General features: G+C 36.7%; 230 protein-coding genes and 9 pseudogenes (2 of these 239 cut by a window edge). 19 read left to right on the forward strand and 220 right to left on the reverse strand.

Features of this window, described 5'->3' with window-relative positions; genetic code table 11:
• The 12 genes from Ami3637_RS00490 to Ami3637_RS00545 form a co-directional block, all read right to left on the reverse strand.
• Positions 1–1,070, reverse strand: partial view of a DUF5702 domain-containing protein gene (locus tag Ami3637_RS00490; RefSeq protein WP_162360842.1) — the 5' portion only. The gene continues 169 nt to the left of window position 1, outside the view; the window shows 1,070 of its 1,239 coding nt (coding positions 1–1,070); it begins with the start codon at positions 1,068–1,070; the stop codon falls past the left edge of the window.
• Positions 1,067–1,483 (reverse strand): hypothetical protein, encoded by a 417-nt coding sequence (locus Ami3637_RS00495; protein WP_162360843.1) that lies wholly within the window; start codon positions 1,481–1,483, stop codon positions 1,067–1,069. Before Ami3637_RS00495 ends, Ami3637_RS00490 begins: the two co-directional genes overlap by 4 nt.
• Positions 1,484–1,636, reverse strand: a complete 153-nt coding sequence (locus Ami3637_RS00500) for a Flp1 family type IVb pilin (RefSeq protein ID WP_162360844.1) — start codon at positions 1,634–1,636, stop codon at positions 1,484–1,486. It abuts the gene before it with no gap.
• A gap of 34 nt (positions 1,637–1,670) precedes the next feature.
• Positions 1,671–2,777, reverse strand: a complete 1,107-nt coding sequence (locus Ami3637_RS00505; RefSeq protein WP_162360845.1) for a type II secretion system F family protein — start codon at positions 2,775–2,777, stop codon at positions 1,671–1,673.
• A complete protein-coding gene (locus tag Ami3637_RS00510; protein WP_162360846.1) occupies positions 2,774–3,541 on the reverse strand; it encodes a type II secretion system F family protein in 768 nt (255 codons plus the stop codon). Before Ami3637_RS00510 ends, Ami3637_RS00505 begins: the two co-directional genes overlap by 4 nt.
• Complete coding sequence (locus Ami3637_RS00515) at positions 3,541–4,776, reverse strand: CpaF family protein (protein ID WP_243158061.1); 1,236 nt, start codon at positions 4,774–4,776, stop codon at positions 3,541–3,543. Before Ami3637_RS00515 ends, Ami3637_RS00510 begins: the two co-directional genes overlap by 1 nt.
• A 61-nt stretch (positions 4,777–4,837) precedes the next feature.
• Positions 4,838–7,138, reverse strand: coding sequence for a cation:proton antiporter (locus Ami3637_RS00520; protein ID WP_162360847.1), 2,301 nt, complete (start codon positions 7,136–7,138; stop codon positions 4,838–4,840).
• Positions 7,139–8,104, reverse strand: coding sequence for a sensor histidine kinase (locus Ami3637_RS00525; RefSeq protein WP_162360848.1), 966 nt, complete (start codon positions 8,102–8,104; stop codon positions 7,139–7,141).
• On the reverse strand, positions 8,101–8,790 hold the full coding sequence (locus Ami3637_RS00530; RefSeq protein ID WP_162360849.1) for a winged helix-turn-helix domain-containing protein: 690 nt from the start codon (positions 8,788–8,790) through the stop codon (positions 8,101–8,103). The genes Ami3637_RS00525 and Ami3637_RS00530 overlap by 4 nt, the downstream gene beginning before the upstream one ends.
• A 133-nt stretch (positions 8,791–8,923) precedes the next feature.
• Entirely contained in the window at positions 8,924–10,630 is a 1,707-nt protein-coding gene (locus tag Ami3637_RS00535; RefSeq protein WP_162360850.1) for a Na/Pi cotransporter family protein, read from the reverse strand.
• Positions 10,631–10,727: 97 nt separating this feature from the next.
• On the reverse strand, positions 10,728–11,801 hold the full coding sequence (locus Ami3637_RS00540) for a P-loop NTPase family protein (protein ID WP_162360851.1): 1,074 nt from the start codon (positions 11,799–11,801) through the stop codon (positions 10,728–10,730).
• 54 nt (positions 11,802–11,855) lie between these two features.
• Positions 11,856–12,590 carry a ClpP family protease gene (locus Ami3637_RS00545; RefSeq protein WP_162360852.1) on the reverse strand — a complete coding sequence of 245 codons (735 nt, stop codon included), beginning with the start codon at positions 12,588–12,590 and terminating at the stop codon, positions 11,856–11,858.
• Between the two features lie 143 nt (positions 12,591–12,733).
• On the opposite strand from Ami3637_RS00545, the gene Ami3637_RS00550 reads away from it, so the two are divergent.
• On the forward strand, positions 12,734–12,970 hold the full coding sequence (locus Ami3637_RS00550) for a YlmC/YmxH family sporulation protein (protein ID WP_162360853.1): 237 nt from the start codon (positions 12,734–12,736) through the stop codon (positions 12,968–12,970).
• 61 nt (positions 12,971–13,031) lie between these two features.
• On the opposite strand, the gene ppdK is transcribed toward Ami3637_RS00550, so the two are convergent.
• The 17 genes from ppdK to mtaB form a co-directional block, all read right to left on the reverse strand.
• Complete coding sequence (ppdK, locus tag Ami3637_RS00555) at positions 13,032–15,668, reverse strand: pyruvate, phosphate dikinase (RefSeq protein ID WP_162360854.1); 2,637 nt, start codon at positions 15,666–15,668, stop codon at positions 13,032–13,034.
• Positions 15,669–15,694: 26 nt separating this feature from the next.
• Positions 15,695–16,426 (reverse strand): glycine--tRNA ligase, encoded by a 732-nt coding sequence (locus tag Ami3637_RS19210; RefSeq protein ID WP_330586738.1) that lies wholly within the window; start codon positions 16,424–16,426, stop codon positions 15,695–15,697.
• On the reverse strand, positions 16,345–17,097 hold the full coding sequence (glyS, locus tag Ami3637_RS19215) for a glycine--tRNA ligase (RefSeq protein ID WP_330586739.1): 753 nt from the start codon (positions 17,095–17,097) through the stop codon (positions 16,345–16,347). Before glyS ends, Ami3637_RS19210 begins: the two co-directional genes overlap by 82 nt.
• Before the next feature lie 90 nt (positions 17,098–17,187).
• Positions 17,188–17,844 (reverse strand): DUF4342 domain-containing protein, encoded by a 657-nt coding sequence (locus Ami3637_RS00565; protein WP_162360855.1) that lies wholly within the window; start codon positions 17,842–17,844, stop codon positions 17,188–17,190.
• 17 nt (positions 17,845–17,861) lie between these two features.
• Complete coding sequence (recO, locus tag Ami3637_RS00570) at positions 17,862–18,614, reverse strand: DNA repair protein RecO (protein WP_162360856.1); 753 nt, start codon at positions 18,612–18,614, stop codon at positions 17,862–17,864.
• Between the two features lie 2 nt (positions 18,615–18,616).
• Positions 18,617–19,525, reverse strand: a complete 909-nt coding sequence (gene era, locus Ami3637_RS00575; RefSeq protein ID WP_243158194.1) for a GTPase Era — start codon at positions 19,523–19,525, stop codon at positions 18,617–18,619.
• A 13-nt stretch (positions 19,526–19,538) separates the two neighbouring features.
• The gene (gene cdd, locus Ami3637_RS00580) at positions 19,539–19,916 is read right to left on the reverse strand and encodes a cytidine deaminase (protein ID WP_162360858.1); all 378 of its coding nucleotides are present in this window, start codon (positions 19,914–19,916) and stop codon (positions 19,539–19,541) included.
• A gap of 9 nt (positions 19,917–19,925) precedes the next feature.
• Complete coding sequence (gene ybeY / locus Ami3637_RS00585) at positions 19,926–20,378, reverse strand: rRNA maturation RNase YbeY (protein ID WP_162360859.1); 453 nt, start codon at positions 20,376–20,378, stop codon at positions 19,926–19,928.
• Between the two features lie 41 nt (positions 20,379–20,419).
• Positions 20,420–21,397: a PhoH family protein gene (locus tag Ami3637_RS00590; protein WP_162363617.1), complete on the reverse strand. Its 978-nt coding sequence runs from the start codon at positions 21,395–21,397 to the stop codon at positions 20,420–20,422.
• Positions 21,387–22,571: a sporulation protein YqfD gene (locus tag Ami3637_RS00595; RefSeq protein WP_162360860.1), complete on the reverse strand. Its 1,185-nt coding sequence runs from the start codon at positions 22,569–22,571 to the stop codon at positions 21,387–21,389. Before Ami3637_RS00595 ends, Ami3637_RS00590 begins: the two co-directional genes overlap by 11 nt.
• Complete coding sequence (locus Ami3637_RS00600) at positions 22,543–22,806, reverse strand: YabP/YqfC family sporulation protein (protein ID WP_162360861.1); 264 nt, start codon at positions 22,804–22,806, stop codon at positions 22,543–22,545. The genes Ami3637_RS00595 and Ami3637_RS00600 overlap by 29 nt, the downstream gene beginning before the upstream one ends.
• A 93-nt stretch (positions 22,807–22,899) precedes the next feature.
• On the reverse strand, positions 22,900–23,832 hold the full coding sequence (gene cysK / locus Ami3637_RS00605) for a cysteine synthase A (RefSeq protein WP_162360862.1): 933 nt from the start codon (positions 23,830–23,832) through the stop codon (positions 22,900–22,902).
• Positions 23,833–24,017: 185 nt separating this feature from the next.
• Positions 24,018–24,461: an RrF2 family transcriptional regulator gene (locus tag Ami3637_RS00610; protein ID WP_330586741.1), complete on the reverse strand. Its 444-nt coding sequence runs from the start codon at positions 24,459–24,461 to the stop codon at positions 24,018–24,020.
• Between the two features lie 210 nt (positions 24,462–24,671).
• On the reverse strand, positions 24,672–25,118 hold the full coding sequence (locus tag Ami3637_RS00615) for a GatB/YqeY domain-containing protein (protein WP_162360863.1): 447 nt from the start codon (positions 25,116–25,118) through the stop codon (positions 24,672–24,674).
• A gap of 40 nt (positions 25,119–25,158) precedes the next feature.
• Positions 25,159–25,338, reverse strand: a complete 180-nt coding sequence (gene rpsU / locus Ami3637_RS00620) for a 30S ribosomal protein S21 (RefSeq protein ID WP_027399339.1) — start codon at positions 25,336–25,338, stop codon at positions 25,159–25,161.
• 113 nt (positions 25,339–25,451) lie between these two features.
• On the reverse strand, positions 25,452–25,793 hold the full coding sequence (locus Ami3637_RS00625; RefSeq protein ID WP_162360864.1) for a histidine triad nucleotide-binding protein: 342 nt from the start codon (positions 25,791–25,793) through the stop codon (positions 25,452–25,454).
• A gap of 96 nt (positions 25,794–25,889) precedes the next feature.
• Positions 25,890–27,350: a tRNA (N(6)-L-threonylcarbamoyladenosine(37)-C(2))-methylthiotransferase MtaB gene (gene mtaB / locus Ami3637_RS00630; RefSeq protein WP_162360865.1), complete on the reverse strand. Its 1,461-nt coding sequence runs from the start codon at positions 27,348–27,350 to the stop codon at positions 25,890–25,892.
• A 220-nt stretch (positions 27,351–27,570) separates the two neighbouring features.
• Between mtaB and Ami3637_RS00635 the strand changes: the two genes are divergently transcribed.
• Positions 27,571–27,942: a PH domain-containing protein gene (locus Ami3637_RS00635; RefSeq protein ID WP_202931070.1), complete on the forward strand. Its 372-nt coding sequence runs from the start codon at positions 27,571–27,573 to the stop codon at positions 27,940–27,942.
• Positions 27,943–28,208: 266 nt separating this feature from the next.
• Positions 28,209–29,000 carry a polysaccharide deacetylase family protein gene (locus tag Ami3637_RS00640; RefSeq protein WP_162360866.1) on the forward strand — a complete coding sequence of 264 codons (792 nt, stop codon included), beginning with the start codon at positions 28,209–28,211 and terminating at the stop codon, positions 28,998–29,000.
• A 43-nt stretch (positions 29,001–29,043) separates the two neighbouring features.
• Here Ami3637_RS00640 and Ami3637_RS00645 read toward each other — a convergent pair whose 3' ends face one another.
• From Ami3637_RS00645 to prmA, 4 genes are all read right to left on the reverse strand, one after another.
• Positions 29,044–29,610, reverse strand: a complete 567-nt coding sequence (locus Ami3637_RS00645; protein WP_162360867.1) for an N-acetylmuramoyl-L-alanine amidase family protein — start codon at positions 29,608–29,610, stop codon at positions 29,044–29,046.
• A 129-nt stretch (positions 29,611–29,739) separates the two neighbouring features.
• Complete coding sequence (locus tag Ami3637_RS00650) at positions 29,740–30,126, reverse strand: desulfoferrodoxin family protein (RefSeq protein ID WP_162360868.1); 387 nt, start codon at positions 30,124–30,126, stop codon at positions 29,740–29,742.
• A 149-nt stretch (positions 30,127–30,275) separates the two neighbouring features.
• Positions 30,276–31,013 (reverse strand): RsmE family RNA methyltransferase, encoded by a 738-nt coding sequence (locus Ami3637_RS00655; protein ID WP_162360869.1) that lies wholly within the window; start codon positions 31,011–31,013, stop codon positions 30,276–30,278.
• Positions 31,014–31,985: a 50S ribosomal protein L11 methyltransferase gene (gene prmA, locus Ami3637_RS00660; RefSeq protein ID WP_162360870.1), complete on the reverse strand. Its 972-nt coding sequence runs from the start codon at positions 31,983–31,985 to the stop codon at positions 31,014–31,016.
• A 224-nt stretch (positions 31,986–32,209) separates the two neighbouring features.
• On the opposite strand from prmA, the gene Ami3637_RS00665 reads away from it, so the two are divergent.
• Entirely contained in the window at positions 32,210–33,034 is an 825-nt protein-coding gene (locus Ami3637_RS00665) for a MerR family transcriptional regulator (RefSeq protein WP_162360871.1), read from the forward strand.
• 43 nt (positions 33,035–33,077) lie between these two features.
• Here the strand turns inward: Ami3637_RS00665 and Ami3637_RS00670 are convergent, their stop codons facing one another.
• The 58 genes and pseudogenes from Ami3637_RS00670 to eutS form a co-directional block, all read right to left on the reverse strand.
• Positions 33,078–34,502, reverse strand: a complete 1,425-nt coding sequence (locus Ami3637_RS00670) for an MFS transporter (protein ID WP_162360872.1) — start codon at positions 34,500–34,502, stop codon at positions 33,078–33,080.
• A 66-nt stretch (positions 34,503–34,568) separates the two neighbouring features.
• A complete protein-coding gene (locus tag Ami3637_RS00675) occupies positions 34,569–35,165 on the reverse strand; it encodes a class I SAM-dependent methyltransferase (RefSeq protein ID WP_243158062.1) in 597 nt (198 codons plus the stop codon).
• A 48-nt stretch (positions 35,166–35,213) separates the two neighbouring features.
• Positions 35,214–35,681: a low molecular weight protein-tyrosine-phosphatase gene (locus tag Ami3637_RS00680; RefSeq protein WP_162360873.1), complete on the reverse strand. Its 468-nt coding sequence runs from the start codon at positions 35,679–35,681 to the stop codon at positions 35,214–35,216.
• A 20-nt stretch (positions 35,682–35,701) separates the two neighbouring features.
• Positions 35,702–36,639: pseudogene (locus Ami3637_RS00685) on the reverse strand (DUF1848 domain-containing protein).
• Between the two features lie 39 nt (positions 36,640–36,678).
• Positions 36,679–37,092 (reverse strand): putative ABC transporter permease, encoded by a 414-nt coding sequence (locus tag Ami3637_RS00690; RefSeq protein WP_162360874.1) that lies wholly within the window; start codon positions 37,090–37,092, stop codon positions 36,679–36,681.
• A gap of 92 nt (positions 37,093–37,184) precedes the next feature.
• A complete protein-coding gene (locus Ami3637_RS00695; RefSeq protein ID WP_162360875.1) occupies positions 37,185–39,776 on the reverse strand; it encodes a hypothetical protein in 2,592 nt (863 codons plus the stop codon).
• A gap of 133 nt (positions 39,777–39,909) precedes the next feature.
• Positions 39,910–40,440 carry an RNA 2',3'-cyclic phosphodiesterase gene (gene thpR, locus Ami3637_RS00700; protein ID WP_162360876.1) on the reverse strand — a complete coding sequence of 177 codons (531 nt, stop codon included), beginning with the start codon at positions 40,438–40,440 and terminating at the stop codon, positions 39,910–39,912.
• Positions 40,441–40,581: 141 nt separating this feature from the next.
• On the reverse strand, positions 40,582–41,559 hold the full coding sequence (hypE, locus tag Ami3637_RS00705; protein ID WP_162360877.1) for a hydrogenase expression/formation protein HypE: 978 nt from the start codon (positions 41,557–41,559) through the stop codon (positions 40,582–40,584).
• Positions 41,560–41,603: 44 nt separating this feature from the next.
• A pseudogene (gene hypD / locus Ami3637_RS19005) lies at positions 41,604–42,655 on the reverse strand (hydrogenase formation protein HypD).
• Positions 42,630–42,869 carry a HypC/HybG/HupF family hydrogenase formation chaperone gene (locus Ami3637_RS00715; protein WP_162360878.1) on the reverse strand — a complete coding sequence of 80 codons (240 nt, stop codon included), beginning with the start codon at positions 42,867–42,869 and terminating at the stop codon, positions 42,630–42,632. Before Ami3637_RS00715 ends, hypD begins: the two are co-directional and overlap by 26 nt.
• A gap of 34 nt (positions 42,870–42,903) precedes the next feature.
• Positions 42,904–44,910, reverse strand: a complete 2,007-nt coding sequence (hypF, locus tag Ami3637_RS00720; RefSeq protein WP_408609075.1) for a carbamoyltransferase HypF — start codon at positions 44,908–44,910, stop codon at positions 42,904–42,906.
• Positions 44,893–45,323 (reverse strand): annotated as a pseudogene (locus Ami3637_RS19010) (acylphosphatase); the annotation flags it as partial. The gene hypF and the pseudogene Ami3637_RS19010, both read right to left, overlap by 18 nt.
• Positions 45,299–45,949, reverse strand: a complete 651-nt coding sequence (hypB, locus tag Ami3637_RS00730; RefSeq protein WP_162360881.1) for a hydrogenase nickel incorporation protein HypB — start codon at positions 45,947–45,949, stop codon at positions 45,299–45,301. The gene hypB and the pseudogene Ami3637_RS19010, both read right to left, overlap by 25 nt.
• Positions 45,950–45,961: 12 nt before the next feature.
• The gene (locus Ami3637_RS00735) at positions 45,962–46,300 is read right to left on the reverse strand and encodes a hydrogenase maturation nickel metallochaperone HypA/HybF (RefSeq protein WP_162360882.1); all 339 of its coding nucleotides are present in this window, start codon (positions 46,298–46,300) and stop codon (positions 45,962–45,964) included.
• On the reverse strand, positions 46,278–46,643 hold the full coding sequence (locus Ami3637_RS00740; RefSeq protein WP_243158063.1) for a 4Fe-4S dicluster domain-containing protein: 366 nt from the start codon (positions 46,641–46,643) through the stop codon (positions 46,278–46,280). The genes Ami3637_RS00735 and Ami3637_RS00740 overlap by 23 nt, the downstream gene beginning before the upstream one ends.
• A 191-nt stretch (positions 46,644–46,834) precedes the next feature.
• Positions 46,835–47,914, reverse strand: coding sequence for a hydrogenase large subunit (locus tag Ami3637_RS00745; protein WP_162360883.1), 1,080 nt, complete (start codon positions 47,912–47,914; stop codon positions 46,835–46,837).
• Complete coding sequence (locus Ami3637_RS00750; RefSeq protein ID WP_162360884.1) at positions 47,914–48,264, reverse strand: NADH-quinone oxidoreductase subunit C; 351 nt, start codon at positions 48,262–48,264, stop codon at positions 47,914–47,916. Before Ami3637_RS00750 ends, Ami3637_RS00745 begins: the two co-directional genes overlap by 1 nt.
• Positions 48,265–48,603: 339 nt before the next feature.
• A complete protein-coding gene (locus tag Ami3637_RS00755; protein ID WP_162360885.1) occupies positions 48,604–49,032 on the reverse strand; it encodes an NADH-quinone oxidoreductase subunit B family protein in 429 nt (142 codons plus the stop codon).
• A gap of 83 nt (positions 49,033–49,115) precedes the next feature.
• Positions 49,116–49,982 carry a respiratory chain complex I subunit 1 family protein gene (locus Ami3637_RS00760; protein WP_202931071.1) on the reverse strand — a complete coding sequence of 289 codons (867 nt, stop codon included), beginning with the start codon at positions 49,980–49,982 and terminating at the stop codon, positions 49,116–49,118.
• Positions 49,982–51,895 carry an NADH-quinone oxidoreductase subunit 5 family protein gene (locus Ami3637_RS00765; RefSeq protein ID WP_162360887.1) on the reverse strand — a complete coding sequence of 638 codons (1,914 nt, stop codon included), beginning with the start codon at positions 51,893–51,895 and terminating at the stop codon, positions 49,982–49,984. Before Ami3637_RS00765 ends, Ami3637_RS00760 begins: the two co-directional genes overlap by 1 nt.
• Positions 51,896–52,198: 303 nt before the next feature.
• Positions 52,199–52,801, reverse strand: coding sequence for an ABC transporter ATP-binding protein (locus Ami3637_RS00770; RefSeq protein WP_162360888.1), 603 nt, complete (start codon positions 52,799–52,801; stop codon positions 52,199–52,201).
• Positions 52,791–53,726: an ABC transporter ATP-binding protein gene (locus Ami3637_RS00775; protein WP_162360889.1), complete on the reverse strand. Its 936-nt coding sequence runs from the start codon at positions 53,724–53,726 to the stop codon at positions 52,791–52,793. The genes Ami3637_RS00770 and Ami3637_RS00775 overlap by 11 nt, the downstream gene beginning before the upstream one ends.
• A gap of 13 nt (positions 53,727–53,739) precedes the next feature.
• Entirely contained in the window at positions 53,740–54,612 is an 873-nt protein-coding gene (locus Ami3637_RS00780) for an ABC transporter permease (RefSeq protein WP_162360890.1), read from the reverse strand.
• Entirely contained in the window at positions 54,609–55,598 is a 990-nt protein-coding gene (locus tag Ami3637_RS00785; protein ID WP_162360891.1) for an ABC transporter permease, read from the reverse strand. Before Ami3637_RS00785 ends, Ami3637_RS00780 begins: the two co-directional genes overlap by 4 nt.
• A 94-nt stretch (positions 55,599–55,692) precedes the next feature.
• The gene (locus Ami3637_RS00790; RefSeq protein WP_162360892.1) at positions 55,693–57,297 is read right to left on the reverse strand and encodes an ABC transporter substrate-binding protein; all 1,605 of its coding nucleotides are present in this window, start codon (positions 57,295–57,297) and stop codon (positions 55,693–55,695) included.
• A 201-nt stretch (positions 57,298–57,498) separates the two neighbouring features.
• Positions 57,499–57,681 (reverse strand): hypothetical protein, encoded by a 183-nt coding sequence (locus tag Ami3637_RS17170; protein WP_243158064.1) that lies wholly within the window; start codon positions 57,679–57,681, stop codon positions 57,499–57,501.
• A gap of 136 nt (positions 57,682–57,817) precedes the next feature.
• Positions 57,818–58,270: a hypothetical protein gene (locus tag Ami3637_RS00800; protein WP_162360893.1), complete on the reverse strand. Its 453-nt coding sequence runs from the start codon at positions 58,268–58,270 to the stop codon at positions 57,818–57,820.
• A gap of 353 nt (positions 58,271–58,623) precedes the next feature.
• Positions 58,624–59,280, reverse strand: coding sequence for a hypothetical protein (locus tag Ami3637_RS00805; protein WP_162360894.1), 657 nt, complete (start codon positions 59,278–59,280; stop codon positions 58,624–58,626).
• Positions 59,281–59,597: 317 nt separating this feature from the next.
• On the reverse strand, positions 59,598–59,996 hold the full coding sequence (locus Ami3637_RS00810; RefSeq protein ID WP_330586743.1) for a metal-sensing transcriptional repressor: 399 nt from the start codon (positions 59,994–59,996) through the stop codon (positions 59,598–59,600).
• Between the two features lie 227 nt (positions 59,997–60,223).
• Positions 60,224–62,266, reverse strand: a complete 2,043-nt coding sequence (locus tag Ami3637_RS00815; protein ID WP_162360895.1) for a hypothetical protein — start codon at positions 62,264–62,266, stop codon at positions 60,224–60,226.
• A gap of 47 nt (positions 62,267–62,313) precedes the next feature.
• On the reverse strand, positions 62,314–63,288 hold the full coding sequence (locus Ami3637_RS00820; RefSeq protein WP_162360896.1) for an ATP-binding protein: 975 nt from the start codon (positions 63,286–63,288) through the stop codon (positions 62,314–62,316).
• Positions 63,289–63,308: 20 nt separating this feature from the next.
• Positions 63,309–64,949 carry an ATP-binding protein gene (locus Ami3637_RS00825; RefSeq protein ID WP_162360897.1) on the reverse strand — a complete coding sequence of 547 codons (1,641 nt, stop codon included), beginning with the start codon at positions 64,947–64,949 and terminating at the stop codon, positions 63,309–63,311.
• A 16-nt stretch (positions 64,950–64,965) separates the two neighbouring features.
• Positions 64,966–66,063: a DNA cytosine methyltransferase gene (locus Ami3637_RS00830; RefSeq protein ID WP_162360898.1), complete on the reverse strand. Its 1,098-nt coding sequence runs from the start codon at positions 66,061–66,063 to the stop codon at positions 64,966–64,968.
• 232 nt (positions 66,064–66,295) lie between these two features.
• Complete coding sequence (locus Ami3637_RS00835; protein ID WP_202931072.1) at positions 66,296–66,766, reverse strand: metallophosphoesterase family protein; 471 nt, start codon at positions 66,764–66,766, stop codon at positions 66,296–66,298.
• A 131-nt stretch (positions 66,767–66,897) separates the two neighbouring features.
• Positions 66,898–67,344: a cupin domain-containing protein gene (locus tag Ami3637_RS00840; RefSeq protein WP_162360899.1), complete on the reverse strand. Its 447-nt coding sequence runs from the start codon at positions 67,342–67,344 to the stop codon at positions 66,898–66,900.
• Positions 67,345–67,383: 39 nt separating this feature from the next.
• The gene (gene eutC, locus Ami3637_RS00845; RefSeq protein ID WP_162360900.1) at positions 67,384–68,280 is read right to left on the reverse strand and encodes an ethanolamine ammonia-lyase subunit EutC; all 897 of its coding nucleotides are present in this window, start codon (positions 68,278–68,280) and stop codon (positions 67,384–67,386) included.
• Between the two features lie 13 nt (positions 68,281–68,293).
• Positions 68,294–69,661 carry an ethanolamine ammonia-lyase subunit EutB gene (gene eutB, locus Ami3637_RS00850; protein WP_162360901.1) on the reverse strand — a complete coding sequence of 456 codons (1,368 nt, stop codon included), beginning with the start codon at positions 69,659–69,661 and terminating at the stop codon, positions 68,294–68,296.
• A gap of 206 nt (positions 69,662–69,867) precedes the next feature.
• Positions 69,868–71,229, reverse strand: coding sequence for a sensor histidine kinase (locus Ami3637_RS00855; protein WP_162360902.1), 1,362 nt, complete (start codon positions 71,227–71,229; stop codon positions 69,868–69,870).
• A complete protein-coding gene (locus Ami3637_RS00860) occupies positions 71,216–71,818 on the reverse strand; it encodes an ANTAR domain-containing response regulator (protein WP_162360903.1) in 603 nt (200 codons plus the stop codon). Before Ami3637_RS00860 ends, Ami3637_RS00855 begins: the two co-directional genes overlap by 14 nt.
• A 35-nt stretch (positions 71,819–71,853) precedes the next feature.
• Entirely contained in the window at positions 71,854–72,096 is a 243-nt protein-coding gene (locus Ami3637_RS00865; protein ID WP_162360904.1) for an ANTAR domain-containing protein, read from the reverse strand.
• A gap of 104 nt (positions 72,097–72,200) precedes the next feature.
• On the reverse strand, positions 72,201–72,422 hold the full coding sequence (locus tag Ami3637_RS00870; RefSeq protein ID WP_162360905.1) for a response regulator: 222 nt from the start codon (positions 72,420–72,422) through the stop codon (positions 72,201–72,203).
• Positions 72,423–72,631: 209 nt separating this feature from the next.
• A complete protein-coding gene (locus Ami3637_RS00875) occupies positions 72,632–74,059 on the reverse strand; it encodes an APC family permease (protein WP_162360906.1) in 1,428 nt (475 codons plus the stop codon).
• A 118-nt stretch (positions 74,060–74,177) separates the two neighbouring features.
• Complete coding sequence (gene eutM, locus Ami3637_RS00880; protein WP_162360907.1) at positions 74,178–74,462, reverse strand: ethanolamine utilization microcompartment protein EutM; 285 nt, start codon at positions 74,460–74,462, stop codon at positions 74,178–74,180.
• Between the two features lie 70 nt (positions 74,463–74,532).
• The gene (locus tag Ami3637_RS00885; RefSeq protein ID WP_162360908.1) at positions 74,533–75,180 is read right to left on the reverse strand and encodes a phosphate propanoyltransferase; all 648 of its coding nucleotides are present in this window, start codon (positions 75,178–75,180) and stop codon (positions 74,533–74,535) included.
• Between the two features lies 1 nt (position 75,181).
• Positions 75,182–76,684, reverse strand: coding sequence for an acetaldehyde dehydrogenase (acetylating) (locus tag Ami3637_RS00890; protein ID WP_162360909.1), 1,503 nt, complete (start codon positions 76,682–76,684; stop codon positions 75,182–75,184).
• 441 nt (positions 76,685–77,125) lie between these two features.
• Positions 77,126–77,377: pseudogene (locus Ami3637_RS18880) on the reverse strand (BMC domain-containing protein); the annotation flags it as partial.
• Positions 77,378–77,409: 32 nt separating this feature from the next.
• A complete protein-coding gene (locus tag Ami3637_RS00900; protein ID WP_162360911.1) occupies positions 77,410–78,087 on the reverse strand; it encodes a cupin domain-containing protein in 678 nt (225 codons plus the stop codon).
• Positions 78,088–78,110: 23 nt separating this feature from the next.
• Positions 78,111–78,659: a BMC domain-containing protein gene (locus tag Ami3637_RS00905; RefSeq protein WP_162360912.1), complete on the reverse strand. Its 549-nt coding sequence runs from the start codon at positions 78,657–78,659 to the stop codon at positions 78,111–78,113.
• A 1-nt stretch (position 78,660) separates the two neighbouring features.
• A complete protein-coding gene (locus tag Ami3637_RS00910) occupies positions 78,661–80,004 on the reverse strand; it encodes a 4Fe-4S dicluster domain-containing protein (protein ID WP_162360913.1) in 1,344 nt (447 codons plus the stop codon).
• 25 nt (positions 80,005–80,029) lie between these two features.
• Complete coding sequence (locus tag Ami3637_RS00915; RefSeq protein WP_162360914.1) at positions 80,030–80,323, reverse strand: BMC domain-containing protein; 294 nt, start codon at positions 80,321–80,323, stop codon at positions 80,030–80,032.
• Positions 80,324–80,350: 27 nt separating this feature from the next.
• Complete coding sequence (gene eutH / locus Ami3637_RS00920) at positions 80,351–81,565, reverse strand: ethanolamine utilization protein EutH (protein ID WP_162360915.1); 1,215 nt, start codon at positions 81,563–81,565, stop codon at positions 80,351–80,353.
• Positions 81,566–81,602: 37 nt separating this feature from the next.
• A complete protein-coding gene (locus Ami3637_RS00925) occupies positions 81,603–81,878 on the reverse strand; it encodes a EutN/CcmL family microcompartment protein (protein ID WP_162360916.1) in 276 nt (91 codons plus the stop codon).
• Positions 81,879–81,913: 35 nt separating this feature from the next.
• Positions 81,914–82,711 carry an ATP-binding protein gene (locus Ami3637_RS00930; RefSeq protein ID WP_162360917.1) on the reverse strand — a complete coding sequence of 266 codons (798 nt, stop codon included), beginning with the start codon at positions 82,709–82,711 and terminating at the stop codon, positions 81,914–81,916.
• A 30-nt stretch (positions 82,712–82,741) separates the two neighbouring features.
• Positions 82,742–83,392, reverse strand: a complete 651-nt coding sequence (gene eutL / locus Ami3637_RS00935) for an ethanolamine utilization microcompartment protein EutL (RefSeq protein WP_162360918.1) — start codon at positions 83,390–83,392, stop codon at positions 82,742–82,744.
• Between the two features lie 42 nt (positions 83,393–83,434).
• Positions 83,435–83,626, reverse strand: coding sequence for an ethanolamine ammonia-lyase reactivating factor EutA (locus Ami3637_RS18885; protein ID WP_334297059.1), 192 nt, complete (start codon positions 83,624–83,626; stop codon positions 83,435–83,437).
• On the reverse strand, positions 83,626–84,864 hold the full coding sequence (locus Ami3637_RS00940; protein ID WP_330586745.1) for an ethanolamine ammonia-lyase reactivating factor EutA: 1,239 nt from the start codon (positions 84,862–84,864) through the stop codon (positions 83,626–83,628). Before Ami3637_RS00940 ends, Ami3637_RS18885 begins: the two co-directional genes overlap by 1 nt.
• A gap of 11 nt (positions 84,865–84,875) precedes the next feature.
• Entirely contained in the window at positions 84,876–85,319 is a 444-nt protein-coding gene (locus Ami3637_RS00945) for a EutP/PduV family microcompartment system protein (protein ID WP_162360919.1), read from the reverse strand.
• 13 nt (positions 85,320–85,332) lie between these two features.
• Entirely contained in the window at positions 85,333–85,686 is a 354-nt protein-coding gene (gene eutS, locus Ami3637_RS00950; protein ID WP_162360920.1) for an ethanolamine utilization microcompartment protein EutS, read from the reverse strand.
• A 345-nt stretch (positions 85,687–86,031) separates the two neighbouring features.
• On the opposite strand from eutS, the gene Ami3637_RS00955 reads away from it, so the two are divergent.
• The gene (locus Ami3637_RS00955) at positions 86,032–86,919 is read left to right on the forward strand and encodes a 3-hydroxyacyl-CoA dehydrogenase family protein (RefSeq protein WP_162360921.1); all 888 of its coding nucleotides are present in this window, start codon (positions 86,032–86,034) and stop codon (positions 86,917–86,919) included.
• A 110-nt stretch (positions 86,920–87,029) separates the two neighbouring features.
• On the opposite strand, the gene Ami3637_RS18080 is transcribed toward Ami3637_RS00955, so the two are convergent.
• The 18 genes and pseudogenes from Ami3637_RS18080 to glpK form a co-directional block, all read right to left on the reverse strand.
• Complete coding sequence (locus tag Ami3637_RS18080; RefSeq protein ID WP_330586746.1) at positions 87,030–87,692, reverse strand: oleate hydratase; 663 nt, start codon at positions 87,690–87,692, stop codon at positions 87,030–87,032.
• Positions 87,656–88,797: pseudogene (locus Ami3637_RS18090) on the reverse strand (oleate hydratase). The gene Ami3637_RS18080 and the pseudogene Ami3637_RS18090 overlap by 37 nt, the downstream one beginning before the upstream one ends.
• A 167-nt stretch (positions 88,798–88,964) precedes the next feature.
• Positions 88,965–89,792, reverse strand: coding sequence for a 2-amino-4-hydroxy-6-hydroxymethyldihydropteridine diphosphokinase (gene folK, locus Ami3637_RS00965; protein ID WP_162360922.1), 828 nt, complete (start codon positions 89,790–89,792; stop codon positions 88,965–88,967).
• A 1-nt stretch (position 89,793) separates the two neighbouring features.
• Complete coding sequence (gene folP, locus Ami3637_RS00970) at positions 89,794–90,609, reverse strand: dihydropteroate synthase (RefSeq protein ID WP_162360923.1); 816 nt, start codon at positions 90,607–90,609, stop codon at positions 89,794–89,796.
• A 26-nt stretch (positions 90,610–90,635) separates the two neighbouring features.
• A complete protein-coding gene (locus Ami3637_RS00975) occupies positions 90,636–91,136 on the reverse strand; it encodes an HD domain-containing protein (RefSeq protein ID WP_162360924.1) in 501 nt (166 codons plus the stop codon).
• Positions 91,137–91,691: a GTP cyclohydrolase I FolE gene (folE, locus tag Ami3637_RS00980; RefSeq protein ID WP_162360925.1), complete on the reverse strand. Its 555-nt coding sequence runs from the start codon at positions 91,689–91,691 to the stop codon at positions 91,137–91,139.
• A gap of 344 nt (positions 91,692–92,035) precedes the next feature.
• Positions 92,036–93,171 (reverse strand): annotated as a pseudogene (gene dnaJ, locus Ami3637_RS00985) (molecular chaperone DnaJ).
• 197 nt (positions 93,172–93,368) lie between these two features.
• Positions 93,369–95,243 carry a molecular chaperone DnaK gene (gene dnaK / locus Ami3637_RS00990; RefSeq protein ID WP_162360926.1) on the reverse strand — a complete coding sequence of 625 codons (1,875 nt, stop codon included), beginning with the start codon at positions 95,241–95,243 and terminating at the stop codon, positions 93,369–93,371.
• Between the two features lie 14 nt (positions 95,244–95,257).
• Positions 95,258–95,853 (reverse strand): annotated as a pseudogene (gene grpE, locus Ami3637_RS00995) (nucleotide exchange factor GrpE).
• On the reverse strand, positions 95,846–96,892 hold the full coding sequence (gene hrcA / locus Ami3637_RS01000; protein ID WP_162360927.1) for a heat-inducible transcriptional repressor HrcA: 1,047 nt from the start codon (positions 96,890–96,892) through the stop codon (positions 95,846–95,848). The pseudogene grpE and the gene hrcA overlap by 8 nt, the downstream one beginning before the upstream one ends.
• A gap of 222 nt (positions 96,893–97,114) precedes the next feature.
• Complete coding sequence (locus tag Ami3637_RS01005) at positions 97,115–97,822, reverse strand: ABC transporter ATP-binding protein (RefSeq protein WP_162360928.1); 708 nt, start codon at positions 97,820–97,822, stop codon at positions 97,115–97,117.
• On the reverse strand, positions 97,809–98,690 hold the full coding sequence (locus Ami3637_RS01010) for an ABC transporter ATP-binding protein (RefSeq protein WP_162360929.1): 882 nt from the start codon (positions 98,688–98,690) through the stop codon (positions 97,809–97,811). Before Ami3637_RS01010 ends, Ami3637_RS01005 begins: the two co-directional genes overlap by 14 nt.
• Positions 98,687–99,598 (reverse strand): branched-chain amino acid ABC transporter permease, encoded by a 912-nt coding sequence (locus Ami3637_RS01015; RefSeq protein WP_162360930.1) that lies wholly within the window; start codon positions 99,596–99,598, stop codon positions 98,687–98,689. Before Ami3637_RS01015 ends, Ami3637_RS01010 begins: the two co-directional genes overlap by 4 nt.
• A gap of 14 nt (positions 99,599–99,612) precedes the next feature.
• Entirely contained in the window at positions 99,613–100,491 is an 879-nt protein-coding gene (locus Ami3637_RS01020; protein ID WP_162360931.1) for a branched-chain amino acid ABC transporter permease, read from the reverse strand.
• A gap of 169 nt (positions 100,492–100,660) precedes the next feature.
• Positions 100,661–101,851, reverse strand: coding sequence for an ABC transporter substrate-binding protein (locus Ami3637_RS01025; protein WP_162360932.1), 1,191 nt, complete (start codon positions 101,849–101,851; stop codon positions 100,661–100,663).
• A 345-nt stretch (positions 101,852–102,196) separates the two neighbouring features.
• Positions 102,197–103,258, reverse strand: a complete 1,062-nt coding sequence (locus Ami3637_RS01030; protein WP_162360933.1) for an acyltransferase family protein — start codon at positions 103,256–103,258, stop codon at positions 102,197–102,199.
• A gap of 78 nt (positions 103,259–103,336) precedes the next feature.
• Positions 103,337–104,005, reverse strand: a complete 669-nt coding sequence (locus tag Ami3637_RS01035; RefSeq protein ID WP_162360934.1) for a pentapeptide repeat-containing protein — start codon at positions 104,003–104,005, stop codon at positions 103,337–103,339.
• Between the two features lie 15 nt (positions 104,006–104,020).
• Positions 104,021–105,514 (reverse strand): glycerol kinase GlpK, encoded by a 1,494-nt coding sequence (gene glpK / locus Ami3637_RS01040; protein WP_162360935.1) that lies wholly within the window; start codon positions 105,512–105,514, stop codon positions 104,021–104,023.
• Positions 105,515–105,833: 319 nt separating this feature from the next.
• Between glpK and Ami3637_RS01045 the strand changes: the two genes are divergently transcribed.
• A complete protein-coding gene (locus Ami3637_RS01045; RefSeq protein ID WP_162360936.1) occupies positions 105,834–107,231 on the forward strand; it encodes an alanine/glycine:cation symporter family protein in 1,398 nt (465 codons plus the stop codon).
• A gap of 99 nt (positions 107,232–107,330) precedes the next feature.
• Here Ami3637_RS01045 and Ami3637_RS01050 read toward each other — a convergent pair whose 3' ends face one another.
• The 7 genes from Ami3637_RS01050 to hemW all read right to left on the reverse strand — a co-directional run bounded on the left by Ami3637_RS01050 (position 107,331) and on the right by hemW (position 111,886).
• Positions 107,331–107,492, reverse strand: coding sequence for a hypothetical protein (locus tag Ami3637_RS01050; protein ID WP_162360937.1), 162 nt, complete (start codon positions 107,490–107,492; stop codon positions 107,331–107,333).
• 14 nt (positions 107,493–107,506) lie between these two features.
• Complete coding sequence (locus tag Ami3637_RS01055) at positions 107,507–108,373, reverse strand: hypothetical protein (RefSeq protein WP_162360938.1); 867 nt, start codon at positions 108,371–108,373, stop codon at positions 107,507–107,509.
• Positions 108,366–108,593: a helix-turn-helix domain-containing protein gene (locus tag Ami3637_RS01060; protein WP_162360939.1), complete on the reverse strand. Its 228-nt coding sequence runs from the start codon at positions 108,591–108,593 to the stop codon at positions 108,366–108,368. Before Ami3637_RS01060 ends, Ami3637_RS01055 begins: the two co-directional genes overlap by 8 nt.
• A gap of 25 nt (positions 108,594–108,618) precedes the next feature.
• A complete protein-coding gene (locus tag Ami3637_RS01065) occupies positions 108,619–109,620 on the reverse strand; it encodes a hypothetical protein (RefSeq protein WP_162360940.1) in 1,002 nt (333 codons plus the stop codon).
• 164 nt (positions 109,621–109,784) lie between these two features.
• Entirely contained in the window at positions 109,785–110,297 is a 513-nt protein-coding gene (locus Ami3637_RS01070; RefSeq protein WP_162360941.1) for a DUF2812 domain-containing protein, read from the reverse strand.
• A 14-nt stretch (positions 110,298–110,311) separates the two neighbouring features.
• Entirely contained in the window at positions 110,312–110,620 is a 309-nt protein-coding gene (locus Ami3637_RS01075; protein WP_162360942.1) for a PadR family transcriptional regulator, read from the reverse strand.
• A gap of 78 nt (positions 110,621–110,698) precedes the next feature.
• Positions 110,699–111,886, reverse strand: a complete 1,188-nt coding sequence (gene hemW / locus Ami3637_RS01080) for a radical SAM family heme chaperone HemW (RefSeq protein ID WP_162360943.1) — start codon at positions 111,884–111,886, stop codon at positions 110,699–110,701.
• Positions 111,887–112,048: 162 nt separating this feature from the next.
• Here hemW and Ami3637_RS01085 point away from each other — a divergent pair, with 162 nt between their 5' ends.
• The gene (locus tag Ami3637_RS01085) at positions 112,049–112,246 is read left to right on the forward strand and encodes a hypothetical protein (protein ID WP_162360944.1); all 198 of its coding nucleotides are present in this window, start codon (positions 112,049–112,051) and stop codon (positions 112,244–112,246) included.
• Positions 112,247–112,361: 115 nt separating this feature from the next.
• Here the strand turns inward: Ami3637_RS01085 and Ami3637_RS01090 are convergent, their stop codons facing one another.
• The 5 genes from Ami3637_RS01090 to gpr all read right to left on the reverse strand — a co-directional run bounded on the left by Ami3637_RS01090 (position 112,362) and on the right by gpr (position 117,038).
• The gene (locus Ami3637_RS01090; RefSeq protein WP_162360945.1) at positions 112,362–112,505 is read right to left on the reverse strand and encodes a toprim domain-containing protein; all 144 of its coding nucleotides are present in this window, start codon (positions 112,503–112,505) and stop codon (positions 112,362–112,364) included.
• Between the two features lie 476 nt (positions 112,506–112,981).
• Positions 112,982–114,793 carry a translation elongation factor 4 gene (gene lepA, locus Ami3637_RS01100; RefSeq protein ID WP_162360947.1) on the reverse strand — a complete coding sequence of 604 codons (1,812 nt, stop codon included), beginning with the start codon at positions 114,791–114,793 and terminating at the stop codon, positions 112,982–112,984.
• 66 nt (positions 114,794–114,859) lie between these two features.
• Positions 114,860–115,087: a hypothetical protein gene (locus tag Ami3637_RS01105; protein WP_162360948.1), complete on the reverse strand. Its 228-nt coding sequence runs from the start codon at positions 115,085–115,087 to the stop codon at positions 114,860–114,862.
• Between the two features lie 60 nt (positions 115,088–115,147).
• Positions 115,148–116,101: a stage II sporulation protein P gene (gene spoIIP, locus Ami3637_RS01110; protein ID WP_162360949.1), complete on the reverse strand. Its 954-nt coding sequence runs from the start codon at positions 116,099–116,101 to the stop codon at positions 115,148–115,150.
• A 49-nt stretch (positions 116,102–116,150) separates the two neighbouring features.
• On the reverse strand, positions 116,151–117,038 hold the full coding sequence (gene gpr / locus Ami3637_RS01115) for a GPR endopeptidase (protein WP_162360950.1): 888 nt from the start codon (positions 117,036–117,038) through the stop codon (positions 116,151–116,153).
• Between the two features lie 166 nt (positions 117,039–117,204).
• Between gpr and rpsT the strand changes: the two genes are divergently transcribed.
• Positions 117,205–117,468, forward strand: coding sequence for a 30S ribosomal protein S20 (gene rpsT, locus Ami3637_RS01120; RefSeq protein WP_162360951.1), 264 nt, complete (start codon positions 117,205–117,207; stop codon positions 117,466–117,468).
• A 151-nt stretch (positions 117,469–117,619) separates the two neighbouring features.
• On the opposite strand, the gene Ami3637_RS01125 is transcribed toward rpsT, so the two are convergent.
• The 4 genes from Ami3637_RS01125 to arcA all read right to left on the reverse strand — a co-directional run bounded on the left by Ami3637_RS01125 (position 117,620) and on the right by arcA (position 122,212).
• Positions 117,620–118,864 carry a helix-turn-helix domain-containing protein gene (locus Ami3637_RS01125; protein WP_162360952.1) on the reverse strand — a complete coding sequence of 415 codons (1,245 nt, stop codon included), beginning with the start codon at positions 118,862–118,864 and terminating at the stop codon, positions 117,620–117,622.
• Positions 118,865–118,957: 93 nt separating this feature from the next.
• Positions 118,958–119,911: a carbamate kinase gene (arcC, locus tag Ami3637_RS01130; RefSeq protein WP_162360953.1), complete on the reverse strand. Its 954-nt coding sequence runs from the start codon at positions 119,909–119,911 to the stop codon at positions 118,958–118,960.
• 21 nt (positions 119,912–119,932) lie between these two features.
• On the reverse strand, positions 119,933–120,937 hold the full coding sequence (gene argF, locus Ami3637_RS01135; RefSeq protein WP_162360954.1) for an ornithine carbamoyltransferase: 1,005 nt from the start codon (positions 120,935–120,937) through the stop codon (positions 119,933–119,935).
• 51 nt (positions 120,938–120,988) lie between these two features.
• Positions 120,989–122,212: an arginine deiminase gene (arcA, locus tag Ami3637_RS01140; protein WP_162360955.1), complete on the reverse strand. Its 1,224-nt coding sequence runs from the start codon at positions 122,210–122,212 to the stop codon at positions 120,989–120,991.
• A gap of 576 nt (positions 122,213–122,788) precedes the next feature.
• Between arcA and Ami3637_RS01145 the strand changes: the two genes are divergently transcribed.
• Positions 122,789–123,955: a PucR family transcriptional regulator gene (locus tag Ami3637_RS01145; protein WP_162360956.1), complete on the forward strand. Its 1,167-nt coding sequence runs from the start codon at positions 122,789–122,791 to the stop codon at positions 123,953–123,955.
• A gap of 76 nt (positions 123,956–124,031) precedes the next feature.
• On the opposite strand, the gene arcD is transcribed toward Ami3637_RS01145, so the two are convergent.
• The 4 genes from arcD to rarD form a co-directional block, all read right to left on the reverse strand.
• Positions 124,032–125,441, reverse strand: coding sequence for an arginine-ornithine antiporter (gene arcD, locus Ami3637_RS01150; protein ID WP_162360957.1), 1,410 nt, complete (start codon positions 125,439–125,441; stop codon positions 124,032–124,034).
• Positions 125,442–125,657: 216 nt separating this feature from the next.
• Positions 125,658–126,692, reverse strand: coding sequence for a homoserine dehydrogenase (locus Ami3637_RS01155; protein ID WP_162360958.1), 1,035 nt, complete (start codon positions 126,690–126,692; stop codon positions 125,658–125,660).
• Positions 126,693–126,698: 6 nt separating this feature from the next.
• Positions 126,699–127,805 (reverse strand): YkvI family membrane protein, encoded by a 1,107-nt coding sequence (locus Ami3637_RS01160; RefSeq protein ID WP_162360959.1) that lies wholly within the window; start codon positions 127,803–127,805, stop codon positions 126,699–126,701.
• A complete protein-coding gene (gene rarD / locus Ami3637_RS01165) occupies positions 127,789–128,649 on the reverse strand; it encodes an EamA family transporter RarD (protein ID WP_162360960.1) in 861 nt (286 codons plus the stop codon). The genes Ami3637_RS01160 and rarD overlap by 17 nt, the downstream gene beginning before the upstream one ends.
• 211 nt (positions 128,650–128,860) lie before the next feature.
• Here rarD and Ami3637_RS01170 point away from each other — a divergent pair, with 211 nt between their 5' ends.
• Positions 128,861–130,171: a Na+/H+ antiporter NhaC family protein gene (locus tag Ami3637_RS01170; RefSeq protein WP_162360961.1), complete on the forward strand. Its 1,311-nt coding sequence runs from the start codon at positions 128,861–128,863 to the stop codon at positions 130,169–130,171.
• Positions 130,172–130,300: 129 nt separating this feature from the next.
• On the opposite strand, the gene Ami3637_RS01175 is transcribed toward Ami3637_RS01170, so the two are convergent.
• Both Ami3637_RS01175 and Ami3637_RS01180 read right to left on the reverse strand, forming a co-directional pair.
• Complete coding sequence (locus Ami3637_RS01175; RefSeq protein ID WP_162360962.1) at positions 130,301–130,516, reverse strand: hypothetical protein; 216 nt, start codon at positions 130,514–130,516, stop codon at positions 130,301–130,303.
• Positions 130,517–130,589: 73 nt separating this feature from the next.
• On the reverse strand, positions 130,590–131,216 hold the full coding sequence (locus Ami3637_RS01180; protein ID WP_162360963.1) for a hypothetical protein: 627 nt from the start codon (positions 131,214–131,216) through the stop codon (positions 130,590–130,592).
• 258 nt (positions 131,217–131,474) lie between these two features.
• On the opposite strand from Ami3637_RS01180, the gene pepF reads away from it, so the two are divergent.
• The 3 genes from pepF to Ami3637_RS01195 are packed head-to-tail and all read left to right on the forward strand — an operon-like array spanning position 131,475 to position 134,990.
• Positions 131,475–133,274 (forward strand): oligoendopeptidase F, encoded by a 1,800-nt coding sequence (pepF, locus tag Ami3637_RS01185; RefSeq protein WP_162360964.1) that lies wholly within the window; start codon positions 131,475–131,477, stop codon positions 133,272–133,274.
• 2 nt (positions 133,275–133,276) lie between these two features.
• Entirely contained in the window at positions 133,277–134,083 is an 807-nt protein-coding gene (locus Ami3637_RS01190) for an NAD(+)/NADH kinase (RefSeq protein ID WP_162360965.1), read from the forward strand.
• Between the two features lie 7 nt (positions 134,084–134,090).
• A complete protein-coding gene (locus Ami3637_RS01195) occupies positions 134,091–134,990 on the forward strand; it encodes an RluA family pseudouridine synthase (protein WP_162360966.1) in 900 nt (299 codons plus the stop codon).
• Positions 134,991–135,052: 62 nt separating this feature from the next.
• On the opposite strand, the gene Ami3637_RS01200 is transcribed toward Ami3637_RS01195, so the two are convergent.
• The 6 genes from Ami3637_RS01200 to recQ form a co-directional block, all read right to left on the reverse strand.
• The gene (locus Ami3637_RS01200) at positions 135,053–136,735 is read right to left on the reverse strand and encodes a methyl-accepting chemotaxis protein (RefSeq protein WP_162360967.1); all 1,683 of its coding nucleotides are present in this window, start codon (positions 136,733–136,735) and stop codon (positions 135,053–135,055) included.
• A 240-nt stretch (positions 136,736–136,975) separates the two neighbouring features.
• Entirely contained in the window at positions 136,976–138,469 is a 1,494-nt protein-coding gene (locus Ami3637_RS01205) for a cadherin-like beta sandwich domain-containing protein (RefSeq protein WP_162360968.1), read from the reverse strand.
• Positions 138,470–138,664: 195 nt separating this feature from the next.
• Positions 138,665–139,120 carry a GNAT family N-acetyltransferase gene (locus Ami3637_RS01210; protein WP_243158065.1) on the reverse strand — a complete coding sequence of 152 codons (456 nt, stop codon included), beginning with the start codon at positions 139,118–139,120 and terminating at the stop codon, positions 138,665–138,667.
• 11 nt (positions 139,121–139,131) lie between these two features.
• The gene (locus Ami3637_RS01215; RefSeq protein ID WP_162360969.1) at positions 139,132–140,484 is read right to left on the reverse strand and encodes a CCA tRNA nucleotidyltransferase; all 1,353 of its coding nucleotides are present in this window, start codon (positions 140,482–140,484) and stop codon (positions 139,132–139,134) included.
• Complete coding sequence (locus Ami3637_RS01220) at positions 140,485–142,344, reverse strand: ATP-dependent nuclease (protein ID WP_162360970.1); 1,860 nt, start codon at positions 142,342–142,344, stop codon at positions 140,485–140,487.
• A 40-nt stretch (positions 142,345–142,384) separates the two neighbouring features.
• On the reverse strand, positions 142,385–144,208 hold the full coding sequence (recQ, locus tag Ami3637_RS01225) for a DNA helicase RecQ (RefSeq protein ID WP_162360971.1): 1,824 nt from the start codon (positions 144,206–144,208) through the stop codon (positions 142,385–142,387).
• Between the two features lie 203 nt (positions 144,209–144,411).
• Here recQ and Ami3637_RS01230 point away from each other — a divergent pair, with 203 nt between their 5' ends.
• Complete coding sequence (locus tag Ami3637_RS01230; RefSeq protein ID WP_162360972.1) at positions 144,412–145,215, forward strand: AAA family ATPase; 804 nt, start codon at positions 144,412–144,414, stop codon at positions 145,213–145,215.
• Positions 145,216–145,234: 19 nt separating this feature from the next.
• Here Ami3637_RS01230 and Ami3637_RS01235 read toward each other — a convergent pair whose 3' ends face one another.
• The 6 genes from Ami3637_RS01235 to Ami3637_RS01260 form a co-directional block, all read right to left on the reverse strand.
• Positions 145,235–145,993, reverse strand: coding sequence for a hypothetical protein (locus tag Ami3637_RS01235; protein ID WP_162360973.1), 759 nt, complete (start codon positions 145,991–145,993; stop codon positions 145,235–145,237).
• 22 nt (positions 145,994–146,015) lie between these two features.
• On the reverse strand, positions 146,016–146,147 hold the full coding sequence (locus Ami3637_RS01240; RefSeq protein WP_162360974.1) for a copper amine oxidase N-terminal domain-containing protein: 132 nt from the start codon (positions 146,145–146,147) through the stop codon (positions 146,016–146,018).
• Positions 146,144–147,454 (reverse strand): glycosyl hydrolase family 18 protein, encoded by a 1,311-nt coding sequence (locus tag Ami3637_RS17180; protein WP_162360975.1) that lies wholly within the window; start codon positions 147,452–147,454, stop codon positions 146,144–146,146. The genes Ami3637_RS01240 and Ami3637_RS17180 overlap by 4 nt, the downstream gene beginning before the upstream one ends.
• Positions 147,455–147,503: 49 nt before the next feature.
• Positions 147,504–149,060 (reverse strand): outer membrane protein assembly factor BamD, encoded by a 1,557-nt coding sequence (locus Ami3637_RS01250; protein WP_162360976.1) that lies wholly within the window; start codon positions 149,058–149,060, stop codon positions 147,504–147,506.
• 137 nt (positions 149,061–149,197) lie between these two features.
• Positions 149,198–150,163, reverse strand: a complete 966-nt coding sequence (locus tag Ami3637_RS01255; protein ID WP_162360977.1) for a lysine exporter LysO family protein — start codon at positions 150,161–150,163, stop codon at positions 149,198–149,200.
• Positions 150,164–150,194: 31 nt separating this feature from the next.
• Positions 150,195–150,443 carry a hypothetical protein gene (locus tag Ami3637_RS01260; protein WP_162360978.1) on the reverse strand — a complete coding sequence of 83 codons (249 nt, stop codon included), beginning with the start codon at positions 150,441–150,443 and terminating at the stop codon, positions 150,195–150,197.
• A 157-nt stretch (positions 150,444–150,600) separates the two neighbouring features.
• Here Ami3637_RS01260 and Ami3637_RS01265 point away from each other — a divergent pair, with 157 nt between their 5' ends.
• Positions 150,601–151,464 carry a LysR family transcriptional regulator gene (locus Ami3637_RS01265; RefSeq protein WP_162360979.1) on the forward strand — a complete coding sequence of 288 codons (864 nt, stop codon included), beginning with the start codon at positions 150,601–150,603 and terminating at the stop codon, positions 151,462–151,464.
• A 124-nt stretch (positions 151,465–151,588) separates the two neighbouring features.
• Here Ami3637_RS01265 and Ami3637_RS01270 read toward each other — a convergent pair whose 3' ends face one another.
• From Ami3637_RS01270 to Ami3637_RS01325, 12 genes are all read right to left on the reverse strand, one after another.
• Complete coding sequence (locus tag Ami3637_RS01270) at positions 151,589–153,031, reverse strand: FtsW/RodA/SpoVE family cell cycle protein (protein ID WP_162360980.1); 1,443 nt, start codon at positions 153,029–153,031, stop codon at positions 151,589–151,591.
• A complete protein-coding gene (locus Ami3637_RS01275; protein WP_162360981.1) occupies positions 153,018–154,451 on the reverse strand; it encodes a permease prefix domain 1-containing protein in 1,434 nt (477 codons plus the stop codon). The genes Ami3637_RS01270 and Ami3637_RS01275 overlap by 14 nt, the downstream gene beginning before the upstream one ends.
• Complete coding sequence (locus tag Ami3637_RS01280) at positions 154,438–154,782, reverse strand: PadR family transcriptional regulator (RefSeq protein WP_162360982.1); 345 nt, start codon at positions 154,780–154,782, stop codon at positions 154,438–154,440. Before Ami3637_RS01280 ends, Ami3637_RS01275 begins: the two co-directional genes overlap by 14 nt.
• Before the next feature lie 107 nt (positions 154,783–154,889).
• Entirely contained in the window at positions 154,890–155,753 is an 864-nt protein-coding gene (locus Ami3637_RS01285; RefSeq protein ID WP_162360983.1) for a hypothetical protein, read from the reverse strand.
• Between the two features lie 3 nt (positions 155,754–155,756).
• Positions 155,757–157,163: a VanZ family protein gene (locus Ami3637_RS01290; protein ID WP_162360984.1), complete on the reverse strand. Its 1,407-nt coding sequence runs from the start codon at positions 157,161–157,163 to the stop codon at positions 155,757–155,759.
• Between the two features lie 421 nt (positions 157,164–157,584).
• On the reverse strand, positions 157,585–159,252 hold the full coding sequence (locus tag Ami3637_RS01295) for a hypothetical protein (RefSeq protein WP_162360985.1): 1,668 nt from the start codon (positions 159,250–159,252) through the stop codon (positions 157,585–157,587).
• A gap of 34 nt (positions 159,253–159,286) precedes the next feature.
• Entirely contained in the window at positions 159,287–160,411 is a 1,125-nt protein-coding gene (locus Ami3637_RS01300; protein WP_162360986.1) for a DUF2812 domain-containing protein, read from the reverse strand.
• 212 nt (positions 160,412–160,623) lie between these two features.
• A complete protein-coding gene (locus tag Ami3637_RS01305; RefSeq protein WP_162360987.1) occupies positions 160,624–161,334 on the reverse strand; it encodes an NAD(P)H-hydrate epimerase in 711 nt (236 codons plus the stop codon).
• 25 nt (positions 161,335–161,359) lie between these two features.
• Positions 161,360–161,530 (reverse strand): hypothetical protein, encoded by a 171-nt coding sequence (locus Ami3637_RS01310; RefSeq protein WP_162360988.1) that lies wholly within the window; start codon positions 161,528–161,530, stop codon positions 161,360–161,362.
• Positions 161,531–161,735: 205 nt separating this feature from the next.
• Positions 161,736–161,915 carry a hypothetical protein gene (locus Ami3637_RS01315; protein ID WP_162360989.1) on the reverse strand — a complete coding sequence of 60 codons (180 nt, stop codon included), beginning with the start codon at positions 161,913–161,915 and terminating at the stop codon, positions 161,736–161,738.
• A gap of 220 nt (positions 161,916–162,135) precedes the next feature.
• Complete coding sequence (locus Ami3637_RS01320; RefSeq protein WP_162360990.1) at positions 162,136–162,759, reverse strand: flavodoxin family protein; 624 nt, start codon at positions 162,757–162,759, stop codon at positions 162,136–162,138.
• Between the two features lie 49 nt (positions 162,760–162,808).
• Entirely contained in the window at positions 162,809–163,309 is a 501-nt protein-coding gene (locus Ami3637_RS01325; RefSeq protein WP_162360991.1) for a nitroreductase family protein, read from the reverse strand.
• A 127-nt stretch (positions 163,310–163,436) separates the two neighbouring features.
• Between Ami3637_RS01325 and Ami3637_RS01330 the strand changes: the two genes are divergently transcribed.
• Positions 163,437–163,817: a winged helix-turn-helix transcriptional regulator gene (locus Ami3637_RS01330; RefSeq protein WP_162360992.1), complete on the forward strand. Its 381-nt coding sequence runs from the start codon at positions 163,437–163,439 to the stop codon at positions 163,815–163,817.
• A 55-nt stretch (positions 163,818–163,872) separates the two neighbouring features.
• On the opposite strand, the gene Ami3637_RS01335 is transcribed toward Ami3637_RS01330, so the two are convergent.
• The 6 genes from Ami3637_RS01335 to Ami3637_RS01360 form a co-directional block, all read right to left on the reverse strand.
• The gene (locus Ami3637_RS01335; RefSeq protein WP_162360993.1) at positions 163,873–165,537 is read right to left on the reverse strand and encodes an S-layer homology domain-containing protein; all 1,665 of its coding nucleotides are present in this window, start codon (positions 165,535–165,537) and stop codon (positions 163,873–163,875) included.
• 75 nt (positions 165,538–165,612) lie between these two features.
• Positions 165,613–166,296: a CPBP family intramembrane glutamic endopeptidase gene (locus Ami3637_RS01340; protein WP_243158066.1), complete on the reverse strand. Its 684-nt coding sequence runs from the start codon at positions 166,294–166,296 to the stop codon at positions 165,613–165,615.
• Positions 166,281–166,811 (reverse strand): DNA-deoxyinosine glycosylase, encoded by a 531-nt coding sequence (locus Ami3637_RS01345; protein ID WP_162360994.1) that lies wholly within the window; start codon positions 166,809–166,811, stop codon positions 166,281–166,283. The genes Ami3637_RS01340 and Ami3637_RS01345 overlap by 16 nt, the downstream gene beginning before the upstream one ends.
• A complete protein-coding gene (locus Ami3637_RS01350; RefSeq protein ID WP_162360995.1) occupies positions 166,798–167,526 on the reverse strand; it encodes a hypothetical protein in 729 nt (242 codons plus the stop codon). The genes Ami3637_RS01345 and Ami3637_RS01350 overlap by 14 nt, the downstream gene beginning before the upstream one ends.
• Before the next feature lie 20 nt (positions 167,527–167,546).
• Positions 167,547–168,266 (reverse strand): SanA/YdcF family protein, encoded by a 720-nt coding sequence (locus Ami3637_RS01355; RefSeq protein ID WP_162360996.1) that lies wholly within the window; start codon positions 168,264–168,266, stop codon positions 167,547–167,549.
• A gap of 19 nt (positions 168,267–168,285) precedes the next feature.
• The gene (locus Ami3637_RS01360; protein WP_162360997.1) at positions 168,286–168,768 is read right to left on the reverse strand and encodes a GNAT family N-acetyltransferase; all 483 of its coding nucleotides are present in this window, start codon (positions 168,766–168,768) and stop codon (positions 168,286–168,288) included.
• Between the two features lie 137 nt (positions 168,769–168,905).
• Between Ami3637_RS01360 and Ami3637_RS01365 the strand changes: the two genes are divergently transcribed.
• Together Ami3637_RS01365 and Ami3637_RS17040 are read left to right on the forward strand one after the other, a co-directional pair.
• Positions 168,906–169,526, forward strand: a complete 621-nt coding sequence (locus Ami3637_RS01365; protein WP_162360998.1) for an HDIG domain-containing metalloprotein — start codon at positions 168,906–168,908, stop codon at positions 169,524–169,526.
• A gap of 2 nt (positions 169,527–169,528) precedes the next feature.
• The gene (locus Ami3637_RS17040; RefSeq protein ID WP_202931075.1) at positions 169,529–169,681 is read left to right on the forward strand and encodes a hypothetical protein; all 153 of its coding nucleotides are present in this window, start codon (positions 169,529–169,531) and stop codon (positions 169,679–169,681) included.
• A gap of 59 nt (positions 169,682–169,740) precedes the next feature.
• Here the strand turns inward: Ami3637_RS17040 and Ami3637_RS01370 are convergent.
• The 46 genes and pseudogenes from Ami3637_RS01370 to Ami3637_RS01590 form a co-directional block, all read right to left on the reverse strand.
• Positions 169,741–171,497, reverse strand: a pseudogene (locus tag Ami3637_RS01370) (ABC transporter ATP-binding protein).
• Positions 171,498–171,523: 26 nt separating this feature from the next.
• Complete coding sequence (locus Ami3637_RS01375; RefSeq protein WP_162360999.1) at positions 171,524–172,372, reverse strand: YitT family protein; 849 nt, start codon at positions 172,370–172,372, stop codon at positions 171,524–171,526.
• Between the two features lie 50 nt (positions 172,373–172,422).
• Positions 172,423–173,061 (reverse strand): site-specific DNA-methyltransferase, encoded by a 639-nt coding sequence (locus Ami3637_RS17770; RefSeq protein ID WP_162361000.1) that lies wholly within the window; start codon positions 173,059–173,061, stop codon positions 172,423–172,425.
• A 25-nt stretch (positions 173,062–173,086) separates the two neighbouring features.
• The gene (locus Ami3637_RS17775) at positions 173,087–173,770 is read right to left on the reverse strand and encodes a DNA methyltransferase (protein WP_162361001.1); all 684 of its coding nucleotides are present in this window, start codon (positions 173,768–173,770) and stop codon (positions 173,087–173,089) included.
• Positions 173,771–173,773: 3 nt separating this feature from the next.
• A complete protein-coding gene (locus tag Ami3637_RS01390) occupies positions 173,774–175,633 on the reverse strand; it encodes a YgiQ family radical SAM protein (RefSeq protein ID WP_162361002.1) in 1,860 nt (619 codons plus the stop codon).
• Between the two features lie 95 nt (positions 175,634–175,728).
• Entirely contained in the window at positions 175,729–176,688 is a 960-nt protein-coding gene (locus tag Ami3637_RS01395) for an ABC transporter permease (RefSeq protein WP_162361003.1), read from the reverse strand.
• A pseudogene (locus tag Ami3637_RS01400) lies at positions 176,688–177,817 on the reverse strand (ABC transporter permease). The gene Ami3637_RS01395 and the pseudogene Ami3637_RS01400 overlap by 1 nt, the downstream one beginning before the upstream one ends.
• A 1-nt stretch (position 177,818) precedes the next feature.
• Positions 177,819–179,348, reverse strand: coding sequence for an ABC transporter ATP-binding protein (locus Ami3637_RS01405; RefSeq protein WP_162361004.1), 1,530 nt, complete (start codon positions 179,346–179,348; stop codon positions 177,819–177,821).
• Positions 179,349–179,473: 125 nt separating this feature from the next.
• Positions 179,474–180,586 (reverse strand): BMP family lipoprotein, encoded by a 1,113-nt coding sequence (locus Ami3637_RS01410; RefSeq protein ID WP_162361005.1) that lies wholly within the window; start codon positions 180,584–180,586, stop codon positions 179,474–179,476.
• A gap of 117 nt (positions 180,587–180,703) precedes the next feature.
• Positions 180,704–181,606, reverse strand: coding sequence for a CAP domain-containing protein (locus Ami3637_RS01415; protein ID WP_243158067.1), 903 nt, complete (start codon positions 181,604–181,606; stop codon positions 180,704–180,706).
• 136 nt (positions 181,607–181,742) lie between these two features.
• The gene (locus Ami3637_RS01420) at positions 181,743–182,363 is read right to left on the reverse strand and encodes an NUDIX hydrolase (RefSeq protein ID WP_162361006.1); all 621 of its coding nucleotides are present in this window, start codon (positions 182,361–182,363) and stop codon (positions 181,743–181,745) included.
• On the reverse strand, positions 182,356–183,267 hold the full coding sequence (locus Ami3637_RS01425; RefSeq protein WP_162361007.1) for a DMT family transporter: 912 nt from the start codon (positions 183,265–183,267) through the stop codon (positions 182,356–182,358). Before Ami3637_RS01425 ends, Ami3637_RS01420 begins: the two co-directional genes overlap by 8 nt.
• 118 nt (positions 183,268–183,385) lie before the next feature.
• Positions 183,386–183,808, reverse strand: coding sequence for a hypothetical protein (locus Ami3637_RS01430; protein ID WP_162361008.1), 423 nt, complete (start codon positions 183,806–183,808; stop codon positions 183,386–183,388).
• Between the two features lie 122 nt (positions 183,809–183,930).
• Positions 183,931–184,974, reverse strand: a complete 1,044-nt coding sequence (gene rlmN, locus Ami3637_RS01435; RefSeq protein WP_162361009.1) for a 23S rRNA (adenine(2503)-C(2))-methyltransferase RlmN — start codon at positions 184,972–184,974, stop codon at positions 183,931–183,933.
• Positions 184,975–185,072: 98 nt separating this feature from the next.
• The gene (ileS, locus tag Ami3637_RS01440; protein ID WP_162361010.1) at positions 185,073–188,189 is read right to left on the reverse strand and encodes an isoleucine--tRNA ligase; all 3,117 of its coding nucleotides are present in this window, start codon (positions 188,187–188,189) and stop codon (positions 185,073–185,075) included.
• Positions 188,190–188,609: 420 nt separating this feature from the next.
• The gene (locus Ami3637_RS01445) at positions 188,610–190,601 is read right to left on the reverse strand and encodes a methyl-accepting chemotaxis protein (protein WP_162361011.1); all 1,992 of its coding nucleotides are present in this window, start codon (positions 190,599–190,601) and stop codon (positions 188,610–188,612) included.
• A gap of 158 nt (positions 190,602–190,759) precedes the next feature.
• Complete coding sequence (locus Ami3637_RS01450; RefSeq protein WP_162361012.1) at positions 190,760–191,311, reverse strand: regulatory protein RecX; 552 nt, start codon at positions 191,309–191,311, stop codon at positions 190,760–190,762.
• Positions 191,301–192,161 (reverse strand): MBL fold metallo-hydrolase, encoded by an 861-nt coding sequence (locus Ami3637_RS01455; protein ID WP_162361013.1) that lies wholly within the window; start codon positions 192,159–192,161, stop codon positions 191,301–191,303. Before Ami3637_RS01455 ends, Ami3637_RS01450 begins: the two co-directional genes overlap by 11 nt.
• Positions 192,158–192,748: a 4'-phosphopantetheinyl transferase family protein gene (locus tag Ami3637_RS01460; RefSeq protein ID WP_162361014.1), complete on the reverse strand. Its 591-nt coding sequence runs from the start codon at positions 192,746–192,748 to the stop codon at positions 192,158–192,160. Before Ami3637_RS01460 ends, Ami3637_RS01455 begins: the two co-directional genes overlap by 4 nt.
• Positions 192,749–192,835: 87 nt before the next feature.
• Entirely contained in the window at positions 192,836–193,135 is a 300-nt protein-coding gene (locus tag Ami3637_RS01465) for a YerC/YecD family TrpR-related protein (RefSeq protein WP_162361015.1), read from the reverse strand.
• A gap of 149 nt (positions 193,136–193,284) precedes the next feature.
• On the reverse strand, positions 193,285–194,514 hold the full coding sequence (locus Ami3637_RS01470; protein ID WP_162361016.1) for a phosphotransferase: 1,230 nt from the start codon (positions 194,512–194,514) through the stop codon (positions 193,285–193,287).
• Positions 194,515–194,596: 82 nt separating this feature from the next.
• Complete coding sequence (locus Ami3637_RS01475) at positions 194,597–195,145, reverse strand: BMC domain-containing protein (protein ID WP_162361017.1); 549 nt, start codon at positions 195,143–195,145, stop codon at positions 194,597–194,599.
• A 30-nt stretch (positions 195,146–195,175) separates the two neighbouring features.
• On the reverse strand, positions 195,176–196,048 hold the full coding sequence (locus Ami3637_RS01480; RefSeq protein WP_243158068.1) for a hypothetical protein: 873 nt from the start codon (positions 196,046–196,048) through the stop codon (positions 195,176–195,178).
• Positions 196,049–196,082: 34 nt separating this feature from the next.
• On the reverse strand, positions 196,083–196,787 hold the full coding sequence (locus Ami3637_RS18110; RefSeq protein WP_330586762.1) for a 4Fe-4S dicluster domain-containing protein: 705 nt from the start codon (positions 196,785–196,787) through the stop codon (positions 196,083–196,085).
• Positions 196,788–196,819: 32 nt separating this feature from the next.
• On the reverse strand, positions 196,820–197,407 hold the full coding sequence (locus Ami3637_RS18115) for an SLBB domain-containing protein (RefSeq protein ID WP_330586763.1): 588 nt from the start codon (positions 197,405–197,407) through the stop codon (positions 196,820–196,822).
• Positions 197,408–197,422: 15 nt separating this feature from the next.
• Positions 197,423–198,829 carry an aldehyde dehydrogenase family protein gene (locus Ami3637_RS01490; protein ID WP_162361018.1) on the reverse strand — a complete coding sequence of 469 codons (1,407 nt, stop codon included), beginning with the start codon at positions 198,827–198,829 and terminating at the stop codon, positions 197,423–197,425.
• A 2-nt stretch (positions 198,830–198,831) separates the two neighbouring features.
• Positions 198,832–199,845 carry a cob(I)yrinic acid a,c-diamide adenosyltransferase gene (locus Ami3637_RS01495; protein WP_162361019.1) on the reverse strand — a complete coding sequence of 338 codons (1,014 nt, stop codon included), beginning with the start codon at positions 199,843–199,845 and terminating at the stop codon, positions 198,832–198,834.
• A gap of 13 nt (positions 199,846–199,858) precedes the next feature.
• Entirely contained in the window at positions 199,859–200,128 is a 270-nt protein-coding gene (locus Ami3637_RS01500; RefSeq protein WP_162361020.1) for a EutN/CcmL family microcompartment protein, read from the reverse strand.
• Positions 200,129–200,142: 14 nt separating this feature from the next.
• Positions 200,143–200,952 (reverse strand): flavoprotein, encoded by an 810-nt coding sequence (locus Ami3637_RS01505; protein WP_162361021.1) that lies wholly within the window; start codon positions 200,950–200,952, stop codon positions 200,143–200,145.
• An 18-nt stretch (positions 200,953–200,970) separates the two neighbouring features.
• Positions 200,971–201,639, reverse strand: coding sequence for a phosphate propanoyltransferase (gene pduL / locus Ami3637_RS01510; RefSeq protein ID WP_202931076.1), 669 nt, complete (start codon positions 201,637–201,639; stop codon positions 200,971–200,973).
• A gap of 18 nt (positions 201,640–201,657) precedes the next feature.
• Positions 201,658–201,936 (reverse strand): BMC domain-containing protein, encoded by a 279-nt coding sequence (locus tag Ami3637_RS01515; protein ID WP_216859248.1) that lies wholly within the window; start codon positions 201,934–201,936, stop codon positions 201,658–201,660.
• 35 nt (positions 201,937–201,971) lie between these two features.
• The gene (locus Ami3637_RS17780) at positions 201,972–202,547 is read right to left on the reverse strand and encodes a BMC domain-containing protein (RefSeq protein ID WP_279286681.1); all 576 of its coding nucleotides are present in this window, start codon (positions 202,545–202,547) and stop codon (positions 201,972–201,974) included.
• A gap of 13 nt (positions 202,548–202,560) precedes the next feature.
• Positions 202,561–202,920: a glycerol dehydratase reactivase beta/small subunit family protein gene (locus Ami3637_RS01525; RefSeq protein ID WP_162361023.1), complete on the reverse strand. Its 360-nt coding sequence runs from the start codon at positions 202,918–202,920 to the stop codon at positions 202,561–202,563.
• 2 nt (positions 202,921–202,922) lie between these two features.
• A complete protein-coding gene (locus Ami3637_RS01530) occupies positions 202,923–204,740 on the reverse strand; it encodes a diol dehydratase reactivase subunit alpha (RefSeq protein WP_162361024.1) in 1,818 nt (605 codons plus the stop codon).
• Positions 204,741–204,767: 27 nt separating this feature from the next.
• A complete protein-coding gene (locus tag Ami3637_RS01535) occupies positions 204,768–205,280 on the reverse strand; it encodes a diol dehydratase small subunit (protein WP_162361025.1) in 513 nt (170 codons plus the stop codon).
• A 12-nt stretch (positions 205,281–205,292) separates the two neighbouring features.
• Positions 205,293–205,958 (reverse strand): propanediol/glycerol family dehydratase medium subunit, encoded by a 666-nt coding sequence (locus tag Ami3637_RS01540; protein WP_162361026.1) that lies wholly within the window; start codon positions 205,956–205,958, stop codon positions 205,293–205,295.
• A gap of 11 nt (positions 205,959–205,969) precedes the next feature.
• Complete coding sequence (locus Ami3637_RS01545) at positions 205,970–207,637, reverse strand: propanediol/glycerol family dehydratase large subunit (RefSeq protein WP_162361027.1); 1,668 nt, start codon at positions 207,635–207,637, stop codon at positions 205,970–205,972.
• Positions 207,638–207,657: 20 nt separating this feature from the next.
• A complete protein-coding gene (gene pduB / locus Ami3637_RS01550) occupies positions 207,658–208,449 on the reverse strand; it encodes a propanediol utilization microcompartment protein PduB (RefSeq protein ID WP_162361028.1) in 792 nt (263 codons plus the stop codon).
• 388 nt (positions 208,450–208,837) lie between these two features.
• Complete coding sequence (locus Ami3637_RS01555) at positions 208,838–209,881, reverse strand: helix-turn-helix domain-containing protein (RefSeq protein WP_162361029.1); 1,044 nt, start codon at positions 209,879–209,881, stop codon at positions 208,838–208,840.
• A gap of 31 nt (positions 209,882–209,912) precedes the next feature.
• Positions 209,913–211,163, reverse strand: a complete 1,251-nt coding sequence (locus Ami3637_RS01560; protein WP_162361030.1) for a PocR ligand-binding domain-containing protein — start codon at positions 211,161–211,163, stop codon at positions 209,913–209,915.
• A 253-nt stretch (positions 211,164–211,416) separates the two neighbouring features.
• Positions 211,417–212,598 (reverse strand): S41 family peptidase, encoded by a 1,182-nt coding sequence (locus Ami3637_RS01565; RefSeq protein ID WP_162361031.1) that lies wholly within the window; start codon positions 212,596–212,598, stop codon positions 211,417–211,419.
• Positions 212,599–212,644: 46 nt separating this feature from the next.
• Complete coding sequence (gene recJ, locus Ami3637_RS01570; protein ID WP_162361032.1) at positions 212,645–214,285, reverse strand: single-stranded-DNA-specific exonuclease RecJ; 1,641 nt, start codon at positions 214,283–214,285, stop codon at positions 212,645–212,647.
• 27 nt (positions 214,286–214,312) lie between these two features.
• Positions 214,313–215,437, reverse strand: coding sequence for a murein hydrolase activator EnvC family protein (locus Ami3637_RS01575; RefSeq protein ID WP_162361033.1), 1,125 nt, complete (start codon positions 215,435–215,437; stop codon positions 214,313–214,315).
• Between the two features lie 21 nt (positions 215,438–215,458).
• The gene (ftsX, locus tag Ami3637_RS01580) at positions 215,459–216,352 is read right to left on the reverse strand and encodes a permease-like cell division protein FtsX (RefSeq protein WP_162361034.1); all 894 of its coding nucleotides are present in this window, start codon (positions 216,350–216,352) and stop codon (positions 215,459–215,461) included.
• The gene (gene ftsE, locus Ami3637_RS01585; protein ID WP_162361035.1) at positions 216,345–217,085 is read right to left on the reverse strand and encodes a cell division ATP-binding protein FtsE; all 741 of its coding nucleotides are present in this window, start codon (positions 217,083–217,085) and stop codon (positions 216,345–216,347) included. Before ftsE ends, ftsX begins: the two co-directional genes overlap by 8 nt.
• A 137-nt stretch (positions 217,086–217,222) precedes the next feature.
• Positions 217,223–218,005, reverse strand: a complete 783-nt coding sequence (locus tag Ami3637_RS01590) for a hypothetical protein (protein WP_162361036.1) — start codon at positions 218,003–218,005, stop codon at positions 217,223–217,225.
• 184 nt (positions 218,006–218,189) lie between these two features.
• Between Ami3637_RS01590 and Ami3637_RS01595 the strand changes: the two genes are divergently transcribed.
• Positions 218,190–218,588 carry a ferritin family protein gene (locus tag Ami3637_RS01595; protein WP_162361037.1) on the forward strand — a complete coding sequence of 133 codons (399 nt, stop codon included), beginning with the start codon at positions 218,190–218,192 and terminating at the stop codon, positions 218,586–218,588.
• Positions 218,589–218,657: 69 nt separating this feature from the next.
• On the opposite strand, the gene Ami3637_RS01600 is transcribed toward Ami3637_RS01595, so the two are convergent.
• The 13 genes from Ami3637_RS01600 to Ami3637_RS01660 form a co-directional block, all read right to left on the reverse strand.
• The gene (locus tag Ami3637_RS01600; RefSeq protein WP_162361038.1) at positions 218,658–219,131 is read right to left on the reverse strand and encodes a protease complex subunit PrcB family protein; all 474 of its coding nucleotides are present in this window, start codon (positions 219,129–219,131) and stop codon (positions 218,658–218,660) included.
• A 105-nt stretch (positions 219,132–219,236) separates the two neighbouring features.
• The gene (locus tag Ami3637_RS01605; protein WP_162361039.1) at positions 219,237–220,163 is read right to left on the reverse strand and encodes a transketolase family protein; all 927 of its coding nucleotides are present in this window, start codon (positions 220,161–220,163) and stop codon (positions 219,237–219,239) included.
• Positions 220,163–221,017: a transketolase gene (locus Ami3637_RS01610; protein ID WP_162361040.1), complete on the reverse strand. Its 855-nt coding sequence runs from the start codon at positions 221,015–221,017 to the stop codon at positions 220,163–220,165. Before Ami3637_RS01610 ends, Ami3637_RS01605 begins: the two co-directional genes overlap by 1 nt.
• Complete coding sequence (locus Ami3637_RS01615; protein ID WP_162361041.1) at positions 221,004–221,759, reverse strand: WecB/TagA/CpsF family glycosyltransferase; 756 nt, start codon at positions 221,757–221,759, stop codon at positions 221,004–221,006. The genes Ami3637_RS01610 and Ami3637_RS01615 overlap by 14 nt, the downstream gene beginning before the upstream one ends.
• Positions 221,759–222,856 (reverse strand): polysaccharide pyruvyl transferase CsaB, encoded by a 1,098-nt coding sequence (gene csaB, locus Ami3637_RS01620; RefSeq protein ID WP_162361042.1) that lies wholly within the window; start codon positions 222,854–222,856, stop codon positions 221,759–221,761. The genes Ami3637_RS01615 and csaB overlap by 1 nt, the downstream gene beginning before the upstream one ends.
• Positions 222,856–225,060 carry a DUF5693 family protein gene (locus Ami3637_RS01625; protein ID WP_162361043.1) on the reverse strand — a complete coding sequence of 735 codons (2,205 nt, stop codon included), beginning with the start codon at positions 225,058–225,060 and terminating at the stop codon, positions 222,856–222,858. The genes csaB and Ami3637_RS01625 overlap by 1 nt, the downstream gene beginning before the upstream one ends.
• Positions 225,061–225,088: 28 nt before the next feature.
• A complete protein-coding gene (locus Ami3637_RS01630) occupies positions 225,089–225,487 on the reverse strand; it encodes a hypothetical protein (RefSeq protein ID WP_162361044.1) in 399 nt (132 codons plus the stop codon).
• A gap of 71 nt (positions 225,488–225,558) precedes the next feature.
• Entirely contained in the window at positions 225,559–225,918 is a 360-nt protein-coding gene (locus Ami3637_RS01635; protein ID WP_162361045.1) for a type II toxin-antitoxin system PemK/MazF family toxin, read from the reverse strand.
• A 44-nt stretch (positions 225,919–225,962) separates the two neighbouring features.
• Entirely contained in the window at positions 225,963–226,811 is an 849-nt protein-coding gene (locus tag Ami3637_RS01640) for an NAD(P)H-hydrate dehydratase (protein WP_162361046.1), read from the reverse strand.
• 13 nt (positions 226,812–226,824) lie between these two features.
• On the reverse strand, positions 226,825–228,201 hold the full coding sequence (gene mgtE / locus Ami3637_RS01645; RefSeq protein ID WP_162361047.1) for a magnesium transporter: 1,377 nt from the start codon (positions 228,199–228,201) through the stop codon (positions 226,825–226,827).
• 264 nt (positions 228,202–228,465) lie between these two features.
• Complete coding sequence (locus tag Ami3637_RS01650; protein ID WP_162361048.1) at positions 228,466–229,539, reverse strand: flavodoxin family protein; 1,074 nt, start codon at positions 229,537–229,539, stop codon at positions 228,466–228,468.
• A gap of 45 nt (positions 229,540–229,584) precedes the next feature.
• Positions 229,585–230,547, reverse strand: coding sequence for a lactate/malate family dehydrogenase (locus Ami3637_RS01655; protein WP_162361049.1), 963 nt, complete (start codon positions 230,545–230,547; stop codon positions 229,585–229,587).
• Positions 230,548–230,566: 19 nt separating this feature from the next.
• Positions 230,567–230,686 carry the end of a nicotinate-nicotinamide nucleotide adenylyltransferase gene (locus Ami3637_RS01660; protein ID WP_162361050.1) on the reverse strand. Its footprint extends 4,749 nt past the window's final position, so 120 of the gene's 4,869 nt are visible here — the last part of the coding sequence; the start codon falls outside the window, past its right edge; it ends in the stop codon at positions 230,567–230,569.

A 230,686-nucleotide genomic window follows, 5' to 3' on the forward strand; every position in this document is an offset into this window, starting at 1 on the left:
AACAGTCTGAGATAATCCTTATATGTACGCCCATTGTCACTTGCAGGTTTAATATATCCCTCCCCCCTGCCCTCCTTAACAGCAGATTCAAGCCCCAGAGCCCAGTCCTGCCTGTTTTTATTTAGTGCCACTTTTTCTCCTGCCAGTATTAGCTTCACATCATTTAAAGATTCGGCATATGCCCATGATTCAGCAAGAGCTACTGCAGTTATTGCCGCTTCAGGTCCGGGGGTCATGATTTCTGCCAGCTCTAGTATCTGCTTTCTTTTTTCACAATCTGCATATATATGTGCCGAATTTAAAATCACTCGCATGGCTCTAAAATCTTTTATAAAGTTATCCTGATTTTCACTATCGCTCAATTTTCCGTAAAGGATATATTCCAGTTCATTTTTAAAATATGTCTCTGTGGGGCTCTCCCACCCCAATCTGTAGTTAAAGTTATTTAATATATATTCATTAACTATAAGATTTTTTGTATTTTGTGAGGTAAGCTCCTTCCAGGATGGCATACCCTTTGAGAACAGATTTCCTATTTTAAAGTTTTCCCCTGCAATCCCTTTTGATGGCAGACTGTTTATTATTCTCCCATTGATTATTTTTCCTTTTCCATCGTAAACTTTCTGCTCCTTTTTTTGCTGCTTTAGTTTAGGGTGCTTCATATAATCCACAATATCATTTTCAAAATTAACTGTATCCATTAATGTATACATGCTCATATCACAGGTAATACTCTTTAATCCTGGTTTTATCAGAGTAAGATTATTTCTTTGCATCTTAGAATCAAAACTGCCGTTCATATAAAACCTTAATTTATCATTTACATCCCTATTGTAACTTTTAAACGCCATAATTCCATACTTGTCCTTTAATGCTTTATGATATTCTGACAAAACGGATCTTCCTGCCAGCTGTATCACACAATCACAATAAGAGTAATCAGAGACCATTGCAGCTGAATTGACCAGAACTACTACTACCATCATCAGACAGACAAATATCATGGAAAGCATTACTGAAACGCTTCCCTTTTTATTAGCTTTCACACTAAAATGCAATAATCTCTTCACTGAGTAATCATATCCACCTTTCGTATATATTCCTTTTCATTAATTATATAAAGTTCCCCCTGATGCCTCCTTGTAATTATATTGGACATCATGCTATTTCCTTTATAAGAATGTAATTCTATACCATATAGAACACTCATACCCTGCTTTTTTTCTTCGGTAAAACAGATTTTTTTATTAAAAGCGCCCCTTCCATATTTATCCTGTGGCACAAATTTACCAGTTATTTCGACCTTTTCACCAGTCTCTGTCCTCTGTAAGATTTGGTTTCTCAATTCTATATTCAGATTGGCCCTCATGGCCGCTCCTGTATACATACAGATAATTATGTAAATCACTGCCATTACTGCACCAATTATGACAGGATAAAGAATGGATGCTTCCACCATTATAGAGCCTCTTTTTTTCCACATTTAAAAACCACTGTTCATCAAATTAGAAAAAGTGCTATTAATAAAACTGGTAATCTGGGTTTTAAAAATCAGCCCAATACCTATGGCAATGGCTATCAGAATTCCTACTTGCACCATCTCCATCCCCTTTTTATTGTTTTTAATTAATCTCATTTTCTTTCCTCCTTTTTTACTTTTTATCCTTGCCCTACATTTCAATCATTGCAGGTGCCAGAGTAATTACTATTAAAACCACTAACTGTAATGCTAATGGCATAGTAAGCTTTGTTTCAGCTATACGTCCTTTTTCTTCAGCGTATTTTTTTCTTTGAAACCATAAAAAACTGTTTTCATCCTGAAGAATCCGGACCAGTTCTGTTCCCTTTTGTATATTATCTGAAATGACGTTTGTAATCCTCATAAACTCTCTGTTTTTACTTCTCTCAGCAAATTTTTTAAGTTCAGCCACCATTGAAGCGTTTGTGCCCGTAACTTTATGATTTATTATAAAAAGCTGGTTATAAAAATAGGATTTTTTCAGGTAATCATTGGAACTATAATCCTTTACTATCTTTTCAAAGGCTGCATTTAAAACTAATCCCGCATTCATTAAAAGTATAATTTTGTTTAGAAAATCTGGCAGTTCTTCTTCTATGGACTGATTACAATTCCGTTTGAGTTTCTTAATTGCATCATACCTTTTGGCATAAGTACACGCAATCAGAAGCCCCCCTGTAACAGTGATTAATAAAAGGGGATTATGTGTATCCTTAGTCCATCGGACATTTTCCATTCCTTCTATATCAACTGGCAAATATACTAATTTTGAATCATCACTTTTATTTATGTTATAAATGACTGAATTTAGCTTACCAATAGCTTCTTCTTTTACATCTGCTGGACTTTCCTTGTCCATTTCTTTAACACTGTCTGCACCTTCTGGTTTTATATTTAATGTGACTGCTTTTTTTACTTTCTGGTCATTAACCTCTCCTGACACAATTAATTTTGCATTTACATTTCCCTGATCATAAGTAGGTCTTTCAATATATTGATGCCCTGACTTATCTACGGAAAATGCATTCTGACTATTAAATATGCTATTAAAGATAACAAAGAAGAATACTAATATAAACGTTGAAATAATGCAGAGGTATCTCTTTAAGTTCTGAACTTTCATGGTATAAGCTATATCCGGATTATAATTATTTCCATAAACCAGATACAATTCTTTCTCATACTCTTTAGTTTTTCCAGTGATTATATCAGGCACCTTATCCATAAGACCATTCAATAATTTTACTCCACACTTCATAGGCGTACCTCAAGTATCTTGTTCATAATATAATAAGATATGATTATAGTTCCCAGGGCTGCAGTCATAATAATATGGCCTGCAAATGTATGATATAAACTATCTAAATATCCAGGAGAAACAAAGTTCAAAAACACAATTATAACCATTGGCATGGAGGTGATAATTTTTGCTTCAGCTTTTTTCTGAGCCGTAATAGTTTTAATTTCTCTGTCTATGGTCATTTTATCCATTATTATCTCTGCAGCCTTTGCAATCATGTCACCTACATCTGCTCCAGTTGCCCTGCAAGTTGAATAAACATCTGCAAAACTAATAATTTCTTCCACTCCGCTTCGATAAGCAAAGTCCTTTAAAATCATTTCATCCGTTATTCTGCTTTCTTTTATGCATGTTGTCATATATTTAAGTTCTACCATGATTGGCTCTCCTTCGTCATAGATGTAAGATAAATTTTTACTACCTTCAATGAGAGCTTCGGACATTTGTCTGCCAGAGGAAACCGATGATGACAGAGAATAAAGTAAATCACGGAATTGATGTCTTAAAAGATCTTTTTGTTGCTTTATCTTAAACTTAATATAAGTCTTTTTAAATGGAATAGCTAATGCCATCATGCATACTGCAACAATGCAGTTTAAGTAAAAAATATATCCGACTAAAAATAAAACTGTACAGACAGCCCCATAATACTTTCTGGCTTGAACACCCTGCAATATATAATTGTCATAATTGTTTATACCGTAAACTTGAGTGTTTTTCATTATTTTACTCCTCTTAACAACAACTTTTCCCTGTTTATCAACTGGTTATCATTTTTTACTAAGCCCCTTTTTACTTCATACTTAAAGAGACTGTTAATTAAATATTTATTTTGCTCATAACCATATATTTCTGAAATCTCCAGAACTCTTCTAGACCTGTCTGGCAGTCTTCCAAGATGCACCATGATATCGATGCCTTCTGCAATCTGGTTCCGAATGGCCTCAATCGGGAAATTGGCAGCCTGCAGTACCATGGTTTCCAATCGTTTCAACATCCCTGATATGGAATTACCATGACCAGTGGATAAAGAACCATCATGACCTGTATTAAACGCCTGAAGCATATCTAAAACTTCTTTTCCTCTTACCTCACCCACTATAATTCTGTTTGGTCTCATTCGGAGACTAGCTTTAATCAGTTGCTGCATATCCACCAGACCTTTGCCCTGTACATTTGCATTCCTACATTCCAGTCTTACTATATTTTCAATTTCATGCAGCTGTAATTCTGCAGAATCCTCTATAACAACAATTCTTTCTTCCTTTGGAATGTAATTGGATAAAACATTAAGTAAACTGGTTTTTCCACTGCCGGTACCCCCACTGATAAAAATATTTTCTCCTGCCACAACCATTCTGTTTAGAAACGCTGCTGCTTCCTCCGTTATTGTCCCAAAACCTATCATGTCTTTCATGCTGAAAGCTTTTTCAGGAAACTTTCTGATTGTTAAACTGGGACCGTTCAATGCAACATTCTTATACACAGCATTTACTCTTGAACCATCAGGCAGCCTGGCATCGACTATTGGATTTAGTTCATTTATTTCACGATGTACTCTGCCTGCAATTCGCCGTATCAGTTCTTCCAGCTCCTCAGTACTTGTAAACCTCAGGTTTACCTTTTCAATCACGCCGAAACGTTCCACAAATACATGATCTTTTCCATTTACCATAATCTCTGTGACATCTTTATCCTCACTTAAGGGGTGTAGTATGCCCAGATCTTTTCGGACAGAATAGTAAATCCGCCGCACTAATACTGCTTTTACTTTAAAACTATAGTTCTCCATTCTGGCATCTGACAAAATATAATCTTCAATCAGCTTATAAATATTCTGTTCATTATCATCAAGATTGCTCTGCCCGATAAGCTTTCTGATATCTTCCGTAATCTGGATGATTGTATCATTTTTTATATCCATTTCAATACATTTTTTCCTTTTTTTTACTTTCAACTATATAATAAAACAGCTGTAAATATTTTACAACTGTTTTATATCGACATTATTCGACTTACTAGTTTAATATACCTTCTTTTAAAAACATATCCACCGTTGTCTGAGCCCCCAATACCCACAACACATCACCTTCAATAATCTGTGTCTTTTTATTGGGACCTATCATGGAAAGGGCGCCTCTGTCTATACCAATAACAAAACCATAGTACTTTTCCTTTATATTGGACATCTGAATAGTTTTATTACAGAATTCGCACTGATTTGTAACATTTACTGCCATACAAAGCAAATGGTTTTCAATATCTGTAGAAGTAAATATCTGCCTGTAGGTATAATCTCTCAGAGTAAACTTTTCCTCTCTTTTGGAAATAACAGCCGTGTTCTGAAGGGTTAGTTCGTAGGATTCAAGGTTATTTTTTTTACCCATAACCACAATAATATCACCTTCCCTTACACCTGCTGATATATCCGGGATATTTATATGATTTTCTTTCCTGATAATTTTTATAATCTGTACTCCCAGTTTGCGTCTGGCATAAATATTTTTTTCTGGTTCATCTACCAGTATTTTTTTAATCTCATATTCATCAATTAATAAGGTCTCGTCAAGCCACCTGTAGCCTTTGACCATACCTTTTTCTTTCTTCTTTTTTTCCAGAATCCGTTCATTAAAGTTAGCAATAAATCTTGTTTCAACTTTTATAGAATGGCTGATCATAAAATCTGATTTGATACTGAAAAATACAATGATAAAAGCTATGATCCATAAAATCCATACTGGTACGTTAGTCATTGTATTAATAGTCAGCATAACAAAGAAAATAGAAACAAGCACCCGAAAACTTCTAAACACTAATAAAGGCAATCTGTTGGTTTTATTTTTAAGCCAGAGTTTTGTATATACAATATTCCTTTTATAGGACATTAAATTGATTACTGGCGACATAAGCATTACAGTTGCTGCCCCTGCAATCCATTTTGCCTGCTTACCTGCCATTCCATAATTACATAATGCGGGTACGATAACCTGGGTTCCCACAATGTATATACAGATTAAAATGATTGTTGTAATAGCAGTCCTGGGAATATATTTGCCCAGATATTCCTTCCAGTCAAGGTCCTTTTCATTTTCATTTTGTTTTTCAGACGTATACTGCTTAATGGTTTTTAATGTTCGTTTAGGTAATGCTCTGCTTAATAAAGCATAGACAGAATCAGATTTTTTAATAAATAATGGAGTTGTGAATGTAGTGATTACCGATACGGATACGACTATCGGATATAAGAAGTGACTTGTAACACCCAGAGTTGTTCCTAGAGATGCTATAATAAATGAAAATTCGCCAATCTGTACCATGCTCATACCTGCACCTACTGCAGTACGCAAGGACTGGCCGGATAATAATACCCCCATAAAAGAAAATATCATCTGCCCGAAAATTGTAACAAAAGTCAGAATAAAAATAGGTCCTGCATATGTTACAATCAGATCTGGATTTACCAACATTCCCACGGACACAAAGAAGACTGCTCCAAAGAAATCCTTAATGGGTTTCACCAGATCTTCAATTTTTTCAGCTTTAACTGTTCCTGCAAGGATGGAACCTGCTAAAAAAGCCCCCAGTGCAGAAGAAAATCCCATATAATTGGCGATTACCACCATAGCCAGACACAGTCCCAGAGAAACAATGAGTAAAGTTTCATCATTTAAATATTTATTCGCTTTTTTTAAGGCGGAAGGGATCAGATATATACCTAATAAAAGCCAGATAATTAAATACAGCAGCATTTTACCTATTTGACTGCCTAATTCAAAGCCTGATATATCTTTGCTGACCGATATGGTGGAAAGTACAATCATCATAAAGATAGCTACCACGTCCTCAATAATCAGCGTTCCCAGTACTAGTTGTGCATATTTTTTATGCTTCAGCTTCAATTCTTCATAAGCCTTTAATATGATCATAGTAGATGACATGGATATCATGCCGCCTAAAAATATGCTGTCCATTCTGCCCCACCCCAGGAGCATTCCTGTGCCATATCCAATAAACACCATAGCGGTTATTACCGTTGCGGCTGTTACAATAGCGCTGCCACCTATATTGGCAATTTTGTGGAAACTAAATTCAAGGCCTAAAGCAAACATTATAAAAATAACCCCAAGTTCTGCCCAGAGATTTATATTTTCTGCATCCACGATACTGGGGAGTATGGAAAAGTTTGCACTTGTTAAAAAGCCTGCTAAAATATAGCCCAAAACTAAAGGTTGTTTTATTTTTTTAAAAATTATGGTAGTAATGCTTGCCACCACAAGTATTAATGCTAAATCACGTATTAAAAAATCAAGATGTACCATCTATTCCTCCCTTCGGTTAAAAATCACAGTAAAGGTGGTACCTTCACCAAGTTTACTTTTCACATTAACTTCTGCATTAAATAAAAAGGCAATATGTTTTACAATAGAAAGTCCCAACCCAGTTCCACCACCTTTCTTTGTTCTGGACTTATCTACTCTGTAAAACCTTTCAAACAGTCTTCCAAAATGTTCTTCTGAAATACCGATTCCGTTATCACTTATCTGGACATATACTTTATTTTGATCCATATAAGAGGATACCAGAACTTTGCCTTCCTGGTCTTCTTTAGAATATTTTATGGCATTTTCAATTAAATTCATCATCATCTGAATAAAGCGGTCAACATTTCCTTCTATATAACAATGTTCAGCCAGCCGGGTTTCAATAGTAATATTTTTTCCATTGGCAATGGGTTCTATCGTAGAAATTAAATTAATCAGACTTTCCTTCGTATCAATAGTTACTATATCTATGGAAGCCTTTTTGTTTTCAATTTCCGAAAGCACCAGAACGTCTTCAATTAAACGTTCCAATCTGGAAGTTTCAATAGCTATAATGTCAATAAACTTATTTCGTATTTCAGGGTTTTCAGCTGCTCCATCCTGCAGGGTTTCAATGAATCCCGCAATAGAAGTAAGAGGTGTTTTTAACTCATGAGTTACATTTGCTACAAATTCACTTCGAATCTGTTCCGCTTTTTTGTTTTCCTCAGTGGTTTTTACCATTTGTTCCTGTAGACGATGTACAGGCTTCATAATCTGATTATAAATGAGTAAAGAAAAGACTCCGGAGCATACTACGCAGACAATCATAGTGATGCCAAAATACCGGTTATTAAGCATAAAAGAAAAGGCACTTCCATGATTATTGGACTCTATAGATATAAAATAAGACATAACAAACAACAACAGCACAACATTGCAAATAGTAATTCCTACAGAAGCCAGCAAAAATCTCTTTCTCATCTCATTTTGTAACCCTTTCCTCTTATAGTCTGTATATATTTGTCTTCGTTGTCATCCTGGCCCAGCTTTTTCCTTAAATATCTTATATGAACATCTACCGTTCTGGTTTCCCCTGCAAAATCAATGCCCCAAACCTTGTCAAGCAGCTGATCTCTGGAAAAAACGTGACCTCTGTTTTCAGTTAAATAGCATAACAGTTCAAATTCTTTAAGGGTAAGTTCCACCTGTTTCCCTCCCACCAGGACTTCATGCCTGTCTGTATTGATTTCAATATCATCAATACGAATAACATAATCACTTGTTTTATCAGGAGAATTATTTTCTTCATACCTTCTTAAAACAGCTTTTATTCTGGCCATCAGTTCCCGTACACTAAATGGTTTTGTAATATAATCATCAGCGCCAAACTCCAGTCCTAATATTTTATCTACTTCGTCGCTCTTTGCAGTAAGCATTATAATAGGAGTTTTGTTACCATCTTCTCTCAATTCTCTGCAGATTTCGTGCCCGTTTTTTCCAGGCAGCATTAAATCCAAAAGAATCAAATCTGGTTTTTCTTTATGTACCAACGTAATACCCATTATTCCGTCTTCTGCACTTATATAATCATAGCCATTATTCTTTAAGTTATAACCCACCAGTTCTATAATATTGGGTTCATCCTCAATAATTAATATTTTTTTCATTGTTCCCTTTCATTCCTATATGGTTACTCTTTTATATGATTTAAGCTGATACATGGTTAAGCAATAAATATACTGCCCCTTGATATATCAGCTTAATATTAACTTCTCTATTTAATTTTAACACATAAAAATGCTATATAGCATCCTTAAATTCTTTATTTGTGATATTATTTTCCTTAAACTGAATATCAGAAAGCACTGCTTCTGCAATTTTTTTACAGGAATCGCCGATTCTTTCTATATTATGAACTATATCTGTATACATAACGGTAAATTCAGGGGAACAGCTTTTATCGTAAAGTCTTTTAATATGCTGTCTCTTTAATCGTTCTTCTGTTCTGTTCATTTCTTCTTCCTGAACAAGAAGGTCTTTAGCACGGTTCAAATCTCCTTCTTCAAGAGCTTTAATAGTGGTTCTTGTCATTCGTAATGCCTGATCAAAACATTCATAAATCTCTGCACAGGCAATGTCAGAGAACTCATAACCATTTTTTATTTTCTCATCAGCAAATTCTGCAATATTTATGCAATTGTCACCTATATGTTCAATATCAGATGCAATATGAATCAGTCCTGAAACAATATTCCCCTGATGTTCTGTCAATGTGTCTGTAGCAAAAATGGAGGCTAAATATTTAACCGTTTCTTCTTGAAGATTATTGACAATGTCTTCCGTTTTAAACACTTCCTTAATAGCCTCTGAATCATTAGCCAGAAATGCTTTCTTAACATCCTTGATCATCTGCAAAGCAAAATCTGCAATTCTTAAAAGTTCTTTCGTTGCAAGGTGTATGGCAAAAACTGGTTGTTCAATTATATTATAATCCAGGAAATGTGGTTGTGAAGGAAGTTTATCTGTATCTTTACTTGGGATAATCTTCATGACAATTTTAACCAGTAGCCAGATAAAAGGTAAGAAAATCAGTGTATTTATAATGTTAAAAAACATATGAGCATTTGCAATTTGTCTGGATATAACTTCATATTCCAATCCTGCAGGGGAAATATACTGAACCATTCTGCAATAGAAAGAGATAAAAAACATAAAGATAAAAGTACCGGTAACATTAAAGATTATATGGGCTGCAGCCGTACGTTTTGCATTCGCCGGTGCTCCAACAGATGCGACCACTGCTGTAATAGTTGTACCAATATTTGTTCCAAATATAATTGGCAGTGCTGCCTGAAGTCCCACAACACTGGAAACTCCGTCAGGCCCCACCTGGCTGGCAAGATTTTGCAATACCGCAATAGAAGCAGTGCTGCTTTGAACAAGAGCCGTTATTAATGCACCGGTTATAACCCCAATAACAGGTATTTCTTTAACTGACATAAAAAACTGGATTACTTCAGGTAATTCTGCTATTGTTTTCATCACATTGCCCATGATATTAATACTTAAAAACAGCAGACCAAAAGCGAAAATAGTCTGACCAGCATTGGTCCAGTTCTCTTTTTTCATAAAAACATGCAGGATAAAACCAATAAGAATAAATATCCATAAATAATTGCCAACTTTAAAGGCAATAAGCTGTGCCGTTACAGTGGTACCTATATTGGCACCCAGTACAATACTAATAGCCTGAGGTAAATTCATAAGTCCTGCACTAACAAATCCTATGACCATTACAGTTGTCGCACTGCTGCTTTGCAGCACCACTGCGGTTAAAGCCCCTACTATAACTCCAATCAATGGATTTTTGGTTAAAAGTGACAGAACCTTTCTCATTTTTTCTCCAGCAGTCTTCTGTAATCCATCACTCATCAGGTTCATTCCATAAATAAATATTGCTAAACTACCAAGTAATGTAATCCCAACCTGAAACCAGTTAACTTCCATTTTATTCACCTCTCAATTGCACATAAATATACCATTATAGTCCCTATCTATAATAGTATAAACATAAGAGCCAGATAAAAAGAGAATAAATGTTAAACTATTGTAAATTTAATGTTAACTTTTCCGACAACCGTTTTATACCATCTCCAAATTCTTTTTCTATATTAATTGTAATAAGCTGTAAATGTTCATCATTTTCTCTGGTATAAAAACTGTCTATATCATAATCAATATAAATTTTCTCCGGAGATTCCTGAAATTCTGCTTCAGTTTCTCTGGGATAGAAATTAATAACCTCTACGGTTTTATCAAAAATCTGTCTTCCCAGAGAATGTACCAAATAATTATTATAATGAATTTGTTTTATATCTATTTCACTACTGCTAATATTACATATTTTATCACAGGCAGAAATTAGCCAGAGCGTTTCTTCATTTAATGAACTGTCACCATCAATCAGGATAAAATCAAAACTTCCAGCCTGTTGCACCATTTCCATAAACTTATCCATTTCCTGTACATTTAGAAGTTTCAATGGATTTCTTCCTTTGGAACCAGAAAAAGTACATATACCATATGAGTCTGTAATAATGAAACTATCAATAATTCTGCAAAGATTATTATTTGTTTCCATATAATATAAATAAAAATCTAAGGATTTTTCTTCATCAGGTCTAAAATATTTGTCTGTGGATTGGAATTCTTCATAATTTATATACAACACTCTTTTTCCATGAAACCGGACTAATTCTTGTGCCAGTCCTAATGCAACAGAAGTTTTGCCCGTGCCCCCTGTTGCACTACAAAAGAAAACAGTTTGTCCAGAACCTTTTATGGGTTTTATGAATTTACTGCCTGTTTTTTTACAATATAAAAGCATTAATTCCTGTGATAATCTTTCTGCCGTGTCATACCGGTATAGATGCTGGTTCTGATTAGAATTATTAAATGGCTCCTGAACTTCAACCAGAATAATAAATCCAGTCTCTTCTGTTTTTATCATATAATCCACTAAAATAAGTTTATATTCATCTTTTTGAGGATAATGGTAAAAATCTTCATTGGATATAATAGTAAAAAACATTTTACTGTTTTCCACAGCTACACAAGTTGACAATGCTCTGGCATAATCCAGATCATCCGTTATAAACAAAATTGTAATTAATTCCATATTTTACTCCTTTAACCATATTAAATACAGTATAAAGCCTTATGGAAATAATTGTCAATTATTTTTTATTTTTTCTTCTTCATCAATCATCTGATATAATTTATTTAAAGCCTGACTCAGACCACCAATTTCTTCAATTAGTCCGACTTTTACTGCATCATGACTAAATAAAACAGTACCTACATCATTTGACATATTATCAGTACAGTTCATTAATTCTACAATATGATCTCTGTTTGCATGGGAAGTCCTTATAATGAAATCAATGATTCTGTCCTGCATCTTTCTAAAATAATCGAAGGTAGGCTCTGCTCCGATTATCATTCCACTCATCCTGATGGGATGCAGTGTCATAGTGGCACTTTCTGCAATAAATGAATATTTAGCTGCTGTAGCCAGAGGAATACCTATGCTGTGTCCTCCGCCTAATACTAATGAAACTGTAGGCTTTGATAAAGTTGCAATCAGTTCTGCTATGGCTAATCCTGCCTCCACATCTCCTCCCACAGTATTAAGAATTGTTAAGAGCCCTTTTATCTGGTCATTCTCTTCTATGGCTGTCAGCTGAGGTATAATGTGCTCGTACTTTGTGGTCTTATCTGTAGGAGCAGCAAAGGTATGACCTTCTATACTGCCAATGATAGGAAGACATAATATGTCACTCTTAAAATTCTCTACAGTGTTTGTAACACCCAGTTCCTTTATATTTTCTTTTGCTTCTGACAAGTCGGATTCTTTTTTTGGCGTATTATCCCTTGTTTCTTCTTCCTTATTCTGAAAATTGTTCATAAAACACTCCTTAAATAAATAATATTAATAAATAAACACATACGTTATTTATTTGTAAATTTAAAACATCCTGGACTATTGCCTGATATGGCTATAAACCATACTTTTAGTTTTATTTATTATTTACTGAATGGAGGTTCATTATGCGACTAAGTGAAATAGGAGACAAAGAAATCGTAGATTTGCGAAATGGCAGCAGACATGGTCAGCTCTGGGATGCTGAAATGCTGTTTGAAAAAGATACTGGTAAAATTAAATCGATTCTTGTTCCTAATTTTCAATCAAAGATAGGATTCCTTGCAGGACATGACTTTATGCAGCTTCCCTGGAGTTCCATTATAAAAATAGGAGATGATATTATTATTTTTGAAAGTCAGTAAACTTTCACGTCAAAATCAACAATGACCAATCAGAGGATTATCTGATTGGTCATTATAATTTCTATAAATGATTATTATCCATTTCTTTTACTACTGCCTGTGCAGCAGCGAGCCTTGCAACTGGAACACGGTAAGGGGAACAGGAAATATAGTTCAACCCGGTGCTGTGACAAAACTCAACAGTTTCAGGATTACCTGCCTGTTCTCCACAAATGCCCATCTTCATATTAGGTCTTACGGTTCTACCTAATTCAGCTGCCATATTTATCAGCTTCCCTACACCATTTTTATCAATGGTTTCAAAAGGATTATTCTCAAAAATCATTTTTTGTCTGTATTCCTGAATAATTTTTAAAGAGTCTGACCGTGAAAATCCGAAAGTCATCTGGGTTAAATCATTGGTTCCAAAAGAGAAGAATTCAGCTTCCTGTGCTATTTCGTCTGCCGTTAATGCTGCTCTTGGTACTTCTATCATAGTACCCACTGAATAATTTAGCGTTATATTTTCTTTTTTGAAACATCGGTCAATGGTATCCACCACAATCTTCTTTATAAACGTAAATTCCTTTTCCAATGCTATCATTGGAATCATAATCTCCGGTGATATCTCAAGATTTTTTTCTCGTTTCAACTCAATTGCCGCCAGAATAATTGCTTCTGTCTGCATTGCAGCTATATCCGGATAAGTAACCGCCAGTCTGCACCCTCTGTACCCCATCATTGGATTCAATTCATGAAGTTCTTCAATTCTCTTATTTAATTTTTCATAAGGTACATTCATTTGGTCTGATAAACGTTGTATTTCTTCTGTAGTATTTGGCAGAAATTCATGAAATGACAAATCCAGAAGTCTGATAGTAACAGGTCTGTCCTGCATCACCTCGTAAATAGCCTTAAATTCTTTCTTTTGAAAAGGCAGCAGCTGCAGCAATGCCTCTCTTATTTTATCTTCATTGTCTGTTAACAGCATTCTGCGGATGATGTAAATTCTGTTTTCCTTTAAAAACATTTGCTCTGTTCTGCAAAGCCCAATTCCTTCTGCGCCAAAATGTACTGCCGAACGTGCTTCCTGATAATTATCCGCATTAGCTCTTATTTTCAAAGTTCTGATCTCATCGGCCCATTTCATAATAATGCCGAAGTTGCCAGACAGTTCAGGGGTGACTGTTTTTACTTCCCCCTTATAAACCATTCCAGTATTTCCATCAAGAGAGATGCAATCCTCTTCCGTTAAAACAATGTTTCCAATGGTAATGGTTTTCTTAAGTTCATCTACCTTCATTTCAGAGCAGCCCACTATGCAGCATCTGCCCATGCTCCTTGCCACCACTGCAGCGTGAGAAGTCATTCCGCCTCTAGCTGTGAGTATACCTTCTGCTGCAACCATTCCAGCCAGGTCCTCTGGGGAAGTTTCCACTCTTGTTAATATTACTTTTTCTCCATTTGATGATGCTAATTGTGCTGCCTGTGCGCTGAAACAGATTCTCCCTGTAACAGCCCCGGGGGAAGCCGGAAGACCAGAAGTCAGCCTTTGAGTGTTTTTTAAATCCTCTCCCTCAAATCTGGGGTGAAGAAGCTGACTAATCTGTCTTGGTTCAAGCTTGGTAACAGCAGTTTTCTTATCTATTAATCCTTCCTGCTCCATATCTACAGCAATTTTCACTGCTGCTTCTGCAGTTCTCTTGGCATTACGCGACTGAAGCAGGAACAGCTTATTTTTCTCCACAGTAAATTCAATATTCTGCATATCTGAAAAATGTTCTTCCAGAAGTTTGGATATTCTCAAAAATTCTTTATAAACATCCGGAAACAATTCTGCCATTTCAGAAATAGGCTGAGGGGTTCTGATTCCAGAGACCACATCTTCTCCCTGGGCATTAATCAGAAACTCGCCAAAAATCCCAGGTTCTCCATTGATAGGATTTCTGGTAAAAGCAACCCCTGTACCGGAATTGTCTCCCATATTTCCAAATACCATAGATTGAACATTTACAGCTGTGCCCAGACTTGAAGAAATATTATTTAGCTGTCTGTAAAGTACAGCACGTTCATTATTCCATGATCGGAAAACCGCCATTACTGCCTGCATTAATTGTTTTTTAGGATCCTGAGTAAATTCCCGTCCAGTTTCGTTTTTTATAAGTTCTTTATATAGTTTTATAACCTCTCTTAAATCCTCTGTTTTCAAATCTAAATTAAACTGACAGTTTCGTTCCTGTCTTTTTCCGTTTATTATTTCTTCAAATTTAGACTTAGGAATTTCAAGCACGATATTTCCAAACATCTGTATAAATCTTCTATAGCTGTCGTAGGCAAATCTTTCATTTTTAGAAAGCTCAGCCAGTCCAACTACAGTTTCATCGTTTAATCCCAGATTTAAAATAGTATCCATCATCCCAGGCATTGAAAACACAGAACCAGAGCGAACAGAAACTAAAAGAGGGTTGGAAACGTCACCGAAAATTTTGTCAGTAACATTTTCCAGTTCAGAAAGTTTTTCAAAAATCTGCTCAATAATATCTTCGGCAATCTCACATTCTTCATTGTAATATCTATTACATGCTTCCGTGGTAACAGTAAAGCCAAAGGGCACCGGCAGCCCAATCTGAATCATCTCAGCCAGATTTGCCCCTTTACCGCCTAAAAGATTCCTCATATCTTTTGAACCTTCATTAAATGAATATACAAACTTTCCCATTTTACTCCTTCCTCTTTGTCAAAAGCTTAAAATGCCAGCCTTTCTTCAATGTACTGCTTCACTTGCGCTACAGGAATTCTTACCTGTTCCATCGTGTCTCTGTCTCTGATTGTAACGCATCCATCATTCTCTGTATCAAAGTCTACACATATACTAAATGGGGTACCAATTTCATCTTCTCTTCTATATCTCTTTCCTATGGAACCTGCTTCATCATAGTCAACCATAAAATGTTTTGAAAGTTCTTCATAAATTGGCTGTGCTACCGGAGCAAGCTTTTTAGCCAGCGGAAGTATTGCTGCCTTAAATGGAGCAAGTGCCGGGTGGAATCTCAAAACCACTCTGATATCTTCTTTTCCATTTGCATCTGTAAGTACTTCTTCGTCATAAGCCTCACACAGGAATGCTAATGTAACTCTGTCTGCCCCCAGAGAAGGTTCAATGCAGTACGGAATATATTTTTCATTGGTCTCAGGGTCTGTATAGTTCATTTCCTGACCGGAATGCTCACTGTGCTGCTTTAAGTCGAAATCTGTTCTGTCTGCAATACCCCACAGTTCACCCCAGCCAAATGGGAACAGATATTCAATATCAGTAGTTGCGTTACTGTAGTGAGATAATTCTTCCTTTTCATGATCTCTTAATCTGAAGTTTTCCCTGTTCATATTAAGAGATTTTAAAAATGCTTCACAATAATCTTTCCAGTAGTTAAACCACTCCAGATCTGTACCAGGCTTGCAGAAAAATTCAAGCTCCATCTGCTCGAATTCCCTTGTTCTGAAAGTGAAATTACCAGGGTAATCTCGTTTCTAAAGGATTTACCAACCTGTGCAATACCAAATGGAATCTTTTTTCGGGAAGTTCTCTGGACATTTTTAAAGTTTACAAAAATGCCCTGTGCTGTTTCAGGTCTCAGGTATATTTCTGATTTTGAATCTTCGGTAACTCCCTGAAAGGTCTTAAACATCAGATTAAACTGTCTGATACTTGTAAAATCACTTTTTCCACATTCAGGACATGCAATTCCTTTTTCCTGAATATAAGATTCCAGTTTCTCATTTGACCATCCATCAACCTGTATGTCTGTAATATTATTTTCTTTTAAGTAATCTTCAATAAGCTTGTCTGCCCTGAATCTTGCTTTGCAGCTCTTACAATCAATAAGAGGATCCGCAAAACCGCCCACATGTCCGGAAGCCACCCATGTCTTTGGATTCATTAAAATTGCCGCATCCAGACCTACATTATATTTCGATTCCTGTACAAATTTTCTCCACCAGGCTTTCTTAACGTTGTTTTTTAATTCCACGCCTATAGGTCCATAATCCCATGTATTTGCCAGTCCGCCATATATTTCAGAGCCAGAATACACAAAACCTCTGTTTTTAGCCAAAGCTGTAATTTTCTCCATTGTAATTTCCTTACTCATATCTACCTACCATTCCTAGTTTTTATATTATCATCAAAAAACGAGCAAAGCTCGTCTTTTGAATTTTAACTATTAAGTTCAAAACAGAATTTATTTTTCTTCTTCCTCTGGTGTAGATCCACAGCAGCATCCTTCATGTTCTGCTTGATCGTCACCACAGCAGCAATCATCACCACATTCGCATTCGCATTCATCATCATAGCTGCAGCCTTCTTCACTTTCCTTTTTCACTTTGTTTAATGCATCTGAAGTTTTATTTTTAACATTGTTATATACATCAACGCCCTTTACTTTAACTTCATCTGCAATTACAGAACCCTTTTCAACGATATCTTCGAAAGTGTCGTTAGCCATTTCACTGATATCAATAATTGCGCCATCATCTTTAACCAGCTCAATCACGCACTTTGTACCAAAAGCAGCTATCAAGCCGGCTATCATAGCCCATGGAGCAAGAAAAGTTCCAAGTATACCTATATTTACAGGGAGGTTCAGCATCACTTCATCGTCTTTTTTCACAATAATCTTGGAGACATTTCCCTTTCTTATAGTCTCCTTGATTTTTTCAATAACCTGTGAACTGCCTTCTCCTATCTTTGATTTCCCCTTTTCATCTATGGATTCTTCAATAGCAATAATTGCATCAACAACACTACCGCCAGCGGCTTCTAAAGCTTCTTTTGCTTCCTTGTAGCTGACACCCGTCCTGTCCTTAACTAACTCTATCTTCTCTAACGTAATCTCCATAATCTTACCTCCTTAAATTATTCAATTAGAAAGCTTTCGCTTTTTAGGTTTCTTATATCTAAATGATAAGCTATATAACTGCGTATAAGCAATTTAAGTTTTTCCTGTGTTTTATCATGTAAAGCTAAATTTTCCAAGTTCTTAAGTGGATTTGTCAAAATGTAGTTTATTACCTCAATAATACCAAAATTTACGTCATAAATCAATGATTCATTGACATTACTTTGTAGTTTATTTAAGCAATCATTACAAACAGTGCCTCCTTCATTTATCACAAACCAGTTCAGATTTTTACTGGTTCCGCAGCATACGCACTTCCGGGTTTCCGGAGCACAACCCACATGCATAAGAGCTTTTATCTGATACGCCAGGGCCAGTGTGGCATATTTCTTATTTCTTTTTTCTAAAGCAGCCAGATAATCAATAAGCAGGTCAAATAATTGAGGTGCTCTTTCATTTTCCGAAATAATCTTATCCGTAAACTCCAGAATATAAGATGCATACATGTATTTATCCACATCTTCACCAATTTTATAAAAACTCTTTAAGACCTCTGCACTGTTTATATTGTAACTGTCCCTGTTTTTATAAATCTCAAATCTGCTGTAAGTAAAAGGCCGTAAGGCTAGAGTGGACTTACTTTTACCTTTTTCATTAATATTGGTTGCTGCACTTATCTTTCCATATTTTAAAGAAAACAATACCAATATTTTTCTGCCCCCTGGCATTTTGACATTTTTTAAAACGACACCTTCTGTATCAGTATACATATCTATTCCCTGTTATCGTAACCAAAATTAGACAAGGCAAAGTCACTGTCTCTCCAGTTCTCCTTAACCTTTACCCATAACTCCAGAAAGACTTTTGTACCCAAAAGAGCTTCTATTTCCATTCTGGAACTTTTACCTATGCCTTTTAGTTTCTTTCCTTCTTTTCCTATGATAATGCCTTTGTGTGATTTCTTCTCGCAGTAAATGACTGCGCCTATTCTGGCCATATTGTGTTCTTCTTTATAACTTTCAATTTCTATAGCTATACCATGAGGCACTTCTTTTTCTAAATATAACAGTGCTTTTTCTCGGATAATTTCGCTGACAATAAATCTTTCAGGATGATCAGTTACCATATCCGCTGGGAAGTACATTGGACCATCTTCCAACAGGCTCTCGATTTCCTTAAGAATCACATCAACATTTTTTCCTTCGATAGCTGCAGTTCCATAAATGGCATGGAAAATACCCATTGCACTATATTCTTCATATATTCTGAGATACTTATCAGGCTCCAGCTTATCAATTTTATTTATCACCAATATTTTAGGAGTATCAACATCCTTTAATAAATCTAAAATATATTTATCTCCCGTTCCCGCTGACAATTCATCATCTACGATAAAAATAATCACTTCTACTTCTTTAAATGTATTGATAGCCATACCAGTCATATAGCTTCCCAGTTTGTTCTTTGGTTTATGAATACCCGGTGTGTCGATAAAAATCATCTGCACATCGTCTTCGTCTTTGTTCTCTGCCATATGGGTATAAATCCCCCGGATACTGTTTCTTGTAGTCTGGGGCTTATCTGTTGTTATAGAAATTTTTTCTCCTAGTATTGCATTTAACAATGTTGATTTACCAACATTTGGTCTGCCAATTATTCCTATGAATCCTGATTTCAATATATTTCTCCTTTTATTACAATTTAAATCCATGAGGCAGAAGCTCTTTTAAAGTCATCTGCTCCAGGTGTTCTTCATCCTCACCAGTTATAACAATCAGCTCAGGTGCAAATTCATACATGAACTGTCTGCATATTCCACAGGGCCAGGCTTCACCACCATTACCACTTATGGCAATGGCTTCAAATGTTTTTTCGCCTTCAGAAATAGCTTTTGTAAAAGCCGTTCTCTCTGCACAGATAGTAGCACCAAAAGAGGAATTTTCCACATTAACGCCAGTGTACACCTTTCCATCTCCCGTTAATAAAGCTGCACCTACGTGAAAATCAGAAAAGGGTGCGTATGAATTTTCTGCAGCCTCGCGGGATTTCAAAAACAATTCCTTATAATTCATTTGGGTTTCCTACCTTTCTATACCTATTTTGCTCATAATCAGCTCTTCTTTTCCTCTCATTTCGGTCTTATCATCCTCTTCCATATGATCATAACCAAGCAAATGGAACATACTGTGAACAAAAAGGTAAAGCAGTTCTCTCTCCGGAGAATGCCCAAAGTCATCGGCCTGCAGCAATGCCTGTTCCGGGCATATGACCACATCTCCAATACAGACTTCTCCCTCTTCCGGTAAATCATTTAAATCATCGAACTGAGGAAAAGAGAGAACATCTGTAACTCTGTCCACACCCCTGTACTGTTTGTTTAATGCATGTATCTCTTCCTCATCAACAAATGTAACACTGACAACAATCGTTTCAGGATTCATGCCTTCCTCTAAAACACATAATTTTCCTGCCTCAATCATTTTGTCAACAACAGCTTGTCCAGGCATTCTTTCTTCACTAAAAATAATGTTCATATCTGTCACCTCTAATCCTCATACTCAATATTTTTTCTGCTCTAGTCCTGATTTTCTGGTTCTGGATGTTCATTATAGTATAGTTCATAAGCATTAATAATCTTTTTAACAAGCTCATGTCTGACTACATCCACATCCTTTAAGTAGCAGAAATCAATATCTTTAACTGGTTTTAACACATTGATAGCATCCACTAACCCTGATTTTTTACCTCTGGGTAAGTCAATTTGTGTTATATCACCTGTAATAACAGCCTTAGAGCCAAAACCCAGCCTGGTTAAAAACATTTTCATCTGTTCTTTTGTTGTATTCTGAGCCTCATCCAGAATGATAAATGAATTGTCCAGGGTTCTTCCCCTCATATATGCTAAGGGAACTACTTCAATTACTTCTTTTTCCTTTAATCTTAAAGCACCTTCTCTGCCCAGTATATCATAAAGGGCATCGTATAGTGGTCTTAAATACGGATCTACTTTCTCCTGTAAATCTCCTGGAAGGAAACCAAGTCTTTCTCCAGCTTCAACAGCTGGTCTTGCTAATATGATTTTCTGGATTTCTTTATTTTTAAAAGCACTGATAGCCATAGCCACTGCAATGTAGGTTTTTCCCGTTCCAGCAGGTCCAACCCCGAATACAATGTCCTTTTTACGTATGCTGTTTACATATTCTTTCTGGCCTATGGTTTTAGGTTTTAAAGGCTTGCCTTTAAACGTAAAACAAATAATATCCTTATTTATCTTGCTTTCTTTATAAGACATGCCATTTTCACATAAAGCTATCACATAGTTAATCTTCTGGGTATCCAGTTTTTCTCCCATGGAAATAATGGATATCATTTCTGTAATAACTTTTTGTGCTTCAATAACTTTTTCGCCTTTTAATATCAGTTCATTATCTCTTTGAACAATAGTAATTCCAAAATATTCTTCAATAATTTTTAAATTTGAATCCAAGCTTCCAAAAAGCTCTCCTCTGTCTATGGCTTCACTTACTTGAAGCTTTAGCCCCTCACTCTGCATTTTCTCCAAAGATAATCTCCTGTTCCATTCCAATTTCCTGTAACGATTCAATCATTACAGCTACTTCTATTATATTTTTTTTATTAGTAAAATACAAACTTTTATTTAAAATTTGTGTATTTTTAGGTAATTTTTCTTTTATTTTCTGCCTGACAAGCTTATTTACCTCCTTTTTAATTTCATTTTTACTTCTTTTATGTGACTGAAGTTCAATTTCATTTACTTTTGAAACAGAAAAAGAAAAAGGAAATGGTCTCACTCCTTTAAAAGATTTTACTCTTTCAACAGTTGAAACTTCAAAAGGATTAAATATGTCATCCGTGCTAATACTCTTATCACCAATTTTCAAATCAAAAGAGTAAAAGAATTTTCCTGTGGGTTTTTTAATAATATCATACCTGTTCTGGTTGTAAACAAATCTGTAAGGAATCCTTGCCAGAACTTTTCCTTCTGCGTGAACGTATCTCTCTGTTACGCTGCTTTCTGGCTGACCGTATGCTGTAGAATTGACAGGTACCGTTCCAGCAATTATTATATCCCCTTTATTTACATAATCTCCAGTGTCTGCTGCTCTTATGCCTTCAATGGGAGTAACTCTGTAAATATATCCTTCTTTGTCTGCAACTACATTGCATGGTGCAGATTTATCTACTTTTTTGGGATTTATCGTTCCTTCTACTATTTTTACTTCTGCCAGGCTCCCTTTCATATTTACGCCTACAAACGAAACGTTATCAATTTTATCATACAGATAAAGCTTCAGCTTTTCTATGTCGATAGACTTTTTGCACCCTTCATACAAGCCTCCTTCTTTCAAGCATTCCCTTATTTGCCGTTCTGTAAACATTTCATAGCCATAGACTCTTATTTCAGAAATAAACAAGGTTTGAAAATAAATGATAAAGATAAACACAAAAATCCCACAGATTCTTGCCTTATTATTCCAAATAGCCGACAATAGAGGAATATATCCACCCTCTGAAATAATACTAATCCTATATTTGTTTTTTCCTATTTTTTTAAAAGCATCAAAATCATCACTTTTTATTTTAAGTGTCATTTCAATATTATTTTTAATTTTTAAATTTCGTAATGGTATTCCCTTTTTCATGCACTGGGAAATAAAATCCTGCTGTTTGAATCCTTCAACCTTTATCAGCAGGTAATGCTCCATAAAACTCGATTGATTTGATTTCACCCGCTACCAGCACCCTTTCATCCTCAATTTGGGTTATTATTAAATCCTGACCATTTAATGCAGTAAAACGTTTGCCATTGTCAATTACAATACTGTTTTCGGAAACAAATACAATCTTTTTAACGTTATCAATAATTCCAGTACGTCCACTGACAAGAACTCTCGGCATATTTAAACTAAAGTCATAAAGCAGCTCATTCTTTATATCCATACATTAATCTCACCTCATCATAATAATGTATTACAAATTAAAAAAAAAATGACCTGCTGAAGGTCATTTTCTTAAGACATTTTATATCTTTTACTAATCAATAAAGTTAGGGGTAGATAAATATCTCTCTCCTGTATCTGGAAGCAGTACTACAATCTTCTTCCCCTCATTTTCTGGCCTTTTAGCCAGTTCAGTTGCTGCCCACAGAGCAGCTCCAGAGGAAATACCTATAAGCAGTCCTTCTTCTTTAGCAGAAGCTTTGGCGGTATCAAAAGCGTTATCATTTTCCACTTTAATAATTTCGTCATAAATATCTGTATTTAATACCTGCGGTACAAAACCAGCGCCAATCCCCTGGATTTTATGTGGTCCAGGATTTCCTCCCGATAAAACAGGAGATGCTGCCGGTTCAACGGCCACAATTTTTATAGCAGGATTCTGTGATTTCAAATATTCGCCTGTCCCTGTAAGCGTTCCCCCTGTACCAACAGCAGCAACAAAAATATCTACTTTTCCTTCTGTATCCTTCCAGATTTCCACACCTGTAGTTTTTCTATGAGCTTCAGGATTTGCAGGGTTGTCAAACTGACCTGGAATAAAGCTTCCTGGAATTTCCTTTGCTAATTCTTCTGCTTTTGCAATAGCACCCTTCATTCCTTTTGCCCCTTCTGTCAAAACAATTTCTGCACCAAATGCCTTAAGCAGATTTCTTCTTTCTACACTCATGGTATCCGGCATAGTCAGGATAGCTCTGTATCCTCTTGCCGATGCCACAGATGCCAGCCCTATACCTGTGTTTCCACTTGTAGGTTCAATAATGACACTGCCTGGTTTCAGCAGACCCTTTTGTTCGGCATCATTGATCATATTTAAAGCCACTCTGTCTTTTACACTGCCTGCTGGATTAAAATACTCCAGTTTTGCAATAATTTCGGCTTTCAAATCTCTATTATGATTATAATTATTCAGTGCAAGTAGTGGTGTGTTTCCAATTAATTCTGTTAAGCTGTTATATATTTTTGACATCTCATCAACCTCCAATAAATTTTTAATAAGAGTTTTATTTTTAATATATTTATAATAGGATTTATTTCCTACTTTGTCAATAGGATTTTAGTAAAATAATATAAAAAGATAAAATTTTATATCCTGAAAAACTTAATTTTATTCTCTAAAAAAATAAACTGCCTAAAATTTAAGCAGTTTAAAATCTAAATAGTATAATCCCACAAACTTTTTTCACGATGTTGTTCAACAATATCTTCCAGCGTAAAAGAATCTATATATTGGTTTATAACAGCATAAAGACCTTCCCAGAATGAAATCGTAGCACATTCCTCATACATTTCACACTGGTTTTCTTCATCCATCAGGCAGGTTGTAGGGGCAAATTTTCCTTCAGTAATCCTTAAAATGTCGCCAATGGTATAATCTTTGGGAACTTTCGCCAGTTTATATCCTCCCTGAGGCCCTCTGACGCTATTTAAATATCCAGCTTTACAAAGCTGGCTTACAATTTGTTCAAGATATTTGGTTGATATATTTTGTCTCTGCGATATGTCTTTAAGGGATATATATTCACCCGTATCATGCTCCGCTAAATCTATCATCAGCCTTAAAGCATATCTTCCTTTTGTTGATACTCTCATTTTCATACCCACTTTCATAAGATATACTACTATTTTACCATAGGTTTAGTAGGAAATCAATCCAAAAAAATTCTACATTCAAAATAGAAACTGAAAAATTTGTAGCAGCTATAGCTGCTACAAATTGCTGTGTGAGACCTGGGCCCCGCATCACAGATGGGGCAGGGCTTCAAGAAAAAACACCCCAATTATGAAATTGGGGTGTTAAATGTTTTATTATGATAGAAATTCTTCTACTGCTTTTTTCACTGCATCACCATCAGCTAAACCCTTAACTTTTGGCATTACAGCTCCCATCAGTTTTCCCATATTCTGTCTTCCACCTTCAATGCCCATATCAGCAGCTGCATTTTTAACAACTTCTGCAATTTTCTCAGGTGACATTTGTTCAGGTAAATAAGACTTTAAAATTTCTATTTCTTTGTTGTAGGAATCTAAAAGATCTGTTCTTCCAGCTTTCTCAAAATCAGCGAGGGCGTCTTTTCTCATTTTTACTTGTTTTGTTAAAATCGCCAAAACACCTTCATCGTCAAGCTCGGCTCTATTGTCCACTTCATATTGTTTAATAGCAGCACGAACAAAATTTACTGTATTCTTTCTGACCTCATCTCTTGCTTTCATAGCTTCTTTGAAGTCATTTGTTAATCTTTCCTTTAAGGTCAATCAAAACACCTCTAATCTATTTCTACAAAAAAACAGCTAACTAGAACTTCTTAGCCTTTTTTCTTGCAGCTTCAGACTTTTTCTTTCTCTTTACGCTTGGCTTTTCGTAATGTTCTCTTTTTCTCAATTCTGACATTACTCCATCTCTTGCGCAAGAACGCTTAAATCTCTTAAGAGCGCTTTCTAAACTTTCGTTTTCTCTTACAACTACTTGTGCCATGTATCCAATTCACCTCCTGACCTCTCATGAACTAACGAATGCTGGTCCAACGGTTTTATCTACAACATACGTATTATACTATCTTTTGTCCCATAAGGCAAGTAAATTTTTTATCAACCTGGTGGCCATGTCATTTTTCTTTTGCCCAGAAGGTGGAAATGCAAATGCTTTACAGTCTGGAAACCATCTTCACCGCAATTATTCACAAGCCTGTAGCCATTTTCAAGTCCCAGCTCGCAAGCTATATCCTTCACTTTAAACATAATGTGGCCCAATAGTGCCTGATCCTCTTCACTGACATTGTCCAAAGATGGAATATGTTTCTTCGGAATAATCAGTACATGAACAGGGGCCTGAGGTTCTAAATCATGAAAACAAACAATTTTATCATCTTCGTAAACAATTTTTGATGGTATTTCTTTATTTGCAATCATACAAAAGATACATTCTGCCATTTATTTTACTCCCTTTCTAGATTCGTAATTTTAATTATAATCCATTTTCTGTTAGTTTTCAAGGGTTACTATGATTTCCTGTCCTCTAATTTTTTGTCAGAACCGTTTAGCCTGACAGTTTAACTGACACATTACTCCGTCTTTATAAATACCTGTCAGTTTTACCTCTGCAAATGTGTTAATCATGCTTGTATAATCAGAACTGTCACATGCGATATATGCTTTAATATAATTTTCTGTATACCCAGTCAGGCAGTGAATATCTTCTAAATACTCTTCAATAAGAACCGTTCTGTTCCTGTTTAAATTATCTTTAAAAAACTTCTCGGAGACTTGGTTCCCAACAGAAATCAGTTCTTCACTTCTTCGGTTCTTTACCTCAGGAGATACATGTCCCTTCATTAAAGCTGCCTTAGTCCCCTCTCTCTTGGAGTACTTAAATGCATGTACTTTGCAAAACTCCGCTTGTCTGATAATATCCAGACTTTCTTTAAAATCCTCTTCCGTTTCCCCGGGAAAGCCTGCGATAATGTCCGTAGTTATACCATACCCGGAATCAAAATTCCTTAAAGTATTCACGATGTCCAGATACTCTTCTCGATCATACCGTCTGTTCATAGCTTTCAGTATTTTATTGCTGCCACTCTGAACAGATAAATGAAGATGAGGACAAAGCCTCTTATATTTTAAAAGTCTTTCAACGTATTCAACATTAATTACGGTTGGCTCCAGAGAGCTTAACCGCACTCTGAAATCACCTTCTAACCGTTCCAGTTCATCAATTATGATTTCTATTCCCTGAAGCTGTTCCTGAACATGATTCTTCTTATGAAATCCTTCTTCGGTTCCATACAGAGCTGTGTTGATACCTGTCAGAGTAAGTTCTTTAAAACCCCTCTCTACAAGACTCTTTGCCTCCTGCAGGATGTCATTGACAGCCCTGCTTCTCACCTGGCCCCTTGCATAAGGAATCACACAGTAAGAACAGAATCTGTCACAGCCTTCCTGGATTTTAATATAAGCCCTGGTTCTGGATTCCATGGAAGTAATGATACCCGTTTCTTCATATTCATTCAGCTGTTCATACTCATCAACCAGTTTCTCTGTTTCTGATTGTGAAGTCCTTCTATAATTCTCCACTAGTTCCACCAGTTTGCTTTTCTGATTTGTGCCGGTAACAATATCAACGGCTTCTATGGCCGCCACCTCTTCCGGGCTTACCTGGGCGTAGCACCCCGTTACTGCCACAATACTGTCCGGATTCAGCTTTTTCATCCTTCTGATATACTGCCTGGATTTTCGATCTGCCAGACTGGTAACTGTACAGGTGTTAATAATGTAAACATCAGCAAAATCATTCTCATTTACAATCTCATGATTGTTATTGATAAACTTTTCCTTTATTGCTTCACTTTCATATTGGTTTACTTTGCAGCCAAGAGTCTTTATCCCTATAAGCATTTTTCTGCCATGGCTGCGAACAAAATCCCTTGCAAAATCAGACCATGTATCATCTATTTTAATCCCATTAATAACTTGAATATTATCGTTAATCAAATTTATATCCTCCACGTAATGTTTCATTTATCATATATCATATATGCCGTTTTTTCAACAAGGTAATATATAAGACAAAAATTAAACCTCTACATCATATATTACCCTTTATCTCTATTTTTCGTAAAAAAGGGTAGAAAATAATAAAAAAATGGAAATTCTAAGATTTTATGGTAAAATTATAATACAATATATTTTTTTCTATGAAAGGAGAAAAAAAATGGCAATGGAATTATCTCAAAACTTAGCATGGACATTTGTGAGCGAATGCCCTATCCCCAATGATATAAATTCTATGCTTACGGCAGGTGAAACAGCTGTAGCTGCATATAAAACCATCCGGGATTCTGCTATTTTTACAAACAAAAGATTAATTGTGCGTGATGCACAAGGCCTCACAGGCAAAAAGGTGGAAATCTACTCTTTGCCTTACTCATCAATAAACATGTGGTCATCAGAAAATGCTGGCACCTTAGACTTAAATGCAGAAATAGAGTTATGGACCAGAGCAGGGCATATTAAAGTGAATTTAAAAAAAGGTATTGATATAAGAAAATTTGACAACCTTATTGCTAATGCAGTTTTAGGGTAAAAGGTCAACATTATTTTTTTAAATACATATACAGAAGAGCAGATTTTCTGCTCTTCTTTTATTAATTCATATTTTGAAATCTCAGGGAAATCATATTTACCCTCCTTCGTTCATATAGTTTATATATTACTACATGGGAGGTTAACATGCGCTTTCACAAATTTATCTGGCCTGCAATATGGTCTTCCCTGACATTATGCATTATACTGCTGTCAGTTTCTATATTCTGTCATCTATACGTTTCCCCTCCTTCAGCGGGAAACCATATGGCTATTACATCCAGAGATAAGCCTGCAGAACAGGGTACTATCCGTCTTCCTATTATCATGTATCATGGTCTGGTTAAGGAATCAAAGCTTCAGAATACCTATTTCATTTCTCCCCGTTTATTTGAAAATGACTTAAAATATCTGAAAGACAATGGCTATACTGCAATTTCCATGACGGAGTTAATTGATTACGTTTATAATGGAGCACCTTTACCTGAAAAACCCATTCTTCTCACCTTTGATGATGGTTTTTATAACAACTACCTGTATGCATATCCATTACTGAAAAAATATAACCAGAAAGCTGTAATTTCCATTCTTGGTTCACAGACGGACAGGTACAGCCTTATTAAAATAAATAATTCTTACTATTCTTATCTGACCTGGGGGCAGATAAATGAAATGATTATGTCTGGACACATAGAGATACAGAATCATACTTATGACATGCATGATTCTAAGAGTGGACGAACGGGATGCGGTGAAAAATCAGGAGAAGGAATGGAAAAATACAGGGAGAATTTTACTGCAGATGTGGGTCTTCTCCAACAAAGGATAACTGACTATACTGGCACTACACCAAATACTATGGTTTATCCTTTTGGTTACTACACGAAGAATTCTGAAGTCCTTATAAAAGAAATGGGATTTAAAGCTTCTTTAACCTGTTCAGCAAAGATAAATAAGATTTCCCGGGATCCTGAATGTTTGTACAAATTAGGAAGATATCTCAGACCTCCGGATAAAAGCAGCGATAGTTTTTTTAAAAAGATCCTGGAAAATAAATAAACAGAGGGTGGCTCATTAACTGCCGCCCTCTGTTTTTTACACTTTAAAGCATGCCATAATATAATAATATACCGTTATATATGCCCCTGGCAAAACTTTGCGGGTCTGTAGACATCAGATGTGCATCATTGACATTCGTTATGTATCCCATTTCAACAAGGACAGCAGGCATATCCGTGGCTCTCAGCACATATAAAGTAGGACGTATAAATACACCTCTGTTTTCCAGTCCTGTCATGTAATGAAGCCCCTCTAACAGCCTCAGCGCCATGTCATAGGCCGGACTTTCTCTCTTGAAAACATAGGCTTCGCTTCCACTTGCTTCTTTTATTTCACTGGAATTACAATGTAAGCTTATAAAGAAATCTGCTCCCCATGAGTTAGCAGCATACACTCTGGCCTGAAGGCTTGTAGCATTACTGGTACCAAGTACCTCAGTAGGTGAAGTTCTGGATAGTTCTGCATCAAAATTGGGGTTGCTGTTTAACAATGCTGCCAGTCGCACTCCGACCTCAAAGGTAATGTCTTGTTCCCTCACTCCGTTGGCTTCTGCACCAGCGTTGGGATTCTGCGGGTTATGTCCCTGATCAATAAAAATTTTAATTGCCATTTATTCCTCTCTCCATTTCCATTAAACCTAGATATATTTATATCATTATATGTAAGAGAGTTAAAAATTATATTAATAAGGAGCTGTTGCAAAATAAATTTGCTACAGCTCCCATTTTTTACTGATTAGTTATTTTATTTCTGACTTCCATAATCCGTGTAGATTGCAATAAGCAAATACGGCTAATGGAGTTTCTCCCTGTGCCAGAGCAAATTCAGCTTCTGGTTTTTCTCCTGGGGAAAGGTTCTTCCTTTGTGCACCTTTTGAAGTCAAAAGATATAGCCATTCGATATAATGTTCTTCAACCATAGGATGTTCAACAGAACCAACCTTGGCAACAACTGTATTGCCTCCAACGGTTACAACTGGTATATGTTTCTCAAAACTTGCATCTACTGTATTTGCCTCCAGTTCTGTCATTTTTTCTCCACAACAGACCATAGGTGCTCCAGAACTCTTAATCATTTCAACTAAGTTTCCACAGTGCTTACACACAAAAAATTTCTTTTCACTCATACAAATTACCTCCAAACTAAAAACATATATCGATATTTTATTACATTATATATGTTTTACAAACTATAATCTACTAATAATTTCATTTTATGTTAAATATATACCTTTACCCTGTTCTTTTTAAACATATTTTATTTCATTAATAAATTTTATAGTTCTAATTCGTACATAACCATAGCAAGGGCAGCCATTCCCGCTGTTTCAGTACGAAGGGTTGTTTTTCCCAAAGTAACGCATTCTGTATTTATACTTTTCAAAAGATCTGCTTCTTTATCAGAAAATCCGCCTTCAGGTCCAATGATAATTGCTACCGTTTCAGGCTGGTGCTCAAGTCCCCTGAGTACATCCTTTATGGTTGTCTTATCTTCATTTTCATAGGGGAACAGGACTAAATCAAATCCCTCCAGCAAAGAAACCATTTTACTGAAAGTGATGTTTCCATCAACATTTGGAATAATCCCTCTCTTGCATTGTTTTACTGCTTCATCAGAAACTTTCTGCCATCTTTCAATTTTTTTTGAAAAATTTCCGTTGTCAGCAACTATTGTTCTGTCTGTAAAAACTGGTACAATCTCATAGATTCCTAATTCTACGGTTTTCTGTATAATCAATTCCATCTTACCCTGCTTAGGAACCCCTTGAAACAAAGTTACTTTAGTAAAAGGTTCATTGGTAAATTTCTGCTTGTCCAGTATCACTGCCTCCACATACTCCTTATCAATGCGCAAGATTTCCGTTTCATATTCCCATCTGACAGAATCCGATACATCTATTCTGTCACCTTCACGGAGCCGTAACACTTTTATCATGTGCTGGATATCCTGCTTATCTGTTATTCTTATTGTCTTATCACCAATATTCTCAGGAGTAGTAAAAAATCTGCTCATCTATTTTAACCTCGCTGCTATGGCGCACCAGTCACCCTGTTCTAATATTTCTATAATCTCAAATCCATTATTTTTAATAGCTTCCGATACCTGCTGCTGTTTTTCTATAAGAATACCCGAAGAAATAAATACGCCTTTATTCTTTAAATGTCTAGCCACATCACAAGACAGCATCATCACTAGATCGGCCATTAAATTAGCTACTACAACATCAGCCTTATAATCTATACCTTTTGTCAAATCACCATATTGAATCTGGATTGTGTCCGAAAAGCCGTTTAATGCAACATTTTCTTTTGAAACTTCAACAGCTACCGGATCTATATCCACACCAAGAATATTTTTAATGCCAAGCAATGCAGCTGCTATGGATAAAATACCTGACCCACAGCCTACATCCAGGACAGCATCTCCTTCCTTGGTGTATTTTTCCAGTAATTTAATACAAAGCGTTGTTGTTTCATGGGTGCCCGTTCCAAATGCCATGCCTGGATCAATTTCAATAATCAGTTCATCTTCCGACTGTTTTTCATAGGCCTCCCAGGTAGGTTTTACCACTATTCTTTCCGTTATCTTTGCAGGTTTAAAAAATTCTTTCCAGTTGTCTTTCCAGTCTTCATCCTTTACGGTCTTATCTTCAACCTTCATTCTTCCGAAAGAAAAGTCTGTTCCAAACTCTCCCCTGTCCATACGTTCTTTTAGACTTTCCATAGCATTTTTTACATCCTGTACTTTTTCTTTTCCCTGGTCGGAATCTTCCATATATAAAATAATAGCCGGTTCCTCATCTATCTGCTCCATCACACTGGCATCCACATAATCCCAGTCGTAAGAATTCTTCTTATCCATCAGCTCTTCTACATCTGCGGGATCTTCTATAACAGCATCCTCAATACCCATCTCTGACAGTGTATTAAGAATATGCTCTATTCCATATCTGCTGGTATATATTTTGGTTTCAATATAATTCATTTCGTACCTCTTTTAATCTTTTTGAGTATTCTCTCCAAATCTTCAAATTAAAATTTGTTTTATGAAAGATTCTTTTCTCTATTATTTGTCTCATCAGTGCAGATAAGTTATAATGAGTATAATACCCTGTTGATATATTATACTAAAACAGGATAAATTAGGCAATGAAAAGCTTGCTTTATATAGTCTGGTAACAATTCACATTAATAAAAGGAGATGAGGTAATGAATTTAATGAAACAGAATTATTTTACTACAGGAGAATTCGCAAAACTTTGTCATGTAAAAAAGCAGACTTTGTTTCATTATGATGATATCGGCCTCTTTTCTCCAGAAATCATCAAGGAAAATGGTTACCGGTATTATTCCTATCAGCAAATTGAAGTCTTTGAGATTATTTCAATGTTAAAAGAGCTGGACATGCCTTTAAAAGAAATAAAACAATATCTGGATACCAGAACTCCTGAAAGCCTTATACAGCTCCTTCATGAAAAACAGAATGAAGTAGAAAACAAAATTAAAGAGCTGGAGTGGATAAAGAACTATATTATAACAAAAACGGATATTACGGAAGAAGGCCTTCATGCGGCAACAGAAAGAGTAAGTTATGTAGAAATGCCAGAAGAATATCTTATCACTACTGATTATAGCGGAAAACCTGATGACAAATCCATGGCAGCAGCCATCACAAAGCATTATAATTATTGCCATGATTTAGGGCTATATATGATTCATTCCATTGGAAGCACCATTAGAACTTCTGATATGCCCACCAGTGGTATTTATTATTCCTATGCTCACATATATACCAAAGTTTCAGGCAGGATCTATCCGGACCTTCATATAAAACCTGCAGGGACCTTTGCCGTTATATACCATCGCAATGGTTTTAATACAGCCTTCGAAAGTTATAAAACACTTTTGGACGACTTACTTCAAAAAGGCTATACACCGGGAGAATATTTTTATGAAGATACCATATTAGATGAACTGTCCATGTGTGGATATGATAACTATATGATTAAGATTTCTGTTCACTGTAAAAAGTAAAACAGCTTACCATAATTATCATTATGGTAAGCTGTTTTTGTAATTATAATAAAACTTCTTTGAATTCTTCCAGATTTACTTTATGTCCTTCTCTCTGCTTTTCCACAGCTCCTAGTACTTTGTTAAACACTTTCCGCGTTATAGGATACTTGTAAATCATATAAACCGATAAAAACATAAATATTCCAGGTATCAGGGTAAATGCGTTATCTACCCAGAATAGTGCATTCTCCTGCTGAGAAACTGCATTTCCGTCAAAGCCAGCCCATTGAAGCATATTACCTAAAAGTACTAAGCCTACTGCCTCAGATAAAGACTCTGATATGGCCTGCAGGGATACGATTGTTCCCTGCCTTTGTTTTCCGCTTACCAGTTCATCAACCTCACAAACGTCATAAATCATAGCTGGCATCAACTGCCAGTAGCAAATAGCGCCTAACCCGTAAGCTACCAGCATAATAGCAGCTTCCAGAAAATTAGTTGTTCCGATAAATCTGAGCGCCACCATACTTATAGCGCAAATAGTCATCCCCACCATAAACTGACTACGCTTATCAAACTTACTACTTGTGGCCACTAAAATCGGCACAAAGATCATACCTGCAAAAGGTTCTATGGCCATGAGAGCAGTAATACTTAAGGCATCCAGTCCCATGTTATATGTATAAAAGTAAAGTCTGTCTGCCACGAAGATGGTATTTGCTGCCAGATATAATATACTTGCATATATAGCATATCTAAGTGTCTTTAATTTAAGAATTTCAGCAAACCCTTTGACCATATCCAGAAACATCTGACAAAATCTTTTAACAGACATTTTCATATCATCCGGTTTCTGATCCAGGTTACTTGGTTCCTTTATTATAAAGGCTCCAATAAACAGTGACAGGAATACGCAGCCTGCGATCATTGCTGCCGTCCCATGCCATGCCTGGGCCTGTGTTTTTCCCATGTTCATTAAATGGTCCACGAAAATTGTAGGCATGACTGCTCCTATAGCCATACCCAATGTGTTTCCCACATACGCAAAAGATCTCAGCCTTGTTCGTTCGTTATAATCTTCTGTAAGTTCTGCACCCCATGCTAAGAACGGAATAAAAAATGATGAAAACCCAGTCCAAAACAGTAAAGTCATACAAACATAATAAATAATCTTAACCGTCATGGACGCTTCTATAGCTGTGAATAGTAGTGTAGTAACAATAGCTACCGGTATGGATGCACATATGATGAACATCCTCCTTTTCCCAAATCTCGAATGGGTATTATCTGATATAAATCCAATAATTGCTGAACTTATGGCATCCCAAAGAGCACCAAGAGCTGCAATGACTCCTGCAATTCCCGGATCAATTCCAACCACAGTAGTTGTAAAAAACAGGAAAAAAGTGCCATAAAGAAAGTATAAACACTGGTCCGCTATTGCTATAATTCCGTATGCTGTTTTAATCTTGAGTGAAAGTTTCATAATTATCTCCTCCTACTCAATATTCTAAAGTATACAGTTACCGTATAGTCAATAGTTTTTATAGATTTATTTTTTTCTGGTTATCCAGACAATTTCCGGAGGATTATTCGGTTGATTAATCATTGAGGTATATGCAACATGGAATTCCCTTGGAGAAAACTGCCCGAGTAAATCTAGAATCCTTTCCTTTTCTTGCTTTCCTTCCTCATGTCCACTATATAATACAAGAGTAATTATGCCCCCTAACTTAATAAGTTTCGACGCCGTCACTATAGATGAAATGGTAGTATCCGCTTTTGTTGTAATACTTTTATCCCCCGTAGGCAGATATCCCAGATTAAAGATAACTGCCGATGGCCTGCTTCCTTTATCCAGGTATTTTTCCAGATGTTCATGAGAATCCTTGACCAGTTTTACCCGATCCAGCATTCCATGTTCCTGTAAAAGGGCTTTTGTATGTTCTATAGCCGTTTCCTGAATATCAAAGGCGATTACTTTTCCGCTCTCTCCGGCTGCTTCTGCCAGAAGCAAAGTATCATGCCCATTCCCTGCAGTTGCATCAATAACAGTATCCCCTTCTCCTATATATTCCAGAGTAATTTTCATTGCCAGTTCCGTTGTTTTTGTGATAATATTTAGTTTTTTATCCCCATGTGTATCCATGATGATCCTCTCTTTATTTGTTTGTCATAATTATTATTTTAGTAAACTTTAGCGGCTATTATCATTTTTTAAGATATATGTTAATAATCCCTGACAGCCTTCATAAATATCTTCATATGTAATATCAAAATTCCCTGTATACCAGGGATCGGCAATATCTCTTGGATTATCTGAAAAATCCAGAAGTTTTTTTATCTTATTATCTTTATCTATGCCGAAAATTCTTTTTATATTAATCAGGTTTCTTTCTTCCATTCCCAGTATATAATCATAGCAGTCATAATCCATCTTTTGCAGCTGAACAGCCTTTTTCCCTTCTGTAGTTATACCATAACACTTCAATTTGTTTCTGGTACCATGATGAACTGGGTTTCCAATTTCTTCTGTACTGGTAGCAGACGATGCGATTAAGAAATCTTTTTCTAATCCTTTTTTCTTTACCATATCTTTAAACACGAACTCTGCCATAGGAGATCGGCAGATATTGCCGTGACAGACAAACATAACTCGTATCAAATTCAGACCTCCTTTATTTTTTATAATTTGATGGTCAGCTGGGCCTCTTTGAAGGATTCCACCTTTCTCAAGTTTATCTTGTCATTCTCATGAACCCTGCTGCATAAAATGGGTGAATTCACGTTGTAATTTTCTATATTTTGTTTTATGGAAACCCCGCTGTGACTGGCATAACAATACCGGCACCCATTGCTGCAGGTATTGTAGGCTCCAATATCGATACTTTCTATACATCCACATTCCAGACGCTGGTTCTTGTCTTTTAAACCAGTAACCGGATACCCTGCAATTCTTTCAATTAATGCAGGATCTATACACTTCCCGTGGGAAATACCCATATGACTTAAATCTACGGTTTCTCCACAGGTTTCCAGTTGCAATCCGTATTGACAGGCAATACTTTGCAATGCTTTTGAAAGCTCAAGCTGCTCCCTTTCATCTGGAGCCCAGGCTCCTATTTCCTTTAAATTAGTCCTAATACTGGCATAATAATCCATAAAGCTAAAAACACATTTTTCTGTGAAAGGTGCTAATTGTTGTGCAGTTTTCTCAAAGTATTCCATGTGATATTGCATGCTATATGTCTTGGTTAAAAGAATGGGATCATATCGCCAGATCACTTTATCCGGTCCGATTTTTTCTGACAATCTTTTAAAGGTTTCCAGCACCTTGTCCCACTTAGAAGGCACACCTGGCTCTATATCCCTGCCATAAGGGTAAGGGAAAATTGAACATAATAATTATAGTCCTGTAAGCTTTCAAGCTTACTTAGCATGGGTTCTGGGTTTTTGGTCCAGAATACAATGCAATCCACCACTTCAGGGGACAGATCAATTTTACTTATCTGACTATGGTTCATAGGATTTCTCACTAAAACAAACCGCTCTTTCAAGCGGTTTGTAAACCATTCATAATAATAATTGGGGATGTCCGTTCTTCGACTTGCACTGATAATCATCTTTCATTACCTGTTTTTCAATATTTTTAATGGAATCTCCTATAGCCTGTAATGTGGCTTTTCTTCATTAAACCATCGATATCTTAAATAATCATCCAGAACTATTGCAACACCACTTAATAAAATCCATATCAATGTAAATGGCAGGCATATCTGCCCTAATACATTAAAGGGAAGATTACTGTAATCCCATACGTGAAGACCCAGCCACAGATTTATGATGCATCCACTGACAAACTCCACTCCTGTGATGAGGATTCCACCAATGAGCATCTGCCACCTCATAGGCATATCAAAAGTAAATAGTTCATTAATCAGTCCTACCAGGATAAAACAAATTCCTCCAACAAAAAACATTGTAACATGACTGTAATGCCTGAACAATAGTTCAATTAAACAATACCCTGCTCCACCAGCCATAAACAAAAGGAAAAGTTTCTTAAAATTCCTCATATATCCACCTTTATCTTTATTTCTATTTGATAATATATACGCATAGAGACAGAGGCATATACTTTATTCTTTTCCCATTATTTTCTATCACCTTAAGCCAGTCCAATATTAAATAGAACATATGCATCTGCCAGTAATAAATCTCTTTCCACTAATTCTGGAAATATCTGATACATTTTCTGTAAGAATCCATCACAAGTGCTAAAGGTCTCCTCATCTAACTCCAAATATGGGTGGGTTGCCAGAATAACAGAAACCAGTCCGCAATAATAAAATGTGGCAAAGATACTTTTTTCCTCAATATATCTTTCTTTAAGGGCCCTTTCATAAAAAATAATAGAATTTCTGATTTCGGGCTTTAAGCTTAGATACATTTTTTCAATGGATGAAATCTGGGATATCAGTTCTTTAGCAGCTTCCATTGTTTCTTCCGTCTTATTCATATACTTCATGTACCATGCAATGAGCACATCCAGATAAATCCGCCCACAGAATTTTATTCCGTCACTTTGTTTCCCACTAAAATTCATTTCAGGAGAGCTGCTTTTCTTGGAGGCACCCCATTCAACCAGATCATTAAATTCTTTGTGATTTCCCATGACCTTATAAGTTGGAAGGAACCTGTAATCCGTCTTTACTAAATTTCCATTAATCAGTTCTTCATAACATTCAAACCATTCAGCCATGGTATCTGGTTTTTTTCTGAAATGCAGCATTTCCTGCATTGCGTCTATGCCTGCCAGTCTAAGTAATCTCATTCCATTTTTAAAATTCATTTTATCTTTCATTAATAACCGCATAGCTGTCATAGAATTTTCCTCAGCAAGTTTATCAATTTGCCCGCCGGTTATTTCTTTGGATAATGCAAAAACTGCAGTTTGGAGGTCCAGAACATGAAAACATTTACTGAACTGTTTTTCTGATAAATCATATTTACTAAGATTTTGTACGATGAAACCTCTGATTTGTCCATTTAGCATGTGAATGCTGATAAGCTTCAGTATTTCTTCAATTGTATTATTACAATTTTTATGGTTGTCCTGCCATAACAGCTCTTCATCTTCACTACTGCAGTCTTGGCAAAAGTTACATATGAGCAAAGTTAATATACGGCAACCTCTTTTATCCAGATAAGAATCTCTCTTTTTCCCGGTTTCTTTTACTACGGTTTTTATTTTTTCCAGTACTTTTATCGAATCATAATTCATCAGGGTAGTAACCAGTATATCATTCAGGCTGCCAATTCTGTCTTTATAACCTTCTTCTTTATGTTTAAAAATGTGCATCTTCCCAATTTTTAAAGGAACATAAGTATCTTCCGGCAAGTTGCACTTTTCTTCTTGAAAAATCTTATATATTCCAGTTTGTAGTTTATTTCCCAAATAAACGAAATGCTTTTCTCCAGAAACAGATTTTAATTTTCTGCATTTTGTCATATGTATTTTTACTTCAGGCATAAAATCATCCAGCTGCCTTAATGAAAACGATGAAACCGGATAAGAATTTAAAGCATCCCAATACAGGATAGGACGGTTTTCTTCACCAAAACTTTCTTTATACCGGATATTGTCCAGAACTGGTTCCTGAAAATCAGGATTTAAATGGTTATTCTCTTCAATAACACTTTCCTGACAGAAAACTTCCTGAATCCTTTTCCCATCATAATCAAAAATTACCGATCCATATCCTAAGGCACCTGTAATTTTCTTATCCAGTATGGGATTTGTCTTATCCATATCGTCATACCAGTGAATAACATATGCTCTGGCTGCTTTTACTGGTACCACTTGCTGTTTAATATACCTGCCTTTTGTATCGGTCATAACTTTAACTTTGCCTTCATATCGGTTATGATCATTATCCGCTATTATGTATGTCATATAACTTATATAATCATTGGTAACAGAACATGGCGGTAAAAATAAACTGAATTCATTTTTTTCCTTGTCATACATGAGATAGGGTGATGAAAGTTCTGAAGTCCTGGGATGTTTTCTTCCCAGGTATTTTTGTTTTTCTCTCCAGCCATCGTATTTATTTAATAATCTCTCTGAATAATTTTCTGTTTGGGGTGCCTCTGCCTTTATAAGGTCATTTACCTGAGAAAAAAACTCTTGGGCTTTGTCAGGAAATATCTCTATATAGGCTTTTGTGGATGGTCCAGCAGCATAGCTTCGCCAGCTTGTCAATTGATCCATGAGCATCTGCGGCTGAAAATCTTTATGGGTATCTCTGCTGTATTTAATGGTATCAAATATGTCATCCAGCTCACGGTTAGGTATGCCTGCCTGATACAAAAGAGGCATAGATTCTGCCTGGTCAATTTCATAATTGTGTTTTTTCAATCCTACTTTTTCAATTATTAGAGACCAGTTTTTCTTAAGCACCGTTTTTTCACTGTTGCTCAGGGTTATGCCTAATTTTTTACTGTAAAAGTCCCAAAATTCTTCATACTCTTCATAGATTATTACATGAATTGCATGAGTTATATTTACTAAAGGGTACCTTTTCTGTATTTGTAATACATCTGGCCCTCCCCCCATCATTTCACATATTTTCTGGTTTAATATATCATATTCGTCATATGACATATTTAAATCGCTCCAGATTTTACATTCTTTAATTAAATTTGTAATATTTTCTTCAATAGCGCCTAAAGTAAAGTTACTGTATACTACCTTCATCTGCTTCCTCTCTTGCTGTCATTATTTTCTAAGGTTCAATCTTTTAAGCAATAAAATGCACAGGGTGTCTATTTCCATAGATTCCTGTGCAGTTATTCACAAAATTTAATTATACATTAAATTCCATACTTTTTCAAATATTTTTTGTATAAAGTTCTGTATAGGTTAGTTTACCGTTTTTACGCTCACTTAGCATGAGACTAAATTTATTTACAGGCTGAATTATTAATCCCAGATCTTCTATGATTTTTTTTGCTTCCTGATAATGGCAGATCACCTGGCGTCCCAAAGTTAGATGCGGTTTAAACTCCCGGAGTTCCACTGGAAATCCATTATCATTCAGTTCATTATTTAAAAGAGCATGAAGCTTGTTCATAGCATGGGATTGTTCTATACCAATCCAGTATATATCAAAACCAGTCCTTTTAAACCTTCCTAATCCTTGTATATGCATATCAAAGTTTTCCCCTTTGACCCTGTCCATACAAGCCTTTATTTTATCCACATCTTCAGGATTAATTTCTCCTAAAAATGCCAGTGTTACGTGTAGATTTTCTTTCCTGCTAAAATTACCTTTGTTGGAAATTTTCTTTATTTCACAAATGGCATCATAAATTTTATTGCAGATTTCCTCATTAAAGTTAATAGAAATAAATAGCCGCATAGAAACTCCCCCTACTCTTCACATCATTATTTGCCAAAACATGAAAAAGTATGTAATCAAAAACTGCCTTACACAATGTTGGTTCAGACAGTTTTATTTTACTCTGCTTATGAGTGATATATTCAGTTACTATTTAATTTATTAGCAAATTCGTGGTAATCCTTCGCCGTAAAGAATATCTATCATTCGATTGCCACCTAGCGCAGTGGTCATGTTAACACCATTACCTTCTGTAATTTTTCCTATAATCGTTGCATGCGAACCATACTTATTTTTTCTCATGACCTCAACAGCCTTTTGGGATTGTTCTCCCGGTATCACAGCAATCATTTTACCCTCATTGGCCATATAAAGCGGATCCAGTCCTAAGATATTACAGAAACCTTTCACTTCATCACTCACTGGTAAAGCTTCTTCTTCAATCTCTACTCTGCATTTTGAGCTTTCAGACACCTCATTCAAAACGGTTGCCAATCCTCCCCGGGTTACGTCTCTCATACATCTGATTTCTATGTCATTTTCTAAAAGATCTGAGACAATAGAGAAAAGCGGTGCACAATCACTGGCAATATTATTTTCTATTCCCATTCTTTCGGACATAATAGCTGCATGATGCTCCCCCAGATTGCCGGAAAGCAGAATCATATCCCCTGGATGGCAGTTTTGAATACTGATTCCTTCTTTTAATATTTCTCCAACTCCTGAAGTATTGATATAAACGTTACCATTTCCTTCTATTACCTTTGTATCACCGGCTACAATTTTTACGCCAGCTTCCTCCGCTGTCACCCTCATGGTGTGTGCAATCTGATCAATCATCTCACTGTCTGCCCCTGCTTCAATGATAAAACCAGCTGTCAGATATCGCGGTCTGGCTCCCATCATGGAAAGATCGTTTACTGTACCACAAATGGCTAATTTACCAATGTTTCCTCCTTTAAAGAACATGGGAGTAACAACAAAAGAGTCCGTTGTATAAGCAATTCTGTTTTTTACATCAAGTACAGCAGCATCTTCCAGTTTATTTAATACTTCATTGTCAAAATTTTTTAAAAAAATATCATTAATCAGACTGCTTGTCTGTTTTCCGCCGCTTCCATAGGATATATCTATTTTCATTTTCTTCTCCATTTCTTTGGCATGTCCAAACTATCCATTGTTCTTCAAGATCTTCCTCTGTTTTTATACCATATTCCACATACGCCTTCAACGGATACCATACATGGGCCCACAGCGTTCAGAGGAGTACACTGTTCACCAAATAATGGACATTCTGTTGGATTAATTCTTCCTAATATAACATCTGTACATCTACAGCCTTTTGGAGGATTCTCCTTATAGTCATCAAATCCGCTCCCGGCATCATACTGTAAATATTCCGGCTTCAGCCCTAAAGACGATTTTTCTATTACTCCTATACCACGCCAGAAATCATCTTTTACTTGAAAATATTCATTTATAACTGAAAGAGCTGTTTTATTTCCCTCATTAGAAACCGCACTGATATACATGTTCTTCATGGCATATTTTTTTTGTTTTATCTGAATGACAATTTCATAGATTGCTGCCAGAATATGCTCACCTTCAAACCCAGCCACAACAAAAGGTTTATGATATTTTTCAACCAGTTCTTTATAAGCATCACATCCAATAATAACACTGACGTGTCCCGGTGCTATAAAAGCATCTATGTTTTCTTCGTTCTCACAAATAAATGTAAGAGCCGGTGTAATGGTTTTTAAAGACGTTATAATCTTTAAATTGTGAATGTCTTTTTTATAATTTCATCAATCAGTACACCATAAATGGGTACTGTGGTTTCAAATCCCACAGCAGCAAACACATATTGTGTGTTAGTATCCTCCATTGCCACTTTTATGGCGTCTAAAGGAGAATATAACACTTTAACTTTTCCACCAATAGCCGCTGCTTCTGTAAGAGAATGCTCATTTCCTTTCACCTTCATCATATCACCGAAGGTGAGAACGCAGTGGTTCTCCCTTAAAGAAATTTCAACCAGCTTATCTACATATACCGATGGAGTAACACAAACCGGACATCCTGGTCCGGATATCAACTTTATCTTAGGAGAAATCAGGCTTCTTATGCCATTTTTAAAAATACTTGAGGTATGTGTACCACATACCTCCATTATTTTAATCTCATCTCCGTCATATTCTTTTAATTCTTTAGTTATCTGCTGAAGAGTTACCATTTACTTCCTCCTCAAGTTCGTTGAACATCCAAATGATTTCCTCTGCGGAATCTTTGCTTAACACATCAATGGCACAGCCAGCATGAATAAGTACATAATCTCCGATTTTAGCCTTAACCAGCTTGATATTCACATCGCATGTATTATTCATAACATCCACTTTAGCTGTATCTCCATTAATTTCTACTATTTTTCCTGGAACTGCAACACACATAATTTCACCTACGTATACCCTTTATATAATATTATTAATTTTCATCTGATTTCATTATACCCACATATGTCTGGCCTAAACTAATCGAACCGTCGTTAGGGGGCACTGCTATATTGTAATAAACCATAAATCCATTTTCCCGTAAAAGCTTAATCAAACGATTAGTAAGAACGGAATTTTGAAAAACACCGCCACTAAAGGCAACACTGTTCAGATTATGTTCCTCTCTTAAAATCTGGCAGACACCCACAATAACTTCCGCAAGAGCGTAGTGAAAGCCAAGAGCAAGAGACTGGCGTATTGAAGTGACAGGCTCATCTCCTCTGCCTTCCTGACGCCTGCAAAGAGCTTCTAAAACAGGAGCTGGATCAATTTCAATCATATCATCATTTCTAACAATATCAAAGGACATTTTCTCAGGAACAGCTTTACCTTTTTCAGCCAACAGAGCCTCTTTTTCCAAATATGCTGCACATTCTCCTTCATAATGGTTTTCATCAAGAATTCCTAATATACTGGAAACAGCATCAAAAAGTCTGCCCATGCTGGAAGTCAGAACCGTATTTACCTGATTCTTTAATGCGGCTTTAATAATCGCACTTCTATCGTCCTTAATATATTGTTCCAACCCTGAACCTGCTAAAAAACAAGTAGCTGTTTTTTTTGCATCTTTCATGGATTGATCTCCACCTAACATAGGAATATATTTCAGATGGGCTTTTCTCTCAAAATCTGCCCCCTGGCAAATCATAAATTCACTGCCCCATATATTTCCATCTGTTCCATAGCCTGTCCCATCAAAAGCAATACCAATTACTTTCTCCTTTAAATTATGCTCCGCCATAACAGATGCTATATGAGCATGATGATGCTGGACATATATAACTGGTTTATTTAAGGATTCTGCAAATCTGGTAGAAAAATAATTTGGATGCAAGTCACAAACAGCCAGGTCTGGAGTTATTTTCAGAAGCCCAGCTAAATCATCTACAGATTTTTTATATTCTTCCAGGATGCTGCTTTCCTCCAGATCCCCAAAATACTGGGAAACCACTGCACTTCCCCTGTTAAACAAGCAGAAGGCCGCTTTTAAATCCCCCCCTGCAGCAAATATCTTCAGGTTTTTATTGCTTTCTGGCAGGAAAACAGGATAAGGCACATATCCTCTGCTTCTGCGAATCAATTGTGCTTTATCATCTATTATTTTTGCAACAGAGTCATCCACCGACCGGATAATACGTCTTTTATTATATAAGACTCCGTTCAGCAGCGGATTATCCAGTGCCAGCATGATACTGTCTTCCCTGATAATAGGCTGATCAGAAATATTTCCGCTTGTCATAATCAATGGACCGCATTCCTTCAGGAGCATGGTCTGCAAAGGAGTATAGGGCAGAAATGCACCACAATAAATACTCCCCTTATAGGTAGAGTGAGCCATTTTCTCATTCTTTGAATAAAGCAGCACAATAGGTCTGGCTTTTGTTTCCAACAACATTTTTTCCTGGGAAGATACTTCACAGTATTCTCTTATAGAATCCACTGATCCAAACATAACGGCAAAAGGTTTTTCTTCACGGCCCTTTAACTTTCTTAAATTCTGGACCGTTTCTTCCATAAATGGTGAGCAGACAAAATGATAACCACCAATTCCCTTGACCGCAATAATTCCACCACTGTTTATTATATCTACTGCCCGTTTAAACCTTTTCCGGTTCTTATAAATGTGAGCCTGATGCTGGTTATATCTGTCCATTGGTATTTTTTTATATAATTTATTTAATTTTACAGGATGGTTTCTGATTTTTTTATTAGAACACCTAGACGAATCTAACAAATCATTTTCATCCCTGTTATATTCTTTTAAAATTAAGTAAGGACCACAGTCATAACAGGATATAGTCTGTGCATGAAAACGTCTGCTTTCAGGTGAAATATACTCTGCATTGCATTCTTTGCACATAGGGAAGTCTTCCATGGTCGTATTGTCTCTGTCATAGGGAAGAACACCCATAATCGTATATCTGGGTCCACAGGACATACAGCTGATAAAGGGATTCTGGTACCTTCTGTTGTCCTTACTATACAGTTCCTCCAGGCATTTATCACAAGTAGCCAGGTCAGGAGGAATAATTGATACAGCCTCTGTGGCAGTACTTTCTATAATTTTAAAATCACTAAATATTTCAGTGATTTCCTCTGTTATATCTGTTATATCTATGCTGATTATCTCACAGCCTTCACATTCTGCATGTTTTAAGTCAAAAATAAATTGCTCAAAATCATTGTGGGAACATTGAGTAATAATCTCTACCATTCCACCAATATTCTGAACCGTTCCTTTAATGTTATTTTTTTCGCTATACGAAAAGTAAGGGGTCGAAAACCAACCCCTTGTACTATTCCTGATACAATTATCTTTTTAGTCATTATTTTAAATTCTGCTTTATCCATGAAACGACGTCCTGAACCCCTTCACCAGTTTTACTGGAAATCTTAAATACAGGGGCTGTTTTATTTAAAGCTCTTACACCTTTCATAAAATATTCTTCATCAAAGTCTACATACGGCAGAAGATCGCATTTGTTTATAATGATAATATTAGCCTTTTCAAAAGCCAGGGGATATTTATAAGGTTTATCACTGCCCTCTGTCACAGTTGAAATCAGCATTTTAACATGCTCACCAATCTGAAATTCTGCAGGGCATACTAAATTCCCAATATTTTCAATAAACAGTATTCCATCTTTAATATTAAGACTTTCTACTGCTTCACCAATCAAAGGTGAATCTAAATGACAAGCTCCGTTGGTATTGATCTGAATTGTCTTCACACCTAATGCAAGCAATGTTTTTGTATCAATATCTGCCTCGATATCTCCTTCAATAACATAAGGTGTAGTACCATCCAGCCTTTCTATTATCTTAATAAGAGTGGACGTTTTTCCTGCACCGGGTGCCCCCATTACGTTAATGGCAAAAATACCTTTGGCTGTCAACGCTTCATTAATCTGTTTTGCAACTTCGTCATTTTTATCATAGACAGACTGCATTACTTCAATTTCATTGTTTTCTGACATAAGTATCTCCTATCATACCTCTATGGATTTAATATAAAACTCCTGCCCAATCTCTGTAGGCCTGCCTTCACCCTGGCAATATGGACACGCAAATGAAAATGGTTTTCTTTTAAATAATTTCCCACAATCACTGCACTTCAATTTGGGTTCCACCCGTTCAATATTAAGCACTGCATTTTTACATATACTGTCTTCTGCAATAAGGTCAAAATACAGTTCAATGGAACTGGCCACATAACCCGAATAATCACCTACAACCAGGTTGATTTGTTTAATATCATCTGCATTATTTTTCTTTGCAAACTCTTCAGAAATCTCTATAATCCTTTTAGTTATCGGATACTCGTGCATCTACATATTCATCCTTTACTTTTTTTAGATCAGGAGTCGTATATTCATTTTTCATCTGAAGACATTTTTTAGGGCATACGTCTACACAATAGCCACACTGGATGCAGTTCATTCTTTCAATACTCCAGGATTTATCGTTTCTAACTGTTTTAATAGCACCAGTCGGGCAACGCTTTTCGCATATTCCGCAAAAAACACAGCTTTCGATGTCGATTCCAATACTTCCTCTTGTACGTTCAAAATTCTCTCTTGGTTTTACCGGATAAAGATCTGTATACGGTCCGTGAAGTATACTTTTAATAAGTGTCTTTGTCATACTTAATAGAGACATAATTCTTTCCATGCCTTTCCATGCTTAAAATTCAGTCTTAAAATTATTAATTCCAAAAATCAAGTCATTATATTTTTAACTGAAAAATCTCTGGCAGCTACAGCTGCTGAAATTTCTGATTGTATTAAATTTCATTTCTGCATAATATTCTTCCTGAAAAGAATATTATGCAGTCAGTAAAATCAAAACATACAAATTTGCCATTATCTCTCTGTACAACTGATACAAGGATCGATTGTAAGAATTAAAATTGGTACATCTGCAAGATCGCAATTCTTTAACGTTTCAAGAAGCGCCGGAAGATTTGCGAAGGTCGGTGTGCGGACTCTGACACGGTCTAAGAAGCTCGTTCCATTTCCCTTAACATAGTAAATTACTTCTCCACGAGGCTGTTCCAGACGTGTAAAGTATTCTCCATCCGGATTTCCTTTGAATTTAGTTATTACTTCTCCCTCAGGAATCAATTCAACACATTGTCTGATTAAATCGATTGCCTGGAATATTTCATTAATTCTTACATCCATTCTTGCATAGCTATCGCCTTGTGTTGCAACAATCGGTTCAAATTTTAAATGTTTATAAGCTGCATAGCCCTGTGTTCTCATATCTGTATTAATTCCACTGGCTCTTGCCATTGGACCTACAGCACCCAGTTCCTGAGCTTTTTCTTTGGAAAGTACTCCAACACCTACAGTACGGCTTTTTACCGTTGCATCATTTAAGAATACCTGTGTAAGCTCACGGATTTCCTTATCCATTCCAGTTAATACATCAACCATTTTTTTCAATGTTTCAGCATCGATATCCTTTCTGACACCGCCTACATCACAAACGGAGAAAATTACTCGACCACCTGTTGTTTCTTCAAAAAGATCAAGCACTTTTTCTCGTAGTCTCCAGGAATGCATAAATAAACTTTCAAATCCAAAAGCATCAGCAGTCAGACCAAGCCAAAGCAAATGACTGTGGATACGGGATAGTTCAGCCCAGATTGTTCTTAAAAACTGACCTCTCTCTGGTACTTCCAGTCCCATAATGCTTTCTACAGACATGCAGTAACCCATACCGTGCATAAAAGAACAGATTCCGCAAATTCTTTCTGCAATATAAGTATATTGTTTAAAATCTCTTTTTTCTACTAATTTTTCAAGCCCTCTGTGAACATAACCAATTTGAGGTATCGCTTCAATAACTTTTTCATCCTCAAGTACCAAGTCTAAATGAATTGGCTCCGGAAGCACGGGATGGTGGGGTCCAAAAGGAATTACTGTTCTTTCTCCCATTATTCCTCCTCCTTCTTCATATTAAATGGAGTTTTTACAGATAATCTATACAGCTTATCCTTGAAATCCACTGCAATATTTTTTATTTTGGCTCCAAAGAGCTCTGCAATTTCATTTTCATATAAAAAAGCATAATGATAAATACAGGTTATACTCTCAATCTCGGTATCATAGTCCATATTTATTCTTAAATTAATAAAATCATAGTCCTTATCAAATGAATAACTTAATTCTAAACCATCTTTATTTGTGCATGAAATAGCTACTAAACGATAACCTGCACTTTTAAGACTTATAGTTTCAGCTAAAATTTGATCTGAAGAAATTTTTCTAATGTTTTGTTCTCCCATATATAAATCTCCATTCCGCCGCTAATGCCTGCGGCACAAATAGTAATGAAAAACGTGGTGTATATGCCACCCTTCCTTATAGGATTCTTCTATAAGAAGTCACACTATAAAGCTTAGGCGGACCTAATGTTCCTCCTAAACTTTATAAAATCGCGTCCATTTCGTCTTTCAAATACAAATCAGTGATATTCCTATCACAAAAGCGATTGAACCGCACTACACGAAAAAGAGGTTCTCCACCTTAAACAATTCCATTCTGTTAAATCGCCGGTCCGATTAAGCAAATATAGCCTATTAGCCTTTACCTGCTTATTTGATAGACAATCTCAATACAAGACATTATTTTTTCATCGCGTTCTGTTTTTCATCTAATATTGCAAGTGCTTTTACCACACCGTCAATGATTGCCTGTGGTCTGGCTGCGCAGCCTGGTACATAAACATCTACCGGTAATACTTTGTCTACGCCGCCCACTACGTTATAGCAGTCTGTAAACAGGCCTCCAGAAGTTGCACAAATTCCTACAGCTACAACTACTTTTGGATCAGCCATCTGCTCATAAAGCTGTTTAACAACTGGAATACTCTGGTCATTCACACTGCCTGTAATCAATAAAATATCTGCATGTCTTGGGTTTCCTGTATTAATTACACCAAAACGTTCCACATCATAGAGCGGTGTCAGACATGCCAAAACTTCTATATCACATCCATTGCAACTTGTTCCATCATAATGTAATATCCATGGTGATTTTGTATTAAAATTCATATTTCCTACTTTCTGAATAAACATATATTCCGCTTATTTTAAATCAAAAATATAAAATGTTTACCTTCGCATTTTAAATATTATTAAAATTTAAAGAATGATAAAATCATAAGGTTCATTATACTTAAAACTCCAGTAACAATCCATGCAGATTTCAGAGCCAGCTGCCATTTCACACGTACAGTTGAGTTATCTAATATAATTTCAAATAAATATACAACGATACATGCAATTATAGCGAACACATGACTTATCGGATTGCTGGTAACAAAGAATATATAAACAAACACTAATGAAATAATTGTTTCATACCAGTGAGTAATCTCGATAACAGCTAATTCTGTTCCGGAATACTCTGTTGAAATCCCCTGTACCAGTTCCTGGTGAGCATGATGACCTAAGCTTAAATCGAACGGTGATTTTCTTAACTTGAAAGTTAAGATGTATACGAATCCGATAAATACTGCTGGCAGATAAACAATTGCAGGAACATCTCTTGCAATAATTTCCCCTATAAAGAAGGTTTTGCTTACCATATATAAACCTGCTGCAGTAATTAATACCATAGGTTCATATGCCATCATCTGCAATAATTCTCTTTCAGCTCCGATAATACTGTATGGAGACTGAGAAGCATAACCACCGAATACAAAGAATATGGCACCAAGTGTCAGTACAAATATTGCAAGCAGTATGTCTCCGCCAATCAACATGATTACAGCAGTTAAAATAATGAACAACAAAGAAACATATACATAAAATTTGTAAGTCTTGTTTACCTGTATGTTTTCCTTTTGCAGCAGTTTCAATACATCATAAAATGGCTGCAATAAAGGTGGTCCTTTTCTACCCTGCACTCTTGCTGAGATAATTCGGTCAAATCCTGCAAGCAGTCCACCAACTAAAGGTGTCAGAACAACAATTAAAATAATCTGAATTGCTAACATCATTATAAAGCCCACCTCCAAATAAGTAGTAATACACCAACACACAATATTGATATAGTTATCATATTACTCCAGAATGTAAAAATTTTACCGCCAAAGTATCCTTCCAGATACCAGTTGCTAAGATCGCTCTTACGTTTTACACCAGTTGCTGCGATGAAGTTTTCGTTGTCTCCAGCATTTTCACCCGCCATATAAATTGGTGTAACTCTGGATTTTTCTTTTTTACTTAATGGAATGTAGCCTAAAGGTAATAAGATAAGCATAGCCATCATGATAACCATTATAATCTGGTTGCCTGTACCTATAGGAGCCATTGCCGTACCGCCAAACACATCGGATAGATATGGAACAATCGCAAACTTTGATATAAGTGGGAATGCAAGACATGAGAACACAACAATCACTGCCTGAAGGAATATTGGTAATTCTTCATCCAGAGAAAATACCCCATGATGTCCGTTATTCTTTCCACTTCCGTTAGAAACAAGCGTTCCAATCCACTTACCCCAGTAGAATAAGGTAGCGGCACTGCCGTAAGCAAGAATTATTACTATAATGATATTATTTGAATCAATAAATGATTTCATAGCAACCCATTTTGAAATCAGCATTCCAAATGGTGCCAGGAACATACCAGCGATACCAATCATCAGATAAATAGAAAGTTTTCTTGATACATTCATTAAGATGTTCATATTTTCTATATTTCTGTTTCCAATCTGATGTTCGATAGATCCAACTGATAAGAATAAAAGTGATTTTGAAACAGCATGGAATATTACCAATAAAATTGCTGCCCAAATTGATTCCTGAGTACCAATGCTTGCACACATAACAATAAGCCCTAAATTGGCTATTGTTGAATATGCCAGAACTTTCTTCGCATCTCTTTGTGCTATTGCCATTAGTGAACATGCAAGGAATGTAATCGCTCCAACTAACGTAATGATACGTCCTACAGATGTTGCTCCTAATAATGGTGCTAATCTGATAATCAGATATACACCTGCTTTTACCATTGTTGCTGAGTGTAACAATGCAGAAGATGGTGTAGGCGCTACCATTGCTCCAAGAAGCCACGCTGAAAATGGAAGCTGTGCGGATTTTGTAAGTGCTGCAACGCAAAGTAAAAATACTGGAATCAGAACCAGTGCTTCAGGTTTCATTGAAATCAGTGTTGACAGTTCCAAAGTTCTGAAGTTCATACCAATCATTACGATTGCACATGCAAAAGCTACTCCGCCGCCGACATTAATAGTCAAAGCAAGTAAAGAATTGTTTCTTGCTTCTTTTGTCTGCGTATAGCCAATAAGTAAGTAAGAGCAGAATGTTGTAATTTCCCAACAGAAATAAATCCACATTAAATTATTACACAAAACCAATCCGAACATTGCGGATAAGAAAAGGAATAATACTGCCAAAAAGAAAGACTTTCTTTCTTTTACTTCTGTGTGATGGTCATGATATGCTTTCATGTATCCAACAGCATACAGACAAATTAAACTTCCGATGACTCCTACAACCAGAACCATAACTCCGGATAATTTGTCAAATACAATGCCTGTCTCCACTTCGATACCCGCTTTCTGGGTAAATTCAAACCAGAGAATCAGACAAGTCTGGAACAGTGAAAACAAAGAAACCAGATATTTTTTGGTTCTTATACCAGTAGTTATGATATATGCTGCCAAACCCACTTCAACAACAATGATAAATAAGTCAATCATTTCAGTTTCCCCGATTGACAGAATTAATCCGCTGTTAAAATACTGTATAGCTGTATATACCGTTAATACTGCTGTACCAACTGCACCAACTCTTACAATTGCACTCCTGATGTTCTCCTTTCTGACCAAGAATGTCACAATAGATACTACTAATGGAAATAGTATTAATACCGTAATTAAACTCATAAGCCACCTCTTGTCCTATTATAAAGTAATTATTATTCCGGGTCGCAAATTAATGCTCCCAAATATTTAGTAAGTTATGCAACATTATTTTTTACAATAATCACCGCAGTCTACTAAATATTACAATAGCGATTATACCACTTTGGTAAATTATTATCAATATCCTTTATCATAAAGTCCGATAATATTTTAATCAATCAGGTATAATGTATTGTCATTTACTTTATTATAACAGGCAAGTATTTAAGTTTAAATATAAAAAAAAAACTGAAACCAGTTTTTTGCCGGATTCAGTTCATAAAATTACCCTAAGGTGATATCCACTATTCTGCTGCAGACTTTTTCAATTAAAGCCTGATCGTGACTTATGACAATCACTCCAATATGATGAAGCTTTGCATAGTCCAGTACCGTTTTCCAAATCTGTGCCTGGGTAATAGCGTCAAGCATAGTGGTCATTTCATCTGCAACTATAAACTTTGTTTTCTCTGATAATACCCTTGTAACACAGAATCTTTGCAGCTCGCCTCCAGACAGTTCACTGGGCCATCGCTCCAGCCAGCCCTGCTGAATTCCCATAGATTCCATTAATTCTTCCGAAGGCATCTCTACTTCTTCCAATACTTTTCGCATTTTCCATTTAGGATTTACTGCTTTTTCCGGATGCTGAAAGATTAACTGTACCGGATAAAAGCTGCTCCCTTTTATGTCATTTCCATCTATGGTTATCCGTCCACTCTCTGGTTTCAGATAACCCGCAAGAATTTTCCCCAGGGTGGTTTTTCCAAATCCACTGGGAGCAGTAAGGCCTACCACTTCACCGCTGTCAATATGGAAATTCACATTCTTCAGTATGTATCTTTCATTTGTATATCTAAAACTAATATTTTCTGCACTAAGTCGCATGGTTACATCTTACCTTTCCGCCCCGAATTTCCCTGAACTCTGGTATTCCTTTTTCACATTGATCCGTTTTTCTTCTGCATCTGTCAGAAAACAGACAGCCGTTGGGAAGTTTATCCGGATATGGCTGCGTCCCCTGAATTGGTACAAACCGAATATTGGGTCTTGCCTGATTTAATGCTTTCGTATAAGGATGTCTCAGCAATTCACCTTTATCATCAAAGTCCTCTGTATTGGAAACTTCAAGGGTTGTACCAGCATAAAATATAGCAACTTTATCTGCAATTTTAAGTGCTGCCTCAATATCGTGGGTAATCATCAAAATAGCACGCCCATCATCTGCAAGCTCTCTGAAGTCTTTTAAGACTTCATTTAATGAAGTTTCGTCCAGTCCCGGTGTGGGCTCATCCGCAATAATCACTTTAGAATTGGATACCAGGGCCGTTGCAAGAAGAACTTTTCTTGCCATACCCCCTGATAACTGGTAAGGATAATAGTTTACCACTTCTTTCTGAAGTCCGTACTTTTGAAATATATTTTCTATAATTTTTTTCCTGTTTTCTTTATTTTCTATGGATATACCTATCTGTTTTCCTACCTGCTGAAGGGGATCTAAATAATTAACAGATTGGGGAATTAAAACAATTTCTTTCCCCCTGATTTTCACCTTGCTGCTTTGATCTAAATTCCTTCCATTATAATACATGTTTCCTTTGCAGGATGCATTATCTGGGAGTATTCCCAATATAGCATTGGCCAGCAGGCTTTTTCCAGATCCGCTGGAACCTACAATGGCTAATATTTCGCCTTCATATAGTTCAATATCCAGATTATTTATTACCTTCAGATCCTTCCTATGTAATCCCTTGGTATATTGAGAGAAAGAAATTTCTAAATTCTCTACCTTTAATATGGGTTCCTTTATCATATCTTACTCCTAACTATTTGTTTGCTGTCTTGGGATCGATCAGTTTTTCTATATTTCTGCCAATGGAATTGACCATAACAGAAACCGTCACCAGACAGATACCCGGGAAAAACGCCAGCCACCATTTACCGCTGGTCAGATATTTCATTGACTCCGAAAGAATAACACCGATTGCCGGTTCATGGGCTGGAAGTCCAAATCCCAGAAAAGTTATGGATGCCTCGTGCAAGATAGCATGAGGAAATATCAAAACGGTACCTACAACCAGCTGAGGAATAATATGGGGTAAAACATGTTCTCTGGCTATAAAAAGGTTGCCCTTGCCAAATCTTCTGGAGATCTTTGTATATTCGGCTTCCTTAATCTGCATGACCTCTGCCCGGATTACTCTGGTTAAAGAAGTCCAGTGTGTAGCTGTGACTCCGATGACAATTCCCTTCAGTCCTCCCCCACAGGCAACAGAAATCAATATAATCACAAGGGTATGAGGTACAGACAGAACCAGATCAATCAGCCAGGAAATAAATATATCAGCTTTTCCTCCCAAAAGAGGAGCTGCAATACCTAAAACCATGGCAATCAAACTACTTGTAACAGAACACAGCAGTCCGATTTTTATACTCAGACTCAGACCTTTTAAAGTTCTCACCAGCATGTCACGACCTACCCAGTCTGTTCCGAAGATGTGTCCCCCGCATGGAGGCACAAATATATCTGTTAAATCCACATACAGAGAGTTTTCATTAATCAAACTGCCAACAACCAGAATAAGAATAAAAAATACTGAAAGGACACTGATTGATAAGATGGTTTTTTCTCTGATGCCAAAGATTCTTTTATGAAGTTTTATGGTTTCATCTTTTACTACGATTGTGCTGTTTCTCATTGTATATTCAATCCCTCTCTGATTCTTGGATCAATCACTCTGTATAACATGTCTGCCACAAGATTGCCAGTATAAACAAAAACAAGACTAATAATGACAATCCCCATTAATAAAGGAAGGTCTCCTCTCAGACCGGACTGAACAACGGCACGTCCCAGTCCAGGATATGAAAATACCTGTTCCACAAAAATAGTTCCTCCAAACAATTCACTGAAAGACAGGAATTGAAGGGTAATTGCCGGCAGCGAAACATTTTTTACTACATGATTAAAAACAATGCTTCTGGAACTTTCCCCACGAGCCTTAGCAAAAAGGATAAAATCAGTTTTCATAATATCGGATACTTTTTCTCTTGTGTGCAGGCAAATGTTTGCAATTCCCAGTACACTCAACGTCAATGCCGGAAGAATGATGTGGGATATTTTATCCAGTAAACTTACATCCTGAGCCAATACACCTATGGGAACACTCATTGCCACAGGGAACCACCCAAGTTTTACTGCAAAAATCATGATAAATAATATTCCCAGCCAGAAAGTTGGGGTTGAAATCAAAATATGGCAATAAGCACAAATGAGTTTATCCGCAAATTTTCCTTCTTTTATTCCTGCAATAATACCTAAAACAAATCCAATGATTCCTGATAATACCCAGGCAATACTCATCAGCGCCAGGGAAGACACAAACTTCTGGCCAATCACTTCCAGCACTGGCCGTCTGTAAATCATAGACGTTCCCCAGTCTCCCTGGATAATAGATGTAAACCAGCTCATAAACCGTTCAACTGGTGGCTTATTTAATCCCCAGTGCTCTGCAATCAAGGCTCTTTGCTCTGCCCCCACCTTAGTACTGGCACCTACATAAGCCGTAACCGGATCAATAGGCGATAATTCCATCAGGACAAAGGTAATGACACACAAAGCTATCAGCAGTGTTATTAATTTTATAAATTTTTTTGCAAAGAATTTTCCTGTGATTCTTTTCATTTTTACTCCAATTTCTAACATAGTTCAGGGCATTTCTTATAAAAATGCCCTGCTTGCCTATGTCATTGTATATTGCCAAGATTAAATAGTCAAATTATTTGCCCCATGACCATTCTGTAACATTGTCGAAAATTCTTCCTCCATGAGGCTGAACCACTGGTTTTCCAAAACTAAATCCATCTGCGGTCAGGTAAACATGATTAGCATTTGCAAGCCAGCAGTAAGGTGCATCTCCCTTTGCAGAAGTATATTTCTGCAATTCTTTCCAGTAAGGAATTGCTTCTGCTTCATCCCTAGAATTCAGAGCTTTGTCGATACATTCATTTACAGCAGGATTATTGTAGCATCCTGAATTATCCCAGGCAACAGGACCACCTGCACATCCACCATAGAACATATTAAACAATTCTGATGGATCACCTGAGCCAAAACCGTAGAATACTGCTTCTTTATGAATGTCTGGTAAAATGGTATCCCATGTTGTTTTTTTCAAATCGACTTTGATTCCGATTTCACTGGCAACCTTTACGAATTCCAACGCCATTTCCTGACGGTAGATTCCCTCTGTATATAATAACTTGAATTCAGCTTTCTGACCATTTTTTTCCAGTATTCCGTCATGATCTGCATCAGCCCATCCTCCATCTGCCAGTATCTTTTTAGCAGCCTGGACATTGCCGTATTCTGAGGAGTCAAGAACAGTGCTTTCATTCAGCCAAGGCATTTTTTCCAGACCTGTAGTTGATACACTTCCGTAACCATTCAGTACTCCAGATACAATTTTTTCTCTGTCTATAGCAGTATTCAGAGCTTTCCTGATGGAAATATCACTGGTCACATCGTTACCCATTACTGCTCCATCCTGAGCCAGTTTACCTTCGTTTTTAACCATTGGGAAGCATACACCATAGCATTCAATACTTGGTATATCTACTACTTTTGCTCCTTCCACTTTCTGGCTGGCTAAGTTTCCATTGATCTGAGCCACGTCAACTGAACCATTCTTGACTGCCTCAAACGCAGTATCTGTATCTAAAAATACCATTGTCAGTTTTTTAATCTTCGGTTTCTCACCATAATAATTGTCATTAGCCTCTGCTATTACCTGTTCTCCTTTATCCCACTGTACAAACTTATATGGTCCTGAACCAATCGGATGATCTTTAAATTTACCATCATGAGCATGTTTTGGAACAATTCCCAGATAAGCAAGTCTTTCAATAAATGGGGAATAAGGTCTTGTCAGTTTGAATTCTATGGTTGTATCATTAACTGGTTTAATGCTGTCTATCATAGTTAAATCAATATCTGAACCTGAATCCTTTGCTGTCTGATATGTATAAGCCACATCTTCGGCCTTTACTTTTATACCATCTGTAAACATGGCGTCATCACGTATGGTAATGGTCCATGTCAGTTTATCCGGGGATACCTGATAACCGGTTGCCAGATCATTGGTCCATCCAAGCTGCTTATCTCTTTTAAATAAGGTTGAGAAAAATACCTTTGTAATGGAGCCATGGCTTCCTGTAGTTGCGTCAAAACCAGCCTCAGGTTCTGCACCAATGGAAGCAATCAATTCACCCTTAGCTATTCTTTCTTCTCTGGCAGTCTCTTTAGCTTCTTTACCGCATCCTGCAAAACATGTAACTGTTAATGCGAGAATAAGTAACAATGCCATTATTCTTGTTTTTTTCATTTTTTTCTCCTTCTTTAAGTAATCATTTTCTTTTGCATAAAAAAAGCAGGTGGATACGAAGTTGTCTGACATGTTCATACCTACCTGATAATTTTTAAAATTTCTCCCTTACAGGTCTATTTTATAACACACTATTTCCATCAGTACAATTTGTCATTAAATATATTACTAAGTTTGTTTTTATTAAAATGTTCGTTTCAATTATTGCTCTTTGTTTATAAGTCTAGTAAATACTCCTTTTGGGTCTTTTACAAGAAGTATAACAATCCATACAACAAGGCCAAGAAGAACAACATTTACCCCAAGGAGGGTTGCATTTAAAGATATATCGAAAAATTCTCCTCCCTCACTCAGGTAAGCTAATACGTGATCCACCAGCCACATCAGCGTAGCCCCCAAAAGATGAAACTTAACGTACTGAGCTTATATTTGTCATCTGGTGCATTGACATACCATATGATTGTTGAAACAATGGCTGCCACTGCAGTTATAATTAAGTACATAATAAATTACCTCCCCTTTAGATATGGGCTTTGGCTGCCTTTAAAGCCGTTTTTGATTTTTCATCTGCAATCATGACCATGACAGTCCATACAATAGTGATAAATAATGCCATGCCAGTTCCAATAGTAGCTATTTCGTGAAGCATTGGCCCTATATCCGCCGGATTGTTCATTGCTGTAAGAAAAGGAGGCCAGGGGACAATTTCACCATGCCATAAGTGCTCAAATGCTAACAGGATAACCCCGCCCCATAACATTCTGTTCAGCCAGCTTAATTTCTGGCTCCAGCTGAACCCCGTCTGTAAAGCTTTTCTTGTGTCTGCTTCATTATTATTTCCCGAAAGCCATACCTTTTCTGCATTTTCCTGACTTTCTACAGTTTTTTCAACTTTTCTTTCTTTTTTCTCTACGACCTTTTGCACTGCGGAAGTTATAATAACCTCACCTAAAGGTACAAGAAAACAAGCCATAACTTTTCCCTCCCATTCATCAGCGATATTAGAGTAAGTCTTACTTTGACTATTATAATGCACTCCTTAAATTGCACAAGCCACCATGGGGGATATAAATTGCTAAATTTTTCACATTTTTTAAACGTTGATTTTTAGGGGTTTATCCCAAATTTCATTCTTTAACCCCCTTCATATTCTTCTGTTTTGTATGCCCTGGATGGGGATACCTATTAAGTTTTAACTCCAAGTACACCCATCAAAGCTAGTTACTGATAAAACAAAACAAAGTATTGACGCCCCAAGGAGGATTCAATACTCTGTTTATTATGTGATATATGATGACTTGCAATAATATGAAACCATTTAAGAATTTAATATTTTACTCCTAAATTATCAAAAAAGTCTTTATCTATAACTTTATACTCAATCGCTGAATTATCTAATTCTGGTAAATTATTTTCCTTACAATATTGAGAAACATTATGTCTTATTAAGGCTATTGGTGTTTCATATTTAGGTTTAAATATATTCCAATATTCATCTTCACTTAATCCCATAGCATCTACTAAGGATTTTAAAATTTCATGACTCTCAGTTGTAGATTCAGCTACTTCCCTCATTTGATGGGTACTTTCTATGATTTCTTCTTGTGAAGGCAGTATATTATGTTCCTTAGCAAAATTTCTTTCATTTATCTCTTTTTTAATTTCCTCCCACGCATCTTGTGCTGGATTTTTAGATTCACAAGCTTCATATAAGTTCATTCTATACAAAAAATAATCACTAGAAATTTTTTCATCCAAAACAATAGCTACCAAATTATTCTGATTTTCGTTTCCATCTGCCCTATCAAAACCGTATTCTGTAGTGTCTTTGTCCATTAGTTTCATAGCAGACATTCTCACTTCTGACCCTACTCTTTGTGCACTATCAACTCCAGGATAGAATACTTGTGCAGCTAATGCTGTTCCACAAGTTAAAGCCAATACTCCAGCTATAATAAAAAGCATTTTTGTCTTTTTTCTCACTAGTATAACCTCCTTGGATGCAGCATTAACATTCTGCGCTTACAAATAATAAAAGCATCAACCTCTTGCCTTTAGTATGTTCCTTGTAAAATTTATTTCAACCCCTTTTGCATGAAATGCTGTGTATGTTGCGTAAAATGTGATACTTGCAATATCTTTAAGTAGATTACAAAATTAAAATACGTCCAGTACATGACAAAAATGAGCTTACTAATGTTTTGCATTAGTAAGCTCATTTTTTAGGCATTCTTATATTCAAATTCTCACAAGAACCATATGCTTTCCTTACCGGATAAATTATATATCAATATGTAAGACTACTTGATGAAACGGTCAATTGCTTTATTAAGATTATCAATTGCTTCCTTATCCCCTGATTCAACTGCATCTACAATGCAGTTTGTGATATGGTCCGACAAGATAACCTTTCCCGTATTATTAAGCGCTGCTATGACTGCTGACAGTTGTATCAATACCTCACTACAATCTTTGCCGTCCTCTACCATACGCCTTACTGCTTCCAGATGGCCACTTGCACGAGACAAGCGGTTTAATACAGCCTTGGTATTCTGATGGCTATGCTTATGCCCATGCTCTTCGTTGTGGCTGTGAGTATATTCAGTTCCATCCGATGCTTTATGAGTATGTATCTGAGCTTGTACTTTATCTTTCATAATCAACACTTTCTCTTTAAATAAAAATACCATAAAAGCCATGACCATCTTCAAAGCCGATTACGCACCCTCATGGTATAATTTTTCAATATATTTTTAATCCAATTTTTACTATATATAATAGTAGCGTTTTGACATAATCACAATAATTCAGGAATTATTATACATTAAAGCTCCCATATTGTCAATGTAGAGGAAGATACGAGCATAAATAGACTGAAAAAGTAATATCTAAGATATACCCAAAATAAAGCAATATATATGTATATTTATTTGCATAATTGTATTTTTAGAATCAGTTCATCATTATAAGACTGCTTTGTGTATTTAATTGATTTGCTAGCAATATAGCCAGTTCTTTCATCTAACAAAATTGATTCATCTTGTGTTTCTAGCTGTTTTAAATATTCATCATTTTTGTGTGTTTTAGTCATATTAATTAATTCAAGCAAATCAGTTTTCTTTACTTGCCATGGTCTATTTTTTAATCGTTTTCCATCATTATCTTTTCGTGATGAACTCAAAAGTACAATTGCTGTTTTTTCATCTAGACATAACTCAGTTCCATCTTGCATTAATTTATATTTAGATGTTCTACCTACATCCATATTAATTGTATTAAATGCTTGACGGCCCCTATATTCCAAAAACAGCTTATTAATTAATAATGTATGATTTTTAATTCTACATATTCGCCTAACTTCATATATGACCTCATTTCCATCTGGACTAAAGTCAATGATTGAAATTAATCTATTATTATGGCTTGCTCCTAAGTCTTCGAGCAACTCAGTCATGTCAAATCCTAATTCTTCTCTTTTCTGATTAATGCTATTATACTTAGTTTGTAAACCTTTTATTCTTTCTTTTATACTTACATAATACTGTTGCCATTGGATAGGCATCATATTCATAGTCCTTACATCTAATTGACTACAGGTATCAATGCTAGCAACACCTGTGCAATTAAATGCACAAAGATCCAAAATTTCATTATCTATCACTACTCTCTTGGTGCAATCGATTGAAATATTTGAAATGATATTATCTACGGTTTTAAATTTTCCCAATAGTAATTTTTCAAAATTGTAATTTTCCTTGTCCTTTCCCATATCTTTATTTGCAATTAAAGATATAGGTACCAACTCCGCTATTGGATTTTTTCTTTTTCCATCTCTTAGGGATATTTCGCACTCCTGCCCAACCAACATATAATAATTATTTTTTATTAAAAATATATCTCCAGACATAGGTGGTAAGTAAAATTCATTTATACTGTAATCATATTCTTCAAAAGTTTGAAAATCAATTAGAGTCTCCGGTTCACACTTCAAATCTGTTTGCTCACTAACAAGATTTCCGAGCATACTGGATAGCAATATTATCCTTTTCATTTCTTGTGCACTATCACAATGTGCAAAATAGCGTTCGCGTAATTCTATCCATTCATTTAAAACTTCATAATTAGTTGTACCTTCTTCCGCCGCCATAGAAGCTAAATATATGGCAGTATCCATATTATCTGATGCATAGTTAAAAACTTTATCCATTGCAGCCTTTCTCTTTTCAGACAATATACTTAACATTATTTTATATTGACTCATAATCAACTGTTTTTTTATTTGATTATCTAAATCCATCTCATCTTTTCTAACAAATCCAATATACATTTGATTTGTTACATCGCAAATTTTTTCTTCTTTTGAGCTTAGAACTATACATACTCCATTATTCTTTGCCTTAGGATTTTTCACCAATTCACTAATTATCTCTTTACCTCTTGGTTCTATTCCAATAAAATTATCAATTACACAAAGGAAATATTGATTTCCGCTTGAAAAAAGATCAATATCTTCGCTAATAGATTTTAACTCATCTGCATTAAAATCTGTATATACTCTAAGTGGATAAGTTTTAGAACTAACTTTACTACCTTCCAATATTCCCTTATATCCTGCAATCCCTTGTGCTTTTATCCCAAGACCAAACCGTTGTATTTCCTTTTTCGCTTCTTTCAGCATACTGTCTGATATCTTATCAATTTGTTTCTGAATATCATCAAATTTATTTTTTTTGAAATAATATTCTATATCACGAGATGGAACTTGCATCCAGTCGATCTCTTCTTTTATTTTAGTAAACTCGATAATAATGTTTTCCAAACACTGTATCATTTCTTGATTTACTGAAATTGTCTTCAAAAATATTTTTTGTTCTGATTCTTGCATGCCTAAAAAATCATACATTACTGCAGATCTATTCTCTTCAAAAATTATAGTATCCTCGATGATAATTATTCCTGCTATATCCATAATTGAATAAAAACATTAAACGAGATTTCCATTTTTTCAGCCCTTTCCTATCTTATACACTCTGCTGGAACTGATATAGAAAAAATATATCTATTTCCAAATTCATTAGTATTTTCTAATAATTCAATATCTGCTTTAAAGGAATTTAATAATTTTTTGACAATATATAGTCCCATTCCTCTTCCATCATTTTCTTTGCCAGATTGTAATGCATCAAAAAGTACATATTCCATCTTTTTAAGAACGCCGATTCCTGTATCATATACTAAAATATTCGTATCAGACTCTTGTTCAACAATTATTTTATTGTTTTCTACCAAATATGCCTCTTCCTTAATAGCTCTTTTTTGTCTTATATCAATCCAATATACAGAATTCATAAAAAGATTATATAGTACATGTAATAAAACACCTTTCGGCATGTACCATTGTTGGTTAATATTAAGTGTTTCAATTTTAATTTTGTTTTTTTCTAACTCGCTTCCCAATTTTTCACTAATTGTATTAATTACTAATTTTAAACTTTCACAAGAATATTCATTATAACTATTCTTCTTAATAAATGTTTTTTCTAGAAAATTATATAAATCTGCAACATTTTCTACTTTATTTATTAATAAATCACTTTGATCTTTAATTGGTATAAGATTATTATTATACATAGAAACGCAATTCTCATATAAATAACCCTTTAATGCTTCAAAATTACCAGCAATATTATTCATATGCTTATCGTTTACTATCGAATGAAGTTCATGTGTAATAGTTTCAGTTATTAATCCATTAGCCATTAATTTATAATTATTAAAAGCCTCTACTTCTATTTCTTTCAAACCAGCTTCAGCAGTGTCCAGTATCTCTTTTGTTTTACTCAATTCATTTTGCGTCGTTTGCACTTGAGTATCAGCTGTATCTAATGTATTAATTGCAGTATTGTATATTTCTTGGGATATACTCACATAATCACCATCAACTACTGCTTTAGAAAGTAAAATTTCTTTGGTCTTACGTATTTCTTTCAATAATTTCTTATTTTCTTCAACTAATTTATTACTCTCTTTTTTCCTATTTTTACCTCTTTTTTAATGTCATCTTGTAATAAACCTTCATCTTGTAAAATTGATTTTGTAATATCATCAGCTGATCTGTTAAAATCATAGAAATAATAGTTAAATATATATATTATGACTTCCTTAAATATTTTTGAAGCATTGTTCTGCACAATATCTAATCTTGAACTAATTTCTCTAATATTAACCTGAAGCGGATCATTTATAGAAACATATCCTACTGTATTACTCTGATTAATTCGATAAAATTGTTGACCCGATGTCCTATATTGTTGCATTTCGAGCCAATCATCATCTCTATTACCTAATGCTCCTATTCTATAACTATTTCTATATAACTTAATACCACTATATTGATTTAAAAAATTTTGAATATCTGAAACAGAATAGTCATTAATTCTTCCATTTGTATTTTCTTTTAAGTATTTAATAAAATCAACATACATTTTTCCTATTGCATTATCTTGCTTAAAATTATATGCACATCCGGTAATAGGTAGAATTCCCCGCAATTCATTTAGATCATTTTTGACTTGCTGCTTTAGATAAATATCCAACTCTTTTTGATCTTTTACATCAGAATATACTTTTTTTCTTTTTTCTTTTAATTTATTAACAATTTCTTCATATGACACATGTAAATTTAAAGTCGTGTTATATCTTTGTCTATATTTTTTAAATAAGGAAATATAATCATCCTTTGATTTTCGATATTTTGGAAAATACGTTACTGGTTTTATACAGTATCTATGCGTCTTTTCAATAAACATAGGTGTTAATTCCAGCTTCAAATTTATGACAATTTTTTCATCTTCCTTTATTACTTCAAAGTAATTCTTACTTTCAGCAAAATCTAGTAACTCGGTATCAAAGTCCGTGTTAATTTTAATTCCATTATTGTAAAATGAAATTTCCACTTCATTCTTACTATTTTTAAAAGGCGAAACTAAATAACATGTAGCTGCCTGTAATTCGTCATTAAGTGATACATTAGTTTCATTGAATAATTCTATCTGTTCTGGTTCATTTATGATTTCATTTTTTTCAATTCCAATTATCCAAAGTCTGGTATAGGACTCTCCAACTTTGTCAAATTCATAATATGGCAATTCAATATTGTCTATTCTCTCTGACTCAATCAAATTCTTCCAATCTATTATTACAGCTTTACTTCTATCACACGCTTTAGACGCAGTTTCAAGTATTAATTTTTTGCCTAACCGCTGAGTTGCTAGCCGCCCGATTCCTTTTTCTCCTAAAAAAGCTTCATTGTCATCGTGATTATTAAATTTAATATCCGTTCCAATATTTAGGAAACCATTTTCTAACTGATTATCATTCATTCCAATGCCAATATCTTCTACCAACAATATTTTAGCATTTTCAGCATTTGCTTTAATTAGCTCCATAACATTTTGATCTAATTTAATTAAAAGTTGATTATTGTCTATTATTTTATCTACATAATCAAATAATTGAACATGGACTTTTTTACTCTTTGCATCAATTGAGTTCTTTATCAACTCAACTATTGCAACTGATGAAGATGTAATTAAATCACTTCCAAGATGTTCTATTATTCTTGGATTTACACTCATTCTCTTAGTGTTCATTTTTATCACCTTTCTCTCAAAAAAAATCCCTTATTTTTTGAGCCACAATATTGGCCATTAAATACGGCACTCCATTTCCAATCATTTTAAATTTAGCACTTAGACTAACATTGGGTGGTAATTCAAACCATATAGGTAATGACTGAATTGCCATTGCTTCGGCAACACTAATTCGACGAATTCGATATGGATGCAAATGCACTTCATTATTACCGTATGCAGCTGTTGGTGAATACCTCCACCGGTGAAGTCTTTTAAAGGATTTCCTACTTGTATCTCCTTCACAAATCCTCTGCATTTTTTGCAGGCCGCCTCGAACATTAAACACGTCATTCCTATTTGAATGATGGTAAACATTATTTTTTCTAAACCAATATTCAACAGTTAATTCAATTGGTACATTATAATGAAACTCTCTACGACTATATTGGGCAAACCTTTGGGTGTTAGGCCAATTCATTGTCTTAACAAGTTCTGCATCATATGGCAAACTACTCTTCCATGGAAAAGCAAAAGAATTATTTACACAAATAACTCTATGTGATAGTAATGATATATTTCCAACTCCCATCATTATTATTCTATCTCTATCTTGTGGAACTCCAAAACTAAGTGAATTTAATAATTGTTCGGATAACACATAGCCATTATTTTGCAACTGAAGTTTTAGCTCATCAAAATATTCCCTATGTCTTTGTGTCTTTATTAGTCCTTTTACGTTCTCAAACAGAAAAAAGTCAGGCTTAAACCTGCAAATCATATCAACATAACTCTTAGCTAATCTTCCATTTTCTCCATCTCTTCCAAGATTTTTCCCCCCTACAGAAAAATCTGGGCAGGGTGGTCCTCCAATAAAAGCAATTAATTCCCCTTCTTGTCTTAAAGTCATTATATACTGCCGTAAAGTTTGTTCTTCAATTCCACTTAAGAATTGGTTAATATCCCCTACATGGTATCCAAATCGCGGCGGATTTGGATATCTATTTCGTCTTGCATATTGGTAAGAATCCAAAAATTCTTTTTTATACTCATTCACAAAAACTATATCAAATCCAGCCTCCTGAAATCCTAAATCCAACATTCCAACGCCAGAATAGAATGAAAATATTACCATTCTCTACACCTCTTTTTATTTTTTATGCCTGTAAAAAAAGTTATCTTCTGGCATGCATACTTTTTAATTATACTATACATTTACGTCAATATCATCTTTTTTAAACATACTTTTCCTTAAACTTCCACTTAATTTCATTTTATATCTAGCAAACAATAATCTTATTAATAAGAATATAGTTCCATAATCTCTCATCAAATCAACATCTACGACCTATTCTATTCATTCACACTTACTTCATCTCCGGATTCAGTTCAATCTTCTCTATGGTCCATGTTCCACTTTTAATGGTCATCACGGCCATACTGATTGACTGGTCAAACCGCCTTCTCCCACAGCTTCCGGGATTCAGCCACAGGATTCCATCTCTGGTCTCTTCAAGATACTTATGGGAATGTCCAAAAACAATGATATCCGTATTTTCCATTTGTGTAGGTATAAATTTTTTGTCATGTACCATATAGAACCGGATACCTCCTATCTCGAACTTTAAATTTTGCGGTAGATGCTCTGCCCATTCTTTATCATTGTTGCCCCGTACAACAAAAAGTGTTGCAATATCTTCTAGCTCATCAATAACAGCCTGTTTGTTTACATCACCACCATGAAGGATATAATCACACTGTTTTAAAATTTCTTTTACTTCCGTACGCAGTAATCCATGGGTATCGGAAATAATCCCTACTTTTATCTCTTTATCCATATTCTCACTTCCTTTTATACTATTTTACCAGATACTTGGACATAGTACTATTTAAATGCAAAAAACAGATGCCGGCTTGAGATACCGACATCTGTTTTTTGTATTTAAAAATTTGTGAAAGGAGCTTGCATTTAAACGATTTCGTCAACTACATCTGCTGGATAAACAAAATAAGCATATCTAGTTGAACATGGAGTCTTAAAGATAACATGTGAATTACGAGGAATCAGAATAATATCCCCTTCACAACCTGTTACTGTTCTTCCATCTATTTCTATCTGTAGAATACCATCGATAACATAATCGTATTCGTCATAAGTTAATGTCCAGGCTAAAGTCCCATCCCTGTCTAGTTCCATTACGCCACACCCCATACGAGGTGCTTCTTCCAGGCTGGTTGCCTGTTTCAGATACACACCAGGCTGTTCCCATTGTTCTGCCTTGATGGACTTGGTTTTAATAACCATAACACCACTTTTATCTCTGTGCTTTTTGATTCCGTTTTCATCCGGACTTACACAAGCTTCTGAGATAATGGTTTCTACTATTTTCTTTATAATTTCTTCATTAACAGCCATATAAATACCTCTTTCTTTTATTAATCGAAATAAACCTTTTTATAACTGTAAACCTGTTCCGGAAGCCTTCTGCTGAATCATTTTCTTTACTACACCGGCAATATGAGCACCAGCTTCAACTGCGTTTGTACCATTTTTATGAATATTGGAAACAACAGTTCTGTTAGCTTCAGGAATTCCTACATATCCATCATAAGTAATGTAAGCACTCAGGGATGCGTATGTAGCCAGGCCTGGTCTTTCTCCCAGCAGGATAATAGTTACTTTAGGCTTAATCATCGCACTGATAGCATCCATTGCTGGTACACGGGCATACTTTACAAAGAATGGCACTCCTGCGTTAAGGCCTTCAACTTTAAAACCCTGTTCCAATGAAGGAAGCAAATCTTTGATGTTTGCTTCAACTGCAGTACTGGAAAGTCCATCACCTACAATTACCTGAACATCTGGATTCATTTTGCATTTACTCTTAATAGTTGCTTCTGCTTCTTTTGTAAAAAGTCTTCCAAGATCCGGACGAGTCATATATTCATACTTAGATTTGCATACTGTGCTTACAGAAAACAAACCATTCTCGAGAATAAAGTCATCAGGAACATCATTTAGTACCGCATCCATAGCACCAGCATGATCTGCCAGTACTCTTAAATAAGACATGGTTGTATATCTTGGGCCGCATCTTCCCACTCCAAGACGTGCATCTGTTTTAGCTTTGATGCGTAAGTATTCTTCTGGATTTGCTGCATTTGGAATATCAAGATGTTTTGTATAGTCATATGACATTATATCGGGTACTTCTTCATCAGATATTACTGTACTACATGCTGCGCCGGAAAAATTATTGCAGCTTCCACCTGCAGCAGGCTTCTGGTTATTATCACTAGACATCTTTTCTATAATCTGTTGTACCAGATTCTTTAACTGTTCTTCATTCATTATCCGTTTCCTCCTACTTTAAGAAAATAGAGCCGTCACCTGCTAAATCTGTTAATCGGCCATTTTCATCCATTAAACCTTTCTTTATCATCCACTGATGAAATTCAGGTGCAGGTTTTCGGTTTGTCAAGTCACGTAATGCTGCATCGTCATGGAAACTGGTATCCTGGTATGCCAGCATAACGTCATCGCCAAGAGGTACTCCCATATAATAGTTTGCTCCTGCCATAGCAAGCAGCATAGTTGCCATCTGCTGGTCATCCATGGTGATAGATGTATGATTTGTAAAGCAAGGTGCCATACCCATAGGCAGACCTATTAATTTACCCATGAAATGGTCTTCCAGATTAGCTCGGATCATTTCCTTACCGTCATAAATCGTTTCTGGTCCGATAAATCCTGAAACATTATTAACCATGAATGGATTAAAGTATCTTGCGAATCCGTATGTACGCGCTTCCAGTGTCATTTCATCAACACCACAGTCGCATCCTACAGAAACTTCTGAGCCTTGTCCTGTTTCGAAATATAGTAAATTTGGACCTGAACTGATACCATGTTCATAAGCTGCTTTATAGCCTTCATATATTAACTCTTTGTTAACACCAAAGTTGTCATTGGTTAACTGATTTCCCGCAATTGACTGGAAAATCATTGAAAGAGGAGCTCCTTTTTTAATCGCATCAATCTGTGTTGTTATATGTGATAATACAGTAATCTGCGTAGGAATATCATTTTTACGAATAAATTCATATAAAGCATCCGCAATTCTTCTTGTACTGTCCACGTTATCTTCAACCGGATTAATTCCCAGGCAGGCATCTCCACTACCATAGCTGACACCTTCCATAATGCCTAAAAGAATAGTTTCTGGATTGTCTGTGGTACTGTTAGTCTGACAACGGTATGAAAGAGTGCCCGGCTGTCCGATCTCTGTATTGCACCTGGTTGTTCGGTGAATCTTGCTGGCGCCATATACAAGGTCCATTGAGCCCATGATTTTTGCAACAGCAGCTACAACTTCACCTGTAAAAGCTCTTGAAGCTCTCGTTAAATCATCACCTGTTGTATGGTAATCAAGAATCCATTCTCTTAAATCTCCTATTGTCATGGATTTCATCTTGTTATATACCGGCCGGTTCAGACCGTCAATGTTTACTCTGGTAACTTCATCCTGTTCATAAGGAATAGTTGGATTCTCTACTAAGTCTTCAATTGTCAAGTTTGCAAGAACAATTTTAGCTGCAACTCTTTCTGTTTCGTTATTTGCTGCAATTCCCTGAAGACGGTCACCAGACTTTGGTTCATTTGCTTTAGCTAAAACATCGTTAATGTCACGAAATTGAAATGTTTCTCCATTGAGTTTTGTTTTTAATTTCATCTTCTTTATCCTTTCTTTTGAATTCTATATAATGCGTTTTGCCATCATATTCCGAACGCCTATATACCTTAAAGTAATCTGTTCCAAAACAGAACATTAAATATGCAAAAAGCTCAGAAATAGTCATAAACCACTTCTGAGCTCCATCGCCTCAAGCTTTATAAATCTATATTCCGCTACGGAATTACAGACTTTCATATTAAATTTCATTCGATAAAATCAAATTGAACCTTTGTTCCTGAACTTCCAGTATCCACTATGAGTTCGCCGTCTAGCCGTTCTGATACCATAATACTGATTAATTCCAGACCAGAAAAATTCTTTGAATTTTCATTAAGTGCAAACCCAATACCATCATCTTCTACAACAATAGTCGAGTTAACTTCATCTTTCTTGATATCTACCCGAATTTTTCCTTCAGATCTGTTTTTAAAAGCATATTTTAATGCATTATGAATCAGCTCGTTGACAACCAATCCGATAGTTACTGCCCTTTCTCCTGAAACCTGTATCTCATCCCCTTCTATTTTAAAATCAATAGACAGATAAGAACTTGCTTCGGTCTGAATCAGGTCACTACAAATTCTCTTTATCATTTCCCTGATTTCTACTTCATCCTGAAAGGAATCAATGCTTCCTCCCAGAGTAGCCAGTACAGACATTAATCTGCCTGCTGCTTCCTTATAAGCTTGTGCTGCCTCCACGGACTTTGCTTTAGAGGCTTTTTCATCATAGATTCCAGATACTAACTGAAGACTGTTCTTCATTCTGTGCTTTAGCTCTTTATAAGAAATCTTTAATTTATTGTTTTCTTTTTCAAGCAATACAACGTTTGTAATATCTTCTATGATTAGAGCATATCTTACTCCTTCAGAATTCATGGGAATCTTTGTTCCCTGTAAGGTATGTCTGCTTATATTAAAAGTGTTTACTTCCGCTTCTTCAGATTCCGGAACACACCAGAGATTTCCAACATACATACCAAGAACATCGTCTATATATCCTAAACTTTTAAAAAGTACCTTTGCTGCTCTGTTTCTATAACAGATTTTATTTTGATGGTCTACCAGAACAGCTGCATCCCGGATAAATTCCAGTAAGTCTTCCTTTTTGACTGATTCCAGCTTTGTCAGACTGGATGCATCATCCTCACTGTTCTTATTTTCATCTTCAATAATTTTCTCATATATTAAGACTGCGATGACTTTTTCTTTAAAAATAATTGGGAAAGCAGATTGAACTACATTACGGTTATCAGGCACCTGTAGCGCTTTTACTCCTGTCGTCGGCAACTTCAAATGAAAAGTTCTGTCCAACGCAGGTTCATTTTTCCATTTAATCAACATACCTAACAGCTGCTCTTTATATGCAGAAGGAACGACTCTTGGCTTAGCTTCGGCAACAATTACCGTGGTTTTTCCTGTGTATGTTTCACAGTCAATAAAAACATCCGCTTTTTCCTGATCCGCCATCATCTGCATCTTATCAATATACGTTTCTAAATAAGCTATTTCTTCTTCATCCAGATTCGTATATTTATGAAACAGTCTGTAATTAATATCGTTCATTGCTACGCCTCTGACCAACTAATAAGTAATGCGCCACATGCTCCATAGAAATTTGTTTACGTCTGCTCAATTCCCTGATTATTTCATAAGCTTTGTCTTCAGAAACATTTTTATTTTCCATAACTACCAGTTTTGCTTTATCAATGACATCCCTGGTATCTCTTCTTTTTTTCATCTTCTGGATATCTTTATTTAGCAGATAGCAGTCTTTACTTTTGGCTAAACACACCTCAATTGTTGGAATAATCAAACCAAATTCAACAGGTTTAGTCAGATAACCTGATGCTCCAGCCATAATAGCCCGGTCTATATATTCCTTGTCATCAAAAGAAGTTAACATTATAATGCATTTTGCAGTCTTTTCCTGTGAAATAATCTCAGTTACTTTAATCCCATCCATAATTGGCATCTGAATATCAATTATGGCGATATCAGGAGTGTATTCTTTACATTTCTCCACGATTTCCAATCCATTTGGGGCTTCTGCCACAACCTGGTACATAGTCCCTTTAAAAAATTCTTTTAATGAATTTCTGATTTGATTATCATCATCTGCGATAACAACTGTTTTAAGCTGATGGATAGCCATAATGCTCCTCCTACTAACCAACTACAACATAAACATTACAACTTCTTTTCTTTCCCTTCACACAATGCACAAATTATGTTTGCAATTTCTGATATTTCTTTATCGCTGTCCAAACTTAATTTGCTTAAGTATTCCAGTACTTCCTCTTCTGTCATATTGTATTCGTCCATGAGTACATGTGTGGCAAAATTAATGGAACGGTTGTTATAGAATTCTTTTTCCATTTCTTCGTATTGGCTTTGTAGCTTCAACTTTCGTTCATTTCTTGCCAGTGCCATGGACAGGCAGGGGATAATATTTCTTCGGTTTATAGGTCTGGATACAAAACCATCTATTTCATACAGGTCGACTTTTGTAAGGTTTGCAGTCCAGTCACTGTCTATTACAATGATAACCCGGCCAGTTTATGTTCAGTTATATAATGAATTGTCCGTATACCGTCTAAAAGCGGTAAATCCAAGTCAATTAGTAATATATCAGGAACTTCTTTTTCACATTCTAATATTGCCTCTATTGCATTATCACTATCTGCATCTACCACGTATCCTTCTGAAGTAAGCAATTCTTTGATATTAGTCCTGTCTGAACGATCTTTTACAGCCAATAATACTTTATTTTCCAAGTCCTGATGTATTCCTTTCTTTATTATACAAAAAACGCACCCAAATACACAATCCAGGTGCGCTCCATCACGTCATCTCATTCATTATAAACTCACTTCAACGTGTCGTTCATTAGATTTATAATACAATAGGTAAAATATATTGTCAATATATTTCGACTAAAAAGGCTGCAGACATTAATGATATTTTATCAGTTATGATTGTCGTTTACGTGTACGGCACTTACTACCTGCGACTTAACGACGCTGTGCTTTCTTTCATAGGTAGAATAGATGTAAAGTGGTATATACAAAAGTAAAATAACAACTGCTACTATGGTTGAACTCCATCCTGCATCAAGGCTGTTAATATAAATAAGTCCGATTATGTATAGTGGTACATCGATAATCGCAAATATTAATCCAATCCAGCACCAGATACGTGGAAGATTAACACCGTCTGTTTTGTTCAGAGCCTTATTCTTTTCTTTTTTATACTTAACATATGAATACATACCTAATCCATTTGCAATGGAGTATCCAATGGCAGATGCTGCCACAATAGCCGATGGTTTACCCAGAAATAGCAATCCATAATCTAAAATAATAAGAACAATCATAGCATTCTGTGGTGTACCATACTTGTTTTCGTGTCCCAGAATTGCAGGAAGATTTCTCTCTATGGCCATAGAATGCATAGCATGAGAAGCTCCCAAAAAGGCAGTCTGAATAACTGAAACCATAGCAACTATAATTGCTATAATACTTAAAATCACTCCTACCCGTCCAAAACTGTATTTTGCCAGTAAAAGCATAGGAGGTTGTGTAGCATTCATGACACCATCTACCCCAAGCACAGCAATACACGACATCTGGACCAGAATATAGACTACCAGGCACACGATTCCACAGCTGCAGATTGCTTTGAGCACATCTTTCTTTGGATTTCTGTATTCAGGCCCATATACTGCTGCTGTTTCCCATGCACAGGCACTCCACTCTGCCATACCAAATATACCAAATAATAATATTATATGTTTGAAATCAAGAGTGAAATCCGGTGGTATCCAGTTATTAGTAATGTTAGATAGATCTGCACTACCTGAGATAAAAGGTATAACAGCCAAAACAACTAAAGGCAAAAGTGAAATAATATTTAACACATATCCTGCCATTGCACTGTTTTCCAAACCCTTTCTGTCCGTTATAAAAAGACCGAATAAAACAATGGTGCCTACTAACAGGAATAATACTGGTTGTGGTATATCATTTAATTGATTGAAATACCCGGTTAAGAATTCAACAATTGATAATATAAATATAGCCGGTATGGGCCCCCAGCCAAACCAATAGCTCCACGCGCTGAACCCCCCTATAAATCTTGCCAGCTTACTTTCCCCGGATCCCAGGATTTTTTGTGAATAACCCGGCAGACCCGATGCATCTGGAAAATCTACCGCCATTTCTGCATATGCAAGATTTTGAACAAAACCCTGTAAGATGGAAATTCCCCATACAACGATGGAAAAAGCCCACATATAATCAGTAAAATACACTATTGACGGCAATATTAACATTGGAACGCCCAGTGATATTGACAGGCCTGCAACCCAGCTTAGTTTTTTCGAATTATTTGCCACAAATCTTACCTTCCTTTATCATCATTTGTTGTTTTTTATTTTACTGTAAAGTAGAACAAGTCTCTCCCATTTGAAGAGACTTGTTTTAAAGAGATTCTAGAAATTGTAATTGTTCTTCCTATTTTTCCTTTACAGTTGGAAGAATAGTTTCAACTTCAGCATGTGGTCTTGGGATTACATGTACTGAAATTAATTCGCCAACTCTCTGAGCTGCTGCTGCACCTGCATCTGTAGCAGCCTTTACTGCTCCTACATCTCCTCTTACCATTACAGTTACAAGTCCGCCACCTACGAATTCTTTTCCGATTAATGTTACGTTTGCTGCCTTTACCATAGCATCTGCAGCTTCAATTGAACCAACTAAACCCTTTGTTTCGATCATACCTAATGCATCATATTTCATTTTAAAATCCTCCTAAAATTAATATTAATTTTAATTATCTTGTACTTTTCAATAACTTATTCAACACTTTTTATTTTACAATAGTGATTTTTGCAGATGAGCCTAAGCCCATTGCATTCGCTTCTTCTGTGTCCAGATGGCACTCAAGGGCAGAAGCATCATTTGCTCTTACGGCAACATTGCTGTACATACCACCTTTTGGCCCTTCTACTTTAATGCAGACAGTCTGTCCATCCTGCACCCCAAAATGCTGTGCATCTTTTGGTGTCATATGAATATGTCTCTGAGCTACAATCAGGCCTTCTTTCGTCTGTACGGATCCTCTCGGACCGATAACAGTAACTCCCGGTGTTCCTGAAAGATCACCTGAAAGTCTTGCCTGAGATGGAGCTCCAAGCTTGAAACAGTCTCCTGTCAATACTTCAACCTGGGTCTTACTTCGTACAGGTCCAAGTACCCTTACCTTCTCAATTGCACCCTTGGGACCACAGATTGTTACGGTCTCCTTGCATGCATACTGACCTGGCTGTGACAAATCTTTCATCTTTGTCAGCTGGTATCCTTCTCCGAATAAAGCATTTAAATCTGCCTGTGAAAGGTGGATGTGTCTGTTTGAAACACCTACTGGAATTTCATTTGAATCCTGCAGATTCTTTGCAGTTCCATTGCCCTCCAGCGCCTCCAGTAAGAGTTTTAATACAGCTTCACACTTATCCATACTAGTTAGCCCCTTTCATAACACTTACCAGCTGGTTAACCAGACTCATTAAGTCTTCCTGGTTTAAGCTTTGTTCTTTTGATGCTCCTGAACAACTGTTACAACCTGACAGTTCAGGATGGTTAAATGTAGGATCATCAGCTGCTAGAGTGGAGCAGTCTTTTAATCCATATGCCACTCTCTTGATGTTTACAAGGTGCATTGGTGTTACATTTTCTGAAGTTGCACTTCCGCCCCATGTACCACATCCTAATGTAAATGCAGGCATCAGTCCGGTGCTGGCACCAGTACCGCCCATGCTTCCTCCTGTGTTTACAAGAATACGGGATGCTGGCTTTGCAGCAAACTTCATTACTATGTCTCTGTCTTCTGTATGAAGACTCATGGTATGTCCAATACCGTTCTGAAGCAGTGCAATACTCAGTTCGCAGGCTTCATGCCAGTCTTTAACTGTATAGAAAGCAAGTACGGAAGTCAGCTTTTCATAGGAAAGGGGATATCCTTCACCTACTCCTCCCTGTTCACCAATCAGCACTCTTGTGCCTGCCGGAATTGAAATGCCTGCTCCTTCTGCGATTACATCTGCAGATCTTCCAACAAACTTGGCATTCATGCTGTGACCATTTTTAAATAACAGCTTGCAGACCTTTGCAGTTTCTTCTGCTGTCATAAAATAGCCACCCTGCTTCTTGAATTCAGCCATTACGGCATCTCTGTTGCACTCTTCGCAGATGATGGACTGTTCGGATGCACAGATTGTTCCGTTATCAAATGTTTTGCTGGCCATAATGTTCTTTACAGCCTGCTGTACATTTGCTGTTCTTTCAATGTATGCAGGTGAATTTCCGGCTCCTACTCCAAGAGCTGGCTTTCCGGCACTGTATGCTGCCTTTACCATTCCAGGACCGCCTGTTGCTATGATGATTGCCACTTCCTTGGCATGCATCAGTTCATCTGTTGCTGCCATGGAAGGCATGGAAATGCATCCGATACAGTTTTCAGGAGCGCCGGCTTCCAAAGCTGCCTGATACATTAGTTCTGCAGCCTTTATTGTGCACTTTGCTGCGGAAGGATGCGGTGAAAATACAATGGCATTTCTTGCCTTTAAAGCAATCATGGCCTTATAGATTACGGTTGATGTGGGGTTTGTTGATGGAACAATACCCATAACCAGACCTACCGGATCTGCCACCTCAATAATCTTATTTACTACATCTTCCTGAATCACACCAACAGTTTTCATGTCTTTGATTGCGTTGTACAGAATAGTTGCTGCCATATGGTTCTTGTAAGTTTTATCTGCAACCTTACCAAACCCTGTTTCTTCTACAGCCATCTGGGCCAGGCATACTGCATTTTCCTCTGCAACCCGAACCATATTTCGCAGAATTTTATCAATCTGCTCTTCTGTATAAGTAACAAATTTGTCTGTTGCCACTTTACCAAGACGTGCAAGATTTCTCACTTCCTGTACTGAACGTAAATCATAATCAAAATTTTCCATCTTGTGATTCCTCCTTTCTTTTCTTCCTCAGTATATATTGTTTAGTCATCTGTAAGTTTAGTTCTTCCCGTAGTATTTCTTAAATTCTTCCATCAGGATATTCTTATCTGCCTTGGAGATTACTCTTCCTGCAATTCCGAATTCCTTAAACTCACGGGCCAGATTTCTCAGTTTTGTTACTTTCATTTTGTCTAAAACTTCCAGCATCTTTTCCATGCCGCTTTCTTTTACCATTTTATCCAGGTCTTCTTTGTGTATCTCAGTAAGATCAGTATCTTCATTTTCTGTCTGAGAAGCAGGAGTTACTGCAGCTTCAGCTTTTGGCTGTACTTCTTCCCTGTTTTCCATAACAGTTTCTACTTTTTCCTCCGGCCCGGATACTTCTTCAGCAGCTACTATTTTATCTTTTTTTTTTGAAGTTGGATAAATCACTGCTCTTCCAACTTCTTCATGTGGTCTTGGGATTACGTGTACTGATATCAGTTCACCGATTCTCATAGCTGCAGCTGCTCCCGCATCGGTTGCTGCTTTTACTGCTCCTACGTCTCCTTCTATGATGATTGTAACAAGACCGCCCTTTACAAAGACTCTGTCCACCAGCTGTACGTTTGCTGCCTTCAGCATGGCATCCGCACTTTCTATGGCTGCTACAAGTCCTTTTGTTTCTATAAATCCAAGTGCCTGCATCTGCATTTACATATCCTCCTTACTTCCGGTTCTGCCTTTTAGTACGTCGCATAAAATGCTTTCATCTTATTCGGTGAACCAAAGGCTACTTTCGCACCATTCGGGAAGAATACAGAATCTCCCGGCTGTGCTGTATATACCTTGCCGTTTACGGTTACTGTCAGTGTTCCTTCGATGATATGGTACAGCTCTTCACATGCACACTCCCAGTCGAACTGACAGTTTTCAATGGTTATGAACCCTGCATTCATGGAGCAGCCGTCCTCTTTATTGATAATCTCCTGATAAAATACTTTATCGGAAGGATTTCCTGTATCCAGTGCTTCATACTGTACGGTGTTTCCACGGACAATTTTCAGTCCGCAGGCATCATGCTCTGCTGTGTAAGGCTTCCCGCTGCATGCTGCTGTATCCAGCACTCCCTGCAGCAGACCTTTATCTGCTAAATCTTTGAGTACTGTGTAAATCATATTGATGTCAATCTCACCTTCACAGGCTTTTGCTGTTTCTGCAGCTGGTGCCGGAGCCGGTGCTTCACAGGCAGCTGGTGCTGCGCAGCATACTGGAGCCGGTGCCTCTGTAGAAAATTCAACTCCACAGGATCTTGCCGCATCCTTTGCTGACGGAGTTACCAGTGTGTCTTTATCAATATAGAGCACTTTCTGTCCCTGTTTTGCCAGGATTTCAACATCTTTTGCACAAATCAATTTTTTCATTTGTTTCACACTCTTTCATATATTTACAACAAAGATGGTATCAGTCTGTCTGATGGGGAAGGAATTACTTCCGCATTAACCAGCAGACCTTTCTCTTCTGTAATATTCTTTCCTGCTTCGACCCCTGTTTCCACAGCTGCTACATCTCCTGTGAAGGTAAAGAAGGCTTTTCCTCCCAGACCGTTTCCAAGACGCAGTTCCAGTGGTTCCAGTTCTGCAGACTTTAAGATTGCATCCGCAGCAATCACCATGGTTGACATGGAAAAGGATTCCATGATTCCAAGGGCCTGAACTCTCTCAGGCATGGTGGCACCTGTAATAGCTGGAAATACCTCCGGGTGAACGTTTGGTATCACAATGGAATCCACCCAGTATTCTCCTGCTACTCTTTCACCCATCTGTACAGAATTTTCTACTGCTGACACATCCCCATGAACGATTGCTATATATTTGCCAGGACAGGTTGTGCTGGCTGTAACAATCTCTACATCTGAAATCTTTACCATCTGGTCTGCTGCGTAAATACCACGTGCAATACTTGTAAACTCTACCATTCCTATTGCGTTCGCCATATTAATCCCTCCTTATTGCAATATAGTCATTTCCGCATTCTGTTACTGTTCCGGAAATACTTGCATGAATTGTAGCTCCCAGACTTTCTTCCGGAATTTTTCCGATCTTCTGGCCTGCCTGTACATGTTCTCCTGTAGAAACTACAGGGACGGCAGGGGCACCTACATGCTGTCTTGTGGCTATATGCACTATTTCCGGATTCATGGAAATATCTGTCATCGGCGCCGGTTTGTCAAAATCATGCAGTCCGATTCTTGCTATCAGCCTCTTGCTTGGTACCAGACGGTTTTCCCTTACACTTCGTGCTTCAAATACTTCTTTATCCGGCTTATATCTTAAGCCCTGTTCTGCTAACTTTTCTCTGAAGAAATTATTAGCGAATTTTGGATATAACCCTATTGGACAAGCGAACAATTCGCATAAGTTACACTGGCAGCATAACTGACCTACCTTCTGGGCTTCCAAATCATTTGGTGCATTTGAATTTGCCGCATACATTAAGGCCCTCATCATCTTATGCGGCTGTGTAGCATGTCCCAAAAGATATCTTGGACACATGTCCGTACACATTCTGCACTGTTCACAGGTTGCCCTGTTGATTCTCTTTGCCTGTTCTTTTGATGCGCTTTTTCTTCTGATCAGCGGATGGGTCTTCTTCAGGATTACAAAGCCTTTATTCTTCTTTGTTATATATCCCCCGATTTCCGTCATCACAGGCCCCATCATAGGACCTCCGTCTATTACCGCATAATCATCAAAATTCTCTATGCCACTTAGCTTTAAGACATCCAGTATCGGGGTTCCCACCGGTACCTTTACCGTCATACGGTTTGGTACATCTCCTGCTATGGTGACATATTTTTCTGTTACTGCTTTTCCTGTGGATGCATAGTAGATATTTAATGCTGTTTCTGAGTTTACTACCACACATCCTACCTGGATTGGTATACCGGCTTCCGGTACCACCCTTCCTGTTAATTCATATACTAATACCTGTTCATCCCCTGCTGGGTAGATGTCCGGAAGAACTCCTACTTCTACATATTCTTCCAGCCTTAATGCCTTAATCCTATCCTCAAGGATAGTAATTACTTCTTTATGCTTTCCTTTAATTCCTATTATGGCTTTTTTCGCACTGACCTGTCTGCCTGCTGCTTCAAAGCCTTTTATTATCTCATCGGGAAACATTGCCATCAACTGCTGGTCCACTCTTAAAAGTGGTTCACACTCAGCTCCGTTAAGAAGTATATATTCCGCTTTTGATGCTAACTTTGCATGAGTAGGAAATCCTGCCCCACCTGCACCAATTATGCCGGCTTCTTTTACCATATCAAGAAGACTCATTTTATAAACCTCCTATAAGTATTATCTAATTATTTTCCCAATTTCTTTTTATATTTTCCAGTGCCTCTTCTACTGCCGCTGTTTCTCCAAATATTGCCAGCAAAATCATATTCTGTGGGCAACTGCCCTTAATTTCTTCTACTGTAACCCCAACAGCTTTTTCAGCTATATCAGAGGCAACAATCATTTCAATCATTTTACCCTGTACAAGTCCCACCGCATCCAAGCAAGGAGGAAGCGTATTGGCTCCAGTACCTTTTCGTCGTAAAAGAATATTGATTGTTCCCTCCGATGGGGATTTTATAATACGAATATCCATTTTATATCATCCCGCAAAAGCAGTTTATTAAGCTGCTGCTTCTTCTGCAGCCTGCTGTGCCTCAATTTGCCTTGCCTTAGGTACAGAAATCTTTGTTGCGATATAAACTGACAGACAACCTGCGATTAATTTACCAGCTAAAACAGGTAAAATCAGAGTAGGCTGGAAGTTAGCTGTGAATGATAAGTGGTCACCTATTAAGAATGCACTGCATACTGCAAATGCCAGACATTTAACTTTATCTTCTGCTTTCATATCACCAATCAGTTTGTATAATGCAATAGCGTTAGCTGCACCGGCAAGTATACCTGCAACAGCATTCTTGGAAAGTCCAAACACTTTACCAACAGCTTCCAGTGGTCTGCCTAAGTATTTTGTAAGAAGATATACCATAGGGAAAGCACCACACAGCATTATACCAATATATCCTGCAATTTCCAGAGCTCTGTTACAGTCTGCCTGGTCCGCAATAATTGGCTGGAATCCCCATGCGCCAAATATTTTTGAAAAGATTCCTGTAAAGTATTCAATGATGCATAATGTAAGAACCAATGTAAGTGCACAGTCCATCACTTTTCCGAAAACAGCAAAACCTTTAATCATTTTATCTGGTATAATCATAAGACCAATAGCAATAGCTACACAAATAATGATAAGTGGAACTAAGTTTCTGAATATCAGTAGAAATGTTAATGACAGCTGATATGTTGAGTCGCCACTTGTTGCAACTGCATCTCTGACACATGGATTTGTAAGAGCGATAATTGCACTTGAAATTAAAACGCCTACTGGAATCATTAGAAAACCCGACATCATTCCAAGAGCTAAATAAGGTCTGTCTTTTTTCTTTAACATCTTTAAAGCAACTGGAATGTTATATACGATTGTTGCACCTGCCATATAGCCTGTTATTTCTGCCATAATCCAGGATTCTCTTGTCTGAGCCAGTGCGTCAGCCAGCTGATATCCACCCATATCTACAGCGATAAAAGTTGTGGCTGCCATTGCAGGGTCCGCACCAACGGCCTGGAATGCAGGGCCAAATACTGTTTTAATTAAAGCTGTTAAGTATGGTGCAGATGCCATTACACCTGCTACGGGAATAAAAATAGGACCTATTGCATAAATACCTTCAAGGAACTGATTACCCAGTTCACTTCCTTCTTTAAATATGTAAGCTAAACATCCACTCAGGGCGCAAGCCATAATAATATAAACAACTATGTTCCCAAATAATACCATTATTTACCTTCTCCTTTTCTTTAGAGTACAAATAATACTACAAACTTATTATATCTTGTCCATCAACTATACCTACAATGGTTGCATCTACAGGTATATTGGAACCGCCCACCGGCATACGTGCTGAACTTCCTCCAACATATATCACTTTTTCGTTAACACCTGCACCAATGTTATCAGCAGCAATAATTGGTGGGCCAATAGGTGAATTATCAATTATGTTTAGTGGTTGTACAATCATCAGTTTCAATCCTTCAAGTTTTTCATCTTTTCTCGTTGCCCAGATATTACCTATTACTATTCCTGCCTTCAAACCGCCTTAACCTCCTTTCGTCCTGTTTCATTTTATTATCTGTTGTAGTCATCAGCTAAATAACGGCAGATCATTATATGTAATACACTGGACAGGCGGTTAAACGCCTCAATAATATCCATTCTCTCATATTTCTTGCCATTATGAAAAGCTTCCGCAGCAGAAACCTCGACCTCTCTAATTGCCGCCCTTAATTGATTCAGCATCGCATAAACTTTACCCATTGAATAATTCGGTAAAATCATTTGCTTAATCTTATAATATTTCATAGGATTGTGAGAATGCTCTCTGATCTCTGCATGAGTAAGTCCAATAATCTGTTCATTGACCAGAGGTTTATTGAATACATCACATCCCATGATTTCATATAGAAGTTTTAAGATTTCATCCAAATCCCTGATAATTTTTTCCTGTCCGCTCATTTCTGCTAAAATGGTCTGATCTAATACAACTAACGCCTGAAGGCTGTCCACTTTTCCTCTTAGACAAATCCTCGGGTGATCTTTTGTTACTAAGAAATTATCATATAACTGCGTCATATGTTCAGGTTTCTCGTAGTAGTAAGCTCCTGTTTCATAATCAATGTATTTGGGTTTTTTAATCTTTTCTTCTGTATTATCTGTCATTCTTTCCTGGATACCTGTTGAAGTTCCTGAGTTTTCTTCAGTTTCCTTCTTTTTTTGTTCCATGCTGCCCTTAACAACATTTATTTTTCGTTCCTTTAGAAACCCTATTGCCGCCGGAGTAAGCATTATATCCTGATCCAGGTAATAAGTCTCTATGGTAGATGTACGTAATTCGTTTCTTAAATCGGACTCTGTTATGACTTTCAAATCATTACCTCCTTTATATGTACACCTCCGTTAACCAATGGGATTTTCAGCTACATATACTACTGCGCTGGCAAATGCATCACATGCAGCTTTACATGCAGACTGACTTCCTGTCAGAAGTGCTCCTCCAAAGTTTGTTTCTGAAGGTGGTGCATATAATACGCAAAGACTTACGTCTGCTGCTTTTAATGCTGCATCAACTGCATACATAGCTTCAATAGGAGGTGCGATCAGATATGCCAGAGCCTCTCCTTCAACTATGCCAGCTCCTTCTGAAAGATATGAACCAGTTCTTGAAATGCATTGTGCATAATAAATAATTGAGTTTTCGTCATTTGCAGAAATAAAATGTAATTCATTGTCAATCATTTCTACACAGGCATCCAGACCACTCTTTACTTCTGCCGGGTTTGGCCCTGCCAGAATCCCGATTATTTCACCTGCCAGTTTAGTATTGGCATTGTCAGCACCACCATAAAAGCTTCTGGCATAAACAACTTTTACATCAGCTTTTTTTGTTGCTTCGTCCAGTGCAGTGTACGTTACATCATCACAGTTTGTTGTAATCAACGCCAATGATTTCTGCTCCGGATCCAGTTTAAACTGCTCAGCCATACTAGGACTTACATTTGGAATAATTTTGGTTGCTAAAACGGAAGTTTTAATTATATCACCTTTCATTATTTTCCTCCTTAACAATTTTTATTTTTTCTTCATAAATACTTATGAGTTAAAAATTAACGTTTTAGTTATAACAGGAACCACATTGCCTTGTGCAACAGGCTCTCCTATATCAATATAATCTCCATTATTTGTGTGGATACTGTCCAGACAAATTACATCTTTACTCTTGTTGAGCAGTAAATTAATTGAATTTCCCAGTACTTTGGCTATATCCTTTTCGATAATAATGATTAAAGGATGGGGCCATCTATGATTTCTTTAGCTCCGGTTACAATAGCATTGGCCAGATTCTGAATATCTGCAAAAGACTCAAAGCTTCTTCCCTCTAAACCAATTGCTACAATATCCAGTTTCTGTTCTGTATAATAAACAGGCAATTTTTCTTTGATGGCATTTACAATGCTTTCGCCTGACATTTCTTCCGTGTCGCTGATTTTCAGCACTGGTATATTTTTAATTGGTAATTTTTCTTTGATGTAAGAAATGGTGCTTCCACTTACATCTGTAGTATGTGTACCGGCACCAACCACGGTAGCTCTTATGGTTTCTTCCGGTTTATATCGCTTTACAGAGTTTAATGCCGCATTATTCTTTATAGCTTCACCCAGGAGTACCCCGATATCACCATATTTAAAGAAGTCTGATTGATTTTCACTGTATACACAATCAGCTACACCCCCTGAATAAGTAACTGCACTAATCAATGGGTTTTCTTTCAATAGTTTCCCATCATTGGTATACATGGTTCCATGAATTCCACTCTGCTCTGTTAGATAAAGGGCCTGTGCCAACTGATCTGCCATAAGGGAACAGATTTTTCTAAGGACTGTTACATCTGCCCTGTCCCCTTCATTAATATGTATGCCATTACGTTCAGCCAGTTCTTTAATCTTCCTATATATATATATAATTTTTCCGTTATCAATTTTAATAAGACGACCACCAATATCCAGACATATGGTTCCTTTTAAAATACCCTTGTTAAATACTGCAATATTGCTGGTACCGCCGCCTATATCTACATTTGCAATAGCCAGTGCATATTCTTTGGATATTTTGTCTGTGCCTGCCCCTTTGGCAGAAAGGACAGATTCAAGGTCTGGACCTGCAGTAGCTACCACAAAATCTCCAGCCATTTCACTGAGAGCAGAAAGTACTTCATTTGCATTATCTTTTCTTGCCGTTTCTCCTGTAATTATAACTGCTCCCGTTTGTAAGTCTTCTGGCTTAAAGCCAGCCTTTCTGTATTCGTCTGCTACAATTTGCTTTACTTTGGAAGCATCGATCTCATGTTGAGATTTTAAAGGGGTAAAGTATATGTCGCTCCTGTATATAACTTCCTTATCTACAATACTGATTCTTGGTACCGAATAACTATTGGCCAGATTTTCAATGGTCAGGCGGCTAAATATTAATTGAGTCGTCGAAGTTCCTATATCTATGCCTGTACTCAAAATTTTTTCCTGCATGTTCTTCTCTCCTATATATCTTCCTCAAAGTACTTCATCAGTTCTTTAAATCCTGTTCCTTTCATACTGCTTGTTATAAATATTTCGCCTGCTCCTGCCAGTTTCAGATATTTTTCTGCGTATTCAAGCTGTTTGGGTGTCGCAATATCTGATTTGGTAATGATACCCACACAAGGCTTACAGTACATACTGGAAAAATTGGGGGGAAACATGGTCCCATCTTCTGTGGCATCCTGAACCAGCATAATAATATCTGCATCCGCTGCTGATACGGAAAGGGCTCCCCGCATATATCTTCGCTCCAGGTATTCTCCCGGTGTATCAATCAGATGATCATTTATCAAATGTACCGTCTGTGTCTTATAATATTTTATCTCTTCGTTATTAATGTATTGACATAGTGTTGTTTTGCCCGCCATTGAACGCCCGATTAAAATAACTCTTTTCTTGTCCAATTTATATTTCCTCTTAAGACCTTGTTATTTCAGTAGAAGAGAACCCCATAGAATCGCATAAAACAGATATAACCTGCCTTATGGAGGACTCAACTGCCGAAACATCCCCAGTTATAACTACTGATCCATTAAACCGGTCTACAAATCCTATTTTGACATCTGCCGCTTTACATGCTACATCTACAGCTATAATAGCGGCTTCGCTTGGGGTAATTGTAAAAATCCCAACAGCTTCTGATGTGGCATCAATCAATCCCACCTTTTGATATAAATCCTCCACCGGATGTGGAATCACATGAGCCAATGTCACCTGTTTTCCTGGGACAAACTCCTGAATAATTCGCTCTTTGTCATCAAATGATCCCATAATTCTTACCACTCTTTCATTGCAAAATAATGCGTACAAACAAAAAGTGCCCTGGATATTACTATCCAAGGCACTACACCATGCACTTACATAAAAATGCTACTCTGTCGTATGCATTTCCAATCTATTTAATTTATATGCCTATACTAGCATAATCAATATAAAATGTCAACTGCATTTTCTACTGTTTTATCTCCATATTATTCCTTCTTAAAGGGAATGATTAAAAATTTGTTTTTATATAAATGCAATATACTTTTTTATATGGGTATGATATAATCAGAGGGACTGGGATTTGCAAAATTTATTGTTGAAAAGTAGTTACTGTTTGAAAGAGAGGTTATTATGTGTGTTAAAAATTTATTTATAATAGGTGCGGGCTTTATGGGCATGGGTATTGCTCAGACTGCCATCACCAGAGGTGTCAATGTTACTGTCAATGACATTTCAGAAGCAAGCCTGGCCAAAGGACGTAAGACAGTGGAAACAATGCTTCAAAAAAGCGTCAAAAAAGGTAAGATGACTGAAAATGCTATGAAGGAAGCATTATCACATCTGTCTTTTACTACAGCTATTTCCGATTGCAGTAATGCTGATTTTATTATTGAGGCTGCTCCGGAAAATGAAAAACTTAAGATTTCTATCATGGAACAAGTGGATAAATATTCAAAAGCCGATGCTGTTGTGTCAAGTAACACATCCTCTATTTCAATTACAACATTGGCAAGCCATCTAAAGAACCCTTCACGCTTTGTTGGTATGCACTTTTTCAGCCCTGTTCCATTGATTAATCTACTAGAAGTAGTTAAAGGCCTTCAGACTAATCAGAAAACTATGGAGACAACAACTGCCTTCGGTGAACAGCTTGGAAAGGTTTGTATCGTTTCCAAAGATGAACCGGGCTTTATTGTAAACCGTATGCTGATTCCTATGTTAAATGAAGCATTTATACTGATTGAACGTGGAATTGGAACAATTGAGGAAATTGATCTGGGTATGCGCCTGGGATTAAATCACCCAATGGGTCCTCTTGAACTTGTTGACATGATTGGTATTGACGTTGAACTTGCAGTTATGGAAGTTCTTTACAGCGAAATCGGAGATCCTAAATATCGTCCGGCAGTTCTGCTTCGTAGAATGGTTGCGGCTGGTAACTTAGGCCGAAAAACTGGAAAAGGCTTCTATATTTATAATGAAGACGGTACTCGTACACCAAACACTGAATTAATCTAAGGATTAAATAATAAAACAGCCATAATTAACTGAAATCAATTTTCAATTAAATTTTTGCAAAAAAAGTAAAGGCATATAGTTTTCACACTCCTATATGCCTTTATTTTTATTTATATTGCATTATACTTTTTCAGCAATTCTTCAATAACCGTTCCTGATATTTTTTTAAGCACTTTCTTCTTTGCCAGATTTGCCATAAATGGCAGTTTCATATCTGTCATCTTCTTTCCGTCCATCATTTTTGATGTAGAATCCAGAAGCACACGAATATCATAGCAGGAATTAAATACCTCTGGTACCCCACGGTCTACATTCAGCAGGGTATAAACGGCTTCCATGGCTGTTCTCACAGAATATTCTGTAGTGAATACCGTGTCTCTTGCCGTATCAGAAAATTGTCCCACAAAAGCAAAATTCACACAGCCTTCCGGAACAACTTTCGGCCGGTCCCCTTTTGCCCTTGGCATAAAGAATGCTGTTACATATGGCATCATACAAGGAATGCTGCGAGCAGACTTGGTTGCCATTTCATGGATTTCAGACTCTGGTACACCCATATGGAAAAGCCATTCTTCAGTAATCTCAATACCCGTACAATCCCGCATTGGTTTTTTGATATAATTACCAGGCACATTTGTAAACAAACCATAAACCCATACAACAAGCTGATCCTTTGGCTGCTCTTTAAAATGTGGCTGACGATTTAAAGTATAGCTCATGAGCCAGTTTGAATCTTTTACTGTAATAATTCCCCTGTGACAACTCGTCCACAAAAAGGATCTCTCTTGCATATTTTCTGGATATATGGAGGTATTTTATCATCAAGGGTAGTAATGGTAGCTGATTCCCAATTGGTAGCTTCTGTATTAGTACAGAATTTATCCGGTTTTCCAAATGCCGCATCCTGTTTTGCTATGTTACGCCAGAGATCCCAGCATCCTCCATTGGTTATGACAAAATCTGGCGCATGATGGTCATCACCAAAAGCTGCATTCTCTATACAGCTTCCATTTGTCACAAAGACCAGATCATTTTCTGAAAGCTCAATCTCAGCATCCATCCCATTACTGGTGCATATAATTTTTTTGCTTCTTTTCTGCCGGGGTTAATATCAAAAACCACATTTGTTACTTTTGTATTATACTGAAAGTCAACGTTGTGGGCTTCCAGATACTTTATCATGGGCAGGATTAAAGATTCATACTGATTATATTTTGTAAATTTAAGTGCAGAGAAATCAGGCAGTCCGCCTATATGATGTATAAACCTCTGAATATAAAGTTTCATCTCTAAAGCACTGTGCCAGTCTTCAAAAGCAAACATGGTTCTCCAGTACAGCCAGAAATTTGATTCAAAGAACTCCTGGGAGAACATGTCCACTACTTTCTTATCATATAAGTCTTCATCCCGGGTGAAAAACAGTTTAAGAATTTCCATGGCAGACTTGTCGCTAAGCCCGAACTTACCGTCTGTATGAGCATCCTGTCCCCGGTTTACCGTTGCCCTCATCAATGAGTAATTAGGATCTTTTTTATTGAGCCAATAAAACTCATCCAGCACAGATGCTCCCTCTGTTTCTAAAGAAGGAATGGATCGGAATAAATCCCATAAGCATTCGAAATGGTTCTCCATTTCACGGCCTCCCCTGATAATAAATCCCTTATCATTATCCTTGATACCATCGCAGGCTCCTCCTGGAAGACCCAACTCCTCCAAAATATGAATTTTATCCCCTTTCATCTGTCCATCACGAATCAGGAAGCATGCTGCAGCTAAAGATGCTAACCCTGAACCAACAAGATAAGCTGACTTTAATTCTACACCTGCTGGTTTTTCCGGCCTTGCAAATGCCTCATAATTCCCATTACTATAATACATGTAACTACCTCCACCTTTTTAAATAGCGTATAATATAGATTCGTTTATCACATAATATAATATCATATATTACATTATTATTCCAATTTTTTTACAATATTATTCCAAAATATTTTATACCATATAAAAAGCAGGCCCGTCAATATTTAAATCAGACCTGCCTGCAATCATTCTGTTGTTTTTTGTTTTAATTTATTTAACATCTCTTCCACTGTTAAATGATAAACTGGATGCCTGAAATAAGGATTAATCTGGTTTAAGGGTTCCAGTACAAACCCTCTGTTTTGCATATCCATATGAGGTATCACCAGTTCCGGATCAGATAAAATTAAATGATCATAAAAAATAATATCTAAATCCAGGGTTCTTGGACCCCATCGAACAATTCTTTCTCTCTTTGCATTCTTTTCTATTTCATTTAATATATTGAGTAATTCTTTTGGCATGTATAGAGTCTTCAATTCCAGACAGCCATTTAAAAAGGTGTCCTGTTCAACTCCACCGTAAGGTTCTGTCTGAATAAATTCAGATACTTTGGTAATATGGCAGCCTGATGTATTTTCCAGGGCCTCTATACCTTGTCTTATATACTTTTCCTTGTCTCCCATATTAGAACCAAAAGCAATATATGCAGTATGCCAGCTGCGCTCTATCTGTACGGACACTGTCTGTAAAGGCAGGCCAACTGGTGCCCATGGCTTTTCAATTTCCACTTCTATTTTTTGTAATCCATTAAATTCACTAAGCAAGGCTTCTGCTAATTTTTCGGCAGCTGCCTCAATGAGCTTAAAGATATTTTCCTGCATGAACTTTGTTATAAATTGGCATACCAACGCATAATTTATTGATTTTTCAAGGTCATCATTAATGCCTGCCGGTCTTGTATCTGTATATAAAACTGCACTGATAAGAAATTTCTGTCCTAAAACATTTTCCTCTGGAAGAACACCATGTTTTGCAAAAACTTCCAGCTTTTTAATATTAATTCTATCCATATTAATTTCCCTGTCTTCCAAGAATTGCTTCAGTCATTCTTATAGTTCTGACATTTTCCTTTATATCATGAACTCTGACAAAAGCACACCCTTTCATTACAGCCATAACCGTTGTTACCAGAGTACCCTCAAGGCGCTCATCTGCCGGTAAGTCCAAAGCCGTTCCAATAACTGATTTTCTGGAAGTACCCAGGAGCACGGGATATCCCAGTTCACGAAACTGCTCCAGGCAGTGAATGACCTCCAGATTCTGTTCATAGGATTTCACAAAGCCCACTCCTGGATCCAGAATAATTTTTTCATCCTTTATTCCTGCTTTTTTAGCTATGGTAATGACTTCTTTTAAATCATTTTTTACATCTTCCATAAAGTCATGATAATGGGTATTATCACGATTGTGCATGAGACAGCAGGCTGCACTGGCATCTGCAATCACCTTTGCTATTTCATCATCATACTTTAATCCCCAGATATCATTTACAAGATCCGCTCCAGCTAAAAGGTTTTCTTTTGCTACGCTGCTTTTGTAAGTATCGATAGAAATGGGAATATCAAACCTCTTTTTTATAGCTTCAACTACCGGTACAGTACGTCTGATTTCTTCTTCTGCTTCCACTTTTGTATGCCCCGGACGGGTGGATTCACCGCCCACATCAATGATGTGAGCTCCCTCAGAAATCATCTGCTCTGCATGTTTTAAAGCAGCATCCACATTGTTCCATCTTCCCCCATCCGAAAAAGAATCCGGTGTTACATTTAAAATTCCCATTACATATGTCTTGTTTTGTATGTCAAACTCTTTGTTTCCTATAATCATTCTGTCACCTTTTCCTCTTTACAACCTTATTGGATAATGAACTTGTTTTTTTTATCAGGACTCCAGTTACACATCTCATAAGCCTTGCAGAAAAAACAATTTCGTGACTGTTTATCCGCCATATTTATAATAATATTTAATTGTTCCGAGGTTTCACCCGAACAAATATTTTGAAGATTTCTGTTTCTATGGTCGGCTATAGCTCTTACAATCATCACTGCCTTTTCTTCTGGGTAATCTAATTCGCAAAGTAAGGAAACCGCTATTTCACTACTGGCCTGTTCATGAGGAATCCCAGTCTTATACTCCCTGGCACGGCCAATATCATGCAGTAATGCGGTTAAGTAAATCATTTCTTTCTCCAGTCCCAGCTTTTCCTCTAAATTATATATATATGCCATTCTTGCTACATCCAGAAAATGTGCCATTCCATGACAGCAAAATACTCTCTGAGTCTCTGCCGTTTCAATCTCCTTTAAATATTCAATATATACAGGGTTCCCTATAAGTTTATCCACAAATTCCATTTATTTCACCATCTGGAAGAACCTATTCTGTAAGGTTTCATCCTGAGAAAATTCTCCCCGTGTGACGACTGTAACCGTTTTGCTTCCAGGCTTTTTAATCCCCCTCATGGTCATACACATGTGCTCAGCATCGATCATTACGATAACCCCTTTGGGTAAAAGGTTATCCATCAATGCATCTGCAATCTGAGCTGTCATCTGTTCCTGAAGTTGTAGCCGCCTTGCAAATACCTCTACTGTTCTTGCCAGTTTACTCAGACCAACAACCTCTCCATTGGGAATATATCCAATATGCACTTTACCATAAAATGGCAGCATATGATGTTCACACATGGAATAAAACACAATATCTTTTTCAATGACCATTTCATTATTTTTAACATGAAATCGTTTGCTTAGATGGGCTGAGGCATCTTCATACATTCCACTAAACAGTTCCTCATACATCCTTGAAACTCTCTCTGGTGTCTCCAGGAGCCCTTCTCTGTAAACGTCCTCACCAATTCCCTCTAAAAGCAGTTTTACACCTGCCGTAATTTTCTTTTTATCAATCACTTTAACCCAACTTCTTTCCTAAATACAATAGTAAATTTTTTTACAGAATTAATGGACTTAATTATACAAAATTCAACGATATATGTCAATTATAAGGGTTTCTGTTTGTTAGCTCTTAACCAGTCATATTATTAACTCAAAAAGATGGTGCACAAATGAACAGACCCCCATAAGTTAGCCCTAAATAATTTCTAACTTATGGGGGTCCATTCAAAATGCTTTATGAGCCATATATACAAAATGGAGCTTTTTCAATACAATTTTTTAATAATTTTTCGGAGTAATTATATGCTAACAAACACTATTGAATCAGCTCCATCTATTGTAAATTAGTTGTATTTTATTCATTTAAAAAGTTCTTTCATTTTATCTGAAAAACTTTTCTTATTTCCATGGTTGTCATTATCCAGAATCTCCCCAAGCTCTTTTATCTTCTTTTTCTGTTCTGCATTTAGCTTAGTTGGAACTTCCAGAATAACTTTTACATAAAGGTCTCCTGTTCTTGAGGATCTAAGGCTTTTAATGCCTTTACCCCTTAACCTGAATACTGTGCCAGGCTGGGTTCCTGCCGGAATAGAATAAGATACCTTTTCAGTTAAAGTAGGAACTATGATATCATCCCCTAAGGCTGCCTGTGCATAGGAAACTGGCATTTCCAGCCATAAATCCTGACCGTCTCTCTTAAACAGGGCATGGGATTTAACTCTTATGACAACATATAAATCTCCATTTGGTCCGCCATTTGTCCCAGGTTCCCCCTGACCCTTATGGATATAACAGATTCGTTATCAACACCTGCCGGAATATCTACTGAAATAGTAACAGTCTTTCTGACTTTTCCGCTGCCGCTGCAATCAGGACAAGGTTTTTCAACAACCTGACCACTGCCACCGCAATTCTGGCAAGGCGAAACACTCTGGAACTGTCCAAAAGGAGTTCTCTGAGTTGTTCTCACTTCACCCGTACCATTACATGTTGGACAAGTCTTTTTTGAAGTGCCCTCTGCTGCACCTGTTCCATGACATTTTTCACATTGAACGTACTTGGAAAGCTTTATCTGTTTTTTTGCACCAAAAGCAGCTTCCTCGAAAGAAATAACAACTTCCTGTTGCAAATCACGACCCTTCATAGGTCCATTACGTCTCCTTGAGCTTCCGCCGCCAAAGCCGCCTCCAAACATACCTCCAAACATGTCAAATATATCTTCAAAGCCGCCAAAACCTGCGCCGCCACCGCCAAAACCTGCATTTGGATCTACGCCGGCATGACCGAATCTATCATATTTACTCTTCTTGTCAGGGTCGGAAAGAACGCTGTATGCTTCGTTTATCTCTTTAAATTTTTCTTCAGCTTCCTTATTCCCAGGGTTTTTGTCAGGATGATACTTCATGGCCATCTTACGAAAAGCACTTTTTATCTCACTTTCATCTGCACCCTTCTGGATTCCAAGGACTTCATAATAATCTCTCTTATCTGCCATTTTTTCTCTCCACTCTGCATTAATTAATATCAACTGATAAGCACTCCCTGCCTGAAGGAGTGCTTATTTTACATTTAATTGAAAATTTCCTGCAGCTGTAACTGCTGAAATTTTTGTATGAGGTCTGCTGTCACATCATAGACGTGTGCAGAACTTCAAACCGTATCAATATTACCCCATGCAGGTTCATATGTCAACTATTTGTCATCATCTACTACTTCATAGTCAGCATCTACAACGTTATCACGTTTTGGAGAATCTGATTCTGGAGCAGCTCCGCCCATGCCGCCTGCCATGTTAGGATCAAAACCTGCTGCACCGCCCTGCTGAGCTGCCTGTGCCTGCTGATACATCTTAGCGGAAATAGTGTGGAACTGTTCTGTCAGTTTATCTGTCTTATCCTTCATTTCTTCTAAATTATTTCCTTCCAGAGCCTTTGAAAGTTCGTCTTTAGCAGCCAGGATACTAGCTTTTTCATCTTCAGATAAGTTTGCTTCTAAATCCTTCAGATTCTTTTCTGTTTCATATACTAAAGTTTCTGCTCTGTTTCTGATTTCAATTTCTTCTTTTTTCTTCTTATCTTCTTCTGCGAACTGTTCAGCTTCCTTAACCTTAGCCTGAATTTCTTCATCTGAAAGTTTGCTTGAAGAAGTGATTGTGATTCTCTGTTCCTTACCTGTTCCCATATCCTTAGCACTAACATTTACAATACCATTGGCATCGATATCAAATGTTACTTCAATCTGAGGAATTCCGCGAGGTGCAGGTGGAATACCTGAAAGCTGGAAACGTCCAAGAGTTGTGTTTCCTGCGGCCATTTCTCTTTCACCCTGCATAACATGAATATCTACAGCTGTCTGGTTATCAGCAGCAGTGGAGAAAACCTGGCTCTTCTTTGTTGGAATAGTAGTATTTCTTTCAATCAGCTTTGTAGCAACTCCTCCTAATGTTTCAATAGAAAGTGAAAGTGGAGTTACATCAAGCAACAATACATCGTTTACTTCACCTGTTAATACACCAGCCTGAATAGCTGCACCAACAGCCACGCATTCATCTGGGTTGATACCCTTAAATGGTTCTTTACCAGTTACTCTCTTAACAGCATCCTGAACTGCAGGAATTCTTGTTGAACCACCAACCAGGATTACCTTGGCAATATCAGCATTTGTTACGCCAGCATCCTTCATAGCTTTCTGCATTGGTTCAATTGTTCTGTTTACAAGATCTGAAGTTAACTGATCAAACTTGGCTCTTGTAATGTCCATATCCATATGCAGCGGGCCGTCAGCACTTACAGTAATAAATGGAAGGTTGATGTTAGCTGTCTGTGAACTTGACAGTTCCTTCTTAGCTTTTTCTGCTGCTTCCTTTAATCTCTGGTGAGCCATCTTGTCTGTTCTTAAATCAATGCCATGTTCCTTTGCAAAGGTATCTGCCATGTAATCGATAAGTACCTTATCAAAGTTATCTCCACCCAGCTTAGTATCACCATTTGTAGCAAGTACTTCAAATACGCCATCACCCAGTTCAAGAATAGATACATCAAATGTACCGCCACCCAGGTCATATACTAAAATCTTGTGGTGACCATTATCTTTATCAAGGCCATAAGAAAGAGATGCTGCTGTAGGTTCATTGATAATTCTCTTTACATCAAGACCTGCAATCTTACCTGCATCTTTTGTAGCCTGTTTCTGAGCATCTGTAAAGTAAGCTGGTACTGTAATAACAGCTTCTGTTACCTTACCTCCAAGATAACTTTCTGCATCTGCCTTTAACTTACTTAAAATCATAGCTGAAATATCCTGTGGAGTGTATTGTTTTCCATCAATTTCAACTTTATAATCAGAACCCATGTGAGTTTTAATGGATGAAATAGTTCTGTCTGGGTTAGTGATTGCCTGTCTTTTTGCAGTTTCACCAACTAATCTTTCACCATTTTTTGTAAAACCAACTACTGATGGAGTAGTTCTGTTTCCTTCTGCATTAGCAATTACTACAGGTTCGCCACCTTCAAGAACAGCTACGCAGGAATTTGTAGTACCTAAGTCTATACCTATTACTTTTCCCATAATATATTACCTCCCTAATTTGCGACCTTAACCATACTAGGTCTTATTACTTTACCATTTAGCTTATATCCTTTTTGTAGGACTTCAGTTACACAGCCACTTTCATATTGGCTGCTTTCCTCTGTCATTACTGCGTTGTGGAAATTTGGATCAAATTCAATTCCCAATGCTTCTATTTCTTCTAATCCGCTTTTTTCCAGTACCCCTTGAAAATTTTAAATATATTGTTCATACCCTGAACAAAACCTTCGTCACCCTCGCCGTGTGCAAGAGCTCTCTCAAAGTTATCTATAACATCAAGCAATTCTGAAACGATTTTCTCGTTTGCATATGCATAAATGTCGCATTTCTCTTTTTCGGTTCTTCTTTTATAGTTCTGAAAATCTGCCATAAGTCTGAGATACTTTTTGTTTAGTTCCTCGTCTCCTGCTGCAGCCTCTTCTGTTTGTTTACCATCTGCCTCATCTGTCAGTGTTTCTTCAGTTTCCCCTTCAACACATTTTTCTTCAGCATTCTCATTTTCTGTTATAGCTTCCGTATCATCAGTTACCTGAGTGTCCACATCTTCAATGGCATCCTTATTTTCAGTAGCTGTCTGATCTTTATTCATCGTCCTCGTTACCTCCTGTCAGTTTAAAAGTGTTATTCAAATTTTCTGTTACATACTCGATAACGGAAGTTACCTCGTCGTATTTCATCCTTGTTGGTCCAATTACACCTATCTTTCCAACAAGCTTACCATCTATATGATAAGTTGCTGTAATCAGGCTGCAATCCTGCATCATATCATCAGCATTTTCATTTCCTATGGTTATGATTACACCATTTTCCCTGTTTATAAGTTTCCTGGTGAAATCCTCTTTTTTATCCAGCAACTCTAAAAACATTTTCGCCTTATCTATATCATTGTACTCTGGTATAGAAAATATATTGGTAAGCCCATCCATGTACAAATTTACATTTAACATCTTTTCAAGAGTTCTCATGAAATTTGGCATAATATTTTCTGCCAGAGTTTCCATGGCCTCTAAATCTGTTTCAAAACACTTTATGATATCAACAGTTAATGCTTCACTTATGGTTTTACCTCTAAAGTTATAAGTCATGGATTTTGATAATAACTCAAGATTTTCCTTTGTATATGGGGCTTTAAGCTTAAGTGCCGTATTAGAAACTTTACCACTTTCTGCTACAATCATAAGTACTACAGTACTGCTGTCAACAGGAAGAATATTGATAAATCTAAGCATATCTTCATCTGTTTTCGGTGTCATGGCAAAAGATGTCAGATTTGTTATCTCAGATAACAAACTGGCAGCATGCTCTATCGTTTTTTCAAATTCAGATATATCACTATGAAGTTTGTCTGATATGACCTGTTTTTCCTCAATAGTAAGCTCCTTCTTTCTCATAAGTTCATTTACATACAGTCTGTATGCTTTATCAGAAGGAACCCTGCCTGCGGAAGTATGAGGATGTGTTAAAAATCCCATATCTTCCAAATCCGACATTTCATTGCGAATAGTAGCTGGGCTAACGCCTAACTCATACTTTTTGGAAAGAGTTCTGGATCCAACCGGTTCACCTGTTCTGATGAAATCACCGATAATAGCTTGTAATATTCTCAATTTCCTTTCGTTTAAATCCATCTTTCTCACCCTTCCTTGTTAGCACTCGCTTAGCATGAGTGCTAATCACATTTTTAATTTAACACTCTTAGATATTAATGTCAACACTTCTTGTAAAAAAATATATAATTTTTCATTTTAACCACTGAAATTAACCTGTATTATATAAAAACCGGCAATGCCAAATAAAATATTTGGACAATGCCGGCTTCTAACAGTAAATATTCTTTTTATTTACTAATTTTATTTATTTTTTTTGCCTAAGTAAGCCTCCTGTATGGTTGAATCCGCCAAAAGATCCTTTGCACTTCCTGAAGCGGTAATCACTCCCTGCTCCAATACATAGGCCTTGTCTGCAACAGAAAGAGCTTTAAAGGCATTTTGTTCTACAAGCAGCAGTGTTTTACCCATTCGTTTAATCTCTACTATAATCTCAAATATAGTATTAATTAAAAGAGGCGCTAATCCTAAGGACGGTTCATCCAGCATAATCAGATTGGGATTAGACATAAGTCCTCTTCCCATAGCAAGCATCTGCTGCTCACCTCCAGATAAAGTACCTGAAATCTGTTTTTCTCTTTCTTTTAATCTCGGAAAAAGATTATACACTTTTTCAAAATCCTCATTAATGCCTTTGGTATCATTTCTAAGATACGCACCCATTTTTAAGTTTTCATGTACCGTAAGATTTGCAAATATGATACGTCCTTCTGGTACTTGACAAACCCCTGCATTCACAACTTTGTGGGCTTGTTTCGGAAGAGGATGGTCTTCATAGATAATATCACCCTGATATTTAACCATACCGCTTATGGCATTTAATAATGAGGATTTACCCGCACCATTGGAGCCAATGATGGTAACAATTTCTCCATTTGGTACATCAATGGACACTCCTCTGAGAGCATGAATACCACCATAATGTACATTAAGATTGTCAACCTTCAACATTGATGTCTTCCTCCTTCCCCAGATACGCTTCAATTACCCGCTTGTCGTCCTGTATCTCATCAGGAGTACCTTCCGCCAATGCTTTACCAAAATTTAAAACAAAAATCTTATCACATAGTCCCATTATTAAATCCATATGATGTTCTATAATAAGAACAGTCAGTTTAAAGTCATCTCTTATCTGCCTTATTAATTCCATCAGCTGAATGGTTTCTTCCGGATTCATACCAGCTGCCGGCTCATCTAAAAGTAAAAGTTTTGGATCTAAGGCTAATGCTCTTGCTATTTCCAGCTTTCTCTGCATACCATAAGGCAGATTTGCTGCTACCATGTCTCTTACTTCCCACAACCCCATAAGTTTAAGCAGCTCTGAAGTTTTTTGGTTCAGCATTTCTTCCTGTTTACAGAAGGATCCTGCCCAGGGCAATGTCATCTTTGTAAAAGGTAGTTTTCTGGGAACAATGGATTGAAGAAGTCCGTAACTTCCTGAACGATGACATGCAGTCAATACATTTTCAAAAACACTGAGTTTCTTAAAAAGCCTGATATTTTGAAAAGTCCTTGTAATGCCTTTCTCAGCTATCTGATAGGGCTTCAAGGGTTTCCAGTTAAAACGCCTTTTTACACTATTTACAAAACCTTTTCCATAGGGATCTGCCCCTGCAATCTGGTCCTCATAAAATAAAATTTCTCCCTCACTCAGAGTATACACTGCAGTAATCAGGTTAAAAATCGTAGTTTTTCCGGCTCCATTGGGGCCTATCAACCCAAAGATTTCACCTTCTTTTATGGTAAAACTAACATCGCCTACTGCTGTCAGGCCTCCAAACCGCTTTGTTACATTTTTCATAGTCAAAACGTCTGTCATCCCTGTGCACCTCCTTTTTCTGCTGCATTAACCGTATCTTTTGCCTTTTTGCTGCCACCTCTCCTGAAGAAACGAATAATGCCTTTGATGCTGAATTCCATACCGCCAAGCATACCCTGTGGTCTTGTAATCATGATGATAATAACCGCAGCTCCATATACTACCAGTCTCCATTGAGCAAATTCTCTGAGAAGTTCCGGCAGGAATGTCAGTACAAATGCACCTACTACACTTCCTGTAATACTTCCCAGGCCTCCGAAGATTACCATGATGGTCATCTCGGTGGATTTGGTTAACTGGAACATAAGAGGTTGTATAAATCCCAGATAATGTGCCCACAAAGCTCCTCCTATTCCTGCATAAAGGGCAGAAATTGCCAGGGCAGTCATCTTATAACTGAATACGTTAATTCCTATTGCCTGTGAGGCCAGTTCCTCTTCTCTTACAGCAATCATATTTCTTCCATGTCTTGACTTAATTAAAAATGCCATAGCTGATATAGCTATAATGTTTATAACGATTACATTCGTCAAATTAGTATCTAAAGGTATTCCTGGCAGACCTCTTGCCCCGCCTACGTATTGCAAATTATCAAATATTAAACGGACTGCTTCACCAAATCCAAGGGTTGCGATACAGAAGTAATCCCCCTTTAAATTCAGGGTGAAATATCCGATAAAAAGCGAAGCTAACATTGCAGCAATACCACCAATCAGTACGGCCACATAAAATGGAATACCATAATTCATGGTACAAATAGCGGAAACATACGCACCTATAGCCATAAAGCCCGCATGCCCGAATGAAAATAGCCCTGTGAAGCCTGTAAGCAGTGACAAGCCTAAAACTACCATCAAATTGATACCGACCAGAATCAGGATACCTTCGATGTAAAACCAACTAAACATAGAAAGTACCTCCTTTATGCCTTATCTTCAGTAATCTTACCCATAATACCACTAGGTCGGATTACCAATACTACAATAAGTAATGTAAATGCAATTAAATCCCTGTATTGCGAAGCTATGTACGCAGAACTCAATGTTTCAATTAATCCCAGGAGCAGACTTCCCACTACAGCACCGGGCAGACTTCCCAATCCTCCGAATACTGCAGCAATAAATGATTTGTTGGTGATGACACCTATTTGCGGATACACGGTATATTTCATACCGAACAGCATACCTGCCACACCTGCCAGCATGCCTCCCAGTAAGAAAATAACAAAGATTATCCTGTTTACATTTACGCCCATTAAATTGCTTCCTCTTGAGCTGTAGGAGCAGGCTCTGATGGCCAGACCCACCTTTGTTTTTTCTATAATAAAGACCAGAATCGCCAGACTGATTGCCGCAATTACAAACATCAGAACGTCAATTCTGCTGACTGAAATATTGCCAAAGGTAAACGGTACTGGATTAAAAATTTGTGGGTATGTTTTAAAAGTTGGTCCTATAGTAGCTATAACTAAATTTTCCAGGAATATTGAGGCGCCCATAGCCGAAATTATAAAATATAATGACGGTGCATTTCTTTTTCTAAGTGGACTGTATGCAACCTTCTCTAAAACTACAGCTATCAGACCTGCTCCGAAAGCAGCTATAACTAAAGCCCCTAAAAATGAGTTAGGTAATAAGTGCAATGCATATAAACCAATATATGCTCCTAACATAATAACCCCGCCATGAGCAAAATTTGAAAAGTTTAAAATACTATATACCAATGAATACCCTACTGCCATTAGTGCATAAATGCTTCCAATAGATAAACCATTGATTAATTGTTGTAAAAATACACTCAACTGCAAACCCTCCTAACAGTTTTATTAAAATAAGGCAGTCTTTGGTAAACTGCCTTATTTTTTTGAAGCCCTGCCCGCATCTATTTATGTAGCCTGCAGGTCTTATACAGAAATTCCATCAGCTTTAGCTGCCTGAAATTTTCCTATTAGATACTACCTTGCAAAAATATTAGTTTGCACCATACTTCTGCATAAATTTATACTCATACTCACCTGTCTGAGGATTCAGCACAATTTTCTGAATAGCAGCTTCTTTTCCTTCAGGGTTATGAGTTTTTTCACCAAGCTTTATAGTTCCTGTAACACCCTTAACCTGAACCTTTGTAAGCGCATCCGTTATTGCCTGGGAATCTGCACTTCCTGCTTTTTCAATGGCTGCCAGTAATACTTTATAAGCGTCATGTACCATGTAGCAGTTTATTTCAGGAGTGGTACCATATTTTGCTTTGTAAGCTTCTGTAAGAGGTTTTACTTCAGGATCGTTATAGTCAAAATGGTTTACAAGATAGCTTCCTTCTAATGACTTTCCAGCCATTTCAAATAATGTGTCTGATGGCCAGCCGTCTCCGCCCATCAATGTTGCTGTTATACCAAGGTCTCTTGCCTGATTTGCGCTTAAAGCAACTTCTTTGTAGTAATAAGGCATAAGAATAACATCAGGATTTGCTTTCTTAATCTTCGTTAACTGAGGTCTGAAATCTGTATCCCCTGCTTTGAAAGCTTCTTTAGCAACGATAGTACCGCCCTTTTTCTCAAAAGTCTCAATAAAGTACTGCATAAAGCCCTGAGAATAATCGCTTGCTACGTCATACAAGATAGCAGCCTTCTTATATTTTAAAATATCTGCTGCATATCCTGCGGCCACAGAACCCTGATATGGATCTGTAAAGCATACACGGAAATTATACTTATTTACAGAACCGTCATCCTTAACTGTGATTTTAGGATTTGTAGCAACTGTTGCAATATCAGAAACTTTTGCTGATTCCAGTACACCAGTGATTGCCAGTGCCTGTGCAGAAGCATTTGGTCCTAAGATAGCACAAACTTTGTCCTGTGATACCAGCCTCTTTACTGCATTTACTGCCTCATTAGCATCTCCTTTTGTATCAAGAGCTACTAATTCCAACTGGCGGCCTAATACTCCGCCTGATGCGTTTGTTTCATCGATTAGCATCTGTACAGTCTGACTTTCACACTTTCCCCAAGGGGCCTGATCTCCTGTCAGCGAACCAATCCAACCGATTTTAATAGGATCCTTACTTGCATCACCACTACTTCCTTTGTCACCTCCGCAACCGGTAGTTGCAAGCAGAAGCACCATAATAATGCTTACAAATAGAGCCAATTTTCTCTTCATTGTTTTTTCCTCCTAAACACATAATCTGATAAAATGCAATTGACCGAATAAAAGCTTATTTAATAAACCATTTTCGTTCCTCATTTTGTGAAGATTATATGATTTTGCTTCATATCGCTTCATTACGCCTCAAAAAAAATCAAAAAAGTATTTCAAATGTTTAGAATTAACTGAATTTTTTGTCTTATGTTCAACTTTGTCTTATTTTTGGTGTTTAAAAGTGCAAACTTGTTAAAAAATATATTTATCAAATAAAAGATGTCAGACCGTAAAATTGATTACGGACATAAAAAAACCCGACAATTTCTTGTCGGGTTCAGGTTATTTTTGCAATCCTGCAATTTATTACTTTACCGTTTCCGGAGCCTCATCATATAGCATCTTTTTCTTAAGTTTAACCCATCCCTGATATAATAAATCAAGAACCTTATCATAAATTTTAGCAATAGGAGGACTGGAAAAAACAATGACGCACAGGGATGCTGATCCAAATACCCACAGATAATAGGTAATCCAGTCAGGGCTTGGAAATCCTTTTTGCTCTACCACATATCTTATAAATAAATGGAAAATGTATATCGGCATAGTGGTTATACCAACGTAAGTTAAATAATTCTTCTTATCTGGCATCAAATTTAATAATAAAATAGTCCATAATACGGCAAGTATAAGTACCACAGCTCTCATCAGTATATCCATATACCATGTGATGCCAACATCGGCAGCTGTAGTCTTTAACAAATAAAAATTTACAGGAACTTTAACATAATAAGCAAGTACATAAGATACACCCAGCAGTAATGCCAGTAAAGGAATGCACTGCCACTTTTTTAAACGCTGTATTGTTTTCAATCTTTCACTTGTACAATAATATCCCATTAAAAAAAATGGAAAATAGGATATAGCCCTGCCTAACGCAAAGTAATCTGTATCTACAGGCAGAAGCCCCGTAATTAAATATATTCCTACACTTATAGCAAGTAAGTGTTTTATCTTTACTAAATCTTTTAAATAAAATCGGTAAAAAAATACTGCAAATAAAAACCACAAGGCAAAGGGTGGTTTTAAAAAGTCTAAATTTGCACCACCAAAATAGAAATACCTGAATATGTAGAATACCAGTGTAAATAATAAATAAGGCAGCATAAACGTTTTAAACGCCGTTTCTCTTGCCCTATCCACTTTTTTTGAGAAAAAACCTGATAAAAACATAAATAATTGCATAACAAATACATTAATTGTTATATAAACTATACCGCCCAGAGAGGCATGTGAGAATCCACCGCCAACCATGGTAAAGTGTGAAATCGGTATACACCAGATTGCCAGACCTCTTAGGTTATCAAATATGAAGCTCCTCTGCTTTAAGGCTGCTGCAGGGGCTTTAATTGATATACTTTCTTCCATAAAAAATACCTTCCTTATACTGTTTCTAAAATTATATTTCTAGATTATACCATAAATTTTACTTTTTATGGTAATTTTTTATTTTATTATTACACCCAGTATTTTAGCCAGTTCTGCTGCCTGAAGCATTTCTACAACGGCTCCATTTAGTTCCTTTGCTTCTGTTGATAATATAATCCCTTCAATCTGGCAGGTTCTCAGGTCTATTCCCTTCAGCGGAGTTTTGTAAAAATTTGCTCTCATCAGATTAATATTGTCAAAAGTCAGTTTCTTTACTTTACAATTATCAAAATAAGCTTCTGCCATATCACCCATTTCCAAATGGCAATCATTTAAAAGAGAAGAGGTGAATACAGCATATCGAAACAAACATTCCTTCATCCATATATTTTTAAAGGCACTGTCTGAAAAATCAGTTCCTACACCTTTTACATTCTGAAATTTACAGTTACTAAAAGTACTATTACTAAAATCACAGTTTGAGAAATCGCAATTTTTAAAATAGCAGTTTTTAAAATAAGACTTCTCAAACAAAACTCTGTTAAATACACAGTTGTCAAAAATAAGATCAAACCCTTCAACACGAGAGCAGTCACTATTTTCAGCAATCAAAGCAGTAATATATTTTTGTTCTATTTCACCGCCTTCAGTCTTTAATTCTTCAATTAAAGACTGAAAATCCTGTATGTCATCAATAACCAAGAGACTGCCTATATTTTTTTCTATCTCTAATTCCACCATTTTCATGCTTCTCCCCTTGCTTTAACACTCTGCCCAGACCAAAGCGCACTTTACAGCTTTTTCCCAGCCTTTAATCATTTCCTGTCTTTTTTCAGGCAATAAATCCGGGATAAATGTTTTGTCTATCTGCCAGTTTTCGATTACATCTTCCTTACTTTTCCAGTAGCCTGTGGCAAGTCCCGCCAGGTAAGCTGCCCCTAAAGATGTGGTCTCAATGCATTGAGGCCTCTGTACAATAGTATCTAACAGATCTGCCTGAATCTGCATCAGTAAATTATTAGCACTGGCACCTCCATCAACTTTTAATGATGCCAGTTTTATTCCCGAATCTTCTTCCATGGACTTAAGCATATCGACAGTCTGATACGCCAGAGACTCTAATGTAGCACGGACCAAATGATTTTTATTGGAACCACGGGTCAACCCGAATATACTTCCTCTTGCGTAAGGATTCCAGTAGGGAGCTCCCATTCCAACAAAAGCCGGCACTACATAAACACCATTGGAATCTTCCACCGCCGAAGCCATAAGCTCTGATTCTGGAGAAGAATGAACAATTTCCAATTCATCTCTAAGCCATTGGATTGCAGCTCCTGCTACAAATATGGACCCCTCCAGGGCATAGTTTACTTTTCCATTAAGCCCCCAGGCTATGGTAGTAAGCAGTCCATTTTGAGATTGAACTGGTTTTTCTCCAGTATTCATAAGTAAAAAACAACCTGTTCCATAGGTATTTTTTACTTCACCTTCTTTAAAACAAGTCTGCCCAAATAACGCTGCCTGCTGGTCTCCGGCTGCGCCAGCTATTTTTACAGGACCTCCAAAAATAACCGGGTCCGTTTCCCCGTAAATGTAGCTGGATGGCACTGGAGCCGGCAACATGGTTTCAGGTATATCCAGTTCCCTCAGAATTTCTTTATCCCACTGTAAGGTATGAATATTAAAAAGCATTGTTCTGGAAGCATTAGAATAATCTGTCACATGGATTTTCCCCATGGACAGTTTCCAAATCAGCCAGGTTTCTATGGTTCCAAACAGTAAATCACCCTTTTCAGCTTTTTCTCTGACTCCTTCTACATGATCAAGAATCCATCTTATCTTTGTTCCAGAAAAATACGCATCGATTAATAAACCTGTTTTGGCTTTAAAACTTTCTGATTTACCTTCTTTTTTCAGTTGATCACAAAATTCAGCTGTACGTCTGCACTGCCAGACAATGGCATTGTAAACAGGAAGCCCCGTCTTTTTATTCCATACAACGGTTGTTTCTCTTTGATTAGTTATCCCAATAGCTTCTATATTTTCATAGGTTGCATCAATCTTGTATAATGCTTCCTGGGCTACTCCGATTTGTGTGGACCAAATCTCCATAGGATCATGTTCCACCCACCCTGCCTTAGGATAAATCTGTTTAAATTCTTTCTGAGCCAGGCTTACGATTTCACCCTTTTTATTATATAAAATACATCTGGAACTGGTTGTTCCCTGATCGAGAGCCATTATATACTTCTTCATATCCTTACCTCATACAAAAATTTTTTATTTTTTAACCCACCGGTTTTTATCACATTTAAAATCTAATATATTATAACATAATATTTAATTTTTTTATTCTTTATAAAAAATTATAAAAGTTTATAAAAAAGTGTAAATTTTCCGAACATTGTGTTATAATAATAAAAAATTGTACTAATTATCTATTTTTTTTATGTTCTAACCATATCTTGCTTATAATTTTTATAGTTATAAAATACCTTACCTGCCATAAAAACTATTCCAATTTATTTTAAATTATTTAAAAGGCAGTATTAAGGTAAAAGAAAGGGGAGAAAATATGTTAGCCACTATTGAGCACATTAATACTGTGGTAAATAACTTCGTCTGGGGTGTTCCTGCAATGATTTGTATAATCGGTGTAGGCTTTTATTTAAGCTACAAAACCCGCTTTATACAACTACGTAAATTAAAATACGCAATTAAAACTATTATTGGAAAAGCCCTTCATCAATCTGAAGCTGCCGAAGGTGCCACAACGCCCTTCCAGGCATTATGTACTGCTTTAGCCGCTACACTGGGAACAGGCAGTATAGCCGGGGTAGCTGGAGCTATTGCAATTGGTGGTCCTGGTGCAGTTTTTTGGATGTGGTTCTCAGCACTTCTGGGTATGTGCACTAAATTCTCAGAAGTAACACTGGCGGTCCACTTCCGTGAGAGAAATATGCATGGAGACTGGGTTGGTGGCCCTATGTATTACATAAAAAACGGCTTATCTAAAAACTGGCAGTGGCTGGCAGTAGCTTTTTGTTCTTTTGCTGTTCTTGCAGTATTTGGAACTGGTAACGCTACTCAGGTAAATACCATTACTGTAGCCTTAGATTCTGTTCTCATAAATTTCAACATTGTGTCCGATGGCAATTTGGCAACCATTAATTTATTTATCGGGATTGCTATCACTATTCTAGTTGCCCTGGTTCTTTTAGGCGGAATTAAACGTATCGGGCGGGTCACTGAAAAACTTGTTCCTTTTATGGCATTGCTTTATATCGTCCTTGCATTGGGCGTTGTCTTAGTGAATATTAAAGAACTACCTGCCGTATTTGCAATGATAGTTAAAAGTGCATTCTCCCCTTCTGCTGCTACTGGTGGTGTTGTGGGAAGTATGTTTATGAGTTTAAAAAAAGGAGTCTCCAGAGGGATTTTTTCTAATGAAGCAGGCTTAGGAACCGGGCCAATAGCTCATGCATCTGCTGATACCAATCATCCAGTTAAGCAGGGGCTATTTGGTATATTTGAAGTTTTTATAGCCACCATCATTATCTGTACTCTGACTGCATTTGTTATTTTATGTAGCGGTGTTCCATTTACTTATGGCGTAGCTGCCGGGGCAGATTTAACCATTAAAGGTTTCACTTCAACTTATGGTGGCTGGGTTTCTATCCTTACTGCAGTTGCTTTATGCTGTTTTGCTTTTTCTACAGTTCTCGGTTGGGGGCTCTACGGTTCCAGATGTATTGAATTTTTATTTGGTACCACAATCATAAAACCATTTATGATTGTCTACTCCTTAGTAGCAATCATCGGTGCAACCGCTGATTTAGGCATTATATGGGGTATTGCAGATACCTTTAACGGACTGATGGCAATTCCAAATTTAATAGCTTTGTTCTTGCTTAGCGGCACAGTAGTAAAGCTTGTAAAAGAATACTTTAGTCCTACATATGATAAGGATTGATCTATAAAATTTTTTAATTTGAAAAGTATACAGTATTTAATATACCGTATTCTTTCATCCAAAGACTCAGGCATATATAAATACCTGAGTCTTTTTTCATTATCTCTTAAAGCTTAAATTAATTAATTCTATTTTATCCTTTTGGTTAGTCTTATGGAAAGTATGAGAAACAAACTCTTCATGTCCGTCTGGATTTGTCACTCCGATTTTTCCACAGTCATAAGCAGTTCTTTTTATGTATGGTTTTCCATTTTTGTCCATAAAGTGTTCTTCTATTATAACATAGTCTGTTTTTCATCCAACTTCAGTTCCTGATTTTTCTTCGTTAAATCTACATCTGTTACTTTTACAAGTTTATTGTTTTTGTCCATTTGTCTCACAACTGCACTTTCAAGATAATCAGTTTGTTCTACTGAAACCGAAAATTTGCTTGTAGTCTTGGCAACTTTGCTCCCTATGCCAGTGCCAGTGATATTCGTTCCGTAGCTTTCTGAAACAGCCATAGTCTCTTTTCCTCCGGTACTGTTTGCATCCATTATTATAATGCTGGGGGCTGGAATCACGGCATACACACTGCCATCAGCTCTTTTATATACACTATTTATTTTGATTTGACCCTCTTTCTTTGAATTTACACCAATTGTACCCTCCAAGGAATAGACTTTTTCACCAGCTTCCTCCTCATTTTCAAAGATATTTAACGCTGAGCCTATATGGGTATCATATATTTCATCGGAAAAATTGCCCTCAATATCAGAATAAGTTTCTCCTTTTTCAACAAAATGTTTCTCTGTATAACCCATGTAATATCCGTCTATGTCATCAAAGGTATAACAGCCATTCTTTTGTTTCTTTCCTTCAACATGGAAGCCATTATCATATGCTTTCAATTCTTCATTGGTAAGCTTTTTCGTACTTCCGTCGGCTCTTACAAGCTTTTTCTCCTGATAGTATAAAGTATCCCCTTCCTGCATTTCATAATTCTTTAAATCCTCTTTGAAAGCGACAAAAACCCCAATTAATTCATCACCATTTTTTAAATGTTGCAATTCTGGGTTTGCCAGACTGCATCCAGTTAAAAAAAACGACATTACAGCCATTATAAGAATAATTAATCCGTAAGCCTTATATCTTCTACTCATCCTCTTCTTCCCCCAGTTCTCCATCAAATTTCAATATATCTCCCACATCACACTTCAGGTAATAACAGATTTTATTTATGGTATGAAAACGTACCCCTTTTGCCTTGCCGCTCCTTAAAACAGAAAGATTGGCTTCTGTTATGGAGACTAATTTGCAAAGTTCTTTGGAGGTCATATTTCTTTTTTTCAGTATTTCATCTAAATGAACTTCAATAGCCATTTTTTCCTCCAACTCCATTTATTATTTATATAATCATCTGATTGTCATCATAAATCAATGTACTTTCTTTTAGATATTCTGCTATTAATAGCCCTGCAAAGGCCAGTATTAAAGGTAAAAACGGTATATCCACCAAAATGTCTGCATGCAATATGTCACCCCAGAATATAAGCTGAATTACATTCTGGATAATGTTACACGTAACAGAAACAATAACCGTTTTTCTGCTTCTTTCAGCCAAAAGACCTGCTATTTTTACGGCCTCCTGTCCATACTTATTTTCTTTTAGGCAATGAATCAGCATCACTCCAGATTGCATGATTCCTACAAAGCACAGAGCCGGGAGCAGTTTTAAAATGGCTTTAATGAAAATAATTGTTATACCCAGATCAGAAGGAAGATTTCCAGATTTCTGCATTAGATTCAGTGGCACAGTAAAACAAAACATGACCACGTATACCATAGTACAGATAATTATAATTCGTTCAGATTGTTTCCAAATGTTTTTATTCTCTATACCTCCTGCAACCTTCAATACCGCGAATCCTATAATCAGAGAATACGCAACAGCTGCCAGGATACTCTTGAGTACGGGCAACACATCTATCAAATCAGGCCCCTGTATTTGGGTCATCAGTTTGGACAGGGTACCAGGGTTGATAAAGCAGTAAACCATGAATAACAAATACACAGATAAAGCTATAAGAATTACATCTGTCAGCTGTATCGGACTGTCTTCACCTTTTTGCTCCTGATGAAAACTTATATTCCATCTTTTCAGGAATTTCTTTCGTAAAGCAAAAGCAGCGGGACTCAGGCAGATGACCGTATATAAAATCCAGGCGGCTATATTCCCTGCTTCTGAACTGAATGAAAGCCACCGGAGTAAATATGCTACTGCCTCAACAGGCATATAGGCTGCATAGTAAATCACTGAAATTTTTTCCAGGAAGTACATCACTATAGCTAAAATTGCAGAAATAAAAGCCAAAAAGCACACGATAATATTAAATCTTTTAATCTCCATTCCCAAACCCTCTCTATATTATAATTATTGTTTTTCGATAATTTTATCTTTATATTATGGGAGAAATTATTGTTTGTCAATAATTTTTTTGTGGTTTAATGTACAATTTTAAATTTTAGTCCGGTATATAAAAAATGCCAGGTGCTACAACCACCTGGCATTTCCTAAATTTCATTTTTCAATTGTTTGATTTTCCAGTTACATTTCCACACAATCCGTAGAAAAGTCAAAGTAATTAACCCAAGTAATGCCACAAAAGTCCAGATAAAAGAAGCTCCGTTCTGAACGGCACAAGTCAGTTCAATAAGAAAACAAATGGCTTCTATAATCAAAGCTACTGTAAAAAAATTTCTAATGCGTGTGTACTGTGCTATTTTAGACTCTCCATCCGTATACATCTGAAAGGCTCCTTCAGATGCCTTTTTTCTGATGAAAATCCACCTGTACCATTGAGAAACCACTTCTACCCCGCTGTCTTCCATAAAACAGGAAAAATCACTTTTATCCCCATGCCAATTATCTAATAAATCAATCTGATAATTATACTCTCCTGGCTTACAAGGTTCAAAGCTGTAAATCCCCAGAAAAAAATTGTTAAATGCAAAGCCCCTTTTAGCCATTTCGTTCAGCCAATTTTCTTCTTCATCTTTATCCAAATACAATTTAAACTTTTTCATATTGGTCTCCCTTATTATTCCATTTGTTTCGAATTGCTAACCAGTTCTTCCAGCCGCTTTACTTCTTCCTTAAATACCTGCCTGCCTGTATCTGAGATAAGATACTCTTTTTTCTTCCTTGATTCTTTATCTTCGCTGTAAAGAGTAATCCAGCCTTTTGACACCATGGAATTAATAGCTCCATATAAAGTGCCCGGGCCCAGGCTTAACCTTCCTTTTGTCATCTCTAAGACATCCTGTATGATACCATATCCGTAGTTGGGCTTTCTAACCGCCAGCAGTATATAAAAAAGGGCCTCTGTTAAGGGCGAATTTTTATCCAATGTATCGTCCTCCAATCTATCGCCTTACGATATATAACAATATATCAGCATACGATATATTTGTCAATAACATATTCATTAAACAAACTCTGCAAGTATAGAATTGGAAATATCCACACCCTTTAGGGTAAACCTCATTCTGTTATTTTCCAAAACCAGCATTCCTTTTTTTACATATTCCTCTATTACTTTTTCCTGTTCGGGATATACTTCAAAGATTTTTTTATGGAACTTATGCTCAAATTCTATCAGACTTATACCTTCTGCTCTCCTCATTCCTGTTATAATGAATTCCACCATGTCGTCCCTCACTGTATTAATATGCTTCCATTCCACCCATTCTTTTTTCTCTTCTGTATCATCAGCCATAAAATCTACAGGGTTTGAGACTAAGACTTCGATATATTTGTTTAAATCACGGGTATTACTAAACCGTTCCCCGTTCATATAAGAATGTGTACCAATACCTATACCAAGATAGTTTTCCATAGACCAATATTTAAGGTTATGCCTGCATTCAAACCCTCGTTTTGCACAATTGGAAATTTCATAGTGATGATACCCGGCTTCTTTTAAAAATGTTGCTGCAAAATGATACATCTCCCTGTCAGTCTTATCCGATACCATTTCCAGTTCACCTTTTTCAAACATTTCAAAGTAACGTGTCCCCTCTTCCAGCTGAAGACTGTAAAAGGAAATATGCTCTGGTTTTAAATCAACAGCTTCCTGTAGGGTCTTTTCCCAGATATCTCTGGTATGAGCCGGAATAGCAAACATTAAGTCCATATTTATATTATCAAATCCAGCTTTTCTCGCTAAATGGTATGTCTCTTTTGCATCATCAGACTGATGCACCCTTCCCAGCCGTTTCAGAGCCAGGTCATCCAATGTCTGAACGCCAAGACTGATACGGTTGATTCCTGCATCCTTATAAATTTCAAACTTCTGCCCATGGACAGTTTTTGGGTTACATTCAATGGTTATTTCTGCGTTCTTGTCCACTTTATATTTTTGTTTTATTAACAAAAGCACCTCTTTTATTAATACCGGATCAATCAGTGAAGGTGTGCCGCCCCCAAAGAATATGGAATCAACTATAAACTTACCGCCATATAGGCTACTATAATAATCCAGTTCTTTTTTCAACCCATCTGTATATTGTCTGTGAATACCATCCCCCGTGTTTTCAAAAGACAGAAAATCACAATACAAACATTTTTTTATACAAAAAGGTATATGTATATATATTCCAAGCTTTTTCATCATACCTCCAAAAAATTTGACTTAATAAAATATCATTAGCTTTATTATAACAAAAGAATAAGGAAAACCACTAGCTATAATTTCCTGGTTATTATTCACCTAATGTTCCGGAGCAAAGAATACCTTCAGATGATTTGGTTAGGATAAGAACAAGGAGGTGATAACATGAATGACAATATTGATTTAGGTAATCTCACATCAAAGCAAATCGGGAACCTGATGACAAAACCCATGATTGACAGAGGTAAAGAGCTGGCCAGCACCATGACTTCTGATCAGGAAGTTGATTATGGAGATTTACCATCCAGAGCACTATCTGCTCTTGGTAAACAGGTTGTTAACAACCAGACCACCCAAATATAAAATAATGAACAAAAGAGCAAATCCTTAGAAAAGCTCTAAAGTTTTGCTCTTTTTAAAATTACTTCTTATTTATTATCATCATACTTAAGAACAGCTGTAAAGGCTCCTGAGTACCTTATAAATGACCTTTTTTCTTCAGTTTTCTTGCATCATTCACTGCTTTCTGCTTGTCTCTTTTTAATTTGCGGCAATTATCACACACATTATTGCTTTCTCCTGAGGTCAATACTTTGCCACACTGTTTACATTTTTTAATCATACTATTTACCTTTCAGGTTATTTATCATTATCGTACTTAAGCACATTAACAATATCCTTTTCAACTGCTTTATTTATTTTATTATTTTTCCTATACTATTTCAACAAAATTTAATATAATTTCTATAGAATTTTATTGAAACTAATAAGGTGAATTATGAATAATTTAGTTGCTATCTACTGTCGTTTAAGCAAAGAAGATATTGATAAAAGAATCATTTAGAGAAAGCATTAATAATCAAGGTGCAATGCTCTTAGACTATGCCTATAAGCATCATTTCCAAACCTGTAAAATTTATACAGATGGAGACTACTCTGGTGCAGATATAAGTAAGATACGCCCTCAATATAGCCAATTACTGCATGATGCAATACAAATATATTAAATTTAAATTATTTACACTACCTAGGGTAGAGATTTTTCATTTCTCTACCCTATTTTTTTACGATTCTTGTTTAAGGTATATATTCGCTATTTTATTTATTATCATCGTACTTCAGAACAGCAGTGAAAGCTTCCTGAGGAACTTCAACAGTACCAAACTGTCTCATTCTCTTTTTACCTTCTTTCTGCTTTTCAAGAAGTTTTTTCTTACGGGAGATATCGCCCCCGTAGCACTTGGCAATTACGTCTTTTCGATAAGCCCTAACCGTTTCTCTGGCGATTACCTTCTGCCCGATTGCTGCCTGTATAGGAACCTCAAACTGATGCATTGGTATGATTTCTTTCAGCTTTTCGCAAACAAACTTCCCTCTTGCATAAGCCTTTGATTCATGAACAATCATTGAAAAGGCGTCCACTAAATCTTTATTTAAAAGAACATCCATTTTTACTACCTGAGAACGTTCATATCTAATAAACTCATAGTCCAGAGAACCATATCCCCTGGTCTTTGATTTCAATGCATCAAAGAAATCATAAATAACTTCGTTTAATGGCATTTCATAGTGAAGCTGAACCCTTGTTTCTGTAATATATTCCATATGAATCATTTTGCCTCGTCGATCCTGGCAAAGTTCCATGATGGCTCCCACATACTCCTTCGGAATCATAACATCTGCTTTAACAATGGGCTCTTCAATATGCTCAATTTCCGTTGGTTTAGGCAGGTTGGAAGGATTCTGAATCATCAGGATATCCCCATTATTCATGACTACCTTATATATTACACTAGGTGAAGTTGTGATTACTGCAAGGTCAAACTCCCTTTCCAGCCTTTCCACTATGATTTCCATGTGAAGAAGCCCTAGAAAGCCGCATCGGAATCCAAAGCCTAATGCCTGGGAGGTCTCTGCTTCAAAATTAAACGCAGCATCGTTTACCTGAAGTTTTTCCAGTGCATCTTTAACATTTTCATACTTTTCCCCTTCTGCAGGATAAATACCGCAGTAAACCATGGACTGGACTTTCTTATATCCTGGAAGGGCTTCTGCAGTAGGATTCCCATCAAGAGTTATGGTATCACCTACTCTGGCATCAGCCACCTGCTTAATGCTGGCACAGATATATCCAACTTCACCAGCTCTTAATTCTTTACATGGCACAGGACCCGGAGAGCATACGCCAACTTCAGTGACTTCGTACTTTTTCTTGGTATTCATCATACGAATGGTATCACCTTTTTTAACTCGTCCATCAAAGACTCTTGTATAAATAACAACACCTTTATAGTTGTCATAATAGGAATCAAAAATCAATGCCTTCAGTTTTCCTTCTATGCTGCCGGAAGGGGCTGGAACCTGGGCTACTATGGCTTCAAGCAGGTCTTCAATACCAATGCCTTCTTTGGCAGAAACCAAAGGAGCATTTTCCGCATCTATACCAATGATATCCTCAATCTCCAGTTTTACTTCATCGGGTCTGGCACTGGCTAAATCAATCTTATTCAAGGTGGGAATAATCTCCAGATTTTCATCAAGAGCCAGATAAACATTTGCCAGAGTCTGTGCTTCTACTCCCTGAGTAGCATCTACTATAAGCACTGCTCCTTCACAGGCAGCAAGACTTCTGGAAACTTCATAGGTAAAGTCCACATGTCCTGGGGTATCAATCAAATTGAAGATATATTCTTCTCCGTTTTTTGCTTTATACACAAGTCTGGTGGTTTGAAGCTTAATGGTTATTCCTCTTTCACGCTCTAAGTCCATATTGTCCAAAAATTGTTCTTTCATGTCTCTATGCGCTACCAACCCTGTTTTTTCAATAATTCTGTCAGCTAATGTTGATTTACCGTGATCTATATGTGCAATAATGCTAAAATTTCTTATATGTTTCTGGTATGAGTCCATACTTCCTCCTCAATCATAATAAGTATCTCTATATCCCTACTATTATAATTGATATTACCGTGAATTTCAATTGTTAATCCATTTTAACAGATGTTCATTATTCACCTTCATAGTAAACTCATAGCCCAGTGCAAAACTGTCACCGGGCTCATATACGTTCACCTGATTTAAAGTCATATCCACAGCAGGCGCATAACCTGCCATATGACCACTTCTTACATCTACAGTAATAACTCCAACAATCCCACCAATAAAAAGAAGGAATATCAAAAATCCTCTGAAAAATGTTCTCATCTTTTGTAACCCCTGACTCATAGGGCTTATTTCTGCGTAACAAAATCAGCTTTTGATTCATCAGTTGCTGTGATCTTTAATCACTGCAGCAAGCACATCAGCAAAACATTTTGCTGAAGCCTTAGATTCCCTGATGTTATTTTCATTGTTTCCAATTTCAAGCAACAGATCATAATCTGAAACATACTGATTAAATTTATATGCCTTTTCAATGATTCTACCACCGTATCCTGGGTACATTTCTTCCGCCTTTTTGTTTACGGTATTGGCAAATATTTTTAGTTTATCAGCATTTGGATTGCCATTTCCAACTACCAGATTGTACTTTGCTACTGTTTCTCCGTTAACAATGGCTGTTTTCCCTGCTCCACCTGAATATCCCGCAGCATCCCTATGTAAATCTATTACCACCGCCACATTTTGATACTTCCCAAGCAGGTTTTTTATAGTCTCCAAAGACCTGCTGTAAGACTGGTTATAAGAAGGATTGTCGTGAATAGTTTTGTCATGAACCACCTGAATTCCCTGTTTCTGAAGTTCTGCCGTCAGAACATTACCAACTTCTCTCACGGTTCCTTCTTCCTGAAGTACATGGAAGTTGCCGTCCGAGGCCGGCTGATAGGATTCAGTTGCATGCGTGTGATAAATAATGACAACTGGCTTACTGTTATCAATATTTATGGTTTGTGGCGATGGATTTGCAGGGTCCTGTGTATCAACTACTGCTGGAGTTTCAGTAGCTGGTACTTCCTGTGCAGCCGCATCATCTGCGGCTCCAGTTTCCTGCCCTGGTATGTTTTCTGCTTCAGACTCTTCCTGTTCTCCATCAGGAGTTTGCTGTCTTTCTGTCCCCCTGCTGCCTACCATTAATGCCCCTGATAAGCACATCTTACCCACGTCTGCCTCTGTTAACTGAAAATCTCTGTCGTTGCCTTTTTCCATGCCCCGAACAGTCACCACAGTGGTTATCACAAATACTGCCATCCCTAATGTGAGCAATCGTTTTCCCTTCATTTTTATCCCCCATTCAGGCGTATTTCTTTAGCTCTAATTAAGCTCGCCCTTATGAATATATGCCGGGATGAAGCGTAATATTAATTCCATTTGCAATAATGTCCGAAAAATCCTTTATGACCTGATCAATATCTGTTGATGTCACAATCATGTCCTGTCCATTTTGTTCTATATAATTTTCCACCTCTACTGGATTCTTTATATAGCCCTCCAGTGCATCCATTATCAATGTACTGGAATCTATAACGGTAGGTACCCCTACTGATATAACACGATGTCCCAGAGTTTGCTGGTTTAACATGGTTCGATGGTTTCCCATGCCTGCTCCCGGGGAAATGCCAGTATCATTTATCTGTATGGTTGTACTTATACGAGCAATGTTTCTGGCAGCCAGAGAATCCACAACTAAAATAATCTCCGGATTTACAATTTCTGCAGCTCTCTTTATGAGATCAGCTGTTTCCATCCCGGTAGACCCCATTACTCCTGGTATGAATCCACTTACACAGGCCTGTTCTTCGTCACCGTCGGTTTCATAAATAATAAACCAGTGCCTGGTTACTCTTACCTTAGAGACCGTATAAGGGCCCAGAGAATCTGGTGTCACCTTGTCATTTCCAAGTCCGATTACCAGAACCTTTAAATAATAATGAAATTTTATCAGATTTTTAAGTTCTTCCGCTAAGGCCTTGGAAGCACGTACTTTTAACTCTTCTTCACCATCTATAAGTCCATCTATTTCTAAAGTAATATAGTTTCCCATGGGTTTTTGCAATACAGCTTCACCTTTCGGATCTGTTATTTTAATTCTTGTTGATTTTATATCATCATCATACTGGATCTTTTCCATTTCAACTCCATCAATGTCACCAGTCTTGCCTCTTTCCTCATCATACATTTCCACATTTTCTATTGCTAAATCTGTTCTATACTTCAAATTTGTCACCACTTTCTCTAAATCTCAAAGTTTTTCTATTCATATTGATTTTTCCCTTGCAATTTAGATTTTATTCATATATACTGTGTGTTGCGAAATATTTGCATTTTCTTATGTATATTGCATAAGAGTGTAACAAATTAAGTATAAAGTGGGGTGAATTAAAATGGCAAATATTAAATCCGCAAAGAAAAGAATCCTGGTAATCAACAAGAAATCAGCAAGAAACAGACGTATCAAATCACATCTAAAGGCAATCTTGAAGAACTTCGAAGCTGCAATCGCTGCTGGCGATATGGCTACAGCAAAAGAAAAGTTGGCTTTAGCAGAAAAGAAGCTTATGCAGGCTGCTGCAAAGAATACTATTCATAAAAATGCTGCGTCCAGAAAGGTTTCCAGATTAACTAAGAGATTCAATAAGGCTCAGTAAGTCTCACCCGTCCCCACCATGGGTAAGTTAAACCCATAGATTGAGAATTTAAACAATCGAAAACCGCTGGATGTGTCTCCCAGCGGTTTTACTTTTTTTGAAATGATTAAAATATAATTATAATTCCTTTTTCCAGTAATTCATTTTCTAGTTAGTCCTGAATACTCACATTATTTCTAAATTCGCTTGGAGTCATATGCCTTAACTGAACAAAATTCCTTCTGAAAGTTTTTACAGTATTATAACCCACTCCGATAGCAATATCTGTTATTTCCATTTCTGTTTCAATGAGAAATTCACAGGCTTTATTTATTCTTGTTAAGTTTAAAAAATCATAAAAGTTTTTTTCAACCTGCAAAAGAAGGGATTTATTTAATTCCGTCAGGGATATATGGAACTTATCAGCAACAGCTTGTGCTGTTAAATCTTCAGAAAAATTTCTCAATATATATTCAACAATTTTATAATCCTGCTTTGTTTCTTTTATTTTACCTACATGCAGGGCTTTTCCATATGTTTTCCTGTAATTCCCAATCTTATCATCCATTCGGGCAGAAAATACTTTAGATATGTGTGCAGCATCTACATACCCTATAATAGAAGCCAGTTCCTCCAGTGTAAAATCTGTGTATAGTAAATAATTTATAGTTTTGGTTACTCTCATTTCATTAATTAGTTCATTGAAAGATAACCCTGTTTTCTCCAAAATATATTTACTGATAGAAGACTTACTCATATAAAACTGTTTTGACAGTTTATCCAGAGTCATTTTATCACTCAGATGCATGTATATGTATCTTAAAATTAACGCTCTGGGGTCTCCGGGCTCTGCCAGTACTTTTGGCACCATTCTGTTAGCATCGGTTTCTCTGCAGAATATTGTGATCAGCTGCGCTATTAACGTACAAACATATATTTCGTGATAGCTGCCATGCTCCACTTCTTCCATTACTGATTCAATTCCTTCTTCTTCTTTAATTTTAGAAAATATTGTCTCGATTTCTCTCTTTGCATTATCATTTAAAGTAATTACCGGGGTAACTTCAAGTTTCTTTAATATTGGCATTTCATCTGTATTTTCAACAACTATTGAATGCAGCATGGTTGCCACTACCTCATAATTGTACTTTATTATTTCATACTGCAAAGGTTCTTCTACTTCAATTACTTCCGTGCAATCCCAAGGAAGAATTGATAGTAAACAGTTTTTGCTGACTTCATATAGTTCTGTGTCCACCATAAATTTAGCTTTCCCTTTTCTGACATAAAGAAAGCGGGGACTTTGATGATATAAAGCGTGGGTTTTTTCATCAATTAACTCATAGTCAAATGAACATATCCTTTTTATATCAAGATTCGAACAATATTGTGATTGAAATTCGGCAATTTGCTGCATCGTTATCTTCCTTTCTAAAGAGCATAAAAAATACCCCGCCCTGAGGATTGGTCAGAACGGGATACTTTATTATAAATATATTTTTAATAAATTTTATGCAAAAGTAAGAACTGTTCCGGTCTTTCCTTCCAGTGCTTCTAAAGACTTGTCAAGAGACGTAATAATCGCTTTTTTAGATGGATTTGCTCTAACAAACTTCATAGCTGCCTGAACCTTAGGAAGCATACTTCCAGGTGCAAACTGTCCTTCATCAACATATTTTGAAGCTTCTTCCAGGGTCATATGACCTAAATCCTCCTGATTTGGCTTATTATAGTTAATTGCAACCTTTTCCACTTCAGTAAGAATCATTAAGCAGTCTGCTTCAACCTGCTCTGCCAGTAGCTCTGCTGCAAAGTCTTTATCAATTACAGCTGCTACTCCTTCCAGAACTCCTGTACTCTTTTCAACAACAGGAACTCCACCGCCGCCACATGTTATAACTATAGTAGAATCCCATAGCTTCCTAACAGCATCAATTTCTACTATTTTTTTAGGAATAGGAGAAGCTACTACTCTTCTGTACCCTCTTCCAGCATCTTCTTTCATTACATAGCCTTTTTCCTGCTCCAGCTGTTTTGCTTCTTCCTGGCTGTAGAACTGTCCTATAGGCTTTGTTGGGTTCTGGAACCCAGGATCTGCTTCATCCACAATCATCTGTGTTGCCAGAGTTACAACTGGTATATTTTTATTTCTTAAATTCAGAGCATATTTTAAGCACTGCTGAATGTGATACCCAATGTAACCCTGTGACATAGCACCGCATACATCAAATGGCATTACAGGTGTAACTTCTTTTGCAGTTTCATAGGCTTGCAGAATTCTGCCTACCTGTGGCCCATTTCCATGAACAACAGCAATCTCATATCCTCTGCAGCTAATTTCAGCAATATGCTCGCTTGTTTTCTTTACTACCTCTAGCTGAGCTTCAGCAGTTGCAGGGCCCTTTCCGGACTGCAGTGCATTACCGCCTAAGGCTATAACTATTCTTCCTAAACTCTTCTCCATCACTTTTCTCCTTAGTGCATATTAGTTCTGTCTGCCAATAGTTGCAACCATTACTGCCTTAATTGTGTGCATACGGTTTTCAGCTTCATCAAATACTTTTGAATATTTGCTTCTGAATACTTCGTCTGTTACTTCTCTGATATCATAGCCTTCTTCCTTCTGAGTCTTTGCCATCTTTGTTTCAAAGTCATGGAATGAAGGTAAGCAGTGCAAGAAGATTACGTCTTCATTTCCTGTTGCATCTACCATTTCTTTTGTTACTTTATATGGAGTCAGCATCTTAACTTTTTCTGGAATCTGTGCTTCTTCTCCCATGGATGCCCAAACATCAGTGTAAAGTACATCTGCTCCTTTTAAGCATTCTGGTGTGCTGCAAAGCTCAATCTTTGCACCTGTTGCTGCAGCTACTTCATTTACTTTTGCTAAAATATCTTTATCAATTTCATCTAAAAGAACCTGTGGTCCATAAGCTACATAGTGCATACCCATCTTTGCACATCCGTACATCCATGCATAGCTCATATTGTTTCTTACGTCGCCGCAGAAAACTACTTTAACCTTATTTAAAGGCTTTGCAATATGTTCTTCGATAGTTAAAAGGTCTGCTAAAATCTGAGTAGGATGATCTATGTCAGTCAATCCATTCCATACCGGAATACCTGCATACTTAGCTAAATCTTCAACTAACTTCTGATCATATCCTCTGTATTCAATACCATCATAAAATCTGCCAAATACTTTTGCAGAGTCTTCAACGGACTCTTTCTTACCGAACTGTGAGCTGTTTGAATCTAGGAATGTAACGTGACCACCTTCATCTAAACAAGCAACTTCAAATGCACATCTTGTTCTTGTAGAAGTTTTTTCAAAAAGAAGTACTACATTCTTTCCTTTTAAAGCGTCCCCCTGAATTCCTGCACGTTTTTTAGACTTTAAGTCGTGTGCAAGATCTAGCATATATCTGATTTCTTCTGGGGTAAAATCCATTAGTGTTAAAAAACTTCTTCCTTTAAGATTAACTGCCATATCCTTTTTCTCCTTTTTCTTTTTGTAATATATTTTTTTAAAATAGGTTTACTATTCTCTGACAAGTGGCATACTCATGCAACGAGGGCCGCCTCTTCCTCTTGATAATTCAGCACTTGGAACTTCCAGTACTGTAACATCATAGTCTCTAAGCAATTTATTAGTCACAGTATTTCTCTGGTATGTGACAATTTTACCTGGAGCAATACATAATGTGTTGGAACCATCATTCCACTGCTCTCTTTGAGCAGCAATAAGGTCTTCGCCTCCACACTTTATCAGTGTAATTTTTTCAATTCCCAGATATTTTTCAAGAATTGCCTCTAATTTATCTTCAACTTTCTTTACAGCAAGTTCATCATTGCTGTTTCCTCGTTTGATTTCATATACAACCAGAGGACCTAAAATGCCTGGATGTACTGTAAATTTATCAACATCAATCTGTGTAAAAACAGTATCAAGGTGCATAAATGCTCTGGAAACAGGAATATCAAAAGCAAGAACTGTATCTATTGTAGCATTTGTGTTGGCAAAAATGTTTTTTGCTAGTACTTCAACTGCAGCGGGTTCTGTTCTCTGTGAAACACCAACCGCTAAAACTTTATCATTCAGGTTTAAGATGTCTCCGCCTTCTACGTGGAATTGTTCATAACGGTTGTAGAACATATCTACCTTATCTTTATAATCAGGATGATACTTGAAAATATATTCTCCATAAATTGTTTCTCTGTTTCTTGTCTGAGAATACATTTTGTTAACACTTACACCATTTCCTATGCAGGCAAACGGGTCTCTTGTAAAATAAAGATTTGGCATTGGGTCAACAATCAGTTTATCTGGAGTGCTCATCAGGTCAACTAATGAATCGCTTGGCTTCCAGTTCAGCTCTCTTAGCACAATTCCTTCCATTGATTTCAGGACCATTTCTTTTTTGTTGTCATTATGCTGAAGCATAAACTGATAAATTTTTTCCGTTTGCTTTTTAGAGCTGACACCAGCTTCTTTAATCCACTGATACAAGAACTGATCTCTGATTTCATCGTTTAGATTCAGTACATCCGCCATTAAATCTTCTAAATACACTACTTCAACGCCATTGTCCCTCAATGTCTGTGCAAAAGCGTCATGTTCAGCCTGTGCAACTTCAAGGAAAGGAATATCATCAAATAATAACCTATCCAAAGTATCTGGTGTTAAGTTTTCCAACTCTTTACCAGGGCGATGTAGCAATACCTTCTTTAATGGTCTGATTTCACTTTTTACATTAATTACCATTAAGCAGCCTCCTAAATTAATAATTTTAGATCACTTTTTAATAGAAGTTAAGCATTAATAAGTTTAGCATTATTAAAAAGTTACGAAGTATAATACCATCATGCGCATGCATTTTCTATCACAAACACATCATACATAAAATTAGCCAGATATGTGTGAATATAAAACTCAAATATTTTGTATTTTATCTTCCTATTTTACTTAGTACTAATTTATAATTATATTTACTTCTATAATTTCTAATTTTGATAAAACCGCCACTTATACTTATATTAATTTTATTTGATGATTAAATAATCAACCGCAATGTATCGAAATATACATAATGTTTTTAATATTTTGTCCCTTTGATATTTTTTTCTTAATTTTCTTAATCTTATACTCAAATTATACAAACAATGTAAACCCATTGCAATCACTTACTTATATACTTATGTCCAAAAAAAAATATCCATATTTTCACTTTTTACAACTTAGCCTGTAAAGTTAATGGTAACTTATGTTATAATAAATCTATTGAATTTTGTTATAACATCCCAGACTATGATAAATTTTAACAAACATGAGGTGATTGAGTTGATACAAGTCAAGGAATTATTAAAAATGCCTTTATTTCAAAGCTTTAAATTAATAGCTGGTGAAAATGGATTAGACCAGCAATTTAACAATGTTGTAATCCTTGAATACGAAAGTGTTAATAATTCTTACCATGTATTTAATCCTGGAGATTTTATCTTAACCTCTTTATTTTTTGCCGTAAATGATCCTGATTCCATTGTCACTGCTTTACGTAATGTCATCAACCGGCGTATTGCCGGCATTGCCATAAAAACAGTTTTCTTTGATGATATTCCCCTGGAAATAAAAAAATATGCATATGAAAAAAAAGTTCCCATTTTTACTTTTAATGGAGTATACATGGAAGACTTAATTTTATGTGTTAATAACTTTCTAAAATTAAAGCAGCATTTTCTAATCAATGAAAATAATATCAAAAAACTAGTTAGTGCTGCCAGTTCACCAGAAATAATTCAAAATATTATTAAACAGATTAATCCATTATTTTTCCCAAATGTCACTGTTGCATTTATTACTCCTAAAGATGAAAAGTCTAATATCCAATTTACATCACACTTTTATGAACTCTTTTATAAAAACTACAATGAAACCATGTCGACCCACTATTCCTACATAAAATATCAGTCAGGCATGCTTATTATACAAACTTCTCCTTCCTCTGCTCCTATTGAAGTATCGGTCTTTCATAGACTTTTAGACTCAATTCGGTTAAATCCGGAGCTGTTTTATATAGGTATCAGCGAGCAAAGGAACTGCTACAGCGATTTCCATATTGCTATTAAAACGGCAATATGGGCAAATCAGGTTGGCCAGATGAATCACTCAGATGTGACATATTATAGAGACATAGGTGTATATAAATGGCTGGCACCTTTATTTAATGAATCTGCTATTGAAAACGATTATAAGGAATTAATTAATAAAATAAGTGAATATGATAAAAATTTTAAATCAAATCTATGGGACACATTAATTGTCTTTATAAAAAACAATGGGGAGTATTCTAAAACTGCTAAAGATCTTTTTCAGCATCCCAATACCATCCGGTATCGGATAAAGAAAATCCGGGAAGTAACAGGTCTTGAAACCGAAGACTATTATGCGCAGCTGTATATCTGCGTTAAACTCTATCTTCTTTCCGGTGAATCATCATATAATATTTAAAGTACATAAAAAAACTAAGGAAATGCAGTGTTTAGCATTTCCTTAGTTTTTTCTTTGCTGTTATATAAGAACCTTATTACATGGCAATCTGCCCTGTAATAAGTAAGTATATAGAAAATATGGCTCCTAAAACGATGAGTCCTGCAACAATAAGTTCTTTTTTATTGAAAATCTTCTCACAGCCATTTTCCCTTCTGGCCTTAGCATAAAAATACATTCCAAGAATATATACTGTGAAACACAATAAGAAATATTCCAGGCCAGATGCATATATTGCCCAGGCAAAGAAAATACAGCCTAAAATCCCAATAATCATTTGTACATTTTCATGTCTCTGAAAGGAGAATTTCACCTGATACATGGTTACCAGAATCCATGTTACAAAAATTGCTGCAGTACAGAGTGAGTAAGCAAAGTTATATGCCTTTTCTGTAAAAAGCAGAGTAAACACAAACAGCTGTGTCAATACAGTCATGAAGATTAAAGAAAAAGTTGGTGAATTGGCACTGTTCACTTCTCCAAACTTTTTAGGCAGAAGCTTCTGTTTTGCCATAAGAAGAGTTGTTTCTGCAGGAAGCATGGTCCATGACAGCCAGCATCCAAATATTGAAATGATTAATCCAATATTAATCATTGCTGCCCCCCAAGGCCCGACAATTTCCTTTAAAATATATCCCATAGATGGCTGTCCAAAGTGAACAATTGTTTCTCTGTCCATTAATCCATATGGAAGCAGTGATACTAATATATAAATTATCAATAATCCTATTAAGCCCAGAACTGTAGATTTTGCTGCCACAGATTTTGTCTTGGCACGGTCTGCCATCATTGCAGCACCTTCGATACCTACAAATACCCACATTAACACCATCATACTGTTTTGAATCTGACTGAAGACCCCTTTAATCTCAAAATTACCTGATACGGTCCCCCAGAAATTAGCTGTAAATACATCGGCTTTAAAAGATATAATAGCAATTACTGCGAAGATAAATAAAGGCACTAGTTTACATACTGTTACAACAACATTAATAATTGCTGCACTCTCAATTCCTTTATTAACAAGGAAACACATAAACCATAAAATCACACTGGCAATTAAAATAGATAATAGGTTCTGTCCTCCTTTGAGTGCAGGAACAAAATAACCAACAGCACTCATCATCATTGTAGCAAAAGCTACATTGCCCAGCCATGCAGAAAGCCAGTAGCCCCATCCACTGATAAATCCTCCAAAAGGTCCAAATCCTGCCTCTGCATAACTAAATACACCACTTAGCTCAGGTCTCTTTGCAATGAGGTTCGTAAATGAAAGACATAACATAAGAACTCCAATACCTACAATTAACCATGCAATTATTGCAGCTCCGGGGCTGGAACTCTCTGCCATATCTGATGAAATACCGAAAATTCCACTTCCTATAGAGGAACTAATAACCATAGCAACCAGTGCTACTACCCCCAGTTTTTTTGAATTATCTGACATAATATAATACCATCCTTCCTTAGTCCGATTTCATCTCATTTGTTTGATTATTACTCTGACTATTATAGTGAATCTGTATTTTATCTGACTTCCTAATTAAAACAATTTTTTTGTATTTTATTGTTGCATTTTTTCCCAAAAATATTTTAAAAATCACATAAAAAAAGGCCCTGATAATAAATGAGGCCTTTTTTTGACGATAAATTTTTAATTGATTTATACAAGATTTCTTACTATTCTAAGTACATCGCTAAATACTCCATAACCCGTCTGAAGCAAATCTGGATCATGCTCTATAATAGTAAGCTTTCCCATAAGATCTGTAGTAATCTGCACCACGGAAGAAGTCCCCTCAATAACAGACATGAGATCTCCCTGCTCTACTAAAGTTGGTTTTACAGAAGCAGCCACTTTTCCCTCTTTCATAGTACCCTTACAAAGAAGTTTTATAATCTTTCCCTGCTGATCAGCCTCTTTTATGTCCTCTATTGTAATCTTTTCTATTCCAGTTCTGTCCACATCCTTTGGTGTTATATCTGCTTCCATAAGTACATTTAGAAGTGCCGTGATTTTGGCGGCGGCATCCCAACCCTCTATATCCATGGAAGGATCTGCTTCTACAAATCCTATTTTTTTGCCTTCTGCAATCACGTCATCATAGTTTTTGCCTTTTGCCAGTTCTTCCAATACGTAATTTGTAGTTGTATTTAATATTCCACTAACTTCTGTCACTTTACAGAATTTGAGAGTTTCATCCTTTAAATTGAATATAGGAGTTCCATCCATAACCGTAGTCTCATAGTAAAACTGCACATTCATTTTTTCTGCAAGGTTTTTCAGTTCTTTATAGTGCCAGGCGATAGGCCCCTTATTAGCAGTTACTGCATGTTTCCCTCTTTCCATAGCCTTTCTCAGATGATCCGTTGCCGGCTGACCTGTAAAAATGTTCAGTGGTGTCATCTCAACAATCACATCATATTCTCCGCTTTCTACAAGTTCCATTGATGTCATCTGGCTATAATCATTTCCGTTTCTGTCAAAGGATCCCTGCTTTTCAAGATCTGACCATGCTTTTTTTAAATCAATACCTTCCGGATTATATAAACTTCCTCTGGAACCGGTAGTTATTCCTGTCACCAGAATATCACTCTCCATGTTTTCTCTGATTTCCTGCTTTTTATCCTCCAGAATCTTTGCAAAAGTTCTTCCTGCATTTCCAAATCCTAAAAGTGCCAGTTTTAATGTTCTCATAATCTTTTACATTTCCTCCTCTGTTTGTTCTTCCAGATGTTCTTCTGAATCTGATTTAACTTTTTCCATTTTGGTTACTTTAAAGAAGTTTATTATAACCATTGCAATAATGGCAAATCCCATAAACCCTTCTATAGGGAACATAATTGAAATAACATTTGTAAATCCTATAAGTCCGCACAGGAATCCCAGCCATGCAATCACAATAATTTTCAATCTCCGATGCTTCTGAGATTTCATTTTCGTAGTAAAACCATAATAATTACTGGTTGCGGATGCGTAAATTGCAAACAGCAGTACACAGGTATATACCAAATTTACACTTTTTGAGATTTTAGCCGAATATCCCAGCATAGGCATATCCATCGCCTGGGAAAATCCCATATCCGTAAACATAGCTGTCCCCAGTACAAAAGCCAGCAACCCAAGAAATACTGCTCCCACAGCTGTACCAATAAAAGCATGTTTATCACTTTTGGCATTTATAGAAGCGGTTGCTACAATGGGAACCAATGCTAAAACATTATAGGATATGTACTGCATAGCTGATAAAAACCAGTTTGGAGTTAAAGGGCTGATTGAAATTTCAGCCTGTTTCTCAGACTTTGGCAAATCCATAAAAATAACCATTAAGCATACTGAAACTACAACTATTACAAGTACCGGCATAATAAATCTGAAAACCCTTGATACTCTTTCAAAGCCTCCTATCACAGTGAGGATTACAAGGCATATGATCACTACTCCCCCGAGAATCCTGCTTTGACCAAACTGCTGGTAAAATAACGCTCCCCCTGCAGAAGACATGGTAATCAAAACGGTAAACAACATCAATGCCATGAAATATCCAACAAATTCTACTAACTTGGGGTTATTTCCAGGTACAATAACCCTTCCCATATCATTAGTATCCAGCGTTCTTGCTATCTTACTGGTCATAACCCCAATAATCATAAACATAATGCCGATAACGAATATTCCTATATATCCTTTGTCTTTAAACACACAGAAAAACTGCCAGATTTCCCTGCCTGATGCAAAGCCTGCCCCCATGATTGTGCCTACATACATGATTGCAACCTCTAAGATGCCCAGCTTATGATTTTCTTTCATTTTTTGACTCCTTTATTTCGCCGTAAGTAAAATATGCAAGACCAATCCAAATTATTATAAATGCCAGGAACTGTACATGATCAAAAGGTTCTTTGAATAAAAAGATCCCTATGACTAATGCAATTGATGGAGATATATATTCTGTTATGCCCAGCGACACCATGGAAATCCTGTTTGCAGCCATTGCAAAAAGAGCAAGTGGAGTTGCTGTCAAAACCCCTACTAATACTAATAATCCAATCTGGTATGGTTCCGCCACACTTAAAGCTCCTTTGCCACTTATTTCATAATATAAAATCATGGCTATGGCAAAAGGGGTCAGAAATACTGTTTCATAAAACAGAGTTATTAGTGCTTCCATTTGAACTTTCTTCTTTATTGCCGCATAGGTAGCAAAAGTCAAAGCTAAACTTAAGGCAATAACCGGAATTTGTCTGAAATGTATCAGGATAACCAAAACACCTGCCATGGCCAATGCCAAAGCCGCCATTTTATATTTATTGAGTTTTTCTTTAAACAGTACCACTCCAAATATGCAGACCATTAAAGGTTCGATATAATATCCGATACAAGTCTGTATGACATAATTGGCATTTACTGCCCATATGTATATGCTCCAGTTAGCAGTAATTAGTATCCCTGCCAGAATAAACGTGGGCAGCATTGTTTTCTGCTTCATGGGTGCAAAAAGTTTCTCTTTTCCATATAGTTTATATGCTGCAATAAAAGTAGTTATCCCTACTAGAAATATTCTGTAATAAATGATTACCATCGAATCAATGGGTCGCAAGGCCTGCCAGTAAATAGGAAGAACCCCCAGAGTACGGAACAGCCCAGGGCGCAACCCATACCAATTTTATATTTCTTCTTTTCTATATCTTGTTCCATAAATAGTACATTTCCTTTTCTCTTCATGCATACAATATCCACATTGGGTATATTCTATCATTAATAACCACATTTTACAATTCTACATTTTATGATATAATATGCAGAAAAATTATTCACTTATTCTGGGCATAACACATGATTTAAGCTGGAAAGGAGTTCTTCATATGCCTTTGTTATTTGCATTTATACTATTTGTTGCATCCATGGTTTTTTGCCTGGGGGCAGGTTATTCTATATTATTTGCCATGATAGTGGGACTTGTTGCATTTACCATTGCAGGGCATTTAAATAGCTTTTCCTACAAAGAATTGACGGGAATGGCCATTCTCGGAGTAAGGGAGTCCTTCATTGTTCTTAAAATAATGATACTGATTGGATTCTTAACCGCTGTCTGGCGGTCTTCAGGGACCATTACTTTTTTTGTATACTATGGTACAAGTATTATCACACCGGCATTATTTATATTGATTTCCTTTTTACTCTGCTGCTTCTTATCGTACATATTAGGGACTTCTTTTGGTGTTGCTGGGACTCTGGGTGTCATTCTCATGGTTCTTGCCCGCAGCGGAAATGTAAATGAATCTATGGTTGCAGGGGCAGTCATCTCAGGGATTTATTTCGGAGACAGAAACTCTCCGGTCTCTTCTAGCGCTATTCTTGTAGCTTCCATTACACAGACAAATATATATGAAAACGTAAAATTAATGTTCAGAACGTCGGGTATTCCTCTTATTCTGGTAACTGCCATATATGCTGTTTTGTCCATTTTGAATCCATTAAAAACTATAGATACAAATGTGCTTCATGCACTTCATACGGATTTTAATTTAAGTCTCTGGACTGTTATACCAGCTGTATTCATGCTGATATTACCTTTATTTAGAATGAATATTGTATGGGTATTCATAACGAGTATTTTAAGTGGTTTCTTGATTACTATAACCGTTCAGGGTATCACTGTTACAGATACCTTAAAATACTGCATACTGGGTTACCAGAGTGAAAACTTTAACCTTGGATTTATACTGAACGGTGGTGGTGTCATTTCCATGCTTACAGTCTGTGGGGTTGTACTGCTTTCATCTGCCTATTCCGGCATATTTAAAGGGACAGATATGCTTGCTGTAATACAGGAGAAACTGGATGTTTTAATCGTAAAAATTGGCAGATTCGGCAGCATGTTAATTACTTCTACCCTGGTCACCTGTGTTTTCTGTAATCAGACCATAGCTTCTATGATGAGTCGTGACTTACTTGCAAAGCCTTATGAAAATTCCGGTGGAACAAATTTGGAACTGGCTGTGGACATTGAAAATTCTTCAATTGTTCTTTGCGGTTTAATTCCCTGGGCAATCTCCTGTTCTGTTCCTCTTCAAATGTTAGGAGCGGGTTACAGTGCACTTTTATTTGCCTGCTTATTGTATATCATTCCACTTTGTTACATATTCACGAAAAAGTTTCATTTTAATAGATGAACCTTAGTTTTTAGTATCTCTTTATAAAAAGGAGCACAGTGTTTATACCGTAACAAAAAAAACAGGGTACATCCAACCCTGTTTTCTGTTGATTCATAAATAATTCTACAGATAATTTAATATAACGTTTTAGAATAATCCGCCAAATAAGCCGCCGCCCCTGCAACCATTATTATTGTTATTGCAGAAAAGTAAGTAAAGAACAATTAAAATAAGAATGATATGGCCTGAACCACCACCACAATCATTATTACAGCAACATTCGTCAAAGCATTTATCTTCACATCTTTCCTTACAGTTGCAGTCTCTGAAACAATCCTTTTCGCAGAAATTACCGTCGCCCATAACGCACCTCCATATGTATGATAATATTATTAACCATAATATGCAGCTACTTTAATATGTGTGAATATGTGCGCTAAAAGTCGTATTCATCCTCTGTAAGACCGCTCATGTATTCTGAATCAGGATTTTCCTCCAAATCTTCTTCCAGATAGCCATCCTCTTCTTCCTCTTCAGAAATTACATCGCTGAACGAAACCGTATATTCATCCAGCTGATAATCCAGCCCCTCATCAAAGCCGTAGGAATATTCTTCCTCATTTAACTTTTCCATTCTTGAGAGTACCAATGCTTCAAAAAAAGTTACTTCTTTGGTGGTTCCATCTTTTTTTCTGGTGCATTCAATATTACTGTCAATAACGTACCAGTTTCTGAACCGCTCCAGCTCTTCTACAAACCTGACCATTTCCCTTGCTTCATTTTCTTCATCTTTTTGTTTTAATATTCCTCTTAAGGACATACTTAAACTTTTCAAAAATGTAAAGGCCTCTGTTCCATCATCAGGTAAACTATCAGAAATCTCATCAAAATAGTTTTCAATTAGTTCAGCCAGCACTTTTTTGTCTACTTGTGATATCAATTCAAAAAGAGCATCATATGAAATGTGCCCATCGCACTCCATTAAATCCGCAAAGTGCTCAAAATACTGAAATTCATCCGGACTTTCAATATCCAGTAATTCTAATAATTCATCATAATTCATGCTCATTATCCCTCACTTTAATATTTAAATAAATACATTTAAACCAATAATTGTGGTATAATATTTTTTGTATCACTAATATATCCAATAATAAAATGGATTATGTAATACATATTATATTAAACAATTATAAATGATATGTAAATAGAAACTATATTATATCATACAAGCAGTATCAATGTATGATAAATGTTGGTTGATGCATTCTGCTAATCGAACCAGCATTATTTTATGTTATATCACATATGGAGGTTCAAAATGAGCGATAAAAATACCAAAACCCGAGATCAGATTGACAACAAATATAAATGGAATATTGAAAGCATGTATCCAAATGAAGCAGACTGGAACAAAGATTATAATGCAGTCATGCAGATGTCCGATGAATATAGCAAATATTCCGGTAAGCTTGGGGAAAGTGCTGGTGTGCTGCTTGAAGCATTTCAGGAGAAAGATAAAATCTGGCAGGTAGCTGAAAAAGTATATGTGTATGCACGGATGAGACGTGATGAAGATAACAGAGTTACAAAATATCAGGCTTTCGCAGATAAATGCAATGCATTACTGGCTAAAGCTTCTGCTTCCATGTCCTTTTTCACACCAGAACTTTTAGAGATACCAGAAGACAAACTTTTGGGATTTATAAAAGAGGAACCTGGATTAAAGATTTATGAGTATCTGATTCTGGATATTTTAAGAGAAAAGGCCCATATCTTGTCAAAGGCTGAAGAAAATATCCTGGCTCAGATGAGTGAGGTTACTTCTGCTACCAACGATATTTTTACTATGTTAAACAATGCAGATATTAAATTTGGCACCATAACAGATGAAGATGGGGATGAGGTAGAAGTCACCCACGGTAAATATATTAATTTTCTGGAATCCTACAACAGAGAAGTCCGAAAAGATGCTTATGATCATATGTATGAAGCCTATAAAAAACAGATTAATACTATTGCAACCACTTATAATTATAATACAAAAACAGATGTTGTCAGTGCAAGAATCCGTAAATATGATTCCTCTCTGGCAGCAGCCCTGACCAGTGACAATATTGAAAAAGAAGTTTATCATAATCTCATCAATGTGGTAAATAAAAATCTTTATACTTTACACCGATATATGCAGCTTCGTAAAAAGATATTAGGTGTTGACGAACTTAAAATGTACGATGTATATGTACCTCTTATCGAAATACCTGACAAAACCATTTCATATGAAGAGGCCCTTGATATTATGCGCCAGGGACTTGCACCTTTAGGTGAAGATTATCTTAGCCGCATGAATAAAGGTATTTCTGAAGGCTGGATTGATGTCTATGAAAATGAAGGAAAAACCAGTGGTGCTTACAGTTTTGGCAGTTATGACAGTATGCCTTTTATACTGCTTAATTACACTGAAAAGCTTAAAGATGTATTCACTATTGTTCATGAAATGGGGCACTCCATGCATTCTGATTATACCAGAGAAGCACAGCCCTTTATTTACGGGGGGCACTCCATCTTTACGGCAGAGGTTGCCTCAACAGTAAATGAATCTCTGTTAATGCAGCATTTACTGAAAAAAGAAACAGATATCAATATGAGAAAATATCTTCTGAACTTATATATAGAAGAGTTCAGAACCACCCTGTTCCGTCAGACTATGTTTGCTGAATTCGAGCTTCTTACCCATGAAGCTGTTGAACGTGGTGAAGTCCTTACCCCTGAATGGCTGTGTAATGAATACGAAAAACTAAATAAAAAGTATTTTGGTGAAGCTATAGGGGATGATGAATATATCCGCTATGAGTGGGCTCGTATTCCTCATTTCTACAACTCATTTTATGTATATAAATATGCAACTGGATATTCTGCTGCAACTGCCATTTCAAATAAAATCTTAAATGATGGTAAAACTGCAGTGCACAATTATATTGAATTTTTAAAAACCGGTGAGTCCAACTATCCAATAGAACTTTTAAAAATTGCAGGTGTGGACATGAGCAGTCCAGAGCCAATTGAACTGGCCATGAAAGCTTTTGAAAAACTGGTGGATGAATTTGAAAGATTGGTATAAAAATGAAAAACCGAATTATTACAATACACACAAATGACACCCCTGTATCATTAAAAACCAAAAGGCTTTTGGCTAAAAAGCTAGAAGGAAGTGGTTTTATAGTTTCTGAGTCCCTTGAGGGGGACTCAGAACTTATTGTATGTATTGGTGGTGATGGTACATTTCTGGAAGGAATACATAAGTTTGATTTTCCCAAGATTCCTTTTATTGGCATTAATACGGGACATTTAGGGTTCTTTCAGGAGATTAATCCGAACCAGCTGGCAGATTTTATTTTTCACTACAAAACCGGTAAATATCGTCTTCAGGCACTTTCAACTGTGAAAGCAACAGTAATAAATGATAATGATGAATGTTTTGAGCATATTGGACTAAATGAAATAGTTATCCGTGGAGAATTATCCCATCCTGTTCATTTAAATATTTCTATCGGTGGCAGTTTTATTGAACGTTTTAGTGGAGACGGCATCCTTGTAGCTACACCCGCAGGCAGTACCGCATATAATTATTCTTTAGGAGGTTCTATTGTAGACCCCAGACTGAAACTAATGCAGGTAACTCCTATTGCTCCTATGGATACCACAGCCTATCGTTCCTTTACCTCAAGTATACTGCTTCCTTGCGATTTGTCTCTTGGAGTAATACCCGAGTATGTAACAAAACATGGTATTAAAATTACTACAGACCATCTGGAATATAACTATAATGATATCAGACACATTAATGTAGAATTCTCTGACAAAGTAGTGAATCTTTTACGTTTTGAGAATTATGATTTCTGGACTAAAGTAAAAAGTAAATTTTTGTAGAGGTAATATGAGTAGCACAAACAAATTTCAATACATTGTTAAAAATGAAGATGCTGGAACTCCTTATAAAGAGTTAGTGCGGAATAACTTCACTTTTTCCAGCCGTCTAATGACAAAGTTAAAGCAGAAAAACCTGGTTTTTATAAACGGCAAGCCTATCAAAATGTATCTGCCTGCCAATGTGGGAGATATTATCACCGTTGAACTTCCAGAGGAAAAAAGTGATTTTATCCCGGAGCCCATTGATATATACCCTGTTTTTGAAGATAGTGATTTACTCATTATCAATAAACAACCGGGATATGTGGTGCATCCTACTAAGGGGCATCCTCTTCATACAATGGCCAATGGAATCATGAAATATATGATTGACACAAATCAGAATTTTAAAATCCGTTTTATCAACCGGTTAGATATGAACACTTCAGGACTGCTGGTAATTGCTAAAAATTCTCACAGTCAGGATGAGTTTACTAAACAAATGAAGGAAAATAGAGTATCTAAACGCTATGTAGCCATCGTTAAAGGTATCATAGAGCAAGATAGCGGTACGATTAATGCACCTTTGGGCCGCCCTGATCCAGAGAGAGTAGAACGGGGAGTCATGGAAGGTGGATATCCTTCCGTTACACATTTTAAAGTTTTGGAAAGATATTCAAAAGGATACACTCTCGTAGAGCTTCTCCTGGAAACAGGCAGAACTCATCAAATCAGAGTTCATATGTCACATATAGGCTACCCGGTTCTTGGAGACCATTTATACGGCGGGGAAAATCCATGGCTTATTGAAAGGCAGGCTCTTCATGCAAGATTTTTATCCTTCTGGCATCCTGTAACAGGATTATTTATGGAAGTTGAAGCTCCACTTCCAGAGGATATGCAAAAGACCATTGAAAAACTCCGATAACATTTAAGCCACTTTAAGAAGTGGCTTTTTTTATTGAATAAGCTTCCTAAAATTATAACCATTCAGCATATTTCTTTTAACCTAAACTGTGCGATCTGCTCTTTTAAAATTTCAGCTCTTTCAAAGAGTTCTCTGCTGGCGTTGGCAGATTGCTCTGCAGTTACAGAATTGGTCTGCACCACGGAAGTAATTTGCTTTATGGCTGAGGACAGCTGTTTTACCGAATCTGACTGCTGTATACTTGCCATAGAGATGCCATCTATCATTTCCTCTGTCTTTTTAGATTTTTTCACTACTGTTTCCATTGATTCAGCAGTTTTTTCTGCTATATAGGTCCCTTTCTTTACTGCATTTATAGAACTATTAATCAAAATAGTAGTGCTTTTTGCTGCTTCTGCAGACTGCCTGGCAAGCCTGCGGACTTCCTCCGCCACTACAGAAAACCCTTTACCTGCCGTACCAGCCCGTGCAGCCTCTACTGCAGCATTCAATGAAAGCACATTAGTCTGAAATGCAATATCATCAATGGTCTTAATGATTTTTATCACCTCTTTAGATTTATCATATATTTCTGCTATAGAATCCAGCATATCTTTCATGTTTTTATCTGATTCAATCAACCCTGCACCAACTTCTTCTGTAAGTAAGTTAGCAGCCTGTGCATTTTGTGAAGTTAATTCAATTTGGATTTCCATTTGTTCAATTGCTGCTGAAAGCTCCTCTGTGGCTGCCGCCTGCTCTATTGCTCCCTTGGAAAAAGACTGGGAGTCACTAAAGAAATGGTTGGAGCTGGTTGTTACCTGCTCTGATGCCAGATTAATCCCAGTAAGAGTGCCATTAATATTGTAACTCAGATTCTTTAAAGATAAGAAAATCTCTTCGTAATCTCCAATGCACTTTTTTTCAAAATCAACATCCATGCTAAAATTTCCCTGTGCCATCTCACTTAAGAGACATTTTAAATGTGAAATTATATATTTTAAAACTTCTGACATATGGTCAAAAGCTTTTATCACCTGTCCTAGCTCGTCCTTTGAATCTTTTGATAAGCTGTAGTCTAAAATTCCCTGTGATATATTATCTGATGCCTGCATTATTTGTTTTATTGGCTTGACGATTCTGCTTGTTAAAAGCATAACGGACCATATGGATAAAATCATACATAGTACCGTTACAGATATCATGATAGTAATGGCATACTTTTTAACAGAAATTATTTTATTGAAAGCATTTGCTGCTGATTTATCTGACATATTTCCGATCTCTTCTAAAACAGCATTCAGCTGCTCTGAGGCCTGAACATATTCAGAATTAAATAAGACAAAAGCTTCATTTTTATTTCCTTTAAGAGAATGTGCCATCACCAGCATTTCCTGCTCTAGAACTTTATTGATACAGATATTGAGTTTTTTCATCAGTTTCTGGTCTTCAAAATTATTCTTTAGTTCATTGGTATCTTTCATAACCAGCTCTACCGATTTCTCCACCATTTCTGCCTGTTTTTTCTGCTCTTTTTCATTAGTATTATATATGCACATTAATATTTCTTTATTTAGTCTCTCAACGCTTTCTCTAATTTCCATTTGTTTCATACTGTTTTTATGTTCTGTATAATAAAAGGTATGAATGCCCTTTTCAATTGAATTAACTGAAATGACTGATATAAATAAAATAATAAAAAAGAATGCCATAACAACTGCAAATGATATCATCAGTTTGTGTTTGATTTTTAAATTCTTATACATATAAAACCTCAATTTTAAAACTTCTAAAAAAACAACTGCTTTAACATATAATCCATCAGTTAATCCAGTTTAAAGTAACCACCCTTTATTTATTACAGTATGATATGGAAGGGTTAAATTTATTGTGGGTTAAATGTAAAAATCAGGTTAAATGTAAAAAAAAACCTCCACACAAAAGTATGAAGGTTTTAAGTTCTATTGTTTTATTCTCTTTATTTATTCTTAAATTTGAAAGTCGTATTAATTGATACTATAATTACTGCTTGTTGTTATTTGTATTGTGTCTGTAGCAGAATTATAGGACAAACCGAAATTCAAAAGCAATGCTAAATCTCTAAGCATAACAAAGTTGTTTCCATCTATGTTATATGCGGTCATCGTTGTAGCCTGATTATCCAGTGTAACCGGCTGTATGGATATCATAATATCTTTCGACGGCTTTAATGGCTTGTTTTCCTGCCCATTTGCCGTATAATATCCACCTGACAGAAGTGATATGGCATTTGTAGCTTCATTATATCCTATAGAGAACTGTTTATTTGTTCCGGAAAGGATACTGGCTATATCTCGTAATTTTACAAAATTACTTCCACTGATGTTATAAGCATTCAGTTGTTTTGCCGTTCCATTTAAATTTAAGTTCTGAACACTAACCAGAGATTCCAGTTTTTTAGCATGTTTATAAATGCTCACACTATAGTTTTTAATGTCATAAGAATCACTTGTAAGATATACAGTAATGGCAAAATTATTTGGCCCTTCATTTAGAGTATAATTCTGGCTCCATGTAGAATTATTCAGTTCTGTGTTGTTCAGAAATATTTTAGCATTAGTCCCAGCTGTCATGAAAAAACTGGCGGTCTGAATGTGATTTCCAACATTTGCTGTATAGTTTTTCTTTCCTGCATTAAAAACAGGGCTTAAGGAAATGGTGTTCCCGCTACTGTCTTTTACACTTAATGATGAAATAACTGCTTCAGCTTTCTGAGTATCTGTATCTTTACTGTCATAATTAACAGTAAGAGTATATTTCTGGGAATCCTCACAGTTCTCAGCGATTACTGTTATCTTAAACTCATTTTTACCCTTTGATACTTTAAAATCCAGATAATCATCATCCATGATTATTCCATTGATGATTACATGAGCTTTTGAATCTCTGGCTTCTGCATAAATTCTGACTGAATCATAATCATTTTGCTTGATTGAAACTTTATAATCTTTTTCTTTCTTGTCAAAGTCTTTGTCCAATGATACTTTACTGTAAGAATCCTTGTCACTTTTTTCTCTCATGGATAAAGAATCCAGATAAGCTTCGTCGTTGTCATTTTTATCGCCACAAAAGAAAGTAACGGTATAAGTATCCAGTTTATTGTCGTCCCTGTCCCGGACAACAATTTTTACCACATCTTTATTTGAGATATTCTTTTTATAATAGTAATAATCATCATCGTCATTTACTTCTTTGCCATCACAGTACACTTTATATTTGCTGTTATCCGGTTTTACATATAGATAGGCAGAATCTGTATCCTCAGGCAAAAATACATAATAATCTGCAACCTTCGGATCAAATTCCGGAAATAAATCATATACTTTGCTCGAGCTTGTACTCTTGCTTTTACTTACGGACAGCTTGTTCAACGATTTATCAGCTGAACTGGATGCAAAGGCTATGTTGCTACTGGTTATTAAAAGCGATATAACAAGTAAAATAGCAAAAAATTTTTTCATAATATCCTCCCTATAATTTAATGCTATAACAGAGTTTTATAATCTGTTACCCCTCTTCTTCTATTATGCACTATTTGCATAGTTTTTCCAATGGTTTATTAAAAATTTCTTTGACATAATTCCATTTTTAGATACTTTTTTCGAAACAGATCAGGTTTTCCCATATAACATTTTCAAAGTGAAATGGCAGCGTTCCTACATATGTATACCCAGCTTACCATACAATCTGGCTGCAGGTGTATTTTTCTCATAAGTATCCAGTCTTATGACTTTGCATCCTATTTCATTGCCATGCTTTTCTGCAAAAGCTACAAATTCATTGCCCCTTCCCTGTCCTGCATTGAGAGGCCTTATACACAAGGTATGAATAACTAAAACTTCATTTTCATTTACATGATCTATGTTCCATGAGATGTTTTTATATTCTTTGGGTTGTATGTGATTAAGAACTACACATCCGTATAAAGTTTTATCCTCCTCTTCTCCCACAAATAAAGTTCCTGCCTCTAAAGCATTTTGTGCAGTTTTTATAGTGGGATAAAGACCTTTCTGCCAATTGGTATATGAAATTGTTTTTTCTTCCTTTTCCAGAATTTCATTATAAATTTGTTCTATTATAACTACATCTTCTGGTACAGCTTTTCTTATCATTGTCGTCCCCCTTACATATTTTTTGCAGTATAAATCAATATGTCTTTAGTATTTTTAAGCTGGTTGTCCATTACCTGTTCTAAAAGTCCTTCAAGAACTTCTCCGATTTTTTTCCCATCGTGAATACCAGCTTCCATTAAATCTTCTCCATTTACTGCCAGCTGCTTTAAACTAAAGCACTGTTTTTCACTTAAAACCCGCTTCATATTACTCTCTATGGCCTTCAGTTTTTTCAGCTTGTGTTCTCTTAGATAATCGGACTGACCCATAACATCAGCATATTTCACCTGTAACAATCTTTTAAACTGAACTTCACCTATTTTGTTCAGCCATTTTTTTATAAACCTGTCATTGTCATTTATATCTGCATCATGATACTTTATCAACTGACACACATCACTGATGACCTGGTTACTAAATTTAAGATTCCTTAAAATTCTGTCCGCTTCTTTAGCTCCAAATTCTCCATGACTGTAAAAATGTCCAATCCCGTCACTGTCGCAGGTGTAGCACTCTGGTTTCCCCACATCATGTAAAAGGACGGCTAGTCTTATAGTCAGATCATTCTCTGAATTTTTTAATGCAGCAACGGTGTGATTCCATACATCATACTGATGATGAGGGTTATTTTGCTGACAATCAATCATCGGCAGGATTTCAGGCAAAATAGTCCCTAATACGTCACTGTATGCTTTCAAAATTTGTGATACTCCTTTGCCACAAAGAAGCTTCCCTAATTCAGTATTAATTCTTTCTTTTGCAATTTTATTCAAAAGCTCCCGGTTTTTGTGTATGCTTTCAGCCGTTTCCTGTTCCAGATTAAATTCAAGGACTGATGCAAATCTAAGGGCTCTGATGATTCTAAGTGCATCCTCTTTAAACCTTTCCTCTGCACTGCCCACACATTGGATAACACGGTTTTCCAAGTCTTTACATCCTTGAAAGTAATCAGCCAGCCCTTTATTAGAATTGTACGCCATAGCGTTAATGGTAAAGTCTCTTCTGGCTAAGTCTTCCTTCAGGGAGCTTACAAATGTCACATTTTCCGGTCTTCTGTTATCTAAATATTCTCCATCAACTCTATAAGTGGTAATCTCATAGGATTGCCCATTGAGTCTGACAGTGATGGTTCCATGTTTTAACCCTGTCTCAATGATATGATACCCTTCAAAGCATTCAATAACCTGCTCCGGTCTTGCAGATGTACATAAATCCCAATCACTAGGTTTACTCCCCAGCAGACTATCACGGACACATCCGCCTACGGCATATGCTTCAAACCCTTTTTCTTCTAACCTGTTTATTATTTTTTCTACATCAACTGGTACATTAATAACCACATTTCCTCCTAAATCCGACTCCATTCATATTTTTCTGTTGCTGAAATAAATAAAACTGTCAATAGCATCTAAAATGTCTTTAAAATTTTCTCTTGGTGCCACATCAATATATTTTTTCAAGATTTCATTTTCTTTATCATCTTTATATCTGCCATAGAAAATATCAAAGAGGTTATGACCTCTCCCATAAATCCGTATGAGATCCATATTATCTTTAATATCCTGCTTGCTGTTTATAACAACCCCTGTTTTTTCATATAAATTTTTAAAACTGGTCATTCGATACAGATATTCCTGATATTTTTCAAATAAAATATCATAAAATTCTTCTTCACTGGCTACCACGCCAATCTGAGCCATCACAGCAGGATCAAGAAAATAATTTTCAAAGGAGTAATAGTTCAACACTAGTACATTTCTTGGGAGAACCTTTGGCAGATTTCCTATATCCTCTGCTTCTCTTAATTTATAATAATTGCAAAGTTGTTCCTGAAGTTCTTTCTTATCTTTTCCGTCCCCATCACGTATCATTACAAACTGATCTTTTAAATATAACTGGTTGATGTATTTAAGGTTTGCATACGTCTTGATGTTGGTGCAGCTGTTGGTGGTAATAATGGAAATTCTATGAAGTCTTCCTGCATCGTCATAAATTTCTGAGTAATACTTATTTAATAGCAGTGGAAGCCGATTTCTATCCTGCTTACCTTCTACTATGAACACAAAACTTACGTTCATCAGATCATTTGCACTATATCCCAGATCATCTAAAATCCTGCTTATATCGTTTTGTTCTTTTAAAACAGTGTATCCATCTTTATCCAGTTTAACCTGTTTTATCTGACGTGTATTAAAATTAAAAACCATATTGGGTGAATGAGTTGAAAAAATAACCTGGTTTTTCAAAGACAGCCGGTATAAAATTTCGCTGGCTATCTTTTGTAATTGTGGGTGAAGAAACATCTCCGGATCCTCTATCAATATAATGCACGGCATTTTTTCCTCAATTTCCAGATAAGCTTCAAGCAGCGAAAAAATATAAATACTTTTCATGCCATCACTCATATTCTTGGTCCACTCAATCTCGTCATTTTGTTTCTGGTACATCATGACATTCATCTTAAATAATGCACCTACATCAAAATTAAACTGATATATTAATGAATAAGGCAGTCCGCTGTTCTTATTAAAATAATAATTCAGCCTCTCAATAAAATTGTCCATATCAAGATTAACCAGTTTATATTCCAAAAGTTTTTCTGTTTCAAATATGCTCAACTGGTTGGGCTGTTTTTTTTCAATGACCCCAATACATTGAAAGCACTCATTACAATTTTTTGTACCATCAAAAATACACTTATTTGCCCTTAGTTCACTAAGGGCTGTTTCATGACTCCGGGTCATTAAAATATCTGCCTGTATTTCTTCCAGATTTCTAGTATGATCTATATAGTAAAGTTTAGGCAATATCTGTATGATATACTTATTATCTTTCTTAAAACCATCATAATACCTGAAGCTTCCCTGTTTATTAGCAATAAAAGTAAAAGATACCATTCCATCTTTGAAAGAAGGAAGCTTATTGGTAAAATCCGCAATCCAGAGTTCCCATCTTTTGTATTTACTCACCTTCCCCTGTTTATGAAGTAAACGTAAATCTTCCTCATCAATAGAAAGCTTAACATCAATTTCAATATTGTTTTCCTGCTCATTAAAATTACGTATGCAGATTTTATACATCTGACACACGGCCAGGATAGCATCAATAATGACAGTTTTACCAGTACTGTTTTTCCCAATGAGAATGCTGGCATTTTCCAGTTTTTCAATATTCAGTTCTCTGACTGATTTAAAATTCCGAATAGCAATAGCCTCAAATTTCATAATTTAAGCCCCTTCAATCTTTTATCAATTTAATTTTGTATTATTTATGTTTGTATTTAGCTATAAGTTCCAAAAATTTCTGCCCATAACGCACAAACTTGACTTCTCCTACTCCTGAAACTTCCAACATCTGTTCTTTTGTTTCGGGTAAAGTTCTTGCCATATATTTTAATGTTTTATCCGCAAATATTATATAGGGTGGCAGCCCAATTTCCTTAGAAATTTCAAGCCTTAGTTCTCTGAGAAGTTCAAATAATTCAAAATCATATTCTGCCTCTCCTGACTTTAATTTTTTCCTGATTTCTGTCTTGGCTATATTGGTATGATCAGATTCTTTTGCAATTTTCATTATAACAGGCTTTATAAAATCCTGTTCACTATTCAATTTAACAACAGGATATTCACCGTCTGATAAATATAATACTTTTTCAAGCACCAGGTAGTTCATAACTTGCCTTATACGTGCAATAGAAATCTTCCCCAGTAAACCATAATAACTATTTTCATTCAGCCTGTACCTTCTTATCATGTCAACATTACTTCCATGCAAAGTCTGAGCCATAGTATTCATTCCATACGCTCTTTCACATTCTTGTATACACCCAGCTATAGCCTCTGCAATTTCCGTTACATCCTCTTCTTGAAATTCAGTATGACAATTGGAACAATTACCACAATAATTGCCACTGCCCTCGCCAAAGTAATTTAATATATATTCACGAAGACATTCATTTGTAGCACAATAAAACGTCATTTTCTTCAGCCTCTGCCGGTCTTGCTGCTTTACCATCTCTATAGTTTCCTGATCAAGTTCACTATTATCTCGGTTATTCTCAATAAAAAACTGATTGGTTATAACATCTTGCCCTCCATAAAGCAAAATACACTCTGCAGGCTCACCGTCTCTTCCTGCACGTCCAGCTTCCTGATAATAACTTTCAATATTTTTAGGCATATTGTAGTGAATAACATATCTGACATTTGATTTATCTATTCCCATACCAAAAGCGTTGGTAGCTACCATAATAGGTTTTCGATCAAAAATAAAATCCTCTTGATTCTGCTTCCGCTCTTCATCAGATAATCCAGCATGATATCTTGTTACTGGCAATCCAACAGATTGCAGCTTATAGCACACCTCTTCAACATTTTTTCTGGTGGCACAGTAAATAACCCCACTCTTTTCACAATTATCTTCTACATATTTTTCAACAAATCCAAATTTATTTTTTGGCTTTTTTACTGCGAAATATAAATTGCTCCTATCGAATCCAGTAACTAAAAGTGTAAAATCTTTTACCTTTAAAATACGTATTATATCTTCTCTGACCGTCTTGGTAGCCGTGGCTGTAAATGCACTTATCACAGGTTTCTCTGGCAATTTCTCAATAAAATTAAGAATTTTTAAATAACTAGGTCTAAAGTCCTGTCCCCATTGGGATATACAATGTGCTTCATCAATACATAGCATAGACACTTTAATCTGTAACGCAAAATCTAAAAATTCTTCTGATTCAAGCCTTTCAGGGGCAACATACACGATTTTGTAAGTTCCTTCTTTAGCTAACTGTAAGGCCTTTCTAAATTGCCCCTGAGTTAGTGAGCTATTCAAATATGCCGCCCTTATTCCCGCTTGATTCAACGCCCCTACCTGATCTTTCATAAGGGAAATAAGCGGAGATATGACCAAGGTAATACCCTCTAACATTACTCCTGGAACTTGATAGCATATAGATTTTCCTGCCCCTGTGGGCATCACCCCAATGGTGTCCCTGCCCTGTAAAATGCTATCAATCAATTCTTCCTGTCCCTCTCTAAAACTACTATATCCAAAATATTTTTTTAATGCCTCATGCTTTGTCATAATCATCCTAAAACCTTATTCCCATTTTAAAAGACTCAATTTAAAAAATTATTAATTTCTATTTTGCATATTATACCATAAGTTTAACCCCTATGCCCTGTTTTACCTAGGGAAATTTTCATTGCTATTTTTCTTTAAATATATTATACTCTTATTAGAACATTTGTTCTATTTTGATAAAAATACGATAAATAGGTGACAAAATGATTTTTATAAATGGATTTGATATCTCTAACAATAAGATACCTAATACAAATGCTTACCCATATAATGTATTTGAACATAAGGACTGCGGACACCTGAATTTTGATTCCATTACCATTTTATATGGAAATAATGCTTCGGGTAAATCCACGCTGCTAAATACCATAGCAAATAAATTAAAGCTTCCAGGTGCTGAGAGTATAAGAGGTGATTTATTATACTTTAATCAGTTTATAGATGAATGTGATTTTACTTTTGGGGATAATGAGCTTGGACAGAGTTTTCAAGTACTTCCATCCCACAGCAGATATATAAAAAGTGAAGACATCATGTATGAGGTTAAGAAAATACAGCAGGATGCTATTCTGAAACAGGGTCATCTGTATCAAAAGGCTTTAGATGGTATGACTCTAAATGAACGTGAACAATACGGAAACTCATGGGATTGTGAAAAACGTCTGGATGAGATTCGTTTTGCTTTGGAAAAATACTCAAATGGAGAAGCTACCTTACAGGTTTTAGAAGATAGTATTTATTCTGATTCCCTTTATTTATTAGATGAGCCTGAAATGTCTCTTTCTCCGCAGAACCAGGTACTTCTGGCAGAAAAAATAAATGAGTGGGCAAGATACCTGTCATGCCAGTTTATCATTGCCACTCATTCACCATTCCTTCTTTGCACCTTAGACGCAAAGATTTATAACTTAGATACAAAAGATTTTCAGGTCTGCCATTGGAGCAGCCTTGAAAATGTTAAATTCTTTTATAACTTTTTTAAACAGAATGAATCTGAATTTATTTAGTTAATACATTTAAATAAATTTATTTTTCTGCATAGGTCAGGCTTTGCAGACTGTATCCATAAATGGAATCCGGATTTTTTACAACCTCAACTTCAGCGGTGCCGTAAACTGGATTTCCTTCTTTCTCAGGATCACTCAATTCAATGACTATGGATGCAGACATTTTTGAATCAGAAGCGCTGGCTGCCTTGCTTAAAGTGATATTTTTCACATTAAAATAAGTTAACGGAACATCTAAGCGAGGAACTTTATAATCACTTGTATTACTATCAAAGGTTGTTGCAAAATCTTTTGGTAAATCAGGAACCGGCAACTTAAAGTCAGCAAAACATGAAATAAAATACTTTGCCACCATGTCAAGGTTCATTGTAACATTGTCCTGTGTTTTATTTGTATCATCTCCACCATAAGCTGCAATTAAACCTTGTATTATGTACCACTGGAACTCACTGTTCTCATTCCCAGATAACGTCACCGTCCCCATATCTTTTGTCACAGATCTGGCTGCTGACATAAGCATAGGCTCCATCTTTTTAACTGCTTTTGCAGCATTGCCATCAAAATAGCTGTTTACACTTCCGTCCAATTTCATATCTTTTGAAATGGCTAAATCATAAACAGACAGCTTCTCACCTTTTTCTGGTTGTTCTGTTTGCGTACCTGCCTGTTCCTGGGATTTTGACGCATCTGCCTTGTTAGTTTCTGCCTTATTACCACAAGCAGTTATTGAGCATACTAACGTAAATACTAGTGCAAATAATAAAATCTTTTTCTTCATTTAATACCCCTTCTTTCGTTTATTATTTTGATTTTATATAAACAGTGCTGCTTGCATCACTCCAGGATAAATCATACCCAAATGCTTCCAGAACTGCCCTTGCCGGCAAATAAGTTCTTCCATCCTTCATAACCGCTTCCGTATCCAAGTTCACACGGTTCCCCCAACAGTTATAAAACTATCTCCAATAGTTACCCTTACAACAACATTTCTTCCTGCCGGATACTCATTATTGGCAGGAAAGCTCTTAGTAGCGGTCACTGTCCTGGAAGCGTTATCCCAGGTAATTCCAGCTCCTATGCTTTCAAGCAGTTTTCTCATAGGAACCATCGTTCTATGGTTATTATCTAAAAATGGTACTCCTGTGCCTGCCTTCTTATTAAACTCTAAAACTTGATTATTTAAAACAACTGTAACATAATTCTGCATTTCTGCTCTTGTTAACTCTTTTGCATTTTCTACCGTCTTATAAACCTCCGAAACTGCACTATATTTTCCAAGTTCAGTATCGCGCCAGTCAACATCCTCGTTTACATCAAAAAACATTACTCCTCCAGCCTTTTTCATGGCGATGGATGTTTTTTCCCTCAAGGTATTCAAGCCATTATAATATGAAACATTGGGAGTTGTAGCTGCATAGTCTTTATACGCATTTGTTACATCCTGTTCTACCAGGTTCCGATACTGAAGCCAGCTGGGCCTTGCGTAAAGAGGCATTCCAAGCACAATCCGATCTGGGGATACGCCCCTGTTAAGCCAATAGTTAATGGATGTGGTACCAAACCATAAGGGACTGTGATCCTGATTATTCATATCATATCCCATTACATTTATAAATTCAAAAGAATTCAGGCACTTATCGGTCATAAGCTTTGATACTTCAGGGCCTGCAGTTGTAGACCATGCACCATTTACCGCAGCAGTAAGATTTTTCCCTTTGCTCTGCAATGCTTTTGATAAATCCACTACTAATTTTTCATAATCGGCAATTGTAGCAGCATTGGGGTGTTCCCAGTCAATTTCCACTCCATCCAGATTGTTGGATATTGTAAAATCAACAACACTACTTACAAGTTTGCTTCTTAGATTATTATCTGCAGCCACTTTTTCGAAAGTCCCTGCCAGAGGAACGCCTCCATCTGACCATCCTCCCAGGGCAATATATACTTTACATTTATCTGAATGGGCTTTATTCACTACTGCTGCCAACTGTTCAGGCTTATTTAGGGGCTTTACTGTTCCATCTGCACTGGGGATGAGAAAAGCATACATTATATGGGTCATTTTATCGGTCTGCAGTTTTTCCACAGGTTCATTAAATAAATCACCTGAATAATACCCTATGATTTTAAAGCTGTCAGATACATTTTTTTCACCAGCAAATCCTGTCGTTGGTATTCCTAAAACAAGAACTGCCATTAAAACGAATAAAACCATTTTATCTTTTATTGTCGCACACATTTTTCTTTTCCTCTCTAATATTTAATTATTAATTTAGAATGTTTCCATTTTAAACAGACTGATATATAACAAAAACTGGTTCACCTGTTTTATCAAAATAGAATTGACTTTCATCTCCATAGTCTTTGTAGTCTTCCGGCCAGAAAAATTTAAAGTATTTTATAATGTTTTCTTTGGAATATCCCATTTTAAATAATGCGGCTTCTTCTGACAGCCTTGCTCCGCAAGTAGTATCATAATAATACGATTTAACCTCACTAGAAGACCCGGAACCTGCAGCAGATGAATATTTTGTAAAAATATTTAAAACCGCAACGCCGTTTAAATTGCTAACACTATAATTAATTTCAACCCAAGGATATGAATAATTGTTTACATCTGGTTCATATTTTCCTTTCTGGGAATATTCTATTATTTTTTGAAAATCAAGTTGAATAAGGGCATTTAAGTTATCACTTCCATTCACTGAGGATTTGACTTTTGGAAGTTCCACATCATATTTCATCACAGAAGGTTCATCTATATGATCATTGATCAGAGGCTCCACTTCCAGGGGATACTGAATTTCCTTCTTTTCGAATGGTTTATAATCAAAACCTGTGCCCATTTCAATTGCTGTCACTTTACCTTCCTTCATGTAAAAGGCTATGTAATTCTGGGTTGTATCTTTTCCTGTAAATCCAAAGCAGGTCCAGTTATCATTATCTTTTAATAGTTTTTGTTCCTCCGCAAAACTGTTGAACCACTCTCCACCAAAATTTTTGCTGGAAAAGACCAGATTATCTATACCATAAGCCTTAAAAAGTTCCTCCGCCGTATTTCCTACGCCAATTCCCCTATTGGTTTTTACCTGAGGGTCTGTTGTAGCCATTCTTAATACTGGTTCATAATGCTTTTCAAAATAGGTATAGGTTTCTGCACAGATTTCTTTGGATTTCCAGATTTTTCTACAGCTTGTAGCTCCCCGCATTAAATCCCCCGGGTCTCTTTTAGTTATTTTGGCATCAGTCAATGGCAGCTTTCCTTTATCATTTTGCCCAATACTTATCTTTGTACCATTAATAAGGAAGGTATATTCCTCTTCAACTTTTACCGGACTTATCTGCCCGTAACGATATTTAGTAAATCCACGGAAATCTAATTTTCCTTTTTTATCTCTCGGAAGTTCTTTTTCCCGGAGCCATAAAAATTCATAGAGTTCTTTACCCTCATGAAAAGCAGAAATAAAAATATCTCCAATACCAGAATTCTTTACAATCCAGCCCTCATTGTCACTGGTGATTTTAATCTGATCCCTCTTTTCTATTTTTTTTGTTTGTTCAGGATGTCTGGGTTTCAATCTGATCTGAACACTATAATAATCAAAAGTACCACCTTTACCATAAGGTACCTGTGCTGCCAGTTTGATATTACTGATTTCATATTTTTCTATATCAAGTCCCATTTCTTTATATGAGGACAGCAGTTTATCTTTTACCAGCTTTTCCGCTTGCTGTTTTATCACTTTTGGGCTTTCCGTACTTTCCGTTTCCTTCTTTTCTCCACAAGCTCCCAGCAGGGCAATTATTGTTATCAGTAAAAACAACCCCAGCAATCTCTTTGTCATTTAGAACCCCCCTGAATTTTGAAATATGTTTTCGTTCTACATTATTTTCTTATTCTATAATGATAGATCAGGTTTAGCAATAGATTTTCCAAAATGTAACACAAACGTAGAAAAAGCAGGCTTACGCCTGCTTAGGATTATAGTATACTATTCATTATGTTTGATAGCAATGGTAATTCGAAAGGAACGAAGAACGTTAATATCACACCAGTAATTAGTGCTACCAGCCCCAGCTCCGGCCCTACAAATTTAGTTACAGGCACCAGCATGGTATCCATATTTCCAGCTGCACCACCTGCAATAGGACTTCCTTTGCTGAGTTTTATTAAAACCGGCAGGAATATTACAGTGAAGAATTCCCGCATTACATTTACCATAAAGCCATAGGTTCCTGTTTCTATGCCGTATACCTGTGTCATATATGCCCCAGTTATGCTATAATAACTCATTCCCCCTGCTGAAAGCATAGATACATGTAAAGGCAGACCAAGGATAATCCCAGCTAAGGCTCCTCCAGTTAAACTTCCTATAAAGATAGCCAACGATATGTAAATAATTTTAAAACCCAGTATTTTAACGTACCTGAACACTTTTCTATTCGTTCCAAGGCTTATGCCTACTCCCGTATATAAAAGAATTAATGAGCCATACAGACTGTAGTTCAGATATACAGAAAAGCTCTCCTGTAAAAGTGTATAACCTATCACTACACCAGCTATAATGCTTACTGGCATAATCCAGACTAATGGTGAAGTCTTCTTTTCTTCTTCCTGGCTAATATCCACTTCCTTGCTCACATCCATTTTTTCCAGATACAGTTTTTCCTGCAGTGCCGAAAGAGGCAGCAGGGTTTTTTCTACTAAAATAACCAATAAAACACTAAATATAATTGCACTTAGGGATATGACCACACAATTTAATCCGATCACGGGTAAATTCAGCATAACTGAATCATTAATACCTATGTTCATTCCTATTGTCAGCATTAACACAATTAAAGCAATATTAATAACCCAGTCTACAACTTGTAAAATCTTTCCCGGCAGTTGTCTGATACTTACCAGTAAACCAACACCTAAACAAATAAACGGCATAAAAGTCATAAAAATTCTCCTTTAAAATTTACTACTACGATTAAATATAACTCTGGATTTCCCGAATGAGACTTTTCATGGACTGGATTCTGATGCCATGTCCACACCCACACAAATCTGTCTGGAAGTCATCAATAGCCTTATTCAAAAGAATCAGCTTGTTTTTCAAGGCAATCTCCTCTTCATCTCCTTCTATCTCTCCATAAAAGACCTGCATAAATGAGTGATTTTCCATAGCCTTTTGAAAAAGGTCATCACATTTACATTTTATATCCATGATATCATCCACGTTCTTTTCCTCCCCTGAATTTTCTTTTTCTATGAGCCTCATATGTCTTTGCAATATATTGCATATTCTTTAATATTAGTATATTATCAATATATAAATAAGTAAAACGAATCTTTTTAATGTATGTAATAAGCATTTCTAATATGAGGTAAACAAAATGGGTTATACAAAATATAAAGCTTTTCTCAAAGTGGTTGAGTTAAACAGCTTTACAAAAGCCGGAAAATGTCTGGGATATACTCAGTCTGCCATTAGTCAGATGTTAAACAGTTTAGAGGAAGAACTTCATACGACCCTCTTATTTCGAAATAAATCCGGAATAAAAATAACAAATGAGGGAATTGAACTTTTACCTTTTATTAAAGAAGTATGTAATAGCTATGATACTTTAAATGAAAGGGCTATATCTATTAACAATATTGATAAAGGCATTATAAAGATTGGCCTGGTACATTCAGTTGCCCATACCTGGCTTTCAGATATAATGGTGGAATTCAGGGAAAAGTATCCTAATGTTACTTATGAGTTCACTTTGGGAAACAGCAAAGAAATTCAGGATATGGTAAAAAACCAGTCCATAGATTTTGGATTTATGTATTCCCCTGTTATTTCTGAGTTGATTGGTGTCAAACTGACAGATGAAGAACTCTGCCTAATCGCCTCCCCCAATAACATTTTAAATAGAAAGATTACTTTTGAAGAATTGCCAGAATTAAATTTTGTCTGTTCAAAAGAAAATGAGGAATTCACCCTTTTAGAGGAATTGGCACTTAAGAAAGGCATCCGGTTAAATAAAGTATTAGAATCACCTGATTTTTTGTCATCCGTTGCCATGGCGGAAAAAGATTTAGGTCTGACCGTTATAAATAAAACCCTGGCAAAAAAATTGAAATACAATGTAAAAGTTATTGAATTAGCATTCGATACAAAAAAAGAAATCATTGTAGTGCTAAATGACTTAAACAGAATTTCCAGGACAGGTAAATGTTTTCTGGATTCATTAGTAGAAAAATACTGCTAATGAGTAAGAAAAACTATAACGATAAATATATTCTAGGTGCATAAGAATACCGCCAGTTGATAAATAACTGGCGGTAGAAAAATTTTTAAGTATTCTGGTTCCAAAACTAATAAAAGGACAAGGTCTACAGCTTTCTGATGGAAACCTGCCATTTCCCTAATTTCAGGCTATATTGTTCCATGTCCGAACCTTTTGATTTTCCGGCTGATTTAATTTTAACCATCCTGTCCCGGACAATTGAATTGTTTCTATACACAGAAAGTATCAGACCCATCAGGCCCATATTGATAATGAAGCTTATATTTCCCGGAGAAATAAATGGTAATGGATGTGAATGCCAACCGCATATACCCAAGTTCGCAAACAAAAAAATTACACACTGAGATACTATAGTCATAATCACTCCTAAAGCCACAATATATCCTAACTGGCTACTCTGCGTATTTACTATCTTATATAATCTGATTAAAAGAAACACCACCAAAGCAATCACCATTACTGCAGCAACCCATCCAAACTTGTGAATCATATAGGTCAAACAATAGTCATTGTGCCAAGAGGGCAGAACTTCCTCTATAACCCTTCCATTTGCAGCGTTCAAACTTTCTTGAGTTATAAAAGGCGGCAAATCACCCTGCCCCAATAACTTTGAATTTGAAAGAAAACCTCTTATCATTTTCAGCATATAGCCTTGAGCATATTCAGCTCCATCTGTGATAAACATATATTTAAATCGTCTGAAGCAAAAAATCAAAGGTGCTGCTATTAAAAGTCCCACAGGTACCCAGACTAAAGTTAAGCCATATTTCTTTTGTATCTGAAACCAATCTTTTTTAATGCCCGCCGTAAGTATAACCGCACCACTTATGGAAAACATCCATACTGCCACGAGCGATGGTCCCCACTCAAATACGATACAGCTAATCACTCCTACTGCACCACTGTAAACCAATCCTAAATATCCAGTTCCACGCTGGCTGTACACAAATCCTGCATAAAGTGGTATCAACAGCATGGCAAAATAAAAGACATGTATATAAACATAATTCAATCGAGGTGCAAAATTGAACATTAATACGCATACCATGAGCACAGTGCTGTATGATATCTTGGGATATTTTCCTATTATACTGTAATCCGCGAAATACATCCCAATCATAGCAGCTATACCAAATGGTATGCCTTTTAAATAGTGATAAAAATATCCCCTTGCCTCCCAGCCTCCTTCCGTAACATTTAAGGAAATAAAATACTGTAATGCTACACTTATTAATATACACACCCCGACTATTGCCAATATCCCCCAGTCAGGCTTTGGTCTGTGAGTCCAATCGAGCTGCTGTCCTACTACGACCGCATCGCCCATTTCTGATATGGCATTTTTCTCTGCCTCTTCTTCTTTTTGACCTTTTTTAATATATACTTCTTTCTGGTCTTCTATGTGATTTATCAATTCCTCCGAAATACTATTGTGCGCCTTTTTCCAGCGAATCTGTTCACAAACTTTAATTATAAATTCATCAGTCTTACTGTTGGTGGTATCATTTGTCCCTTTATATTTCTGCATAGTTGTCACCACCAGTACTTTTTTTCTTTTTTAATATTGACCAAAAACATAAACTTTTGGATTTTGTCGCTTGTTTATCACTTACTATAGATTTGTTTCGATATGCCGATAAAAACAGTCCCATTAAGTACATATTGGCAATAAAACTCTTTTCTTCATATGTAATGAATGGCAATGGTCCAGCTACAGCTGCCATGATGCCAAGATTACTTAATATATAAAAAGCCGATTGGATAAAAAGTTCTATAGTAACAGAAAGACACACAATAAATCCTAATTCACTTGTTTGTCTTAAGGTAATAACAAGCATTCTTATAAGTAGCAATACTAGAATCGCAATTAAAATAGCCGCACAAACATAGCCAAATTTATAGGCAATATAAACTAATGAGTAATCAGACCCCCAGCAGGGTAATATTTTTTCAATGGTCGCCGGACTTAATGAATTAGGAAAGGCTGGCATTCCTTCCCCCCATAGTCTTAGATTTTGTATATACTGCTTAAGCACCATTAAAACGTAAAAATCTCCGCTTTCTTGTTGGTGAATCAAGCTACCAAGTGGAAAAATGATACCTCTTCCCCTCAGGCTAATATGTGCCTGTATCGCTAAAAGAGTATACATTAATACGGATAAGGCTGGAACATATACTAATAAGAATGCTTTCCACTTCTTGACTAAAAACCAGCCTTTACTGATGGCCGTTGACAGGATAATAAGCCCGGATATGGCAAATAGAAAACATGCCATATATCCTCCCCCATAAGCAAAAACTCCAAGAGTTAAAACAGCTATAAGTCCTGATTTTATAATTCCGTCATACCGGCTATTCCTGTAATTGTACACAATAGCCGCATACATGGGGCACAAAATCATAGCCGTGCAAAGGATATGTCCATAGGTTCCAAACCTGGCTGTAGAATTAATTATAATACCCGCAGAAGCAGCTAAAATACTAAAATAGAAAAATATTGGACTTCTTATGATTAAAGAAAAGTCTGCAAAATATACAAATAAAAAAGCCGCCAGCCCAAATGGAACAGACACTAAATAATCTTTAAAGGCAGAATCATAGTTTTCACCATTCATCCCCGAATAATAGCTAACAATAAATTGCACAACAGCCCCTAGTATAAGACAAATACAAAGGATTACCATCGTTCCCCATTCAGGCTTTGGTCTGTGAGTCCGATCAAGCTGCTGTCCTACTTTAACCGCATCGCCCATCTCTAATACAGCATTTCTTTCTGCCTCTTGTTCCTTCTGCCCTTTTTTGATGAAAGCCTCTTTCTGATCTTCTATGTGATTCAGCAGTTCCTCAGAGATTACTTTGTGTGCTCTGCCCCAGCGAATCTGCTCGCATACCTTTTTCACATATTCACCGGCTTTGCCAAAGGTTTGTTCTTCATTACACTGTGGCATAAGAAACACCTCCCAGCACGTCTTTTACTGCTTTGGCATAAACAGTCCATTCCTCTTTCTTTTCTGAAAAAAGTTTTTTACCCTTTTCTGTAATCTTATAATACTTTCTTGTACGCCCCTCTTCCGATAATCCTTCATAAGCAGTAATCATCCCCTGCTGCTCCAATGAATGTAAAATCGGATACAAGGTCCCGGCCTTTAATGTAAATACATTTTTAGACTTATTTTCCAGTTCTTCTATCATCTGATACCCATACATATCCTGATTTTCCAAAAGTTTAAGAATTAGCATGGTAGTGCTTCCGCTGGTCAGGCTTTTATCTACTTTCATTTATTAAAGTCCCCCTTTGAATATATCTCGACCATCTATATATCGGTCATCTACATATTATTATATATAGATGACCGATATATGTCAATCCTAATATTATTTAATTACTACAACTGTAAAAGCATTTTAAATTTGGTATTTTTGTCATCGCATGCCCATACTAGGAAATTTTTCGTCTGCTGTAAATTTATAAACATATGGCTTATTGAATCAGCATTTTTATGCAATTGAAGGTCAATGGCTATTTTTGTCTGTTTCTTATGATACTCAGCTATACCTTCTGCCCATTCTTTTTCCATCTTCACTACATCATAACTTTTTCCACTTTGCTGACATTCTATCACATCACGCCAAAATGGATAAAATACTACAAGTTCTAAAAACTCTTTCAGATTTTTTGCCACTTGCCCATAATATCCTTCTGTTGAAATATAGCCAACAGGGATTTCATCACCTACACCGGAATAATCTCCCATGCTTCCAATACACCCACCCTTTTCGTCCAGAGCACATATCACGAAGCATTGGTTGCAGTCAAACCACCAATCCTCAACAGATGGTAAAAAACAAAAATCTATTTTGCTGATTTCTTTAATAATATTCATATAGATTTTTTCTTTATCAGCTTCTGGTTTATTATACGAAGAATTAAAAATTACCGTCATATCTTCTGCCACGTTATGGTGACTTTTATCAAGTTCAATGCGAATTCCCACAACTCCAGTAAGATTCTTTTTCATTAGATTTATTTTACTTGTAATGTCTTTCTCAAATTTCAGTATTTCATCTGAACTTTCATAATCCTGCTTGGCAGATAATTCATTATATTCAGATGTCAGTCTTTGACAAAGTACAGACTTAATATGCTTTGTTCTTTTTGTATTGGCAAAAACATTAAGCAATAAATTATAATAAGTTTTTATCTTGTCCTCCATATTTTGCATAAAATCTCCCAATAAAAATTTCCTCATACATTAAATCAAAGCTGGTATGTCTATGAAATCTTCTTTTCCATTAATTCGTACTTTAAAACTATAAACTGGTTGATAGAATCCCTTGCTGTCTGGTCTATATTCTAATTTCACAGCTTGAACTGTAAGAGAAGACAGTTCATCTTCCAGATACAGTTTAAATTTCCCCTGTTTAATTTCATCAAAAGCTTCTGATTCGCTCATCATATCTACATCCTTATATTTTTCCAAAGTTGCCAGGTAATTACTTAAATTTCTTATAACACCATCTTCATAAATAGTACCCCTAAGGTCTCCTAAAAGATATTTGTTCTGATATTTTATCATATCTGCTTTAAAACAAAATTGTCCGTCCTGTTCCTCACTGACAAAGTTTAGTCCTTCTGGCACAACCACATTCATTTTCTTCAATGCGGAAAGTACAGCCTCTTCCTGAGCCATCCCACTGGCCGTTTTAAAGTCTCCAAAGGAATAATCTGTGTAATCGTATAGTCCTCCAGCATAGTCCATCCATAGGGTGTGCTCCTTATCATGATATAACGTGGAATAGATTGCGTTATCATTATACTGAACGATGCCCAGCTTCTTCACAGGTATCCCCATAGTCTTAAAAATCTGTTCTGCGTATTCAGCTCCTGTTTTCTTGTCATACACCTTTGTTTTATATATAACACCTTTTTTACTTTCTTTTGACAGGGTTATATCTGAATGGATTTGTGCGTTTTCGCACCTGATTTCCTGGCTATAAGCTTCAGCAAGGTTTCCCAGCTCATTGGTATGATATTTTATAAAAATCCCTGCATACACGCAGGCAACCAGTAATAACGGCAATAAATAACATATGACTTTCCTTGGCCATGCTCCTTCTTTATGTAATACTGTCAATACAACCATGGTCAGCCCATATCCTATCATGGCACCAGCGAAATTGTTCATTAAGTCATCTGCCTCGAAAACTCCAAGATTAAAGACTAGTTGTACTGTTTCAATAACCAGCGTAAATAATGCACTTGCAGAAGCTGTCCATATCATACTTTTAAACTTTTTATGAATTAAAGGCAACAGCATACCAAAAGGAACAAACATGACAATATTTAAAATTAAAAGTTGCCATCCTCTCAGAGTAAAACTGTTCCACGCTTCACGATATGAGCTGAACAGGTCCAGATTTACAGAGCAATATCCCATTGACTCTCTGCTAAACAAAGTAGCATACAAAACCATTAGAATATAGCACATAAACAGGCCTATTTTTATAGTCTGCTTAAAGTTTATTCTTTTCTGTCCCTTCATTACTTTTTTATATATGACAAAATAAATGATTGAAAATATAACGGCTAAACCAGCCACACCCAGTACTGCAAAAATTAAAAATTGTCTAAACATCCATAAAATCTGTGAAATTAACATTTTGTTTCCCCTAATCTCTCGTAATTAAAATTCAATATCCCCAAAAAAAGTAACGGATAATTTGTAATGAAAAAAACCCACCGGAATCATCACCAGACCTGCCAGCAGACATCCAAAGAAACCATATGGCAGGGCAGCTATTAAAACTATAAAATAAGTAATAATTGCAATACAACATGGTATTGCTATGTTCTTAAAAAAGCTCTTAAGGATTTGAAAATAAATACTTATAAAAAAAACACAACAAGAAGGTGTAAATATAAATATATAATTTTCAATCTGATTATATAAAAAACGATCATTATATGGATCTATATAACTTTTAATCATAAAAAAAATAGTAGCTATTGACCATATTACCAGCCAAACTTTTAAACCAAATGACATAATCTCCCCAATCTTTTACTCCCCTTGATACGCGTTACTTTATTTTACAGCTGCATGCATTTTCTGTAGTGATATTATAGAAGTATAGTGTATTTCCCTCTACAGTCACATTGCTTCCGCAGTCAGAAGTTTTAAAAATAACCTTACCAGATTTGTCAAATACTATAATTCTGTACTTGGCATTGGTTGTCTCTCTAAATGTGCACGCTAAATATTCTTTGTTATCTCCGGTTATCCTAATTGATACCAGTTCAGCATTTGGATTAAGTGAAACATTATTTCCTAACGTATATAACTGCTTATTTTCTTTTGCAAAATAAACCCTTCCACCCAGCACTTTAAAAATAATTTCAGATTCGAATTCAGGTAATCCCTCCGCCTTTCCAAGAAAAACTTCTTTTCCATCTTGAAGTGACATTTTATAAATATTGCCCTTACTCAAATAATAAAGATTGTCTCCTTCAATTTGAGCCGTATCAACAGCCTCTTTAGAATTACTTACTTTAGTGACTTCATTCGTATCAATATTTACCTTGTACACTTGCTTTGTATCTAATTTATAACTTCCATCACTGGCTTTTTGTAATACTTTAGATGCTCTTAAATACAATTGATTTCCTATAAGTGAAACATCCGGTACTCCACCAAAACATCCTGCCAGATCAGGTATGCCCCCAAAGCTTTTAACCAATAAAGTGTCATACCAATAGTCGCAGCCTCCAATTGACACTGACTCTGTTTGACCTTTTTTTTGCATACTTAACCCCCCTGGTCCTGGCATCGGCCCAACCCAAACCATAAAAAGTTTATCTCCAATTGCTGTCGTCTGATGATAATCCGATTGAATTTCCCTTGTAGTTCCATCAGAATTTAATTCAAGTCTATAATCGGCCCCCATAGTAGCTCCGCCTGAATGATAATATAACATAGCCTTACCATTTTCTTCGTAGAAGCAATGCCTATCATAATCTTCTTCAGAATATAAATCTTTTTGCAGCTGATACAATTTCTTTACCTTAGCGGTGTTGGAAAGGGGTGCCTGCATGATTCCACCTGTACTATTGTCATAATATAAATACCCACTTTTTACCATTACACAGGTACTCTTTCTGCCTGCATAAATGCTATATTGATTTTCATTTGCTCTATCCTTTGGAAGGGAAATCTGTTGAAGCTTTTTATTTTTTGATTTTATAACCAGACCATTTTTTCCATCAAAACTATAGTCCCATCCAAACTGTTCCACACTATACTTCCAGGTCATAGGAAAATATGTGATATCACGGAAGGAGAGAAGCGGATACTGTTCCTTACTGTTATCTACTGCTTTTCCATTGACCTTAATGGGAAAAGTACAGATTGTTGCAGCATAGCTCTTGCCGTTCCTAGAAGAAGAAATATATGGATTATATGCTGCCGTCACCCCCGTGGCATCCACCAATAATCCTTCTTTATTACCCTTCCAAATGGATTCAATCCCAAGATACCTGCAATCACTATAGGTCATAGGGAAATAAGTAATGTTATTGTAAACAATTAATGGATACTTGCTGTAGTCATTATTAACTACCTCACCGTTCATAGTAACCTTAAAATTAGGCAATGTGATGTTTACGTTACTGCTCTGCCCACCATATACTGGCATAGCCATGCTCATAACCATGGCTAAAGTTAATATGGCCCCCAATACTTTTCTTTTCATATTACTCCTTCTTTCACTATCACTTTTTTATAGTTCATAGTACCTTACTAATTTCACTGAGAATATCAGCAATTGCTCTATCCCCGTAATATGTAATGGACAAGACCTGTTTTCCTTTACATACGGAAACCTTCTTCTGCCAACTGTCATCACTGATGTAGACGGCATCAAAATCATCATATTCTATGCATTTGATATCTTCACTTTTTATAAAAATGCTGTCCATACATAACTCTCTGGCTAAGGGCTTTGCAAGAGTTCCAATTGTCACTTTATAATAATGGATATTCATAAAATGATATTGAACTCCCTGTGTTGCCATATACTGCTTTGGTGCCAGTAAGGTATGTCTTATGGTAGCATAATTTTCTTCACCCGCAGTTTTTTGTAAGGGTAGGATTTCTTTATTGAAGTTATAATCTTTTTCTATATTCTGCATCATCACAACAGGCATCACTTTTCTAACTTCGTTAATAGGGTAATGTGTATTTTCAGTATAAAAATATTTTAAAATAGAAATGCCCAGTAGGACACAAAACGTAATTGTTAAAATAGAATTTAGATGTGATTTTTTACTTATCTGGTATGATACATAAGATTCCCCCGTTAAATAATACTTTTTATTTTTTATTAAGCTTCTGCACTCTGTTAAATAGTTTATTATCTTAACCATATAAATACTGAGCAGCGAAAGAGAAAATATGCTTGAGATTTCCATAAGTCCCTGTAAAAACACATCCCGTACTAACAAAAGGTTCAATCCAAAAAGAAGCATTGCAGCCAATTTCCCCACATACTTTCTAACCAGCTGCCAGTTAAACCACTTCCTTGCAAATTCAGTCATTTCAGCATCTAACCGAGGTTGTGTATACGCATATTTCCTATTGGTATAAAACAGATAATACTCTTTGTAGCTTTCCACAAAAATAAAGCCTTGGTGCTCTATGTTTCTAATCTGCCTTTCAGCATTTTTTTCGGATATTACAACAAATTTATAGGTTCTGTTCTGTGAATGATCTTCTACAAAGCAAGCATAATCCAAAGCAAAATACTTTATAATCATACCCTTTGACGCCTGGTCATTCAGCCACAGTTCGTTCTCCCTAAACATGGGAAGGCTGCTCTGCCAGTTTAGTGTCTTTTCTTGTTCATCTGCCATATTTCCATCCCCAACAAAACTCCGCACAAAAAAAGATAAGCCAAAATGACTTATCTGCATTTATATTTTATCAGACTTATATTTCAATACTTCTACTGCTACTGCAAAAAAAGCGTACATTTTAATCTCCGTTTCCCCAAACTTTAAAATCCCCTGATACACTCTTATATTATAATATAAATTGGTAATATATTCAAGTTAAATTCTTCTTTTTAATCGATTCCTATAGAAGCAACTACTACTTCACCACAATAAGGGCTTGCTTCCTTTAAACGGTGTACGGGCTTGAGCCTGTGAAATGCAATGGTGTAATCTGCTACTACCGTATCCGCATCTGGTTCTCCTACATCTCCATTTAATCCAGTGGGAATATCCAAAGCAAAGACCATCTTTTTTGTATCGCTCTTAGACCCGTCATTTATCAGCTTGGCACAATCCCTTACCGTTTTCTGAAAGCTGCCGTGAAAACCTGTACCATAAATGGCATCCACTACTATATCTGCAGCTTCAACAATTTCAGGAATATCTTGAAAATATGCCTTCGCGTCTATAACAGGTATTCCTCTTCTAAGAACGATATTTGCATTTTTTATAGCATCTTCCGTCTTTGGCTGACCATCTGCCATAACTACAGTTACGTTCATTCCCCTGACTGCCAGTTCTCTTGCCACTACGTATCCATCTCCCCCATTATTGCCCTTGCCACAAAATATGATTGCATCATTTATACGATTTTCAATTTTCTGTGATTTTTCTACAATGAATCTAACAGCTGCATTTCCGGCATTTTCCATCATTTTATAATAACTTAATCCCGCTTCATTGGCTTGCTGCTCAATCTCTTTCATCTGTGTACAAGTAACAATATCTAAGTATTGGCTTACATAACCTTCTTGGTTTTGATGCTCCTTAGATTTAAGCACTTTAACTCCCCCTGTCTTTTTTTGATTATTGCTCATGGGTTTCTTCCTGCTGCCTGGTCATCTCTTCCAACTCCTGCTGTTTTTTCATGGCTTCATATATACCAGCTTTTACAGCCTTTTTAATGATATAATAAGCAATAAAACCTATAACCACAATATTAACCAGCAGCAAAATAAATGGCATTATTGTTCTCATATTTCTTTTCCCTTCATTAGAAAACATATACGGATTAAAAATCCAGAATTTCTCTTTCTATTTTTTGTATATCTGCCTTGGATTGTTACAATAAATAGTTGTTCGTTGCTCTAATTTATCTTAAATTGTTAAAATATGCTTCTTCCAGTATACCATAGGAGTAACATACTAAGATACCTTAATATTTAAGGTTACTGATGTTTAATTATTTTTTTTTATGCTTGTCTATATAAACATAAACCAGTATACCAATCAATAGAACTGGCATAAAGGGAAGAATTCCCGTAACATCAATTAAATTTAAATTTCTTTCATCTAAATAGCACATAAGACCAATTGTAAAAATAACTAACAAAACTTCTTCTATATAATCTGATTTCTTCATATAGCCACTTCCTTTCAAATATATGTTATTACTACCAAAATTTATTTCAACCCTTTAAGCATGAAATGTTGTATAGGCCACATGAAATGTGCTTTTATAAATGAAATTCCCTCATACCATTTGTTGTTTATTGCACAATAAAAAAGAACATTGTACAAAGCTCTGCCAAACTAATAAAGTCTTTCACTCTGACAATGTTCTTATATTCTCTTAATTTAAACTATCGAATAAAGTTAGTAAATACCTTTTTTTCCCTTTCAGGTTCTTTTACTGTTTCTTTCCCGCTTTCAACCAGCTTCATCAGCCAGGCCATGTTTTTTCCCAGTACGCCCATAATCTGCTTGCCTTCTTCATCCCCGCTAACTTCTCCTGGTGCCGTTCCGTGTACTACATTCCAGTAATTTGAATTAGGCATAAGCATTTCTGAATAATGTATATAATTGTTTAACTGGTTAAAGGTAGCAATGCCCCCAGTACGTCTGACTGCCACTACTGCTGCACCAACCTTGTGTCTTAGCAGTCCTGCATTGCTGGCAACATAAAAAGCACGGTCCAGGAATGATTTCATCGTACCTGCTATTGCAGAATAATGAACTGGGGATCCTAAGATAATCCCATCTGCCTCCTTCATTTTCTGAACCCACATATTTACTTCATCGTCTATAACACACTTTCCATTTTTTGCACATGAATTGCAGGCAAGACATCCCCGTATGCATTTATTTCCTACATGTATGATTTCAACTTCTATACCTTCTCTTTCAAGTTCTTGTGCAACCATCTTTATGGCGTGATAAGTATTTCCTTCCTTTTTAGGACTTCCATTAAATGCAACAACTTTCATTATTTTTACCCTCCATTTTTATAAATTAAAATCTCCGTTTATCTTCTGACTACCATCTGTCAAAATGTATTCTTTCTCTTTTAAATCTGGTTTCAACCTTTTTATCCTCGTCCGGATACCCTATCGGTATTATGGAGAGAGGAATTACCCCTGAGGGCAGATTTAAAAGCTGCTTTAGTCCATTTATCCTGTCTTCTAAAGGATAAACCCCCAGCCAGACAGCACCTAAACCCTTATCCTCAGCCGCAATTAAAATGTTTTCTGTGGCAGCGGAACAATCCTGTATCCAAAAGCCTTTATACTTTTCCTTTGCCTCATCGCCACAAACTACAATTGCTACATCTGCATTTAACAGCATCTGGGAATAAGGGTGTATCTCCGTTATTTTTCTCATAACATCCTTGTCTCTTAACACGATAAACTCCCAAGGCTGCTCATTTAAGGCAGACGGTGCCGCCATACCTGCCTTTAATAGTTCTTCAACAATTTCATCGCTGATTTTAATATCTTTATATTTTCTAATGCTTCTTCTGGTCAATATTGCATTCATATATAAAACCCTCCTTATTGAAATTTTACATAGCTTATGATACCATTATATAAATTAAGTTTTATTATAACAAGTACGCACTATTATGTATTATAGTACCTTAAAAGATACTGTGGAGAGAATAAAAATGAGTTCAAACTGTAATTTACAATTAAAAAATAAAAATTATACCTGCACCTTTGAAATCACCATTGATTTAATCGGGGGCAAATGGAAACCCGTCATTATCTGGCATTTAGGCACAAAAGGTACCCTTCGTTTTAATGAATTAAAAAAGCTTCTGCCACATATTACTCAGAAAATGCTGACGCAACAGCTAAGAGAACTGGAAGCAGATAATTTGGTTTTAAGAAAAGTCTACCCTCAGGTTCCACCCAAAGTGGAATATTCACTAACTGATTTGGGCCATACTTTAATGCCTATTCTTAGTATGATGTGCAGTTGGGGAGATGATTATTATAAACAGTTGAAGGCTGATTTACAGCAGACAATGGCTGAATCTGAATAAAAAAGCCATGCAAAGAATTATTTCTATGCATGGCTGTGTCTTTCTTTATTCTTCTCTACTTTAAGCTGTTCATAACACTATACCCGCTGTAATCAGGTATCAGGCCCAATCTCCAGATTGAAATTCCATTTATGCCCAGCATTCTGGCCAGCGCTGCTTTCTCAAATACGCTTTGCTCATTCTCATACCATAAAAATACTTTTTTGCCTTCAGAGTTTGTGTATTTTATGTATGGGTTACGATAGACTGCAGAAAATCCTTTTTCCGTTCCTGAAGCACTCATCCACTTATATACGGATTCTGTGTTTGCATGGAGTGGAGCAGTTGAAACCAGTTTTCCATCATCTGATATTTCCCATCCCACAGTTGCAAAGCTTATTGCCAGTACGATTTTACTTTTGTCTGCCACACCTGTTGAACTGTCAGTAATAGCTTTCAGGGAATAATACACACTTCCAATAGGTGTTAAAGCAGTGTTTTTATACCAGTCTGTTCCCTTATATCCGTCTAGTGAGGTTGGGTTGTAATCATGAGCCATTAAAATCACTTTATCTGCCAGTTGACCAATGGTTCTGTAATCAAACCCATCAAAATAGGTGCTATTATAAAGCACAGGTTGTACTGTCACATAAAGGGTCTTATTTTTTGCTTTAAGCTGGGTTGAAAGATCCGTTAAAAATGAGTTAAAGCCCTGTTTAACATCAGAACCTTTTAATCCTTCAAAATCGATAGTTACACCACTATAAGGATTTTTTCCGATTGTATCATAATTCCGGTTTAGTTCCGCCATTATTGCATCCACTGCAGCTTTACGTTTATCCCCGCTAAGAAGCATATCTTTGACTCCATCTGAAGTGTCCATATAGACCCCCAGATGTGCCTTTGTTTTATTTCCTTCCACATAAGAAATAACATCTTCATAGCCTGACGGAATTTTAAACTCGTTACTTCCTTCACTTCCTGTGTTCAGCCACACACCTTTAGAATCATTGACCATAGCACTCCATCCAAAAGTCACAGCATCCATTTGGCTCGTTAAATCCTTTTGAGCATAAGATGAAATAGCATAAAAACTATGTAAGAAATCTGTTTTTCCATAATATTTTGCATAAACTCTCGACAGCATTGCTGCTGCTTCCTCACGTTTTGCAGTATTAGCCGGTGCAAAAGAATTTGGAGAGACTCCAGTAATCATTCCTATATCGTATGCTACACCGATATACCCTTTATCGGAGGTTACGTCAGTAAACTGTAAAGCAGATGATTCTGCAACTTTTGCAGCACCAGAAAGTCCCAGAGCTTTTACAAACATTACCGCCATTTCTTCCCTTGTGATTGGGGAGTCAGGTAAGAAACTTCCTGTTTTATCAATAGCGCCGTTGGTTAACGCAGTTTCTATGTATGAATAGTACCATTGATCTTTTGACACATCAGAAAAAGAAGGCTGCACTGGTTTTACTGTCTGCCACTTCATCATATTACATAAAATAGTTGCAAATTCAGCTTTTGTAATGGTTTTGCCATAGCCGAAATTTCCTTCTGACTGTCCTTTCATCAGACCATATCTGCCTGCATCAGCAATAGACTGAACGGCCCAGCTGTCTGCTGGTACATCTTTATATGAAGCATCCGCAAACGCTGGTAATGCAGGTGTGACCATCACAGTCAGCATGATGCTCATTAATAGTACACTTGTGAATTTTCTTAAAATACTTATCATATTCGTATTTTTCCTCCTTTGTTTTCCATATTTTTTATTATGCTCTTAAGCTGTTAAAATTTCAATCCGCATTTTTTAAAGTATGCCAAATAGTATAAATCCCACAGTATTAATAGAAAAATTTGCAAACATATGTACAAACCAGGAATTATATATGTTACCCTGTTTTTCATTCAGCCAGTCAAAAAGTAACCCTGCTGCAATAAGGGCTGCCAGTAAAAGTAAAAACAATCCGAAAGAAAACCAACCAGTCATCATAGCTACATGATAAGCCCCAAAAGCTGTTGAACTCACCAGATAAGCGGGATTTCTGCCCACTAGCTTCTTTAGATTCATAAACACAAAACCTCTGAAAAAAAATTCTTCTAAAAGTGAGTTTACAAGTGAAATATAAATTGCAACGTACACAAAATTTGCTTTATTAACTCCTACATTTTCATTTAAGGCTCCCGTAACTTTTGAAAAGTCAAAAAAACCCCCAATGGTAAAATAGCATAACAGTATAAATGCATAAACTCCTACGCCCATTGATACAGCATAAACCATTTCCTTTGGTCTGAAAACGAATAAGGATTTAAGATTAATATTCTTATTTCTATAACTATAATAACATGGTACTATCATAAAGGCTATGATCTTTAATGCTGACTTTACTGCATATCCAGGCTGCCAGAGTGCATCTACAAATCCCATGAAGAAACAGCTCATCACCATAATAACAATAATGCCACTGTAGCTCTTCCTTAATTTAAAATCCAATGCTTACCCCTGTTATTCCTTGCCAGTTCTTTAATCACTGACCACTCATTTATTAGTTTTTCCAGAGAGTATGCCGCATTGGCAGGACTAGTAGAAGGCAATGGCGTGATTTCCCGTCCTGTCTTAGCCTTTCCAAATTTATTATATACTTTTTCTGCGGTTTTTCCATTGGCGAAGATTTTTTCTACAGGACAATAATCCAGAATAATATTAAAATCTGCTGCCTTTACATCTCTGATGCTACTATCACTGGAACCTTTTATCTCACAGCTTTCAATTACGTCCCACACTGCAATTCTGCATTGATATAGCAATGCTTTTTTCTCTGAAATGCTTTCCGGCACAGGCATCCCATAAACTCCAGCCATAACTCTCCAGAATCTGTTTTGAGGATGTCCGTAATAAAATCCATTTTCCCGGGACTTTACTGAGGGCAGACTTCCCAGAATCAATATTTGTGAATCCTTATTATAAACAGGCTCAAAAGGCTGTGTTATTCTTTCATATTCCGTCATTTTCTGTTAACCCTTTTTCCTGTCTTATGATTTCCTCAAGCATTTCCCATACTTCCATCATTTCTGGATCCTTCCAGTTATCTTCTGCTTCCTTAAGTAATTTACCTGCGACCTCATATTGACCCTTTGCTATATGGTAATAAATACTGTTAGCTGCTATATGCTTTGCCACTTGAGGATTATTTTTATATTGTAACAATTCTTTACTGTTGTCGTCGGTAACCTTGATTACCTCTTCATAATTTCCTAAATGAAAATGAAAGTATACCAAATTCAGATAATAAACAGTTCGGTTTATACCTTTTATATTTTTATACTCTATCTCTTCTAAAACTTCCAGACCTTCTGTGTATTCCTTTTTACCAGCAAGTCCATAACATAATGTCATTTTTATAAACCATCGATTCTGTTTTGACTTATATTTTTTTAACAGATTTTCCATTTCTTTAATTAAAAAATCATAGTTCTTTTGTTCTTTTGCCTGTCTTGTCATTATTTTTAATTTTTTAATAAATTTCATTTGAAAAATTATATTAATAATCACTGCACCAACAATCGCTAGACCACCCATGATAAAATAAAGCTTCCAGAATAGCTGGTCGTCAATATTCATCAGGTTTTGTACAATTACCAGTAAAATTCCTACTGGAACTCCAATTCCAAAAATAATTTTTATTTTCCTCTTCAATTTATATTCCCCTTTTATCTTATACATTTTATAATTCAAGTTACTTCCTAATCCCAGCTTTTAAGGCCATTGCCGCTTATGGGTATAACATCACCTAAGTACTCAGGCTCTGGCTTTATAAGCATTTTAAAGAAATCCTTGTTTCTGGCAAGAACTTCTCGAATATCCCTCATTTTCTGGCCTCTGTAAGTTTTCTGGTCAGAACAAACACCGTATGCCTTATATCCAAACTTTTCAGCCATATAAAGAGCCCTGTACTGATGATATTTCTGGGTCACCACAATTGCTGTATTCACTTTAAAGATGGCCTTTGCCCTATACATAGAATCGTAAGTAGAAAATCCAGCATGATCTAAAAATATATCATCCTCTGGTACATTATGATTCAGCATGTATTTTTTCATGGCATTTACCTCATCATATTGAATTTTCCCATGATCTCCGGATAGAAGCAGTTTTGGTGCAACCCCTGCTTTATATAAGGCCAGCCCCGTTTCCAGCCTGTCCTCCAACATATGGTTTGGTGTTCCATCCCGTTTAAGGCCCGCTCCAAGTATAAGAATGCAGTCCGCATTCAACCCCTGAAATCTGGACTGCTCTTCCTTAACAAAACTTACTTCTTTCCCTTCACTTATCTCTCCAATAATAGCGTTTTTTTCAGTTTCTATCATAAACTGATTTATGACAAAAGGTAATGCTGCTAAAATAGCGAAAATAGCAACTCCAACTAATAGAAATTTCCTACTTCCTTTAATCTTGCTGTTCATTTCTTTTTACCTTGTTTTCTTACAGATATCTTACATAAAAGTTCATGGATTCTGATGTATACCCTAATTTAGTGTAAAAATTATGTGCATCAGGGTTTGTATGCTCAGATTGGAACTGTAGTCTTTTAAATCCATGCTCTCTCCCATACTGCTCAATATACTCCATGACCATGCGCCCCATTCCGTTTCCTCTATGCTCTTCTTTTATGTACAGGTCATCTAAAATCAATGCTCTTCCATGGCTCCATACACTAAAAATAATCATAATGTTGGCAAAGCCGATAATCTGACTTTCTTTTTCTATCAGAAAAAGTGTTATCAGCTCCGGATTATTTATTGCTTCTTCAAAGGTCTGGGAAAATTTATCATCTGAATTTGAAGCTGTATTATTCCAGAATTCCGCATCCTGTATTTCATATGCCATAAATTCACGATTTAAAGAAATCCATTTTTCTTTATCTTCTTCTTTACAAATTCTTATGTTTAACTGATTTGTATTCATTTTCAAATCCCCCTGTAAAATATTTTTTCATATCTTGTTATTTTTATATTATAGAATATATTATATATTATAAAGGATACTTTTAACAGAATATTTCTGCAGTAACTTAGAATAATAAGTATTATAGAGGTGTTATTATGACAGTTGAAAAAGAACTATTTGCTGCAATAGACAAACACATATTGCAGGATACACATCCGTCAGCATATTTAAATGAAGTATCTGATTTGCCGGAATTTAAAAATTACCCATTTAATATGCTTTTAGATTTGAAAACAACAGAGCAGGAACCGGCGCATCACCCTGAAGGCAATGCCTGGAACCATACCATGCTTGTTCTGGAAGAAGCTGCTCTGCGAAAGACTCAAAGTACTAACCCAAAAGTATTTATGTGGTCAGCTTTACTCCATGATATAGGAAAACCAGCAGCCACTATGCTTCGCCACGGTAGATTGACCGCTTATGATCATGATAAAATTGGTGAAAAACTTTCCAAGAAGTTTTTACTGGCTGTTGATGCCCCAGAAACATTTACGGAACAAGTTTCTTCTCTGGTAAGATATCATATGCATATCTTATATGTGGTAAAGGACATGCCTTTTGGAGACATACATGGATTAAGAAATCATACAGATCTAAAAGATATAGCACTTCTTGGACTATGCGACAGACTTGGAAGAACTGGGTCTTATTTAAAAAAAGAAGAAGAGAACATAGACTTATTTTTTAAAAAACTCATGAATAAAGAAAGGAAATAATCATGGCTAAAGCAGGAATGAGAAGGCCGGATCCAAAGGATCCTCACGGAACAGAGAGTAATCATAAATCGCATTTCCCCAAAAATGATGAAGAACCTGTTCCTGAAATTCAGGGCAAAGCAAAAAGTGGAAAAAAGCGAGCTAATCCAGTATAAAAGGAAGGGATTCATTCTTCCCTTCCTCTGTTATTTTTTCTAATTATAATGGTTAAAACTTATCTCTCATACATACTATAAAGCTTTGCATATATTCCATCTTTCTCTACCAATTCTTCATGGCTGCCTTGTTCCTCAATGCCATTGTCAGTAAGAACCATTATCCTGTCGGCATTTCTAATGGTTGTCAGCCTGTGGGCTATGGTAAGAGTGGTTCTTCCCTTTGCCAGTTGTGCAAGAGATTCCTGCACAATCATTTCACTTTCATTATCCAGTGCAGAAGTTGCTTCATCTAAAATCAGTATTGGTGGATTTTTAAAAATACTCTGGCTATACTAATTCTCTGTTTCTGTCCTCCTGACAGCTTCACCCCATGTTCACCAACAAAGGTATCATATCCTTCTGGAAGCTGACTTATAAATTCATGTGCTCCCGCCAGTTTTGCTGCCTCTTCAATTTCTCTCTTTGATGCTCCCGGTCTGCCATATTCAATGTTATCGTAGACACTTCCAGAAAACAGATATACATCCTGCTGCACCATGCCAATCTGAGATCTTAAAGACTTTATGGTCACATTTCGTATATCAAATCCATCAATTAATATTTTTCCGGATGTAACATCATAGAACCTGGGAATCAAGTTACATAAAGTAGTTTTGCCCGCCCCTGATGGACCCACAAAAGCTATATTTTCTCCCGCTTTTATATTTATATTGATGTGTTCTAATATACTGTCGCTGTCAAGATATTTGAAACTAACGTCTTCAAAGACCACTTCTCCCTTAACATCAGGTAATGCTACAGCATCCTCCGCATCATCAATTTCAACAGGTTCATCCATTACCTCAATAAATCTTTCTATACCGGTCATTCCACGCTGAAACTGTTCCGTAAACTCCACGATTCTTCTCACAGAATTTAAAAGCATTACCACATAAAGCAGATATGCCACCAGATCTGACGCATTAATCTGCCTGTTTATCATAAAAATTGATCCAAGCACCACAACGGTTATGTACATGATACCATCAAACATTCTAACGGTACCCTGAAATCCGGCCATATACTTATAAGCTTCTATTTTGACCCCTAGGAACCGACCATTTCCTTCTTCAAATTTTGCCTTTTCGATCTCTTCGTTTGCAAAGGATTTAGAAACTCTGATTCCCAAAAGACTGTCTTCTACCTGAGCATTGATTTCACCAATCTGATTTCGCTGCTTTTTAAATGCCTTCTTCATTTTTCCATTAAACTGCATGGAGCAGAAAATCATAATTGGAATGATAGCAAAAATAATTACGGTCAGCCATACGTTTACGGAACAGAGTATAGCAAAAGATACGGCAATTTTTAAGGCCGCAATAAAATATTCCTCTGGACAGTGATGTGCAAACTCTGTTATGTCGAACAAGTCACTTGTAATTCTCGCCATGAGCTGACCAATCTTCGTATTACTGTAATAGGAATAGGAAAGCTCCTGCATGTGAGCAAACAGGTCTTCACGCATGTCGGTTTCAATCCTGGCACCCATTACGTGGCCTACATTTGCCATATAATAATTCGCTATCACATCTATCAGCCTGAGAAATAAGTATAAAGCACCCAGGCTTAAAATTATATTTACTGTAAGGCTTTCTATATCATTCATTCCTTTATCTGTAATAAACCTTACAATCAGCGGTAGTACCAGATCACAAAGGGTTGTCAGAGTGGCACAAAATAAATCCAGTACCAAAACCCATTTATACTTTCTAAAATAAGGTATAAACCTTTTAATTAAATAAGATGTTTTTTTTGTAATTACATTTTCAGTCATCTTCAGATCCTCTTTTTTAATTTAACTTATTCCTTGTCAATATCATTAAATCCATGGCCATTTCCCCATACTGAATCAACGTGGATTAAAGTAACAAGTGCCCTTGGATCAGCCTTTGCCACATGCTGCCTTATTAAAATTCCCTCTCTTGGAGAACATAAAATTAATAGTTTCTGCTTTTCTTTACCAGAGTATGCCCCAATAATTTTCTCTATGGAAACTCCTCTGTCCATATCTTTCATTATGTAGTCTGCAATCTCACCTGGTTTCTCCGTAATAATTTCAACCTGAACAATTTTAGTAGCCAGACCAAATAAAATCAGATCTATGGTCTTTGATATAATAACCGTTGTAATTAATGCATATAAAGCTATATTTCTGCCAAACACAAAGCCTGAAAGGACGATGACAGAAACATCAATGGTCATTAACAACTTGCTTAAGCTTACATGGGGCAACAGCCTTTTCTGTACGATTTTTGCTACGGTATCTGAACCTCCTGAAGAATATCCTCTGGAAAAAGCTATCCCACTGCAAATCCCTGAGAATACTCCGCAGTATATAGCTGCCAGTATCATATCCTTTTCCTCTAACAGCTGAAAATTCATTTTTTCAAAGAACAGCATAACTGTAGGATACATAATGGACATCAGCAATATTTTCTTTGCCTCTTTAAGACCTAAAGTTATTGCACACACCCCCAGGATAATAAGCGCTCCTATATAGTACATGGTTGAAAAGCCAAAAGGTAAAAAATATTGAAGTATCCTGATAACACCGGTCAGTCCCCCACTGGAAAGCCCATTTGGAAGCATGATTGAAACAGTTGCAAAAGCTCCCACTGAACAAGCAATTAGTACTAAAATAAAATCCATCACAGCATTTTTAATCTTCTGTTTTGTTAATTTTTCATCATAGTCCTCCCTTATTGAATAGCCTGTTTTAATGTTTTATAAATGACATTGCCAAATACATCCACGCAGCAGACACTTATGAGACCTGTACTGGATATATCTTCTACGGTTTCCTCTAACATCTCTTTTTCCCTTACCACAACGCTCTGTGGTTGATGAGCCATCCCATTATAATTAAAGTCCACACTCCAATAGTCAATAAGACTTAAAGAATCCTCACTCATTATGTCACGAATCGCTTCCTCCTCCTTAACCCCAAATGTTTTTAAATATTCTTTTTTTAAACTATAACCTTTCAAAATAACATGAAAACTTTTATCCCTTTTTTCTATGCAAAGATTCACTTCTCCTGGGTTTTCTTCCATGCTATTCTCTTGTAATACAGTGAAATGTGCTTGATTTTGTAATGCTCTCTTCTTTATGCCTGATACTGCATTTTTACCAATATCGCATGTAATCCAGTTCCTGCCCATTTTTTGGGCAACTGCAGCAAGTGTACCTGAACCTCCAAAAAAGTCCGCACATAAATCACCGTCTTTTGTACAGCTTTTTAAAATTCTTTCCAGTAACATCTCTGGCTTCTGTGTAGCATATCCAGTCCGTTCCGAAGAAGTTCGGCCAACCATATCCATCTGCCATACGTCTTTCATATTTACAAGAGTATACCAGCCCGTTTCATCCTGGAATTCCTCTACCCCTTAAATCTGTATGGTTTAAACCTCTGTTATAGGATTTTTCTTTTTGTGCACTGAAAAAATATTTTTTACTTTTCCCATAGAATAACAAAGTATCATGTTTTCTTGCAAAATGCCTGCTGCTAGTACCTCCAGATTTGTAGTTCCAGATGATTTCATTTATAAAGTTGTCCATGCCAAATACTTCATCCATTAACACTTTTACATAGTGTGCCACGTGCCAGTCAAGGTGCATCCATATACAACCATCTTCTGTCAGCAAATCGCGCATCATAAATAGTCTTATGCATATCATTCTCAGATATGACTCCATTCCATCTTTCCAGATATCTGTATAAACAGTCTGTTTTACTTTAAAAGTATCTTTAAGGTTTCTTGCGTTTATTTTTACTTGCATTTTATAATCTGCTTTAGAGAAAAAGGGGGGATCCACATAAATTAGTGCTATTTTTTCATGAAACCTTTTACGAGCTAACAAATGTTTCACAAAATTAAGATTATCTCCTCCGGCCAGAATATTCTCTTCAGCAGAATCACTATCTCCATATATTTCACTAGTAGTAAACTGGCAGCAAAAGTTTTCTTGTTGAATTTCTCTTAAAATGTTTTCATATTCGTTCCTGCAATCATCTACGATTTCTGTAAGCTTATAAATCAAGCTCATAAATTAGCTCCTTCTTTTATTGCTCTTTTTTGAAAATTGTCTACTTTTATTATCTTTACTCTGTTTTTTCTGGTTATTTTGCCTGCCGGGTCCCTTTAGAAGCTTCCCAAATAAGTCTTCCCGTCCTGCCTTAACCAGTGCTGTTCTTACTAGTTCGCGGTTCTCGGGTTTATTGAAATGAATCAAAGCTCTCTGCAGCTTTTTTTCTTCCATACTTTTAGCTACATACACTTTTTCCATTGTGAGTGGATCTAACTCTGTATAATACATGCACGTAGCCAGAGTTCCAGGAGTTGGATAAAAGTCCTGAACCTGATCCGGTATAAAGCCATTATCACTTAAAAATTCAGCCAGTTCAATGGCATCATTTAGAGTGCTTCCTGGATGTGAAGAGATTAAATAAGGTATCAGATACTGTTTTAATCCTAACTGCTCATTTATCTTTTTATATTTTCTGCTAAACTCTTCAAACACCTTTTTCTGTGGTTTATGCATATAAGAGAGAACCTTATCTGAAACATGCTCAGGAGCTACCTTAAGTATACCACTTACATGATACTTGCAAAGCTCCCTTAAAAATTCATCGCTTTTGTCCGCCATGACATAATCAAATCTTACACCAGAACGTACAAATACTTTTTTAACGCCTTCCATATTCCTAAGATCTCTTAGTATATTCAGGTATTCTTTATGATTGATGTTCAATTGACTGCAGGGATGGGGATAAAGGCAATCTTTATGAGCACAAACACCTTTCGTCAGTTGTTTTTCACAGGCGGCCTCACGGAAATTTGCTGTAGGGCCACCCACATCATGTATATAGCCTTTAAATCCGGGTAAACCAGTTAACTTTCTTCCTTCTTTTACAATGGATTCTCTGCTTCTTCCCCTTACCTGTCTTCCCTGATGAAAGGTCAGAGCACAAAAAGCACAACCACCGAAACAGCCCCGGCTGCTAATAATACTGAATTCCACTTCTTTTATGGCAGGGATTCCTCCAGATGTTTCATAGGAAGGATGATATGTGCACTCATAGGGTAATTCATACACATCGTCAAGTTCCTGAGTTTCAAGAGGAGGCTGGGGCGGATTCTGCACCACAAACAAACCATCACTATACTTTTCTACCAGTCTTTTAGCTGTAATATAGTCGTTATTCTTATATTGTACTGCAAAGCTTCTGGCATAAGCTTCCTTTGATTGTGCTATGTCCTCAAAATCAGGCAGCATTAAAGTCTCTTCATCCATATATATTTCTTTAGCTTTAACGCAGGTTCCTGGAATCCAGCCTATATCTTTGGCTTCAATACCAGAATCAAGTGCCTCAGCTATTTCTACAATGGCCCTCTCTCCCATACCGTAAACCAGTATATCAGCCTTTGCATCCAGTAATATAGATCTTCTTACACTATCATCCCAATAATCATAGTGCCCAAGCCGACGCAGACTTGCCTCTATGCCTCCAATTATAATGGGTACGTCTTTAAAAGCCTCCCTTGCCCTGTTGCTGTAAACAATTACCGCACGATTAGGGCGTTTGCCAGTCTCCCCACCTGGAGAATATGCATCAGTTTTTCTTTTATGCTTAAAAACAGAGTAATGATTCACCATTGAGTCAACATTTCCTGCATTTATGAGAAACCCTAACCTTGGCCTGCCAAACCGCATAAAATCTTTTTTACTGTTCCAGTCTGGCTGTGGCAAAATCGCCACTTTATATCCACGGCTCTCCAATATTCTGCTGATAATGGCAGTGCCAAAAGAGGGATGGTCTATATAGCCATCCCCTGTAATCAGAACAAAATCCGGCTGTGACCAGCCTCTTGCCTTACATTCTTCTCTTGTAATAGGTAAAAATCCCATTCAGACCTCTTTCTTACTCGTCTTTTTCCCTATAGGAGAAAAATCCTTCGTAACTTATTTTCATTTTAAAAATTCTTTGTGGAAATTATTATTGCTTATCTGCTGCCCTTATCATAAGGAACTGCTACTGCCCTTGGAGCCTGAGAAGACTTGGAGCTGAATGCAAGAACGATAAGAGTTGCAATAAACGGAATCATTTTATAAATATCACTTGGAATATTAGACACTGCCAGAACAGGAATAACAGAATAAGCGGAAGCAATTGTCTTCATTAAACCAAAGAAAAATGCAGCAAATAAAATTCTCAGCGGTTTCCACTGTCCAAAAATCATAACCGCTAACGCTAAAAATCCATAACCTGCCACTGTTGCGTTAAAATTTGTTGATGTGGGAATAACGAATACCAGTCCGCCTAATCCTGCCAAACCACCTGAAATCATAACGCCGGCATATCTCATTTTATAAACATTTATACCTACAGAATCTGCAGCATGGGGATGTTCCCCACAAGCACGCAGCCTCAGGCCAAATCTGGTTTTATATAAAACAATAACAGATAAAACCAATATACCGAATCCTATATAGGTAGTAATATACGCATTTTTAAAAAGCATACTTCCGATAACAGGAATATCACCCAGAACTGGTACAGAATAAATCCTGAAAGTATTCATAAACGTAATCTGCTGAACGCCGTTATCCTGAATCATTCTGGCAACATAAATAGCAAATGCCGGTGCAAACATGTTTAAAGCAGTACCACCTATAATCTGATCTGCCTTCATATTAATGGCTGAATATGCCAGAAGCAGTGAAAAAAGGGCTCCCACAACTATGGCAATAATAATAGCTAAAATCAGTAAAAGCTGACCACTCATGAAATCCTGCATCCTGTTGATAAAATATATACTTGCAAAAGCTCCCATAATCATCGTTCCGTCAAGAGCAATATTTGTAACGCCTCCCCGTTCCGTAAACATACCTCCAAGAGCAACAATGAGAAGTGGAATTGAAAAGAACATAGTCTGTTGAACCACTAAATATAAAACTTCCATTAGTTTTTTCCTCCCTTCCTGCTCTCAGCTTTACGCTTTATGATGCCTGGTATAATTTTTCTTAGAATCAGTGAAAATGCACTGAAATAAATAATGCAGGCAATAATAATCTGAATAATTTCAGGGGCATAATTCAAGCTCTGCAGATAATTTCCACCTTCTGTAATATAGGAGATAAAAATGCCTGAGAAAATAATACCAATAGGATTTGAAAGTCCAAGCAGTGCCACAGGGATACCATTGAAACCTTCACTTGCCAGAATATCTACAACTTTTATATGTCTTCCACCTGCTCCTGATAAGTATAAAAGGCCTCCTCCAAGTCCGGATAAAGCTCCAGCTATGACCATAGAAAGCACAATATTTCTTTTTCATTAATTCCTGCATATCTGCTGGCATCGGCATTATACCCGCAAGCCTTCAGTTCGTAACCGAAAGTGGTCTTATTTAATAAAACATAAGTGATAATTGCAATAATTATGGCGATATATATGCCACAATTTACAGTAGATAAGTCTTTACCTCCCCCCAAACTGTTATAGAATATATCATCCAATCCCATTTTAGGTAATACACAGGTATTTGCTACATTTGACGACTGGGCTTTCAGACTGTCATAAGCGGTAAGTTTAACTAAATAATTGGCCATATACATGCCGATATAATTCATCATAATGGTAGAAATTACTTCATGGACGTTTAAATAAGCTTTCATCAAGCCCGGAATCAGTGCCCACAATCCCCCAACAACTGCTGCTGCTAGTAAAGCCACCATCCAATGAAGGGGAGCGGGAAGAAATGTCCAGTGGACTCCCACATAAATAGCTGCAAAAGCGCCCATGATAAATTGTCCCGCTGCACCAATATTAAATAATCCGGTCTTAAATGCAAATCCAACAGATAAGCCTGTCAGAATCAAAGGTGTAGCAAAGTAAAGTACTTGTCCCATTCCCTTACCGCCTTCACTAAATCCACCTTTTAGAATAATTACTAATCCTTCTACTGCCTGAGAAGGATTGCTGATTAATAAAATAATAAATCCAAATAACAGTCCAATCAATATGGCAAAAATGGATGACATGGCGTTATTAAATCCATCGCTGACTAAAATTCTTTTCATTCGCTCCATCCTAAGCTGTCACCTCATTTCTCTTTGATCCTGCCATATACAATCCTAATTCTTTAATGGTTATTTCTTTAGGATCTACATCGGCTACTATTTCCCCTTCATAAATGACCAGAATCCTGTCACTTACATTCATTACTTCATCAAGCTCTAAGGAAACTAAAAGTATAGCTTTCCCCTCATCCCGTTTTTCAACAAGCTGTCTATGAATATATTCAATAGCACCAACATCCAAGCCTCTTGTAGGCTGTACGGCAACCAGAAGTTCTGGATCCTGATCCAGTTCTCTTGCAATAATAGCTTTTTGCTGGTTTCCTCCAGACATACTCCTCACTACTGTTTTGGTTCCCTGTCCGCTTCTGATGTCAAACTGTTCAATCAGTTTTTCTGCGTACTCTTTTGCCTTTTTGAAGTTTATAAATCCGGTCTTCTGGAATCCAGGTTTATAATAATTTTTTAAAATTAAATTTTCAGTAAGATTGTAGTCCAGAATAAGACCGTCTTTATGTCTGTCCTCAGGAATATGGCTTAAACCAGCCAGATTTCTTTTACGGATGCTGTTCCTCGTGATATTTTCTCCATTGATAAAGATTTCCCCCGTTTCGATGGGAGACAATCCTGTAAGTCCATAAACAAGTTCCGACTGACCATTTCCATCTATTCCTGCTATACAGACGATTTCCCCTTTTCGAACCTGAAACGAAACATTGTTCACTGCATCTTTGCTGTTATGCTTTGATTTAACGGTCATATTTTTAACTTCAAGTACCACCTGCCCCGGTTCAAAAGTTTTTTTCTGAATAGTGAGATCAACTTTTCTTCCAACCATCATTTCAGACATTTCTTCTTTTGAAGTAGCAGCAACGTCTATGGTTCCAATGTATTTTCCTTTTCTAAGTACTGTGCATCGGTTTGCAACCTGCTTGATTTCATTAAGTTTATGAGTGATAAACAGTATGGATTTACCTTCTGCAGCCAGTCCTTTCATAATTTTCATCAGTTCTTCTATTTCCTGTGGAGTCAATACCGCAGTAGGTTCATCGAAAATAAGAATTTCATTATCTCTGTAAAGCATTTTAAGAATTTCTACCCTTTGCTGCATACCCACTGTGATATCTTCAATCTTTGCCTCTGGATCCACCATCAGCCCATATTTTTCAGACAGAGCGATAATTTTCTCTTTTGCTTCACTAAGTTTCAGCATTCCGTTTTTAGTGGTTTCTACACCTAAAATAATATTCTGAAGTACAGTAAAGTTATGTACCAGCTTAAAATGCTGGTGTACCATACCTATTCCAAGTGCATTTGCATCATTGGGGTCACTGATTTTAACTTCCTGGCCGTTCTTTTTTATGACACCTTTTTCTGGCTGATACATGCCAAACAATACACTCATCAAAGTAGATTTTCCTGCTCCATTTTCTCCAAGAAGAGCATGGATTTCACCCTTTTTCAGCTGTAATGTAATATCATCATTTGCTATAATTCCCGGGAATTCCTTCGTGATGTTTAACATCTCTATTATATATTCCATAATAGTCGACCTCTCTTCAATATAATATACATATTATACCTAAATTTAGCATAAAAAACAACACACCAAAAGGTGTGTTGTTTTAATTTAAAAAATCATTCTATCAACCGTTTTTAAAGTTTTATTTACTTAATAAGCTGTACCTTAACGCAACTTAATCCCAGTTTATCTGCACTTTTAACATCATCCTTCTTCAATTTGATATCTCCTTTTGCTAACTGTCCATAAACTGCGTCATAATCATCTTTAGTAAATGTATTAAACTTGGAAGTATCCATAGGAAGCTGTACACCTTTCTCTGCAGCACCAAGAGTTAAGCATTGTGCTCCTGGGAATTTATCTGCATAGTAGTCTGTAAGAGCAGACTGCACAGCGGAAGCCAGTCCCTTCATAGCAGAAGTAATAACTGTAGTTGATTCACTGCTCTGATCAACGTCAACGCCTATAACTTTTCCTTTTGCGGATTCAGCAGCTGCCATTACAGAGTTACCCACTTTACCACCACAAGCAAAGATAACTTCTGTTCCATCAGAATACCAGGATGAAGCCAGTGTCTGTACTTCTGGAGTTGCATCAAATCCACCTGTGTAGTTATACTTTAACTGGATGCTGCCAGCAGCTAAACCTAATTCTTTAGCAGCAGCTTCTGCACCCTGTGCAAAACCATATCCGTATCGAACTACAGCAGGAACAGCCATTCCGCCCATAAATCCTAACTTAGTATATCCATCGATAACTGCAGCATATCCTGCAAGATAACCGGATTGTTCTTCTGCAAACTTAATTCCAACAGAGTTCTTTGCTGGAGCTGCTGTTGTATTACCATTTGCATCTGTTGTGCCATCATTAGGATAACCATCAATCAGAATAAAGTGAACGTCTGGATACATAGATTGAGCCTTAAAAATAGGTACTTCAAACAAATATCCTGGAGTTACTACTATTTTAGCTCCTCCTTTAACAGCAAGCTGAATGGCAGCTAAATAAGCATCTTCACTTTGTTCAGTCGGCTTGTAATACTTGTGGGAAATATTGTTTTTCTCAGCATATGCTTTAATGCCTTCCCAAGTTCCCTGATTAAATGACTTGTCATCAATTTCACCAACATCAGTAATCATTGCAATCTCATAAGTTTCTTTTTCTTTTGCTTTTTCCTTTACTGGTTCCTTTTTGTCACCACAAGCAACTAAACCTAGTACAAGCGTAAGAGCCAGTACTATTGCCAAAAATTTCTTCATAAGATTTCTCCCTTCTGCAATACGGTTGATTATTTTCCATATTTTATATTATAAATGTTATGAAGCAATTTTTCAACATAGTTATTATTGTCTGCGGTTTTGCGTGTTTAAAAATGATTATTTAATAAACTCCTGTACCCAGTAAGTAGTTCCGTTGCTGTCTGTTACATAACCTACACCAATCTGCGCATAATTACTGTTCAGTATGTTTGCTCTGTGTCCGGAAGAATTCATCCAGGCAGTCATAACGTCCTGAGGAGTTTTCTGACCTTTTGCAATGTTTTCACCAGCTGCAGTATAATTTATACCGAACTGTTTCATCATATCAAACGGTGAACCATAAGTTGGTGATGTATGGGAGAAGTAATTCTTGTCTCTCATATCTTCAGCCTTCTTTTCGGCAACATCAGATAATTTTGCGTTTACTGTCAGCGGTGCAAGACCTGCTTTAGCTCTTTCCTGATTCACGATGTCTACAACCTGCTGTTCATAAGCACCTATACTACCTGAATTGCCAGTGTTGGTATCTGTTTTAGTTCCTGTATTTGCTGTTGTGTTTGTGTCTGTCTTAGTTCCTGTATTTGCTGTTGTGTTCGTATCTGTCTTAGTTCCTGTATTTGCTGTTGTGTTCGTATCTGTCTTAGTTCCTGTATTTGCTGTTGTGTTTGTGTCTGTCTTAGTTCCTGTATTTGCTGTTGTCTTTGTGTCTGTCTTAGTGTTTGCTTTACAATTCCCTGACTTCTGAACCTGATCCTGTTTCTGACTGCAATTATTAGAAACAAGCTGAAGCTTGCCATCTGCAAATTTAACATAGCATTTAAGATTAGAACAATTTAGATTCTTAAAACAATCTTTTGTTCCTGCATTCGTAAAGCAGCTATTAATGTTTTTAACCACAGATTGGTTCAATGGAACTGAAACATTTGCGTTACAGTTTGTTCCTGCAAAAGCTGCAGTCGGTGCTGCTGCCATAAGCAGTAATGATAGTGATAACGTTGTTTTGACAAATTTGGTTTTCATGATTTTGTCCTCCCTTTCCACTTTATCCAAAACTAGGAGACTTCTGGTTTAGTTTGACTCCTTGAAAAAGAGTATAGACCCCCTTTTACGCAAAAATCATTATATAAAAATTACCAATAAAAAAGCAGGTATAATTTTAATCCCTGCTTCCCAGTTTTATTATATTAACTAAATTGTGTGTAATTCTAGCGGTTAAGCCCCATATCACTTTATCTTCATAAGTATAAATCGGCACTTCTGATTTACCTTTTCTCCAATTATATCCATTGTTAAGTTTTAGTAGATTATAAGGAAAATCGGTCCCTATCTGTGGCAGTACATCCATATTATAGATATATGGAGCCTGGTTCTTCATATGCTCTAAGGGCACCAGGAAGAATTCTTTTACTTCATCTCTGTTTATTTTCGCATTCTTTATTGCTTCGTAATTAATTTCACCCAAAAAAGAATACATGGTAAAATTGCTATAAGTATATAATGTATCCAACTCTGCTATTACCCTTATATCTTTTCTGAGCACCCCCAGTTCCTCACGAGTCTCTCTTATGGCACACTGCCGTTTGGTTTCATTTTTCTCAACTGCACCTCCTGGGAAGCAAATTTCCCCGGGCTGTGTTCTTAATGATTCTGCACGTACCTCGTACAGTAAATGTAGTTCTCCATCCTTTTCCACCAGGGGAACCATTACAGAAAAATAGTTATAATATCCCACTGCAGCAGGTTTTCTGTTCTTGAATATTTCTTCTATTTCATTCAAATTCAACTTGCTCTTGCTCAATTTTCTTACCCTCAGTTCTTTTATTATATATATTTAAATATGAAGCAATCAGGATTAATGCAATCCCTAAATATGTATTCCAAAGTAATTTATCTCCAAGAATTATTACTGCTATGACCGGTGCAATTGCTGGTTTAATAAAAAATGCTATAGACCCAGTAGTAGCATCAGAAAGTTTTATGGATGCAAAATAGAAATAATATCCCAGACCTGTTACAAAAACACTGATATACATAACAAGTATAACATTATCTTTCACTCCCTGTAAAATAGGTTTATCCATGAAAATCATTATAATAAGAAGTACTAATGATCCTAAAATAAAGCTGATGCTGGTCTGCGCCATAATTCCCATCTTTTTTATACTATTTTTCCCTACTACTGTATAAAGTCCGAATGTGGCTGCTGCAATCAGCATAAAAAATATTCCTACCGTAGTATTTCCTTTTTGAATGTCCCAGGGTCTTACCATAAAAATCAGGCCCAAAATCCCCCATAATAACACAACCAGTTTTTTCTTATTAAATTTTTCGTCTGACATAAAATGTGCAAAAATCATAGTAAATAGAGGGTTTATGCACATTATGACTGAAGCGGTTGAAGCATTTGAATGCATGACACCTAACTGAAAAAATAACATACTGACTGGTATGCATATTATTCCCAGTATTAATAAATACCCGAAATCTTTTAATTCTAACCTGGTCTGGTTCTTTTTTATTTCATTAACCGCAAAAGGCATTAATAAAATGCCCCCTATAAAGAACCTCAAAAATGTCAGTTGAAATGAATCCAACCCATTACCAGCCAGCTTTAATGCAACTTCCATTGTTCCAAATAGAAAAGCCGTCAGAAAAATATATAATCCTATCTTTTTCATCATAGATCATCCCCTGTTTTACATATTCATATTATATTCTTATTTTATTGTAATAACCTTAAAAAGGGCGGTGAACTGTTCACCGCCTCTTTTACAAGCAATTATATTGCTAATATTCTTATTAATTTAAGACTTCAAATTTGCTGAAATCGATGCTTTTCAAAGCCTCCTTTTCAGCACTCAGGCTTACTATAAACTCAATATCATATCGCTGGGAAATTTTTTTGAGTCTGTCTAGGAATTCGGGAATATTATCTTCATGAATATCTGCATGCTTTAAGATGCTGTCAATAAAAATGGTTTCAATATCATGATCTGAGCCAATGATACCATAGATAAACCCTATGTATTCATCGCTGTTTGTAATATGTTGGTAATCTTCCATACATACCACTCTAATCTTGTGTTTCAAGTCACACATCAGTCTCTGGTTTTTATTAATAAATATAACACTGCCCTTGCTTTCTTCGACCACTTCGTTGGCCATGTCAAGCATTGTTTTGGTTTTACCTGAACCCTTCTTACCGATTAATAACTTAACCATTGTAATCGCCTCCTCTTTGAGCTATGCAATATTTGCATCCCGTAAACTTGCTATAGTAGCTTGTGTAAACCCATTATACACTATTGACCATTGCTTATCAAGATAAATAACCTAAACCTTAGTTAATTTTCCAAATTTTCATAATTCTTTAATCTGAGTTGGCCGCAAGCAGCGTCAATGTCACTTCCCAGTTCTCTCCTGACCGTAGAACTTATGCCTAACTTTTCTAATCGGTCACGAAATTCTGATGCCTGCATTCTGGAAGTACCGTTTAGCCCACTTTCCGTCACATTGTTCAGAGGAATTAAATTTACATGGCAAATCAGCCCTCTCAGCCTCTCAGCCAGTTCCTCCGCATGAACAGGCTGATCATTCACACCAGATACCAGTGCATACTCAAAAGTGATTCTCCTCCCTGTCTTTTTCACGTAATCTTTGCATGCGTTTAAAAGTTCTTTCATATTATATTTCTTATTTACTGGCATAGTCATATTTCTGATTATATCGTTAGGCGCATGAAGGGATATAGCCAGATTTACCTGCGGAAAGTCTTCTGCGAATTGTTCAATTTTAGGTATGATACCGCAAGTGGATACCGTTATGCTTCGCATGCCGATATTCAGTCCTTCTTTATTATTAACCAGGTTTATAAACTTAGAAACATTATCATAATTATCAAAAGGCTCTCCTGTACCCATTATAACAATATTACTGATTTTCTCTCCTGTATCCCTTTCCACAGATACAATCTGATCTATGATTTCTCCAGCAGTTAAATTTCTGCAAAGTCCCCCTATGGTGGACGCACAGAATTTACAGCCCATACGGCAGCCAGCCTGTGAAGATATACAGATTGAATTACCGTGCTTATATTTCATAAAAACGCTTTCCACGCTATTTCCGTCTTCAAGTCCAAACAAATACTTTCTGGTTTCATCGGTCTTGGAATGCTGTACTTGTATGAGTTTAAGACTTCCAATTTCCGCACAGGTATTCAACTTCTCACGTAGTTCCTTAGATAAATCTGTCATCTCATTAAAGCCGGATATTCCTCTGTAAAGCCAATTGTATACCTGCTTTGCCCTAAACTTCTTTTCACCTATATTCTCAAAGAAAACTTCCATTTCTTTGAGAGTCATATCTTTTAAATGAACTTTATCTGACATAAGTCCCTCTCTTTCATTTAAATCAGCAGGTTATCCAAAGAGAGATAATACCTGTTTGATTAAAAAGGGCACAGTTATAAACTGTACCCACTTTAAAATTATACTCTTTCTACTCCTATGCCTGTCTTATGACCATTTAAGTCATATTCGTCCAGTCCATCTTTTTCTGCAATTTCTACAGCAAGAGTTTCTTTCATAATATATGATTTATATGCTTCTACAGCAGTTTTAACATCTGCGTCAGCTGTCACGAAAATCTTAATATTGTCCATCATTTCAAAGTCATTCTGCTTTCTAAGCTGTTGAACCTTAGAAATAAGTTCTCTGGCAAGACCTTCGTCAATAAGTTCCTGGTTTATAGTTGTATCAAGAATAGTGAATACATTATTTTCCATAGCAACAGAAAATCCCTCTTTAGCACTGATTTTAATTTCAACCAGCTCCTTATTTAAGGTAAAATCTTCACCAGCTACATTAATAACAGCTTCTCCATCAGATTCCAGTCTGGCAACAAGCTCTGCCGGGTCTGCCTGGGCAAGAGCACCTCCAAAGGCTTTAATCTTCGCACCTAAAACCGGGCCTGCCACTTTAAAATTAGGCTTCAGGCTATAATCCATAAATTGATCCAGTTTCGTTTCAAATACAACCTTTTTAACGTTTAATTCTTCCATAATCAAAGGAGTAAGGTCACTGATAAGAGTCTCATACTTTCCATCTACCAGCATTTCAGAAAGAGGTTGTCTAACCTTAATTCTTTCTTTTTCTCTGGTGCCTCTTCCAAGACCCACCATGGTTCGGACAAGATCCATTCTTTCCTCAACATTCTTATTTATTAAGGATTCATCAGCCTTAGGGAAGAATGAAATGTGAACGGATTCATTTCCTGTTAGGTTTGTATATATTTCGTCTGAAATAAACGGAGCGAATGGAGCAATCATTTGTGAAATTCCCACAAGAACCTCATAAGTCGTTGCATATACACTCTTCTTATCATCCGTCATCTGGTCACCCCAGAATCTTCTTCTTGCACGTCTGATATACCAGTTTGATAAATCTTCGGTAACAAAGTCCTGAATTTTTCTAACAGTCTTCATATGGTCATACCGGTTCATTTCCTCTGTAACATCCAGTATAAGCTGGTTATACTTTGAAAGAATCCATCTGTCAAGCTCAGGTCTCTTGTCATAAGGTACATCAAGCTCCACAGGACTGATGTTATCCTGGTTGGAATAAAGTACGAAGAAATTATAAACATTCTTCAGCGTTCCAAAGAACTTGCTGACAATTTCAATCAGCCCATCCTCGTCAAACTTAGTCGGAGACCATGCCGGTGATACGTACAGCAAATACCATCTGGTAGCATCGGCACCATACTTGTCAAATAAAGCAAATGGATCTACTGTGTTACCCTTTGATTTGCTCATTTTCTTGCCTTCTTTGTCCAGGATAAGATCATTTACAAGAACATTCTTATATGGAGCCTTACCCTTTATAAATGTGGAAATAGCAAGAAGTGAATAGAACCAGCCCCTGGTCTGATCAATACCTTCACAGATAAAATCTGCAGGGAATAATTCTTCGTCAAACTTTTCTTTGTTTTCAAATGGATAATGCTGCTGTGCAAATGGCATAGAACCTGAATCAAACCAGCAATCCATTACTTCAGGGATTCTGCTCATTGTTTTTCCACAGTGAGGGCACTTTAAATGAATGTCATCCACGTAAGGTCTGTGAAGTTCAACTTCTTCTGTAATATTTTCAATAGATTTTTCAACTAATTCGGCTCTGCTTCCAATGCACTCTAAATGGCCGCAGTCACATCTCCAGATGGGAATCGGAGTACCCCAGTATCTGTTTCTTGAAATAGCCCAGTCGTTTACATTTTCAAGCCAGTTTCCAAATCTTTTCTCTCCTACAAAATCCGGGAACCAGTTTACTGTCTTATTATTTTCTACCAACTGATCTTTCAGTTTAGTCATTTCAATATACCAGCTTGGCTTTGCATAGTAAATCAGAGGAGTCCCGCATCTCCAGCAGTGTGGGTAATTGTGATCCATCTTTTCCTTAGCAAAGATTTTATCTTCAGCTGCAAGCCATTTTATAATGTCTACATCAAGGCCCTCTTCCATTACAAAGCGTCCAGCCCATGGAGTATCTGTATATTTACCCTGTTCGTCTACAGGATTTACCACTGGCAACTCATATCTTCTTCCCGTCTGATAGTCATCTTCACCAAATGCTGGTGCAGTGTGGACAATACCAGTACCGTCTTCTATAGTTACATAATCTGCACAAGTTACAAAGAATGCTTTCTTATCTGGCTTTATAAATGGCATCAGCTGCTCGTATTCAGCAAATTCAAGTTCTTTGCCCTTCATTTCAGCTATAACATCATAGCTTTCTGCACCTAGAACTTTATCTGCAAGATTCTTTGCCAGATAAAATACTTTTCCTGCTTCATTGGCATCCTCGTGCATCTTAACTTTTACATAATCAATATCCGGGCCTACAGTAAGGGCAACGTTTGAAGCCAGAGTCCATGGAGTGGTGGTCCATGCCAGGAAGTATTCATCTGCATCTTTTTTCTTAAATTTTGCCATAATTGTCTGGGTTTTTACTTCTTTATACCCCTGAGCTACTTCATGGGATGCCAGTCCGGTTCCACATCGCGGGCAGTAAGGAAGAATCTTGTGTCCTTCGTAAATAAGTCCAGCCTTAAAAAATTCCTTTAATATCCACCAGCCAGTTTCAATAAAGTTATTGTCCAGAGTAATATAAGGATTGTCCAGGTCAATAAGATAACCCATCCTTTCAGTCATCTGTCTCCACATACCTTCATAGGTAAATACAGACTCTCTGCACTTTTCATTAAATTCTTTGATACCATACTTTTCAATGTCCTGTTTCCCGGACATGTTAAGCTGTTTTTCCACTTCAATTTCTACAGGAAGTCCATGAGTATCCCATCCAGCTTTTCTATTTACAGCAAACCCCTGCATAGTCTTATAACGGCATACGGAATCTTTTAACGTTCTTGCTATAACATGATGAATCCCTGGTCTGCCATTAGCAGTGGGAGGTCCTTCATAAAATATAAACGATGGCATTCCTTCTCTTGTTGTTACGCACTTTTCCAGCAGTTTTTCTTCTTTCCAGGCTTTTGCCTGTTCCATTTGAAACTCTGCGATTGGTTTTTCAGATAAATTTCGAAACATATGTTGCCTTTCCTTTCTAAAAAAATGTGGCTCTGCCACTTTGTTCTTTCTTTACATTAGTGAGAAAATAAAAAGTTATTTTTAAAAACTTCTGCAAAAAACTAAAATCCCTAATTCACAAAAGTGAATTAGGGACGATTATTTATAACCGCGGTACCACCCTACTTGCAAAACAATATTCATATCCTGTCTCGTGATACATTGTTCTACCTCTTATATAGTGATAAAGCTCCGGAGTGATATTCAAAATTTGCTTCACCAACGTGCTCTCAGCATTTACACGTTTCTCTGTAGGGATTACTACACAAAATCTACTGGCTCCATCATGGCTTTGGTTTATTTAGTTAATAAAAGGATATGCAATATGATGCATATCCTTTTCTATTATATATGAGATATATTATTTGTGTCAAGAAAATATTAGTTATTCATACTAAAATCATTATTTTTCTTTAGTTTAAACTTATTTACTTCCTCCTGTAAGGATGAAGCCTGTCCTGACAATTCTTCACTGGCTGCTGCGCTTTCTTCTGCTGTAGCTGAGTTTGATTGAACAACAGAAGAAATCTGTTCAAGTCCCGTGGTAACCTGATCAATAGATGCCGTTTGTTCTTTAAATGCATCCGATATCTGATTAATAGCAGTCACAACCTCTTCAGCTTTTACAACTACAGAATTGATTGCCTCTGCCGTTTCTTCTGCAATAGTACTTCCTTCTGATACTGCTTTTACCGTATCCTCTATAAGCCCAGTGGTATCTTTGGCAGCTTCTGCAGATTTTCCTGCAAGGTTTCTCACTTCATCAGCTACAACTGCGAATCCTTTCCCTGCTGCTCCTGCTCTTGCTGCTTCCACAGCTGCATTCAGTGCAAGAATATTAGTCTGAAAGGCTATATCATCAATAGACTTAACAATTTTACTGATTTCTGCTGATTTTGCAGTAATATCTTCCATGGCGGTCATCATTCTGCTCATCTTGGCGTTGCTGTGCTGCAAATCATTACCCATATTAGTAGTCTTTTCACTTGCATTATTTGCATACTCTGCATTTTCTTTAATATGATCAGAAATTCCAGTAATAGCTGTTGCCAGCTCTTCTATAGAACTGGCCTGTTCAACAGACCCCTGAGCCAACGCCTGAGAACTTGTGGCCACCTGCTCAGCTCCAATGTCCACCTGATCTGCAGATGTTCTGATATTGCTCAACGTCTGACTTAATTCCACCACAATGTTAATTATGGATTGTTGAATTTTTTTAAAGATGCCTACATATTCAATAGAAGGATTTAAGTCAAAATTTCCCTTAGCCATCTCTTCCAAAGCATTAGAAGTTGCACTAATAACAGCTTCTGTTCTTTCCACCATGATTTTCATACTGTCTGCAAGGCTGCCAATTTCGTCCCTGCCCGTATAATTTATCTGAACATCAAAGTTTCCTTCAGACAATTCTTTTGCTGCCTGTTCAACTTCTCTGATAGGTTTTACGATTCTGTTTATCAAAGCTATTATAATGGCTGCCGCTATAATTAGAGATAATAAAGAAATGCCAAGACATATGATAAGGGAAGTATAAGCAGATTTTAAGAATTCAGCTTTTTCCACGTTAACACAAATAGCCCAGCCATCTGTCTCCCCAATAGGAGAGAACATTGCATACTTCTTTACTCCCTGATATGTATATTCTCCAAAACAAGTCTCGCCTTTGATTGCCTTTTCTGCCAATTGGGACAAAAGTTCTAGGCTTTTATCCGCTTTACTCATATCTCTTATGGTTGTTGCAGTATTTACTAATGAGTCATCCTTATGGGCAAGCATGGTTGTATTTTTATCAATAATATATCCATATCCTGTTTTTCCCACATTAATTGTCTTTACAATATCTGATAAAAATTTTCCGTCTAAGGTTACATATACTACCCCAACAATTTTGGTATTATATAATCCCTTATCCCAAAGAGGTGCCGAAATGTAAATCGTCGTACCAGAACCATCTGTCTGCACTTTAGGCTCAGAATAATATGTATTTCCTGCTAAAGCTTCAGAAAAAAATTCCTGATCCCCAACATATTTTCCGTCAAGGTTCGTTCCGGAAGAGTTGGCAATGGATGCACTGGTAAGTCCGTATTTTTCAAGCTTGCTATCCAATATCTGCCGCTTCTGATCATATGTTGTTTCAGCATTGGAGAGTCTTGCTATAGTACCCATTTCACTTACAACGCTTTTAGACATACTCATTCGGTTCTGTATTGCTAGAGCAGATACAGCGCAGGTCTCTTTTAATATGGACTGAACTGTTGATGCTGTTCCTTTAATGCTTAGAACACCAAATACAGCCGACACGGTCCCAAGTGAAATAAGCAATACCGCTAAAATTGTTGCTAGTATTCTTGTTTTGATACTTTTAAAACCCATGTTCATTTCCCCTCTTTCTTTTTATTTTAATTATACTGCAATTTACAGAATTGTCCATATATTTACACGTAATTACTGTATTATTTTCTATAATTTGTAAAATAATGTAGTAATCTGTCGAAAGCCTGCTTAAATGAAGTTAGTGGGTTTTAATTCTATTATTCATTTTTAAATATATCATTAATGATATTAAATATCACATCTGGTGAATAGCCGAGCCCCTGAAGTCTTCTGGCAATTTTTCCTTTAATCCTTTGGATTTCTTTATACTTTTGTTCTTTCTCCTGAAAATCACAGTCCCAGTCTGTTAAGTACTCAATTTTAGTATTTTCTATAATTTTAAGGGCCTGATTCAGTGCTCTCTTTCTTTCTTCTTTTGCTGCCAAATCTTCAGAAGAAGATACTTTGTCATCAATTATTTCCTGTTCAATGCCTTTCTGCCTGAGGTCATTTTTTATTTTCATAATACCTTTTCCCTTTGATATGGCATATTCAATATATTTTTCTGCATATACTTCATCATTTAAATAATTCAAATTAAGTAAATAGCTGATGGCTTGTTGAATTTCTTCTGAAGAAAACTCTTTTTCAGTTAAATATTTCTGTATTTCCATACAGGTTCTGTCTCTGCTGGCCAGATATTTAAGAGCAGAGTCTACAGGATTCTTTTTTACCACTGTTAAATCTTCTTTATTTTTATCAGCTCTCATATGTATCTCCCGCATTGGCTACTATACATCTGTCTCCCATAGCCTGTTTTAAATCACATATGGCATTTATTCCAGTACAGTGTACCGGCATAACCATTTCAATATTTTCCTCAAGAATTTCATTTACAACTTCCCATCGAACAGATTGATCCACACTATATAAATGCATTCCAGCTATTAACCCTAACATCCTTTCCCCCGGAAATATCTGCTTGGCATATCGTATAACAGGGATTACTCCTTTATGACTGCATCCGGAGAAAACATATATACCTCTGCTTACTCCTTCCGTGTTCCTGTCTCTTATTATTAAAAACTGTTCATGATTCATTTCATCTTCCTGTAATTCAATATCCCCATTTTGTGATACTTTTTTTATATAAAACTTTTCTGTGGTTTTTGTTTCTTTAATGTTAGGAATTGTTCCGGAAATTACAATGTCTTCTGAAATCTTAAATATACCCTCCGTTAAAGTGACTCTATTCATAATATCATCCTTTATGTTCCTGTCCCATAAAATTCCACAGGGCTCTTTATCTAAGACACCATGTTCAGACCCATAAGTTTGCTCAAAAGCATCTTTATGAATATAGATATCAGCATTTGAATTAACACTGCAAAAAAAAGGGAGTCCTTCTGTATGATCATAATGCCCATGACTTATAATAGTGTGCTCCACCCTTTTTAAATCTATATTCAGAAATTCTGCATTCTTAGCGAATATATCTGATGCTCCAGTATCAAATAATATAGTTTTACCAGCTGCTTCTATGTATAAAGACAACCCATGCTCTGCCATGCAGCCTGGATTATATGTCTTATTTTCTGATAAAAAAGTAATCTTCATCATCTTTCACCCTCATTTCCTAAAATTTTAATATTAATAAATTCCTTTACCCTGGAACAAGTGACTCCAACTAATTTGCTTTTCGTAATAAAATCACATTTATCTGATGGTAAATCCAGCTCTTGAAAATATGCCTCCCCAATAGTTTTCTTGAGAAAATAGTTGTTTCCTTCTTTGCTCACAACTGAAAAATCAGAAAACCCTTCGTTGGCAAATCCATTTCCTGTATACTTGACATAAGCTTCTTTTCGTGTCCATACCTGAAAAAAACCATCTATACCCTTTTGATGAATATATTCGATTTCATTTTCTGTAAAAAAGCGCTCTGCAATTTTTTCATACTTTAAATTTTTATAAAATTGAATATCAATACCTACATTAAAATCTGCCATCAGGCACACCCAGATTTGTCCTGAATGGCTTATGGAAAATTGCACTGGTATATTTTCGAAATAAGGTTTACCATATTTTTCACGCTTAATTACAATTCCTGTGTACGCATTGCCAGAATAGTCTTTTAAAGCTTTTCTTAGAAGTTCTTCACCAGCTTTTCCTTTATGCTCTTTTCCATCATATATATATACGATCATTTCCTTTTCTCCCGTATAAAATAAGCACCATATATACCTTCTCATATACATGGTGCCTCATTTCTATTTATTAAATTCAAATACGGCTTATTTCTGAGCGTTCAGTCTGGTCAGAATTCTCTGATATCCTTCGGACCCATAAACCAGACATTTATTTATTCTACTGATAGTAGCAGTACTTGCCTTTGTTTCCTCTTCAATCTCACTATATGTTTTCTTTTCGGACAACAACTTAGCGACCTGCAATCTTTGTGCAATAGCATGAATTTCATTTATGGTACAGATGTCTTCGAAGAACCTGTAACAATCTTCCTCATCCTGTAATGTTAGGATAGCTTTAAACAACTCATCAATGTCTTCACGTTTAAATTTTGATTCATATGCCATTATACTGCTCCTTTCAAATGCTTTAACACTTTACAGTACGATTATAGCACTTTAATTTGCGAAACGTCAATGAAAAAAATAAAATAAAGGCTTTATTCATTATAACAGAGAAGCCTTTATTTTAAAAGTTTTAAGAAGGTTATTATTTTTTATACATATAAAAGATATCCTTTTGAAATAAACTCCATGTCCTTAATCACATGGTCAATATCTGTATACTTTTTCCTTTCTTTAAGTAAATACTGGCTGATAATCAAGGACAAACGTTTTGCATGAATGTGCTTTTCCCTATCCTCTATTATGTCAAAATCGGGAAACCCTGTCAGCACAGTAATTCTGGAGATATTTGCAACTGCTGCAAACCCCAGCATCTCCTGCAACAGATTAACATAGATTTCCTTCCTGTATTCACGACTAAAACTATATGCTGCTTTGCCAAATCTATCCCAGAGGGTATCGAATATTTTTACATATGAAATGTATATTTCTTTAATAGATTCCAGCAGGTAATTGGCGAAATCACCAGACTGACCCTCCCTTTTTTCTGGTTTAAAGGGGCATGCTGCATATTGTGAGATAAAATTATTAATCAGATACCCCAGATCATATGAATAGGGTCCAATAAATGCATATTCCATATCGATTACTTTCATTTTGTCATCTTTAATAAAAATATTGGAAGTATGAAAATCTCCGTGAATCAGGCATTCACCTTTATGCATATAAATATCTCTCATAACATAACACTGGGCTATAGTTTCCCTGTCCTCCCAGATATTTCTGGAAATGGCATAAAGGTCTGGATCATTATTTCGATTCACAACTTCTCCTATAGGTTGGAATTCCGGGATAAAAATGCCATTCTCCATAATCTGCCTCATAGCGCAGTTACAAAAAGCCCTTTCAATTTTTCTGAACAGACCTGTTTCCAGATATATTTCTGAAGTAAAGAAATTAGATACTGCCAGAAATTCTCCTATTTTTTCAGCTAGCTTCTTTTGCTTTTTCATTTTATTGAACTGATACCTGAGAATCTTCCATTCAGTAAAAGATTCCATGATAAAAATATGATTTTTTTCATCTAGATAATATAATTCTGGGAGATATTCTGGAACTAAAGCTCTTTTTACCCGGATTGCTTCATACTCCAGTTTATTTCTTTCTGCTGGCAATTCCAGTGGAATGTGTTTGGAATAAGGCCTTGCCTGTTTTATTACAACGGATTTATTTTTATTATTAATATAATAGCTTACACAAAAAACAAAATTAACATATCCATCCCCGCTGCCACTTTCTGAGTCTTTGTTTTCAAAAGCCCTGGAATTAATATTTTCAGCACCACATAGAATATCTGTATTTTGTTTTAGATAATCGATCACGTTATATCTGGTTAGTATAAACATAAATACCCTGATTTCTTAAAATATCAGGGTCTACATCGTCCATATAGACCCTGTTCATTTACATAATACTCTTAATCAAATCTTCGTGTGGGGAAGAAATCATACTATAACTGGTTATTTCTCCCGTTTCTTTCAATTCATTTAAGCATGAGTTAAGTGCAGATTTTACAGATGAAATTTCTCCTGTAAAAATCAAAAATCCTTTTCCCCCCAGTCCTCTTGCTATTCTGATCTCCATTAACCTGACATTGGAGGCCTTTGCTGCAATATCTCCAGCTGTAACTGCTGTCAATGCAGAAATAGTTTCAATAATACCTAATGCGGAGACATGGTTAATTTCGGCTGTCCCCGAAATTGCAGCAGGCAATGATTCATGTACGTTATTTATAATGTGATATCCTACTAAAAAGGTTTCTGCTTTTCCCACTCCTGCTTTCACTGAATTCTTTACAGCGCCTACATTGCCCTCAACAATAATTATGTATTTTCCCGGACATATTGGCGTTGCCAGAAGCAATTCCACACTGGCCGCTTTTAGCATTTCATCTGCAGTTTCCATTCCTACGGGAATACTCTTTAATTCTACTAAGCCAATTGATTGTCCCATGAGCTACCTCTTCTTTCATAAATAAATTAATTAAGCAAATAATATCGTAACTGCAAACATTAATATCATAATAGTTGTCGCAGGAGGATCTATATGAGTATCACAATGACTGTTAAATGTCTTTAAGATAAAGTCACCCACAACAGCCCCCAATATTCCGAAAATGACTCCCATAACCGGATTCCCGGACCACACTGCAGCACAGGCTGCAGGATAAGCTATATGATGTGTAGCCGGGCAGGCAAATCCAGTCTGGGTGAATATCAGAGAAGCAGCTGCTATACCAAAGCAAACAATTGGAAAGGATCTCATAAGTGCCGGGTCTGTTCCCACATTTAACATCTGTGCAGAAACAAAACCAACGGCAGCACCGATACCCAATCCCAGCACTACATTGCAGAAAAACCCTTTTCCACCTGTAAAATATTCTCTTCTGCCTTCCCCTTCATATTTCCCAGTAAGGCCCGTTGATCCAAACATCAGTCTGGTTATAACTGCAAGTATGACAACGGTGGTTCCCGGCCAGTCTGACGGAAGATTAATGGCTGCAAAAAACTGGTATATCAGCATACCTGCTAATCCAAAGATGCCACCTACAAGAAGAGTCATGGGATCTCCCGTTCCGTATAAAGAGGATAATATATCCGTACCACTTCCAAGTTTTTTTGTTTTACATGCATAGCCAGCAGCGGCAACACCACCTGCAAAGGCTACATGTGGCCCTAAATATGCGCCAAAAGCCACAAATCCAACTGTCACATCCGTTGCTCCTGCCAAAGCAGCTGTACCTCCTGCTATAGCAATAAGCCCTGTCAATATAAATGCCGGAAGAGCTCCAATATATGCGCCAATTACTCCTCCACCAAAAGCTGCTATTACCAGTAACCATTGTAAATTTTCCATACGCTGTTCCTTCCTTTTCTTAAATTGAATCCTGTTATACCTGTATACTAATACTGTCAGTACCTACACTCGTAACCGTCCCTGACATACTGGCATGAATATTACTTCCTAGTTTTCCTTCAGAAATTTTTCCTATTAAATCGCCTTTACTTACTAAGTCTCCTACTTTTACCACAGGCTCTGCCGGTACACCAGTATGCTGCTTCAATGGAATGAATACATTGCTAAACTTTTTTTCTAAAGGAACCATTGGTGCCGGCTTATCATAGGAACTAAGCCCTAATCTGGCAATCAGTTTATTGACAGGAAACTTTTTATATTCCCTGAAAGCTGCTGATTTTTCTGGTTTATTATTAAGAGAATTCCTTATCCCTGCTTTTGCCATTTCACCTTTTAAGATTCCGTTTATTTTCCAAGGCTGCAGATTCTGCACACAGGCATATTCACATAACCTGCATCCGCAGCACAGAAACGCATTCACTGGTGTCACTTTACTGTCACAGACTTTCCCATAACTTGCTATACGAATCAGTTTATGAGGTTCAATCCGGTGACCTAACAAACCCCTCGGGCATACTTCTGAACAAAGGCTGCAATGCATACATGCAGTTTTTGCTTCCCGCATCATATGGGATACATCCTTAGTTAAACTGTTAACTAAAGAGTGATTTTCAGGCAGTACAATAAGCCCTTTTACAGTTTTTGTAATTACATCATCCTGGGAAATGAGTTTTCCCATCATGGGGCCTCCATTTATAATTACATAATCCTTTACTGTTGGCCCCCAGCTAAATCAATAGCCTCTTTCACCGTTATTCCCAGAGGAACTTTCACCGTTATTCTGTTTACTACCTCCCCTGTAACCGTTAAATATTTATCCGTTACATTCTGCCCATTGACACACGCCTCGTAAACATTGATTGCCGTTTCTACATTTGTAACAATAACTCCTACATTTAAAGGTATTCCACCTTCTGGTACAATTCTTCCAGTAACTTCATACACCACTACCTGCTCATCCCCTGCCGGATAAAAGTTATCCAGAAAATACAATTTTAACTTAGGATAATTCTTTAGCAGAGCCCTTAATGCGGCTTCTGCATCATGGTATTTTCTTTTTAATGCTATAACCCCTTCCCTGGCCCCTACATGATTAACGATTAACTGCAGGGCTGCAAGAAGTTTTTCAGCCTCCTTGGCCATCAGTTGCTGGTCCACTCTGAGTAAAGGTTCACACTCTGCACCATTGACAATTACATATTCAGCTTTTGCATTGTACTTTACATGGCTGGGAAATCCTGCACCTCCTGCGCCTACAATCCCCGCTTGTTCTGCCAAAGCTGTCAAACTTTTTTCCATACTGCTACCTCACCTTTACCTTACATCTAATCCTCCTACAAGTACGCATCTTCGTTTTCTGGCAAAAGACTTTGCAGATGTAAGGCCCTCTCCTGTAGGACCTGCAATAGTAAAGGTTGTATAGCCTTCGCCACCTACTCCAATACCTGCATAAGAAGGGCCATTTTTAACAAAAATAGTTGTCTGTATCAATTTAGCCATCTTAGTAAGTTTATCTACATTTCTGGAATGCATCATAGCCGTATGCCTGTTGCCATGCTCTGCCTGAATGGCCAGCTCAATGGCTTCATCAACGTCATTTACACGTACCACAGGCAGTATAGGCATCATCAGCTCCGTTTGTACAAAGGGGTGTTCTCTTGGTGTTTCCATAATAATTACTTTTATTTCCGGACCTACCTGAATTCCCACATAGGAAAGTATGTACTGTGCGCTTTTCCCTACGAAGCTTGTTTTCGGGCCACCATTTTCATTTATGACCAACCCTTCCAGCTGCCTTATGAGAGCGGAGTCTTTCACTTCATAAGCTCCAGATTTTTTCATATTAAAAATCAGATAATCTGCAATTGAATCTACTGCTATCACTTCTTTTTCTGCTATACATGGCAGATTGTTGTCAAAGCTACATCCTGCAATAATATCAGAGGCTGCTTTTTCTATATCAGCAGTTTCATCCACCACTACAGGAGGATTTCCTGCTCCTGCTCCAATTGCTTTTTTCCCGCTTGAAAGTACCGTTTTAACAATAGCAGGGCCTCCTGTTGCAACAAGCATTCTTACCTTAGGATTTTCCATCATCTTGTTTGTATTTTCAATGGAAGGTTCTTTTACTGTTACAATAAGATTTCTGGGTGCTCCAGCCTCTTCAAGCCCTTTATTAATCATTTTTATTAATGTCAGTGATACATTTTTTGCTCTTGGATGAGGACTGAATATAACAGAATTTCCTGCCGCAAGCATGCCGATCGAATTGCAGATTATAGTTTCTGTTGGATTGGTAGTTGGAGCTATTGCACCAATTACACCAAAAGGGGAGTATTCTACAATGGTCAGTCCATCATCACCAGTCATTGCCTCTGTGGTTAAGTCTTCAATTCCTGGGCTCTTTGTGGCTGCTAAAGAATTTTTAACCAGTTTATGTTCATACTTTCCCATACCTGTTTCTTCAACTGCCATCTGGGATATCAGCTCCAGATTTTCTTTCTTTAAGACTACATCACGGATTACCTGCACGTATTTTGCTCTTTCTGACATGCTGCAACCCAGATATTTTCTCTGTGCCACAGCCGCAGCCTCTGCTGCATCATCCATATTTTCAAATATTCCGTAACTATAATCTTCATTTAATGATGAGGCATTTTCATTTACACTGTTGATTACCTTTTTTACCAATGCCTCTACCATGTTTACATCTATATTCATTTTTACTGACCTCCTGAAACCTGCTTTAATGCAAATTGTGCAATTGCCCTGTCCTCTTCCGCACTTCCGCCGCTCACACCAATAGCACCTACCACTTTATCCTCTACTTTATATGGAATTCCTCCTCCAAAAGCAATGATCTTTCCCTCGTTAAGATTTTGAAGTCCATAGAATTCTGCACCGGGTACTATTAAATCTGCCAGCTGATCTGTGGGCATCTTTAGCGCATTTGCTGTATAAGCTTTACTTATAGAAACCTTTATACTGATTAAAAGGGAGTCCTCCATTCTGTGAAGCAGTAATAAGTTTCCTCCCTGATCTACCGCAGAAAACACCATGGGCACATTTATCTCTCGGGCCTTATCCTCTGCATACTGAGCCATCTGTTTTATGGTTTCTAAACTAAAGGGCCTGTTCTCACTGGCGGTTTTCCATAGACCAGCTTTCTCCATAGACTTTTTTACGGCTTCTTCTACTGTGGCTTTAACTTCCTTCTGCTTCACATAGGTTTCTTCCAGCCTGGCTAGTGCATATACTGCATCAGACAGCCTGTTTATGTATTGAATTAAAATTTCTCTGATATTTTCATGCCTTCTGGCAGAAATTACAGCTCTTTCGGCTCTTCGTATTATGGTCCTTGCTGCATGCATTGCTGCCGAAGCACTATTTACTCCTGGGATGACAAATTCAGTCTGTTTCCCCGTGGTCTCCGTACATTTATCCACAATGTCCTCTAACGCTGTTACATCCATCTCAGAGATGTTATTTCTTAAAAGGGATATTCCCTTTTCATCACTTGCCAGCTCTGCCCCAAGAACAAACAGTTTTTTCTGGATGCCACATATACATTCTTTTATATAAGGGTGTTCTGTTAGTGAATATGCCAGGCCCAGCATGGAATTTGCCTCATCCAGGGTACCATAGCACTCTACCCTGGGACTGTCCTTAGGTACCCTGGACCCGCCTACTAATCCAGTCTGGCCCTTATCTCCCGTTTTGGTGTATAAGTTTGCCAAAATTCATCACATCCTATATATTTATTTCTACAGAATCTACAATTCCAACAATAGTTGCATCAACTGGAGTCGTAGGATTTCCCAGTGCATATTTGGCTGAACTGCCCTTGGAAATAATAACGGTTTCTCCCGTTCCGGCACCTACTGTATCAACTGCGATTTCAGTTCTACCAACAATCTCCATGGTGTCTGATAATTCTTTAACCAGCAACATCTTGTTTCCTGTCAGATTGTCATCTTTACGGGTTGAAACTACAGTTCCAACTACTTTTGCTAAATACATATTAACCACCTGTTTCATTCCCTAATTAACTGTATCTTTTTTCCCCGGGCAGTCTCTTCTGCCAATGTAGTTACAAGGGCATCCCTGTTAACCTTAATTACTCGGCACCCGGCATTTAATAATATATCTACGTTTCCGATTACTTTTTTGGAAAGTACCATGCATCCAGCATTCTCACCAGCATCTCCCTTATTTTCAATGAAGGTTCCGCCTCCCGGTCCCAGATGCAGTACTTTCCTTTTAGTGCTATCATATAAGTTTTCAAGAGTAGTTAAATATGCTCCGTAAGAAGCTATTTTTTTCATGTAATCTCTTAGTTGAGCTTTTAATGACTCTGTCATTTTATAACCTTTTGCAACACGTTCTTTATTATCTGGGCAGCATCCATCTATACCAATAATCACATTTTTCTCCCGCATCATAGCGCTGGAAATCAGCCTTGAAGCAGGTGTATCTGCTATACAACAGGCTAATTTTGCTGCTGTATTTATGGTCATTGTCGGGACTATAACTGTCTCAAAATCTTTTGCCAGTTGTTCCGGCAGTTTCTGACTGCTTTGATAAATTTCTACAGGTTGCAGGTTTTCCTGAATTTTAGATAAATCTAAAAGATATCCGGCACTCTCCGATAAAAATACTTCAAAAATAAGTCCATCCTCTCTTAGCTTTTTTAAGTTTTTCATTGCTTCATCAAAATTCATCAACGAACCCGTAAAAACAACTAAAGCTTTTTTATGATACATGGCTATCTTTTCTGTTACTTTTTCGGCAATGTATGATATCAGAACCTCGTAAATAGCATTTTCCAAATTATCTCTTGACATAATACCACCATCTAAATGTCATCCTTTATTTTCTAATATCGATTCAACAATCTTCACATTTTCATTATTTTTAACATGGACTGCATTAGCCTCATCCATATCAAGATGCATTTCAAGTGCATCTTTTTCTGAAACTCTGAGCAGGACATTTTTGAATATTGCCATTCTTTCATTTCCTGCCTCCACACTGACCCGGTCCCCGTTTTTCAGACCAAGTGTTCCGGCTATACGTGGAGGCATATGGATGTGCCTTTCCGCCACAATGGTCCCCTGGATTTTCTCTACTCTCCCTTTGGGACCTATTATTTCCATACCAGGTGTGCCTTCCAGGTCTCCTGACTTCCTTATAGGAGCCTTAACACCAAGAACATAAGTATCACTCAAAGATATTTCTATCTGAGTCTGATTTCTTAAAGGTCCTAAAACTCTTACTTTCTCAAATTGACCTTTAGGACCTTTTAATGTTACTACTTCTTCTGATGCATACTGACCTGGCTGTTTTAATTTCTTTACTGGGGTAAGTTCAGAGTATTTACCGAAAAGAACATCCATATCTTTTCTATCCAGGTGAACATGGCGGTTAGATATGCCAATTGGAATTTTTATGCTCTTAGCCGAGAGTTCCTCGATTACCAACTTTGTAACCATTCTGACTAATTCTTCATTGGTTATATTCAAGGTACTCATATTCTTCTCCTATCTTTTTTAAAGACCTTTTGGAAGAAGATTTTCAACATCCGTATGAGGTCTTGGAATAACATGCTGAGATACAATTTCCCCAACCTTGGCAGCGGCACAGGCACCTGCATCCACAGACGCCTTTACAGCTCCTACGTCTCCTCTTACCATCACAGTTACTAATCCAGAACCAATCTTTTCATATCCAATCAGTTTCACATTTGCTGATTTAGTCATAGCATCTGCTGCTTCAATTGCACCAACTAATCCTTTTGTTTCAATCATTCCTAATGCTTCATTCATGATAAAATCCTCCTTTAACATATTTCATTTAAATAATCCTATTTTTTAGTCTTGCTGTTTTTTTTAACATTCTTTTTTTGAACCTCTTGCGGATTTTCGTCTGATTTTTTCTCCTGTACTCTCTGATTATCTGGCTTTGCAGATTCTACATCGATATCTGTTTCGGAAGCTCCTTGTACTGACGGAGTCTCTCCTGTTTCTTCAGCCTTTTCAGGTTCTACAGGTTTTAGAATATCTTCCGCTTTTACTTCTGATTCAAAACATGGATCTTTCTGTGTATCCTGCTTTGTCACACACTCTGCTGTATATCCAACTGTATCCCTGTTTCGTATCAGAGATTCCAGGCTTGCCGACGGTCTGGCTATCACTTTGGTTCCAGCAATCTTTCCTACTTGTAAAGCAGCTGCACAGGCTGCTTCTACTGCAGCTTTTACTGCCCCCACATCTCCTTCTACTTTAATTACAGTCCTTCCTGATCCTTTAGCCAGCTCGTAACCCACTAAAGTAACATTTGCAGATTTTACAGCTGCATCTGCTGCAGTTATACCTGCAGTAAGACCTATGGTTTCGATTAAACCGAGGCTTTTTAGCATTACCAGTTCACCTCCTTGCAAACCTGCCGCCTGCTTATTCCCGTAAATTTTTAAATGGCATCCTTTTCACCAGTCTGGCACCATTTGTTCCCATAGACCGGATCTTTTCCATGTCCTCATGAGTGGATATACAAAAGAGTGGAGACTCTGCTTCTAATTTCTCATAATGTAAAGCGATATAGCCTTCTGTTATGCCTATTCCAACTCCCAGTCTGGAAGTCTGACAGGCTTCGTACGCCATTGCGATATGGTCCCTGCCATTTACCACTTTTACCTCATAAGGTATTCCTTCTTCTTCAATGCCGTGGCATATCTGGTCCAGAATATTTTCACCGCCAAACTTTTCATTTACATGAATCATAATTGCCGGTTTTGATCCTTCACTTATTAACATAATCAACCATCTTTCCCGGCTACCGACAGTACTAAGCCCGTAGCTACTGCATTTCTTGGCCCCTCAGTCCCTCTTATGTTGGCTCTTCCGGATACGACCCTGTACTGTGCCAGTGCATCCGTAACCAGCTGAGGTATTTCAAAGTCTAAGGCTGAGCCTCCAACCAGAACTACAAACTGTATGTCCCTGACATTATTGGTAGGACTCACTTTTGTTAAAGCTCTAATAGCATTTGTCACAAAAACCCTTTCCTTTGCAGCCTTTCTTATTAGCTTTATTTTCTCGATAGAGTAATTCCCTTCCAGAGGTATCATTTCTCCCTCTTTCAGAATTACAACCTTCGCAAACACATTTGCATCCAGAGGTTTCTCAAAGAATTCTACCGTTCCGTCTTCATGCCTGATATGAAACAAGCTTTCTACTTTAGCTAAAGGATATTTTTTTATATCTTCCGCCGTATTAAAATCCTGCAATCCCATTTCAGACTGAATCAGCATAGTAGCCATATTCCCTGCACCTGCTAAATGAATGGAAGTTATTCTTCCGCTAGGCGTTATAATAGAGGCATCCGTTGATCCAGCCCCCATATCCAGTATGGCAAGGGGCTCACTGGTCCCCGGCGTAGTAAGCGCACCTCTTATAGCCATATCCGCTTCAACCCCTCCCACTTTAACAGGTACGTTTATTTTATCTGTTAGTTCTGCAGCAATTTTCTCCATCTGAAGTTTATTTGCCTTCACCATGGCAGCTATTCCTACTGCACTTTCCTGTGAAAACTCATTGGCTAAGCCACCTTGGACTTTCTGCGGAGTAAAGGTATCCACTGCCAGCAAATCCCTTATTTTTATACTTTGTGGGTGCTGTCCCGTCAGATTAGACATAACCTGCCTTACTCTTTCCAGCATACCTCCTGCATTGGTTCCTGGTTCACCTTTTACATCCTCTACTTCAGGAACTGTATTTACTACTTCCATGATTTTTTCTGATCCTTCATCAACATCAACTTTGATGGATTTGTGTGAACTTATGATTTCTATGGTTCCTGCCGGAATTCTTCTTTCCTTTATATCTCCCTCAGGGGTTTTTATTACAACTGCTGAACGATTTCCTATCAGCGCTCTTGCAATGGGTACTACCTGTTTTGTCTCTTCCGAATCCAGATTGAACATCGTTGCAATCCCGTAAGGATTTGATAAAACTTCAACCACGCTGCCTGCGCCGGCAACTTCAACTGCACAGAACATTCCAAGGGGGACTTTATCCACAAGTTCCACCTCGTCTACAATAGGAATTTTCTTGTTTAACCTGTTGTTAATCAGGACTCCATCGTCCTTCTGAACAATAGCTGCAGTAATATTCTTACTGCCAGAGAACTTATTGATTTCTTCTGCAGCCTTTTCAAAATCTACAGAAGATGGAATCACTACTATGTAGTTTCTGCCTCCAGTTACGCGGCCTAACTCTGTAATCAGAACTGTTTCACCTGCTCCCACACCCAATCCTCCGGGTGTTTCCGGGTTATGGCCTATCATAGTAGATTCTGTAATAATCGTTTCTGTTATGGTTTCCATGGCTACATCTCCGATAACCGGAGCAGCTTCATTTACCCTTATTTCATCCAGATCTTCTAATTTTAATCCTGCTTCATCTAAAGCATTTGTGAGTGATTTAAACAATCCACTGATATTAGCTGAGGTTCCTTTTATTCCGGTTGTAGGAACGATACCACTGGCAAGAAAATCTGCTTTACCATTCTGTATTTTTCCAATAGCTGTTTCTGTAGTAGCATTTCCTATGTCTATACCCGCAATAATCTTCATAAAGTCCTCCATTGGGGCTAAGAAAAATTAATCTCTCTTAAGTCTCCCTCTTTTTTCATATACTTCTGCTGCTTCTTTCACAAGCTTTGCATTGACTTTGCAGTCATACTTATTTTCTAATTCTTCTGCAATATCATAAAGCTCCTGTTTCGTTGAACGATATGGTCTCAGTGCATTGTATATTTCCAGAAGCCTGTCATCAGGAACAGCAATCAGTTCTGCTGCTCTTCTGAGATTTCCTGCAAAGGCATCTCTTCCCACCGATTCCGCAACCTGAGCCTGCATTTCCAAGGTCTCAGGAGCAATTCTCATATCTTCTGAGGTCAGCTGACCGTTTAAAATCTGATCAAGGTCCATTTCTGCCAGCTTTTTACCCGTTGGGGAATAAATCTGATCTGCCATTTTTTCACCAAGGGGATAATTTACTGCGGTAATCTTAGAGGACTGACAGATATCAGCTGTCTTTCCAGCCGCCGGAACACCAGCCATTGCTTTCATAACCTCTTCAACTATTTGTTTCATCATTATTTCCTGATCCATAAAAAGCCCCTCCTATTTAAATTCTACTTTTAAAATCTGTGGCTTCTTGTTCATATCCACATGTTCCGTCTCTTTGATATGAAGAAGCGCTGCAATAGCCTGATATTTTGGTCTTGCCATCTGGTCATTTCGAACAGGAACCGGTGAAGGCGATTCACCCTTAGCATACTTTGCCGCATTTTTACCAATTTTACGGAATGTATCCAGATCGATAAGCGGTGCCTGCGAGAAAAGCTCAAGGTTAGCAAGAGGGAATAAATCTTTCTGATGAATAACAGTTGTACCTTTTGACTGAATACCTATACCTATTCCTGAACCACTGATCTTGGCAGAATCATGAGCTACAAAAGAAACATCGGAAGTTCTGTATACTTTTACAACCCGGTACTTAACTCCTTCTTCTTCAATACCTGCAATAATCTCTTTAAGTACTTTATCATGAGGGATACCCGTGATTGTTTTTGTCTGATATGTACCAAATGCAGCTGCTACACCAATGACAACTTCATTTGGTAAAGTTCCCTTCTCTGCATTTCCCATTTCTGTAAGAACAAGCTTACTTTCAGGGTTTGCAGCAGCTGAAACCACTGGCTTAGTTTCCTGTGAGACTGCATCTATATTCATTTCTTTCAATACATCTTCAATAATGCTCTTTAACATTCTTTCATCAAGTGCCATACTTCCACCTCCTATTTCACATCTTCTGGACTGACAGCATTAGGAATATTTTTAATTTGTTCCCATCTGGCATCACTGATCTGATATCCTGTTTGTGGCCCACGATAATCATTAGGATAGTTTACTGCGCTTATAACATGGAACTTATCATCCAGAATGGCAGATGTATGTAAATAGTCACCAGCAACTCTCTGCTTAAGCATCTTAAATATACTGTCAGCAACATCTGGGAATCCAGCTCCGTTCAGTGCCTTGACAAAATCTACACCTGTTATTTTCCTTGCCATCATGTCTTCAATAGCCTTAATATCTGCGGCCTGATCACGATCTGGCATATCCTGGCTTCCATGGGCATAAGTAGCACACTCAACTTCCTCATCCGTTACTTCAGGAAGTCCCAGTTCTCTGAACAGCCCCTGCATAACTCTTGCTGCCTTATTTCTTGCTGCTACAACTTCTTCTTCATTAACTGGCTGAAGACCACCGTCAATTTTCAAATCCCTCTGGATAATGTTCCAGTCGTCATAATCTTCAGCATCCCAGTTTGACCCTGCAAACATATTGTCATAGTTTGGAGTGGAACTGTAACCGGAACAGATAAAATCTGTTCCCGGAACCATCTGCATCAGGGATCGGGCACATCGTCTTAAATCTGAATGGGTAAAGGTCTGGTCATTTGATGACGCACATTCCAGATCAAGAGCCATAGCGATCAGATTCTCAGCTAAAATAGCCCGTATTCCTCCTGGAACACCGCCGGGAACACCCACACAGCTTACGGAACCATTCTGGATTCCCTGAACGCCTGCTCCTTTTGTTATATAAAGGCATCGGGCTTCTAAATAAAGCATGGACTTACCTTCCGCATATCCCATCTGTACTTCTGACCCTGTGCCGGATGTGAAACGCATTTTCAGACCTCTTGATGCATAACTTGATGCCAGAAATGTCTTTGAGTACGGAGTATCATCTCCATCCATAAATACTGGTTCCGTACCATATACTGAAACAGTTTCTGCATATGTAGTAAAACCTCTCATACCCATGATCAGTTCCGTAGCTTCTTCTACTGCGCACTGGGTAAGAATTCCAGGCCTGCCTACCTGTGCTCCAATAAAGATGCCCATGGCATTAAACGGAGCAAGTCTTGCGACTCCTACTGTAGTTTCCTGCTCGTCAAAACCTCTTAATGCAGCTTCTGCAGCATCTGCAGCAATCTGCACAAAAGAGTCTTTTACATTTGTCACGTGACACTGATTGCTCGGAATGAGTCTGGCTCTCATTTTGGTTACAGCCATCATCATCTCCAGAACGGTCATTTTGCCAACCACTTCAACAATCTTTGCAGGTGTCATGGATAAAGTTAAATCTAATATTTCTTTTCGTGGTACATTAATGTCACACAATTTTCTTGCTATTTCCAATGAATCCATAGCCATTACTTTTTCTGCATTTGCAGCTTTTATTGCATAGTCTGCTATGAAGGTATCCAACATATCGAAATCAGCTCTTGCTTTTCCGTCTAATTCTACAATTTTTCCATCCTGAACTTTAATACTTGGTTTAGGATCGAAAGGACTGTTCATTGCAATCAAACCAACTTCTGGCCATTCTGTTACAAAACCATCCTGATTGACCGGCCTTTTGGCTAATACTTCAAATCTTTTTGATCTTTTCATTCTCTTGCTCCTTCCTTATCTTATATGATGTATGGTGTTGTTGTTGAATTTAATGGTCCATCATCTAAAGTCCCAAGTAACTGCATACCTACATCTCTGGCTGCAATAATTGCCTGCTTCACAGCACCGGAATCTCCTGAGAACTGTAAAATAACTTCATTTGAATAGCTGGTGCCCCCATTAGCAGGACTGGCATATCCAACTACATCAACAGTTGCCGCTTTAACTGCTGTATCTGCAAGTACCACACCTATGGCTGCCGGTGCCCCCACCGTAATACCAAATGATTTTCCAATTGGCGCTCCAAATGCTTTATTTAAAGCGTAGCTTGCTCTGGCTGTATACTGGAATTCAAGATGGCCTGCTGCATTACCATATACATCGCCAAAAGTTCTGTCCAGATCTTTCAGACACACTTCAACAGCTCTTCTTACATCAGATACATCTTCAGCTCCAAAGATAATCAGTGAACCGTGTCCTGCGCCGCCCTCCGTATCTCTTGGAAGCTCAATTTTTAAAATATCACTGTTTGTAGCTTTAACAGCCTCGTCTGCAGCAAAGATCTGGGGGCCTGCTCCTGTTCTTCCCCCTACAATACCAATTGAACGGTACTTGGCATCAATGTCCATTTTTTCATGAATCTGATGGTCCACATTAGCAATAACTAAACCTATGGTGTGTCCAATGGCAGTTCCAACAAATTCTGTCAGTCCGCAGCAGCCTGCCGTACAAGCACCTGAAGCTGGCATCTCATTGGTATCAACCTTCTTCATCACTTCTTCAACAATCTTGCTCATCAATTCATCTTTCATCTAAAATACCTCCATATTAGATTTTTATATATTGCAATACTTTTATTGAATATAAAAACTAATTCAACGCTGACTTGCAATTTTTTATCAGCATTCCCTATGTCTTCTGATTTCAGGTGCTCTGCTATTACTGGGTATTATATTAAAAGAAAAATAAAAACACGATGGATTTTCTTGATGATGTCATGTAATATATTGTTTAAAAATTTCTAAACTGTCCATAAGGAATTTTTTGACCTGCAATAATTATCAATGTACTTTCTTGTTATTTCAGGTTTAAAAATTACAGGCATATTTTCTTAAATTCAGAAATTTTTCTTTATGTTTTTGTCAAAAAAAAACACACCATACTTTATAAAAAAGTACCGTGTGTTTTATATTTATTTTGTTATAAAAACTGCTCCCTATACTCTGTAGGAGTTACACCTACCTTCTTTTTAAATGCCTTACTAAAATAATTCGTCTCATTATAAGACAGCTCATAAGCTATATTTATAATCGGCATTGTTGTATATCGTAACATTTCTTTGGCTAATTCAATCCTGCTGTCCGTAACGTATGTAATAAAATTTCGTTTGGTTGCTTTCTTAAATAATTTACTGAAATAACAGGAACTCATATTTATGTATTCCGCTGCTTCCTCCAGGGTAATACCGCCTTTTATGTTTCTGTCTATGAAATTTAAAACTTTAATTACATCATCCGTATAATAATAGTCTTGGTCTAACTCATCAAATAATTGGGTGATAACATCGGTAATCAATAAATAAGTATTATATCTTAGCCCATACTTATCAAACTTTAACTTCACTTCCCGAGTGACTGTATTCAGCATCTCGGTTATACCCAGTTTATATTCCACCGCTATATCTGTAATGCCCTGAAGGTATCCCACTACCATATCACATCGCTCATTGATATCATTCTCTTCATCATATACAACATCCAGATAAATTTTTGCCACATCAATGCATTTCTTATATAAATGGGCTCTTATGCCTGCTTTTAATTGCTTTATTGCCTCATCAGTCCGGGTATGTTTTTCTTCATCTATTTCTATATCTCTTTTGATGATATAGGGTCTTGCTGCAGATAATAATAAATCCGGGCTGAAAGGTTTTAATAAATACCCATCTGCTTTTAATTTTAGAACCGTATGAGCTACTTCCCGTTCACTCTTTGCTGTTGTCAGAATTATTCCGGTTTTGGGATTCTTGTGCTTGGCAAAGTTGACCATCTTCATTAGCTTTATACCTGAATAAGCCATATTTGATATAATCAGATCAATCTTGCTTTCACATAGCATGCTAAATGCCTCGTCATTGTTGTCTGCCTCATAAACATAATCAATAGAATCGAAATTTCTGTTTAAAACTTCCCTTGTAACATGTCTTTCAATCCTATCATTATCGACCACAAGTACTTTACACATCTTCATACCTCCAAGTGTTCAGACATCACAATTATTTTACTAAATTACTTTTGACAGGTAATTTTAATTTTACAATGGTACCCGTACCATCTGGTACATTTTCTATGATTAATCTATACTTTTTCCCAAACAATCCGATTAAACTTTTATTAATATTATATAAATCATATCTGTCTATTTCTGCCATCATGGCAAAATCTTCATTGATTATATTTTCAATGGTATCTCTTGAAATCCCAAATCCATTATCTTCTATAGATACCACCAGATCTCCTCCTTTTTGTAAACAGGTAATTTTTATAATGCCTCCTTCTTTTCTCGGTTCAACAGCATATTCAACGGAGTTTTCTACGATTGGCTGTATCATCATATATGGGCAGGCCACACTGTAAAAGTCTTCTTCCACATCAATTTCGTACCTTAATCTGTCCTCCAGGCGTATGCGCTGCATCTTCAGATAGTTTTCTACATAGGTAAGTTCTTCACCTAAAGTACTTATCTGGCTGTTTCTTTTTTCTGATGTATACCGGAGCATATCCGATAAAACATAAATGGCATTCTCTGTTTTTTTAGCATCTTCAATATATGCCAATCTGGAAATTACACTAAGACTTGAAAAGAGTGATACCGACTTTAGAGCACCAGTTGAAATACACTGTTGATTTTCTCTTAAACTCTTTTCCAGTTCAACTCTCCTGCTTTTTTCTTCCAATACTTCAGAACTTTTAAGTTCTAACTCCTCTCTGACCCGTTTTAAATGTCCCTGTTCCATTAAACTGCAGGCATGTTCAAACATTAGGGTCACTACGGCTTCAATCCGGTTAAAAGAAATACTTCTCACTTTTGTATAGGTTTCAACAAGTTCAGATTTGTCTTTCCAGTTGGATTTTCTGTCAATTACCTTTTCCAATTCTCTTTCAGTATCAGCATCTTCATAATTTGTACTAATCTGTCCTCCCATTATGGCCCCGTAATAATCACCTTCATACATAAGAGGAACTGCGAAATCTATCAATCCCGCATGGCATATATAAATATGAGGCTTTCCTGAAATAGCCGCATGCAGTCCGCCATGAGCATCACATTGATAACATAACCCCATGAATTCAGGATATTTCCGGCCTCTGGCGCAGAACTCTGTAAACCCGCTTTGTTTCGTTACGGGATTACCTTTATAATCAACTGCAATAAAAGCCATTCCCACTGCTTCTGCAAAATTGTCCTGCATTTCCTGTAGAGCATCAATATCCACTATATCATAGATTGATTTGATTATTTCCATTTTCCTCCCCCTATTCACTTGTTTTATCTATTCAAAATGTATCGAGGATTACAATCCATTTTTATCATGTAATGTATATTTAATATTATAACAAAAAAATACCTTTCCACAATGTATAAAGAATGCCTGAAAGGGTAATTTTTTGTCTGATTGATTCTTTTATTTTAAATTTGATATCTTAGTTTTTTATTTATATATAAAAAATCACGTAAGAAAATTTCTTATTTTTCCTACGTGATTTATAATTCGTTTCCTATTTATTTTTCGTTAACAATTCCATAGCCTTATTTAACTGAGTATCGACCTTACTATTTTCGGGTAGTTCCACTACATAATCTGGTTCAACACCAATTTTCTGTATTACCTTACCCTTTGGCGAAAAATACTGGGCAATGGTAATCTTAATAGCATCTCCATCTTTCAGCGGTGCCATAGATTGAATGATACCTTTTCCAAAAGACTTGGTTCCAACTATTTTACCGCCCTTATTATCCTTAATCCCTGCAGATACAATTTCAGAAGTGCTGGCAGTTCCGCCATTAATCAAAAGCACATATGGTAGCGAAGTCTTTCCTTCTTTAGTTTTCATATAGGTACGTTCCTGTGCTTTTCCTTCTGTATACGCCAGAACTCCCTCATCCAGTAACTGATCTGCAACTTCTATTCCACTTTCAACAACACCGCCACCATTATTTCTAAGGTCAATGATTAATCCAGATACTCCTTTTACTTCAAAGCCGTGTAATTCTTTTTTAAACTCTGCTGCTGTATCTGTTTCAAAACTACTGATGTAAATATATCCGATATTATGATCCAGGGTCTGAGCAAATACAGAATTCAGCTTTATTTTTTCTCGTGTTAAATTCACACTAATACTTTTTCCATCCCTTAAATAAGTCACTTTAACTTTTGAGCCGGCTTTTCCTCTCATATTTGCCACTGCCAGGTCCAGCTGTGAGCCCTTATAAGCCACATCATCCACGGCAATAATTAAATCCCCGGTTTTAATTCCTGCATCCTCTGCCGGACTACCTTTAATGGTTGAAACAACAACAATATACCCATCGGTGTTAGCACCAACTGTAACCCCTATTCCTTCCAGTTTTCCTGTAGTTTTAATGACAAAATTATCATATTGCTCTTTGGACATGTAATTAGTATAAGGGTCTCCTGTTCCCTCAAATAATCCATAACACATTCCCTGAATCAGTTTATTCTGATCCAGATCTTTATAATAGTATTTGTTTAAGGTCTCATAAAGTGCTTCCACTTTAGCATATCTGTTGATAATTGTCTTATATAAATCATAATCTTCCCTGCTTATTCTCACCGTATTACCGGGTATAAATGTAATCCCTGCAAAAGTAACGAAACTTCCTAAAAGTGCAGCAATAATTATCATTATAACCAGGTTACGTCTTTTTATCTGCATCATATTTTGCCTCCGCAATTTATTTATATATCTCTATATTTTAACATAGCTATTGTATATCGTTGACCAAAAATTGTATTTTTTTTGTACCATTCCATTCTGATATATCTGGACTTCCTAAAAGTGTTACTGTCTTTTCACTGGTAAGCTTTTCTTTTAATTCAGCTGCCTTATTAAAAATAACACTCTGAACGATAGCGCCATCATTACAGTAAGCAGAAAACCTTGCATGTTTATCTTCACTTCCCATGTAATGCAGATTTTTTATGATTATATTTGTTAAGGCCACATAGGGTTTTTCGTTTAAGTTTCCAAATGGGGCTAATCTTTCTAACTCATATATCAGTTCAAAAGTCAGATCATTTCCATTTAAAGCTAAGTCAATTTCCATATCTTCCTGAAAAATATCAGGATTTGTTTCGAGGATTTTTTTCATGGATTCAGAAATACCATCACGAAAGCCTTGTAGGTTTTCAACTTTCATCAGGAGTCCACATGCTCCTGCATGGCCTCCGAATCTCTCAAATAATTTTTCCTGCTCCTTTAGAATATTATACAGATTAATATTTTTTATACTTCTTCCAGTACCTTTTAAATAACCATCGCCTGTAGGGGTTAATATCATTGTAGGTTTATGATATTTGTCTTTCAGCTTTCCGGCTACAATTCCAGAAATGCCTTCGTGAGCATCTGGGCAGTTTATAATGAAAAACAAATCATCCCCATGATCTTTCAAGATAATTTCCTCACATTTTATAAAGGTGTCTTCCTGAACCTTCTTCCTCTGCCGGTTATTATTAATCAACTCTTCTGCAATAGTCTGCATCACTGCCTGATCTTTGCTTTTCATCAGTTCAACACCAATTTTTGCATCTAGCATACGTCCTGCAGCGTTTAAATGAGGCACAATCCCAAATGCAATATGATCCGATTTAATTTTTTCAGCATGCAGGGAAATATCTTTAATCAACTGTCCAAGGCCTTTTCTATGCCCTTCCTTTATTATGTTCATTCCGTATTTTACCAAAGTCCTGTTTTCATTGATTAAAGGAACAATATCACCAATGGTTCCAATTGCAACTAAGTCTAAAAGTTCATTTACAGTTCTCTTTGATAGCTGGGCTTTTCTTTGGATTCCCTGAGCCAGTTTAAAAGCAACTCCACAACCAGCTAAATATTTAAATGGATATTTACACTCTGGGTGCTTTGGATTAATCAATATACAGTCTGCCACATTGTCTGTTATGCTATGATGATCCGTTACCATTATGTCCATACCTGATTCCTTGGCAAACTCTACCTCCTCATAAGAAGTGCTGCCACAGTCTACAGTTATAATTAATCCTGTGCCCATTTCTTTAATCTTAGTAATCGCTTCTTTGTTTAAACCATATCCTTCATTAAATCTGGAAGGGATATAATAAATCAGGTCTGCATTAAAATTGGATAAAAACTGCCATAGGATACTTACAGATGTTATCCCGTCTGCATCATAGTCCCCATATATGCAAATTCTCTTTTTTTCTTTTATTGCGGACAATATTAAATCCACTCCCGCTTCTAAATCGTGAAGCAGGAATGGATCATAAGTTTTCTGTGGTTTGTCCGACAAAAATTCAAGTATTTCATTTTCTTCTGAAATGCCTCTTTTATTTAATAATTCTATTATTATCGGATTTATTTTATTCATTTGTCGCCTTTTATGTATTCTTAAATTTTAGATCCATCCAGATTGTGGATCTACATAGTTACCATTTACACGAACTTCAAAATGAAGATGCGGCCCAGTAGACTGTCCTGTTGAACCGGATTTTGAAATAGCCTGTCCTCTGGAAACTACATCTCCGGCTTTCACCAACAAACTGGAATTATGGGCATACAGAGTAACAATTCCGCCACCATGGTCAATCATAATCATATTGCCGTAGCTGTTATTCCATCCTGCCTTAATAACGGTTCCTGCATTGGCTGCAACGATGGTAGTCCCCGACGGTGCACCAATATCAACACCTGTATGGAGTTTTTTAACTTTAAGAATAGGATGGATTCTGTATCCGAAAGGTGAAGTAATCTTGGTAACACCTGGAGCGGGCCATTGCATGGTTCCACCTTTATATGTAGTTCCCGTACTCTGGGATGCTAGAATTTCTGCCTTCAATCTGTTGGCTTCGGCCAGGAATGATTGCTCCATATCCTCCAGTGCATCATTATTGCTTGCAACCTGTGCCTTCTTATCTGCAACAGCAGACTGATTTTCAGTTAAATCTTCCTTCTTTTGTGCTGCTTCTTCTTTTGATGCAACCAGTTGGGATTGAAGATTTAATAAGTTTTTCTTCTGAGCATCTATCAGATTGTGTTCTTCCTGAAGTTGTTCCATCAGTTGTTTATCACTGTCATAAATTCGCTGAACCCGGTCCAGATTTGTCATAAGATCCGTTACGCTGGTGGAGCCCAGAAGCACATCAATAAATCCTGCAGATCCATTTTTGTACATGGTTCTCAATCGGCCGTTCAGATTATTATTCTGCACGTCCATGTTCTTTTCCAGCTGATCCAATTGTGCCAGAGCTTCCGTTATTTTATTTTGTGTTGCTGCTATATTTCCGTTTAAAGAATCAATCTCCGCCTGTGAAGCATTGATTTTTCCTTCCAGATTCTGTATTTCCTTATTTAATGAATTTTCAAGTTTTTTTCCTTCATGCAGCTGACTCTTAACGCTGCTTAGCTGGTCATTAACATCATCCAGTTTATTCTGTGCCGAACTTCCAGCATAGGTAAGACCTAAAGTCCCAAATGAAAAGACCAGCACAAATACTAAAGTATATGATATCACTTTTCTCATATGTAAATCCTCCATCCTTTTCTATGTGTCTAAAAACCTTCTCATGGAAACAATACTTCCACAAGCTCCGATGCTTACACCTATAGCCAAGAAAATATAAATTAAATTTACTGTCAAAAAGCTTTGTGAAACCATTGGGGTGGACAGAATCAGGAATAAATCCCTTCCTATCAGTCCAACAATTTTACCATATACAAATGCGACTATTCCCGCGGAGACCCCGGCAGAAATCATTCCTATTATAATACCTTCCAGTAAAAACGGTCCCCGTATAAACCAGTTGGTTGCACCTACATACTTCATAATCCTGATTTCTCTTGATCTTGCCAGAACGGTAAGTTTAATAGTATTTGAAACGACTACAACAGAAACAACCACTAAGAAAACCATAATAATCAACGCGGCTATCTGAATGGCATCTGTAATTTTAACTAATTTCTCAACTGTCTCTTTATAGTACTTAACATCCTCTACTCCATCATATTTTTTTAAAGCATCTACAACAGTATCGGATGTTTCCAGGGAATCTACCTTAACCATTACGGAATTTGGAAGAGGATTACCATTTAAAGAATCCAGCAGATATGCCCGTTCTCCCCAGTCAGCCTTCCAATCTGCAAGAGCGTCCTCTTTAGAAAGATAAGTTGCATCAGCTACACCCCGAAGTCCTTTCACTTGTGAAATCATATCCTGGGCCTGATCATATGTAGTAGTATCTAATAAATACACCTGAACTGTATCATATTCCTGCTTTGCGGCCTCTGCTGCCATATTGATATTTACAATTAAAACAAAAAACAGACCCAATATCAGCATCATAGCTGTAATGGAAAAAACGGAAGCCAGACTCATATTTCTATTTCTGAAAACCTGAATAAACGCCTGTTTCAGTGTATATCTTATGCTATTAAACATGGTTGCCAAACACACCTCCCATATACATACCCGTATGTTTATGTTTCGGGGTATCCTCTTCTTTCAGATAAGCACCTACGTCATCTCTCACAATTTTGCCTTTTTCAATTACAATAACCCTTTTTCCCATTTTATCTACAATATCCTTGGCGTGAGTTACCATAACAATAGTAGTACCTCTTAGATTAATCTGTTCTAAAAGCCTCATGATTTCCCAGGCTGTATCCGGATCCAGATTTCCCGTAGGCTCGTCCGCAATAAGTACAGTTGGATTATTTACTATAGCTCTGGCTATGGCAACTCTCTGCTGTTCACCAGCAGACAGTTCATCGGGATATTTATTTGCTTTGTTGCTGATTCCCACCAGACTAAGCACCTGGGGAACCTGTCTTCTAATGGCTCTGGAACTCATATGAATAATTTCCATGGCAAATGCCACATTTTCATAAACCGTCATTTTAGGCAAAAGCCTGAAGTCCTGGAAAACAATCCCCGTACTTCGCCGCAGCTTGGGAATTTTCCGGTTAGATAAAGTTGTTATTTCTGTTCCATTTACTTTGATACTGCCTGAATCTGCATCTATTTCTTTCAGAATAAGTTTAATAAAAGTAGACTTTCCTGCCCCACTGGGGCCTACCAGAAAGACAAAGTCACCTTTATCTATCTTAACACTAACATTATCTAAACCTATATTTGTTCTATAGGTCTTAGTAACGTTTTTAAAAACTATCATATAGGGTAACCTCCCGGTTGCTATTTATCATCAAAAATATCTATTGTTCTACATAAAATTACATATAGCACTGCTTTTTATTATAACGCAAATTTACTCTTTTTTAAATAGTAACCTTTATTACAAAAGTATTACATTTAATTGTCGATTATGTGAAGAATTTGCCTTATAGGCTCATTTAACAAGGCTTTCACTGATTTCACACTATATGGAAGCTTACAGTTATATTCTGCCAGATAAATTTCTTCCTGAGGAATTAATGGGATTTTAATAAACTGCTTTAATTTTACAAAATCACTAAATTCTCTTTTATTAATACCAGCATTATATTTATTTACTGCCCATACAATTTTCTGGCCGGAAAGCTGGCATTTCTTTATTAGACAGAGGGATTCATATGCTCTTATTAGTTTTGATGGTATTGGATCGATTACAAACACAATCACATCCATCTCCTTTAAAATCTGTTCCAGTTTATCACATGATGTAATGTCACAAATAATGTAGTTTCCTTCTATGTTATTAATCATTCTGCACAGTTCAATATTTTCTAAAACTCTTTTCCCGGTAGTCATAACATTTTCTGGAATACATAATGCCCAGTTAATATGTTCATCCAGATTAACCATCCCTGTTATACTTTTTCCCTGGGCAGTCTCAGTATAAAAGTCAAAAAAATTTCTTCCGGCAAATCTTTTGTCCATACCTAAACTGTCATAAAGAAATGTTTTGTCAATATTACGGTTTACCTCCAGATAGGCTATATGTTTCTCCTTTTCTTTTGACAATTCTTTTGCAATTGCAGTGGCCACAAAGCTTGTACCCACTGCCTGCCCCATACCCATAACTCCTATTTTAAATCTACTTTTAACAGAACAGTATTCTTCATCGTACTGTTCTCTTACAAAAATCCTGTTCATTAAATTTCCTCCTCTATATTTATATAATTTTACTTATGGGATACCAGGTTAATTTAAACATATATTACATTTAATGTAAGTAAAAAGCAAGCAATTATTACATTATTTTACACGTATTGATAACGTAATTTATTTAAAAACATATACTGATTAATAAAAAATAAAAAGAAAGTGGGTTTAACTTATGACGTTACCAGAATCATTAAGAAATTATATTGATGAGGGATTATCTGACTGTGAATACTATAAACAATTAGCTGAAATTGCACCGGACCAGGTAAGTAAACAAGTGATTTATGAGATGGCAAACGATGAAATGCGTCACGCAGAAGAATTTAAAGTAATCTATCATAGCATGACAGGGGACTATTATAATCCCAGCGTAACAACGGCCCTTCAGCGAAGGCCATACCGTGAATCTTTACAGGATAAGAGTCTGTCGGAAGGATACCGTTATGGCAGATACATGTCAGACTACAACAGAGGATTAGGAGACGCCATATTATTAGGTTCTTTATTTGGTGCTGGAGTCGATAAAAATTTACATTCTATTGCCCTGCTATACCTCCTTAGCAGGCTTTAAAAATCCTTTAGTCCATAAAAAATCCCCGTCCCGGATGTGCTAAAATTCAGGGGACGGGGTAATTAAACTTTATTTATATTGCACTCTGAGTTCTATCTGGTCAGGCAATTGAGTTAATTCAGTTTCTGCTACCTTAAGAGGATACGTCAGAATCTGAGTAAGTGCTGCACCTGGTTCCGGGTCAGCAAAATTTGCATAAACAGCCAGATTTGTCACACCATCTTTTTCTTCTACAACCATCTTGTCAATCTTGACATCAAACCCTGATGTAGGTTTTTCACCTCGTGAAACAAGTACATATACTTTATCATCTACCATACATGCAAGGGCTCTTTCCAAATCCCTGTATTCCGGTATTACCTGGCCTACGATATCCTGAGGAATGTCCTTTTCTCCAAGCACTTTAAATTTTACGGCTTCTGACCCTTTAAAATAATTCATAGCAAAAAAGACCGCTGCAACAACTACTATTATAATTAAAATCATTATAATAACTTTTTTCCAGGGCCCATTCAGCTTTTTCAAAAACTTATTCTCGCTCACAATAAAAACTCCCTTCGCCTGTAAATCTTCATAATCTTCCGATATACAAAAATCTATTCACAAAGGGAGACAAATATTCGTCTATTTTTATTTTTGCGGTTTTAATTATAGAGATTTAACTGCAGCTACAATATTTGCCGCCGTCATCCCATATTTTTGTTTTAATTCATCTGGTTTTCCTGATTCACCGAAGGTATCCTGCTGTCCCACAAAGGCCATCTTTACAGGAGCATGCCTGCTAACCACTTCTGCCACTGCAGAGCCAAGACCTCCAATTACTGAATGTTCTTCAGCTGTAACAATTCCCTTCGTTTCTGTAGCCGCTTTAATGATAATCTCCTGATCGATTGGTTTAATTGTATGCATATCGATTACTCTTACGTCAATGCCATCTTTTTCAAGCTGATCTGCTGCTATCATAGCCTCATTTACCATAATTCCAGTGGCGATAATCGTATAATCTTTGCCTTCTCGTATGCAATTACCCTTTCCTATTTCTATAACAGATTTTTCATTATAAATCATAGGAACTGCTGCCCTGCCAAGTCTGATATAGGCTGGGCCCACAAAAGCTACTGCCTGTCTGATCAGTTCCTTTGCTGAGACAGCATCACCAGGATTAATGACAGTCATCCCAGGTATAGTTCTCATCAGGGCTATATCCTCAAAAGTCTGGTGGCTGGCACCGTCTTCTCCTACAGTAATGCCTGCATGAGTAGCACAGATTTTAACATTAGCATGAGGATACCCAATTGAGTTTCTAATAATTTCAAAAGCTCTTCCTGCTGCAAACATAGCAAAAGTGCTGGCGCATACAATCTTTCCTGACATAGCCAGACCAGTTGCAGCACCATATAAGTTCTGTTCTGCAATCCCCATATTTAAAAATCGTTCAGGGAAGTTTTTGCCGAAATCTGCAGTCATCGTTGATTTTGAAAGGTCTGCATCCATTACTACCAAGTTATCATATTTCTGTCCCAGTTCTACAAGTACCTGTCCATATGCCTGTCTGGTTGCCATCTTTTCTGCCATTACCATTCACCTCCCAGTTCTTCTACTGCTTTCTTTGCTTCTTCATCGCTTGGTGCCTTTCCATGCCATCCCGGATTATCCTCCATAAAGGAAACCCCTTTACCTTTTACAGTTTTTGCAATAATAACAGTTGGCTTTCCCTCTGTCTGTCTTGCTTTATTAAATGCTTCAACAATTTCATCAAAATTATGTCCATCAATGTACAGAACATTCCAGCCAAAGCTCCTGAATTTTTCATCCACCGGAGCTACCGTCATAACGTCCTCGTTTCTGCCATCAATCTGAAGTCCGTTCCAGTCCAGAACAGCAGTAAGATTATCCAGGCCATAATGTGCAGCCGACATAGCTGCTTCCCAGATAATACCTTCCTGAATTTCTCCATCTCCAAGAAGTACATAAATTCTGCCTTCATTATTATCCATTCTGTTTGCCAGAGCCATTCCCACGGAAACAGAAAATCCCTGTCCAAGGGAACCAGTGGACATTTCAATGCCTGGCACCTTCTTCATATCAGGGTGTCCCTGAAGTTTTGAACCGATTTTTCTCAGGGTAAGTAAATCCTCTACAGGGAAAAATCCCTTTTCAGCCAGGGCTGCGTATTGAACAGGACCTGCATGTCCTTTCGATAAAATGAATTTATCTCTTGTTAGCATTTTAGGGTTCTTTGGGTCAATATTCATTTCACGAAAATATAATGCTGTAACGATATCTGTTGCTGAAAGAGAACCACCTGGATGGCCTGATCCTGCTGCATGTATAGCTCTGATTATATCAATTCTGATTTTTTGAGCGATTTCCTTTAATTCTGGGTATTTCATATTACTCGCCTCCTTCTTGCGACTATTGCTTACCATTTGCAATGACTTTAACCATAAATAATGGTAATTGGGCCATTCTTTTATATCTGCTAGGTTCCTGTATAAACCTGTAAAGCCATTCCAAACCGTGTTTCTGATAGAATATTGGTGCACGTTTTACAGTTCCAGCCCACACATCAAGACTTCCACCCACACCTATTCCTGCACGGATATTGGCAAATTCATTTCTGTGCTCATATATAAACTTTTCCTGTTTTGGAGCTCCCAGAGCGGCACATAAAAATTCTGCACCAGATTCATTGATTTCTCTGACTAAATCAGCTTCTTCATGCTTTTTAAAATATCCGTCGTGGGTGCCTGCAATTTTAAGATTTGGATATTTGATAAGCATATTCTGTCCTGCCAGCTCTGCAACAGACGGCCTCTCTTCATTTGCCGGCTTACTCCCAAGCAGGTAAATTGATTTTCCATTCTGTTCCAGGAACGCCAATATACTGTTTAGAAAGTCTACCCCTGTCACTCTTTCATTCAGAGGCATCCCTATTATTTTAGATGCATATACAAGGCCTATGCCATCGGGAATAATAAGACCCGCTTCTTGTATAAGCATTTTTAGTTCCTGATCCCTGGTTGCATTCATTATTATTTCAGAATTGGGAGTTACAATTAAATCACAACCTGGTTTTTCCATAAGACCTTTAAAGATTTCCATGGCCTGCTGATTATTGACCATATCCACAGGAACATCTAGAATTCTTATTCGTTTGCTATTTTCCATTATTTCTCCATTATCTCTTTAATCATTTCTTCATTTGTGTCAAGAGCCTTTGTTAAATTTACAAGCCGTTCCTGCACTCTTTTTTTGATTACTTCTTTATGTTGTATCGTCTTATTAAACTCTTCTATAAAATCCTCATTATTAAAATCATAGATTGAACACATAGCCTTCATTCCTATAGATTTCATAAAAGAGTTGATTTTAGGATCATAAGAAATACCAATCATTGGTACATCCATAATGGCAGAATGTATCAGTGCATGCAGTCTCACTCCTACCAGCAGATCCATGTTGCCTATGATACTTAGCATTTCATTTGTTAAATATTTATGTTTAACAGAACATACCTTATCACCCAGGCGTTTTTCTATCTCCTCAATTACACTCACATCCTCTGAATAATGAAAAGGAATGAGAATTATCTGGGCATTTTGCTCTGTAACCAGCCGGTCCATGGCAATGCACAGTTCCTCAATGAATTCACTGTTAAGTTTTCGCTCTCTTATAGCAAATCCTACTGTCAGCTGTTCTTTATTAATTTTAATGCCTTCTTTTCGAAGGATTTCTTCCCCAATCATAAGGGGCACCCGTTTTATTCTCAGTACCGGATCGGCAGTAACTACCACTCTATCAGAGTTTACTCCAATCTCTGCAAGGAATTCCTTGGAAGCTTCATCTCTGACCACTATACCACTAACTCTGGCTAGCGTTCCGGCGGTCAGCTTTCTATTTAAGCTGGAGTTTATCGGGCCGATTCCCTGACTGTAAATAAAAATCTTTTTCCTGAAAAACTGAGCCATCCACATGATGATGAGATAGTATAATATACTTTTTTTGCTGGTAACATCCTGCAAAAGACTTCCACCACCGCTAACAAGTAAATCACACCTTCTGACAGCTGCCACTATGCTCTTTATGGATTTCCGGTTCACGGATTTTACTCCATATTTCTCCGCTGTGGATACAGGGTCTTGTGACAATACCGTGATTTCAATATTATCAAGCCTGTCCTGCAGATTGTCAATAACCGCCCGTAAAATGGATTCATCCCCTATATTATTGAATCCATAGTAGCCTGAAATTAGAATTCTATACATTAATTACCTGCCTCTTCCTGATCTGCATAGCTTGAGAGAAACGGTCCTACCCATTTTACATATATTCTGTGAGCAATTTCAAAGACAAGAATTCCAACAATACCCATAATTATACCAAATATTAAAGAATACCCTGTCCTGAAAAGACCAAGATAAAGAGGCGTTCTTATATGCATAAAAGTATTATTTACAGATGTCATACCGATAACACCGCATAAACCAAAGAGAACAGGCCATAATTTAAATCTTCTCACAGACGTATATACCATAAGCATAATAGCCGGGAACGCAAACAGGAATTCTTTATTTCTAGGTCTTGCAACCAGCATATCTTCCAAATAATTTCTAAAAATCATTTCTAAACTGGAAACTTCAACTGAAGACTCATGTCCGGTTCTGGCAATGTAGTAATATCCCACACCACCAATGATTGCTCCTAAAATAATCATCCATATCTTAATTGAAGTATTCATCATGTCTTTTATATCATGAAATTCCAATATACCCGCATTTTTCTTCTTTTCACCAAATCCAAAATACGCAAGATATGCAATGGCAAAATATACGATCGGCAGCAGTTGCGCCATCTTAACACCCCTGAAAATATCAATTTCAAGCATGTAGCTGGTAGAAGACAGTGGTGATGCTGTCATGATACCACCCATTAAAGAAACCATTACACAAGCTGCCAGAGTAAGTGCGGATAATGTTATAAGCTTAACCACCGGAGTATCCGGGTTTAATGTATCTCTAAGCTCCTGACTCACTCTTGTAAATAAAGTTATGGCCAGGCATGCAAAAATTACCGCCGAAGAAAAGCTCAGCAGAAGCACAAAACTGTTTGGTATTACATAAGAAGCACCTAATGCACCAATTACGCCTAATCCACCCAGAATCATTTTAGCCTTCTTTCTAAGCGGTAAAAATGCACTTAGAAGAAGGACCGCCGCTGCCACACAGCCAAAGGAAGTCAAAATTTTCAATAGATAACTTACCTGATGGTACTTCATCACTGAAGCAGTACCATACGTAAAATTATGTGCCGCTAACCTTTTATCAAGATTCGTAAACATTTTCTCATACACTTTCATGTCTGTTACATAAGTAAATAAATCCTGATTTTCCTTTATAGGTTTAAAATAAATAACTCTGATATTTCTTTCAGTAATAGCCCTGAACAAAGTATTCTCAATTTCTTCAGCACCTTCATAACCATAAAACTTATATCTGTATTGTATATAATTCCATACGGAGAATACTCTTACAGCATGATACTCTGTATCTTTTGCTATGTCTTCCACTCCATCCTGAAGAATGTTCTGAAGCTGAGTTGTATTTTCAATCAGTCCTATGGTGATATGATTATCCTTTATATATTTTTCTGCAAGCTTAATTCCATCATCATAACCAATGACACCTTCACCACCTGCAATGAGATATTCAGGCTTAATGCCGTACTTGTTGTATTCTGCGATTACAGCTTTGCCATATTTTGTTCCATTATATCCCCCATAGCATAAAGTTCTGGGTACAATCTCAAGACCCAGTGCCTGAACCTTTTCAACTTTTTCAGGAAGCAGACCTAAACTGATATACATGATTTTTGAACCAACAATATCCGTTCTTTCGATAAATCCACCTTTTTTGGAATTTGCCAGTTTATATGGCTGTGAATATAAAGCGGATTTAGAATTACCGTCTATAACCACATATGCAGAATCCCCAAAATCCATAGCAAAATATTTGTCTTTATCAAATCTGTTTTTTACAGCATTTAAAACAAAATCTGCCGCTCTTTTTGAATCCATTTGAACAAGCACATCGTAAGAATCATATCCATGCTTCGTCAGCCCCTGAATAAACTCCGCAGGATACTTTTCCTTCCAGTCAGCTTCTTTCATAACTTCATCCATGGTCTTGCCGCTTACTTCCATATCCGTATCTTCCATAAGAGTCATGATACTTTCTTCGGAAACACCGATTTTAGTGATGTTAAGCTTGTCCCTGAACTGTTTAAGCCAGTATGAAACATCCTTGTGAGTCTGTTCCGCCATTAACTGAAGTTCATTGTAATCTGCTACTATATCATAAGTCTTGTTATGCTTCTCTATGTTAATCCGGTATCCTATAGAAATACCTGAAATAAGTACAAAAACACAAATTACAATGATTAAAAATCTGTTTTCTTTTAAAAATGCCCTCATAAATATGTAACTCCTTATTCTCCAAATGCTACTTAATAGTATATGTACCTCTTACCATCACCCATATGTCCGTCAGGGCTGTTATGCCTCTGCCATCGTTTCTTGGAACCAGCAGCAGGTGGTTTGTCGCCACCTGACTGCCAGTCATTAGATCAGTTCCAACAGTAAGATCAGAAACACCATTTGCGCCATTGTCTATAGCGGTAGCTTCTCCGCTTCGCAAAATAATTTCTGCACCTTCTCCTCCGATCAGCTTTTGTCCTGCTGTAAGACTTATAGGCGAATATGAAGTTTTGCTGTCTACATAACTTTTAGTAACAACCGGATCTGTTTCTGATCCAGGCTGATTTGTTGCTGCCATAGCAATTGAAATTCCAAGTACCATTACAATTATTGTTACTAGAGATATTATTACGCTCTTCTTCATATCTTCCTCCCATTTCCCTTTTAATACACTCTGCTGAGTGCTGTTTTATATTGATTTATATATGATTACACCTAACTCATATTGTGAGGTGCAATTCCTAAACTAACGGTCAATGCCTCATTCACATTTGGAAGAAGCGATTCATCGATGGCTCCAATTCTTTCTTTTAGCCTCTTTTTATCAATTGTTCTGAGCTGTTCAAGCAGAACCACCGACTTTTTACTTAATCCATTATCTTTAGCATCTATTTCAACATGCGTAGGCAATTTTGCTTTATTTAGCTGTGACGTAACAGCTGCTACAATAATAGTGGGGCTGTATTTATTGCCTACATCGTTTTGCACTACAAGAACGGGTCTTATACCCCCCTGTTCAGAGCCTATGACCGGACTTAAGTCTGCGAAGTAAATGTCGCCTTTTTTAACTAACAAGTCACTCACTCTCCAATTTTCTGTTAATCTCTTTTACTTTAGTTTTATCCCAATGTTTTTTTTATGGCTATAGCTGTCATTTCTGCTATATCTCCAGCTATAAGTCCATATTCCCCTATCTTTTCCGCTCCTAAATCACCTGCCAGACCATGTAGGTAGACACCCGATTTAGCAGCATCTTCAGGTAAAATACCCTGGCCTGAAAGTGAAGTTATGATTCCTGTAAGGACATCTCCTGCACCTGCTGTAGCCATTCCGGGATTACCTGTAGTATTAGTATATGAATTTCCCTGTGGCGTTGCCACAATAGTCCCTTCCCCTTTTAGCACTACTATGGCATTTGTTTTTTCTACAAGAAGTCTTGAAAGTTCCTGCCTGTCCATGGCCTTTGCACGGGCAATATCAATGGAAAGCAGTCTTGCAGCTTCCCCAATATGAGGAGTAATTATTACTTTGCATGAAGCATTTTTTAATTTTTCCTGCATATTATTTATTGCAATCTGATTCAATCCATCTGCATCTAACACAAAAGTTCCTTCATATTCTTTTAATAATTTTCCGATTAAGTCTGCATCTTCTGAATCCTCCCCTAACCCGGGACCCGCCGCAATAGCATCGTATCGCTGCCTGTCCAAATTAAGAGACTTTCTTGAAACACAGGTTGCTTCAGGTACCCCTGCCTGAATTATTGGGAAAAGTTCTTCCGGTGTGGCTATTTGTACAAGACCTGCGCCACTTCGCAATGCCCCTCTTCCGCACAGAACAGCAGCACCCGCCATTCCAAAGGACCCTGCAATCAGGAGAATTCTTCCACAATCACCTTTATGTATGTTTCTCTTTCGTCTCTTGATTACAGTATTTACATATTCTAAAGTAATTAAACCATTTTTCATAAAAAAACCTGTATTAAATTCCTAATATGGCTGAAGCCATTAAAAAATAGGTTATAACAGAAACCATGTCTGTAAGGGATGCAATCATTGGGGATGCCATTAATGCAGGGTCAATCCCAACTTTTTTCGCAAGCATAGGCAGCATACTTCCTATAACTTTTGCGGCGATAACTATAACAAGCATAGAACCACACACAGTCAGTGCTACCATAGGCCCATGACCATCCAGCCAGCAGATTCTTACAAAGTTTAAGGAACTTAAAACCAGACCTACAATGGCGCTGACCCGCACTTCCTTCCACATGACTTTACCAAAATCAGAAAGGTTTATTTCATCTACTGACATACCACGAATAATAAGAGTGGCAGACTGTGATCCGGAGTTACCTCCTGTACCCATAAGCATTGGAAGATACGCCACTAAACAGATGACCTTTGACAGTACACCCTCAAAACTGGCAATAATTCCCCCTGTTATAACATAGGAACACATCAACAGAAAAAGCCATGGAATCCTGTTCTTCACATGGTGCCAGACACTCATATCCAAATACTCTTTGTCAGAGCTGTCAATAACACCGGCCATTCTCTCGAAGTCTTCTGTGGTTTCTTCCTCGATGACATCTAAGATATCGTCTACTGTAATAATGCCAACAAGTCTGTTTTCCTTATCCACTACTGGAATAGCCAGAAACCCGTATTTTTTAAATATATCTGATACTTTCTCCTGGTCGTCATACACATTGACGCTGACAAAGTCAGTATGCATAAGTTCTGAAATACACAGATTATCATCTGCAATAACTAAAGTTCTAAGAGAAACAATCCCTAAAAGGGTTCTTCCCTTATCTTTCACGTAACAAGTATAAACAGTTTCACTGTCCATACCCTCTTTTTTAATGTATGCTAACGCCTCTGCGACGCTCATATCCTTCTGAAGACTTATATAATCAGGGGTCATCAGACTTCCTGCACAAGTGTCCGGATAATTTAAAAATGTATTAATCAGTTTCCGTTCATCTTTCGGCGTTTTTTCCAGTATTTTGTCTACTACATTAGCCGGCAGTTCTTCTAAAACGTCAATCATATCATCAAAAGCCAGTTCTTCCATGATAAAATGCATTTCTTTATCTGTAATGGCATTTATGATTTCAACCTGATCTTCAATGGGAAGGTATGAAAATACCTCTACTGATACATCCTTGGGAAGAGTCCTGAATACAATAACGGACTTTTCTACTCCAAGTTCTCCCATTATATCTTCTAATATTTCAGCAATATCAACCGCATTATTCTCAAGTAAAAGGTCCCTTGCTTTTCCATACCTTTTATTCTCTAATAGTTCCAGAATATCTGCTAGTGTTTCATTTAAAGTCTTTTCCTGTTCCATGGGAATTTACCTCCTTACTTCTATATGGGGTAAATCCAGATATTAAAACACCTTCAGTTTATCCTTCATTGCATGCAAAAACCGTGAATCTACCCTGTATTTGTATTTAACTAAATTTCTTCGCTCCGGACTCGGTCCAACCTCCACAGTTTTCACATCCTTTCATTTGTTAATTCTCATTATTTTGTTATTTTTGCTCATAACTAATAAATTATACTCCATTTAAGGGTAATATTGCAAGCCTTTGCTTTACTTGTTATTCATTTAACATTTATTCGCTAAAATATTCCGTGCAAAGTCAGCTGCCCGTTCTTCAATCCCTTGAATTTCCAGAACACTTCCCGGATTATTTGCAGTCTCCATCATGGCAAATCTCCCTGGAAGATAAAAAGTTTTATTCATATTAAGAGAGCTGATCAATTGCTGAGCTACAATGTCACTTCCACTATACCCTGATACTACAATGCCAAACAAAGCTTTTTCATAAAACTTATGGGTCATGAATAAAGCCGTAAGACGATTTATAAAAGCAGCAATATTTGCACTGACGGAATCATTATAATTAGGACATGCCAGTACTAATACATCTGATTGTAAGATAGCCGGATAAACCTGTTCCGATATAATCCCTCCATAAAAGCAAGTGCCAATTTCTCCAAAATGCAGGCATTGGCTATAGGGACACCCAATGCAATCCACCACAGTGCCATTTCTTAGTGAGATTTCCTGTATTTCACAATTGGTAAGGTAGCTTTTTACTCTGTTCCATAATATCAGACTATTTGATATTTCCTTAATTCCTGCGTGAAGCATAAGAATTCTGGGAGCTTCTGTTTTGGTATAATTAAATGTCATTACTCTTTTTACTAATTCCTGCCCGGATTCCATATAAGCACCCATGTTATCTGTTTCCAGATTTTTAGCTACAATATTAAAATTTTGCAGGGATTTTGTTCCTTCTACAAGAGGTCTTCCAACAAAGGTGCATCCCGCCATATTGGCACTGAGCACAAGCTCTCTTGCAAAAGATTTGGTGTATAACTCGCTATTACCGTCAACAATAATCCCACCGATACTTCCGTCAAAACATAACTTATTTTTTCTGATTTTTTTTAAAATACCGTACCATTCAAGATTTATCCCTGATTCTCCAAGAGACACTGCAAAAATGATTCTTTTATTTGTCAGATCATATTCTTCAAACTCTTCAACGGTATTTATCGTTTCAAAGGTATATCCTTCTAAACTCCTGGCTAATATTGATTTTAATCTTCCGGTTTTATTTTTTTCTCTGCAGTAAGGCTTAATTAATACTAAGTCGTAATTTTCTGTACACATTGTACACGCCTCCCTTTATAACCAATCCTTAAAACGGATGGATAATCAGATAATGTTTCTTAAGTTATCATATGCATTTTTAATTCGTAAAAAAAGTTTTTCGGGTAATAATGTTTCTTCAAATCTGGTGCCCTGACTGGTCATCCTGTTTAAGGCTCCCATAAAAGCACCTTCTTTTTCTTTTCCTATAAAGTTGGAACTGTAATGCCATTCTCCTCTCAATGTAAGCAGTATAGAAATTGTTCCAGAAGATAAGGCTGGGGCAATATAAGGCTTAAATCCAAGATTTCTTACATCAAGATTGGATTGCACCGTTAACCTTGTCAGTTCTTCAGAAACTTGGTCATGATAATCCAGGATACTATCAGCAATTACAAGATCCTGCCCATGAGGTCCAAAAGCTCTTCCTTGTTCCAGATAAAGCCTGAATCTGTTGTCCCTTTTAGCAAAATAGATGGCCCTGCTGTTCATAACACCTAAACCAAACCCCTGTATCTGCTCTGGCCTCAATTTTTCTCCAGCCAGATAAGCAGCTTTGCATAGAGGATCCACAGGATCGGATATCACTGCAAACAGGCCCTTAAAATTTCTCTTTGATGCCATCTTTGCATACTGCTCTATAATTATTCTATTGCTCTCAAACTGAGCCATTCTCACATCTTTTACTTTCTCAGCTACAGCTGGTACGGCCCTTGAGGCACAAAATATAAAAATATCACAATCAAAGAGTTTTTCTTCTGTAATACTTTTAACTTCAGGCATCCGAACCCCATCAAAAGGAAAAGCAATCTGATTCATTTCTATTTCATATCGCTGGCTCATTTGAGGGTTCACATCGTAAATGCCTATTTGGTCAATAACATCTCCCCCCTGAAGTTTCAATCCTATTAGAAGAGTTCCTCCAACATCCCCCAAGGCTAAAATGTTTACTCTGTTTCTACTTTTCAGAGAAAATGGTACATACCCTGTAAAGGAGCACTCCTGGTTTAAGTCTGTTAACCTGTACACTTTTACACTCTCCTATCACTTATATAATGTTTTTCAATCTCATTAATTTTTCAATATCATTGGATATATATACGGAAGGAGCTAAATTTTCATCATATTTAACACAATAGCCTTTATCCGGAAATCTTGGAGAATTAAT

Source organism: Aminipila terrae (assembly GCF_010120715.1).
Lineage (GTDB): Bacteria > Bacillota > Clostridia > Peptostreptococcales > Anaerovoracaceae > Aminipila > Aminipila terrae.

Coding starts and splice junctions, on each gene's coding strand:
- Ami3637_RS00495 (WP_162360843.1), bottom strand. CDS start 1,483: ATGTGGAAAAAAAGAGGCTCTATAATGGTGGAAGCATCCATTCTTTAT.
- Ami3637_RS00500 (WP_162360844.1), bottom strand. CDS start 1,636: ATGAGATTAATTAAAAACAATAAAAAGGGGATGGAGATGGTGCAAGTA.
- Ami3637_RS00505 (WP_162360845.1), bottom strand. CDS start 2,777: ATGAAGTGTGGAGTAAAATTATTGAATGGTCTTATGGATAAGGTGCCT.
- Ami3637_RS00510 (WP_162360846.1), bottom strand. CDS start 3,541: ATGAAAAACACTCAAGTTTACGGTATAAACAATTATGACAATTATATA.
- Ami3637_RS00520 (WP_162360847.1), bottom strand. CDS start 7,138: ATGGTACATCTTGATTTTTTAATACGTGATTTAGCATTAATACTTGTG.
- Ami3637_RS00525 (WP_162360848.1), bottom strand. CDS start 8,104: ATGAGAAAGAGATTTTTGCTGGCTTCTGTAGGAATTACTATTTGCAAT.
- Ami3637_RS00530 (WP_162360849.1), bottom strand. CDS start 8,790: ATGAAAAAAATATTAATTATTGAGGATGAACCCAATATTATAGAACTG.
- Ami3637_RS00535 (WP_162360850.1), bottom strand. CDS start 10,630: ATGGAAGTTAACTGGTTTCAGGTTGGGATTACATTACTTGGTAGTTTA.
- Ami3637_RS00540 (WP_162360851.1), bottom strand. CDS start 11,801: ATGGAATTAATTACAATTTTGTTTATAACGGATGATCTGGATTATGCC.
- Ami3637_RS00545 (WP_162360852.1), bottom strand. CDS start 12,590: ATGAACAATTTTCAGAATAAGGAAGAAGAAACAAGGGATAATACGCCA.
- Ami3637_RS00550 (WP_162360853.1), top strand. CDS start 12,734: ATGCGACTAAGTGAAATAGGAGACAAAGAAATCGTAGATTTGCGAAAT.
- ppdK (WP_162360854.1), bottom strand. CDS start 15,668: ATGGGAAAGTTTGTATATTCATTTAATGAAGGTTCAAAAGATATGAGG.
- Ami3637_RS19210 (WP_330586738.1), bottom strand. CDS start 16,426: ATGGAGCTTGAATTTTTCTGCAAGCCTGGTACAGATCTGGAGTGGTTT.
- glyS (WP_330586739.1), bottom strand. CDS start 17,097: ATGAGTAAGGAAATTACAATGGAGAAAATTACAGCTTTGGCTAAAAAC.
- Ami3637_RS00565 (WP_162360855.1), bottom strand. CDS start 17,844: ATGGAGATTACGTTAGAGAAGATAGAGTTAGTTAAGGACAGGACGGGT.
- recO (WP_162360856.1), bottom strand. CDS start 18,614: ATGTATACTGATACAGAAGGTGTCGTTTTAAAAAATGTCAAAATGCCA.
- cdd (WP_162360858.1), bottom strand. CDS start 19,916: ATGAATTATAAGGAATTGTTTTTGAAATCCCGCGAGGCTGCAGAAAAT.
- ybeY (WP_162360859.1), bottom strand. CDS start 20,378: ATGAACATTATTTTTAGTGAAGAAAGAATGCCTGGACAAGCTGTTGTT.
- Ami3637_RS00590 (WP_162363617.1), bottom strand. CDS start 21,397: ATGCAGAGTGAGGGGCTAAAGCTTCAAGTAAGTGAAGCCATAGACAGA.
- Ami3637_RS00595 (WP_162360860.1), bottom strand. CDS start 22,571: ATGGAGCATTACCTGCTGATAAAGGTTGAAGGATTCAAACAGCAGGAT.
- Ami3637_RS00600 (WP_162360861.1), bottom strand. CDS start 22,806: ATGGATATAAAGAATGAGCTGCTTTATGACTTTAGTTTAAATATGCCG.
- cysK (WP_162360862.1), bottom strand. CDS start 23,832: ATGTCAAAAATATATAACAGCTTAACAGAATTAATTGGAAACACACCA.
- Ami3637_RS00610 (WP_330586741.1), bottom strand. CDS start 24,461: ATGAAAATGAGAGTATCAACAAAAGGAAGATATGCTTTAAGGCTGATG.
- rpsU (WP_027399339.1), bottom strand. CDS start 25,338: ATGGCACAAGTAGTTGTAAGAGAAAACGAAAGTTTAGAAAGCGCTCTT.
- Ami3637_RS00625 (WP_162360864.1), bottom strand. CDS start 25,793: ATGGCAGAATGTATCTTTTGTATGATTGCAAATAAAGAAATACCATCA.
- Ami3637_RS00635 (WP_202931070.1), top strand. CDS start 27,571: ATGGCAATGGAATTATCTCAAAACTTAGCATGGACATTTGTGAGCGAA.
- Ami3637_RS00640 (WP_162360866.1), top strand. CDS start 28,209: ATGGCTATTACATCCAGAGATAAGCCTGCAGAACAGGGTACTATCCGT.
- Ami3637_RS00645 (WP_162360867.1), bottom strand. CDS start 29,610: ATGGCAATTAAAATTTTTATTGATCAGGGACATAACCCGCAGAATCCC.
- Ami3637_RS00650 (WP_162360868.1), bottom strand. CDS start 30,126: ATGAGTGAAAAGAAATTTTTTGTGTGTAAGCACTGTGGAAACTTAGTT.
- Ami3637_RS00655 (WP_162360869.1), bottom strand. CDS start 31,013: ATGAGCAGATTTTTTACTACTCCTGAGAATATTGGTGATAAGACAATA.
- prmA (WP_162360870.1), bottom strand. CDS start 31,985: ATGAATTATATTGAAACCAAAATATATACCAGCAGATATGGAATAGAG.
- Ami3637_RS00665 (WP_162360871.1), top strand. CDS start 32,210: ATGAATTTAATGAAACAGAATTATTTTACTACAGGAGAATTCGCAAAA.
- Ami3637_RS00670 (WP_162360872.1), bottom strand. CDS start 34,502: ATGAAACTTTCACTCAAGATTAAAACAGCATACGGAATTATAGCAATA.
- Ami3637_RS00675 (WP_243158062.1), bottom strand. CDS start 35,165: ATGGATACACATGGGGATAAAAAACTAAATATTATCACAAAAACAACG.
- Ami3637_RS00690 (WP_162360874.1), bottom strand. CDS start 37,092: ATGAGGAATTTTAAGAAACTTTTCCTTTTGTTTATGGCTGGTGGAGCA.
- Ami3637_RS00695 (WP_162360875.1), bottom strand. CDS start 39,776: ATGAAGGTAGTATACAGTAACTTTACTTTAGGCGCTATTGAAGAAAAT.
- thpR (WP_162360876.1), bottom strand. CDS start 40,440: ATGCGGCTATTTATTTCTATTAACTTTAATGAGGAAATCTGCAATAAA.
- hypE (WP_162360877.1), bottom strand. CDS start 41,559: ATGAAAATAGATATATCCTATGGAAGCGGCGGAAAACAGACAAGCAGT.
- Ami3637_RS00715 (WP_162360878.1), bottom strand. CDS start 42,869: ATGTGTGTTGCAGTTCCAGGAAAAATAGTAGAAATTAATGGAGATACA.
- hypF (WP_408609075.1), bottom strand. CDS start 44,910: ATGTCCTGTGGACCCAGATATACGATTATGGGTGTTCTTCCCTATGAC.
- hypB (WP_162360881.1), bottom strand. CDS start 45,949: ATGTCAGAAAACAATGAAATTGAAGTAATGCAGTCTGTCTATGATAAA.
- Ami3637_RS00735 (WP_162360882.1), bottom strand. CDS start 46,300: ATGCACGAGTATCCGATAACTAAAAGGATTATAGAGATTTCTGAAGAG.
- Ami3637_RS00740 (WP_243158063.1), bottom strand. CDS start 46,643: ATGGAAAGAATTATGTCTCTATTAAGTATGACAAAGACACTTATTAAA.
- Ami3637_RS00745 (WP_162360883.1), bottom strand. CDS start 47,914: ATGGGAGAAAGAACAGTAATTCCTTTTGGACCCCACCATCCCGTGCTT.
- Ami3637_RS00750 (WP_162360884.1), bottom strand. CDS start 48,264: ATGGGAGAACAAAACATTAGAAAAATTTCTTCAGATCAAATTTTAGCT.
- Ami3637_RS00755 (WP_162360885.1), bottom strand. CDS start 49,032: ATGAATTTTAATACAAAATCACCATGGATATTACATTATGATGGAACA.
- Ami3637_RS00760 (WP_202931071.1), bottom strand. CDS start 49,982: ATGATGTTAGCAATTCAGATTATTTTAATTGTTGTTCTGACACCTTTA.
- Ami3637_RS00765 (WP_162360887.1), bottom strand. CDS start 51,895: ATGAGTTTAATTACGGTATTAATACTATTTCCATTAGTAGTATCTATT.
- Ami3637_RS00770 (WP_162360888.1), bottom strand. CDS start 52,801: ATGCGACTTAGTGCAGAAAATATTAGTTTTAGATATACAAATGAAAGA.
- Ami3637_RS00775 (WP_162360889.1), bottom strand. CDS start 53,726: ATGATAAAGGAACCCATATTAAAGGTAGAGAATTTAGAAATTTCTTTC.
- Ami3637_RS00780 (WP_162360890.1), bottom strand. CDS start 54,612: ATGAGAAACAGCACAATCGTAGTAAAAGATGAAACCATAAAACTTCAT.
- Ami3637_RS00785 (WP_162360891.1), bottom strand. CDS start 55,598: ATGAAAAGAATCACAGGAAAATTCTTTGCAAAAAAATTTATAAAATTA.
- Ami3637_RS00790 (WP_162360892.1), bottom strand. CDS start 57,297: ATGAAAAAAACAAGAATAATGGCATTGTTACTTATTCTCGCATTAACA.
- Ami3637_RS17170 (WP_243158064.1), bottom strand. CDS start 57,681: ATGTGGCTGGTGGATCACGTATTAGCTTACCTGAGTGAGGGAGGAGAA.
- Ami3637_RS00800 (WP_162360893.1), bottom strand. CDS start 58,270: ATGGCTTGTTTTCTTGTACCTTTAGGTGAGGTTATTATAACTTCCGCA.
- Ami3637_RS00810 (WP_330586743.1), bottom strand. CDS start 59,996: ATGGCTTTTATGGTATTTTTATTTAAAGAGAAAGTGTTGATTATGAAA.
- Ami3637_RS00815 (WP_162360895.1), bottom strand. CDS start 62,266: ATGGATATAGCAGGAATAATTATCATCGAGGATACTATAATTTTTGAA.
- Ami3637_RS00825 (WP_162360897.1), bottom strand. CDS start 64,949: ATGAACACTAAGAGAATGAGTGTAAATCCAAGAATAATAGAACATCTT.
- Ami3637_RS00830 (WP_162360898.1), bottom strand. CDS start 66,063: ATGGTAATATTTTCATTCTATTCTGGCGTTGGAATGTTGGATTTAGGA.
- Ami3637_RS00835 (WP_202931072.1), bottom strand. CDS start 66,766: ATGGATAAAGAGATAAAAGTAGGGATTATTTCCGATACCCATGGATTA.
- Ami3637_RS00840 (WP_162360899.1), bottom strand. CDS start 67,344: ATGGCTGTTAATGAAGAAATTATAAAGAAAATAGTAGAAACCATTATC.
- eutC (WP_162360900.1), bottom strand. CDS start 68,280: ATGAATGAAGAACAGTTAAAGAATCTGGTACAACAGATTATAGAAAAG.
- eutB (WP_162360901.1), bottom strand. CDS start 69,661: ATGAAATTAAAAACAAAACTCAATGGAGAAACATTTCAATTTCGTGAC.
- Ami3637_RS00855 (WP_162360902.1), bottom strand. CDS start 71,229: ATGAACGATATTAATTACAGACTGTTTCATAAATATACGAATCTGGAT.
- Ami3637_RS00860 (WP_162360903.1), bottom strand. CDS start 71,818: ATGGCTATCCATCAGCTTAAAACAGTTGTTATCGCAGATGATGATAAT.
- Ami3637_RS00865 (WP_162360904.1), bottom strand. CDS start 72,096: ATGGCACTGGCAAGAAATGAACGAAAGTTGAAGCTACAAAGCCAATAC.
- eutM (WP_162360907.1), bottom strand. CDS start 74,462: ATGAAATATGATGCATTAGGTATGATCGAAACAAAGGGTTTAGTTGGT.
- Ami3637_RS00885 (WP_162360908.1), bottom strand. CDS start 75,180: ATGGATAAGTGTGAAGCTGTATTAAAACTCTTACTGGAGGCGCTGGAG.
- Ami3637_RS00890 (WP_162360909.1), bottom strand. CDS start 76,684: ATGGAAAATTTTGATTATGATTTACGTTCAGTACAGGAAGTGAGAAAT.
- Ami3637_RS00900 (WP_162360911.1), bottom strand. CDS start 78,087: ATGAAAAAATTGATTTGTGCAAAAGATGTTGAAATCCTGGCAAAACAG.
- Ami3637_RS00905 (WP_162360912.1), bottom strand. CDS start 78,659: ATGGCGAACGCAATAGGAATGGTAGAGTTTACAAGTATTGCACGTGGT.
- Ami3637_RS00910 (WP_162360913.1), bottom strand. CDS start 80,004: ATGAGTCTTCTTGATATGGTAAAAGAAGCCGGCATAATTGGTGCAGGT.
- Ami3637_RS00915 (WP_162360914.1), bottom strand. CDS start 80,323: ATGGATATTCGTATTATAAAATCCCCATCGGAGGGAACAATCAATATT.
- eutH (WP_162360915.1), bottom strand. CDS start 81,565: ATGGTATTATTTGGGAACATAGTTGTTTATATTATTATGGCTTGCGCC.
- eutL (WP_162360918.1), bottom strand. CDS start 83,392: ATGAAAGGTGATATAATTAAAACTTCCGTTTTAGCAACCAAAATTATT.
- Ami3637_RS00940 (WP_330586745.1), bottom strand. CDS start 84,864: ATGCAGGAAAAAATTTTGAGTACAGGCATAGATATAGGAACTTCGACG.
- eutS (WP_162360920.1), bottom strand. CDS start 85,686: ATGGGATCATTTGATGACAAAGAGCGAATTATTCAGGAGTTTGTCCCA.
- Ami3637_RS00955 (WP_162360921.1), top strand. CDS start 86,032: ATGTGTGTTAAAAATTTATTTATAATAGGTGCGGGCTTTATGGGCATG.
- folK (WP_162360922.1), bottom strand. CDS start 89,792: ATGGATAGAATTAATATTAAAAAGCTGGAAGTTTTTGCAAAACATGGT.
- folP (WP_162360923.1), bottom strand. CDS start 90,609: ATGATTATAGGAAACAAAGAGTTTGACATACAAAACAAGACATATGTA.
- Ami3637_RS00975 (WP_162360924.1), bottom strand. CDS start 91,136: ATGGAATTTGTGGATAAACTTATAGGGAACCCTGTATATATTGAATAT.
- dnaK (WP_162360926.1), bottom strand. CDS start 95,243: ATGGGAAAAGTAATAGGTATAGACTTAGGTACTACAAATTCCTGCGTA.
- hrcA (WP_162360927.1), bottom strand. CDS start 96,892: ATGGATTTAAACGAAAGGAAATTGAGAATATTACAAGCTATTATCGGT.
- Ami3637_RS01005 (WP_162360928.1), bottom strand. CDS start 97,822: ATGTTGAAGGTTGACAATCTTAATGTACATTATGGTGGTATTCATGCT.
- Ami3637_RS01010 (WP_162360929.1), bottom strand. CDS start 98,690: ATGACAGACGTTTTGACTATGAAAAATGTAACAAAGCGGTTTGGAGGC.
- Ami3637_RS01015 (WP_162360930.1), bottom strand. CDS start 99,598: ATGTTTAGTTGGTTTTACATCGAAGGTATCCTGATTCTGGTCGGTATC.
- Ami3637_RS01025 (WP_162360932.1), bottom strand. CDS start 101,851: ATGAAGAGAAAATTGGCTCTATTTGTAAGCATTATTATGGTGCTTCTG.
- Ami3637_RS01030 (WP_162360933.1), bottom strand. CDS start 103,258: ATGGAAGAAAGTATATCAATTAAAGCCCCTGCAGCAGCCTTAAAGCAG.
- Ami3637_RS01035 (WP_162360934.1), bottom strand. CDS start 104,005: ATGAAAATGGTGGAATTAGAGATAGAAAAAAATATAGGCAGTCTCTTG.
- glpK (WP_162360935.1), bottom strand. CDS start 105,514: ATGAAGAAGTATATAATGGCTCTCGATCAGGGAACAACCAGTTCCAGA.
- Ami3637_RS01045 (WP_162360936.1), top strand. CDS start 105,834: ATGTTAGCCACTATTGAGCACATTAATACTGTGGTAAATAACTTCGTC.
- Ami3637_RS01050 (WP_162360937.1), bottom strand. CDS start 107,492: ATGGACAAAAATGGAAAACCATACATAAAAAGAACTGCTTATGACTGT.
- Ami3637_RS01055 (WP_162360938.1), bottom strand. CDS start 108,373: ATGAGTAGAAGATATAAGGCTTACGGATTAATTATTCTTATAATGGCT.
- Ami3637_RS01060 (WP_162360939.1), bottom strand. CDS start 108,593: ATGGCTATTGAAGTTCATTTAGATGAAATACTGAAAAAAAGAAATATG.
- Ami3637_RS01065 (WP_162360940.1), bottom strand. CDS start 109,620: ATGGAGATTAAAAGATTTAATATTATCGTGTGCTTTTTGGCTTTTATT.
- Ami3637_RS01070 (WP_162360941.1), bottom strand. CDS start 110,297: ATGAAAAAGTTTAAATTGTATTTGGATAAAGATGAAGAAGAAAATTGG.
- hemW (WP_162360943.1), bottom strand. CDS start 111,886: ATGATGAAAAAGCTTGGAATATATATACATATACCTTTTTGTATAAAA.
- Ami3637_RS01085 (WP_162360944.1), top strand. CDS start 112,049: ATGAATGACAATATTGATTTAGGTAATCTCACATCAAAGCAAATCGGG.
- Ami3637_RS01090 (WP_162360945.1), bottom strand. CDS start 112,505: ATGATTAAAAAATGTAAACAGTGTGGCAAAGTATTGACCTCAGGAGAA.
- lepA (WP_162360947.1), bottom strand. CDS start 114,793: ATGGACTCATACCAGAAACATATAAGAAATTTTAGCATTATTGCACAT.
- Ami3637_RS01105 (WP_162360948.1), bottom strand. CDS start 115,087: ATGAGAACATTTTTCAGAGGATTTTTGATATTCCTTCTTTTTATTGGT.
- spoIIP (WP_162360949.1), bottom strand. CDS start 116,101: ATGAAGGGAAAACGATTGCTCACATTAGGGATGGCAGTATTTGTGATA.
- rpsT (WP_162360951.1), top strand. CDS start 117,205: ATGGCAAATATTAAATCCGCAAAGAAAAGAATCCTGGTAATCAACAAG.
- Ami3637_RS01125 (WP_162360952.1), bottom strand. CDS start 118,864: ATGCAGCAAATTGCCGAATTTCAATCACAATATTGTTCGAATCTTGAT.
- arcC (WP_162360953.1), bottom strand. CDS start 119,911: ATGGAGAAGAGTTTAGGAAGAATAGTTATAGCCTTAGGCGGTAATGCA.
- argF (WP_162360954.1), bottom strand. CDS start 120,937: ATGGCAGTTAATCTTAAAGGAAGAAGTTTTTTAACACTAATGGATTTT.
- arcA (WP_162360955.1), bottom strand. CDS start 122,212: ATGGTAATTAATGTAAAAAGTGAAATCAGACCATTAAAGAAGGTATTG.
- arcD (WP_162360957.1), bottom strand. CDS start 125,441: ATGTCAGATAATTCAAAAAAACTGGGGGTAGTAGCACTGGTTGCTATG.
- Ami3637_RS01155 (WP_162360958.1), bottom strand. CDS start 126,692: ATGAGAACATTAAAACTGGCACTTTTAGGATTTGGAAATGCAGGAAGA.
- Ami3637_RS01160 (WP_162360959.1), bottom strand. CDS start 127,805: ATGAAAGAAAATCATAAGCTGGGCATCTTAGAGGTTGCAATCATGTAT.
- Ami3637_RS01170 (WP_162360961.1), top strand. CDS start 128,861: ATGCCTTTGTTATTTGCATTTATACTATTTGTTGCATCCATGGTTTTT.
- Ami3637_RS01175 (WP_162360962.1), bottom strand. CDS start 130,516: ATGGGCGACGGTAATTTCTGCGAAAAGGATTGTTTCAGAGACTGCAAC.
- Ami3637_RS01180 (WP_162360963.1), bottom strand. CDS start 131,216: ATGAATTATGATGAATTATTAGAATTACTGGATATTGAAAGTCCGGAT.
- pepF (WP_162360964.1), top strand. CDS start 131,475: ATGAGCGATAAAAATACCAAAACCCGAGATCAGATTGACAACAAATAT.
- Ami3637_RS01190 (WP_162360965.1), top strand. CDS start 133,277: ATGAAAAACCGAATTATTACAATACACACAAATGACACCCCTGTATCA.
- Ami3637_RS01195 (WP_162360966.1), top strand. CDS start 134,091: ATGAGTAGCACAAACAAATTTCAATACATTGTTAAAAATGAAGATGCT.
- Ami3637_RS01200 (WP_162360967.1), bottom strand. CDS start 136,735: ATGTATAAGAATTTAAAAATCAAACACAAACTGATGATATCATTTGCA.
- Ami3637_RS01205 (WP_162360968.1), bottom strand. CDS start 138,469: ATGAAAAAATTTTTTGCTATTTTACTTGTTATATCGCTTTTAATAACC.
- Ami3637_RS01210 (WP_243158065.1), bottom strand. CDS start 139,120: ATGATAAGAAAAGCTGTACCAGAAGATGTAGTTATAATAGAACAAATT.
- Ami3637_RS01215 (WP_162360969.1), bottom strand. CDS start 140,484: ATGGAGTCGGATTTAGGAGGAAATGTGGTTATTAATGTACCAGTTGAT.
- Ami3637_RS01220 (WP_162360970.1), bottom strand. CDS start 142,344: ATGAAATTTGAGGCTATTGCTATTCGGAATTTTAAATCAGTCAGAGAA.
- recQ (WP_162360971.1), bottom strand. CDS start 144,208: ATGACAAAGCATGAGGCATTAAAAAAATATTTTGGATATAGTAGTTTT.
- Ami3637_RS01230 (WP_162360972.1), top strand. CDS start 144,412: ATGATTTTTATAAATGGATTTGATATCTCTAACAATAAGATACCTAAT.
- Ami3637_RS01235 (WP_162360973.1), bottom strand. CDS start 145,993: ATGAAGAAAAAGATTTTATTATTTGCACTAGTATTTACGTTAGTATGC.
- Ami3637_RS17180 (WP_162360975.1), bottom strand. CDS start 147,454: ATGTGTGCGACAATAAAAGATAAAATGGTTTTATTCGTTTTAATGGCA.
- Ami3637_RS01250 (WP_162360976.1), bottom strand. CDS start 149,060: ATGACAAAGAGATTGCTGGGGTTGTTTTTACTGATAACAATAATTGCC.
- Ami3637_RS01255 (WP_162360977.1), bottom strand. CDS start 150,163: ATGACTTTTATGCCGTTTATTTGTTTAGGTGTTGGTTTACTGGTAAGT.
- Ami3637_RS01265 (WP_162360979.1), top strand. CDS start 150,601: ATGGGTTATACAAAATATAAAGCTTTTCTCAAAGTGGTTGAGTTAAAC.
- Ami3637_RS01270 (WP_162360980.1), bottom strand. CDS start 153,031: ATGCAGAAATATAAAGGGACAAATGATACCACCAACAGTAAGACTGAT.
- Ami3637_RS01275 (WP_162360981.1), bottom strand. CDS start 154,451: ATGCCACAGTGTAATGAAGAACAAACCTTTGGCAAAGCCGGTGAATAT.
- Ami3637_RS01280 (WP_162360982.1), bottom strand. CDS start 154,782: ATGAAAGTAGATAAAAGCCTGACCAGCGGAAGCACTACCATGCTAATT.
- Ami3637_RS01285 (WP_162360983.1), bottom strand. CDS start 155,753: ATGAGGAAATTTTTATTGGGAGATTTTATGCAAAATATGGAGGACAAG.
- Ami3637_RS01290 (WP_162360984.1), bottom strand. CDS start 157,163: ATGTTAATTTCACAGATTTTATGGATGTTTAGACAATTTTTAATTTTT.
- Ami3637_RS01295 (WP_162360985.1), bottom strand. CDS start 159,252: ATGAAAAGAAAAGTATTGGGGGCCATATTAACTTTAGCCATGGTTATG.
- Ami3637_RS01300 (WP_162360986.1), bottom strand. CDS start 160,411: ATGGCAGATGAACAAGAAAAGACACTAAACTGGCAGAGCAGCCTTCCC.
- Ami3637_RS01310 (WP_162360988.1), bottom strand. CDS start 161,530: ATGAGAACAATAATGCCATTTATTTTGCTGCTGGTTAATATTGTGGTT.
- Ami3637_RS01315 (WP_162360989.1), bottom strand. CDS start 161,915: ATGAAGAAATCAGATTATATAGAAGAAGTTTTGTTAGTTATTTTTACA.
- Ami3637_RS01320 (WP_162360990.1), bottom strand. CDS start 162,759: ATGAAAGTTGTTGCATTTAATGGAAGTCCTAAAAAGGAAGGAAATACT.
- Ami3637_RS01325 (WP_162360991.1), bottom strand. CDS start 163,309: ATGAATGCAATATTGACCAGAAGAAGCATTAGAAAATATAAAGATATT.
- Ami3637_RS01330 (WP_162360992.1), top strand. CDS start 163,437: ATGAGTTCAAACTGTAATTTACAATTAAAAAATAAAAATTATACCTGC.
- Ami3637_RS01335 (WP_162360993.1), bottom strand. CDS start 165,537: ATGATAAGTATTTTAAGAAAATTCACAAGTGTACTATTAATGAGCATC.
- Ami3637_RS01345 (WP_162360994.1), bottom strand. CDS start 166,811: ATGACGGAATATGAAAGAATAACACAGCCTTTTGAGCCTGTTTATAAT.
- Ami3637_RS01350 (WP_162360995.1), bottom strand. CDS start 167,526: ATGTATAAGATAAAAGGGGAATATAAATTGAAGAGGAAAATAAAAATT.
- Ami3637_RS01355 (WP_162360996.1), bottom strand. CDS start 168,266: ATGAACAGCAAGATTAAAGGAAGTAGGAAATTTCTATTAGTTGGAGTT.
- Ami3637_RS01360 (WP_162360997.1), bottom strand. CDS start 168,768: ATGAATACAAATCAGTTAAACATAAGAATTTGTAAAGAAGAAGATAAA.
- Ami3637_RS01365 (WP_162360998.1), top strand. CDS start 168,906: ATGACAGTTGAAAAAGAACTATTTGCTGCAATAGACAAACACATATTG.
- Ami3637_RS17040 (WP_202931075.1), top strand. CDS start 169,529: ATGGCTAAAGCAGGAATGAGAAGGCCGGATCCAAAGGATCCTCACGGA.
- Ami3637_RS01375 (WP_162360999.1), bottom strand. CDS start 172,372: ATGGATTTTATTTTAGTACTAATTGCTTGTTCAGTGGGAGCTTTTGCA.
- Ami3637_RS17770 (WP_162361000.1), bottom strand. CDS start 173,061: ATGAAAGACGTATGGCAGATGGATATGGTTGGCCGAACTTCTTCGGAA.
- Ami3637_RS17775 (WP_162361001.1), bottom strand. CDS start 173,770: ATGAGCTTGATTTATAAGCTTACAGAAATCGTAGATGATTGCAGGAAC.
- Ami3637_RS01390 (WP_162361002.1), bottom strand. CDS start 175,633: ATGGGATTTTTACCTATTACAAGAGAAGAATGTAAGGCAAGAGGCTGG.
- Ami3637_RS01395 (WP_162361003.1), bottom strand. CDS start 176,688: ATGGAAGTTTTATATTTAGTGGTTCAACAGACTATGTTCTTTTCAATT.
- Ami3637_RS01405 (WP_162361004.1), bottom strand. CDS start 179,348: ATGGAATATATAATAGAGATGTTAAACATCACGAAGGAATTCCCGGGA.
- Ami3637_RS01410 (WP_162361005.1), bottom strand. CDS start 180,586: ATGAAGAAATTTTTGGCAATAGTACTGGCTCTTACGCTTGTACTAGGT.
- Ami3637_RS01415 (WP_243158067.1), bottom strand. CDS start 181,606: ATGAAAACCAAATTTGTCAAAACAACGTTATCACTATCATTACTGCTT.
- Ami3637_RS01425 (WP_162361007.1), bottom strand. CDS start 183,267: ATGATGAAAAAGATAGGATTATATATTTTTCTGACGGCTTTTCTATTT.
- Ami3637_RS01430 (WP_162361008.1), bottom strand. CDS start 183,808: ATGGTTAAGTTATTAATCGGTAAGAAGGGTTCAGGTAAAACCAAAACA.
- rlmN (WP_162361009.1), bottom strand. CDS start 184,974: ATGTCAGATAAAGTTCATTTAAAAGATATGACTCTCAAAGAAATGGAA.
- ileS (WP_162361010.1), bottom strand. CDS start 188,189: ATGTTTCGAAATTTATCTGAAAAACCAATCGCAGAGTTTCAAATGGAA.
- Ami3637_RS01445 (WP_162361011.1), bottom strand. CDS start 190,601: ATGGGTTTTAAAAGTATCAAAACAAGAATACTAGCAACAATTTTAGCG.
- Ami3637_RS01450 (WP_162361012.1), bottom strand. CDS start 191,311: ATGAGAGCTGATAAAAATAAAGAAGATTTAACAGTGGTAAAAAAGAAT.
- Ami3637_RS01455 (WP_162361013.1), bottom strand. CDS start 192,161: ATGATGAAGATTACTTTTTTATCAGAAAATAAGACATATAATCCAGGC.
- Ami3637_RS01460 (WP_162361014.1), bottom strand. CDS start 192,748: ATGATCGTATATATATATGATGGAAAAGAGCATAAAGGAAAAGCTGGT.
- Ami3637_RS01465 (WP_162361015.1), bottom strand. CDS start 193,135: ATGGCATATGAATCAAAATTTAAACGTGAAGACATTGATGAGTTGTTT.
- Ami3637_RS01475 (WP_162361017.1), bottom strand. CDS start 195,145: ATGGGACAATCAATTGGCTTAGTAGAATTAAAGAGTATTCCCGTAGGA.
- Ami3637_RS01480 (WP_243158068.1), bottom strand. CDS start 196,048: ATGGAAAATTTACAATGGTTACTGGTAATAGCAGCTTTTGGTGGAGGA.
- Ami3637_RS18110 (WP_330586762.1), bottom strand. CDS start 196,787: ATGGGAAAACTCATTTCCCAGGATGATGTAATTACAAAAACTGTAAAA.
- Ami3637_RS18115 (WP_330586763.1), bottom strand. CDS start 197,407: ATGGAAAAAAGTTTGACAGCTTTGGCAGAACAAGCGGGGATTGTAGGC.
- Ami3637_RS01490 (WP_162361018.1), bottom strand. CDS start 198,829: ATGAATATAGATGTAAACATGGTAGAGGCATTGGTAAAAAAGGTAATC.
- Ami3637_RS01500 (WP_162361020.1), bottom strand. CDS start 200,128: ATGTATTTAGCAAAAGTAGTTGGAACTGTAGTTTCAACCCGTAAAGAT.
- Ami3637_RS01505 (WP_162361021.1), bottom strand. CDS start 200,952: ATGTCAAGAGATAATTTGGAAAATGCTATTTACGAGGTTCTGATATCA.
- pduL (WP_202931076.1), bottom strand. CDS start 201,639: ATGAGTACCTTGAATATAACCAATGAAGAATTAGTCAGAATGGTTACA.
- Ami3637_RS01525 (WP_162361023.1), bottom strand. CDS start 202,920: ATGTTAATAAGTGAAGGATCAAAACCGGCAATTATGATTCATGTAAAT.
- Ami3637_RS01530 (WP_162361024.1), bottom strand. CDS start 204,740: ATGAAGATTATTGCGGGTATAGACATAGGAAATGCTACTACAGAAACA.
- Ami3637_RS01535 (WP_162361025.1), bottom strand. CDS start 205,280: ATGGATCAGGAAATAATGATGAAACAAATAGTTGAAGAGGTTATGAAA.
- Ami3637_RS01540 (WP_162361026.1), bottom strand. CDS start 205,958: ATGGCACTTGATGAAAGAATGTTAAAGAGCATTATTGAAGATGTATTG.
- Ami3637_RS01545 (WP_162361027.1), bottom strand. CDS start 207,637: ATGAAAAGATCAAAAAGATTTGAAGTATTAGCCAAAAGGCCGGTCAAT.
- pduB (WP_162361028.1), bottom strand. CDS start 208,449: ATGAAAGATGAATTGATGAGCAAGATTGTTGAAGAAGTGATGAAGAAG.
- Ami3637_RS01555 (WP_162361029.1), bottom strand. CDS start 209,881: ATGTGTAAAGTACTTGTGGTCGATAATGATAGGATTGAAAGACATGTT.
- Ami3637_RS01560 (WP_162361030.1), bottom strand. CDS start 211,163: ATGGAAATAATCAAATCAATCTATGATATAGTGGATATTGATGCTCTA.
- Ami3637_RS01565 (WP_162361031.1), bottom strand. CDS start 212,598: ATGATGCAGATAAAAAGACGTAACCTGGTTATAATGATAATTATTGCT.
- recJ (WP_162361032.1), bottom strand. CDS start 214,285: ATGAATAAAATAAATCCGATAATAATAGAATTATTAAATAAAAGAGGC.
- Ami3637_RS01575 (WP_162361033.1), bottom strand. CDS start 215,437: ATGAGAAAAGTGATATCATATACTTTAGTATTTGTGCTGGTCTTTTCA.
- ftsX (WP_162361034.1), bottom strand. CDS start 216,352: ATGTTTAATAGCATAAGATATACACTGAAACAGGCGTTTATTCAGGTT.
- ftsE (WP_162361035.1), bottom strand. CDS start 217,085: ATGATAGTTTTTAAAAACGTTACTAAGACCTATAGAACAAATATAGGT.
- Ami3637_RS01590 (WP_162361036.1), bottom strand. CDS start 218,005: ATGAACAGGATTTTTGTAAGAGAACAGTACGATGAAGAATACTGTTCT.
- Ami3637_RS01595 (WP_162361037.1), top strand. CDS start 218,190: ATGACGTTACCAGAATCATTAAGAAATTATATTGATGAGGGATTATCT.
- Ami3637_RS01605 (WP_162361039.1), bottom strand. CDS start 220,163: ATGGCAGAAAAGATGGCAACCAGACAGGCATATGGACAGGTACTTGTA.
- Ami3637_RS01610 (WP_162361040.1), bottom strand. CDS start 221,017: ATGGTAAGCAATAGTCGCAAGAAGGAGGCGAGTAATATGAAATACCCA.
- Ami3637_RS01615 (WP_162361041.1), bottom strand. CDS start 221,759: ATGGAAAATAGCAAACGAATAAGAATTCTAGATGTTCCTGTGGATATG.
- csaB (WP_162361042.1), bottom strand. CDS start 222,856: ATGTATAGAATTCTAATTTCAGGCTACTATGGATTCAATAATATAGGG.
- Ami3637_RS01625 (WP_162361043.1), bottom strand. CDS start 225,060: ATGAGGGCATTTTTAAAAGAAAACAGATTTTTAATCATTGTAATTTGT.
- Ami3637_RS01630 (WP_162361044.1), bottom strand. CDS start 225,487: ATGAAGAAGAGCGTAATAATATCTCTAGTAACAATAATTGTAATGGTA.
- Ami3637_RS01640 (WP_162361046.1), bottom strand. CDS start 226,811: ATGAAAAATGGTTTAATTACTTTAGAATATGTAAATACTGTAATCAAG.
- mgtE (WP_162361047.1), bottom strand. CDS start 228,201: ATGGAACAGGAAAAGACTTTAAATGAAACACTAGCAGATATTCTGGAA.
- Ami3637_RS01650 (WP_162361048.1), bottom strand. CDS start 229,539: ATGTGTACAGAAAATTACGACTTAGTATTAATTAAGCCTTACTGCAGA.